Genomic DNA, 230,686 nt, shown 5'->3' on the forward strand with positions numbered 1-230,686 from the left:
CTCCACGGCGGCGCCCAGCTCAACCGGCAGCTCGGCCACCCGGCCCGCCCGGCGGCTTCGCAGCTCGAGCTCCCGGTCGGCCTCGAGCTGGCCCTGGGTCACCAGACGAGGCTGGAAGGAGGCTGCCTCGCTATGACGCACCTCGACACGCGTGGGGGCTTCTTCGCGCGGTTCGGTCCCCGACGGTGCGGCAGTCTGGAACTGCTGCACGTCACCGAGGGCGAGCCACAGCAACAGCGCCAGCAAGAGGCCGGCAGCAAGCAGGTACGACAGGGGGGGACGACGGGGCATGGAGCCTTCCTGGGAGCGGTGTTTCAGGCGGTAGCGCAACGATCAGCGAGCAGGCGAATCGGCCTACACCGCGCGGCGGTCGAAATCTTCGGGCTGAAGGTCACAAAAAGCAAGTACAGCGGTTTATGCTACCAAATCCAGTGAATCGCCCCGACCCCCCTTTAGCAGGAAGACGTTTGCATGGGAGCCATCGCGTTTCTCGGCCCCGCCGCTCTCTACATGATCTCGATGACCATAACGCCGGGACCCAACAACTAGACGCTCATCGGAGGGCCCACCGCCACTACTGCGCCTTCAGGCCTGGCCAACGAAGGCGCGATAGGCTTCCCAAGCGTCTTCCACGCCCGCTTCCAGAAAGTGTGCGCCGTGTTCACGACGCGAAAGTGATGGGTCCGAGCCCATGCGGCCGTCGGGGAAACGGTGGCGAAACACGTCGGCGGTACAGTCGGCACTGCCGTGGGGCGCGACCCCTCGCGTCATGGTCACTTGCTTCTCGAGGCCGGCGGCATGCCAGGCCAGCGACACCTCGGAAGCAGTGGCATGATAGCCCTCGGCGTCGCCATAGAGCTCGCTGGCCAGCTCCCGCCCGCGCCGGCCCATGAACCAGTTGAACAGGGTAAGGCTCAGCTCGTTCGGGTCCTGGTTATTGTCCTTGCCTTGTTTTTTTGGCGACTGGGCAAGCTGCGCTCGCTGTATACCTCGGCGAAAGCCGCCTTGATGGTGGCGATGTTGCCGCCGTGGCCGTTGAGAAAGAACACCTGCGTGAAACCGTGGCGAGCCAGCGACTCGATGGTGTCGCGCAGCACCGCGATCAGGGTGCTGGGGCGCAAGCTGAGGGTGCCGGGAAAGGCCAGATGGTGCTGCGCCATGCCAATGTTCTGAGTCGGCCCCACCAGCACGCCGTGTCGTTCGCCCAGCGCCCAGGCAATCGCCTCCGGACACAACGCGTCGGTGCCGACCAGGCCGTTGGGGCCGTGCTGTTCGGTGGAGCCGATAGGCAGGATGATGCCTCGGGAGTGCTGGAGATAGGCGTCGACTTCCTGCCAGGTGGCGTGTTGCAGTCTCATTAGACAACTCCTCGATTGTCTCTCAATGTCCCTCGAATCTTTACCGAAGCTGCCTTGCAGCCCCAACGGGTGGGCCACACCGTTCATTGCCCCGATGATCGGCAGATGCCTGAGCTGGAAGGGCTCCATACGTGCCAGCCAGGGCTCGAACTAAGCTGGGCTTGTTGGGGGGTCGCTTTTCATCATTATTGTTCTCCTGGCGGTGGGGGTAGCCAATCATAAAAAGTGCCGGCCCTCTCGGGCCGGCACTCTTATTCATTCGGCTGTCGCCAGCAGGCTGGCATTGCCACCCGCGGCAGTGGTGTCAATGCACAGATGACGTTCCACCACATAGCGTTCCGGCGAAATGGTCTGGGTCTCGAGCGACACGATGGCACCATCTCGCTTGGCCAGCGCTACGCGCAGCTCGTGAGTCCAGTCGCTAACGCCGGCCGCGGCCACCGCCGCGATGCCTCTGATGTCGCTCAGCGTCTCGGCCGCGATGCTCCCATCGAGTCCGGCGACGGGCGCCCCGGCATCGATCAGCGGCCGTACGGCCTGCGCCGCGCCTGGCGCGACGACCAACGCCGCACAGCCCGCGCCGAGGACTTGCGCTGCCTGGGCCACGGCGATATCGAGCGTCGGCCCGAGACAGAGCACCGGACCCTTCGGATACAGCGCCAGGCGGTTGCTTTCTCCCGTCGGCCCCGGCAGCGTCTGTGGTGTCATGTCCAGCGCCGCGGTCTCGGCGAGCGCCTTGCGGATCACGCCACCCTTGCCGGAAAGCGCCTTGCGCAGCACCTCGACCCGATCGGGTCGCGCCGCCCAGTTACGCGCGTCCAGTCCGTCAATGGCCGACTGGAGATCACCGAGGGTCACGGCATTCCCCTTTGGCGGCTCGTGACGTTCCGCGGCTATGGTGCGGCGGAACCGGTTGACGTAGAGCGGGCCGCCGGCTTTGGGCCCCGTACCCGAGAGGCCCTCGCCCCCGAAGGGCTGGGAGCCGACAATGGCGCCGATCTGGTTGCGGTTGACGTAGATATTGCCGACATGGATGCGCTCGACGATCTGCTGCACGCGGTCATCGATCCGCGTATGCAGCCCGAAGGTCAGTCCGTAGCCCCGGTCGTTGATGGCGTCGACCACCTTGTCGATGTCCCGTGCCTTGAAGGTGGCCACGTGCAGGACCGGGCCGAAGATCTCGCGTTCGAGATCCTCGATGCCCCCTACCTTGACCACGGCCGGGGTGACGAAGGTGCCGACGTCCGGCGCGGGCAGCGTCTTCAGTACCTTGCCGGCCTTCTTATGCGCCGCCACATAGGCGCTGATTTCGGCCTGGGCGTCGGCATCGATCACCGGCGAGACGTCGGTGTCGGTATTCCAGGGATCGCCGATGGTGAGCGCGTCCATCGCCCCATCGAGCATATGGAGCAGCCGCTCGCGCGCCTCTTCCTGGACATAGAGCATCCGCAGCGCCGAGCAGCGCTGGCCGGCTGACTGGAAGGAGGAGATCAGGATGTCGCGCACCGCCTGTTCGGTCAGCGCCGTGGAGTCCACGATCATGGAATTGAGTCCGCCGGTTTCGGCGATCAGCACCGCATCCGGCCCCGCATTCTGCGCCAGGGCCTTGTGGATGATCTGCGCCACCGGCGTCGAGCCGGTGAAACAAACACCGGCAATGCGCGGATCACTGGTGAGCGGCCCGCCCACCGTCGGGCCATCACCGGGCAGCAGCTGCAGCGCCGCCTCGGGCAGGCCGGCCTCGCGCATCAACTCGACGGCCCGCGCGGCGATCAAGGGCGTCTGCTCGGCAGGCTTGGCGAGCACCGCATTGCCGGCTGCCAAGGCCGCTGCGATCTGGCCGGTGAAGATGGCCAGCGGAAAGTTCCATGGGCTGATGCAGACGAAGATGCCGCGGGCGCTGCCGGGCTCTTCAGCCTCCAGCCGCTCGCCCTCATTGGCGTAGTAGCGCAGGAAATCCACCGCCTCGCGCACCTCGGCGATGCCATCGAACATCATCTTGCCGGCCTCGCGCGTCGTGATCACGGTCAGCTCGGCGATGTGTTTCTCGTAGAGATCGGCGGTGCGGCGCAGCACCTCGGCCCGTTCCGCCACCGGACGCGCCGACCAGTCGCGAAAGCCTTCCTTGGCGGCGTCGAGCGCGGCCGACACCTCATCCGCGGTGGCCTCGTGCACCTGGCCGACCAGGCGCGAGCCGTCGGCGGGCGACATGGCATCGCGGGCCGGCCCCTGGGGAGCCGGGTTCCCGGCCAGCATGGGCCCGGCGGTCCAGGTAGTGTCGGCGAATTCCTCGCGCGCAGCCAACAACGGCAGGATCGAGGCAGGTTCGTTGATCCGGTAGCCCCGCGAGTTCTTGCGCTCGGGGGCGAAGAGCTCGCCCGGCTGGCGGATCGATGGGCTGGGAATGGCGTCGCCCAGACGCAGCATCTCGGCCACCGGGTCGCGTGCGACCTCGCTGGTGGGAATCGATGTATCCACCACCTGGTTCACGAACGAGGAGTTCGCCCCGTTCTCGAGCAGACGACGAACCAGGTAGGCCAGCAGGTCGCGGTGCGCGCCGACCGGCGCGTAGATGCGGCAGTGCGTGCCTTCCGACTGCTTGACGATGTGGTGCAATGATTCGCCCATGCCATGCAGACGCTGGAACTCGTAGCTGTCCTTGTCGTCGCCCGCCATGGCCACCACGGCGGCACAGGTATGGGCGTTGTGGGTCGCGAACTGGGGGTAGATGCGGTCACGCCGGTCGAGCAGCATCTGGGCGCAGGCCATGTAACTGACGTCGGTATTGACCTTGCGGGTGAAGACCGGGAAGGTCTCGACGCCCATCTCCTGCGACAGCTTGATCTCGGTATCCCAGTAGGCGCCCTTGACCAGCCGCACCATGATCCTGCGGTCGAACCGCTCGGCGAGCTCGTAGAGTGTCTCGATCATTGGCGCAGCGCGGCGTCCGTAGGCCTGCACCACGACCCCGAAGCCATCCCATCCAGCGAGGCTAGGATCGGACATCAGCGCCTCGATGACGTCGAGCGACAGGTCCAGCCGGTCCTGTTCCTCGGCATCGATATTGAAGCCGATGTTGGCCCTGGCCGCCTGCTGCACCAGCTCCTTTGCTCGCGGCACGAGCTCATTCATCACCGTGTCGCGGTGGCTGTATTCATAGCGTGGGTGCAGTGCTGAGAGCTTCACCGAGATGCCGGGGCTTCCGCGCACATCGCCCTTGGCCTGCTTGGCGATCGCGGTGATCGCCTTGGCGTAGGCTTCGTGATAACGAACGGCGTCCTCGTCGGTACGCGCCGCCTCGCCCAGCATGTCGTAGGAGTAGGTATAACCCTGCTTCTCGAGCTCGCGGGCATTCTTCATACCCTCCTCGATGGTCTGGCCGAGCACGAACTGGCGTCCGAGGATCTTCATCGACCGGCCGACCGCGGTGCGCACCACCGGTTCACCCATGCGGCGCACCAGGCCGCGGAGTGCCCGCGCCGGGCCCTTTGGGTCGTCGTCCAGCACCTTGCCGGTCAGCATCAGCGCCCAGGTCGAGGCGTTGACCATCGACGACGATGACTTGCCCAAATGCGCGCCCCAGTCGGACGGCTCGATCTTGTCGTGGATAAGATCGTCGATGGTTTCGGCATCGGGCACGCGCAGCAGCGCTTCTGCCAGGCACATGAGGCCAACGCCCTCGGCGGTCGAGAGCCCGTACTCGGCCAGGAACGCCTCCATCATCGAGGGCGACCTTTCCTTGCGCACACGATCCACATAGTTCGCGCCGACGGCGGCCACCTTGCGGCGGTCGTCCTCCGACAGCTTGATCTGTCCGACAAGCTCGTGCAGCACGTCCGCCTCGGCGGCGGCGTAATTGGCACGGATGCGCGAGCGAAGCTCGCTCACGTCATCCTGCAGATGAAGGTTTGCTTCGTTCATGGTCGGTCTCTCCTTGCTACCCGACACACAGCGTCGATGCGCCAGCCGGATGTTGTCGTTGTTGTTGAAAGGCTATTAAGTCGCTTGGGTGTCTGCCCTCGAGTGGAACCCAGCGTCTCCAGCGCCAAGATGGCGGCATCGAGGACCTCGGTGGCGCTGCCTGTGCCCTGGAACAGCATGACCTCGTTGTCGGCCTCGTGTCCGATTAACAGACGTAGCCTCTCAGTGTAGTGCCTGGGTCGCGTAGTGTCTGGAGCGCTCGCTGGGACTCGAACCTCAGGTCAACTTCATTTCAACGATGCTGCATCTACGTCTCTGTTGGGCACCGAACGATTAGTGGCTCTTTATTTAGGGGGGAGGCGGCGTAGGCCTCGATTTTCCTGCCGCTTGGCGACTCAGTCGTCCTCTTCGCGGGCCTGCGCTGCGGCCAGACGCTCTTCTTCCTCTTCCTGGGCGTACTCGATGACCATCATCAGCTCGTCGACGTCGGCCGGGGTGTTGTCATGCTCGAAGCAGCCGGTCAGCTGGGTATCCGGATAGAGCTCGCCGGCTTCATAGAGCGACCAGATCTCCTTGCCGAAGTCGGTGTTCAGGAGCTCCGGGGCGAAGCGGCCGAAGTAGCGGCGCATGTTGTCGACGTCGCGCTCGAACATCCGCTCGGCGCTGTTGTTGCCGGCGGCGTCCACCGCCTGGGGCAGGTCGATGATCACCGGACCTTCCTCGGCGAGCAGCACGTTGAACTCGGAGAGGTCGCCGTGGATCAGGCCGGCACACAGCATGCGCACCACATCGCCGATCACCTTGTCGTAGTAGGTTCGGGCCTGCTCGGCGGTCAGGGTCACGTCATCCAGCCGCGGGGCGGTCATGCCCTCGGCGTCCATGATGATCTCCATCAGCAGCACGCCATCGACGAAGCCGAAGGGCTTGGGCACGCGCACGTCCGCCGCGGCCAGCCGATACAGCGCATCGACCTCTGAATTCAGCCAGGCCTGCTCCTGCTCCTTCTGGCCGTAGCGCGTCTTCTTGGCCATGGCCCGCGAGCGGCGACTGTTGCGCTCCTTGCGACCCTCCTGGTACTGGACCGCCTGCTTGAAGCTGCGCTGCTTGGCCTCCTTGAAGACCTTGGCGCAGCGTCGCTCGCCGCCCGAGCGCACCACGTAAACCTGCGCTTCCTTGCCGCTCATCAGCTGGCTCTCGACTTCATCGATCAGGCCGTCGTCGACCAGCGGTTGTAATCTCTTGGGTATCTTCATATCACCACGTTGGCATAAAACTGCCCGGCTCGGTATCCCGCGGGCGTCTCACATTATCCGATATCAGCGACCGACTCGCCTGACGCGAAACGAGCGCCCTTTCAACTTGCCCGCGCCCAGCCGTTCCAGCGCGACACCTGCCACCTCGCGCTGCACGGCCACGTAGGCGATGCTGGCGAGCACCTTGATCTTGCCCACCTGGTCGCCACGCAGCCCGGCGTCGCCGGTCAAGGCGCCGAGGATATCACCGGGGCGCAACTTCTGCTGCTTGCCCCCGCCCAGCTGCAGCGTCGCCATGGCCGGGGTCGGCGGCTCGCGCTGGAGAACGCTGCGCGGCGGCAGCGGCTCGGGTTCCAGCGACTCGCCGAGCAGCTCGGCAAGCCGCGCCAGGCGGTAGTCGTCCTGCTCGCTGACCAGGGTGGCGGCCACGCCGTAGCCGCCGGCCCGGCCGGTGCGACCGACGCGGTGCACGTGCACCTCAAGCTCGCGGGCGAGGCGATAATTGAAGACCGCATCCAGGGCGTCGATATCCAGCCCGCGCGAGGCCACGTCGGTCGCCACCAGGATCGAGGCGCTGCGATTGGCGAAGAGGATCAACAAGCGGTCGCGGTCGCGCTGTTCTAGATCGCCATGCAGCGCCAGGGCGCTGAAGCCGGCGGCGTTCAACGCCTCGGCGACCTCGTCGGTCTCGCGCTTGGTGTTGCAGAACACCACGCTTGAGACCGGCTGGAAGTGCAACAACAGACGCTGCAGTGCCGCGAAGCGGCCTGCATCGTCTGCCACCCGATAGAAATGCTGGCGAATGCTGCTCGCGTCGTGAGTCTCTTCGACCGTGACCGTCGCGGGGTCGCGCATCACGCCTTCGGCGATCGGGCGAATGCCCTCGGTATAGGTGGCACTGAACAGCAGGGTCTGCCGACGCGCCGGCGTCTCGGCGATGATCGCTTCCATTGACGCCTGGAAGCCCATGTCGAGCATGCGGTCGGCTTCGTCCAGCACCAGGACCGTGAGGACATCCAATGTCAGCGAGCCCTTGCGCAGATGCTCCTCGACGCGGCCGGGCGTGCCGACGACGATATGCGCGCCATGCTCAAGCGAGCCTAGCTGCGGTCCCAGGGGCGCGCCGCCACACAGCGTCAGCACCTTGACGTTGGGCAGGCTGCGCGCCAGGCGGCGGATCTCGCCGGCCACCTGGTCGGCCAGCTCGCGGGTCGGGCAGAGCACCAGCGCCTGCACGCGGGGGCTTGCCAGGGTAAGCCGCGACAGCAGCCCCAGGCCGAAGGCCGCGGTCTTGCCCGAACCGGTCTTCGCCTGGGCGATCACGTCGCGGCCTGAAAGCAGCAGCGGCAGGCTCTCGGCCTGGATCGGCGTCATAATGCGGTAGCCGAGCGAGTCGAGGTTGGTCAGCAGTTCCGGCGCCAGCGGCAGCGTGGCGAAGGTACCGGCGTCGGAAGCATCGGTTCCGGATGAAGCATGGGGCACGGGTAGGGACCTTGAAGAAACCTTAAGATGCGCACCGCAAAAGACGTACGGCAGACAGTGAGCGTCGGGGGTAAACGAAAGAGCGACGAGCAAGCGTCGTCAGATCGAGTGAAAGCCGACCAGCATAGCAGAAATGCCTCACGCGTGCCGTATCAGCGGTGCTGACGCCCCGGTGAAGCCTTGGCGCACTTTACCGTGCGCGTGCCGGACTTGCATATCTCGATCCGGAGGATTGAGTGCCATACTGGCCCTACAGGAGGGGGCCTGCCCGCCGGGTCGGGCCAGCCCCCACCAGTTGTCGTCACAGGGAAGGAGGCTGTCATGCAGGAACGCAAGGTCGATATCGCCATCATCGGTGCCGGCAGCGCGGGATTGAGCGCCTGGCATAAGGCGCGGCAATACAGCGACAGCGTGGTGCTGATCGAGGGTGGCGAGTACGGCACGACATGCGCCCGGGTCGGCTGCATGCCCTCGAAGCTATTGATCGCCGCCGCCGAGGCCGCCCACCAGGCCCGCGAGGCCGGCGGTTTCGGGGTCCGGGTCGACAACGTGGCCATCGACGGGCGCGCCGTCATGACGCGCCTCAAGCACGAGCGCGACCGCTTTGTCGATGGCGTCATGGCATCGATGCGCCGTATCGATGGCGCCGGCCGGCTGCAGGGCCACGCCCGCTTCGTCGACTCCCATACCCTGCTCGTCGGCGACCACACCCGGCTCGAGGCACGCACCATCGTCATCGCCACAGGGTCGCGTCCCAGCTGGCCCGATGCCTTTGCGGGCGCGGGGGACCGACTGGTCGTCAACGATGACGTGTTCGACTGGGACGACCTGCCGACCTCGGTGGCGGTATTCGGCACCGGCGTGCTCGGCCTGGAACTCGGCCAGGCGCTTGATCGCCTGGGCGTGCGGGTCCGCATGTTCGGCGTCGGCGGCTCCATTGGCCCGTTCAAGGAAGAGGCCTTGCGCCGCTACGCCGACCGCACCCTCAATGAGGAAAGTTACGTCGACCCCGACGCCAAAGTGGAAAGCATTGAGCGCGAGGGCGACGAGGTGGCGATTCGCTTTATCGAGCGCTATTCCGGCCAGTGCCTGACCGAGCATTTTACCTACCTGCTCGCCGCCACCGGACGCCAGCCCAATATCGACTCGCTCGACCTCGGCCAGGCAGGCCTGGCGCTTGATGACAAGGGGGTGCCGCACGTCAATCGCTTCACCCTGCAATGCCGCAACGCCGACGACAGCCCCAGCCACGTGTTCATTGCCGGCGACGCCAGCCAGCAGCTGCCGCTGCTGCACGAAGCCATCACCCAGGGGGGCATCGCCGGCAACAACGCCGGGCGCTTCCCGGACGTGCGCGTCGGCAAGCGCAACGTGGCGCTCGCCATCATCTTTACCGACCCGCAAATGGCCACGATAGGCGCCAGCCGCACCGAGCTGGAAGAGCGCCATGGCGGCTGCGACGCCATCGCCACCGGCGAGGCCTGCTTCGAGGATCAGGGCCGCGCCGTGGTGATTCGCCAGAATCGCGGCCTGATCCGACTCTACGCCGAGTATGGCTCGGGCCAGTTCCTGGGCGCCGAGCTGTTCGGTCCGCGCATCGAACATATGGCGCACCTGCTGGCCTGGTCGCTCGAACAGCGCATGAATGTCAGCCGGATGCTCGAGATGCCCTTCTACCATCCGGTGATCGAGGAGGGGTTGCGCAGCGCCCTCCGTGATCTCAATACCCGTCTCAAGCAGGGACCACCGATCACCGAACGCTGCATGGAATTTGGCCCCGGCGATTGACGGCTGGGGTCAGCGATCATCCGGTGGCCGGCGGGGTGCCAGGCCTTGGATATCTTCGCGCAGTGCGCTCAGCTCACGATGCAGGGCGGCCAACTCCCGAGCACCCGCCACCTCGGCCTCGTCACTCTCGGCATCGCGGCCGACGAAGAAGGTCGCGAGTGTCGCCGTCACGTAGCCGAAGACGCCAAAAGCATACAGCGAGAGAAAGACACACAGCACGCGGCCCTCGAAGGTCACCGGCCAATACTGCGACCCCATGGTGGTCATGATCATGCCGGTCCACCACAGCGCCTCGCCGTACGTGTCCAGCCCCTCGGGCACGTCGTTCTCGAAGGCGAACATCCCGGCCGCACCGGCGAACGCGACCAGCACCGTGAGGGCCAGCACATAGCCGAAGCCGCGGCGCTGCAGGCTCGCGCCCAGGGCGCGCATACCGCGGTTCAGCGAACTGACGACGCGAAACAGACGCAACCCGCGCCCCACGCGCGCCACCCGCAACAGCCGGACCACGCGAAAGACCCGAAAGATCCGCAGCGCCGGTACCAGCAGCGAAATCACGGTCAGCCAGTTGCGCTTGAGGTAGGCCCGCTTGCGGGGCGCGAGCAGCAGCTCCACCCCGAAGTTGAAGATGAATACGCCCCAGATAAGCGTTCCGATGACCTCGAACGACAGGCTTTCGCCCCAGACCAGCTCCCCGACCAGCAATGCCAGCCACACGAAGGCGAGGATCAGCATCGGCACTTCGAGCCAGTTCTCCAGGCGTTGCAGGAGCTCATGGCGCTCTTGTTCCAGCGCCTCCTTGACGGGCGCCGGAGGGTCTTTCAGGGCTTTCGGGTCCTGCCGGCCGCCGGTGTCATCGGTACGCATCACGCCTCCTTGCTGGCCACCCCGCGTTGCGACACACTCTGCGCCAGACATTGTGCAAGACGCTGTGTCAGACGTTATGAAAAAAGAGCACAGGGCAACAAAGCCAGTATGGCAGATGCCTGAAACGGGTCGTCATTCGCGACAGGCCTCACCCACGACAGAACGGCCAGACCTCATAGAAGCGCCGGCAACGAAACTCGGCCTCGCAAGAGGCCAGCTGCGCTTGATAGCGGCTGGCCCGGGAACGCACCTGGCGGGCGGTACGCATCACCTGGGGCTTGCTCCTGAAAGTGCCGCGCTGATAGCCGCCGGCACCCTCGTGGTACGCCAGGTAGAGATGTTCGGGGTTATGCAGGGAAATCCCCAATTGTCGATGCGTGCGCGCGTTGTACCAACCGATGAAATCGGTGGCATGCTTCATGTGGGTGCGCCGGGCGAAGACGCCACCGGCATCATCTTCATACTCTCCCCATACCGGATCCTGGGCCTGGGCATAGCCATGTGCCGAGGAAGGCCGGGGGCCGGGAATGATCCACAGGATGCGCGTTCTCGGCGGGCGAACATGGCTGCGAAAGGCCGACTCTTGCTGGATGAACGCCATCTGCGTGGCGATGGGCGTGCCCCATTCTTTCTGAGAATCGCGGGCGTAGTCGTACCAGGCCGGCTGCTCGCGAAAGATCTCGCAGACGTTACTCTGATCCTGGGGTGGCGACGGCGCCAGCATGGCGCACCCGGTGCTCACCAGGCCGAGCCCGCCGATCAGCGCCCACTGCCCTGCCTGGCGCAGCCAACCTCTACTCCCTCGCATGCCGCCTTCATAGTCGATGGTCTGTCGCATCCTGCTCTCCCGTCCAGAGTGCCATTTTGACGTTATCGTGTCTGGCATTGCTGAAATAGGATGATACAGGGTTCCCCCCTCAAGTATGACGACCCTGCGCCAACGACAGGGCAAGGGACTGGCAGAACAGAAAGGAATACCGAAAAGGACAGTTTAAGAGGGTTGGAAAACGCACAGACAGTACGTGAATATGGCCTAGACTAGTGAAACTCATTACAAGTCATTTTAGAGGAGCCACCATGGCATTTACTGCTACAGACCCCATCAAGATGATTTTTGCCGTGTTGTTACCGCCGGTCGGGGTATTTCTTGAGGTCGGCCTCAAGGGACACTTCTGGTTGAATATCCTGTTGACGCTTTTTGGCTTCATCCCGGGCATCATCCACGCGTTCTATGTGATTCTTAAGCACTAGCGTAAGGATAAGCACTAGCGTCAAGAGAGGCACGCCCTGCAACGGGTGATGCTGTCACTCGTTGGGGCCATGCTCGGAGTTATCCGCCTGCCCTGCCAGGCGGAGCTTTTCGATGCTCGACTTCCCTGAGCGCTCCCCGCCCAGTGGCAACACGCTGAACGAGCCATCCGTTTCCAGCACCACGGCCTCCACCTCACCCAGCCCTCGTACCCCCGCACTGCGTACCGCCGCAAAGACATCGTCCTCGTTGACGCGCTCCTTGAGCAGCGCGGCATGCAGGAACTCGCCGCGATACACCAGTAACGCGGGCTCCCCCGATACCACACTGCGAACCCAGTCGACACGCACGCCTGACCAGGTAACCGCAAACTGCATGCCGATGAGCAGCGACAGCGCCAGTGCTCCCTGGGCCAGCGTCACGTCCTTGCTAAGCAGGATGGTCGCCAGGGTCGAACCAAGTGCCACGGTGACCACCCAGTCGAAGGCGTTCATCTTCGCCAGCGTTCGCTTGCCCGAGACCCGCAGGGAAATTACCAGGAAACAGTAGGCCATCACGCCGACGATGCACGTCCGAACGAGACTGGCCCAGCCATCGAAGAACATTGGTTCCATGCATACCTCGTATTATCCATGGCCGTAACGATGGCCAGGCGATACCCAGCCGTCGACCGGCCTAAAACAGGCTCATGCGTTTCATGACGCCGTCTTGCTTGTAGAGCCAGTGAAACAGCGCACCGGCAATATGCAGCGTCACCAGGCCGAGAATCGTCCAGCCCAGCCAGCCGTGCCACATGAACAGCTGCTCGGAAAGCTCGGTGTTCTTGCCGACGAGCCCGGGAAGATGCCAATGGAAGAACTCCACGGGAAAATCACCGCTCGCGGTGGCCAGCCAGCCAAGGACCGGCTGGATCAGCAGCGCCAGGTACAGCAAGTGGTGAACGCTGGTACTCACCACCCGTTGAAAGGGCGAGAGCGGCGGCTCGTGCAGGGGCACCACGTACATCATGCGCGTCACCACGCGCGCGATCATCAGCCCCAGCATCATCACGCCGAGGGTCTTGTGCGAGGTGTAGAGGAGGTTAGTCAAGGCATTGCCGAAGCTATCGACAGCGCCCTCGAAGCCCAGAAACCCCAGCGTGAGCCCGGTCGGCAAGGAGAACAGCAGTACGCCGGCTACTAGCCAGTGGAGCACACGATGGGGATAGGCATAGCGATCCGAATCGTTCATATCCTTCTCCCTTGAAGGGCCGAACCGGCCTGTCGCTTTTTATCCTAGTTGATGCAGCCGTTGACAGCGCCTCACGGAGCCGGCGTCAACGGCGACGCGCACCCATTATGCCGGTGAGGCAAAGGCGGTATGATGGCTTGGCAACATCGACACTTATGGAGCAGAAAACACGATCGAACATACCTAGCCAGCACCGGAGGTTCTCATGAAGGTCTATAAACCTGAATGGCACTGCACGTTTAGCGTAAACGAAGGCGTGGAAGAATCAGCCAGCTGGAAAGCACGGATCGCTTGGCGCCTGCGGGAAATGGCCGACAAGCTGGAAGGTGGCGGAAGAACGCTCAAGATCGATTGCGACGTTACCCCCCGAGTAAGCCGTCAGGATGTCGATACCTGCCTAGGGAAAGGCTTTGAAGTGACCCAGAACCTGCTGACCCAACTCGCCCATCAAGCCGCCTGTGAAGACGTCATGCGTGACGCCAAGGCAGAGCTGTTCGAGCAGGCGAGTCAGCCCTGAGAACGTGAGGTTTCTGCGTCGGAGTTGCCGCACTCCATTCCGTTAATCGGGATGGGGTGTTTTCGTTGCTGATGCGGCCGTCCTGTCTGAAGCCGCTTCGCTACTGCCGCTCGTGCTGGCCGTCCACGTCTTCCTGCCGTTTAACTAGATGTCATGCCTAGGACGTCACGGTGCAACAGCCTGGTGATGGCAAGAGGAGAAAAATAAGAGGAGAGAGTGAAAGCATCGTCAGGCATCTGGCGCCACGCTCGAAACCTCCACTACTATCTTGAAATACGTCTATACCAGTCGTAAAACGCCCTGAAACACCCCCACCAAGGAACAGGCGATTTCCTTTTACCAGGTCTTCTTTGTGATCAAGGAGTCCGTGTCATGGAAGTGTCGGAAGTGTCTTGCGAACTGCCAGCGGAGTTCATGGAGCAGTTGCTCGAGGCGTCGGATGCGCCGCCTGTTTTTTTCGAAATCGATGCCTTGCTGGGTCAACGACTTGCCAGGGCCAAGGCGCGACTCGATCGCCTGGAACGCGACCTCGTGACCCGTGATTACAGCGCGCTTGCGACCGCACGCGTGGAGTTCGCGTTGGCCTCCCGGGCGATGGCAGATCATCTGATGGCCTGCGGTCTGTCTGTCAGTGAGAACGACTGACCTACCGAGATTGAATCTTCCCAGGCCCGGTCCTCATGACGTCATCGGCAATAGGCTCATCCCGTTTGCCTGGCCCTTGCTCTTGCGCGATACATGTCCTTTAACTAAGTTGCCGTACGGGGCGTCGCCGACTATTATTCAACGCACGAAGATACTTGTTGCAGACAGCGTTGTCGTCATGGCTTGCGGCGGCGGTTCCCGATTAAGGAACCAACCTCGAGCGGACACGCTGTTCCCCCATGGCCTGGCGCCTCATCGATGAACGCGAGCGTCGCGAAACACGATAGCCCAGAGGTAAGTAATGGTGATACAAGCTCGACGCCTCATGATCTGCTGCCTGACGAGTCTGCTGACGCTAGGCATGGCCGGCAGCCTTCAGGCCCACGAAACAACCGTCAAGACTCAGCAGGGGGTGGCGTCCTATTACAGCGACCACTTCCAGGGCAAGACAACGGCCAGCGGCGAACCCTTCGACCAGCAGGAAATGACCGCCGCACACCCCACCCTGCCGTTCGGCACCAAGGTGTTAGTGGTACGCGAGGATACCGGCAGCCAGGTCGAGGTGACTATCACTGACCGTGGCCCTTACGCCAAGGGGCGCATCATCGACCTTTCCAAGCGTGCCGCCAAGAAGCTGGGCATGCTCAAGCGCGGCACCGTGCCGGTGATGGTCACCTCCGTTCAGTAACCTATTAGCCTAGTAACCTACTGACGGTCGAGCGTTCGGCATCTTTCTATCTGCCGCAGAAGCCTCCCAATCGTCTTCCCGTACCGAACAGCATCACCCCTCGCGGCGGTGTTGTCATTCGCCCTTGTGGGTCAGGCTCATCAAGTAGATCGCTGCCGCCAGTGCCAGCACCGACAGGGCCAGGTAGATCGCATCCAGGGGGGTCTGGAAGCGAATTTCGACCACGGCACGAAAGAACTCGATGATGACCGCCAGGATCACGACTCGAGCGATCTTGTCCTTGAGCTGGTCGAACGACTCGACATTGAAGGGATGCCTGGGGGAGTGATCTTCCGTTTGCTCGATGGGCGACACGAAAAGCCGGTAAACGCCCAGTCCAAACACCAGCAGCACGATGGCGATAAGGTAGATATCCACCGCAATCACGATGTTGGGCACTACCGTTTCGTGGATGTCCTCTCCGCTGCCCAGGAGATAGTAGGTGGCGGCATCAACAAGAACCGCGAAAATGTCGAGCGTTCCGATGATGAACAACACCAGCGCGCCCAGCAGGCTAGGGATCACCGCTGCCATGACGAGGAACCGCGAATTCCACAGGAAGCGTTCGATGCGCTGTTCCAGTTTGCCCTGGGGGCGCTTGGGGGGCGTTGTATTGTCCGGTTCTGGCATTTTCTCTCCCCTTAGACCGGAAACTTGAGCCCGGCAACCTGAGCATTGTGGACGTGTGCTGCACCTTATAGGTTTCGCACCTTACGTGTTCTTCAGCCTGTTCGCGAGACCGTCACGACTAGCCCCTCCTCGCCGGTAGAATGATAGGCTGAAGACAATAACAAGGGTGGTTTCAGCGCAAGGAGGGTTCGTATGAAAAGCATCGCTCAAACGAGTGGCGGTATCCGCCGGACGGTCCCGGTGTCGGTGAAACCGTGAGGCGGCCTTCCCCACCCTCCCGTCCGCTCAGCCCGAGCCTGGAACGCCTGCACCTCGCCTGGGATCTGCTGATCGTCGTGTTGGTCGTGGCCAACCTCGCGCTGCTGCTGTTCGATAGCCTCTTCCTGCTGCCGCCGCTGAACAGCGCCTTCGAGGCGGTGGCACCCAGGCTGCATGGGGCCTACGACCAGCGCATTCACGCGAACTTCCTCGCCATCGATCTCGCTTTCGTCAGCGTCTTCCTGCTCGATGTGCTGCTCGGCTGGGCGATGGCGATCGCCGAGCGCCGCTACCATCGCTGGTTCTTCTATCCTTTCGTGCACTGGTACGACGTGCTGGGGTGCATTCCCTTGAGCGGCTTTCGGCTGCTGCGCATCCTGCGCGTCATCTCGCTGATGTACCGCCTGCAGCGCATGCGGCTGATCGATGTCCGCCGCTGGTGGCTGTATGGCGTTTATGCCAAGTACTACGACATCCTGCTCGAAGAGCTCTCCGACCGCATCGCCATCCGCCTGCTCGACAATGTGCAGGACCAGGTGCGCTCCAGCGACTCGCTGTCCCGACGGCTCGTCGGCGACGTGGTGATGCCGCGCAAACAGCAGCTGATCGCCGAGGTGTCCCGCCGCCTGGAGGACATGGCCAGCAACGCCTATGCCACTAACCGTGACGACCTGATGCGCTATGTCAGCGCCCTGGTCGGCCGCACGCTGGGCGAAAGCCGCGAGATAAGCCGCCTGAAGCGGCTGCCCCTGGGCAGCCAGGTCGCCAAGGGTCTGGACGAGGCGCTCAGCGACCTCGCCTGTCGGCTCGTCCACGAGGCCGTGGAAGGGCTGCGCTCCCCGGAGTTCAATACCCTGGTGGAGCGTCTTACCGAAAGTGGGTTCGATGCCTGGCTCGAAGTCGACAAGCATACCGATCAGGTGACCGAGCAGGTGCTGATCGACATGCTCGAAATGCTCAAGGAGCAGGTCGCCGTCAAGCAGTGGCGCGACAGGTACGTCTGAGGCCGAAACAGGCCGCCACTTTCGCTCAACATCAGCTTTGCGGTTCGAGCTTGTCCTGCGTCCTGTGCATGAAATCACTGGCATCGTGGCGTTCGTGCAGCTGCTCTTCCGGCTCACCGAAGGGGCGATTGACCATGCGCCCGCGCTTCACCGCCGGGCGTGCGTCGATCTCCTTGGCCCAGCGCTGCACATGCTCGTAGCCCTGCACCTGAAGGAACTCGCCGGCATCGTACAGCCGCCCCAACGCCAGCTGGCCGTACCAGGCCCAGTTGGCCATATCGGCGATGGTGTACTCATCCCCGGCCAGGTAGCGGTTTTCCGCCAGGCGACGGTCGAGCACGTCCAGCTGACGCTTGACCTCCATGGCGAAACGGTCGATCGGATACTCCAGCTTCTCCGGCGCATAGGCATAGAAGTGACCGAAGCCACCGCCCAGGAACGGCCCACTGCCCATTTGCCAGAACAGCCAGTTCAACGTCTCGGTGCGCAAGGTCGGCTCATGGGGCAGGAATTCATCGAATTTCTCCGCAAGATAGAGCAGGATCGAGCCAGACTCGAACACGCGGATGGGCGGAGCGGTGCTGTGATCCATCAGCGCCGGGATCTTGGAGTTCGGGTTGACCTCGACGAAGCCGCTACCGAACTGATCGCCATCGCCGATCCTGATCAGCCAGGCGTCGTATTCGGCCTTCTTGTGACCCAGCGCCAGCAGCTCCTCGAACATTACCGTGACCTTCACCCCATTGGGCGTGGCCATCGAGTAAAGCTGGAAGGGATGCTTGCCAACCGGCAGCGGCTGGTCATGGGTCGGGCCGGCGATAGGGCGATTGATGCTGGCAAACTGCCCACCGCTCGCCTTTTCCCAGGTCCAGACGGCGGGTGGGGTGTAGTCGTTGTCTTGGCTCATGAAGTCTCCTGAGAGATTAAGGCATAGTTCGCCGCCTCGTACAGAAGCGGCCAGGCTGTATAATACCCGTCCGACAAACGGTAGCCTGATAAGGTTTCATGCTCAAGATACGGGTTCTGTCGCGATCGAGGACAGCGGGATAGCGCCGGTGGCGGTCATTAGGGCGCTGTGGTTTGTGCTGCGCCCTGCTGCTGACGACGCCATGTCGCCGGCGGCGCGCCGAAGGTACGCTTGAACGCCTTATTGAACGACGCCTCCGATTCGTATCCCGCTTCCAGCGCAATCCGGGAAATGGACGTCAACGACTCGCGCAGGCGACGTGCGGCGATCTGCATGCGCAGCCTGCCCAGGTAGCGCATCGGGGGTACGCCCACCAATGCGGTAAAATGCTCGGCAAGGGCGGATCGGGAAAGCCCGACCTCGCGCGCCAGCGTTTCGCTCGACCATTGACGCTCGGGATGATCGTGCAGTTTCGCCAGGGCACGACTGACGAAGGGGTTGCGCAACCCACCCACCCAGGCACGCTGCTCGGGGGGCAGGCCGGCCAGGTAGTGGTGCACGGCCTCGATGAAGAGCAGCTCGGCCAGCCTGGCGAGCCTCACCGAGGAACCGATATCGCCGGCGGCCAGTTCCGTCGCGGCGAAGCGAAAGGAGCTTTCGATCCATCGCCCCGCCGTACCTTGCGCTACATCGAGCGTCATCACGCTGGGCAGGATGCCGATCAAGGCGTCGCCCGGTGTCTCGCTATACAGGAAACCGCACTGCAACCGCGTGGTGTCGCCACCGCCGCCGTAGACGATCCGGGCCAAGCCGCCATCGCTCATCGGTTGTATCAGATGATCCACGCTGGCGGGTTCACCGTCGAGCTCGCTACCCAGTACGTGCGGGTCGTTACGCGGCAGCACCACGATATGCCCCGCCGACACCGTCACCGGCACCGCTTCGCCGACCCGTAGCAGCAGCCGACCGGCGCTGACGTAATGATAGGCAAGGATACCCTGGGGGACCGGCGTGAACGGCCGGCAATCGTCCGGCGTAACCTGGGCGGCCACGCACCACGGCGCAGAGAACTCGGCATCGAGAAAGATGCCCCCGGTGAAGTGGATCATGCGCAGTACATCGAGCCCCGCATCCATCGGTCGATGCCCCCATCGCGGCGGATCGGACAACAAGTCTGGCGTTTCGCCCATTATGCTCCGACCCACCTCCGAGTAGTTTAGCAGCATGGTGCGCGGCAAGGCCGCCACCCGCCGCACGACACACCGTCGGCGGCCATCGAAACAGGAGCTCGCTGCCATGCTGACCGACCGCCAAGGAAACGCCCTGCCCGGTGCCACCACCGATACCGCAGCGTTGTACAACCGCGCCGTGGATGCCTTCAACATCTACCGTGGCGACCCTGTCACGCCGCTGGATCAAGCCATCGAGGCAGCCCCCGGCTTCACCATGGCCCGCCTTGCCAGGGCCTATCTGTTTGCCCTGGCTACCGAGCCCGACGCCGCCAAGGCGGCCAGCGCCGATGTCGCCATCGCCAGGACCGCGCGCCTGAACGACCGGGAGGCCTCGCATGTGGCCGTTCTCGACCGTCTACTGGCAGGCGAATGGACCGCGGCCGGCATCGCGCTGGACCATCACAACATGCGCTATCCGCACGACTTGCTGGCCCTGCAGACGGGTCACCTGACGGACTTCTACCGTGCCAACGCCCGCGACCTGCGTGACCGCATCGCGCGCGTGCTGCCCAAGTGGTCGCCCGACATGCCGGCGTATTCGATCGTGCTGGGCCTGTACGCCTTCGGCCTGGAGGAAACCGGCGCCTACGCCCGCGCCGAAGACACCGGCCGCCAGGCGCTGGACCTGCAGCCCCTGGACTGCTGGGCTCATCATGCCGTGGCTCATGTCATGGAAATGCAAGGTCGTGCCGAGGACGGCATCGGCTGGATGACGGCGCGCGAACCCTACTGGTCAGGCGACGACAACCTGTTCAAGGCCCATAACTGGTGGCATCTTGCGCTCTGCCATCTCGATCTGGGCCAGACGCATGAAGCACTGGCCCTCTATGACGGCCCGATCCGTCAGGACCGCAGCGCCGTGGCGCTGGACATTGTCGACGCCTCGGCGCTGCTCTGGCGGCTGGCCCTTGCCGGTCAGGACGTCGGCAACCGTTGGCAGGAACTTGCGAACGCCTGGGACCAGCACGCCGACGGCAGGCTCTACCCCTTCAACGACTGGCACGCCGTCATGGCCTACCTGGGCGCCGGGCGCGACGATCGAGTGGAGCAGATCCTCGCGGCGCTTCGCGGCAACGGCAATCCCACGGAGATGGCAGCCTGGGCGCGAACCACCGGCCTGCCGCTGGTGGAAGGGTTCGTGGCCTTCTGGCGCGGCGACTATGCCACCGCGACCGAGCGCCTGCACGCGGCACGTTTCATCGCCAACCACTTCGGTGGCAGCCATGCGCAGCGCGATATCATCGACTGGACGCTGACCGAAGCCGCCTTACGCGGCGGGTATCGTGACCTGGCCGAGGGCCTGGCGAACGAGCGCCTGGCACTCAAGCCGCACAGCCCCATCAACCGCTCCTTCCTGAGCCGGGCAAGCGCCCCCGCTATGGACGAAAGACGGATTGCCTGAGGCAATGATCTGAAAGCAACGCCCACGCCGCACGGACCCTGTTCGTGCGGCGTTCGATGAGCCACTCCCCATGTAATGATCCCCTCTATCCATTCCCCTTATCCATCCCCCCTAGCCGATGTGATGACTCCCCCTGTAGCGAAGCCGAGTGAGCGAAGAGAGCTATAGGAAAAGCCTATCGAGATGGTGCGAAAAACAACTTAAACCCTTAATTTAGACTTGCTGTATGGTCTTAACACGTGGTCGACCCGATCATCGCAGCAGCAACGGGAGTGAACTTTGGACGCATACGATGTTAACAACACGGGCAAGTGCCCGGTCATGCACGGCTCACGCACCGCAATGGGCAACAAGGGCAACGCAAGCCACGACTGGTGGCCGAACCAGCTCAACCTCAACATCCTTCATCAGCATAACGCCAAGTCCAACCCGCTGGGTGAAGACTTCAACTATGCCGAGGAATTCAAGAAACTCGACCTGGCAGCGGTGAAGCAAGACCTTACCGCCCTGATGACCGATTCCCAGGACTGGTGGCCGGCCGATTACGGCCATTACGGCCCGTTCTTCATTCGCATGGCCTGGCACAGCGCGGGTTCCTATCGTATGGGCGACGGCCGTGGCGGTGCCGGTACCGGGTCCCAGCGTTTCGCACCGCTGAACAGCTGGCCCGACAATGGCAACCTGGACAAGGCGCGCCGCCTGCTATGGCCGATCAAGCAGAAATACGGCAACAAGCTCTCCTGGGCCGACCTGTACGTGCTCACCGGCAACGTGGCCCTGGAATCCATGGGCTTCAAGACCTTCGGTTTCGCCGGCGGTCGCGAGGACATCTACCAGCCGGAAGAGGACATCTACTGGGGCGCCGAGGACGAGTGGCTGGCCACCAGCGACAAGGCCAACAGTCGCTATTCCGGTGACCGCCAGTTGGAAAATCCGCTGGCCGCCGTGCAGATGGGCCTGATCTACGTGAACCCGGAAGGCCCGGACGGCAACCCGGACCCGCTGGCCTCTGCTCGCGACATCCGCGAGACCTTCGCCCGCATGGCGATGAACGACTACGAGACGGCCGCGCTGACCGCCGGTGGTCATACCTTCGGCAAGACGCACGGCGCTGCCGACCCCAACGAGCATGTCGGCCCCGAACCCGAGGCCGCTCCGCTCGAGGAGATGGGCCTGGGCTGGAAGAACAGCTACCGCAGCGGCAAGGGATCCGACACCATCACCAGCGGCCTGGAAGGCGCCTGGACGCCCACCCCGACCCAGTGGGACATGAGCTACTTCGATGTGCTGTTCGGTTACGAGTGGGAGCTGACCAGGAGCCCGGCAGGAGCCCAGCAGTGGCAGCCGAAGAATCTGGCCGAAAAGGACCACGCGCCGGATGCGGAAGACCCCGCCAAGCGTGTGCACATCATGATGTCCACCGCCGACATGGCGATGCGCGAAGACCCCGAGTACCGCAAGATCTGCGAGCACTTCCACAACAACCCGGAAGAGTTTGCCGACGCCTTTGCCCGCGCCTGGTTCAAACTGACCCACCGCGACATGGGCCCCAAGGTTCGCTATCTGGGCCCGGAAGTGCCGGCGGAAGAGCTCATCTGGCAAGACCCGGTGCCTGACGTCGACCACGAACTGGTCAATGCGCAGGACATCGCCGAGCTTAAGGGCAATATCTTGGCGTCCGGCCTTGCGGTATCCGAACTGGTCTCGACCGCCTGGGCCTCCGCCTCCACCTTCCGCGGCTCCGACATGCGCGGTGGAGCCAACGGTGCGCGCATTCGTCTGGCCCCGCAGAAGGACTGGGACGCCAACCAGCCCGTGCAGCTGGCGAATGTGCTCGAGGCCCTCGAAGGCATCCAGCGCGACTTCAACGCCGCCCAGTCCGACAACAAGCGAGTGTCACTGGCAGACCTGATCGTACTCGGCGGCGCCGCCGCGATCGAGAAGGCCGCGAAAGACGCCGGACACCCGGTCGAGGTGCCGTTCGCCCCGGGCCGCACCGACGCGACCCAGGAGCAGACCGACGCCGAGTCCTTCGAGCCGCTCAATCCCGAGGCCGACGGCTTCCGCAATTATCGCCGGACCGCATTTACCGTGCCCGACGAGGAGATGCTGGTCGACAAGGCGCAACTGCTGGGCCTGAGCGCACCGGAAATGACGGTGCTGGTGGGTGGTTTGCGTGTTCTCAACGCCAACTACCACAAGGCACCACACGGTGTTTTCACCAAGCGCCCCGAGACGCTCACCAACGACTTCTTCCTGAATCTGGTCGATCTGAACACCGAGTGGCAGCCGAGCGCAGCCGACCCCAACGTGTTCGAAGGCCGTGATCGCAAGACGGGCGAAGTGAAATGGACCGGCACGCGCGTGGACCTGGTCTTCGGCTCCAACTCGCAGCTTCGCGCCCTGGCCGAAGTCTATGCCCAGGACGACGCGAAGGAACGGTTCGTGAACCACTTCATCGCCGCCTGGAACAAGGTGATGAACGCGGACCGCTTCGACCTCGCGTAATCGCGCTCACGCCACTTCAGCCAGCAGACGTTCAGGCGCTCCCAGACCCTGGGGGCGGTCGGGTGCTTTCCACACTGGCAACGCATTGACGAAGGAATGGGCCTCCCCCCTCCTTCGTCTTTTTTGTCCAACGCGCTGACCGGTGACGCTGATGCCCCGGTAAACACCCCATGAACGCGATCAACCCAGGCAAGCGATATCACAGCAAGTGGACCGCGGCACAGACCCGCCACAGGGTGAAATAGCTACAGTGACCAAGCTGCTGCGCGACAAGAAAGACAACGTGGTCGAGGGAATCCTTGGCTGCCCTGGAAGGTACTAGAGATGACGACACCTGGTTGCTCCACACACCAAACGCCTTTTCAAGATTAAATCACTAATTTTATATATTAGCTCTGTAGTATGGCAGAAATCATAAAACCGCCTTGGCCTCGCTATTTTTTTGCATCACAAGCCGACCGCACGATGAGTCAATCTCAGGTGGGCTCGCTATGGCTTTCCCTCTACCATGCACGCTGCATTGCACAAATTACTTTCAATACGGATAACGAAGTGGGTCTGCGAACCAGATGAAGGAACAGGGATGGTGGTGATGAATGTGGCAGCGAAAACACTGCTGTGTGCGCTAGCGCTGTCGTTGGCTAACGTGGCCTTGGCACAAGGCAGCGTCGACTCCCAACGAGAATCTTGGGTCATCACCGCGCGCCAGGGACAACTCGACGAAGCAATCAATGGCCTCTCGCGTCTCTATGACCAGACCGCTGACCAAGCCGTTCTTGATGACCTGCTTGCGCTGATGGTGCGCAGCGAACGCTATCGCCAGGCCCTGGATGTCTGTGTCTCGTGCAGTGTCGATGACTATTCCGATATCAGCCTGGAAGCGTTAGGCCGTGCGGCACGTCTGGCCGGTGAATACACGCGCTCACAGGATTTCTACCTGGCCCTGACCTACCGCGACCCGAACAATGACCAGGCATGGCTTGGCCTGGCCCTGACAAATATCGAGCAGGGCTATCATAATTCCGCCAACTGGGCCCTGACCCGCTATGAAGAGCGTTTCGGACGTGACCAACAGTGGCTTGAGGCTCGTGCCTTCCTGGCCACTCGAAGTGGCAATCCCATAGCAGAACTCCAGACCCGACAATTACTCGTCGAACAACAGCCGCAGAATGAAGAGGAAATCAAGTCCCTCTATCGCTTGGCCATTACGTTGGGAGCCCGCGGCGCCGCCGAGCGCCTGATGCAGGATCACCCCGCTCTTTTTACCGAGTCAGACCGTCTGTGGCTGCGTTATTACGATGGGGTAGGCAAGATTCGTCTGGCCCAAAGCACCAATGAAATAGTTCGCGCCGAAGCGGGCCTGGCCGATCTGGAGGCAGTCATCGCTGCATCCAACGCGGCCCCCGGGCTGGTACAGCGTGCTCAGTATGACAAGGTCGTCGCCCTTGCAATGCTGCGTCGGTTCGAGGAAGCCGAGACCCTCGCGACGCAACTGGAAGCCCGCTACGGCCCACTGCCCAACTACGTACGTGAGTCGCGTGCCGATGCACTCAGCGGCCTGGGCCGTCCAGACAAGGCGCGTGATATCTATGTGTCGCTGATCGCCTCAAATCCTCGCCTTGCGCGCGACCTGAACCATCCGCGTTACGAGTCACTGATCTATACCTATGCCGATACACGTCAATACGACGAAGCGGAACAGGTGCTGAATCAGTGGATGACAGAAGAGCCCGCTTCGCGCTGGGATTTCACTGGAACCCAGCGTATCAACAACCCCAACTACGAACGCGCTCATCACTTGGAGGTAATGCTCGCTGCCTGGCGCGGCGACGAGGATATCGCCTCAAGGCGCCTTGATGCCCTTGTCGAACAGGCCCCGGCTAACGCCACGTTGTGGCGTATCAAGGGGGATCTCAGCCGCTGGCGTGGCTGGCCTCGCCAGGCCGAAGAGAATTATCAGAAAGCGGCTCAGCTGATGGCACCCAGTGAACGCAACGTGCCCGGCTACGGCATCCTCATGTCACGTCTCGATCGCGGTGACTGGCGAGGTAACGTAAAGACTATCGAGCAGCACATTGCCGAGGATCCACCCAGTGTCTCGTTGGATGGCCTGACCCGAGAGCTGCGTGAGCAGCGGGCGGGCCGGTTCAGCGTCAAAGGCTCGCGTGGCGACAGTACCGGATCCGGTGTACAGAGTTCACGCGATTGGCGCTATGAGACGCTGCTGGAGGCTCCGCGCAACGACGCCGGCTCGCGCTTCTTCGCTCAGCGCATTGGGCTGTACGGTGAGTACGACGATGAACCGCTGCATGCCGCTTACACCGCTGCCGGTTATGAGTTCAACCTGTACCCCGCGATCCTCAAGCTAGCGATCGGCGAAGGCGCCCAGCTCAACGAGGACCCGCTGATCTGGGGTGAGTTCAACTATGCCGTGTCCGATCATTGGAGCGGTATTTTCAGCGCCGAAATCAATAGCGACGAGGTTCCCCTGCGGGCCTTGCGTGACGAGGTATACGCCGATCTCTACCGGCTTGAAGGGCGTTATCGCCGCGACGAATCCGGCACGGGCGGTGTCGGCCTGGCCTTCATGGACCTGGAAGACGGCAACCTGCGCCGTGCCATCTCGGGCTACTGGACCGAAGAACTTTACGGCCACGATGAATGGACCGTTACTGGCCAGCTGTTCGCCGGCGCATCGAAGAATGACGATGTCGAGGCGAGTTACTTCAACCCGCGCCGCGATGCCAGCCTGAGTGGTGAGCTTGAAGTCGGCCATACGCTGCCCCTGGGCTACCGCCAATCCTTCGTACAGACCCTGGTCCTGGGGGGCGGTGGTTACTGGCAGGACGATTACGGCAGCGAACCAACCTGGGCCGTGGGATATCGGCACGCTTGGGAGTTCGAACCCAACGTCGTGTTCGAATACGGCATTTCACGCCAGAAATCCGTCTACGACGGCGTTCCCGAGTACGGCAACTTCATCACTGCCGGTTTTGAATGGAGATTCCTGTGAGCAAATGGATTGTTGCCATGCTGGCCTTGTCCTTGGCCATGCCGGTCTTGGCGGTCACGAATTCAGGCCGCGACCCGGGACGCGATCCCGGTAAGTTCAGCGTGATCAGCTATCACGACGTGGTCGATCTGGAGCAGACCCCGGAAATGAAGGTCTTTCCGCAAACGATCACTCGCAATTTGTTGGTCGAACATTTCAACCTATTCGCCGAGCTCGGCTATCACCCGGTCAGTTATCAGCAAATCATCGACGCACGTGAAGGCAGACAACCGCTGCCTGAAAATGCCGTTCTGCTGACCTTTGATGATGGTTACCGCAGCTTTCACGACATCGTCTACCCACTGCTCAAGCTCTATGACTATCCGGCCATCACCGCCGTGGTCGGTAGTTGGCTGGATGTACCCGCCGGGGAGCAGGTGACCTACGGCGAAACGACGCTGCCCCGCGAACGCTTCATGACCTGGGCGCAGCTGAACGAGATCCAGCGGTCTCCGTTGGTCGAAGTCGCCTCGCATACCTATGACCTTCACAAGGGCATTATCGGCAATCCGTTCGGCAACATGCAGCCGGCCGCCACGACAAGTTCCTGGTCGTCCTCGGGCTACGAGGGCGAAAGCGAGTATGTGACGCGCATACGCAACGACATGCAGATGACCCGCCAGCGTTTTCAAGACGAACTGGGCGAAGGGCCACGCATCATGGTCTGGCCTTACGGCGCCTACAGCAATGCATCGCTGGAGCTGGCTGCCGAGGCGGGTATGACGCATACCTTCAGTCTGCTCGGGAACGTCAACGAGGTGAATGGGAATCCAAAAGAGATGGGGCGTTACCTGATCGATCAGGAAACCTCGCTGGAAACCTTGGAGGAGATTCTCGCCGACCGTACATGGGAGCGTGGCGTCGAGCGTGTCGTGCATGTCGATCTGGATTACGTCTATGACGAGGACGAAGTCCAGCAGGGAAAGAATCTGGATGTCCTGCTTGATCGCGTCAAGCAGCAGGGCGTAAGCACAGTGTACCTGCAGGCCTACGCCGACGACGATGGCGATGGCGTGGCAGAGGCCCTGTATTTCCCTAATCGCCACATGCCAATGAAGACCGACCTCTTCAACCGCGTTGCCTGGCAACTCAAGAAGCGTGCCGGAGTCAAGGTCTACGCTTGGATGCCGGTCATGGCCTTCGACCTGGGTGAGGATTACCAGTACGTCACTGACGCTCGCCACGGCCAGCCCAACCCGGACTACTACCAGCGCCTGTCACCCTACGTCGAGAAGAACCGCCGGATCATCAGCGAGATCTACGAGGATCTTGGCCGCATGACCAAGTTCGACAGCCTGCTGTTTCACGACGATGGGCTTCTGAACGACTTTGAAGACGCCGGCCCGGATGCGCTGCAGTGGTATGCACGCAAATGGAACCTGCCCGACAGCGTGGCCAATATCCGCCAAGACGACGAAAAAATGGCCGAGTGGACCCGGCACAAGACGCAGTTTCTGATCGATTTCACTTATGAACTGCGCAATGCCGCCGATCGTTATCGCCAGTATGACAATAAGCGCTTCCTGATCGCTCGCAATATGTATGCGTCGGTGGTCCTCGAACCCGAGAGTGAGGCGTGGTTTGCCCAGAATCTCGAAGCGTTCGGCAAGGCTTACGATTATACCGCCGTCATGGCCATGCCCTATATGGAAGGTGCCGAGGATGCGGATCGCTGGCTGAAGCAACTCGCTAATGAAGCCTTGAAGCTTGTTCCCGCTGACCGCCTGATCTTCGAACTCCAGGCCACCGACTGGCGTGACCAGACGCAGATCCCCAGCGAAACACTGGCCCACTGGATGGGAGTAATACGCAACGAGGGAATTCAAAATTATGGCTACTACCCCGATGACTTTATCAATGATCATCCCGATATCGGAGTGCTGCGGCGGAACTTCTCATTGACGAACCAACTGGGGGAGGCGCGATGAATGCCATGGAATTACTCGCCCTCTTTACTATCGGTTATCCCAGCCTGATGGCCACGGTGTGGATCTGTGGCGGCCTGTACTATTTTTTTCATTGGGAACGCAAGCAGACAGAGAAGCCGGCCTCGGCCAGCGACCCCAACGCCCCTCGCGTCTCTATTCTGGTGCCCTGTCATAATGAAGGAAAAAACATCGACGAGACAATTCATCACCTGTTTTGTCAAAACTACCTGAATCTCGAGATAATCGCCATCAACGATGGCAGCCATGACGACACCGGCGACCGCTTGGATACGCTAGCCCGCCAGTACCCTGCACTGAAAGTCCTGCATCAGGTCAACCAGGGCAAAGCCAGCGCAATGAACAATGGCTTGATACATGCAAGCGGCGAAATCATTGTCGGTATAGACGGCGATGCCGTACTCGACTACGACGCGGTCTGCTGGATGGTCGAACATTTCCTGTACAGCCCTCGGGTTGGCAGCGTCACAGGCAATCCACGAGTACGTACACGCTCTACGGTAATTGGAAAGATCCAGACAGGCGAGTTCTCCTCAATTATCGGCTTGATCAAGCGCGCACAACGCATCTACGGCATGGTCTTCACCATCTCGGGCGTTATTTGTGCCTTTCGCCGCAGTGCATTGGAACAGATCGGCGGGTGGAGCACCGATATGATCACCGAGGACATCGATGTCAGCTGGAAACTGCAACTAAAAGGTTGGCAGGTTCGTTATGAGCCTCATGCGATGTGCTGGGTATTGATGCCAGAAACCCTCCGCGGCTTGTTTCGCCAGCGCCTGCGTTGGGCACAGGGTGGTGCCGAGGCCTTCCTGCGCCATTTCGGCGAGGCAATCCGTTGGCGCAATCGCCGCTTCTGGCTACTACTTGCCGAATACATCATCAGTATTGTCTGGTGCTACTCAATGCTGACGCTAATTATACTGGGCCTGTTTGACCTGGCGCTGGCCTTTCCGAGTTGGGATGCGGCAGCCGCCTTGCTGAGTTCGTCTGCAGGGTTTCTGATGTTCCTTTGCTTGCTCCAGTTCAGCGTCAGTTTCTTTATCGACAGCCGCTATGACTATGACATGGCCAACTGCCTATTCTGGTGCATCTGGTATCCGTTCTTTTATTGGATTCTGAACATGCTGACTGCGGTCATCGCATTTCCCAAAGCCGTTATACGTCGCCGCGGTCAGCTTGCGACATGGAGCAGTCCCGACAGAGGAGAAGTCTTTCGTGAATAACAAGCTTGGCTACATGGTTATCAGTAATCCCAAACGGCGTGGGCTGGGATATCGTTTTAGAGACACCACCCTTGTCCTGGCCACCCTCAGCCTGTGGGGTCTGTTCGGCACGCAGACTTACCTAGCAATGACGAGTGCCGAAATACTGGTCACCCAGGCTTACGTTCTGGGGATTCTCAAGATAACTGCCATCGACTTTGTCGCCGTCTTCATAATCTTCCATACTTGGGTGATTTTCGAACGCTCACTGTTTCGCAGGAGATTGAAGGCCTTTCACGGTCAGACGGTCCACACTCCCGAAACGGTACAGCCGCAATTCCAGCAACAAGGATGATGGAAAGAGCCGCCTGAGTCGTGGTCGAACAAACGTCCGGAACGCTCTTCATGCCTTCCAGCACGCTGGCCTTCAGCCGGCGTCGGTCGCTCGAGATAATCCCTTCCCGATAAGCTCCAACCGCTTGGCGAAGCGCACCAGCGGATCAATTCCACTTTTCAGCCCATGCCGGTCCAGCCCTCCACGAGGAGAAGCATTTCCTGGTGGCGAGTTGCTGCGCGATCTGAAAGGCAACATGGCGAGGGAACCCTCGAAGCCCTTGACACCCCCCGCGAACCAACCTGTTCTAGACTGAACGGATTTCCCGCCACATGAAGGACTACACCATGCCGTCACGCTACTTCACCATCAACGCTATCCCGCAGGGCACGCCGAGCCGCAAGCTGTTCGAGCTGCACGAGACCGAGCTGCCCGATCTGGCCGAGGGCGAGGTGCGCATTCGCAACACCTGGCTGTCGGTGGACCCCTACATGCGCGGGCGCATGACCGGCGTCAAGACCTATGTTGATCCCTTCGTCATCGGCGAGCCGCTGGAAGGCGCGGCGGTGGGCGAGGTCATCGAGTCGCGGGATTCCCGCCTGGCCGTGGGCGACAAGGTCCGACACATGGCGGGCTGGCGGGACATCGCCCAGTTGCCGGGCGACCAGGTAGAGCCACTGCCAAGTTTCGAGGTACCGGAGCAGGCATATCTCGGCGTGCTCGGCATGCCGGGCATGACCGCCTGGACCGGCCTGAACCAGATCGCCGAGATGCGCGAAGGCGACAACGTGCTGGTCAGCGCCGCCAGCGGTGCGGTGGGCTCGTTGGCCGTGCAGCTGGCCAAGGCCCGGGGCGGAACCGTGGTGGGCATCGCCGGAGCGCCCGAGAAGCTTGAGTGGCTCGAGTCGCACGGCATCAAGGCGGTGAGTTACCGCGAACGCGACGCCCAGCAGCTGACCGAGGCGCTCAAGGCGGCCTGCCCGGAGGGCTTCGATGTCTACTACGAGAACGTCGGCGGCGTCTGCCTGGAGGCGGCCCTCAACACCCTGCGACTCGGCGGTCGCATCGCCGTATGCGGGATGATCGCTCGCTACAACGCCGAGGGGCCGGCGCCAGGGCCGAGCAACCTGGCCATGCTGCTGATCCAGCGCCTGCGCATGCAGGGCTTCATCATCTTCGATCATTGGGCCGACTATACGCGCTTTCTGGAAGAGGTCGGCCCGCAGGTGGCCAAGGGCGAGATCGACTACGCCGAAACCGTCGAGGAAGGCCTCGAGCGCACGCCAGATGCCTTCCTGGCGCTGTTCGAGGGCGCCAATACCGGCAAGATGCTGGTGCGGCTCTGAACGACGCGAGCCTCGGCTCCGGCTGACCACGGCGGGGGAAGGCGTAAGGCGTCGCAGCATGCCTCAAGGCGGCGAGGGAGCCGGCTTCGGTTCGTGTCCCGCGAGCACCTCGCGGATCTCCTCGATCTCCAGGGTCTCGCGTGCCTCGAGTGCCGTGGCGAGGGCGTCGAGTGCCACCCGGTGCGCCTCGAGCAGCTCTCGACCGCGGCGTTCCAGCTCGGTGAGTAGCTGGCGCACCTCCTCGTCGACGAGGCTCGCCAGCGCCTCGCTGTAGTCGCGGGGTTGGGCCATCTCACGTCCGAGGAAAACATGCTCCTGGCTGTGGGAGGCCATCACCGGGCCGATGCGTCGGTTCATGCCCCAGCGCCCCACCATGCGTCGCGCCAGCTGGGTGGCCTGTTCAAGGTCATTCTCCGCACCGCTCGACACCTCGCCGAAGACGATGGACTCGGCCAGCCGGCCGCCGTACATCACGGTGATGCGATCGCGAAGGTAGGATTCGCTGAAGTTGACGCGATCCTCATCGGGCACCTGGGCGGTTACTCCCAGGGCGCGACCGCGTGGCAGCACCGTCACTTTCTCGAGCGGATCGGCATGGGGCAGCAGATAAGCCAGCAGCGCATGGCCCGACTCGTGGTAGGCGACGACATGCCGCTCGCGCTCGGAGAGGCCCACGTCCTTGGTATCGCCGAGCAGCAGACGGTCGCGGGCGTCGGTGAAGCAGCTCCAGTCGACCTGCTGCTGGCTACGTCGGCCGGCGAGCAGTGCCGCCTCGTTGGCGAGGTTGGCGAGGTCCGCCCCGGAGAAACCGGTGGTGATCTCGGCCAGCCGCATCAGGTCAACGTCATCGGCCAATGGCATATCGCGCGTATGCACGGCGAGGATGTCGCGGCGCGCCTGGCGGTGAGGATTCTCCAGGGTAACCTTGCGGTCGAAGCGCCCCGGACGCAGCAGCGCCGGGTCGAGCACGTCGGGACGGTTGGTGGCGGCGAGCACCACGACCGATTCATGCTCATCGAAGCCATCCATCTCGGCGAGTATCTGGTTGAGCGTCTGCTCGCGCTCGTCGTGGCCGCCGCCCATGCCGGTGCCGCGGGCACGACCGATGGAGTCGATCTCGTCGATGAACACCACCGCCGGCGCTTGCTCCTTGGCCTGCTTGAAAAGGTCGCGCACCCTGGATGCGCCCACCCCGACGAACATCTCGATGAACTCCGAGCCGCTGATACTGAAGAAGGGCACCCCGGCCTCCCCGGCCACCGCCTTGGCCATCAGCGTCTTGCCGGTGCCGGGCGGGCCCATCATCAGCACGCCACGGGGAATCTTCGCCCCCAGGGCACGAAAACGCTCCGGCTCCTTGAGGAAATCCACCACCTCGGTGACCTCGCGCTTGGCGTTCTCGGAGCCGGCCACGTCGGCAAGGCGCACACGGCTCTGCTGGCTGGTGATCTGGCGTGCCTGCGACTTGCCCATGCCCAGCGGCCCGCCACCCGACATCATGCGCTGCTGCATGCGACTCCAGAACCAGAACAGCAGGCCGAGGATAAGAATCCACGGTAGCGCCCCGACCAGCACGCGCTGCCACCAGGGCGGATCCACGGGCTGGGCGATGATCTCGATGCCCTGGCTTTCCAGACGCTCCAGCAGCCGTTCGCCCTCGATGTCGGGGCGAGTGGTGGTGAAGGATTCGGCCTCGCTGTCATCGCGCGCCTCGCGGCCCGCCTCGTTGAACTGCCCTTCCACCGACTGGCCGCGCAGGGTCACCGACGCGACCCGGTCGGCATCCACCGCCTGGAGAAATTCGGAGTAGCTGAGCTCGGCCTGGACCTCGCGCTCGGCGGCATCCAGGTAATGGAAGAGCAATAGAATACTCACCGCGAACCACAGGAAGAGCAGGAACTGTTGCCGTGGAGGCTCGTCGGATGGCGACTGCCACTTGTCGGGAGGCGGCGTCTCACCCGAGGGGCGCGACGCGGAGGATGACTGTCTAGGATCGGATGCCGACATGGTAGGCCAGCTTTCGGACATGTTCCGGTGAAGATGGTACTCCCTGTCCGGCATTGCAAGGTCAGCGTCGCTCGGATGGCAAGACCGAGTCAACGCACCGCAGGAAGCCCCTTGGCAGGCACCTCACGCCAAGGGCGGCTGCACGGCCAGCTGCACGGCGATGGCGGCCAGCATCACGCCGATGACGCCATCGATGGCCCGCCAGGCCAGCGGCCGCGACAGCCAGGGCGCGAGCGCCGCGCCGCCCCAGGCCAGCAGGGCGAACCAGCTCACCGAGGCGCCGGCGGCGCCGGCCAGGAACAGCCCGGCGCTCTCCTGCTGGGCACCCACGGAAGGGATCAGCAGCAGGGTATCCAGGTAGACCTGGGGGTTGAGCACCGTCACCGCCAGCGTGGCGAGCAGCACCTGGCGGCGAGTCCGTCCCCCCTTGGCGGCATCGAGCCCGGTGCGTCCCCGCGCGGCACGGATCAGCGCCTGGCCCGCCAGCCAGGCCAGGAAGGCCACGCCCAGCCAGCGCAGCACGTTCATGACCTCGGGAGCCGTCAGCAACAGGGCACCAACCCCGAACATGCCCGCCGACAGCAGCAGCACGTCGCTGCTCATGCAGAGCCCGGCCGACCACCAGTGGTGCTGCCGATGCACCGCCTGGCCCAGCACGTAGGCATTCTGCGCGCCAATGGCGACGATGATGCCGCCACTGACGAAAAATCCGGTGATAAAGCTCTCCAGCATGCGCCTGCCTCATGGTTGCCTGGGATATTTTCGAAGCGAGTCACCGCCGGACATAAACGGAGGGTGCCAGCCTAGCGCGTTATCTATATATTAAAAAATCATTCTCCTAATGTTGCATCAGTTTTTCTTATGGTCGACTACAAGCTCCTGGAAGCCTTGGCCACGATAATGGAATGCGGCGGCTTCGAACGCGCCGGCGAAGCCCTGGGCCTCTCGCAATCGGCCATCTCGCAGCGCATCCGGGCGCTGGAGATTCGCCTCGGCCAGCCGGTACTGGTTCGCCACCCGGCGCTGGCGCCCACGCCGGCGGGCCAGCGCCTGCTCAACCACCTGCAGCAGGTACGACTGCTTGAACGCGACCTGGCGACCACCCTGCCCACGCTGGAAACCGCCTCACCACGACTGCGCATCGCTCTCAACGCCGATAGCCTCGCCACCTGGTGGGCCGCCTCCATCGGCGATTATTGCCGCCAGGCCGGGGTGCTCCTCGACCTGGTAGTCGAGGATCAGGACGTCGGCCTCAAGCGCCTGCGCGACGGCGACGTGGCGGCCTGCCTGTGCGCCAGTTCCCAACCGATTGCCGGGGCGCGCTGCGTACCGCTCGGGCAGATGACCTACCTGCCGCTCGCCACCCCGGCCTACATCGACCGTTTCTTTTTCGATGGCTTGGGCGAGGCGGCCTTCCGCCAGGCACCGGCCATTGTCTACGGCCCCCACGACCAGCTTCAGCATCGCTTCCTGGCCCACTGTGGCTACCACGGCCCCTTTCCGTATCACCTCTGCCCTTCCTCGGAGGGCTTCGTGCGTCTGGCCCGCGCCGGGCTGGGCTACGGCATGATCCCCCGCATGCAAGCGGCGGCTCAGCTGGCCGGCGGCGAGCTGGCCAGCATCGCTCCCGGCCAGGCGCTCGAGGTGCCGCTCTACTGGCACTTCTGGCGTCACAGCGGCAACCTGCTGGCCGGGCTGACGACGCATCTGGAAGCGGTGGAACTGACCTGACGGCGACAGCGTCTACACTGCCCACGAACCCCTCATCGGAGACGCCCATGCCCCCGCAACCGCTCGCCCTGACGCGTCGCCGGCTGCTCGGCGGGCTGGCGGCGCTGGCCGCCGGCTCGGCGCTGCCGCCGTTTGCCGTACGGGCCGCCGAAGGCGCGATCCTGATCCGCGAGCTGCCCGCCATCGGTGAGTCGCTGCCGCTGGTGGGCCTGGGCAGCTGGATCACCTTCAACGTCGGCGACGATCCGCAACTGCTCGCGGCGTGCACCGACGTCATGCGCGCCTTCTTCGCCGAGGGCGGCAAAATGATCGACTCCTCGCCGATGTACGGCTCGTCGCAGGCCACCATCGGCCACGGCCTGGCCGAGCTCGACGCCGCAGGGCAGGCCTACGCCGCGGACAAGATATGGACCTCGAGCCCCGACGAAGGGCCGGCGCAGATCGAGACCTCGCGGCGTCATTGGGGCGTGCCGCGCTTCGATTTATTGCAGGTGCATAACCTGGTCGCCTGGGAGGCAAACCTCGACACGCTACTGGCTATGCGTGAGGCCGGCGAGGTACGTCACGTGGGCATTTCTACCTCCCACGGCCGGCGCCACGACGCCGTCGAGCGTATCATGCGCGAGGCACCCCTCGACTTTGTGCAGCTCACTTACAATATCGTCGACCGCGACGCCGAGCAGCGCCTGCTGCCGCTGGCCCGCGAGCGCGGCATCGGGGTTATCGCCAATCGCCCCTTCCAGCAGAAGCGCCTGATTCGCCGCCTCGAGGGCAAGCCGCTGCCTGAGTGGGTGGCCGAAACGGGCGCGACCAACTGGGCGCAGTTCATTCTCAAGTTCATCATTTCGCACCCCGACGTGACCTGCGCCATTCCCGCCACCACCCGGGTCGAGCACGTACGCGAGAACCTTGCCGCCGCCCGCGAGCCACTGCCGGACGCCGCGCTGCGCCGGCGCATGGCCGACTATGTGGCGGAGCTGTGAAGGTGAAGGTGGCGGGGCTGTGAAGCTTCGATGAGCGAATGGTTGAGCTACCGCCCCGAGGACTTCCTAATGTTCTCGCCGCGCGTCTACGAGCGCCTCTTCGTGCTGCACAACGAGGCGCTGTGGCCGCTGCCACTGCTCGCCCTGCTGCTCGGCACGGCGCTGCTGCTGGCGTTGGTCTTCCCACGGCCGGGCCGAGTGTGCGCGACGCTCGGTCTGCTTGCCATAGCCTGGTTGTTCGTCGCCTGGGCGTTTCTGTGGCAGCGCTACGCGCCCATCAACTGGGGGATCCGCTACGTGGTGCCGCTGTTCGCCTTGCAGGCACTGCTGCTGCTCGCCCTGGGCCTGTGGCGCGGCGGGCTCGAACTGCCGGCACGCTGGCAGCCGCCGCGCGTCCTGGGCCTGGCGCTCGTTGCCTATGCGGTCTTCCTGCATCCCCTGACCGCGCTGCTGTACGGTCGCGGCCTGGCCGGTGCCGAGGTAGTCGGCCTGGCCCCCGACCCGCTGGCCATCGCCACCCTGGGCGTGGCGGCCACGGTTCAGCCGGCGCGCCGCGGCTGGACCCTGCTGGCGATACCCGCCCTCTGGTGCCTGGCCAGTGCCTACACCCTGCATCTGCTGAACGCTCCCGGCGCCTGGCCGCCGCTGCTTGCCGTGCTGATTGCCCTCGCGGCACGGCTGTGGCCGCGCGACTGAATGGACTCGGCATCCTGAGGCGTTTGCTGGTGAGCAGCGGGTTGGGCTGTCACAGGCAACCCAACAGATCAGCGCTATAGCTCTGGAAAGGTCACGCCGAAACGCTCGCAAAGTACCGGCACACTCTCGAAGTCCATATCGAGTGAATACCTTGAGTTGATCTGCACGAAACGCTCCACGTCACCCCAGGCCTCGGCCACCTCCCGGAAGTAGTTCTCAAAACCCGCCGGCGAGATGACCTCGATAATGTGGCAAGGCGTATCACCGGCGTTCCAGAAGGTGTGCCACTGCCCACGTGGCTTGAACACCCACGTCCCCGGGCTGGCCATCACCACCTCATCACCAAGCAGGGCGCCTAACGTGCCTTCCAATACGTAGGAGTACTCGTCTTCGTTGTGGTGGTAGTGCAGTGGCGCTGCCAGAGCATGGGGAGCGATAGGATGATGAACAACGGCGAAACGCTCACCGGTGTCGAGTCCCTCGATCTTCCAGTTCACGCCCAGTCCGCCGAAATCGAAGGCATCGCCTTCGTCGGACAAGATCATGGTCGGACCGTCGTCGTACTCTCTTTGCCTGTCCATGATGTCCCTCCTCTCGGAGAATTCGTGGTGACAGTGAGTAGAGTGAGATATAGACCTGAAGCGATCGGCAGGAAGGCTACCAAAAAGTGTAGGCACGGCCCTAGCTTCACCGCCAGCCGCCAGCCAAGCCCTTCTTCATAGAAGCGCCTCACCGTGCCAGTGCTAGTGCTAGTGTCAGTCACTCAGGCTGATCCGAATCAAACGCTGTTTAATGGCGGGTTCCTCACTGTTTGCGCCCTTTTCGTTCAATGCTCCGCCAGAAAATCGAGGATGGCGTCATGGGTACTCGCTGGAGTACTGCTCGCCGTCGTCCGGCCAGGGTTGGGTGTCGAAATAACGCTGAGTATAGGAGATGAAGGGGGGCTCGCTGGCTACACTTCTGACCGGGCCGCGCGCTTTTACGCAGTGCCATCTCGTTCAGCAAAGGAGAGCTACCCCATGGAACTCAAGGGAAAGACCATCGTCATCACCGGCGCCGGCCGCGGGCTGGGACAGAAGACCGCGGAGATGATCGCTGCCAAAGGCGGCCGCCTGGCTCTGGCGGGGCTCAGTGAGGAGGGTCTGGAAGAGACGGCACGCCTGTGCCGCGATGCCGGCGGCGAGGCCCGCGTCTACCTGCTGGACGTCTCCGACGAGCCGGCTGTGGAAAGCACCTTCGCCCGGGTCGTGGAGGACTTCGGCGCCCTGGACGGCGTGGTGAACAACGCCGGCATCACCAAGGATGGGCTGCTGGTCGAGGGCAAGGACGGCAAGGTGGCGAAGAAGATGAAGCTGGACGACTGGGATGACGTGCTCCGGATTGACCTTCGTGGGGTCTTCCTCTGCGGGCGCGAAGCCGCCGCGCGCATGATTGAGCTGGGCGGAGGCGGCGCCATCGTCAATATCTCCAGTATTTCGCGGGTCGGCAACTTCGGACAGACCAACTACTCGGCCGCCAAAGCCGGCGTCACCGCCCTGACCGTGACCTGGGCCAAGGAGCTCAGCCGCCACGGCATCCGCGTGGCGGCGATTGCACCAGGCTTCGCCAATACCCGCATGGTGGAGAAGATGCCCGACAAGATCCTCGACCAGATCAAGGCGCAGGTACCGCTGGGGCGGCTGGCCGAGCCGTCGGAGATCGGCCACTCGGTGATCTATGTGCTCGAGAACGACTACTTCAACGGTCGTGTGCTGGAGGTGGACGGGGGGCTCAGGCTCTGAGCGGCCCTGGCCAACCGAAACGTCGTCGGCCCCTCGCGTTCAATGCTCTGCCAGGAAATCGAGAATGGCAGCCGTGAACGGTTCGACGGCGTGAACCGGTCCGTCATGGTTGACGCCGGGGATCACCTGCAACTCGGCCTGGGGCTGGCACTGCGCCATGGTGTCGGCGATTGACTCAAAGAAGAGATCGCTATGCTCGCCCTTGAGAATCAGGGTTGGTTGCTCAAGGGTTGCCAGATCCTCGCAGGTGATGGCAGGTGGCGTCATGCTGACGCCGGCCGGCACCGTGCGGGCGTTGTCCAGCCAGATGGTGCGCATATACTCGGGTTCCTGGTCGAAACCGCCTGGCGAGCGCTGGAACGCGGCCTCGATGAACCGCCGGGTGGCCTGCTCCGCATCGCCGGCCACCAGCGCCGCCATGCTCCGGTCGTACTTCTTGCCCTCCTCTGCAATGGCGGCCTGACGCGCCTCCGACAACTCGGCGACCAGCGAGGGAACACTCGGCTCATAGTGCACCATGCCGCGCACCAGCTCCGGGTGCTCCAGCGCCACCTGCGAGGCAACCTGACCGCTGTAGGACCAGGTGACCAGGTAGGCCGGACCGATACCCAGCGCCCGGATGAAAGCGGCCAGATCGGCGGCGTGGGTTTCGCTTGAGAACTGCTCGCCGTCGTCCGGCCAGGGCTCGGTGCCGAAATAGCGCTGGGTATAGGCGATGAAACGGTGCTCGCGGGCGATGGCCTCGCGGTACGGTTCCCAGATCCGGTGATCGGCAATCGCCGCGGGCACGAACACGACGGGGCTGCCTTCCCCCTCTTCGACATAGGTCAGCGTGACGCCGTTGACCTCTACCGAGGAGGTCTGCTGGGCGAATACAGTGAAAGGCTGGCCGGCCAGAGCGAGAATGGAAGAAAGTGCGAGCATTGTGAGCGATCTGGGCATGGCGGTTTCCCTTCCTTCCATCGGTTAATGATTGCGGACATGAGAGAGTCTACGGACGAGCAAAGTCAGGGATGCGGAAACGACGACGATAAGCGCTCGGGGCAAGCCCGGTGGTACGCTTGAACAGGCGCCGAAAAAAAGCCGAGTCCTCATAACCAACCCGCCAGCTGATGTCTTCGATCGAGGCCTCGGTGCGTTCGAGCCGGCGCTTGGCGTCTTCGATACGCAAGCGCTGCACGTAGGCGATCGGCGTCAGGCCGGTGGCATTCACGAAACGCCGCTTGAAGGTGCGCTCGGCCAGCGACGAATGCCCGATCATCGCCTCCACCGGGTGGACGAGCGAGAAGTGCTCGCCCAGCCACTGCTGCGCACGCTGGATCTCGCCATCGCCATGGTCGGTCTTGGCCGCGAACACCAGATAAGGTGTGAGCCCATCCTGATGCCATTGTAACGCAAACAGCCGCGCCACCTCCTGCGCGGTGGTCGCACCGGCGTAGCGCGCAATGAGGTATAGCGCCAGGTCGTGCCAGCTCATCGAGGCGCCGGAGCTCACCAGCTCCTCGTGCTGACCGGCAATCACCAGCACGCGCTCGGGGTGAGTCGACACGGCGGGATAAGTGGTCGTGAACGCTTGCGCATAGCCGAAGTGAACCGTTGCCTCCTGGCCATCGAACAGCCCGGTTTCGGCCAACAGGAAGACCCCCGAGCAGGCCGAGCAAAGCACGGCACCGCGTTCATGCATGGCGCGCAGCCACTCGACCAGATGGGGATAGCGCCCCTTCTCCCACCCTTGGGCCGCGAGTAACACCGAAGGAACGATCACGATGTCGCTCGTCTCGATGGTGTCGATGGCGCGTTGCACATCGATCGGCACGCCACTCGCCAGCGTCAGTGCTCCCACCGCTTCCCCCACGATCTCGATATGAAACGGCACCGGGGCGCCTGGCGCCACCAAGCCCATGAGCGCCACGCCGTTCATCACATCGAAGAGCCCGGCGAGCGTGGAGACCGCGGCATCGGGAAGTGCCACGAGGCTGACGTGTCGGGGGCTCGCCCCGACAAGGCTGGCAGGTCCGGTCACGGCGCCTGGCTCTTCACGGGTGGGGAAGTTTCAGTGTGGCACGAGCGGACCGATTGCGGGTGATTTCAGCTCTTCAGCCCCAAGAGCCGCTTGGCGATGATGAGCGGGACGCTGGATCCCCCGACACCGCAAGACAGGACACGACAGGAGCGCCCCCCCCATGAATACCCCCGCTATCGATCAGACCAAGCTCGAAGCCTTCGTCGCCCAGGCCGTTGGCGACCTTTCTTCCGGCTACGGCGGCGTGATGGTGAGCCTGGGCAGCAAGCTCGGGTTATACAAGGCGCTGGCGGACGCCGGCCCGCTCAGCGCCGGGGAGCTTGCCAGCCGTACCGGCTGCGCCGAGCGCTACGTCGGCGAGTGGCTGAACGCGCAGGCCGCCGGCGGCTACGTGGGTTACCACGCCGTCAGCGATACCTACGAACTCTCTCCCGAGCAGGCCATGGTGCTTGCCGACGAAGATAGCCCCGTGTTCATTCCCCACGCCTGGCAAGTGCCGGCCTCGATGTGGTTCGACGAGGAGCGCACGTTGGACGCCTTTCGCACCGGCAAGGGCGTAGCGTGGGGCGAGCACGACGGACGCCTGCAGTGTGGCGTGGCGGCGTTCTACCGCAACGGCTATCGGGCCAGCCTGGTGCCGGAGTGGCTGCCCGCCTTGGAAGGCGTCGTCGAACAGCTCGAGGCCGGCATTACCGTTGCCGATGTCGGCTGCGGCCACGGCCACTCGACCGTGCTGATGGCCAAGGCGTTTCCCCGTTCACGCTTTCACGGCTTCGATGCCCATGCGGCCTCGATCGACGCGGCCAGGCGCAACGCGGAAGCGGCGGGCGTTGCCGACCACGTAAGTTTCGAGCTCACCCAGGCGGTAGACTACCCCGACAGGCAGTACGGGCTGATCTGCTTCTTCGACTGCCTGCATGACATGGGCGACCCCATCGCTGCCGCCCGTTACGCCGAGCAGGTCCTGGCACCGGACGGCACGGTGCTGCTGGTCGAGCCCTACGCCCAGGACAAGGTCGAGAACAATCTTTCGACCGTTTCGCGCATGTATTATTCGGCCTCTACTACCATCTGCTGCGCCCACGCCATCTCGGAGGGCGGCCAACTCGTGCTCGGCGCACAGGCCGGTGAAGCCCGCCTGGCCGAGGTGTTCCGCAAGGCCGGCTTCAGCCACTTCCGGCGCGCGGCCGAAACCCCGTTCAACCTGATCCTCGAAGCGAGGCGCTGACAAGCCCGAACAAGGAACCTGAAAGAGGAGCCCGGATGTCCGGGCTCCTCCTGGTTGCTGCTCCCGCATGGGTTCCATCCCAATCGGCTTTCCGCACCTCACCGATCAGGTCGGCCGGGCGGTGAGGGTGGGTCAGCGCACCGACACAGACCGAAAGCAAGCGTATAATATTTAGCCCCGCGTCTCGATGACTCCATGGCGAGGTTCAGACGTCGACATCAGCTCTCCCCAAGAGACATTTTCATGAGCAAGCACCAAGACGAAGGCCGAAAGGACGAGGAGTACCCAACGAAATGAACAATAACCCGATGGACATGATGGCCGCGTGGATGAAAATCGCCGCTTCCTATAACGAGATGACGCTTTCTGCCGGTGAGGTGATCGCCCGTCGCACCATGATCATGGCCAGCGGCGCCATGTCCGCCCCCGATGCCATGGGCATATTGATGGAGAAGGTAACGATTTTCGCCACAGCGACCGAGCAAGCGTCAGTGGCGGCGGCCAGCGGTGCCGACCCCGCGCGGATCACGGCGGCGGCGCTCAAGCCATACAGCACCCAAACTGAATCCAACCTGCGTCAGCTGCGGCGTTGAACGGAGCATACGTCTCCAGCGGCGTCACTGCCGACGAGACCCGCAACGCATAACCGCCACCCGGAACGGTCCGTAAGTGGCGGTTTTTTATATGTTCTTTTTGCCAGAATAGCAGATTTCGAGAAAATCAGAGTTCATTCTGAATTACCGAACGGTAACTTTAGAGATAGCTAGAGCTTAACCTCCGCGATTATTACCGCTCGGTCATTATTTCATTGCGGATAACCAAACCCGCGCCTAGAATTACCGAACGGTAATCACTGGCGGGTTTGCCATGCCTAAACATTCCTCCCCTGCACACGACGCCCCTGCTTCGGCGCTCTTGGCCATACCTATTCGCCACAGCGATGAACTTGGCAAACTGGTGCGCCAGCTGCGTGCCGAGCAGGGGCTGCTGCAAATCGACCTGGCCGGACTGGCCGGCACTGGAAATCGCTTCATCGTCGACCTGGAACGGGGCAAGCCGACCTTGCAACTGCAAAAGGTGTTGGACGTGCTGGATCTGATGGGGCTCGAGGTCGTCGTGCGGCGCAAGGGTGGCAACCGCCATGGCAAGTGATAACGCCATGGAGGTTTACCACGGCGACGACTATGTTGGCCGGCTGCATGACGGTGAACCGCTGCGCTTCGAGTACGCCCCCGCATGGCAAGAGCACCCGATGGCACTGGCTCTCTCGCCCTCACTGCCACTCACGCAACGTGTTCACATTGGCGATGAGGTACTGGCCTACTTCGAGAACCTGCTGCCGGAAGGCGATCTGCGCCACCATTTGGCGCTACGCCATCACACCACTAGCGTTTTCGGGCTGCTGAAGGCCATCGGCGGGGACACGGCCAGTGGTTTCACCCTGTTACTACCGGGGGAGTCACCGGCGCCGCCGACCTATCGCCCCATCAGCTGGGAGGCGCTGGCGGAACACCTGCGGCACCGTGAACGCGGTCCCCTGTTTTCACAGCAGGGCGAGGAGGCGCGCATCTCGCTGGCCGGTGCTCAGGACAAGCTCCTGTTGATGCTGCTGGAAGACGGAAGCCCCGCCATACCGCAAGGATCGGCGCCTTCCAGCCATATCCTCAAGCCGGACCTCCAGGGCCTGAGAGGCGTATGGGGCTCCGCCATCAACGAGACCTTCTGCATGCAACTGGCCGCCGAGCTCGGGCTGGGGGTCGCCGAGGCCAGCTACCAGCCCCATACCCGGGCCTGCCTCGTGCGCCGATATGACCGCGTGCCCAACGAGCAAGGTGGGCTACGTCGCTTGCACCAGCTCGACGTCTGCCAGCTCGCCGGCACACCCTCGCTGATCAAGTACGAAAGCGACGGCGGCCCAGGTCTGTTGTGCTGTCGCGAACTCCTGCAGCAGGCCGGTACACCGGCCAAGGATTTGCAGCGCCTGATCGGCTGGTTCTTCTTTAATCTGTTGATCGGCAACAACGACAGCCATGCCAAGAACCTTGCCATTCTCTATACCGACGAGGGGCCCCGTTTAGCACCGTTCTACGACCTGATGAGCACGACATTCTACAGCGGGCTCTCGCGCCGCTTTGCGTTTCGCATCACCGATGAGGATCGCCCCGGCAAAATCGAACGTTCACACCTTCAAACGCTCGCACGCGCGATGCGGTTCCAGCCACGCTACTTCTTACACCAAGGGCTAGAAATCGCTGAACGCATGCCGGCTGCCATCGACAGCTCCCTGGCCTCACTGAGTGCAGAGGCCCATGCCGGCACTGAACAGACGCTGCTGGAGAGACTGCAACAGCGGTTGCTGAACAACTGCCGAAAGCTGGCACAGCGTTGGGCGGCGAGCCATGGCTAACGCCCGGTATCAACTGCCGAAGCGCTGCGGCTATTCCATGAATCCAGCGATCAACCGGTAGTGGGGCCGCTTTGGTGAAGTCTCCATGACTAAACTACACTCCAGCCGAACGGACGGGACTTCACCTGTAGATATCACCTCGTAGAAAAAGACTCCGGTCGCCCCGGGCGACGAGTCTTCATGGATCAGCAAAAGGAGCTTGCCTTGACCGCCACAGCCGAACGAACGTATCGACGCGGATTGCATCCGATTCATGCTCTATTGCTTGCGGGAACCCTTACGCTCTTTCTTGGCGCCACGTTGAGCGACTATGCCTACTTCACGAGTTACCACATTCAATGGGGCACCTTCGCTTCCTGGCTGATTGCCGGCGGCCTCATTTTCAACGGCCTCGCACTGTTGTTTGCGCTTGTTGGACTCTTTCGGGCCGACGGCCATCGTCGCCTTTCTATCGTTTACTTCTTGCTGCTGCTGGTCACCTGGATAGTGGGCTTCATCAATGCGCTGATCCATGCCAAGGATGCCTGGGGCATGATGCCCACCGGCTTGATTCTCTCGATTATCGTTACCGTGCTGGCATGCGCGGCGACCTGGATCGGTTTCTCCCGTCTCAGCGCAGGAGATAAGTCATGAAGCTTGCCAGCCGCTACGCCGCTCCCCTCTCGATGCTTCTGGTCGCAGGCGGGGCTAGCGCTCAAGACGCACAACAATATGGCCCCAATCCAAGCCTTCCAGAACCGCAGCGCGGGCTCTTGCCCGACATGACGGTTCCCGAGCCGGCGGAATGGGGCGACCAGCAACCGACAGTGCCCGAGGGCTATACGATCACGGCCATCGCCACCGACCTCAAAGTGCCGCGGCAAACGCTGGTGCTGCCCAATGGCGACATTCTGGTAGCCGAAGGTAGCGGCGGCAGCGCCCCGCCGCTGAAGCCGAAAGACTTCATTGCCGGGGTTATCAAGGCAAGGGGGACCACCTCGGTCGAGAGCGGTGATCGATTGACCCTGTTGCGCGATAGCGACGGTGACGGAGCCTTTGAGGAACAGACGGTGTTCGCCGAAAACCTCAACGCGCCTTACGGCCTTGCGCTGGTCGACAACAATCTCTTTGTGGCCAACCAGGATGCGCTGGTGCGATTCGATTACGAGGAAGGCCAGACCCAGGCCAATGGGCCGCCCGAGGAGGTGACGAAGCTACCTTCTGAGATCAACCACCATTGGACCAAGGCGCTGACCGCGAGCGCGGATGGACGTTTTCTTTACGTAGGCATCGGCTCCAACAGCAATATCACCGAGCGCGGCATGGCAGCGGAAGTCAACCGGGCCGAGGTGTGGCAGATCGATGCAGAGACCGGTGCGCACAAGCCTTATGCGACCGGCTTGCGCAACCCCACGGCGCTGACGATTCATCCCGAGACAGACGAGCTCTGGGCCGTGGTCAACGAGCGCGACGAGCTCGGGCCCAATCTGGTGCCCGACTACCTTACATCCGTTCAGGAAGGCGGCTTCTACGGCTGGCCGTACAGCTACTGGGGGCAGAATGTGGACCCACGCGTTCGCCCGCAGGACCCCGAAAAAGTGGAATCGACGATTGTTCCGGATTACAGCCTAGGCTCGCACGTGGCTCCTCTCGGCCTCGCCTTTTCCACACCGGAAGTGGGCGATGACTTCGCGGAGGGTGTGTTCATCGGCGAGCACGGCAGCTGGAACCGCGCGGACCCTGTTGGCTACAAGGTGGTCTTCGTGCCCTTCAGCAACGGCCAACCTGACGGCGACCCCATCGACTTCGTTTCAGGGTTTCTCACGGATGACAGCAGAACCCGTGGTCGTCCGGTTGGCGTCACCGTGGCCCCGGACGGTGCCGTCATTATCGCCGATGACCTGACGAACGCCGTCTGGCGAGTGACGCCTGATGAGGCGAACACGCCGCAAGCGACGGATGAGGCGGAATCCGCCGCGCCTGAGGAGGAATCAGCTACGTCTGGCGAACCTGCTGCGTCCGAGGATGAAGCCGATACGGCGAGCGATGAAGCCACCACGTCTGCCTGAACGGGCCAGGAGGTACTTTCGGCCGGTGCCCGGTGGGTGTCTCCGCCGCCCTCGGCCTGGAGGCTCAAGGCGGCGGCGACTACTTGCCGACCAGCCAGTGCGTGACGCCAAGCGCCAAGACTACCGCCGCGATAGCCAGCATCTCTTCTGCGGTAATGGTTTCGATGTCGAGGATGATGACCTTGCGCGCAATGGCCATCAGAGCCGTGGCGATCACCAGGCGAATGGGCAGGATATTGGTGCCGAGGTAAAGCCGAATGTTGATGAAGATCTCCACGGCGATCAACACCACCATGAAAGCGCCAAAGATGACGAAGATATCGCTGACATTGAACAGCATCACCGGCGGGGCCATGAAGCGCGTGTAAAGCACGTAAATCACGTCCAGCACGCCCCAGATGATCACCAGCACCATCAACACCGCCAATACCTTGATGGCAAAGCGGATGACGATATGCAAACCACGGATCAACGGATCCTCATGCTCCTTGGGTAGCTCGTCATGCATCAGCTGTGGCGGACGGGGCCCGGTGCTCTTCTCATGCTCCATGTGTCTCTCCTGACAAGCTACCCCGAAACAGACACGCTGGTCTGATGCGAAACGGGGGAAAGGCTCGACTATATGGCGGCGAGTGGGGCGACGCTAGCCAGAGGGTGGGGAGACGCGCTCAGAATCGAATCGTTCCTCGCAGATAGGGCGCCACCTGTCCGGTGAGAATGACCCGGTCGCCCTGACATTCACAGGTCAATTGCCCTTGGCGGGCGCCCCCTTGCCGGGCCGACATTTTGGTCTTGCCCAGCCGCCCGGCCCAGTACGGCGCCAGCGAGGTATGGGCCGAGCCCGTCACCGGGTCCTCCTCGACGCCGACCTTGGGCCCAAACCAGCGCGAGACGAAGTCGAATTCCCGCCCTGGCGCCGAGACCACCACGCCGCGCCCCGGCAACGCCGCCAGCCTGGCCATGTCCGGCGCCAGCGTCGCGACGGTATCCTCGTTCTCCACCGCGACGAGAATGTCGTCGGTCATCACGACGTCGCCTTGCGTCAATCCCAACGCGGCCAGCACCGTCTCGGGGTCGGCCATCGGCTCGGACCGTTTGGCGGGAAAATCCATCGCCAGGCCTTCCTCGGTGCGGCTGACCCGTAGCTCGCCACTGCGAGTAGCAAAACGCAGCGTCTCGCCCACCTCGCCCAGTTCGTTGAAGATCACCCAGGCGCTTGCCAGGGTGGCGTGTCCGCACAGCTCGACCTCGACCGTTGGCGTGAACCAGCGCAGGTGATACCCCGCCCCCTCGCGCACGAAAAAAGCGGTTTCGGAAAGATTGTTCTCCGCCGCAATAGCCCGCAGCGTGGCATCGTCCAGCCATTCGGTCAGCGGGCATACCGCCGCGGGATTGCCTTCGAAGGGATGGCTCGCGAAGGCGTCCACCTGGTAGAGATCGAGTTTCATAGCGTCCTTGGTGCCTGTCATTTGAGAAAACAGCCTGGCGGCGGAGTAATCGCCCCCGATCACGCCAGACCACAGCATGCCTTGAACTTGCGCCCGCTGCCGCACGGGCAGGGCGCGTTGCGGCCGGGCTTGAGCCGATGGACGAGGGGGTTGCCATCGAGATAGCACCAGCACCCCGCCTCGTGCACGAAGCGCGACGACTCCTCCAGCATCGACCAGCGCCGCCCCTCGCGGAAGGTGGCGCGGAACTGCACCCATCCCCGCTCACCCGCCTCACCGCTCTCGAGCACTTCGAGACGCTTCCAGACGGTCGCAGCATCCGGTGCCAGACTCGCCGGCCGGGTGCTCGGGTGCCAGGTCGTCAGCAGGTAGTCGGTAAGGTCGAACACGAAAGCACTGTAGCGCGAGCGCATCAGAGCCTCGGGGGTCGGCGCCGGCTCGCCGGCGTGATAGCGCCCGCAGCAGTCGGCGAGTGGTCGGCCGCTACCGCAGGGGCAGGCGGTGGTCTCCTTCGGGGTCATAGGGCTGTCGCGGCTCCTCACAAGATCATCGCGTTGTGGGCAGGTCCCAGGCGGGGGTCAGTTCACCTTGCCCATCTCCATGGCCGGCTCGGGCGAGACACCCTGGGCCAGGGCCGCCTCCCGCTCCACGGCCAGGGCGCGCCGGAAGGCCGGTCGCTGCTGCAGGCGCTCCCAGTAGGCGGCCACCGCGGGCTTGAAGCGCTCGCTCAAGCCGACATGGCCGGCCAGCAGCAGCGCATAGCCCACCGAGACATCGGCGGCGGTGAAGCGCCCCGCGCACAGGAAGGGCTCGCGCTCGAGTCGCGGCTCCAGGGTGCGCAACCGCGAGAGGCACCAGCGGGCATAGTCCTCCACCACCTGGGGCTGTCGCCGCTCGGGCGGCTCGAAGTGGCCGTAGCGCAGCACCAGGGTCTGCGGGAAGGTCAAGGTCGCCTCGCCGAAGTGTAGGAAGTTGAGGTAGTCGCCATAGGCCGGCTCGTCCGGCGCCACTTCCAGCCCCGCCTCGGGCAGCCTTGAGGCGAGGTACTGGCAGATGGCCGCGGACTCGGTCATGGCTACCTCGCCGTCGAAGAACGCCGGCACCGTGCCCAACGGGTTGATCTCGAGGAACGCCTCGTCGTGCACCCGCGGCGGGAAGGGGTGCATCACCAGCTCATAGGGCAGCCCCAGCTCCTCCAGCAGCCACAGGGGGCGGAAGGAGCGCGCGCTGACGCAGTGGTGGAGTCGAATCATGGCGGTATCCCCGGCGGCGGTATTCCGGCCATGGTGCCCCGCCCGTGCCGGTTGGGAAAGCCCCTCTTCCCGACCGGGAGCCTACGAGCACTGCATCGGCGAATGCCACCACAATCAGCCGAGCGAGGTGTTGCCCTCGGCATCGATGGGGAAACCAGGATTATGGGCCACCTCCCAGAGATGGCCGTCGGGGTCGGTGAAATAACCGGAATATCCGCCCCACTCCGCCCGGCTGGCCGGCTTGACGATACGCCCGCCGGCGCGCTGCGCCTCGCTCAGCACGGCGTCGACCTCGGGCTCCGAGCCGACATTGTGGGCCAAGGCAAAGCCGGCGAAACCGCTGCCCATATCTTCCACGCCGGCATCCCGCGCCAGGGCGTCGCGAGGATAGAGCGACAGGATCAGCCCGTTGAGCTGGAAGAACACCACCTCGTCATCCACGGCCAACCCCACCTGCCAACCCAGCCCCGCCTCATAGAAGCGTCGCGCCCGCGCCAGGTCGCCGACGCCCAAGGTGACCAGGCTCATGCGCTGTTCCATCGCAGCATCCTCCAGCCATTGAGCCATTCAACCGCTACTCCTCGTTAAAGTAGTCGGTATCCAACCGCTTGATAACGTAGTACTCGACAGCTGACATGCTTTCCAGCGCTTGGCCTGAAGGTAGATCACATCCAGGCCGTGCGGATCCTCATCAACGATCCCATCAATGCCACCATCACCGCTCTGGCCAACCGCTCGCACGGTGCCCAATCGCTCACAATCGTGAGCCCTTCGCAGCCTACACTGCCGCGGCAGCGATCACTCCCATTCGATCGTCACTGGCGGCTTGCTACTGACGTCATAAGTCACGCGGGAGACGCCGGTGATTTCATTGACGATGGAGCTGGAGACGGTTCCAGCAGCCCATGGTGATGAGGGTTTATGCCTTATTGACTTACCGGATTCTCCGGCAAATGCTTTGACATATGCCATGCGGGGCGAAGGATAATCGAATGTCAACTTCTGAACGCCATATACGCCTCTTTCGTAACGGGCGCAACCAAGCACTACGCATACCTCGTGAGTTCGAGTTGGAGGGTGAGGAGGCAATCATACACAAGGAGGGTGATCGGCTGATCGTGGAGCCGATCCGTAAAGGCAGGCTGCTGGCACTGCTTACCTCTATGGATCCCTTGACTGAACCGTTCCCCGATATTGATGACAATCTGCCTTCACTGGACGAAGTGCAGCTGCAAGCCGACCATGCAACTTCAAAAGGTGTTGGACGTGCTGGATCTGATGGGACTCGAAGTCGTCGTGCGGCGCAAGGGTGGCAACCGCCATAGCGGGTGATAACGCCTTGGAGGTTTACCACGATGATCAATTTGTTGCCCGGCTGTACTACGTCCTGCGCCAAGGTCGCGATCTCGCCGAACGCATGCCGGCAGCTATCGACAACACCCTCGCCACTCTCAGCGCCGAGGCCCAGCCAGGCACTGAGCAAGCGCTGCTGGAGGAGCTTCAGCAGCCGCTGTAGAGCAACTGCCGTAGTCTGACGGAGCGGTGGACAGTCGGAGGCAGCTGGCCCCACCGACGTAAGCCCCCGCCCCACCGTCCATGATCAGACCACAGCCAGTCCATGGCGGCCCTCAGTGCGGCACCTACACTATCCGGTAACGGTGCGAGCAGGCCCAAGAGTCCGGCTCGAATAAAACTCCATTCAAACCCATTTCTACAGGCGAAAATCCCGCATTGTGACGTATATATAGCGTCTTGATCTTAATTTACAGCACCTGGCCGATTTTCTGGGAAGTACTGATAAACTCCGCGCATGACAGGCTCTGCCCCGCGGCGGAGCTTTCTGCATCCATCGGCAGGGAGACCTTCATGGCCCGCAATATCATCGTTTTGGGTGCCGGCATGGTCGGCGTATCGGTGGCCTGGCATCTGGTGCGTCGCGGTCATGACGTCACGCTGGTGGACCGCCGCGAGCCGGGGCTCGAGACCTCCTTCGGCAACGCCGGCATCATCCAGCGCGAGGCGGTGCGCCCCTACGCCTTCCCGCGTGACATCGGCACCCTGCTGCGGGTGGTTCCCAACCGCAAAGTGGATATCCGCTACCGCCCCACCGGCATGATGAACGCGGCGGGCCCGCTGCTGAACTACTGGCTGAACTCGAGCGGTAAGCGCTACGAGCGCATCGTAAACGAGTGGGCGTCGCTGATCATGCGCTGCCAGGATGCCCACGCGCCGATGATCGAGGCCGCCGGCGCCGAGGCGCTGGTGCGCAAGGGCGGCTGGCTGGAGCTTTACCGCACCCGCCAGGCGTTCGAGGAGCGCCAGGAAACGGCCCGGGAGAACCACGAGCGCTTCGGGGTCGAGTATGAGGTGCTGGACGCCGAGGCGCTCTACGCCAAGGAGCCGCACCTGGGCAAGGGGCTGATCGGGGCGATCCACTGGACGCAGCCCTGGATGGTCTCGGACCCGGGCGGTCTGGTACAGGCCTACGCCCGCAGCTTTGCTGAACAGGGCGGCCATGTGATGCAGGCCAGTGTCGAGGATGTGCTCCAGGTAGAGGGCGGCTGGCGAGTCAAGACCAGCGCGGGAGCCCTGGAAGCAGATGAGGTAGTGGTGGCCTTGGGGCCCTGGGCCGGCGACCTGCTGGAAAGGCTAGGTATGAAAGTGCCGCTGTTCGTGAAGCGCGGCTACCACATGCACTACTCCACGGAAGAGGGAGCCAAGCTCAACCACTGGGTGATGGACGCCGAGAAGGGATTTCTGCTCGAACCGATGCGCGCCGGGATTCGCCTGACCACCGGCGCCGAGCTTGCCGACCTGGACTCACCGCCCCAGTACAAGCAGCTGGCCGCCGCCGAGAAGGTGGCACGCAAGCTGTTCCCGCTGGGCAAGCGTCGTGACGGCCAGCCCTGGAAAGGAGCGCGGCCCTGCCTGCCCGACATGAAACCGGTGATCGGCCCGGCCCCCGGCAAGGCGGGGCTGTGGCTCGCCTTCGGCCACGGCCATCAGGGCTTTACCCTGGGCCCGGCCACCGGCGAGCTGCTCGCCCAGATGATGGATGGTGAAGAACCCGCGGTGGATATGGCCCCGTTCCGCGTCGATCGCTTCTGAATGTGGGGTCAGGACGAAAACGGGCGCCCTTTGAGGCGCCCGCTTTAAGAAAATTCGCGCACCGACTGGAAGCAATACAGGGATACCTACCACTCACCTGCTCCCTTGGCCACACCCATTCACCACAGGGATGAACTCGGCAAACTGGTGCGCCAGCTGCGTGTCGAACAGGGGCTGCTGCAGATCGACCTGGCCGGGCTGGCCGGCACCGGCAATCGTTTTATCGTCGACCTGGTGCGGGGTAAACCGACCCTGCAACCTCAAAAGGGGTTGGACGTGCTGGATCTGTTGGGGCTCGAAGTCGTCGTGCGACGCAAGGGTGGCAACCGCCATGGCGAGTAACGATACCCTGGTAATGTACCACGACGACCAATACATTGGCCGGCTGCGGGATGCTCTACTGCTGCGCTTCGAGTGATCTCCAGTATGGCTGACACTTCAAGTACTCAGCCGCTTGTTCGAACCCTCAATAAGGTTGTGCCTGGGACTTGTGACCGCGAGGGTCTTAGCTGACCGATACAAAATATACCTTTTATAAAAATTAGGAAACTAACCTTGATAGCAGGGGATCATTTCGCAGAATCAAACACCAGCGGGCCACGGACGAAAGCTCCGCTGCGGGATCCGTCATTTCACGAATTCGGACACATACCTCGGCCAGTTTGGCTTTGGATGCCGGGTTATTGCCAGTACAGCAACGAGATTTTGCCCTCTTATAATCGTCGATTAGAAGATCCAGCTTCTGCCATACTTTTCGACGCGCCTCGGCCAGTGCTACATGCTCGTTGAGCTTCAGGCGTTTGACAGTTTCGGTAACCCGCTCTTGCTCCCAATCGGATGCACCTGGCACGGGAACAACCTTGCCTTCTTCGTCGTACGCGATCAGCCCCACATCATCATCATCAACGGGGTCAATAAGATAACGCGATTCGGATTCTTCGCAAGGTGCGCCGAAAGTCGAGCAAAGGGAGCCTTGCTTGAGAGGAAACCATCCGCCCTTTTTGCGGTTCCCAACATTCCCGCAGGCGCGAAAGTTCATATAATCAAACGCCAACCACCAGTAACCATCGCGCTTACTACCATCCAATGCCCTAGCTTCTTTCTTAGGGCGGAAATGTTCGACATCGTAATGGGAATAAAGCTCGCGGACCTCTGAAAACCAGCACTTCCCGGCCGACAAAGCGAGCAGCCACTCTTTCAAGGCCCCCCAATGAGCACGATTAGCATCGATCAATGCGTTACGCTCATCGACCCTACCAGCAGCATCAAGCGCAGCCAAGTCGTCAACAAGTTGCCTGGACTTGGCCAACCAGGTATCCCATTCTGCCTGAGTCCAGGGCTCCCAACCCGGAATGTCCGTGTCGATCGGCTGTCTGTTCACCAGGTTAATCCAAATCAATGTGTGTCCCCTGCAAGATTTCTCCGATAATGTTATCGGCAATACGATCCTGCTCTGCTTGCTCTTCTGGCGTAAGCGTGGGCTTCCGGAACCGACTATGCTGCGCCATCTTACGCACGAAAAGGGCATAGTCCGGATCACGAAAATCTGAGGTTGAAAAGCCCAGGTCGGCCAGTTCCGCGCTCAATCGGTTAAGCTCAGCATCATCTTCCGGTGTGCGAGGCGATTTGACGTACAGCTCGTTGCGGCGGAACAGGCGCCGCTCGGTTTCCATATCCAGTGTGGACGACAGGCCAAACAATTCGCTCTTGAGTAGACCAGTCACCCCCATGCCTTGTGGATGCTCGTCCGGCTCTTCCACGAGTATGCGGCGGCCCTCGCGGCGCAGGTTATGCACCTGTTCGCGCTTCAGGCTGCCCAGCATTATTGGATCGTGAGTGGTGATCAGTATTTGCGAGTCTCCCAAGGCATCGGAATCGGTGCTTAGCACACCCTCGATATCGTCGAAATAACGCAATTTCCAGATAGGATTCAGATGGGTATCCGGCTCGTCCAGCAGAAACAGGCAGTGGTCTTCGCGGGTAATGCGCATCAACCCCAATACGGTGAGCATTTGCAGCTCGCCTTCGGATAACTGCTGGAAGCTGACTTTACCGCCGTGTTCGTCGCGCTTTTTAACCGTGATGCGGATCTCGTCGATCAGATCGCCAATGTAGGCCCCTTCGGCGTAACGGAAAAAGCTGTCGGGGCTACCGACAAGTTCGCCCAGCTGTTTCAACTTCTCGTGGCTGGGCACGAACAGGTAGAGTTGCTTTTGCTTTTCGGTACGTCCGCGAAAATCGATCTGCCTGGTGACCTCCTGCTCGATGGGTGCCCAGGCCACCTGCCATAGCTTGTCCAGAAACTCACTGACCACATTGCCACGTGCGTACCAAAAGCGCGGGTCGCCTTCGTTCAACTCCTGCTCGTCGAAGCGGCCACTGCGGCGCTTTTCACGCAGCCGGTAAGGCTCCTTGAGCACGAATAGTGCCGACTCTAGCGATTCGATATGCAGGTTGGCCAGCACCTTCTGAAACACGGGGTCATCCGACAGTAGGCAGGCCAGTAGCACCAGTTGGCTGTGCCCGCCCCGGCAGTAGAACAGGCGGCGCAGGCGGTCGTCGCCCAGTTTTTGGAGGCGGCTACGTTCCCGCCGCTTTGCCTCTTCGACTGCGCGGATATCCGCCTCGCTGCCGGTGAAATTGCGCAGCAGCTCGGCGGGCAGCACCTCCTCGGCCACGATCTCCTGGCGGCGGTTGAAGCGGCGCTGATGCTCCTGGAAAAGCGCCTCGATCCGCTCGTTGCGGCCGGAGTAATAGGCGAAGATATGCGAGGGTAACAACTCGCGGTTTTTGAGCAGGTAGCCTTGCGACTCGGATTTGCCATCCACCCATACGAAGGGACGTTTCTGCTTGCCCGTATCGGCCTCGATGCGGACCCGGTGGCAACGAATACTATATTCCAGCGTGTAGTCCAGGGAGGCATCTCGATCCAGATCGATGTCGCGAAAGATGATGATCAGCGCTTCGATCAGGTTCGATTTACCGGTGCCGTTCTGGCCGATCAAGGCATGGCTGCGAATAGGCTTTTGCGGCCCGCCGTTATCGCCCGGTATTGACTGCAGATGGGTGGCAAAGCGCATCTTCAACTCGTGCAGATTGCGAAATCGAGGAATCTCCAAACGCAACAGCTGCATCTCAGGCTCCCGCCTCTTCGCTCACGATTTCTCGCACCTTTGCCGGTTCGGGCTCCAGAACCCAGCCATGGGCAATCTCGGTTTTCAATTGCGCATAGAAGGCATCGATCTCCCCACCAAAGCGCTGCCACAGATCCTTGGCGCTCATCTCGCCGTTGTGGCGGGCGAGGACAGTGGCCAGCGGCGCCTGGGCCTTGATATCCGGGGTTTCGCCCAACCGCAGTTTGGCGACCAGTTCGGTTTGGGGGGCTTTCACGGGCTGGTCCTCTTCTTGTTCGATGGTAATGCCGGTCAGGGCGGAAATAGAAGAAATAGCAAGTCGTTCCGAGAGATTATTAGCGTCCTGTAGTTGAGATTCCAGTGTATCACAGGCATGTATTAGCTCAGTAACTCGCGCAACAATTCGTTTCTGCTCAACAAGAGGCGGGATGCCAACTACAGATGAAGCGAATCTTTCGGTCTGGAGGCGACAGGTTCCATGCGTCGAGCGCTCGACCATACCAAGGAATCTTCGTTTACTTCCCAAGAGCAATAAAAGTAAGAACTCAGACATCTCGGGAAAATACGGGCAAAGTGCTTTCATGTCCTGATTGATGGTCAGCTCTCTTCCCGCCAACCCCACCGGGAATGAATGGGCCAAGATCATCCCACGAACAACGACCAATAGTGCACCAGAAGGAATAAGTTTTACCGAAGTTTCTTCCACTGCCTCTTGTGAAATACTGTCTTTGGAGTTATTGATACGGTTGACTTTCATGTCCTTAGGACTAACCCAAGGCACGTCACCACGCCAATAGTCAGGATTTGATTTTCTAGGCGTCCCCCCACCCAAGAAAGAACCAAGGCTTGACAGTCGTAACCACACCCAATTATTCGGCAACGGAAAAGGAAGCTCTTCGCCTGAGATTTCTTGCTGTTGATTCAAACGACTCTTTCTCGAGGAAAAATTATTCGCTTGATTTCTCTGCGCTAACAACCGAATGATGTCGGAAGCACTCTCGCCACTCTTTTGTCTCGTCAATAAGCCTTTGATAGCCAACTCGAGAAGGATTGTGCGAAACTCCTTTACATCTTCCGGCGCATTAAACAACTGCTCGAAGTTTTCCTCCAACCTTGACCAAGACTCTTGCAATTCGTGCGGACTTTCGGCACTGACAACAGTTTTCAGTGTGGCCTGGCGCAGGGCGTTTTGTAGCCGACGGCGTTTTCGCTGCTGCGCTTCCAGCTTGTCGCACAAGGCCATTAGTTCATCGACTTTGACGACAATGCGAGCTTGTTCCTCAACCGGTGGAAGGGGGATGGGAAGGGTCCGTACCGTCCGCGCTCCTAGTTCAACCTGCTGCGTAGTACCAGAAACCAGTGACTCTGGATGAGTTGGATGAATACGTGTCTGTATCCAAGGTGATGCTATTACGCACCAGAGATAGCGAGGCAACGCATCAGCCAACCTGACGACTGTAATATGCGAGTCCGCGACAACACGATTGTCACCTGTGTCATGGTAGATAGCAACCCGTCCAGCAGTTCCCGTGCCAGTAGAATTCCATAATAAATCTCCATCGCACAGGAAGCGCTCGATACCGTAGGATTTTACTGACTCATCTGTTATAAACCTAGCTTGTCGTATATCGAATCCACTCCATTGAACGCACTTTTGCGAAATAACACGAACACTTCCATTACTGGAGTACTTCGGCCCTTTACCTCGCTGGACATATAGTGAAATTTGCTCCAGCTGCACCCATTCCCAGTAGCAAGGAATTATAAAAGGCTCTGTTTGGTTTGACGGCATCCCGCGAGAAGATCGAAGGCTAAGCTGGGCCTTGTAATCTTTGCGCTGTTTTTCCACAGCTGCCAAAGTATCCACGATAGGTGTTTCTGGATTGCTACGTTCAACCAAGCGCCCCGAAGCAGCCAATTGAAGCACCAACTCCCGCAACCGCGCCACGCCACCTGGCGCATTGGCAATATGCCCAAATTCCGCCAAAAAATGCTGCGCATCCATCAGGCATCCTCCCCTTCGGAACCGCTGTCCATTTGGGTGTCGACGGCGCGCTGCGCCAGCCGCGCCCGCGAGTGCTCGACCGCTTCGTGTAGCCTGGCCTGCAGGACGTCCCTGGGCGGGAGTACGGTCAGGTATTCGGCCACGTGAATGCCACTGGCATCCAGTTCCAGTAGTTCGATCTGCTCTTTCTTCTTACCGCTGCACAGGATAATGCCCAGCGGCGGTTCCTCGCCGGTCTCCTGTTCATGCCGCGCTAGCCAGCGTAGGTAGAGCTCCATCTGGCCCTTGTCGGCGGCCTTGAAATCGCCGAGTTTGAGGTCGATGGCAACCAAGCGCTTAAGGCGGCGGTTGTAGAACAGCAGATCGATGTAGAAGTCGTCGTTGTCGATCTGGATGCGCTTTTGCCGCGCCACGAAGGTGAAACCGGCGCCCAGTTCCAGCAGGAACAGCTCCAACTCGCGCAGGATGGCATCCTCCAGGTCTTTTTCCAGGTAGCGGTCGCGCAGACCCAGAAAGTCCAACACATAGGGGTCTTTCAGCACCAGCGCCGGGCTGAGCTCACCTTGCTCGCGCAGTGTCGACAGTTCCTGTGTCAACAACTCGTCGGGTTGGCGAGAGAGAGCTGTTCGCTCAAACAGCATGGAATCCAGCCGCGCCTGCAGGGTGCGGGTACTCCAGCGCTCCTGTTGGCACATTTGCAGATAGAAATCGCGCTTAAGCGGATCGTCAATGTAGATCAGGGTCTTGAGGTGGGTCCAGCTCAATTGTCTCCGCACCGCGGAGACAATTTCTTCATCCGGGAAGACTTCGGCAAAGCGCAGCATATGGCGCAGGTTCTTCGCGGAAAATCCACGTCCGTATTCGGCTGCCAATTGCTTCGCCAGGCTGGATACGAGCTGCTCGCCGTAGGCAGCGCGTTCGCTCTGTAACACCTCGCGCCAGATGCGCTGGCCGATATGCCAGTACAGCAGGGTCAAGGTACTGTTGACAGCGCTGGCCACCTCGCGGCGGCTCTGTTCTATAAGTTGGCGGATTTCGCCAAGCAGTTGCCCGTTAAATGGTTTCTGAGGCTGTTCGGAGCTCACTCTTCAACCTCTTCCGCCGTAAAGTGGTGCGCCAAGGCCGCCGCCAGCTCACTTTTCAAGCGGTTTTCGGTTTCCTCGATTTCACCAAGCAGGGTTTTGTACTTCTCCAGCAGTACATCGGGGTCGTGGGCTTCCTCCTCCGGCCCATTGGGGTTTTTCTGGTCCAGGTTGTAGATGGGCCAATAGAGTCGGTCGCCGGCAACCTGGGCATCGCGGGCTTGCAAGCGCATGTTCTCCGCCTTGTCGCGTAATTCGGCTACCTCATCATCAATAGGTTTGCGTTTTTTCTGGCTGTTGACGCCTTTGATGGAGTCGCGCAGATCGCGCACTTGGTTTTCCAGTGCCGAGGCTTCGTTGTTCAACGCTTCCGCCCGCTGCCAATGCGGCTGGGCCTCGGCCACGGCCTGCTCGCGCTTGGCTTTGAAATCGAGTTTCCAGGCCAATTCGTTTTCCACCCGGTCAGCGAAGTCGTTGTCTTCCCGGCCCCACCATTCCTGTTCGAGCTTGAACTCCTCAAACCGGATCGGTTTGGTCTTGGAATAGCTCTTGTAGCCCAGTGGATAGGGGTGTTCGTAAAACCAGATGGAGTCGGTGTGGAAGTGCTCGCTACCATCTTCCGTGACGGCGCCTTTAGTGAAGAACAGCAGGTTGGTCTTGATGGTGGTGTAAGGCGCAAAGACACCCTTGGGCAAGCGGACGATGGTGTGCAGCTTGCAGTCACGCAGCAGCAACTCTTTCAGCGTGGCCTTGATGCCTTCACCAAACAAGAAGCCGTCGGGCAGCACCACGGCAGCGCGGCCGTTTTCCTTGAGCAGCTTTTTGATGATCAGCGCCATGAACATATCGGCGGTCTCGCGGGTGCGCAGATTGGCCGGGTAGTCACTGCCCACACCATCGTCCTCGTAGCCGCCGAACGGCGGATTGGTGATCACACAATCGACCTTGTCGTGAGCACTCCAATCGTTCCAGCCAATGGCCAGCGTGTTGTGGTGCTCGATCTGACTGGGCACGTCGATGCCGTGCAGCAGCATGTTGGTGGTACACAACAGGTGCGGCAGTTGCTTCTTTTCGATGCCGCGAATCAGATCCTCGATGGCGCGTTGATCGGCGGCGGAAGACCTTGCAGTAATCTGATGGCGCATATGGTCGATCACCGCCGTCAGGAAGCCGCCCGTGCCGCAGGCCGGATCGAGTACGGTTTCGCGCTTATCTAGGCGTGGATCGAGCCGGTCCGCCATGAACTGGGTAATGGCGCGCGGAGTGTAGAACTCGCCGGCGTTGCCCGCGCCGCGAAGATCGTTCAGTAGTTGCTCGTACACATCCCCCAGGTTGGCGCGGGTCTTGAAATCGTCGAAATTGACAGCTTCTTCCAGCTTCTCTATCACAGCCAACATCTGAGTGCCGGATTTCATGTAGTTGTTGGCGTCTTCGAACACGCCGCGGATTACCTTGTGCAAGGCGCTACGGTTGGCATCCAAGTCTTTCAGCGTTGGAAACAGGTCATTGTTAACGAAACCGATCAATTCGCTGGCGGCGATCTGAGGCTTTTTCTTGTCGCCCTGACTGGCAACGTAGGCGGCCCAATTGCGCCAGCGCAAACGATCGGGCAAGGGGGATCGGTAGTCGGGGTCGTCATCTGCCCATTCGTCTTCACGCTGGTCCAGGACCTTGAGGAATAGCATCCAGGTGAGTTGGCCCAGGCGTTGGGCGTCGCCGTCAACGCCGTCGTCCTTGCGCATAACGTCCTGAATGGATTTAATTGTGCTGCTGAGATTCATTAAGGGCTCACTGGTTCTAATGCCTACATGGCTGTTCAGGCTTCTTTCGGCTCTTGAGGGTCATAAAGTGCTTGTTCGAGCTCGTGTACGGCCCGCGTGTAATGTTCAGCGCCGCCGAAGATGCCACGCCGTATCTGGGTCTTGCTGCCGAAACGGTCGAACGGAGGGAGCTCCAACACCTTGGCGTCCTCGATATCCTGCACACCGTGGTCGGCGAACTTCTCAAGCAGAGCTTCCAGAACGGTTCGGGCTTGCTCACCGTATTGTCCGAATACGTCCCGCTTCTTGACGTTGTTGGCTCGCTCACGACGGGTGAGCGGCTGTTGGTCGAAAGCCACATGGGCCACTAGGTCGAAGGCATCGAGCTCCGCACCGTGGGGAACCGCCTGCTGCAACACGGCCAGCGGTACGCCATGCTCCGCCAATTCTTCGAGCAAGGCCTGTTTACGGTCAGCGCCGTTCCACCGGCGCAGAAAATCGGAGAGACTGCCGAACTCGGCTTGCAGTGCTTTTTTTATCTCCTCCTTGAGCAGTACGTGGTAGCTCTCGGTAATTAGCTTGCCGTCGGTATCCAGGTACTGCGAGCGTTCGACCGCTATGCGAACGGCTACATCGTCAAGAACGTATCGGGTTCGGCCCTCGCCCCCATTGCCGCCTGTATCGCCGCTTTCTAGGTCAAAGTCACCATACTCAGGGTCGGTTGGGTCGTAAGTTGGAGGCTCTGACTCTTCTGTGCCCGGCGGTTCGATCTCTTCGGGCGGCACTACCGGCTCATCCAGCTTGGGTTCGTAGATCACCACCGGTTCGCCATCAAAGTCCGGGTCGGCGAACAGGCGCGTCGCGCCCTTGAAATCCATAATGGTAAAATAGAGTTTTTGATAGTCTTCGCGCAGGCGGGTGCCACGACCGATGATCTGCTTGAATTCGGCCATCGAGTTGATGTTCTGGTCCAACACGATCAGTTTGCAGGTCTTGGCGTCCACACCGGTGGTGAGCAGTTTGGAAGTGGTCGCAATAACAGGGAACGGCTCGTCGTTGTCGATAAAGTAAGAGAGCTGGGCCTTACCCTCCTTATCGTCGCCGGTAATGCGCATGACATAGCGGCGGTTGCCGGCAGCAGCGGGGATGAGCTTGACCAGCTCTTGGCGCATACGCTCGGCGTGGTCCTGGTCATCACAAAACACAATAGTTTTGGCCATGGGGTCCGTCGCCTCAAGGTATTCCCAGACCTTGCCGGCGACCAGCCGTGTGCGTTGTTCCAATACCAAATTTCGGTCGAAGTCTTTGGTGTTGTACTGGCGCTGTTCGATCACTTGGCCCAGTTTGTCGACTTTGCCTTTCTCGGGTGTGTAGCCTACGGCATCCATGTCGGTGGCGATACGGATAACCTTGTAGGGAGCCAGGAAACCATCCTCAATGCCCTGCTTGAGAGAGTAGGTATAAACCGGATCGCCGAAGTAGCTGGTATTGCTGATTTCCTTGGTTTCTTTCGGGGTAGCGGTAAGACCCAGGTGCGTAGCGCTGTTGAAATAGTCGAGCACTTCGCGCCAAGCGGAATCTACAGCGGCACTGCCTCTATGGCATTCATCGATGACCACTAGGTCGAAAAAGTCCGGCGGAAACTGGCGATAGATTTGCTTCCACTCTTCTTTACCCGTGACCGCCTGGTAGAGCGCCAGATAGATTTCGTAGTTTTTCTTGACCTCACGGTTGGTAACCTTGTGCATGACCTCCCCGAAAGGGGCGAAGTCTTGCTGCATGGTCTGGTCGATGAGTATGTTGCGATCGGCCAGAAACAGGATGCGCTTTCTGGCTTTAGCCTTCCATAGCCGCCAAATAATCTGGAAAGCGGTGTAAGTTTTTCCGGTTCCTGTGGCCATGACCAGCAACACACGTTGCTGGCCCTTTGCGATGGCTTCAATAGCCCGGTTAACGGCGACCTTCTGATAGTAGCGAGGTTCCTTTCCACTGCCATCAGAGTGATAGGGTTGTTCGACGAGTTCTATTTTCGCTTCAGACAGTCCTTTCCACTGTTTGTACAGTGGCCACAGGTTCTCCAGGCTCGGAAACTCGCTTAACTCGAGTTCACTCTCAACTGGCTGTGTCAATCCGGTCCTGTCGTGAAGCAGGAAGCCTTCGCCGTTGCTGCTGATGGCAAATGGGGCATCCAGCATTTCGGCATAGACCAAAGCCTGCTGCATACCGTGTCCTGCCGAGAATTTGGCTTGCTTGGCTTCAACGACCGCGATAGGCACGCTCGGCCTTGCGTAGAGGACAAAGTCAGCGCGCTTGGGGCCACCTCTAGCTGCTGGGTTTTTAATCCGGGCGGCAAGTTTTCCACGCACCATAACCCGGCCGTCAGTAAGCTTCACTTCCTCGCGAAATTGGAATTGCTGCCAGCCGGCTTGCTGGATTGCAGGGGTGATGAATTTAGTGCAGATATCTCGTTCGCTTAGCTTATTTTTATCCACGACATGCTCCCTGCTTGACTAAAAGTCACCTAGTCACAATCAGTGCCTTTTTTAGAAATATTGAACCTTACAAGTCGGCTGGGGAAGCCGGCCCGCTGAAAGCGGGCCTCCTTTGATCACTCCCACTCGATGGTCGCAGGCGGCTTGCTGCTGACGTCATACGTCACGCGTGAGACGCCGCTGATCTCGTTGATGATGCGGTTGGAGACAGTTTCCAGCAGCTCGTAGGGCAGATGCGCCCAGCGGGCGGTCATGAAGTCGATGGTTTCCACGGCGCGCAGGGCGATGACCCATTCGTAGCGGCGGGCGTCGCCAACCACGCCAACGGAGCGCACCGGCAGGAACACGGCGAAGGCCTGGCTGGTCTTGTGGTACCAGTCGGCGTTGTGCAGCTCCTCGATGAAGATGGCGTCGGCTTCGCGCAGGATGTCGGCGTATTCCTTTTTCACCTCGCCGAGGATGCGCACGCCGAGGCCCGGCCCCGGGAAGGGATGGCGATAGACCATGTCGTAGGGCAGGCCGAGTTCCAGGCCGAGCTTGCGCACCTCGTCCTTGAACAGCTCGCGCAGCGGTTCGACCAGCGTGAGCTTCATGGTCTCGGGCAGGCCGCCGACGTTGTGGTGCGACTTGATCACGTGCGACTTGCCGGTCTTGCTGGCGGCGGATTCGATCACGTCCGGGTAGATGGTGCCCTGGGCCAGGAAGTCGACGCCGTCAATCTTGCTGGCCTCGTCGTCGAACACGTCGATGAAGGTGTTGCCGATGATCTTGCGCTTGGCTTCGGGGTCGGCCTCGCCTTCGAGCTTGCCGAGGAACAGCGCTTCGGCGTCGACGCGGATCACCTTTACGCCCATGTGACGAGCGAAGGTTTCCATCACCTGGTCGCCCTCGGCCTTGCGCAGCAGGCCGTTGTCGACGAACACGCAGGTCAGCTGGTCGCCGATGGCCTTGTGCAGCAATGCCGCGACCACCGAGGAATCCACCCCGCCGGAGAGGCCGAGCAGCACGTGCCGATCGCCGACCTGGTCGCGCACGCGGGCCACCTGGTCCTCGATGATTTGCGCTGGGGTCCACAGCCGCTCGGCGCCACAGATACCCAGCACGAAGTGCTCGAGGATGCGCAGGCCCTGCAGGGTGTGGGTCACCTCGGGATGGAACTGCACGCCATAGAAGCGCTTGGCTTCCCAGGCCATGGCGGCCACCGGACAGCTCGGCGTCGAGGAGGTGACGGTGAACTCGCTCGGCACGCGGGAGACCTTGTCGCCGTGGCTCATCCACACGTCGAGCAGGCTCTTGCCGGTGGCGTGGTCGATATGGTCCGAGATGTCCTTGAACAGCGCGGTCTCCTCATCGACGCGGATCTGCGCGTAGCCGAACTCATGCACCTTGGAGCCCTCGACGCTGCCGCCCAATTGCTCGGCCATGGTCTGCATGCCGTAGCAGATGCCTAGCACCGGCAGGTCCATCTCGAACACGCACTGCGGGGCGCGCGGCGAGTCAAGCTCGGTGACCGATTCCGGCCCGCCGGCGAGGATGATGCCGTTGGGGGCGTAGTCGTGGATCTCGGCCTCGGTGATGTCGAAGGCGCGAACCTCGGAGTAGACGCCGATCTCGCGCACGCGGCGGGCGATCAACTGGGTGTACTGGGAGCCGAAGTCGAGGATCAGGATCTTGTGGGCATGAATGTCGGTCATGAAAGCGTCTCGGTGGGGCGGCAGGCCGAATGCAAAAGCGTGCGGCGGGGAGAGCCCCGCCGCGGTCGATCAATCAATAGGTTCAGCTCGCCCGGTAGTTGGGGGCTTCCTTGGTAATCTGCACGTCGTGGACATGCGACTCGTTGAAGCCGGCGCCGGTGATCTTCACGAACTCGGGCTTGGTGCGCATCTCCTGGATGTCGCGGCAGCCGGTGTAGCCCATGGAAGCACGCAACCCGCCCATCATCTGATGGACGATGGCGCTCATCATGCCCTTGTAAGGCACGCGGCCTTCGATGCCTTCCGGCACCAGCTTCTCGGCGCCCTCGCTCTTGTCCTGGAAATAGCGGTCGGCGCTGCCCTGGGTCTGGGACATGGCACCCATCGAGCCCATGCCGCGGTAGGCCTTGTAGGTGCGGCCCTGGTAGAGCTCTACCTCGCCGGGGGCTTCCTCGGTGCCGGCCAGCAGGCCGCCGACCATCACCGTGCTGGCGCCGGCGGCGATCGCCTTGGCCAGGTCGCCGGAGAAGCGCACGCCGCCATCGGCGATCAGCGGGATGTCAAAGGGCTTCAGCGCCTCGGCGACGTTGGAGACGGCGGTGATCTGCGGCACGCCGACGCCGGCGACGATGCGCGTGGTGCAGATCGAGCCGGGGCCGATGCCCACCTTGACGGCGTCGGCGCCCGCCTCGGCCAGCGCCTGGGCGGCCTCGGCGGTGGCGATGTTGCCGCCGATCACCTGAATCTGCGGGAAGTGCTCCTTCACCCAGGCGACGCGCTCGATCACGCCGCGCGAGTGGCCGTGGGCGGTGTCGACCACGATCACATCGACGCCGGCCTCGGCCAGCGCGGCGATGCGGTCCGGCGTCTCGGGGCCGGTGCCCACGGCGGCGCCGACCAGCAGGCGGCCATCGCTGTCCTTGGCGGCGTGGGGGAAGGTGCGGGCCTTCTCGATGTCCTTGAAGGTCACCAGGCCACGCAGGCGGAAGGCGTCATCAACGATCAGCATCTTCTCGACGCGGTGCTCCTGCATCTTGCTCTTGATCTGCTCGAGCGGGGTGCCGACCGGCACAGTGACCAGGCTGTCACGCGGCGTCATGATATCCGCCACGGTGTCGCCGTGGTTGGGCTGAAAGCGCATGTCGCGCTGGGTCACCAGGCCGACCAGGGCCTCGCCTTCCACCACCGGGAACCCGGAGAAGCCATGCTCATCGGCCATGCTCAGCAGGTCGGCGAGCTTGGCCTTGGGGTTCAAGGTCACCGGGTCCTTGACGATCACGCTCTCGTGCTTCTTGACCTTGCGCACCTCGGCGGCCTGCGAAGCGATGGTCATGCTCTTGTGAATGATGCCGATCCCGCCTTCCTGCGCCATGGCGATGGCCAGGCGGGCCTCGGTCACGGTGTCCATCGCCGCCGAGACCAGCGGAATGTTCAGGAAGAGGTTGCGGGTCAGGCGCGTTCGGAGGCTGACATCGTTGGGGAGGACCTCGGAATACCCGGGTACGAGCAAGACGTCATCGAACGTCAGCGCTTCTTGAGCCATACGTAACATAATCGGCAACACCCAGTGAGCTAGTGGGAGAGAGTGAAAATTTAATCAACCATTATAACGCCCGGCCCAAGGCACGGGCAATGCGGTCTCCCTATGCACCGGTCTCCCTATGCACCGTCAAGCTTGCTCACTCTTCCTAACAGTCTGAAACCGACCTTGACTTGCAAGGCACAGTCAGTGAACTAACTTCAGAGTTAAAGGGATTCATGGAAAGGAGTAGCACGTAATGAACTGGGATCAGATCGAAGGCAAATGGAAGGAAATGAGCGGCAAGGCCCGTGCCAGCTGGGGCGAGCTTTCTGATGACGAACTCGATCAGATCGGTGGCAAGCGCGAGCAGCTGATCGGCAAGCTTCAGCAGAAATATGGCATGGAACGCGAAAGGGCCGAGAAGGAAGCCGATGACTGGGCGCGTCAGCAAGAGTCCTAACGGGGTGCGCTGTCGCAGCAGGCAGCGCCATAGCCCAAAGCCAGGGAAATAGAAAGCCCAAGGTACAAGGAGACAGAAAGATCAGTTAATGGAAAGGCCAGTCAAGTGAAAAGGCCAGGTAAAGGGAAGGGCCAAGTGAATGGCCCAGTAAGGCAAAGGAGAGCGATCATGCAAAAGCATCTACTCACCATCGCCGTTGCGACCATCACCGGTAGCCTCGCCCTCAGTGGGCAGGCAATGGCCGAACAGCATGAAAACGAGAACGGCCAGGGCAATGGCCAGAACCAACAGCAATCGGTACAGGAGGCCCAGGGTCTCTATGCCACCGAGAACATCATGGGCTCCGACGTCTACCATGTCGACGATACCGATGAGGAGGTCGGCGAGGTCACCAACATATTGATAGACGACGAAGGCAAGATCAGTGCTCTGGTCCTGGATACGGGTGGCCTGTGGGGTATCGGTGGCGACGAAGTCGTCGTCGGCCTCGAGCATTTCAGCGTAGAGACCGAGCGCGACGAGAACGCCACCTTCGGAGAGGGCGCGACCATTCACCGCATCATGGTCGATGCCACCGAAGAAGAGCTCGAGAACTTCCCCTCCTATGAAGAGGATTGGTTTGACGAGGAGCGCAGCCGTCTGATCGAGCAGCGCGGCATGAGGGGAAGCGCCTGGCAGGGCGAAGGGGTCTCCGGCGGCACCTGGGGTAAAGAAGGCGGAGTCGACGAGGACTGAGACACCCATGCCGAGGCGGCCACGCCGATTGTGGCATCGTTATCGTCCATCCTTACCGTTTTGCTTGCGCCGGGGTCTTCCCGGCGCTTTTTCGTTTCAGGGTCTGGTAACAGCCTCGCTCACTCATGTCGCCCATTCAGGCCGCCCGCCCATGCCGCCTGCCGGCACGCGGCGGCGCGTGCTAGAGTGGCGGCCTTGCTCGACCACCCACGAGACCGTGCATGTCCCCTCCCGACGCCTCCGCCCTCTCCGTCAGCGACGTCAATCGCCGTGCCAAGCAGACGCTTGAGCGCGACATCGGTGAGTTGTGGGTCGAGGGGGAGCTTTCCGGCGTGTCGCGGCCCGGCTCCGGGCATGTCTATTTCACCCTCAAGGATGCGCGGGCTCAATTGCGCTGCGCGCTGTTCCGCACCCGGGCGCGGTTCGTGGCCTCGCCGATGCGTGACGGCGATCGTGTCAAGGTGCGCGGGCGGCTGTCAATCTTCGAGCCGCGCGGCGATTACCAGCTGATCGTCGAGGCGGTGCAGGCGGCGGGGCTTGGCGACTTGCTGGCGGCGTTCGAGCGGCTCAAGGCCCGGCTGGCGGACGAAGGGGTCTTCGCCAACGCTCGCGCCCTGCCCTACCCGCCTCGCCATCTGCTGGTGCTCACCTCGCCGACCGGGGCGGCCATCCGCGATGTACTGGCCGTGCTCGCGGCGCGCTGGCCGCTGGCCCAGGTGACGCTGATTCCAGTGCCGGTGCAGGGGCGCGAGGCCGCCCCGGCGCTGATCTCGGCGCTGGGCATGCTCAATCGCCAGCAGGCGCTGGACCCGAATCGCGACGTGATCCTGGTCACCCGCGGCGGCGGCAGCCTGGAGGATCTGTGGGCCTTCAACGACGAGCACCTGGCGCGCGCCATCTTCCACTCGCGGCTGCCGGTGATGTCGGCGGTGGGTCACGAGGTCGACGTGACGCTTGCCGACTTCGCCGCCGACGTGCGCTCGCCCACGCCGTCCGCCGCGGCCGAGCAGCTGGTGCCCGACCGTCGCGAGCTGCAGGGCCGCCTGGCGATGCTTGCCGCCCGCCTGGAGCGCGCCCAGCTCGGCCGGCTGGAGCGCGATGCCCAGCGCCTGGACCACCTGCGCGCGCGGCTTCGCCACCCCCGTGACGCGCTCGAGCGCCAGCGTGCCCGGCTCGATCAGCTGCACGGCCGGCTGATACGTGCCATCGAGGAGCGCCTGGCGGCAGAGCGCCGCCGCGAGACGCACCTCGCCCGGCGCCTTTCTGCTCACCCGCCGGCGCGCCAACTGGCGCAGGCGACCCAACGGCTGGAAGGCGCTCGTACCCGCTTAGCACCCGCCATGCAGCGCGAGCTTGCGCGCCATCGAGAACGCTTCGCCGGGCTCGCCCGTGAGTTGCAGGCGGTCAGCCCGCTTTCGGTGCTGGGGCGCGGCTACGCGATTCTGGAAGACGAACGCGGCCAGGTGATCCGCCGCTCGCAGGACACCCGGCCGGGGCAGACGCTGACCGCCCGCCTGGGCGAGGGCCGCTTGAAGCTGGAGGTCAAACGACGCCTGAAGCGTTGAGCGGCTAGGGTGAAGGCTAGTAGCTGGTCAAGTTGAGATAGGTCTGCACCGCATAGATGATGCGCTGTCCCTGGGAGAGTACGTTCTGGTACTCCTCCTGATCGAGGGTATAGGCGCCGCCGCGATTGTGCCACAGGGTAGTGAAGTAGGCCTCGACCTCGCGCATCACCTCGGCTTCCGGCGGGCCCCAGATCGTCAGCCCGGCCTCGAGGTTGTAGTCGGCGAGGTTGCGCGTCGTGAAGTTGGTCGAGCCGCTGATGAGGGTACTTTGCGTCTCCTGCTTGAGCATCATCATCTTGGGGTGGTACTGCTCGATCCCGACGGCATACCAGCGGATGCGAACCGCGCCGTCGGTATCCTCTTCCAGCTCCTCGACCACGGGGCGGTTGGGGAGGCCCGTTTTCTTCCTGCCGAACGCGGTCTCGTTGGGATCGAGGACCATCGATACCTTGACCCCTCGGTTGGCCGCGGCGGTGATCGCATTGACCACCTGACGGTCGGCGAGATAGAACATCCCGAGCCACAGCTCGTTGCCGGGCCCGGCGCGCGCCAGGGTGGCGAGCACGTTTTTCAACGTCTGCCCTTCGGTGGTGTACTGAATGCGCAGCGCTCCCTCGCTGGCGGCGTTCGCGGTTTCCTCCGTCTCAAGGGTAGGCAAGACGACCCCCGAGTCGCCGAGGTCGACCACCGCCTGCTCGGCCTTCAGCATCTCGGCGATGATCGGACCGCTGACCTCGAAGGCGACGTTCTCGTGGAAGCCTGACTCGGTATGGGCGTTTGCCGAGGCGACCAGGGCGGCGCGCTCGGTCATGTAGACCTTGCGATGGTTGGCCTTGATGTTGAAGAGCTTGAGGTAGGAGCGCAGGGTCATGCGCGGCCCGTCGTCGACGAAGGGGTTTTCCAGCCAGCCCGTGCCTTCCTGGCCGAACCATTGCAGCCCCATCCGCCATAGGGTCGAGTAGAGGGGAGTGGAATCGCGCAAGGGGTGCAGGTTGGATATCACCACCTCGATGCCTGCCGCCTTCAGCGGCTCGAGCCAGTCCGCCGGGTAGGAGCCGTAACCGGTGTTGACCGCGTCGGAAATGAACACGATCGGCATGTCCGGGTTGGCTGCTTGCTTATCGATCAATTGCCGCATGAGATCGTCGGCGATCGGTGGGTAGTCCTCCGACGGGTCACTGACTCGGCCGTCCATCATGAAGGCGTCGATGACGATGAAGTCCTCCGCCTCCTCGATCATCTGTGCCAGGCGGGCGAATATCTCCTGGTCGACGTGGCGGATATCGTTCTCGTGATGGGTCAGGTCGCGGTAGAACTTGACATTATCGACGCGATATTCCTGGCTGGCGTAGGAGATCCCGTCCGGCAGTGGCTTGTACTGGTGATAAAGCAACACGCCGGCGTAGGCGATCAGCAGCAGGAACACGTACCAGCGCTTGCGCCACCACCAGCGCCGCTTGAGTTGATCCCTGCCGGGCTCGCCTGCCCGCCCCCGCCGGCCTGGCGTGCGGCCCGATGGCGCCACAGGGCGTGCCATTACGCCGAGGGCTTGAAGGGGCTGGGCTCGAGGTCGTGTCGCGCCAGCAGCTTGTAGAAGTCGGTGCGGTTGCGTCCGGCGATGCGTGCCGCCTGGGTGACGTTGCCTTCGGTGATCTTGAGCACCTTGATCAGGTAGCTGCGCTCGAAGGCGGCGCGCGCGTCGTTGAAGGTCGGCAGGCCGTTGTCCTCGGCGGCCAGCGCCTGGGCCACCAGCGCCTCGGGAATCATCGGCGAGCTGGTCAGGGCCACGCACTGCTCGACCACATTGACCAGCTGGCGCACGTTGCCCGGCCAGGCGCTGCCGGCCAGCAGGTTCAGCGCCTCGGGCGAGAATCCCTTGACGAAGGGCTTGTGACGCTCGGCGGCCTGGGTCACCAGGTACTTGGCCAGCAGCGGTACATCCTCGGCGCGCTCCTTGAGCGGGGGCAGCTTGAGGTTGACGACGTTGAGGCGATAGTAGAGATCCTCGCGGAAGTCGCCCTCCTGCATGGCGCGGTCGAGGTCACGATGGGTCGCCGAGATGATGCGCACGTCGATGGGCACCGAGGTCGTCGAGCCCAGCGGGCGGATCTGACGCTCCTGCAACGCCCGCAGCAGCTTGATCTGCAGCGTCAACGGCATGTCGCCGATCTCGTCGAGGAACAGCGATCCACCATCGGCGGCCTGAAAGAGCCCCTGATGCTCTTTCACCGCCCCGGTGAAGGCGCCCTTGGCATGGCCGAACAGCTCGCTTTCCAGCAGCGGTTCGGGCAGCGCGCCGCAGTTGATGGCAACGAAGGGCTTGTCGGCCCGCGAGCTGGCCTTGTGGATGCCGCTCGCCAACAGCTCCTTGCCCGACCCTGAGGGACCGGTGATCAGCACGCTGACATCGGAGGCAGCGACCATGCGCGCCTGCTCGAGGATGCGCTCCATTTCGGGGCTGCGGGTGATGATTGCCGCGCGCCAGGCATCGTCGCCTTCGGCGGTGGCGCCGGGGGCCTGGTCGAGCGCCTCGTCGATGGCAGCGAACAGCTCATCGCGATCCACCGGCTTGGTGAGAAAGCCGAACACGCCCTGGCGCGTGGCGCTGACCGCATCGGGTATCGAGCCATGCGCGGTGAGCAGGATGACCGGCAGGCCCGGCGCCTGGCGCTGCACTTCCCGAAACAGCGCCAGGCCATCCATTTCGTCCATGCGCAGATCGGTGAGCACCAGCTCGGGTCGATCGATGTCGAGAATTTTGAGGGCCTGCCGGCCGCTTTCGGCCGTGGTTACCCGATAGCCGCGGCTTTCCAGGCGCATGCCAAGCAGCTTGAGCAGACTGATGTCGTCGTCTACCAGCAGGATATGCGGTTGTCCGCCGGCCATCCGGCCGCCCTGGGCACGCGCCCGGCTGTCGAGGATACGTGGCGCCTGCATGGAGGTTGCGTGTTTCACTGCCTTGTCTCCTCTTCATCGATCTGCTGTCGAAGGTTGATGTTGCGTTCGATGTCGGTCAGCGCCTCGAGCTTCTCGTCCAGCGCGGCGTTTTCCTCTTCGAGGGTCGCGATCTCCTGTTGAGAGCTGGCGAGGCGCCCACTCATGGCGCGCCGGCCCTCCAGCTCATTGAGCCAATAGCGCAGCAGCGGCTGCAGCTCGACGGGCGCGGCATGCAGATCCGCCTTGTAGAGTTCCGAGGCGTGGTCCCATTCATTCTCGCTGCCCCAGGTCAGCACGATCGCCCTGGCCAGACGACGCTCGGCGGTTTCGGCCTGCAGGCGCGTCAGCATGTCGTTGCGCCACTCGTGATCGCCGCGCTGGGAGGCCAGGCCGAAGGCTATCCAGTCGGACAGCAGGCAGGGCACATCGTTGAAGTTGGGCAATACGGCCTTGCAGCCGGACGAGACGGGCTTGACGGACTCGTTGTGGTCTTGCCGAGCGAAAGGCTCGTCGGGTAGTAATTCACAGCCCCCCAGCAAGAGGGCCATCAGGCAGACCAGCAGCGGGCCGATTCGCAAGCGTCGTCGCATCGTCATGGTTTCCTGGAAGAGAGATGGGTGGGCCCCGGCTCGAGACGGGGTTCATGGCGACCCGATTCGCTGGCACGGGACGCTTTGTGATCAGCCTCTTCGAACCAGGGCGCTTCGACAAGGGGCTCTTCGATAAGGGGCGCTTTGATAAAGGGTTCGTTGATTGAGGGCTCGTGGGCAATAGACTTCTTGATGAACGACTCGCTGTCGTAGGCGTTGGTTTCTCGCGCCTCGTCCGCGACGGGCAGCGCGCTGGTCAACCTTGGCAGGGTCAGGCGAAAGCACACGTCGAGGTGCGGATGCTCGACCAGCGCCAGGCTGCCGTGGTGCAGGCGAGCGCAGTCGGCGGCCACCGACAGGCCGATGCCGGAACCCTTGAGCGGACCCTTGCGACGAATGCGGCCCTGATAAAAGGCTTCGAATAGCCGCCCGCGATCCTCGTCGGCAATCGGCTCGCCGCTGTTGGCCACCTCGATCATCAGCTCATCGAGGTGACGGTAGGCACGAATCTCCAGCCTGCCGCCGTCTTCCCCATAGGCGATGGCGTTGGAAATCAGGTTGTCGAGAATACAGCTAATGGCACTGCGGTCGGCCCGCCATTCGAGGGGCGCATCGAAGTAGGTGACGCGCATGCCCTTGTTGCTCAGAGCCAGGCGATGCTTGGCGAGCACCTCTTTGACCACCGTTGCGATGTCCATGCGCTCGGGCTCGATGGCGCGATTGTGCTGCAGGAGGTTGTAGTCGAGAAGCTGTTCGATCAGGCGCTGCAAGTCGCTGCCACTGGCGTCGATCAGGTCGAGTATCTCGCGCTGGCGAGGCGTGAGTTCACCGGCCACCCCATCGGCGAGCAGCGACGAGCCCTCGCGCACGCTGGCCAGCGGTGTCTTGAGCTCATGGGACATGTGGCGCAGAAACTGCTGTTTCTGCTCCTCGAGTTCCTCGAGGCGCGAGGCCAGCCAGTCGAGTCGCTGGTCGAGCTGAACGAGCTCCGCGGGGCCCTGAATGGGCCTCGCCGTCTGAGGCTTGTTGCCACTGCCCAGGCCCAGGATGCGGCGCTCGAGCTGGTGCACCGGACGGATGATCAGCCAGGAGAAGTAGAGCATCAGGATCAGGCTGGCCGAAACCAACGCCGCGGTCTGCAGCCACAGCCGGTTCTGCACGTTAGTGGCACGCTCGCGGATCGCCTCGATACGCAGGTCGATCTGCTCATTGGTCGCCCGGCGCATGGCGTCGGTATTCTGGGAAAACGGATAGAAGGCCACCAGACGCTCGCGAAACTCCTCGATGGGCAGTTCAGGCAGGCGAGCCAGCTCTTCCAGCTGGCCGTCGAGCGTGGCCACCTCCGGACTCTCGGGCAGCAGCTCGCGGTGCAAGGTCAACAGCGTCTGGTATTCATCCAGCCGCTCGTAGTAGATATCCAGCAGGCTCTCCTGCTCCAGCACGGCGTACTGGCGGGCCCCACGCTCCATTTCCAGTGCCAGGGCGCTGAGGGTGCGCGCACGACGCGTCTCCTCGACGGCCTGGCGAGCGCTCACGTCGGCCAGTCGCGACAGTTCGGTGAGTGCCTGGCCGGCCTGGAACATCAACACGGCAAGGGGCAGCATTACCAGGAGAAAGGCGAGTAGCACGAGCTGTAGCAGCGAGCGTGGGCGCCAGCGGCGGGAAACCCGAGAGATCATGACCAGCGTTCTTTGCAGGGGAGTGAGAGATACTGCCATTGTCCGTCCCCAAAGAATAACAGAGTTCTGCCGGTCAGCCTTCTTCGTACGGCCCGCTTCGTGCGCGTCAGCGTGAAGCATAAAAAAGGCCGGCATAGCCGGCCCAATACGCAGGGAACTGAAGGGGTATGGAAAGTAGCTGACGTATTGCCTGATCAACGCCGTCAACCGCTATCCAAATGGGCCGAAGCCCGCGAAGCCATGCGAAGGTCATTTGCCAACAGGGGCTGACGTTCACATGCGGGTGACGAACCATCGCGTGGCGCGCCGCCCTGCTCCGTTCCTGACACTCTCGCTCTAACCTGATCGACAGCGCGAGTGCTCGATTCGATCCCCCCGAAGGGGGATGAGGCATCCTTGCCTGGGCCTCCTTGCCCGCTCGGGTCACGTCCTTGCCTGTGCGGCGAACCCGTCTCATCGCAACCTTAAGTCACACATCGCTTTGAGCAGACGCTGATCGCTTCGGGGTTCAGGTGCACAGGGCAGTGTTGACCCGAACGTCCTTGACGATCAAAAGCGGTTCGAGCCGTAATGAACCACTTTCGTTGCTCACCCTATCACTTGCCAATGCCGTGCCAATATCAAGCTATTTTCTTCTATTTCAAAAACTTAATCGATCATAAAGCACCCCGGGCGACACGCCTAGGGACCGAATCGACGAAATAATTTCCCCTCAGGCGCTGATCTGTCTTATTTTTGAGACATTCATTGACGCTAAAATAGAAAGTTCATCTAATACAGGCCATTACGCTGTCTGCATTTGGCAACAGCACCGGCGAGCCCGATAGCTTCTGAAGATGGCGTGCTGCGAACGAGGAACCTTGGCACGCGTGACAATGCCATGCCAGGCGCCGCTCAGCCGAGCGGCTTGATGAGAACCTTGGATTTGCGAGCGTAGCTGTAGGTGTCGCGTTTCAGGAGCGGCAGGTCGGCGATGTCGGCCAGGCCAAAGCCGTGCTCAAAGAACCAGTGCGCCGTATGGGTGGTCAGGGCGAACAAGGCCGAGAGCCCGAGGCGCCGGGCACGACGCTCGATCTCGGCCAGCAGCAGTTCACCGCGCGCGCCGCCACGGTAGTCGTCATGCACCGCCACGCAGGCGAGTTCGGCTATCCCGGCGTCCGCAAAGGCATGCAGGGCCGCGCAGCCGATGATCATGCCGTCGCGCTCGATCACCAGGTAATCGTCGATCTCGTGCTCGAGGCGCTCGCGGGAGCGTGGAACCAGCATGCCGCAGCGCTCGAGCGGGTCGAGCAGTTCGAGCAGGCCGCCGATGTCGCCGAGCTCGGCGGGGCGCAGCTGCTCGTAGCGATGCTGTGTGATCATGGTGCCCACCCCGTCGCGGGTGAACAGCTCGCCGAGCAGCGCATCATGATCATGCCAGGAGAGCAGGTGGGTGCGCGCCACGCCATGGCGGGCCGCGGCACAGGCCGCGCGCAGATGCCGCGCCGGTTCATCCGCGGTTTCCACCTGGCGCAGCAAAGGCTCGGCTTCGGCGGGGGTGAGCTGGCGCTGCATCTGGCCGCTCTGGTCGAACAGGCCGCTGGCCTCGCCAAGCAGAATGAGCTTGTCGGCGGACAGCGCCACGGCGGTGTGCTGGGCGACCTCGGCCGCATCCAGATCGAACACTTCGCCGGTGCTGGAAAAGCCCAGCGGCGGCAGCACCACCAGTGAGCCCTTCTCGAGCAACCCCTGGATGACGCGCGAGCGCACCCGGCGCACTTCACCGCTGTGGTGAAAGTCGATGCCTTCGCGCACGCCCAGCGGCTTGGCCATCACCAGGTTGCCGGATATCGCCGTCAGCTCCATGCCGTGCAGCGGCGTATTGGGCAGCCCCAGCGATAACCGCGCTTCCAGCCACATGCGCTGCTCGGCGGCGATGCGTTCGACGATGCCCATGATCGCCTGATCGGCGACCCAACGCCCCTGATGGCGCTCGGGCACGATACCCGCATCGTCGAGTGCCTGGCGTACCTGAGGGCGAATACCGAACACTACGACCAGGTGCACGCCAAGGGTGTGCAGCAGCGCCAGGTCCTGGATCAGCTGCTCGCCACGCCCGCGCGCCATCGCCTCACCCTCGATAAGGATGACGAAGGTTCGGCCCCGGTGAGCGTTGATATAGGGCGAGGCATTGCGAAACCAGTCGACGAAGGGGAAACGTGTATCCAAGGCCGCACTCCGGCAGCAGATGTTCGGGATCAGGTGAGACCCGATGATAGCAGAGCCAACAAAACGGCGGCACCACCGCCGTGATGCCGCCGCCCTCGTGACGGGCCTGGCGCCGGACTAGCCGAATATGCCCTTGAAGGTAAAGAAAAAGAGGATAGCGAGGCCGGCGCCGGCCGGCAGGGTGATCAGCCACGACATGGCGATGGTGCCGATGACCCGCAGGTTGAGCGCCGCCATGCCACGGGCCAGACCCACGCCCAGCACGGCCCCGACCAGGGTGTGGGTGGTGGAGATCGGCAGCCCGGTGCCCGAAGCGAGCACCACGGTCACCGCGGCGGCCAGGGTGGCGGCGAAGCCGCGACTCGGGGTGAGTTCGGTGATGCCGGTGCCCACGGTGGCGATCACCTTGTGGCCGTAGGTGACCAGGCCGACGACGATACCGCCGCCGCCCAGCACCAGCACCCACCAGGGCACCAGGGCCGCCCCCTCGATCTCGCCACCGGTCTGCACCACGCTGATCACCGCCGCCAGCGGGCCCACGGCGTTGGCCACGTCGTTGGAGCCGTGAGCAAAGGCCATGGCACAGGCGGTGAAGATCATCAGCACGCCGAAGACACGCTCCACGCCGGAGAAGCCGAACTGGTCGGTCTGGCGGTTCGAGGCCTTGACGCGACGCTCCATGGCCACGCCGAGCCCCGCGACCACCAGGCCGGCGAGGATCGAGAACAACAGGCTGGCACCGAAGCCGAGGTCCAGGCCGACATGCTTGAGGCCCTTGGTGAGGGTCACCATGGTCACCGCGAAGCCGACCAGGAAGACGTACATGGGTACGTAGCGCTTGGCGGCGCTGAAGGGGTCGCGGGCCTCGAAGATCAGGTGCTGCACCGACTTGAAGAGAGTGAAGGCGATGGTGCCGGCCAGCAGCGGCGAGACCACCCAGCTGGCGGCGATCTTGCCCACCGAGCCCCAGTCCACGGCACCCGCACCCAGGCCAGCCACCGCGAAGCCGACGATGGCACCGACGATGGAATGGGTCGTGGAGACCGGCCAGCCCTTCACGGAGGCGACCAGCAGCCAGGTCGCCGCCGCCAGCAGGGCCGCGAGCATGCCGTAGACCAGCAGCTGGGGATCCTCCTGCAGCAGCTCGGGGTCGATGATGCCCTTGCGGATGGTGTTGGTGACCTCGCCGCCGGCCAGCCAGGCGCCGAGGAACTCGAAGATCACGGCGATGATGATCGCCTGCTTGATGGTGATGGCCCGGGAGCCCACCGAGGTGCCCATGGCGTTGGCGACGTCGTTGGCGCCGACGCCCCAAGCCATGAAGAAGCCGAAGAGGCAAGCCAGGATAATGAATGTGTCGCCGTGCTGCGCAATGATCGACATAGGGAGGCGTCCCAGGTGGCGGTCGAATGGAGGAAGCGGAGAGAACTGCCGGTGCGGCTTAGCTGGCCGTCATGATCTGCAAACGGCTACCAACGCGTTCGGCGCGGTCAGAAACTTCGCCGACCCAGTCGATGATCTTGTAGAGAAAGATCACATCCACCGGTGGCAACTCGCTCTCCAGCTCGAACAGCTGGCGGCGGATGGCGACCTGCTGGTGATCGGCCTGATTCTCGAGGTTGTGCAGCTCGCGGATGAGCTCCTGCATCACTTGGGTGACGTTGCGCCCAAAGCCCGACTCGAGCAGGTCCTTGAGCTCTTCCAGGGCCTGGCGCGACTGAGCCACGCAGGCCACCGAGGTACGCATGTAGTCGCGCATCGGCTGGGCCAGCGGTTGCGGCACCTGCATGCGCCGGCCGAGCATGATGCCGGTGATATCGCGCACCTTGTTGGCGATCTTGTCTTGTACGCTGATCAGGTCGAGAAGATCGGTACGCGAGACCGGCAGGAAGATAGTATTGGGCAGGTTAAGGCGAAGTTCGGTCTTTAGCTCGTCGGCCTCGTGCTCGAGCCGCGTGATGTTCTCGCGACACTCGGTGGCAGCGTCCCAGTCACCGGCCAGCGTCGCCTCGAAGAAGGGCAACAGGTGATTGGCACATTCATGGGTCTTGACGATGTGCGCCAGCAGCGGCTGGAATGGCGAGCGGCCGAACATCGCTGAGAACGGGTTGGTAGGCACCATGGCTACGCCTGCACTTGAGGAAATGGCGGCGTCAGTATAAAGACCCATCATCGTTACGTCATGGAAAAGTCTTCAAAAATTCACTGGAGCGAGGTGGCACGATCATGAGCCAGGAAATCGAGCTGAAGCTGGCCCTGGCAAAGAGCGGTCCTGCCCAGTTGCGCGACCACCCTCGTCTGGTGGGCATCACCCCGCGCGTCACGACCTTGGGTAACACCTATTTCGACACCCCCGGGGCGGAGCTGGAAGCGGCACGCATGGCGCTGCGGCTGAGGCGCGATGGCGACCGGCTGCGACAGACCCTCAAGACCCGCGGCCAGGGCGGCGGCGGGCTGTCCACTCGCGGCGAATGGGAATGGGAGGTGCCGGGCCCGGGTCTCGATTTGCGCGGGCTGGCCGCCCTGCCGCCCATGGCCGGCTTTTCCGAGGCGCAGCTGGCCCGCCTGGCGCCGCGTTTCGCAACCGACTTCCGTCGCGAGACCTGGCAGCTGGAAGAGGCGGAAAGCCACATCGAGCTGGCACTCGACCTCGGCGAGATTCACGCCGGCGAACGGCGCGTGGCCATTCGGGAGACGGAACTGGAACTCAAGCGCGGCGAGCCGGAGCGCCTGTGGGCACTGGCCGAAGCGCTGACCGACCATGTGGGCCTGCGCCCCGCCGATACCAGCAAGGCCGAACGCGGTAACGCCCTGCTGACCGGGGAGTGGCGGCTACCGGAGGGCGGCCGACAGTCCAGTAGTTGGCTGCATCGTGCGGTAATCGCCCTGGACGCCTTCACCGATACCCAGGCGCCGGCCTGGCGCGAAGCGGCTCGCCACGCCTTTGAGCAGTTGGCCGAACTCGACGGTGGCCGCTATCGTCGTGAAGTCGAGCCCCTCGTCGCCGGCCTGAACGCTTCCGACTGGCCGACGCCGGCCTTCGGTCGAGCGGCGCTGCAGCTGGTGCGGCGTCTGCCCGCCGATGCCATGCTTTGAGCCGATGACCTTTCGTAACATCAGCGAGGCACCCATGATCGAACCCTTCAAACCCGCCGCCGAAGGCACTCGTAAGCGCATCTTCCAGGTGATCTTCGAGTCGGACACGCCACTCGCCAAGGGCTTCGACATCGCCCTGATCGTGATGATCCTTGCCAGCGTGCTGGTGGTGATGCTCGACAGCGTAGCTGCCTATCGGGTCGAATACGGCGAGATCTTCTATTGGATAGAGTGGGGCTTCACGCTCGCCTTTACCCTCGAGCTGGCCGTCCGCCTCTACTGTCTCGACAAGCCCTTCACCTACCTGCGCAGCTTCTACGGCATCATTGATGTGATCGCCATCCTGCCGACCTGGCTGGTACTGCTCGTACCCGGCGCCCAGTCGCTGGTAATCGTGCGCGTGCTGCGGGTCCTGCGGATCTTCCGGGTCCTGCGCCTGATGCAGTTCGTCGGCGAGGGGCGGCTGCTGGTCGATGCCCTGAAGAACAGCGTTCACCAGATTTTCCTGTTCCTGTTCACCGTCTTCATGCTGGTCAACATCTTCGCCGCGTTGGTCTTCATGATCGAGCCCGCCGAGGCCGGCTTCTCCAGCATTCCCACGGCGGTGTACTGGGCTATCGTCACCCTGACCACGGTGGGCTACGGCGACATCGTGCCGGTAACGCCGCTCGGCCAGGCGATTTCGGTACTCGTGATGCTGATCGGCTACTCGATCATCGCCGTGCCGACCGGGGTTTTCTCGGCCGAAGTGATCCGCTCGATCCGTGCCGATCGCTATTCCGACGAGGCCTGCCCGGGCTGCGGCCACGACCGCCACGAGCGGCGCGCCAAGTACTGCCTGCTTTGCGGCACCTGGCTGGACGAAACGACGCCGGACCCCAGAGCGACCGCCGGGGACGCGGTTGCCCGCCAGGACGAGACGCGCAGAAACGACAACGGGGCCTGAGCCCCGCTGCCGAGAGTGTGTTCTTGCGGAATGGCTCGGACTAGATACGAAAGGGGTCGGTGTCGCCGCGGCCCTCGCGGACAATGATCGGTGGCAGCTCGCGCAGATCGATCACGCTGGTAGGCTCGAGATGACAGGCCCCGCCATCGATGATCAGGTCCAGATGTGCCCCAAAGCGCTCGCGAATCGCCTCGGCATCGGTCATGGGCAGGGTGTCGCCGACCGGGATCAGCGTCACGCTCATCAGCGGCTCGCCCAGCTCGGCAAGAAGTGCATGGGTGATGCGGTGATCGGGCACCCGCACGCCGATGGAGCGTCGCTTGGGATGCAACAACAGCCGCGGCACCTCGTTGGTGGCCTGGAGGATGAAGGTGTAAGCGCCAGGTGTACGTGCCTTGAGCAGCCGGAAAACGTCGTTGTCCACCTTGGCGTAGGTGCCGATCTGCGACAGGTCGGAGCAGATCAGGGTGAAGTTGTGCTTGTCGTCCAGCGAGCGCAGCCATTTGATCTTCTCGATGGCTTTCTTGTCGCCCAGATGGCAACCCAGCGCATAGCCGGAATCGGTGGGATAGGCAATGACGCCTCCGTTACGGATGATCTGGATGGCCTGGTCGATCAAGCGCTTCTGCGGATTCTCGGGGTGGATCTGGAAGAACTGGCTCATGCAAGCTCCGATGATGTCGTCATGATGATAATCTCGGTCATTGCCACCGCCCCCCTCAGGCCACGGCGGCGACCATCAAACCGGCCAGACGCGGGTGAGTCCAGACCGGCAGTGTCGCGGTACGCGGCACGGGGCTCATGCTGCCCGGCGCCAAGTGTCCGCCTGGGAAGTGGAAGTCACTACCAAGCGAGGCATAGAGGCCACGCTCCTGCAATTGGCGTGACAGGTCACGGGTGACATCGGCGTTCTGGAACCCACTGATCAGCTCGGCCGCCTGCCCTCCGGCCTCGTGAAAGGTATCCAGCAACAGGCCCCGTTTGCGACGGGTCAGTCCGTAGCGCAGGGGGTGGGCCAGTACCGCCACCCCACCGGCATCGAGAATCCAGCCGACCGCCGTGGCGATCTCCGGCCACAATGCCTTGACGTCGCCGGCCTTGCCATCGCCCAGGTGCTTCTTGAACGCCGTGGCCACGTCGGGGACCAGCCCTGCCGCCACCAACGCCCGGGCGAAATCCGGCCGCCCCAGCGGTCGAGCCGACCCCGCCTGCTCGCGAGCCCGCGCCAGCGCATCGGCCAGGCCGACTTTCTCCAGCTTATGGGCAATACGCTCGGCCCGCTTGCGGCGCGCGATCGCCTGGGATTCGAGGCCCGCCACCAGGCTGCCCCTGGCGCCGTGCGGCAAGAGCGCGACGACATGGATATTATGACCCTGCCAGCGAGTGGAGAGCTCGGCGCCCGGCAGCAGGAAAAGCCCCTCGCGCTCGGCGGCCTCGCTCGCCTCGGCAACACCTTCAAGCGTATCGTGGTCGGTCAGCGCCATATGCGTGAGCCCACGCGCCTTGCACAGCGTCACCACGTCGGCAGGCAGCAGGGCGCCGTCCGAGGCAGTGGAATGCATGTGCAGGTCGATGGCAAGCGGAGCAGGATCGCCATCGAAACGTTCTGGAAGACCATTCATTGGCATGACGCCGGCGGGTGACTTTGTCAAAATATGCCTTCATGGTGCTTGTCCGACCGACCGTGGTCAATCTCGACACCACCGCCACTTGCGGCACACGCCGCTCAACGAGGAAGTTACAGCGATGCTCTATGCGATCATCAGCGAGGATGTGAAAGACAGCCTGGAACGACGCCTGGCCGCTCGCCCCGACCACCTGGCCCGCCTGGAAGCCCTGCGCGACGAGGGCCGTGTGGTACTGGCCGGCCCTCATCCTGCCATCGACAGTGACAATCCCGGCGAGGCGGGCTTCACTGGCAGCCTGGTAGTGGCCGAGTTCGACAGCCTGGACGAGGCGCAGGCCTGGGCCGATGCTGACCCCTACATGATCGCCGGCGTCTATAGCCGCGTCAGCGTAAAGCCCTTCAAGAAGGTTTTTCCATAAAAAAGTCTTTCCATAAGTAAGTCTTTCCTAACGACGATTCTTTCCACAGCCGCTTACCCACCGTCTCTGTGGATAACTCTGTTAACACGCCGCGGACGCCTTCCCCCAACCGGGATGGCAAGGCCCTGCGGCGTCACTGATCATTTTTTGATCACTTCACCCGCTACCGAACCATGCGGAGCCTGCCGTGACCCCCGCCACTGACCTGCCGCCCCTCAGCGCCCTGTCGCCTGCCCGATTGGACTGGCGCCGCGACGACAGCGGCCGGGAAGTGCCCTACGCCACGGTCTTCGACGACGGCTACTTCTCGCGTCACGACGCTCGCCTCGAGACCGAGCACGTATTTATCGCCGCCAACCGCCTGCCCGAACGTTTCGCCGCCTGGCAGGAAAGGCGCCCATTCGTCATCGGCGAGACGGGCGTCGGGACCGGGCTCAACATGCTCGTCGCCTGGGCATGCTTCGAGGCCCATGCCCCGCCCCGGGCGAGGCTGCACCTGGTATCCACCGAGAAGTACCCGCTCGCCCGGCCGGACCTGGCCCGGGCCCTGGCCGTCTGGCCCGACCTCGCCGTGCGCGCCGCACGCCTGATCGCCCAATGGCCCGAGCCGGTCGCCGGCGTGCACCGGCTTTGGCTCGACGCGCGGGTGACGCTGGATCTGCATTTCGGCGATGCCACCGAACGGCTCGAGCGGCTCGACGGACGGGTCGACGCCTGGTTCCTGGATGGCTTCGCGCCCTCCAGGAACCCGGCCATGTGGCACCCGGCGCTGTTCGCCGCCATGGCGGCTCGTTCACGCCCCGGGGCGACCTTCGCCACCTTCAGCTGCGCCGGGGTGGTCAAGCGCGGACTCGCCGCGGCCGGCTTCGCCTGGCGCAAGGTGCCGGGAATCGGGCGAAAAGGCGAGATGCTGGCGGGCGAGATTGCCTCTCCCCCGCAGGACCCGCGCCGCGAGCCGACGCCCTGGTTCACGCCACCCGTTTCGCCGACGCCACGCCATGTCGCGGTAATCGGGGCCGGGATCGCCGGCACCAGCGTCGCCGCGGCCCTGGCCCGGCGCGGCGTTCGCGTCACCCTGCTCGATCGCCAGGCGCCCGGCGCCGGCGGTTCCGGCAATGCCCAGGGCGCGCTCTACGTGAAACCGGCGGCACAGACCAACCTGCAGAGCCGGGTCTACCTGGCCGGGCTGCTCTACAGCCGACGCTGGCTCGAGGCCCTCGACCCCGAGCATGACCTCTGGCGGCCTGCCGGCGTGCTGCAACTGGCTAATAGCGACAAGGAACGCAAGCGCCAGGCGAATTTCCTCGCCCGGCACTCTCTGCCCGAGAATGTGGTCGCCGGCGTGGACGCCGCTACCGCCAGCGCACGGGCGGGCGTCCCGATCACCGACGGCGGGCTCGACTATCCGCTGGCGGGCTGGGTGCGCCCCGCCGCGCTCTGTGAACGATTAGCATCCACACCCGGCGTGACGCTGCGCCGCGCCGAGGTAACGAGACTGGAAAAAGCCGAGCAAGGCTGGGCACTGGGATTGAGCGACGACGACTCGCTGCACGCCGACCAGGTGGTGATCGCCACCGCCACCCAGGCCAACGGCTTCGCCCAGACAGCGTCGCTGCCGCTGCAGCCGGTGCGCGGCCAGGTCAGCCAGGTGAGGCTCCCCGAGGGAGCGCCTGAGCTGTCGCGGGTGGTCTGCGCCAGCGGCTATGTCACGCCGGCGCTGGACGGCGTGCTGACGTTCGGTGCGAGCTTTCACCCCAACCAGACGGATACCCAGGTACGCCAGGCGGACCACGCCGCCAACCTGGCCGAACTCGAGCGCACCTTGCCGGCGTTTGTCGCGGCCCTGCGCAAGGCGGGGGCCGAGCTTGAGGCGCACCAGCTCACCGGGCGAGCCGCCCTGCGCGCCGCCAGCCCCGATAAGACTCCCTACGCCGGGCCGGTCCCAGACGCTGCGGCCTGGCGAGCCGACTATGCCCTGCTGGCCAAGGACGCCACACGGGTCGCCGAGACGCCTGGTCGCCATCATCGCGGCCTGTGGATCAGCGCCGCACACGGCTCGCGCGGCCTCGCCAGCGCCCCGCTGTGCGCCGAGCTGATCGCCTCAAGGATCTGCGACGAGCCCATGCCGCTGGAATGGCCGTTAGTCGATCACCTGCATCCAGGACGGCGGATCATCCGCGATCTGGTGCAGAGCAAGTCGCGCTAGCCTTCTTCCTCATCATCGGCCAGGTCGCGACCGAAGCTGCGCCACTGGGCCAGGGTCATCACCTCGGTGGTTTCGGTCTTGAGGTCATGGGCGATCAGCAACTCGCCGCGCTCGAGCTGGGTCTTGAGCTGTGCGACCCAACCGCGCATGCCCTCGCCGGTGTCGGTGGTGTCATAGCCCTGGCGAGTGACGAAGACTTCCAGCAGGGCGTCGAGTGTCTCGCCCGGCAGCATACGGTACGGCACCTCGATAAAGCGATCACCGCTCATGAGTCGATCTCTCCCTTTTCCCACGCGGCCAGCCGCTCGAGGAAGGTAGCCTCGTCGATGACCTCCACACCAAGCTGGCCGGCCTTCTCGAGCTTGCTGCCGGCGGCCTCACCGGCTACCACGCAGGCGGTCTTCTTCGATACGCTGCCCGCCACCTTGGCGCCCAGCGCCTGCAGTCGCGCCTTGCCCTCGTCACGGGTCATGCCCTCGAGCGTGCCGGTGAGCACCCAGGTCTGTCCCGCCAGCGGCTGTGGGCGCGCGGCGATGGTCTCCTCCTGCCACGTCAGGCCACAGGCGAGCAGCGCCTCGATGGTCTCGCGGTTATGCGGCTGGCGAAAAAACGTATGCACATGGGCCGCGACGATCGGCCCGACATCCTCGACCGCCTCCAGCGCGTCAATGGGCGCTTCCATCAACGCCTCCAGGTTACCGAAGTGGCGTGCCAGGTTGGCGGCGGTCGCCTCGCCCACTTCGCGGATGCCGAGGGCGAAGATGAAGCGCGCCAGTGTCGTCTGCTTGGCGCTCTGAAGTGCGGCCACCAGTTTCTCGGAGGACCTCTTCGCCATGCGCGGAAGCGTAGCGAGGCGCTCGGCCTCGAGCCGAAAGAGATCGGCCGGGGTCGATACCCAATCGAGCTCGACGAGCTGGTCGATGAGCTTTTCCCCCAGGCCGTCGATATCCAGCGCCCGCCGCGAGGCGAAGTGCTTGAGCGCCTCCTTGCGCTGCGCCGGGCAATACAGCCCGCCGGAGCAACGCGCCACGGCCTCGCCGTCCAGCCGCTCGATCTCGGCATCGCAGATCGGGCAACGCACCGGAAAGACGATCGCCTGGGCATCGGCCGGGCGCTGGTCCTTAAGCACCCGCACCACCTTGGGAATCACGTCGCCGGCGCGGCGGATAGCCACCGTGTCACCGATCATCACGCCCAGGCGCACGATCTCGTCGGCATTGTGCAGCGTGGCGTTGGAGACGGTGACGCCGGCCACCGAGACGGGCGCCAGCCGCGCCACCGGGGTGATTGCGCCGGTGCGCCCGACCTGGAACTCGACGTCATCGAGGCGGGTGGTCGCCTCCTGGGCGGGAAACTTGAAGGCGATGGCCCAGCGCGGCGCCCGGGCAACGAAACCCAGTTCGCGCTGCAGACGCAGGTCGTCGACCTTGATGACCGCGCCGTCGATGTCGTAGCCGAGGCCGTCGCGTTTCTCGCCCAGGCGCCGGCAATAATCGAGCACGCCCTCCGCGCCCTCGACCACCTCGAGCGCTGGGTTGGTGCGAAAGCCCAGCCGAGCCAGGCGGGCCATCAGCTGGCTGTGGGTCGTCTCCTCCGGCGCCGGCTCGAGGCGCGCCACCTGGTAGGCGTTGAACTGTAGCGGCCGGGTCTTGGTGATCTGCGGGTCCAGCTGGCGCAGGCTGCCCGCGGCGGCGTTACGCGGGTTGGCGAACACCTTGCCGCCTTCCTCGCGGGCGAGCTGGTTCAGCGCCTCGAAGCCGGCATGGCTCATGATTACCTCGCCACGCACCTCCAGTAGCTCGGGATACGCATCGCCGCGCAGCTTCAGGGGAATCGAGCGCAGGGTGCGCAGGTTGGAGGTGACGCCCTCCCCGGTGCGCCCATCGCCCCGCGTGGCGCCGCTCAACAGGCGCCCCTGTTCATAGACCAGCGATACCGCCGCGCCGTCCAGCTTGGGCTCGCAGCAGAAGGCCAATCGCTCGGCGTCGACTTCTAGGCGCTCGGCCACCCGCTTGACGAAGGCGGCGAGTTCCGCTTCGTCGAAGGCATTGTCCAGGGACAACATGGGTACCGCGTGCTGCACCTTGGCGAAGCCGGCATCCGGCGTCGCCCCGACGCGCTGGGTGGGAGAATCCGGTGTCACCAGTTGTGGATAATGCGTCTCGATATCCTGTAGCTGACGCAGCCGGCGGTCGTAGTCGTCATCGGTGAGCTGTGGCTCGTCGAGCACGTAGTAGCGATAATTGGCGTCGTCGAGCTCGGCGCGCAATCGCACGACCTCGTCGATGGTGTCCTTGTCGGGCTGGGTCATTGCATCCTGATTCCCGGTCTATAGCGAGGGAGCGTGAAGCTCGCGCGGTTCCCTAGCTTATCAAAGCGACAACCCCCGATGGGCCGCCATCGGGGGTTGTCTTCCAGCTGGTTGACTTCCAACTTCAAGCTTACCGCTTTGGCTAATTCACCTGATAGCGGTTGAGACGATTGCGACGTTCGAACTCCTGCACGCGCTGACGAGCGAAGCCCACGGTCTGCGCCGTCATCACGCTGTGGTTCTCGTCCTTGAGCTCGCCGCCCAGATGACGAACGATCACCATGGCCGTTTCAACCATGGCCTCGAAGGCCGCCGTGGTATCGCTGGCGCCGGGCAGCGGCATCAGCAGCGTCACCCCGGTGGTCCGGAAATCGCCCATGGACTCGATGGGGAAGGTGCCAGGCTTGAGCACGTTGACCATCGAGAACTGCAGCTGACTTTCCGGGTCCTCGGTCTCGAAGCGATGGAAAATGCCCATGTCGCGGCTGTAGCGAAGCCCACAGGTCAGCATCAGATCGAGCAACGCCGTGCCGGAGAAGCCCTGCGCGTCGCGTGACATGACGCTGATGACGATGATCTCCTCGGCATGGCTCAGGGCATGGCGGGCATGCTCGGCGCTGACGTCGTGACGCAGGGCCTTCTCGAGTACCGGGTGTGCACGCACGACCTCGCTGTTGGCGTCTGCATCACTCGAAAAGCCGTCATCGGCGGCCGGGAAGGCACGTGAGGCACCGCTATCACGCGGCATCTCGTCGGCGTGGCGGGCACGCGGTGGGGCAAACAGCGGATCGTCATCATCGGCCTGAGCGATCCGGTCGGCCTCGCGGCGACGCCGTTCGGCTTCCTGCAACGCCTTGTCTTCCGCGGCCTGCTCCTGGGCCTGTCGACGCAGTTCGGCATCGCGGGCGGCCTTGTGACTTCTCTCCTCTTCGCGGCGCACCTTATTGAGCCGCTTCTGTTCACGACGATCCGCCAGGCCCTGCTGGAACGAGGCATACGAGCGCTGCATGCTGGCGCCCATGCGCCTGGAGCCACTCTTGAACGAATCACCGACGCCATCCAGATCCACCAGCCGGTAGCGCTCGGCATCCTGGCTATCATCGTGATCTTCGGGCTCGGCCGCCAATCGGGCCTCGGCGGAGCTCGCGGCGAAATCGTCGTGATCGTTGTCCAGCGCGGAGAGGCTGGGCTCGCGACGCGTACCCTCGCTCATGGGGCTCTCGAGACCATCATGACGAGAGTTTTCAACAGCGTCATCGGAAGCCGCCGGGCGCTCGGGTATCGTCCCCCGCGTAACCCTCCCCGAAGCAGCAGTGGTCTCGCGAGCCGGTTGCCGCGCCGGCTCACTGGCAGGAGTAGACGCGGCAGTTGGTGCCGACACCCTGCTTACCGCCTCAGTGCGCTCGGTCGACATGCCAGGTGACTGCGTACGGGCATCATCACGAGGCGTCGCGTCGGCCGACGGGGATGGCGACGAATGGCGAGACATCGAGGTTTGCCGGGATCCCGCTCCGGCCCGCGACTCACCGAAGCCAGCCAGGACTCGAGAGCCACCGGGATGTTCCTGGCGCTGCAACTTGGGCTTGGCCTGGACCCCACTCGTTTCCGCGGGTCGAATGACTCGCGCCCCGCCATTGGGAAGTTCCCAGTTGATTTCGGCCTCTCGGGCCGCTGCTTCGGGGTCGAGACTCGCATCTTTTGCGTCATCCGGGACCTCGTCGAGACGAGGAATTCGGCGCTGGCGCTGCAGGCGACGCACACCATCGATCACGATGAGTGTCACCAGCGCCAATCCCAGAATGATCAGCCACTCTCTAAGTTCCATGGGTCGTCATGCCTTTTGCTAAGGCGCCATGCCTGATGGTTGTTCGTCAACAGCATAGCGCGATTGCCAAAAAAAGGGCCACTTTTTTATTTGTCAAGTTCAAAAACTTAATTACCTAACTCGACGCCGCCCTGTGCAATCGCCCTTCGTTTATCCCTAATACTTCCGTGCAATGCAGCAATTATACCTTCCTTGTTACCTTGTTTCCCATTGACGTTCAAGCTCGTCAGGCCTCGGCCAGGGCCGCAGCCTCCTCGACCCCGACCGCCACCAAACGTGAAACCCCCGGCTCCTGCATGGTCACACCCATCAGCCGTTCCGAGGATTCCATGGCAATCTTGTTGTGCGTTATATAAATAAACTGCACCGTTTCGGACATCTCTTTAACCAGCTTCGCATAGCGCCCGACATTGGCATCATCGAGTGGCGCATCCACCTCATCGAGCATGCAGAAAGGTGCCGGATTGAGCTGGAAAATGGCAAAGACCATCGACAATGCGGTCAGCGCCTTTTCACCCCCGGAAAGCAGATGAATGGTGCTGTTCTTCTTGCCGGGAGGGCGTGCCATGATCGCCACCCCGGTCTCCAGCAAATCATCGCCGGTCAGCGTCAGCCATGCCGTTCCACCACCGAAGACGCGGGGGAAAAGCGCCTGCAGGCCGTCGTTGACCCGCTCAAAGGTATCACGAAACCGCATGCGGGTTTCCTGATCGATGCGGCGAATCGCCCGGTCCAGCGTCTCCAGTGCCTCGCTCAGTTCGTTGTGCTGGGCTTCCAGATAGTCACGCCGCTCGGCCTGTTGATCGTACTCCTCGATCGCTGCCAGGTTAATCGCCCCCAGCCGGCGGAGCCTTTCGCCGAGCGCCTCGAGCCGCTCCTGCCAGGCGGAATCGGTCGCCTCGGGGTCCAGCGACTCGGTGAGCGCCACCGCGTCGTGACCCAGCTCGCGCAGCTGCTCGTCCTGGGTGTCGGCCTTGAGCGCCAACGCCTGGACCTGCATGCGCCCCTCCTGAAGGCGTTCGCGAATGCCTTCGAGGCTGCGTTCATGGCCCTGACGGGCCTGCTCATCCTCGCGCAGCCGTTCGACCAGCTCGGCGGCCCTGCTACGCACGGCGTTTAGCGCGCTCTCTTCCCGCTCGCGCCGGTCCAGGAGTTCGTCGAGACGCTCGTGGCGCTCTTCCTCTGGCTCGCGCAGCGCCTCGCGTTCCACTTCGAGATCGGCGACGCGATGCTCCAGGCGCTCACGTGTCTCGTCGGCACGGCCCTGCTGTTCGGCGAGGCCGGCACGCTCGGTGACCAATCGCTGTTCGTCCAGCGCAAGCTGCTGAGCCTGCTCGGCCAGTGGGCGCTGGCGGCTGCGGAGCGCCATCAGGCGTTCACGCGCCTCGCGGCGCTCGCGCTCGAGGCGCTCGCGCTCGAGCGCCCCGTCTTCCAGCCGTGTCATAGCCTGCTGCCAGAGGTCTCGCTCCTCCTCCTGGGTCAGTACCGTCTCCTCGCGCGACTCGGCTAGGACAGCGAGTTCTTCGGCGAGTTCAGCCGAGCGACCCTCGAGATGCTCGAGCCGGCTGGAAAGCCCGCTATCCTGTACTGCCAGCTGCTGGCGCGCCTGGTCCAACCGCCGCTCTTCCAGGCGGCACGCCTCGAGGTCGGTTTCGACCTGCTCGACGCACTCGGCTGCCGCTTCCAGGCGCCCTTGCTGCTCGGCCAGGCGTGATTCACAGCGTGCCAGCGACTCCTTGACCTCGTCTTTCCGACGACGGCTCACCAGCAAGCCGTCGAGACCATCGCCCTGACCGCGATGACGCACCCAGTCGCGTCCCACCCAGAGCCCATCGGCGGTCATCAGGCTCGTGCCGGGCGCGAGACTCGCACGTGCCTCCCAGGCGATGTCACGCGAGGCCACGCACTGGATGTCGGCCAGCCACTGGCCGGCCGCCCCGGCCCCCTGGACGCGAGCGGCGAGGCTGCCGGCCGGCGCAGGCGGCTGCACGTCTTCGAGCAGGCCGAGTTCGCCGGGGGCGGCGTCGAGGGCGGCGTCGAGGGCGGCTTGCCCCGAAGAAAGAGACGCGTCGAGCGAGGTCATGCGGGCGCGCAACCAGGGCGCGAGCACCCAGGACACTGCGTCTTCCCAGCCGGCGTCGACTTCGAGTCTTTCGCCCAGCCGCGGCGCTGCCGCCAGAAGATGCTCGGCCAGGTGGGCGTCCATCGCCTCGTCATGATTGGTCAGTGCCGCCTCGATCAGCGCCTCCAGCGAGGCCAGCTCACCCTGCAGGGTGCTGCGGCGCTGGCGTTCGTCTTCGCGCTCGGCCTCGGTGAGGCGGGTTTGTTCGCGGGCCGCGTCGCGGCTCGTCTGTAGCTGGTCGCGGCGGGCTTCCTGCGCCTCTTGCTGCAGGTCCAGTTCGGCCAGGCGCTCGGCCAGCTCGCGGCGCTGTTCGCTGAGCCGGGCGATGTCGGGCAATTCTTCATGCTGCTGGCGTCGGCGGTGCTCGTCGGCATCGAGGCGTTCCAGGCGGCTCTCGATCTCGCGCAGGCGGTCCTGGCGGCGCTCGGCCTCGTGGCTGGCCTCGCGCCACTGTTCGCTGAAGGCTTCCCAGGCGGCGTCGGCCTCCTCGGCGAGGGGCTCGGCGTCTTCGAGAGCCGCTTCGAGCTCGGCGAGTTGTTCGGCGATCTCTTCCCGCTCGGGCGCCAGGGTCTCGAGGCGCGCCTCCAGCGCCGCCAGCCGTGCGCCGTCGTCCTCGCCCAGACGCGCAAGCTCGGTCAGCTCCCGGCGGGCGCTCTCCAGGTCGCGGGCGAGCTGGGCATCCCGAGTGCGGGCGTGCTCGAGATCCTGTTCGAGGCGCGCGATGGCGGTGGTGGTCTCGAAGAAGCGTGACTGTTGGGCATCGAGCTCGCCCGCCAGCCGGTCGTGGTCGGCGCGGGCCTGCTCGAGGCGTGTCTCGCATTGGCGCAGCCCCAGCACCTCGCGCTCGACGGCGGTCTCCAGCTCGCGTACGCGGTGTTCTTCCTCGGCCTGGCTGGCGCGCAAAGCGCGGGCGCGCAGCAGCGCCAGCTCGCCCTTCACCCGATGTTCTTCCTGCTTGAGGCTTTGATAGCGGCGGGCGGCCTCGGCCTGGCGCCACAGTCGCTCGAGCTGCTTGTCGAGTTCCTCGCGGATGTCTTCCAGGCGTTCGAGATTCTCGCGGGTTCGGCGCATGCGATTCTCAGTCTCGCGGCGCCGCTCCTTGTACTTGGAGATGCCAGCCGCCTCCTCGAGGGTCGCGCGCAGCTCCTCGGGACGCGCCTCGATCAGCCGCGAGATCATGCCCTGGCCGATGAGCGCATAGGAGCGCGGCCCCAGGCCGGTGCCCAGGAACAGGTCGGCGATGTCGCGACGCCGACACTTCTGGCCATTGAAGAAGTAAGTGGACTGGGCGTCACGCGTGACCTGACGCTTGACCGCGATCTCGGCGTACTGCGCGTAGACACCGCCCATGGCGCCGTCGCGGTTGTCGAAGTTCAGCTCGATGGAGGCCTGGCCGACCGGCTTGCGCGCGGTGGAGCCGTTGAAGATGACGTCGGTCATCGACTCGCCGCGCAGGGTCTTGGCCGAGGATTCGCCCATCACCCAGCGTACGGCATCGATGATATTCGACTTGCCGCAACCGTTGGGCCCGACGATGGCGGTCATGTTGCCATCGAAGGGCACCGTCACGGGATCGACGAAGGACTTGAAACCGGCCAGGCGAATCGAGGTCAAGCGCATGAAATTATTCGACGACCCGATCGATGGTCAGCTCGACGGGCTCGTCAAGGCTACCGACCGTCACACCCTCAAGGCTGCCGAAGAGATCGCCGGGCTGCGGCGACGCCTGGCCGCTCGGCGAGACTCGCACGATCAAACGTGCCTCGTTCACCTGGGAGAGGTTCGCCTCCGGCGACATCGCCCGGCTGTCGTCGAGCACCACGCTGGTCGGCAGGTCGCCGGCACGCAGCTGGGCCACGGCCAACGGCGGCAGCTCGCCGGCCATGTCGCGGGCGACCACGAAGACGCGGGTATCGTCCTCGACCTCAGAGGCGAGGTCGGGATCCAGGCTGACGTTCACGCGGATGCCTGGCCCCTCGGCGGCGGCCATCTCGGCATCTTCCGGCGCCACCCCCATTCGCTGCTGGGCGACGCGGATGCCTTCACGCAGGGCATCGGCACTGCCCGGATCGTTCATCCCGGCGATGGCGCGCCGCCAGTGCTCGATGGCCTGGGCGAAGTCGCCACTGTCGAAGGCCGCGATGCCGAGCATGCCGAGCACCGTGGGCTGGCCAGAATCCTTCTCGAGCACCTCGTCGACCAGGGCCTGGACCTCGTCGGTCATTTCACGACCGGCGGCGAAGTAGCGGATCTGCGCCAGCTCCGCCAGCAGCGACGGCTCGCGCCCTTCCAGTTCGATCAACCGTTCCAGCGACGCAGTGGCCGCCTCGATGCGACCGGCATCGCGGTAGAGCGGAAACAGCGCCTTCCACACATTGGGGTTGTCGGCCTGACGCTCGGCCTGGCCCTCGAGACGCTCGATCAGCATGGCCAGCGAGCCATCGGGATCGTTGATCACCGCCTGCTGAGCGGCATACAGGGCCAGGTCGTCCTCGGCGCCTTCCTGCTGATACCAGACGACACTCGCCACCACCACGGCCACCATGAGGATTGGCACCATAAGGCGGCCAGCCGCCGCGGCGTGCAGCGGGTGGCGCGCCTGATGCTCGGTATCTTCAAGCAGGCTGCGCTCGAGTTCGAGACGATCCTCCTCGAGGCGAGCGTCGTCGATATCGCCACGCTCACGAGCGGCCTGCAGCGAGGCCAGGCGGCGCCGGTAGATCGCCAGGTTCTGGTCGGTGCTGCGATCATTGGCCTCGAAGTCGCGTTGCGCGGCACGCACGGCCGCGGCACGGCGCAGCGGCGCGACGAGCAACCACAGGGCGGGCAGCAACAAGATGGCGAAGGCTAGCCAGAGCAGAGTCATTCGGTCCTCTCGCGTTTGATGAGGGCATCGAGGCGGTCGCGCTCCTCGGCGGATAACTCACGGGCCGAGGCGTGGCGACGACCGCGCACGATCAGCGCCACCAACAGCAGGCCGAGCAGCACCAGGGCGACAGGCAGCCCCCACAGCAACAGCGTGCGGCCCTCGAGGCGCGGATTGTAGAGCACATAGTCGCCGAAGCGCTCGACCATGAAGTCAATGATCTCCTTGTCCGAACGCCCATCCTGAAGCTGAAGGTAGACCCGCTCGCGCATATCTCCGGCGATCGGCGACTCGGAGTCGTCAATGGCCTGATTCTCGCACTTCGGGCAGCGCAGGGTGGCGGTCAAGTCGCGGTAACGCTGCTCGGTGACCGGGTCGCTGAACTCCCGGACTTCCGAGGCGGCAAGGCCCGGCGTCGGCAACAGCAGGGCCATGCCCAGCATGAAACCCAGGCTCAACATGAAACCCAGACTTAATTTGAAGCCCAGGCCCAGCATGACATTGAGACGTAGCATGCGGTGTCGGTTCAGCGCCATTTTTCCACCTCCGGCAGTATGGTATCGCGCACGTCCTCCGGCTTGATATAGCCGGTGTGGTGGTAACGAATGATGCCGTCACGGTCGACCAGGAAGGTCTCCGGGGCGCCGTAGACGCCGAGGTCGAAGCCCAGTGTGCCTTCCGGGTCGAAGATGTTGACTTCGAAGGGATTGCCGTAGGTGTCGAGGAAATCACGCCCCTTGTCGCGGGTGTCCTTGTAATCGACCCCCACCAGGCGCACGCCCCGCTCGGCGAGGTCGAGCAGCTGGGGCATTTCCTGCTTGCAGGTCGGGCACCACTCGCCCCAGACGTTAACCAGGGTGACCTCGCCCTCGAGCAGTGACTCATCGACGACCCTGTCGGCATCCTCGAGGGTGGCGAGCTCGAAGGTTGGAAACTCCCGGGCCATCAGGGCCGAGTCGCGCTCGAAAGGATTGATCGACAGCCCCATAAAGAGAAATATCCCTAACACGAGAAAGCCGACCAGGGGCAACAGCAACAGCAGGCGACGCTTCATGCCGTGGCCTCCCGGGCGCGGGCCGCCGGCGCGCCTTCCGGGTCGCGGGCGGCGACGGTGCGACGGTAGCGCTTGTCCGCCACGGCCATGATGCCGCCAGCGGCCATCAGCAGCGCCCCCAACCACAGCCAGCGTACGAAGGGCTTGTACTGAAGACGCATGGCCCAGCTCCCGCCTTCCAATTCCTCGCCCATGGCCACGTAGAGATCACGGAACAGTCCCGGGCTCAGCGCGACCTGGGTCATCGGCATGCCGCGTGCGATATACAGGCGCTTCTCGGGCGTCATCGTAAAGTTGCGTCGACTATCACCGCGGCGCACCTCGATCTCAGCAGCATCCGCCAGGTAGTTGGGGCCGCGCCGACTGGCAAGCTCGGTCATGGTGAAGGTGTAACCGGCGACCTCGACGCTGTCGCCGACGCCCATGCGCACGTTACGCTCGATGGCATAGTTGGACACCACCGTGACCCCGATGATGGTCACCGCCACTCCCAAGTGGCCGAGCACCATGCCCCAGTAGGCCAGTGACAACCGCTTGATGCCGGCCAGACGTCCCGCTGAATGGCGCGTCTTGGTCCATAGGTCGCGTGCCATCGGCAGCACGATCCATAACGCCACCACGACACCCAGGCTTACCTTGAGATTCCACTCGCCACGATAGAGCAACGGCGCGACACCGCCGATCACCAAGGCCGCGAGACCGGCCAGCCAGCTGCGCTTGAAGAGATCGCGGCCGTCCATGCGCTTCCAGCGCGACAGCGGGCCAAGGCCCATGAACAGGCAGAGCAGCACGGTGAGCGGCACGAAGAGCGCATTGAAGTAGGGCGGGCCCACGCTGATCTTGCCCAGATTCAAGGCATCGAGCAGCAGCGGGTATACCGTGCCCAACAGGACAGTGATGGTGATGATCACCAGCAGGAGGTTGTTGATCAGCAGCAGGGCATCGCGAGACAGCCAGTTGAAGCCCACCTGATGGCTGACCCGAGGTGCACGCAGCGCGAACAGCAGCAGCGACAGGCCGACGGTAATGCCCAGCAGCACCAGGATAAACAGGCCGCGCGAGGGGTCGTTGGCGAAGGCGTGCACCGAGGTCAGCACCCCCGAGCGCACCAGGAAGGTGCCCATCAGCGACAGCGAGAAGGTGGAGATCGCCAGCAGCACCGTCCAGCTCTTGAAGGAGCCCCGCTTCTCGGTGACGGCCAGGGAGTGGATCAGCGCCGTGCCCGCCAGCCAGGGTAACAGCGAGGCGTTTTCCACCGGATCCCAGAACCACCAGCCGCCCCAGCCGAGCTCGTAATAGGCCCACCAGCTACCCAGAGCGATGCCCACGGTGAGAAAGGCCCAGGCGATATTGGTCCAGGGCCGCGCCCAGCGCGTCCAGGCAGCGTCCAGGCGTCCGCCCAGCAGGGCGGCGATGGCGAAGGCGAAGACCACCGAGAATCCCACGTAGCCCATATAAAGCATCGGCGGATGCACGATCAGCCCGAAATCCTGAAGCAATGGGTTGAGGTCGGCGCCATCTTCGGGGAGGTTGGGCAACAGCCGCGCGAAGGGGTTGGAGGTGATCAGCACGAACGCCAGGAAACCCACGCTGACCAGGCCCATGACACCCAACACCCGGGCCAGCATGTCGCGCGGTAACTCCCGCGAGAAGTGGCTGACGGCGAAGGTCCAGCCCGCCAGGATCAGACTCCACAGCAGCACCGAGCCCTCGTGGTTGCCCCAGACCGCACTGGCCTTGTAGTACCAGGGCAACAGCGAGTTGGAGTTGTTGGCGACGTTGGTCACGCTGAAGTCGTCAAGCAGGTAGCTGGCGGTCAAGCAAAGGTAGGCGATGGCCAGGAACAGGAACTGGCCGGTGGCCATGGGGCGTGCGTAGGCCATCCACAGCGGGCGGCGTGTGGCCGCCCCGGCCAGCGGCATTACCCCCTGTACCAGCGCCATCAAAAGGGCGATGATCAGGGCAAAGTGGCCGATTTCCGGAATCAACAAGGTCTGCATGGACACTCCGAATCAGTTCGTCTGGCGCGAGTCGTCATTGCCTGCCTGGGCCCCTACACGCTTGGCGACCTCGGCGGCCTTGGCCTGGTAGTCCTCGGGTGAATAGCCGGCATCCTCCAGCGCCTGGGCGACTTCCGGCGGCATGTAGTTCTCGTCGTGGCGGGCCAGGACTTCATCGGCCCGGATCCAGCCCTCCTGGGTAAGCTCGCCGACGACCACCACGCCCTGCCCCTCGCGGAACAGGTCGGGCAGGATGCCGCTGTAGCGTACTTCCACGTCGTCCACGTAATCGGTGACGGTAAAGGCCACGTCCAGGGTTTCGGTATCGCGGGAGACCGACCCTTCCTTGACCATACCGCCGGCACGCAGGGTGCGCTCGAAGGGCGCGTCTCCGGCAGCGATCTGGACCGGGCTGAAGAAGAGGTTGATGTTGGACCGCAGCGCAAAGAGCGTCAGGCCCACGGCAATCGCTGCCAGAGACACCAGTCCCAGGATCACGAAGAGTTTCTGTCGGCGCTTAGGTGTCATTGATGTCTCCAACCCTTGAAGGGGAACGGGGTGTCCTGCCTTGGGCGGCGTGGTGCCGCTCGCGGCGGCTGCGGCGTTGCAGCTGGCGTATCAATTGGCGGCGCTCGTGGCGCGCGTGCAGCACACTGCCCAGCAGCAGCAGCAGGGTCATCGCCCAGGCGCTCCAGACATAAGGGCCGTGCCCGCCCATGGCGAGAAAATCGTTCAGCGAAGAAAAGGCCATCAGCGCCCCTCCCCGGCCAGTTCACGCACCCAGTGCTTGGTCGCTTCACGGCGCAGGATCTCGCTGCGGGTCCGCGTCAGCGTCAGGGCGATGAAGAAACAATAAAAGCCCAGCACCATGATCAACAGTGGCATCCACATCTCCAGCGGCATGGCCGGACGCGAGGTCACGCTAAACGTCGCAGGTTGGTGCAGGGTGTACCACCAGTCCACCGAGTACTTGATGATCGGGATGTTGATAACGCCCACCAGAGCCAGTACGGACGCCGCCCGGGAGGCGCTGTCGCGACTGGAAAAGGCTCCACGCAGCGCGATCACCCCGACGTACAGGAACAGCAGGATCAACATGGAAGTCAGGCGCGCGTCCCACATCCACCAGGTACCCCAGGTGGGCACGCCCCATACGGCGCCGGAGAACAATGCGATGAAGGTCATGGCGGCCCCCAGCGGCGCCATCATGGCCGCGGCCATATCGGCGATCTTGATTTTCCAGACCATGAAGATCAGCCCCGACACCGCCATGGCCACGAAGATCGACTGGGCCAGGAAGGCCGCCGGTACGTGCACGTAGATGATGCGAAAGCTGTTGCCCTGCTGGTAATCCGCCGGCGCGAAGGCCAGCCCCCAGATACTGCCGACCACGATCAACACCGCCGCCGCCGCCCAGAACCAGGGCAGCAGGCGAGCGCTGATGACATAGAACCACTTGGGTGATCCCAGCTTGTGAATAAAGGTCCACATCCCTCGTTGATTCCTCATCCGTTGATACTGATGCGCAGCGACGCCGCGATCGCCCAGGGCGCTAGCATCAGCGCCACTGCGAGCAAGGCGCCGAGTATCGCCAGGTGTGCCGTGATGCTGTCCCCCAGGATCGCCGCCTGGACGGCACCGGCTCCGAAGATCAGCACCGGAATGTAGAGCGGCAGCACCAGCAGCGAGAGCAGCACACCGCCACGTGCAAGCCCCACGGTGAGGGCGGCGCCGATGGCACCGATCAGGCTCAGGCTGGCGCTGCCAAGCGCCAGCGACAGCGACAGGACCAGATAGCTTCCGGCCGGCAGCGACAACATGATGCCGAGCACCGGCGCCATCAAGGCGAGCGGCAGCCCCGTCAACAGCCAGTGCACCGCGACCTTGGCCAGCGCCAGCGCTGCGAGCGGCTGGGGCGAGAGCAATAACTGTTCCAGGCTACCGTCGTCATAATCACCACGGAACAGGCTGTCGAGTGACAGTAACGCCGCCAGCAACGCCGCCACCCAGAGCAGGCCTGGGGCGATGGTGGACAGCAGCTCCGGGTCAGGCGAGATGCCGATCGGGAACAGCGTGATCACCAGCGCGAAGAACACCAGCGGGTTGAGTACCTCCCCACGCCGCCGCAACAAGAGTGTCAGGTCACGTCGGAAGGTGGCTTGCAATGCGACCCGCAGACCGCCGGAGGGTTCCCGATGCAATGAAGTGGCGGGTTCGGCCTTGCTCACGGTAGCCTCAGTGCTGGACATGGGCATTGCCGGCTCCGAGCCGCACATGGCGCAGGGCGGGCGTCGCCCTGAGCGCGTGATGAGTGGTGACCAGCACGGAACCACCGTTTCGCGCATGCGCCTCGAGCCGCGCTTCGAGTTCGGCCACTCCCTGGCGGTCGATGGCGGTAAATGGCTCATCGAGCACCCAGAGGGGCCGCGGCGTCAGTTCCAGGCGCGCCAGCGCCACGCGGCGCTGCTGCCCGGCGGACAGCTGTCCGGTAGGCAGGTCCTCGAAGCCGGCAAGCCCCACCCCGTCGAGCGCCGCCAGGCGGGCGGGCTCACTGTCGGGGCCGCCGGCCATGGCCTGGTACCAGGCAAGATTTTCCAGGGGCGTCAGGGCCGCCTTGACCCCAGTCGTATGGCCGAGATAGAGCAGGCTCGAGAGAAAGGCGTCGCGTGCCTGGCGCATCGGCATCTCGTTCCAGAAGAGCTCGCCATGATAGTCCGCCAGTTGGCCCGACAGGATTTTCAACAGCGTGGTCTTGCCACTGCCATTGGGGCCCTCGATGCGCACGATTTCGCCGGCCACGATATCCAGGTCGAGATCCTCGAACAGCCAGCGATCATCGCGTTCACAGGCCAGCTCTCGGGCTTGCAGACGCAGGGTCAAGGCACTCTCCGGGCGTAGGGTATTTCGGCCGAAACTTTACACGCAAAGGGGTTTCGCTACCAGTCGCGCCGCTGCGTCAGCCGGTCGCAGTTGATGTGCGTCAAGTCGGCGTTGACGCATCGTGCCTTGCCAGATCCGTGCCGGCTGTTATGCTCACGAAGTACTGTACGAATTGACAGGTTTCATATCGCGGGTCCGCCGACAGGAGTAGACACGACATGTCGAAGGTCAGATCGCAGTTTCTTCAGCGCCGGCTCAATCAGCCCTCTTCCATGGCCTGGGAAGTGATCGAGGACGGTGATCTCGTCGAAATCCCGCTGCTTGGACAAGTCTCGGCGGGCCTGCCCATCGATGCCTGCCCCGACGTCGGCAGCCTGCATGTGCCGTCGCGCATGGTACGCCGTAACACCTACGCCCTGCGCGTTCGCGGCGATTCTATGATCGACTGCAATATTTTCGATGGCGACGTGATCATCATCGAACGCAGCGAGAGCGCGGAAAACGGCGAGACCGCCGTGGTGATGATCAACAACCAGGAAGTCACCCTGAAGAAGTTCTATATCGAGAAATCCGGCGTTCGCCTGCAACCGGCCAACGAAGGCATGGCGCCTATCTATCTGAAGAATGACGATATCCAGGTGCTCGGCCTGGTGATGGGTGTGGCGCGCCAGGCGGAACTGGCCGCCTGATGCGCTACGCCGTACCCGACCTGCCGCCCGGTGCCTGGCATGTAGGCGAACTCGAGGTGGAAAGGAGCCGTTTCATCGCCTGGGTGTGTCATGCGCCCGACAGCGCGGCCTTCGAGGCCCTGCTTGCCACCGCGCGCGAACGGCATTCGAGCGCCAGCCACCACTGCAGCGCCTTCATTGCCGGCCCGCCCGGCGAACAGAACGCCATCGGTTTTTCCGATGACGGCGAACCCGGGGGCACCGGCGGTCGGCCGATATTCCAGGTGCTTGAAGGCGCGGGGCTGGGCCAGGTGGGCTGTGTCGTCACTCGCTATTTCGGCGGCACCAAGCTGGGTACCGGCGGCCTGGCCCGGGCCTACGCCAGGGCCGCCGCCCTGGCGCTCGATACCCTGCCCAGGCGTGAGCTCATCGAGCGCGCCGCGCTGTGCATCCGGGTCGATTTCGCCGGCGAGGCCGAGGCGCGAGCCTGGCTGTCCGAACAGGCCGTTCCGGTGACGCAAGCAGAGTATCGCGCCGATGGCGTCGTACTGACCCTGGGTTGGCCCAACGACACACCCGCCGATCTGACCTCCCTGGAAACGCGCTTACGCGGGCGTATCACCGTATTGACCTAACCTTGGGTCGGCATCCCTGCGCCAGCCTTCCCAGAGCCTATCCTGTGCTTCAATAGCTTCTTGACATAATTTGAGATAATCATCTTGCCATGCCGATCACTCACGGCGAGTTTCGCGTGGCGAGTTGACGTATCTTTCCCCAACAAACTATATTATCAAACAAATAATCGATTTTTCACGGCATGGTTTATGACAATCATAACAATTGCGTCCGACACCACCGTTGACGGGACGGCATCATGACCGCGAGCAAAGGCACGCGGCTGAGCGCGCTGTTCTGGGCATTCACCCGCATCGGCCTGCTGGGTTTCGGCGGCGGCCCAGCGATGATTCCCTTGATCCAGCAGGAAGTGGTCAAGCGCCATGGTTGGCTCGATAATGACGAGTTCGCCGATATCCTGGCCATCGGCAACACCCTCCCTGGCCCTATCGCGACCAAGATGCCCGGCTACATTGGCTACCGAGTGGCGGGCCTCGCCGGCTGTGCGGCCGCCGTGATCGCCGTGATCCTGCCGATGATTCTGGCCATGGTCGCCCTGCTCGGGCTCTTCACGCGCTATCGGGATGTGGCCTGGATCCGGGGCATGGGGCAGGCGGTCGTGCCGGTGGTGATGGTCATGATGGCCCAGTTGACGCTGGACTTCTGGAACAAGTCACGCTTAGCTCTGGGATGGATCGTCAGCCTGATAATGGCCAGCGTGGCCGGCGTACTGATCTACGTCATCGGCATCCATCCCGGATGGATCATCGGCGGGTTGCTGGCGGCCGCCCTGCTGCGTCCCAGCTCATCTGGCAAGGAGGCTAGCCGATGATCTACTGGGAGCTGTTCCTTGCCTTCTTCATCCCCAACATCATCGGCTATGGTGGCGGCCCGGCGATCATCCCGCTGATCGAAGCCGAGGTGGTCGGCCGCTACGGCTGGATGGGCGCGCAGCAGTTCGCGGAAACCCTGGCACTGGGCAACGCCCTGCCCAGCCCCATCGCGACCAAGATGGCCGGTTATGTCGGCTACGACGTCGCGGGCGCCAGTGGTGCCCTGGTCGCCGTCTTCGCCACCGTCGTGCCTTCCCTGCTGCTGATGCTTGGCGCACTCGGCCTGCTGTATCGCCATCGCGATTCGCCGCGCGTGAAGCGCATGAGCCAGTGGGTTCGCCCCGTGATCGCGACGATGATGGCCTGGTTGACCTGGAGCTTCTTCAGCGAGGGGCTCGACAATGCCGGCTGGCTGCATACCGTGCTGATTGGCGCGGTGTCTGCCATTGCCCTGCTGCGTTTCAGGACGCATCCGGCCTTCGTCGTGATGGCCGCCCTGATCTACGGAGGCCTCTTCCTGGGCTGACATAATGGCCTCTACAACACGCTCGCAACCTCACAACAACCATAAGACCGCAACACGCGCTCACCCCGCTCCCGACGAGCGGTAAACACCAGACGACTCACAACAGCAAAGGTGATACCCCATGACGCGCTCGAGACTGACCCTCACCATCGCCGCCATCGGCCTGGCCTCAACCGTTGCCTTGACCGGTACCGCGCAAGCCGACTATCCGGAACAGGATATCCGCATGGTCATCCCCTACGGCCCGGGCGGCGCGACCGACATCATCTTCCGACTGATCTCCAAGGAAGCCGAGAAACATCTCGGCGAGTCTATCGTGCCGGTCAACATGGCCGGTGCCGGCGCGACGCTTGGCTCGAGAAACGTCAAGGATGCCGACCCCGATGGCTACACCCTGCTGGGTAGTCACGACACCATTGCCCTGTCCAAGCTGGCCGGCACTGTGGATTATTCCTACGACGCCTTCGCGCCGATCGCCCTGCTGACCCAGACCATCAACATCCCGACTGCACACGCCAATCATCCGGTACAGAGTGCCGAGGAGATCGCCGACTACGTCAGCGAGAATCCCGGCGAGGTGCGCTTCAGCATGATCCCGAGCTCCACCGATCACTTTTTCTGGGTGCAGTTCTTCGACGCCGCCGGCATCGACATGGCGGACGTACGCCTGGTCGGCTACCCGGATACCGGCGAGCAGGTATCGGCCTTGATGGCCGAAGAAGTCGACTTCGCGATGTTCAACCTGCCTTCCGGCGGCGCGTATTATGAGGACGGCACCTTCCGCCCGCTGGCTGTCGCCCACCCCGAGCGGCTGGACAGCCATCCCGACGTCCCCACCCTGCGCGAGCTGGGCATCGAGATGGATCACTCGACCAGCCGCGGCATCTTCGCGCCCAAGGGCACGCCTGAGGAGATCCAGGCCACCATCGCCGATGCCTACGGCAAGGCGCTGGAGAACGAAGAGATCAGCAGCCGCATCGAGAATGAGTTCGGCTCGGTGGTGCGCTTCCTGGCCGGCGACGACTATCTCGAATTTCTCGACGAGAACGAGGCCGCGCTGACCGCTGCCGCCGAGAATATCGACTTCCAGAACTGATACGGTGATTCCCTGCCGGCCTGCTTAACGCCGGCCGACAGGTGTCTCCCGAGAGACCTATCATGCTGATGCTTACCAAGGATCGTGCCCTGGCGCTTGCCATGATGCTCATGGCCGGCATTATGCTGGTGGAATCCGGCGACATTCCCCCGCCGACCAGCTGGCAACCTTATGGCTCGGCGCTGTTTCCGCGGATCCTGCTGGTTCTGGTCAGCGCGCTCTCGCTGCTGATCCTGATCCGCTCGCTGCTGGCCGGCGCCAAACGGGCCGATACGCCCCGCCGCACCTTCCCGCAATGGCTCGCCCACAACCGTACCGTTCTGGGTCTTTTCCTGCTGTTCGGCCTCTATGCCGCCCTGCTGCCACTAGTGGGCTATATCGCGGCGACGCTGGGCTTTCTGGTCCTGGCCTTTGCCCTGCTGCTGGGCATCGATACGCGCCGCAAGTGGATCATCAATCTCACCGTGAGCGGCATTCTCGTACCGCTGGTGTACGTGATCTTCCGTTACGGCCTCAATGTCTGGCTACCCTGACGCACTCGGAGTGAACCATGGCTGACTTCTTTCTTCAGGCACTCGGTCAAGTCGGCAGCCCCATGGTCCTGGCGCTGATCACGATCGGGGTCCTGTTCGGCATTATCGGCGGTTGTATTCCCGGCTTCACCGTGACCATGGCGATTCTGGTGGTCTTTCCGTTCACCTTCGCCATGGACCCGGTCAGTGGCGTCTCGCTGATGGTCGGCGTCTTCGTCGGCGGCTATTCGGGCGGGCTCGTCTCGGGGATCATGCTGGGCATTCCCGGCACGCCATCCTCGATCACCACCGTCTACGACGGCTATCCCATGGCCCAGAAGGGCGAGCCGGGCCGGGCGCTGGGCATCGGCGTTGCCGCCTCCTTCATCGGCACCCTGATCAGCGTGGCGGTGCTGGTCTTCTTCGGCCCGTTGATCGCCAGCTACAGCATGAAATTCCGCCCCTGGGAAATCACCTCGCTGATCGTCTTCGCCCTCACCCTGGTCGCCGGCTTGTCCAACGGGGCCATGCTCAAGGGGCTGCTGGCGGCCGCCCTGGGGCTGCTGATCACTACCGTCGGCTACGATCGCAACAGCAACCTGCGCTTTGACTTCGATCTCCCGGTACTCGGCTCCGGCTTCGAGATCCTGCCGGTGATGATCGGCATTTTTGCCTTCTCGCAACTGATGGGGAACCTCGAGAAGCTGCGCGACGACAAGAGCGAGATCAAGGACGTCAACACCAATGTCGCGATCCCCTACCGACAGATCCTGGTGGACATGTCGCGCCAGAAGATCAACACCCTGCGCTCGTCGCTGATCGGCAGCCTGGTGGGCGCGCTTCCCGGTACCGGGGGGACCGTTGCCAACTTCATCAGCTACGACCAGGCAAAGAAGATGTCCCGCCACCCCGAGAAGTTCGGTACCGGTACGCCCGATGGCATCGTCGCCTCGGAAGCCTCGAACAGTGCGGTGGCCGGTGGCGCCTTCGTGCCCACCCTGGCGCTGGGCATTCCGGGCGACCTGCCGATGGCGATCATGATGGGCGTGCTGATCCTGCACGGCATCACCCCCGGCCCGCTGATGTTCGAGCAGAACCCGGTGCTCGTCGGGGCCATCTACGCCAGCCTGTTGATCGGTGCCGTGGTCATGGTGCTCTGTCAGTTGCTGCTGGTGCGCTGGTTCGCCAAGATCTCGCTGATTCCCCAGCAGGTGCTGGTGCCCGTGGTGCTGATGCTGTGTGCCGTCGGCGCCTTCGCGCTGAACAACAACCTCTTCGATGTCTGGGTACTGTTTATCTTCGGCATCCTGGGGTACCTGCTCTGGAAGGCGGAAGTTCCGCTCACCCCGCTGATCCTCGGCGTGGTGCTGGGCGACAACATGGAGCGCCAGCTGTTTCGCGCCCTGGAACTCGACAGCAGCTGGCTGACCTTCCTCACCCGGCCGCTATCGGCGCTGTTTCTTGCGCTGGCGGTGGTGTCACTGCTCTTCTCGCTGTATCAGAACCGCAAGATTCGCCTCCATGCCCTCGAGACAAAAGGCGAATGATGCCTGAACTTTATTTCCGTTTAAAACCTATTCCCGCTTGAAACCATCATTCAGGAGCCAGTGCATGCAGCATGATGCCCTCTACTATCCGAGTCCTTCGCGGCGCATGGCCAGTTTCGGCCGCCGCGGCATGATCGCCACTTCCCAGCCGCTGGCTGCTCAGGTGGGCATGCGCATCCTACAGCAGGGCGGCAACGCCGTGGACGCCGCCATCGCCTCGGCCGCCGCGCTGACCGTGGTCGAGCCGACGTCCAACGGCATCGGCAGCGATGTCTTCGCGATCGTCTGGATGGACGGCAAGCTCCATGGCCTCAACGCCAGCGGCCCGGCCCCGGCCGGCGCCACCATCGAGGCCGTGAAGGCGCTCGGGCATGAGCGCATGCCCAAGCACGGCATGATTCCGGTGACCGTCCCCGGGGCACCGGCGGCCTGGTCGGCGCTTTCGGAGCGTTTCGGCAAGCTGGCCTTTGCCGAGCTGCTGGCCCCCGCCATCGAGCTCGCCGAGCAGGGCTTTCCGGTCTCACCGATCGTGCATCAGATGTGGGAGGAAGCCTTCCACAATTACAGCGCCTATGACGAGGCCGCCTTTACGCCGTGGCTCGACACCTTCGCCCCCGCGGGCCATGCCCCGAGGCCTGGCGAGCTCTGGTCATCGCCAGGCCATGCCAGCACGCTGCGCGCCATTGCCGACACCAAGGGTCAGGCCTTCTATACGGGGGAGCTTGCCGACAAGCTCGACGCGTTCTTCCGCGAGCACGGCGGTCTGCTGCGCAAGGAAGATCTGGCACGCTTCGAGCCCGAGTGGGTCGAGCCGATCGGCACCCGCTACCGCGGCCACGACATCTGGGAAATCCCGCCCAATGGCAGCGGGATGATCGCGCTTCAGGCACTCGGCATGCTCGAGCGGATGGGTGACGAGGTCCGCGACCCGGTCGAGACGCTGCATCGCCGCATCGAGGCCACCAAGCTGGCCTACGTCGACGGCCTCGAGCACATCACCGAGCGCGACCAGATGAAGCCCAGCGTCGAGCAGATGCTGGCGGACGACTACCTGACCTCGCGCGCCAAGCTGATTGGCGAGCGCGCCTTGGACCCGGTCCACGGCAACCCCATCAAGGGCGGCACGGTGTATCTCGCCACGGCGGATGCCGACGGCAACATGGTGTCGTTCATCCAGAGCAACTTCGCGGGATTCGGCTCGGGCATCGTCGTGCCGGGAACCGGCATCAGCCTGCAGAACCGCGGCTGGTCGTTCTCGCTCGACCCCGAGCAAGCCAATGCCCTGGCGCCGGGCAAGCGCACCTACCACACGATCATCCCCGGCTTCATCACCCGTGACGGTCAGGCCGTCGGCCCGTTCGGCGTCATGGGCGGCTTCATGCAACCCCAGGGACACGTCCAGGTGATCACCGCCATGCTCGACGAGCATCTCAATCCCCAGGCGGCGCTGGATGTGCCACGCTGGAAGTGGACCGAGGGACGCACCGTGGAAGTCGAACCGCACTTCCCCGACCATCTTGCCCTGGCGCTGGCCCGACGCGGCCACAAGATCGTCAAGGCGGCCGACACGATCAGCTTCGGCCGGGGTCAAATCATCCTGCGCGACAGTGAGACCGGCGTCTTGAGCGGCGGCACCGAACCGCGCACCGATGGGGCGGTACTCCCCTGGTAGCGTCTTGAGTCCTCATGAAGACGGCGCCCCGCGGGGCGCCGTCTCCGTCTCTACTGGCGCGACCCGCTCACGCTCATCCCAAATACTTGATCATCACCCCGGCGGCCACCGCCGAGCCGATCACCCCGGCGACGTTGGGCCCCATGGCGTGCATCAGCAGGAAGTTGTGCGGATTTGACTCCAGCCCCACCTTGTTGGCCACCCGCGCCGCCATGGGCACCGCCGAGACCCCGGCGGCGCCGATCAGCGGGTTGATCGGCATCTTGCTCATCGCGTTCATCAGCTTGGCCATCAGCACCCCGGCGGCGGTGCCGATGCCGAAGGCGACGATGCCCAGGCCGAGGATCCCCAGCGTCTCCAGGGCCAGGAAGCTGTCGGCCATCAGCTTGGAGCCCACCGAGAGGCCCAGGAAGATGGTCACGATGTTGATCAGCGCGTTCTGGGCGGTGTCGGAGAGCCGCTCCACCACCCCACACTCGCGCATCAGGTTGCCGAAGCAGAACATCCCCAGCAGCGGCGCGGCATCCGGCAGGAAGAAGGCCACCAACAGCAGGATCGCGATCGGAAAGACGACCTTCTCGAGCTTCGACACCGGGCGCAGCTGGGTCATGGTGATCTCGCGTTCGCGCTTGGAGGTCAGCAGTTTCATGATCGGCGGCTGGATCAGCGGCACCAGCGCCATGTAGGCGTAGGCGGCCACGGCGATGGCACCCAGCAGCTCCGGGGCCAGCACGCTCGACACGTAGATCGAGGTCGGGCCGTCGGCCCCGCCGATGATGCCGATGGCGGCGGCCTGGTTGAGCGAGAAGTCCATCACCCCCAGCGCCGAGAGCCCCACGGCGCCGAACAGGGTCGCGAAGATGCCGAACTGGGCCGCGGCGCCCAGGAACAGGGTGCGCGGATTGGCCAGCAGCGGGCCGAAGTCGGTCATCGCCCCCACGCCCATGAAGATCACCAGCGGCGCGATGCCCGAGGCGATGGCCACCGTGTAGAAGCTGTAGAGCATGCCTTCGCCGTAGCCGACGCCGACCGCCACGTCGCGGGCGGCACGCAGCGTCTCCGGCGCCGCCCCGTCCTGGGTCAGCCCCTTGAGGGTCTGGCGCCACGTCTCGGCGTCAGCTGCAGGGTCGAGACTCGCGCCCAGCGCGGTTGCGAGCTGCTGGAGCACGGCGGGCCTTGCCACCTCGATGGCCTGGTCCAGCGCCGACAGCGCCAGGCCCGCCTCGGGGATGTTGGCAAGAATCCCGCCGAAGCCGATCGGCACCAGCAGCAGCGGCTCGAACTTCTTGCGGATCGCCAGATAGAGCAGCACCAGCCCCACCAGGATCATCGCGGCCTGGCCCAGATTCAGGTTGTAGAGCCCCGAGCCGTGCCAAAGTGTCAGTAGTTTCTCCATGAGGGGGCCCTTAGAGCTCGATCAGCACGTCGCCGACGGCGACGCTGTCGCCCTCGCTGACCTTGACGGCGGAGACGCTGCCGGCGACGCTGGCGCGCACCTCGGTCTCCATCTTCATGGCCTCGAGGATGATCACCACGTCGCCCTCCTCGACGCTGTCGCCCTCGCGCACGTTGACCTTGAAGATGTTGCCGGCCAGCGGCGCGGTGATCGTCTCACCGCTCGCGGCCGGCGCGGCCTCGGGCTGGGCGGGCGCGGCCTGCGCCTGGACCTCGCCGACCTCGCCGCCCTCGGCGACCTCGACCACGTAGGCCTTGCCGTTGACCTTGACGGTGTAGGTCTCGGGGCCGGCCGGCGCGCCGCCCTGGGTCGCCGGCGCCCTGACCTCGGCCCCGCCCTGCTGTGAAGCGACTGGCAGGCTGGCGCCGGGCGCCTCCTTCCCGGGGGCCTGGGGGGCGGGCTCGAAGGCGTCGGGGTTGTCGCGGTGCTTGAGAAACTTCAGCCCGATCTGCGGGAACAGCGCATAGGTGAGCACGTCGTCGATCTCGCGCTCGCCCTCGGCCAGGCGGATGCCCTCGGCCTTGGCCTTCTCCTTGAGCTCGGCGGCCAGCCTGTCCATCTCGGGGCTGAGGTTGTCGGCCGGGCGGCAGGTGATCGGCTCGCCCCCCTCCAGCACACGCGCCTGTAGCTCCTGGTTGAACGGCGCCGGCGCGGCCCCGTACTCGCCCTTGAGCAGCGCCTGGACCTCCTTGGAGATCGATTGGTAGCGGTTGCCCATCATCACGTTCATCACCGCCTGGGTGCCGACGATCTGCGAGGTGGGGGTGACCAGCGGGATGAAGCCCAGGTCCTCGCGCACCCGCGGGATCTCCTTGAGCACGTCGTCGAGCTTGTCGCCGGCGCCCTGCTCCTTGAGCTGGCCTTCCATGTTGGTGAGCATGCCGCCCGGCACCTGGGCGATCAGGATGCGCGAGTCGATGCCCTTGAGCGAGCCCTCGAAGGCGGCGTACTTCTTGCGCACCTCGCGGAAGTAGGCGGCGATCTCCTCGAGCAGCTCGAGGTCCAGGCCGGTGTCGCGCGCGGTGCCCTGAAGGATCGCCACCACCGACTCGGTGGGGCTGTGGCCGTAGGTCATCGACATCGAGGAGATCGCGGTATCGACGTTATCGATGCCCGCCTCGGCGGCCTTGAGGGCGGTGGCGGTGGACATGCCGGTGGTGGCGTGGCACTGCATATGAATGGGGATGTCGACGGCGGCCTTGAGCTTGGTCACCAGCTCGTAGGCATCGTAGGGCTTGAGCAGGCCGGCCATGTCCTTGATCGCCAGCGAATCGGCGCCCATGGCGGCGATGGTCTTGCCGAGCTCGACCCAGCCGTCCAGGGTGTGCACCGGGCTCACGGTATAGGAGAGCGTGCCCTGGGCGTGGCCCTCGACCTGGCGCACCGCCTGAATGGCGCGCTCGAGGTTGCGCGGGTCGTTCATGGCATCGAAGACGCGGAACACGTCGACGCCGTTGGTCTTCGCCCGCTCGACGAAGCGGTCGACCACGTCGTCGGCGTAGTGGCGGTAGCCGAGCAGGTTCTGGCCGCGCAGCAGCATCTGCTGGGGGGTGTTGGGCATGGCTGCCTTCAACGCCCGTATCCGCTCCCACGGATCCTCGCCGAGGTAGCGGATACAGGCGTCGAAGGTCGCCCCGCCCCAGGACTCCAGCGACCAGAAGCCGACACGGTCGAGCTTCTCGGCGATGGGCAGCATGTCATCGAGGCGCAGGCGGGTGGCGAACAGCGACTGGTGGGCGTCGCGCAGGACCACGTCGGTAATGCCCAGCGGGCGGCGAGTCGAGTCTGTCATAGCGTTGACCTTGTCGTTATGAAGGAGCCATCACGCGGTGAGGCAGGCAATGAAACGTCGGCGTGGGGTAGCGCCGTCAGCGACGGTGACGGCGGCGATAGTGATGCACGGCAGCGGTGATGGCGACCATGACGTCATCGTCCTGGCCCGCCGGGGCACCGGCTCGGCCGCGGATCGGCGCCTGTGGCGCGACGGGCTCGGGGAAAAAGCGCCCAACGGTCTTGGACATCAGGGTAGTGACGATCACCAACAACGTAAGAAAAACAAACACGAACCCCATGCCCACGCCCATCAGGGCAAGCCCCTCGTTGAGCAGCTGCGTGTCCTGCATGCGAATTCTCCTGCTTCTTGCGCACAAAAGCCTCGATTTCATGGAAAAATCCGGCTTGCGCTTTTTTCGGGATGCTATAACCTGCCATATTTCCGACAGATTGCAATGGCGCCATGGTGGAAGTCAGCGTTGTTAATTTACTACATAACGGGCGAATCGGCCTAGCCCCCATGGAAGGGGTCATCGATGCGGTGACCCGCGATCTATTGACCCGTCAGCCCGGCTTCGACTGGGCGGTGACAGAATTCGTACGCGTTGTCGACGCTCGCCTGCCCTCGCGCGTCTTTTACAAGCACTGCCCTGAGCTCAGCGCCACACGCGTCGCCACCCCATCAGGCGTTCCGGTGTGTCTTCAGCTGCTTGGCTCGGATCCCGCCGCCCTTGCGGCCAATGCCTGCCAGGCGCTACGGCTCGGCGCGACGCAGCTCGACCTCAATTTCGGCTGCCCGGCCAAGACAGTCAACCGTCACGATGGCGGGGCCTCGCTGCTGCGGGACCCCGATCGCGTCCATGCCGTTGTCAACGCCGTCCATGCCGCCGTGGGCGACGAGATACCCGTGACCGCCAAGATCCGCCTGGGCTTTGCCGACCGGCGCCTGGCGTTGGAATGCGCCTTGGCTGCCGAAAGCGGCGGTGCCTCGCAGCTAGTCGTCCACGGGCGGACCCGCGAGGAAGGCTATCGACCGCCCGCCCACTGGGAATGGATCGGGCGCATCCGACGGCGCCTGGCCGTCCCGGTCGTCTGTAACGGCGACATCTGGACCCTGGAAGACTATTGGAAGGCTCGCACGCTCTCGGGCTGTCAGGATGTCATGCTCGGTCGCGGCGCCCTGGCCGATCCTTGGCTGGCGACACGCATCCGTCATTGGCAAGCGACTGGCGAACGACTCGCCGACACCGGTTGGCAATCGCGCGCCGCCATCCTCGCCGAATTTGCTGCATTGCAGCGTATCACACTTCGTGATCGTGTAGTCACTTCTCTCGTCAAACAGTGGCTGGGGCAGATGCGGAGCCGCCATGCCGAATCGGCCAGGCGTTTTCAGGCCCTCAAGCGCCTGACGGATCTGGACGCGCTGCTTGTCGGTCTGCGGGCGCCTGACCATGAACACGCGGCACTTGATTGCCAGCATGAGCCTGCCTGACCACGCAGCGTATCGGTCCATTACTGGCTAGCGCGGTGCCTAACGACGGACACAAAGTGTAGGCAAAAAAAGAGACGCTCATCGTGTCACGACAGCGTCTCAAACGATCGCAGGGCCCGCACGAGCTAAAATGCGCCGGCCCAGCCAGTTAACATGTCAACGAAAACAACAAACCCGCCCTCGCAGGGAGGACGGGGCTTAATCTGGCGCGCCCGGGAGGATTCGAACCTCCGACCACCTGATTCGTAGTCAGGTACTCTATCCAGCTGAGCTACGGGCGCTGGATGCAATGAACGAATCATTGGCGGAATGAAGCAAGACAAAACGGCAACATTCAAAGAGAAGATGGCGCGCCCGGGAGGATTCGAACCTCCGACCACCTGATTCGTAGTCAGGTACTCTATCCAGCTGAGCTACGGGCGCTCTATCTTTTCACTGCGTCGAGGCGTCACTTGCCTTTGTCTGCAAAGACACTACCACTTGGTAAGTGGCGGAGAGGGAGGGATTCGAACCCTCGAAGAGGCTATTAACCCCTTACTCCCTTAGCAGGGGAGCGCCTTCAGCCACTCGGCCACCTCTCCCTCATCGACACGGCACGTATCCTACCGTTTCGAAACGCGATTGTCCAGCAAGCTAGCGAGTTTTCTCAGTTTCGGGGGCATGGGTCGTTGGTGGTTCAGCGCCCCTGTTCCTCTGTTTCCGCATCGACCTTCTCACGCTGAATACGCTGATAGATTTCTTCACGATGGACAGCGACATCCTTGGGGGCATTGACCCCAATGCGCACCTGATTACCTTTGACGCCCAACACCGTCACGGTGATGTCGTCTCCGATCATCAGGGTTTCGCCGACTCGGCGGGTCAGGATAAGCATGGCTGATCTCCTTCTCAGACTTTTTCGGACGTATTAGCAGCGAGATGTAAGCCGACGAGATGGCGCCGATTCATTATGCGGCATGACATCCTACCTGACCTCGGACTTCGGCTCCATGGCACTCGTGAGCTCCGTTTAAGGAAAGTCCTACTCATCAAGTACCATGGACGACTCATCAACCATCAACCACCAACGTAAAAAGGGTCGGCGTTCGTGGCGTATTACTCGCTCTCGATGTCACTCTTGTCCAGTCCGAACGCTTTATGCAAGGCCTTGACCGCAAGTTCCATATGTTTTTCATCAATCACCACCGAAATCTTGATTTCGGAAGTCGACACCATGCGGATATTGATATTCTCATCGGCCAGGACACGGAACATTTTCGCAGCCACACCGGCATGTGAACGCATCCCCACCCCGACCAGCGAAACCTTGGCGATGTTGTCGTCACCCCTCAGCTCGCCACCCCCCAGGTCGGGAATCACTTGTTCCTTGAGAATCTTGGTGGTCTGCTTGTAATCACCCTTGGCCACGGTGAACGTGAAGTCAGTGTAATCCCCTGCTGGCGCTACGTTCTGCACGATCATGTCGACTTCGATATTGGCGTCAGCGATGGGCCCGAGAATCCGTGAGGCCACGCCCGGCACGTCGGGGGTATTGAGCAGGGTCAGCTTGGCTTCGCTGGCGGTGAAGGCGATACCGGAAATCAGCGGTTCTTCCATGGAATCCTCGTCTTTATCGGAGTCTGCAACGATCAGGGTGCCGGGGCCATCCTCGAAGCTGGACAGCACGCGCAGCGGAACATTGTATTTGCCGGCGAACTCGACGGCGCGGATCTGCAGGACCTTGGAGCCGAGGCTCGCCAGTTCAAGCATCTCCTCGACGGTAATGGTCTCGAGCCGCCTTGCCTTGGAGCAGACACGCGGGTCGGTGGTGTAGACACCATCGACATCGGTATAAATCTGGCACTCGTCGGCTCCCAGTGCCGCCGCTAGCGCAACGCCGGTGGTGTCGGAACCGCCACGGCCGAGGGTAGTGATGTTGCCTTCATCATCGACCCCCTGGAAGCCGGCGACCACGGCCACCTGACCGTCGTCGAGGTCCTGACGCATGTCCTCGGTCTCGATGCGCTGGATGCGCGCCTTGGTGTAAGCGCTGTCCGTGACGATACCGACCTGGGAGCCGGTATAGGATGTCGCCGGCACGCCCAACTTGTGCAGCGCCATGGCCAGCAGGGAAATGGTCACCTGCTCGCCGGTCGATACCAACATGTCCATCTCGCGCGGCGTGGGGTCGTCGTTGATCTCGTTGGCCATGCCGATCAAGCGGTTGGTTTCGCCGCTCATCGCGGACACCACCACCACGATCTGGTGACCCTGGTCACGAAAGCCCTTGACCTTCTCGGCCACGGCCTTGATGCGCTCAACGGAGCCCACCGAGGTGCCGCCGAATTTCTGTACGTATAGTGCCATCTGCCGATTTCCCTCGTGGTTCGAGTGCGCCGGGCGCTCGGATGAGTGAAAAATTGTCAAGAATACCTCAGGGTCCGTGCATCACGGCTACCGGCCCCGTCACGATGTCTAAAGCCGTTCCTCGACCCAGGCCGGCACGCTGGCCAGCGCGCCCGGCAGCGCCGCGACATCGCTGCCACCGGCCTGTGCCATGTCGGGCCGGCCGCCGCCCTTGCCGCCCACCTGGGAGGCCACATGATTGACCAGCTCGCCGGCCTTCACACGGCCGGTGAGATCGCTGGTCACCCCGGCGATCAGGCTGACCTTGCCGGCTTCGGCGTCAGCCACGCCCAGCACGACGATGCCGGAGCCCAGCTTGTTCTTGAGCTGGTCCAGCACGCCGCGCAGCTCCTTGCCGGAAACGCCCTCCAGCCGCGTGGCCAGCACCTTGACGCCATTCACGTCACGGGCCTGGCTGAGCATGTCGCTCCCGGCGGTACTGGCGAGCTTGGCCTTCAGGCGCTCGAGCTCCTTTTCCAGGGCGCGGTTGCGCTCGACCAGCGATTCCACCCGCTCTTCCGCCTGCTCCGGCTTGGCCTTGAGTCGTTCCCCGATACGATTCAGGCGCGCTTCCTGTTCGCGGAAGTGCGCCAGGGCTCCCTCACCGGTGATCGCCTCGATACGCCGCACGCCGCTGGCGATCCCGGCTTCGCTGACGATATGAAAGCAGCCGATGTCGCCGCTGTGTGCCACGTGGGTACCGCCACAGAGCTCGATGGAGAAATCATCAGGCCCGATGGTCAGCACTCTCACGTTATCGGCGTACTTAGCCTCGAACAGCGCCGCGGCGCCCTTGGTCTTGGCCTGGTCGAGACTCATCTGCTCGATGCGCGTCGGCGCATTGGCGAGAATCTGCTGATTAACGATAGTCTCTACCTCGGCCAACTGCTCGGGCGTCATGGCCTCGAAATGACTGAAGTCGAAGCGCAGCCGCTCGGGGGTGACCAGTGAGCCCTTCTGCTGCACATGATCGCCCAGCACCATGCGCAGTGCCTTGTGCATCAGGTGGGTCGCCGAGTGGTTGCGTACCGTGGCGGCCCGCAGGCCGGCATCGACCTGCGGGGTGACCTCGGCGCCCACCGCCAGCTCGCCTTCCAGCATCACACCATGATGCAGATGATGGCCGGCCTGCTTCTGGGTATCGGTGACCATGAATCGGCCGCCCGGCACGCTCAGATAGCCGGTATCGCCCACCTGGCCGCCAGATTCGCCGTAGAAGGGCGTTCGATCCAGCACCACCACGCCGCGCTGTTCGGGCACCAGGCCGCTCAGGGCGTTGCCCTGGCGATCGACGATTGCCGTGACGGTGGCCCGATCCTCGAGCCGGTCGTAGCCGGTGAACGCCGTCTCGCCCTCGAGCTCTAGCGCGGCCCCGTAGTCGGCGCCGAACTGGCTGGCGGCACGGGCGCGATCGCGCTGGGCCTCCAGCTCACGCTGAAAACCCGTCTCGTCCAGGCTCACGCCGCGCTCACGACAGACATCGGCGGTCAGGTCATACGGAAAACCGTAGGTGTCGTAGAGCTTGAAGATCGTCTCACCCGGGAGCACTTCGCTGTCCAACCTGGCCAGGGCTTCCTCGAGCAGCCCCATGCCGTGCTCCAGGGTGCGTGCGAACTGTTCCTCTTCCTTGAGCAGCACACGCTCGATCCGCTGGCGCGCCTGGCGAAGCTCCGGGTAGGCGTCGCCCATCTCGGCGTCGAGTGCTCCGACCAGCTTGTGGAAGAAGTTGCCCTTGGCGCCGAGCTTGTGACCGTGTCGAATGGCGCGCCGAATAATTCGGCGCAGCACGTAGCCACGCCCCTCGTTGGAAGGCAATACGTCATCGACGATCAGGAAAGCGCAGGAGCGGATATGATCCGCGATCACCCGCAGCGAAGGCGTGCTGGTGTCGTCGTGCCCTGTGGCCCGGGCCGCTGACTCCAGCAGATTCTGGAAGAGGTCGATCTCGTAATTGGAGTGCACGCCCTGCAGTACCGCAGCGACCCGCTCAAGCCCCATGCCGGTATCGATGGACGGCTTGGGCAGAGCATTGAGGGTGCCGCTGGCGTCGCGATCGAACTGCATGAATACCAGGTTCCAGATCTCGATATAACGATCGCCATCTTCTTCGGGGCTGCCAGGCGGCCCACCCCAGACTTCTGGACCATGATCGAAGAAGATCTCGGAACTCGGTCCGCAGGGGCCGGTGTCGCCCATCTGCCAGAAGTTGTCCTCATCGAGTTTCGAGAACCGTGCGGGATCGATGCCTATCTCATCCTTCCAGATACGCTCGGCCTCGTCGTCGCTGATGTGCACGGTCACCCACATCTTCTCTCTGGGCAGGCCCAACACTTCGGTCAGGAACATCCAGGCAAAGCGGATGGCGTCACGCTTGAAGTAATCGCCGAAACTGAAATTGCCGAGCATCTCGAAAAAGGTGTGGTGACGCGCGGTATATCCGACGTTATCGAGGTCGTTGTGCTTACCGCCGGCACGCACGCAGCGCTGAGCCGAGGTAGCGCGCACGTAGGGACGCGGGTCGCGACCCAGAAAGACGTCCTTGAAAGGCACCATGCCGGCGTTAGTGAAGAGCAGGGTCGGGTCGTTGTCCGGCACCAGGGAGCTTGAGGGCACGATGGTGTGACCGTGCTCCTCGAAAAAACTCAGGAAGGCCTGTCTGATCTCTGCGCTTTTCATGGGATATCCGTGACGATAAGCAGGATGACGCGGCGGGAAGGCGATCGACGGCGGCGATGCCTGCCCGACATGTCGGGCTCGGTGGAGCCCGACAGCGTCAAAAGGAAGGAATTATAACGTAATCGTCAAGGAATTTTCAGCGTGGGGTGGGAATCATTCCAGCCAGGCATGCTCCATGGCGTAGCGGACCTGCTCGAAGGCAAAGCCACGGCCGGCCAGGAAGCGCTCACGCCGGGCCCGCTCGCGGGGCGTATCGCCAGGCGAGGAGAAGCGCCGCGCCAGCGCCTCGCAGGCAAGGGCGAACCAATCGGGCTCACCCGACGGTTCGCAATCGGCAAAGGCAGCACTCACCTGTTCCCGGTCGATGCCGCGTCGTTCGAGTTCAACGCGGATCTTCATCGGCCCCTGGCCGCGCTGGATACGCGAACGCACGAAGCTCTCGGCAAAGCGAATATCGGATTGCAGTCCCCGCTCGGCCAGGTCGTCGAGACACTCGCCAATGGCCGCCGGCTCATGGCCCTTGGCGGCCAGGCGCTCGACGAGCTCCTGGCGGGAATACTCGCGCCTCGAGAGCAGACGGATTGCGTCGTCCCGGGGCGTCGCGTCGCGAGCGCCGGCGCTGACAGGCATGGCTAGAGCAGGCCGTCCTCGCCGGTGTCCTCGATCGCGTCACCGGCGGGCACCTCGGCCGCACCTTGCTTGCTTTCCTTGCCCTCCTTCTCCTTGGGCTCGGCCGTGGCCAGCAATTGTCCGCGAATCTGGCTCTCGATCTCCTCCATCACGGCGGGGTTATCCTCCAGGAACTGGGCGGCGTTGGCCTTGCCCTGACCGATCTTGTTGCCCTGATAGCTGTACCAGGCACCCGCCTTGTCGACCAGCTTGCACTGCACGCCCAGGTCGACGACTTCGCCGGCATGATAGATGCCCTTGCCATAGAGAATCTGGAACTCGGCCTGGCGGAAGGGCGGCGCCACCTTGTTCTTGACTACCTTGACCCGCGTCTCGTTGCCGGTGACCTCGTCGCCCTGCTTGACCGAGCCGGTACGGCGAATGTCCAGGCGCACGCTCGAATAGAACTTCAGCGCGTTGCCGCCGGTAGTGGTTTCGGGACTGCCGAACATCACGCCGATCTTCATGCGGATCTGGTTGATGAATACCACCATGCAGTTGGCGTTCTTGATGTTGCCGGTGATCTTGCGCAGGGCCTGTGACATCAGGCGCGCCTGCAGGCCGACATGCGAGTCGCCCATCTCACCTTCGATCTCGGCGCGCGGCGTCAGTGCCGCCACCGAGTCGATCACGATGACATCGACACCGCCCGAGCGCACCAGCATGTCGCAGATTTCCAGGGCCTGCTCGCCGTTATCGGGCTGGGAGACCAGCAGGTCGTCGAGATTGACCCCGAGCTTCTCGGCATAGCTGGGGTCGAGGGCATGCTCGGCGTCGATGAAGGCACAGGTCTTGCCCTGTTTCTGGGCCTGGGCGATCACCGACAGGGTCAGGGTCGTCTTGCCCGAGGACTCGGGGCCGAAGATCTCGACGACCCGCCCCAGCGGCAGGCCGCCGATACCCAGAGCGATGTCCAGCCCCAGAGAGCCGGTGGAAACCGAGGGCATGACGACCCGCGGCGTGTCGCCGAGGCGCATCACGGTACCCTTGCCGAACTGACGCTCGATCTGTGTAAGCGCAGCGTTCAATGCCTTGCTGCGGTTGTCGTCCTGAGCCATGAAATGCCCCCTGTGCACTGTATGATTGACCAGTAGTATGGCGTAAAAAAAGCGATTCGCCTAGCGCATCGCAATCTTGTCCTGAGATTCCAGTTGCCGTATCAGCCCGATGAGCGCATCGCGCACCGCCTGCTCGCGTACCGCCAGGCGATCTCCGGGATAATGATGGCATTCGACCTCGACCCGCCGGATGCCACCCCAGGCCAGCCAGACGGTGCCGACCGGCTTGTCGGGGCTGCCTCCCCCAGGACCGGCCACGCCGCTGATGGCGACGCCGAGGTCCGCCCCGGACTCGCGGCAGGCCCCGGCCACCATGGCCTCGACCGCTTCGCGACTGACGGCGCCATGGGCCTCGAGCACCGCTGCCGGTACGCCCAGCAGGCGGCTCTTGGCCGCGTTGGAGTAGGTGACATAGCCGGTCTCGAAATAGGCCGAACTGCCGGCGACGGCGGTAATGGCGTTGGCCACGCCACCGCCGGTACAGGATTCCGCTGTGGTCACCGTGACGCCATGGGCGTGGCAAGCATGTCCCAGGCGCTCGGCAAGGGTCAGAAAGTCGAGCCTCATCAAACGATCGCTCTGCAAGAATGCCTCCGAGTGAGATGGAAAACGCCGACAAGCGTTATCGGCAGACAGCTTAGCAGAGCCGTCTACCCCGGGGGACTCTGGCGTCAGCCAGCGTCTTCTCCCGCCGCAAACTCCGCCAACACCTGCCGGCAGCCAGGTCCGACATTTTCTCCCGTGCCTAGCTCGATCCAGGGCACGATCGCCAGCGGCGGGGCGACGACCGCGCCGAGAACCGACAGGACACCGCGAGCCAGCAGCTCGCGAGAGATCACCTTGATTTCCATGTCGGTCAGCCGGCCCTGCACCTTCACCGGCGAATCGGAAGCCAGCAGGCTGGGGTCCTTGGGGTGAGCCTCGAAGATCAGTTCCAGCCGCTCGTTGCCGAAGTTGATCGCACCGGTGCCGGTGAAGTTGGTGTCCTCGGTATCGATGAAGAACTCCTCCAGTGTCGTCGTGCCATCCTCGCTTTCGAGCTGGGCGTAGGCGCAGCGCATCAACACCTGGTCCGCCTCGGCCAGCGCACCCAGCAGGGCCTCGCCCACGTCCAGCCCCGCGGCCTCGACCAGCAGCATGTCCAGTTCGCCGCCGGACATTGCCAGCTCAAGCGTGCCATCGAGGCTGGCCATGACCGCGGCCATCGAGTTGCCGTGGAAGCTGACCTGGCCCTCGCCGCCGATCGTTCCCGCGGAGTCCTCGGCGATGTCGCCAAGCTCCGCCTCCCGCAGCATCGGGCGAAGGTTCACCTGGCGTAGCGACAGCGCGAGATCGCCGCTCAGAGGCTCCTCTCGAGCGTCGAGTGTCAGCCGCGAGTTCACATCGCCGCCGCCGAGGCCAACCTGCAGCGGCTCGAGAGTCAGCAGGCCATTGTCCAGCGTCAGCTCGAGCGCCACGTCGTTCAGCGGCGCGTAGCGGGCGTCCACGTCCTTTGCGCTGTAGACCACCTTGGCATCCATGCGCCGCAGCCCCTGCACGTTCCACTCGTTGTCGGGGAAGAGCCTGGCAGGCTGGGTGTCAACGCTGCCGCGCCATCCTTCCGCTTCATCGCCCGGCGTGGGCTTCGCCCCGGTCAATGGGGTGAGGTCGCCCAGGACCAGCTGCTGCGAGTGCAGGTTTGCCCAGAGCATGTTGCGCTCGCCCAGGCGCAGCCGTACGTCGCCGCTGACGTCGCTGTCGCCGAAACGGCCCTGCGCGTCGCGCAGCTGCACCAGGCTCTCCTCGTAATCGAGGTAGCCCTCGAGCTCGTAGGGTGGCAGATCGGGCAGGTTCAGGCCGGTCAGCTCATTGAGCCGCGACGGGTTGGGCCCCGCCAGATGGAAAGTGCCCTGCAGCGCGGAGAGCGCCAGCGGCTGTTCGACGGTGCCATCCACCGTCAGCGATGTCTCCCCGGCGATTATCTTTCCCTCCACCGGATAGGGCTTGTCGGGGTCGTTCAGGTCGAGCAGCGGCCCGACCTCGAGGTCGTAGTCGAAATCCCGCGCGTTGTAGGTGCCGTTGCCCTGCAGCTGCACTCCGGTGACCGACATGTCATCAGGCCGCACCGTATCGGCATTCACGTATAGCGCCAGGGAGTGCGCGGGCGCTCGGTAGTCGAGCGAGGTGTCCTCGAAGACGAGTCTGCCCTGCGTGAAGCGGGCATGCAGCCGCCCGCCCAGCACGCCCTCGGCATCGAGCCCCAGCGGTGCCAGTGATTCCTGCAGATCCACCTGAGAGAGCTCTGCATCGACGGCGCCCTCCAGGGCCTCCGCGGTCGGCTCCAGCCAGCCCTGCGCAGTCAGCCCGCTCTCGCCATGCGCGGCGTGCAGGCGCTCTACGTACAGACGCCCCTCGGCGACGCGAGCCTCCAGCGCCACGTCTCGCAGCGTGTCATCACCATAGTCCAGCCGATCGATTGACAGGTCCGCCTCGCCGGAGAACTCCCGCAGCACGCTCAGCCGCTCAGCCCAGCGCCGCTGCCAGTCGCTAACGCCATTCTCCTCTTCGGTGGCCTCGTCCTCCTCGCGTGCGTCCTGGTCTTCCTCATCGGCATCCTCCATGCCGGCGATGTTCCAGCGCTCCAGGTCGAGCCGTTCGATATCCAGCTGCGTCTCGATGTGCGGCCTGTCCTCCATGACCACGCTGACCGAGCCCGACAGCGGGCTCCCGCCCAGCTGGCCCTCCAGCCGAGCTTCATAGTCCAGTGGATCGGCAGCCAGCGCCTGCGCTGGCGCATCGCCCCGGACCTCGAGATCGAGCTCCTGGCCCTGGAGGCTGCCCTGCGCCTGGGCTATCAGTTCGCGCACCTCCCCCTCGTCGCCGCGTGTCTCGAAGGCGGCGTCGATATCCGCCTCGAGCAGCGGGTCGCGATAGGTGAGACGACCCTCCTCCACGTTGACGACATCGGGGCGGATGCCGGGCTCCTGACCCGGCTCCTGATCGATCACCCCCTCCCAGCTGACGGCGCCATCCTCTCCCCGGGCCAGATGCACGACGGGAGACTGCAGATCCAGGCGCTGCAGCTGGATATTGGCGCGCAGCAGCGCACCGGTGTCGACCTCGAGCTCCAGCGCTTCCAGTTCCAGCATGTGTTCATGGGGCGCCCAGTCGGGATTGGCGACCCTGACGTCTTCCAGACGCACCGTCAGCGGCCATCCCCAATCGACATCCAGCGCACCGATCTCGACATTGCGACCGCCCAAGCGTTGGCTGGCCTGCTTCTCCAGCCATTCCCGCGGCCAGCCCCAAACGCCATCCAGCGCACCGATCTCGTCGTTGCGACCGTCCAGACGCTGGCTGGCCTGCTTCTCCACCCCTTCCTGCGCCCAGGCCGACTCAACCAGGCACATGGCTCCCCCCAACAAGAGGGCAACCGCCAAAAGCGGCAGCAAGACCCACCGAGCTATCCTTGCCACATCACCTCCTGGAGGCGCCATGCGGAACGGCCCTGTCCCACGTGCGATATCGCCTTGTCGTTCAATCGGAACGCACAAAAAGTATAGTCAAGGCTCTCACCACGGTCATAACGCCAGCGCCACGCGAGATAACACCCCTTCCCGCATTGACACCACCGCGAATGGACACCATATATTGACGGGAAGGGTTCACTTCTCATGACATGGAGGTAGGTATGAAGCGAGCTATCGGGTTGATGATTGCCAACTGGTTCAGGAAACCCGCGAACCGCGAGAAAGCCAAGCGCACCGCAAGGCAGCTATGGAACAAGCGGCGCGGCGGCAAAGGCCCCCCGGGGAACTCGAAGCCCTAGACATTCCAGGACCGAGCCACTCAAGGACCGAGCCTCGCGGCGCCTGTGATTCGACGCCCCAATACCCAGCAAGTCATTTCTCATCCCTCGGCAATGGCGCCAGGCGCGACATCGCGTTGCGTGCTGGCCCCTGGCCGCGCATGGTAAGCTTGCGCCTACGATTGGCGAGTGTTTCCCCGCTCCCCCCGCGACCTTGAACCGAACCGACGCAGGCTAGACGAGACGTGGCCGAGACGACCGCACCCAGCCATACCCCGATGATGGTCCAGTACCTGAAGCTCAAGCGCGATCATCCCGACGCGCTGCTCTTCTATCGCATGGGCGACTTCTACGAATTGTTCTTCGAGGATGCCCGCCGCGCCGCGCAGTTGCTCGACATCACTCTGACCCAGCGTGGCCAGTCGGCGGGCAAGCCGATACCCATGGCCGGGGTGCCCTACCACAGTGCCGAAGGCTACCTGGCCCGTCTGGTGCAGGCCGGCGAGTCGGTGGCCATCTGCGAGCAGATCGGCGACCCGGCAACCGCCAAGGGGCCCGTCGAGCGCAAGGTGGTGCGCATCGTCACCCCCGGCACCCTTTATGACGAGGCGCTGCTCGACGCCCGCCGCGATAACCTGCTGATGGCCGTCCATGCGGACGGCCTTAAATGGGGCCTCGCCTGGCTGGAGCTTTCCAGCGGACGCTTCAATGTGCTCGAGGTCGAGGGCGAAGAGGAAATGCTCGCCGAGCTCCAGCGCCTCGACCCCGCCGAGCTGCTGGTCGCGGAGAGCCTGACCCTGTCTCCCTCTATGGACGGCCGCCGCGGCCTGCGCCGGCAAAGCGACTGGCTTTTCGACCCGGAGAGCGCCCAGCGCACCCTTTGCGACCAGTTTGCGGTCCAGGACCTGCGTGGCTTCGGCTGCGCGGCGCTCGAGGCCGCCATCACCGCCGCCGGGGTGCTGATCGACTACACCCGCGACACCCAGCGCTCCGCCCTGCCGCATGTCACCGTCATCGGAGTGGAGAATCGTGGCGATGCAGTGGTCATCGACGCCGCCAGCCGCCGCAATCTCGAAATCGACACCAATCTCGGCGGCACCAGCGATAACACCCTGGCCAGCGTGCTCGACACCACCGCCACCGCCATGGGCTCGCGGCTGCTCAAGCGCTGGCTCAACCGACCCCTGCGGGACCGTGAGCTGATCCAGGGACGTCAGGCGGCAGTCGCGCTGCTGCTCGACAACGAGGGCTTCGCCGAGCTTCGCGAATCGCTCAAGGCAATCGGCGACGTGGAGCGAATTCTCGCGCGCGTCGCCCTCTACAGTGCCCGACCGCGGGATCTGGCGCGACTTCGCGATGCCCTGGTCGCACTGCCTGGCCTTCAGACCGAGCTTGAGAGCTACGGCGAGGGCACGGCACTCGACGCCCTCAAGCGGCATATCCGTCCCTACCCCGAGCTTACCGACACCCTGACGCGCGCCCTGGTGGACAATCCGCCGGTGGTGATCCGTGATGGCGGGGTGATCGCTGGCGGCTTCGACGACGAGCTCGACGAGCACCGCGGTCTGGCCGAGCACGCCGGCGATTATTTGATCGCGCTGGAAACCCGCGAGCGCGAGCGAACCGGTCTGGCCGGCCTCAAGGTGGGCTACAACCGCGTCCATGGCTACTTTATCGAGATTCCCCGCGCCCAGGCGCGCGAGGTACCCGTCGACTACGTGCGCCGCCAGACGCTGAAGAATGCCGAGCGCTTCATCATTCCCGAACTCAAGGAGTTCGAGGACAAGGCGTTGTCGGCGAAATCCCGCGCGTTGGCGCGCGAGAAGCTGCTTTACGATGGCCTGCTCGACGCCTTGAACGCCGAGCTTGGCGATCTGCAGGCCACCAGCAATGCCCTGGCGACGCTCGATGTGCTGTGCGCCTTTGCCGAACGCGCCAGGGCGCTGGACTTCACTCGTCCACAGCTGGCCGAGCGGCCGGGCATCAGCATTCATGCCGGCCGCCACCCGGTGGTCGAACATGTCAGTGACGCACCGTTCGTGCCCAACGACCTCATGCTGGGCGATGAGCGTCGCATGCTGGTGATCACCGGCCCCAACATGGGCGGCAAATCCACCTATATGCGACAGGCGGCGCTGATCACCCTGCTCGCCCACACTGGCAGCTTCGTGCCGGCCGACGCCGCCGTGATCGGTCCGGTGGATCGGATCTTTACCCGCATCGGCTCCTCGGACGACCTAGCCGGTGGGCGCTCGACGTTCATGGTCGAGATGACCGAAACGGCCAATATCCTGCACAATGCCACCGACCACAGCCTGGTATTGATGGACGAGATCGGCCGTGGCACCAGCACCTTCGATGGCCTCTCGCTGGCCTGGGCCAGCGCCGAACACCTGACGCGTTCACGCGCCTTCACGCTCTTCGCCACCCACTATTTCGAGATGACCGCACTCGCAGAGCAGGCTGACGCAGTGGCCAACGTTCACCTCACCGCGGCGGAACACAAGGACGGCATCGTCTTCATGCATCGCGTGGAAGATGGGCCGGCCAGCCAGAGCTACGGCCTGCAGGTGGCCCAGCTTGCCGGCGTTCCCCAGGGGGTCATCGCGCGGGCCCGGGAAAAGCTCGCGGTTCTCGAGCAGCACGAGATCGACCAGGGCAGCCGGCAGCTCGCCGCGCCGGGAAGGCCGGAAGACGTTCCCCCCCGCCAGAATGATCTTTTTGCCAGCGCACCTCATCCCCTGGTGGACGAAATGGATGGCCTGGCACTCGACGACCTGACACCTCGCCAGGCGCTTGAACTGCTCTATCGCTGGAAAGCCACGCTGTAGCCGCTTGCGGCCGATGTAGGGCCGCGACTAAAATGGTGCTTTTACGGCCTTCCTACTTATAAAAAACCTGGCTTTTATAACTAATTACTTAATTTTCACTATCGGCCGCGGCTCGCCCCGGCCCGAGGGAGGGAAATCGGCATGACATTCGTCGTCACCGAGAACTGCATCAAGTGCAAGTACACCGATTGCGTCGAGGTCTGCCCGGTGGACTGCTTCTATGAAGGGCCCAACTTCCTGGTGATCCACCCCGACGAGTGCATCGACTGTGCCCTGTGCGAACCGGAATGCCCCGCCGAGGCGATCTTCTCGGAAGATGAACTCCCCGAAGGTCAGGAACCCTTCATCGAGATCAACGCCGAGCTCGCCGAGGTATGGCCCAACATCAGCGAGAAACAGGAACCGCCGGCGGACGCCGAAGAATGGGACGGCAAGCCGGGCAAGCTCGAATACCTGGAGCGCTGATCGTCGCAAACCCAAAGGCGTGACACAACGATGCCGAAGGTCCGAGACATTCGGCATCGTCGTTTCTGACTGTATCGTCAGGCAGACACAAAAAAGGCGGTCCGCAGACCGCCCGCTCCCAACCGACCCTTGAGCGGGTCCCTCCGCTCGCTTCCTATGGCTTTTCCCTGCCTGGAAGCGACGTCCTCTGTCGCACCGAGCCAGCCATCCAGCATCTCACTGCATCCTGCTGGCAAGACGCAGAACGCCTTGCCTTGTCCTCCGGCGATTCTGGCAGAGCTGCACTGCAACACAAGTAACCCCGGCCCTGGCAACTTGCGATGCCTGTCAGCGAGGCAAGCGAGAAAAAGCAGCTAAATCAGGGAAATAAAAAAGACCGACACCCAAGGCGCCGATCTTCCTGCCAAGCCTAGAGGCGATCTCTTGGCCCGTGCATAGTCAATATCTTACAAAGCAAGACAACAAAAACGTACCGTGCCCTTTATTGCCCCTTGATGGCCATTCGGCCGGGATAGGCGACGCCGTCGCCCAACTCGCGCTCGATGACCAGCAGGCGGTTGTACTTGGCCACCCGATCCGAGCGACACAGCGAGCCGGTCTTGATCTGACCGGCGCAGGTGCCCACCGCCAGGTCGGCAATGGTGGTGTCTTCGGTTTCACCGCTGCGGTGCGAGATCACCGCGGTGAATCCGGCATCCTGCGCCATGCGCACGGCATCGAGGGTTTCGGAGAGCGAGCCGATCTGATTGAACTTGATCAGGATGGAGTTACCGATCTGCTCGTCGATACCGCGCTTGAGAATCCGGGTATTGGTCACGAACAGGTCGTCGCCGACCAGTTGCACCTTGTCGCCGAGCTTGTCGGTCAACGCTTTCCAGCCCGCCCAATCGGACTCGTCCATGCCATCCTCGATGGACACGATGGGGTACTGCTCGCAAAGCTCAGCCAGATAGTCGACGAACCCCTCGGCGTCGAAGTGCTTGCCCTCGCCGGAAAGATGATACTGGCCGTCCCGATAGAACTCCGAGGAAGCACAGTCCAGCGCCAGGGTCACGTCGCGGTCGAGCGTATAGCCGGCATCCGCTACGGCCTGCTTGATGACCGCCAGCGCCTCGGCATTGGACGCCAGGTTAGGTGCAAAACCGCCCTCGTCACCCACGGAAGTAGAGAGCCCGCGGGCCGAGAGCACCTTCTTGAGCGCGTGGAAGATCTCGGCACCCATGCGTAGGCCTTCGCGGAAATTCGGCGCGCCCACCGGCTGGATCATGAATTCCTGGATGTCGACATTGTTGTCGGCATGTTCGCCGCCATTGAGGATATTCATCATCGGCACCGGCAGCAGGTACTGACCGGGCTGGCCATAGAGGTCGGCAATGTGGGCGTAAAGCGGCACCTTCTTGGCGACCGCTGCGGCCTTGGCCGCAGCCAGCGACACCGCCAGGATGGCATTCGCCCCCAGGTTGGCCTTGTTGTCGGTGCCGTCAAGCTCGAGCATGGCGTTATCCAGGCCGCGCTGGTCATCGGCGTCCATGCCGACAAGGCGGTCGCGGATGGAACCATTGACGGCCTCGACGGCTTTCAGCACGCCCTTGCCGAGATAGCGTGCCTTGTCACCATCACGCAGCTCCAGGGCCTCACGAGAGCCGGTGGAAGCGCCGCTTGGCGCACACGCCACACCGCTGGCACCGCTTTCAAGGTGAACTTCGGCCTGGATGGTGGGGTTACCGCGCGAATCGAGCACCTCAAGCGCACGGAGTTCGACGATCTTCATTGGAACGTTTCCTCTTTTGGTACCAGCGTGTTGGATCAAGCGATCTCAAGCGGGGCAAATCCTTTCACCAGGTCATCGATCGCCTTGAGCTGCGCCAGAAAAGGCTCCAGGCGGCCAAGGGGCAGCGCGCAGGGTCCGTCGCACTTGGCATTGTCAGGATCTGGATGCGCTTCCAGAAACAGGCCCGCGAGCCCCACGGCCATTCCCGCCCGCGCCAGCTCGGCGACCTGGGCCCGGCGTCCATCGGCACTGTCGGCGCGCCCGCCAGGACGCTGAAGCGAATGTGTCACATCGAAAAAGACAGGATAGCCAGTCTGCTTCATGTCACCAAAACCGAGCATATCAACCACCAGATTGTTATACCCGAAGCTGGAGCCGCGCTCGCAAAGCAATAACTTGTCGTTGCCGGCCTCTTCACACTTGCGAATGATGTGACGCATTTCATGCGGTGCCAGGAACTGAGGTTTCTTGATATTGATGACCGCCCCGGTCTCGGCCAGGGCCACCACCAGATCGGTCTGGCGTGCCAGGAAGGCTGGCAGCTGGATAATATCGGCCACCTGGGCGACGGGCGCCGCCTGCCAGGGCTCGTGAACGTCGGTGATGATCGGCACGTCGTAACGGGCCTTTACCTCGGCGAGCATCTCCAGCCCCTTCTCCAGGCCGGGGCCGCGGAAGGAGTGGATGGAACTGCGGTTGGCCTTGTCGAAGCTCGCCTTGAAGACGAAGGGTATGCCCAGGCGGCCGGTCACCTCGACATAGGTCTCGGCAACCTCGAGAGCCAGCTCCCGGGATTCCAGCACGTTCATGCCCCCGAGCAGCATCAGCGGCAACGAATTGCCGGCCCTGAGGCCGGCAACTGATATATGACGCTCTGGGACATGGCGTTCGGATGCGGACTCATTCATGGCAGACATGGGCCTCACTCCTGGTGGACGTTCTGAGCGCGGGTGCGCGCCGCCTTGTGCTCCAGCGCCGCATTGACGAAGCCGGTGAACAGCGGATGGCCATCGCGCGGCGTGGAAGTGAATTCCGGGTGGAACTGGCAAGCCACGAACCAAGGGTGGTCCGGCAGCTCGACCATCTCCACCAATGAATTGTCGACGCTTCTGCCACAGACCACCAGCCCGGCCTTTTCCAGATCAGCGACGAACTGGTCGTTGACCTCGTAACGATGGCGATGACGCTCCATGATCTCGTCGGCACCGTAGGCGTCGCGGGCCCTGGTGCCTTCCTTGAGGTGGCAGACCTGACCGCCCAGGCGCATGGTGCCGCCAAGATCCGAGGCAGCATCACGCAGCTCGATCTTGCCTTCGGGCGTGAGCCATTCGGTGATCAGCCCCACTACCGGGTGCTGCGTATCGTGGGTGAACTCCGTCGAGTCGGCGTCTGCCCAACCGGCCTTGTGGCGCGCGAACTCGATCACCGCGACCTGCATGCCCAGGCAAATGCCGAGATACGGAATGCCGTTCTCGCGAGCGTAACGCGCGGTGGCAATCTTGCCTTCGACGCCACGCTCGCCGAAACCGCCGGGCACCAGGATGGCGTCCTTGCCGGCCAGGCGCTCGGGGCCGTGATGCTCGATGTCCTCGGAATCGATGTAATCCACATTGACCTTGATGCGGGTCTGGATGCCGGCATGGATCAGCGCTTCATTGAGCGACTTGTAGGCGTCGAGCAATTCCATGTACTTGCCGACCATGGCGATGTTGATGGACTTGAGCGGGTTGAGCTTGGCATCGAGCACGTGCACCCACTCCGTGAGGTCGGCCTCTTCGGCTTCCAGGCGCAGCTTGTCGCAGACAATCCCGTCCAGGCCCTGCTCGTGAAGCATCAGCGGAATGCGATAGATGGTATCGGCATCCTGCAGGGGGATGACGGCGCGCTCCTCGACATTGGTGAACAGCGCGATCTTGCGCCGCTCGGTTTCCGCAAGCTCGACTTCGCTGCGACAGATCAGGATGTCGGGCTGGATGCCGATGGAGCGCAGCTCCTTGACGCTGTGCTGGGTCGGCTTGGTCTTGGTCTCGCCGGCGGTCTTGATGTAGGGCACCAGCGTCAGGTGCATGAAGATAGCCCGACTGGCGCCCAACTCGCTTCTGATCTGGCGGATCGACTCCAGAAACGGCAGCGACTCGATATCACCCACGGTACCGCCGATCTCGACCAGTGCGACATCGAAGCCCTCACCGCCGGCATAGACGCGGCGCTTGATCTCGTCGGTGATGTGCGGAATCACCTGCACGGTGCCGCCGAGGTAGTCGCCGCGGCGCTCCTTGCGCAGCACGTCCTCATAGACGCGGCCGGTGGTGAAGTTGTTGCCCTGGGTCATCTTGGTACGAATGAAGCGCTCGTAATGACCCAGATCGAGATCGGTCTCGGCGCCATCCTCGGTAACGAACACCTCGCCGTGCTGGAAGGGGCTCATGGTGCCCGGGTCCACGTTGATGTACGGGTCGAGCTTGAGCATGGTGACCTTGAGGCCGCGCGCCTCGAGAATCGCCGCCAGCGAGGCCGACGCGATGCCCTTGCCGAGAGAGGACACAACGCCGCCGGTCACGAAGATATATCGCGTCATGGGGAACCTGTCGAAACGTGATCGGTGGACGCGGCAGAAAGCCGCGCCCGGATGGGTCGACAGACTAGCAGGTTACGACCAATGGCTCAATTTCACCGCCGAAGGGCGATGGCTCAGTCTCGAGAGGCATCGCTAAAATTGCGATGTCCATCGGTGGGGCGTCGTCATGGCCACCAGTGGGCGAGCTCGCCGCCCAGCGGGTCGCGCTCGGGCCGCGATACCTTGGCGATGCGCGCCACCGCCGCATCATGCTCCACGGGGTCGGCGCGGATCAGGTCGAGCTCACGCTGATCCTCGGGGTAAGCGGCCAGCAGCAGGAAGTCCTCGCTGGCCTGGACATGACAATGCCCCGTGCCCGCCGGCAATACCAGCGCATCACCGGCACGGATCTCGACGTCGTCACCCTGCTCCCCGCCCAGGCGCAGCCGCCCCCAGCCCGACAGCACGGCGAAGGCTTCGTGGGCGATGGAGTGGTAGTGGTGATAGTCGTATACGCCGCCGCGCCAGCTTGGCCGCCAGCCGTTGGCGGTGAAGAGAGGCGCGAAGCAGTCTGCCACCGCTTCACGGTCGAGCTGCGGGTCGAGCCCCCGAGAACGAAACAGCAGCGTCGCCAGGCGCGTGTTGGGAATGGCCCCATCATCGGAGAAGGTCATCCGCTCGGGCGCTACCGGGCCCCCTCCTTCATCCGCCAGCCCCAGCTTCGATAGTACCGCTTCCATAATGCCTTCCTCCCCAGAAAAGCCCTTTTCTCCACGAAGTCTAGAAGCACAGTGATGGGAACGCCCTGCCGCTGTGGACCGGGCGTAGAAAGATGCTACAGGCGTGACGCCGTTACACGCCTAGGTAGTCGAGGATGCCCTCACCGGCCTGGCGTCCCTCATAGATGGCGGTGACCACCAGGTCGGAGCCGCGCACCATGTCGCCGCCGGCGAAGACCTTCTCGTTGCTGGTCTGGAAGGCGAAGCTGCCCTGCTCGGGCGCCTTGATCAGGCCGCGCTCGTTCACGTCCACCTGATTCGGTGCCAACCAGTCGATATCCGTGGCCTGGAAACCGAAGGCCACGACCACCGCATCGGCCGGAATCACCTCCTCGGAGCCCGGCACCACCTCGGGCCGCTGACGACCCTTCTCGTCGGGCTCACCGAGACGCGTGCGGACCACCTTCACGCCCTCGACCTTGCCTTCGCCCATCACGGCGACCGGCTGGCGATTGAACAGGAACTCCACCCCTTCTTCGCGGGCGTTAGCCACTTCACGGCGCGACCCCGGCATGTTCTGCTCGTCGCGGCGATAGGCACAGGTCACGCTGCTGGCGCCCTGACGAATCGAGGTACGGTTGCAGTCCATGGCGGTATCGCCGCCGCCCAGCACCACGACCCGCTGGCCCTTGAAGGAAACGTAGTCCTGCGGGTTCTTCTCGAAGCCCAGGCAGTGATTGACGTTGGCGATCAGAAAATCGAGCGCCCGATGGACCCCCGGCAGGTCCTCGCCAGGAAATCCCCCCTGCATCGCCTTGTAGGTGCCCATTCCCAGGAAGACGGCATCGTATTCCTCGAGCAGCGAGGCGAACTCGATGTCGCGGCCGATCTCGATATTGAGGCGAAACTCCATGCCCATCTCCTCAAACACCGCGCGCCGGCGCTCCATGACCATCTTCTCGAGTTTGAATTCGGGAATACCGAAGGTCAGCAAGCCACCGATTTCGGGGTACTTGTCGAACACCACCGGCTTGACGCCATTACGCACCAGGATGTCGGCGCAGCCGAGCCCTGCCGGGCCGGCGCCGATCACCGCGACCTTCCTGTCAGTCCAGGTGACCTTGGACATGTCGGGCCGCCAGCCCATGGCGAAGGCGGTGTCGGTGATGTACTTCTCCACCGAGCCGATGGTGACCGCACCGAAGCCGTCGTTGAGGGTGCAGTCGCCCTCGCAGAGTCGATCCTGCGGGCACACCCGCCCGCAGACTTCGGGCAGCGTGTTGGTCTTGTGCGACAGCTCGGCGGCTTCCAGGATATTGCCCTCACTGACCAGCTGCAGCCAGTTGGGGATATAGTTGTGCACCGGGCACTTCCACTCGCAGTAGGGATTGCCGCAGTGCAGGCAACGATGCGCCTGGCTGGCCGCCTCCTGGGGCTTGTAGGGTTCGTAGATTTCGGCGAACTCCTTGGCGCGGGTACGTGCCTCTTTCTTCTTCGGGTCCTGACGACCCACATCGATAAACTGAAAATCGTTGCTAAGACGGTTAGCCATGGTCTCTGTTCCTCTCACTTGGCTGTCTCGGGGCGCCGGCGGGGCTCACTGGGCGGTAGCGGCCTCGCTCATTCGGGCCGCCGCCTCATTTATTCCGGCCGTCGCCGGGATTCGGCAAGCAGGCCGTTGAGACTGGCCGCCTTGGGCTTCACCAGCCAGAAATGGCGGATGAAGTCGCTGAAGTCGTCGAGGATCGCGCGGCCACGCGCCGAGCCGGTCTCGGCCACGAACTCCTCGACCAGCTCCCGCAGGTGGCGCCGGTAAGCCTCCATGACCTCGGTGTTGATACGGTGGATCTCCACCAGTTCATGGTTGTACTTGTCGACGAAGCTGCGGTCCTCGTCGAGCACGTAGGCGAAGCCACCGGTCATCCCCGCGCCGAAGTTGACGCCAGTCTCGCCTAGCACGCAGACCAGGCCACCAGTCATGTATTCACAGCAATGATCGCCAGCGCCTTCGATCACCGCCTCGGCCCCCGAGTTACGCACCCCGAAACGCTCACCCGCGGTGCCCGCAGCATAAAGCTTGCCGCCGGTTGCGCCGTACAGGCAGGTATTGCCGATGATCGCCGTCTCGTGGCTGGCGAACTGGCTGTTGGAAGGTGGCACGATCACCACCTTGCCGCCGTTCATGCCCTTGCCGACATAGTCGTTGGCGTCCCCCTCCAGATACAGATACAGGCCACGGGCGTTCCACACTCCGAAACTCTGGCCGGCCACGCCCGTGAAGCGCGCGGTGATCGGCGCGTCCTCGAGACCCGCCTCGCCGTAGCGCTTGGCAATGGCGCCGGAGGCCAGTGCGGCGACGGAGCGGTCGCAGTTGGTGATCGAGAAGGAGAACTCGCCGCCCGAGCGGTTCTCGATGGCCTCCTTGATCGCCGCCAGCACTTCCTGGTTCTTGGCGCCCGGGTCATGGGGTACGTTGCGGCTGACCTGGCAGAACTGCGGCGCCTCGGCCGGCACGAAGTCGTTGGTCAGCAGGTCCGTCAGGTCGAGCTTGCGCTGGGAAGGCGTGATGCCCTCCAGCACTTCCAGCAGGTCGGTACGTCCGATCAGGTCGGTGAGCTGGCGCACGCCGAGCAGCGACATCAGCTCGCGTACTTCCTCGGCGATGAAGCGGAAGTAGTGCTTGACCATGTCGACGGTGCCCCGGAAATGCTCGTCGCGCAGGTAGTCGTTCTGGGTCGCGACACCGGTGGCACAGTTGTTGAGATGGCAGATCCGCAGGTACTTGCAGCCCAGCGCCACCATCGGCGCGGTGCCGAAGCCGAAGCTCTCGGCGCCGAGGATCGCCGCCTTGACCACGTCGAGGCCGGTCTTCAGGCCGCCGTCGGTCTGCAGGCGAATCTTGTCGCGCAGGCCATTGATGCGCAGCGCCTGGTGAACCTCGGGCAGGCCCAGCTCCCAGGGGCTGCCGGCATGCTTGATCGAGGTCAGCGGGCTCGCCGCCGTGCCGCCGTCGTAGCCCGACACCGTGATCAGGTCGGCATAGGCCTTGGCGACCCCGGTGGCGATGGTGCCGATGCCGGGCTCGGACACCAGCTTGACCGAGACCTGGGCGTCCGGATTGACCTGCTTGAGGTCGAAGATCAGCTGCGCCAGATCCTCGATGGAATAGATGTCGTGGTGCGGCGGCGGCGAGATCAGCGTCACCCCGGGCACCGCGTAGCGCAGACGCGCGATCAGCTCATTGACCTTGCCGCCCGGCAGCTGGCCGCCTTCGCCGGGCTTGGCGCCCTGGGCGACCTTGATCTGCAGCACTTCGGCGTTGACCAGATAGGCCGGCGTGACGCCGAAGCGCCCGGAGGCGATCTGCTTGATCTTGGAGGAACGGATGGTGCCGTAACGGGCCGGGTCTTCCCCGCCCTCGCCCGAGTTGGAACGCCCGCCGGCTTCGTTCATGGCCTGGGCCAGCGACTCGTGGGCCTCCGGCGACAGCGCGCCGAGACTCATGCCGGCACTGTCGAAGCGCGGCAGCAGATCCTCGACCGGCTCGATCTCGTCGAGCGGCATCGCCTCGTCGGCGGCCTTGAGGCCCAACAGGTCGCGCAGCGTGGCAGGCGCACGCTCGTTGACCAGCGCGGCAAATTTCTTCCACTTGGCGTAGTCGCCTTCCTGCACCGCCTCTTGCAGCGTCTTGATAACGTCCGGGTTGTAGGCGTGATACTCGTGACCGTGGACGTACTTGAAGAACCCGCCCTGGGTGATGCCCTTGCGCGGCGACCAGGCGTCGCGGGCCAGCAATTCCTGCTGCAACTGCAACTCGCTGAAACCGGCGCCCTGAATGCGCGAGGCCATGCCGGTAAAGCACAGGTCCATCACTTCCGAGGATAGTCCCACCGCCTCGAACAGCTGCGAGCCGCGGTAGGAGGCCAACGTCGAGATACCCATCTTGGAGAGGATCTTGAACAGCCCCTTCTGCAGGCCCTTGCGATAGTTCTCGCGAGCATCGGCGGGGTTGCCGACCAGCTCGCCGGTACGGTGCATGTCGGCCATGACCTGGTAGGCGAGCCAGGGATATACCGCCGTGGCGCCGACACCAAACAGCACCGCCATCTGGTGGGCGTCGCGGGCATAGCCGGTCTCGACCACGATGTTGGCCCGCGGGCGCAGCGCCAGCCGCCCCAGATGATGGTGTACCGCCCCGACGGCCAGCGCCGCGTGAATCGGCAGCTGGCCCTTGGGCAGTTCGGCATCGGAGAGCACCAGGATCACCTTGCCGTCATAAACGGCCTGTTCGGCCTGGCGGCAGAGTTCGAGGAGCGCCTTCTTCAGGCCCATCTCCTCGGGGTCGTAACCCAGCGAAAAGGTGTGGCTGGCGAAAGCCGGGTCGTCCTGATGGATCAGCGCGGCGAACTTGCGCGGCGACAGGATGGGCGTGGTCAGGATGATCCGGTGGGCGTGCTCGGGGGTGGCCTTGAAGACATTGAGCTCGGCACCGATGCAGGTCTCCAGCGACATCACGATCGCCTCGCGCAGCGGATCGATAGCCGGATTGGTGACCTGGGCGAATTTCTGGCGGAAATAATCCGACAGCAGGCGATGCTTGCCGGACAACACCGCCATGGGGGTGTCGTCACCCATGGAGCCCACCGCCTCCTGGCCGCTCTCGGCCAGGGGACGCAGCAGCTCGTCGCGTTCCTCGAAGCTGACCTGGAACATCTTCTGCTGCACGTTGAGCTGGTCGGTGTTCATGTTCTGGAAGCTGGCAAGCTCGGTCAGCGCCGACTCCAGGTACTGGGCCTCCTGCTTCAGCCAGCGCTTGTAGGGAAAGGCCGACTTCAGACGCTCGTCGATATCGTTGGTATGCAGCACCTCACCGGTCTGGGTATCGACGGCCAGTATCTGGCCCGGGCCGACACGGCCCTTGGCCACCACATCCTCGGGCTGGTAGCCGTAGGTGCCGATTTCCGAGGCCAGCGTGATGTAGCCGTTCTTGGTGATCACCCACCGGGCCGGACGCAGGCCGTTGCGGTCGAGCATGCAGACCGCCTGGCGACCGTCGGTCATCACCACCCCGGCCGGGCCGTCCCAGGGCTCCATGTGCATGGAGTTGTATTCGTAGAAGGCGCGCAGGTCGCCGTCCATGATCTCGACGTTTTGCCAGGCCGGCGGCACCATCATGCGCACGGCGCGGTGCAGCTCCATGCCACCGGTGAGCAGCACCTCAAGCATGTTGTCCATGCTCGAGGAGTCGGACCCGGTGGTGTTGACGATCTCGTCGAGCTCGGCGATGTCGGGCAGACGCTCGTTGACGAAATTCGCCTTGCGCGAGTTCGCCCAGCCGCGGTTGGCCTCGACGGTATTGATCTCGCCATTGTGGGCCAGCAGGCGAAACGGCTGGGCCAGCGGCCAGCGCGGCGCAGTGTTGGTCGAGAAGCGCTGATGGAAGACACAGATCGCGGTTTCCAGACGCTCGTCGCCGAGGTCCGGATAGAAGGCCGGCAGGTCCACCGGCATCATCAATCCCTTGTAGGACACCACTTCGGAGGACAGCGAGCTGACATAGAAGTCTTCATCATCGCGCAGCGTCTGTTCGGCACGCCGCCGGGCCATGAACAGGTCGACGTCGAAGTTCGCAACACCACCCTCGCCGGGCTCGACGAACAGCTGGCGAATGCGCGGCAGGCACTCCAGCGCCATGGGGCCACAGACGCTCGGGTCGACCGGCACCTCGCGCCAGCCATGGACCACCAACCCGCGCTGCGCCAGCTCGGTTTCCAGGGCCTCGCGCCCACGGGTCTCGCGGGCATCGTCGTCGGGTAGGAACACCACGCCCACGGCGTAGCGCTCACCCAGCTCGACACCGAGTGCCTCGCGGGCCGCATGACGCATGAAGGCATCGGGCATCTGCAGCAGCAGCCCGCAGCCGTCGCCGGTCTTGCCGTCGGCGGCGATACCGCCGCGATGGGTCATGCAGGTCAGCGACTCGATTGCCGTCTTGAGCAGATCGTGGCTCGCCTCGCCCTGCATATGCGCGATCAGGCCGAACCCGCAGTTGTCACGGAACTCGCCGGGATGATGGAGACCTCTGTTCATGAGCGTGCCTCGCGAAGGGGTATTTTTTTGGCAGCGGATAAGTGATATTGTTATTGGTTAATCTTTTTTTAGGCTAGTGATAAAACTCATACCGCTGCCCGACAAAAGGCCGACCAGCATAGCCAAAACCTCTCCCCTCGCGCAATAATCCGCCCTGCCCACGCCTTGAAAAACCATCGACAAATCCGCGACTTGCAATGCCATCAAAGTAAAAAAACGCGATATCTCAACGGCTTGCACTGCCCAAAAACGGTTATTCAACGACTCAAAAAAGTCTCTAGATTTTAGTCTAACACCCTCTCTCACCCCATGCCGATACTGCATGAGCCATGCAGATCCTTACGAACACTGACCCGACGTACCCCTTTAACACGACGACGCCCGCACGGGGCGGGCGTCAATGGGCAAGAAGGCGCGGGCAAGTTATCAGCGGCGAGGAAAGTCCTCGATCAGGGCGGTCAGCGTCTCGAGTGGCGTCTCATCGTAGATGCAGGCATCGCCGAGCGAGCGCAGCAGGATCAACCGCAGCCGATGATCGAGATTCTTCTTGTCGCGGCGCATATGATCCAGAAAGGCCTTGCTACCCATGCCGCTCGGCGCCTGCCGCGGCAGGCCGGCGGCCTCGAGAATCGCCTCGACCCGGGCCACGTCGGCGCCACTGAGCCAGCCCAGACGCGCCGAGAGCGCTGCCGCCATCAGCATGCCGGTCGCTACCGCCTCGCCATGCAGCCAGCTGCCATAGCCCTGGTGCGCCTCGATGGCATGGCCAAAGGTATGCCCCAGGTTGAGCAGTGCCCGCACGCCCTGCTCGGTCTCGTCCTCGGCGACGATGGCGGACTTGATCGCACAGCTGCGCTCGATGGCCTGGGTCAGCGCGGGGACATCCAGACCGCGCAGTGCCGGCATGGCCTCTTCCAGCCAGCCCAGGAAGTCGGCGTCGCGGATCAGGCCGTACTTGATGACCTCGGCAAGCCCGGCAGACAGCTCGCCGGGCGGCAGCGTCGCCAGGGTGTCGGTGTCGACCAGCACGGCACGCGGCTGCCAGAAGGCGCCCAGCATGTTCTTGCCGCGTGGGTGATTGACGCCGGTCTTGCCACCGACGGAGGAGTCCACCTGAGCAAGCAGGGTCGTCGGCACCTGCACGAAGGCCACGCCACGCTGGTAGCAGGCGGCGGCAAAGCCGGTCATGTCACCGATCACGCCACCGCCGAGGGCGATCAGGGTACAGCGACGGTTGAAACCGGCCTCGAGCAGCGCGTCCCAGATGCGCTCGACATGCGCCAGGTTCTTGGTCGCCTCGCCGTCGGGCAGCACGACCTCGCGAACCTCCAGATCATCCGCCAGCCCGGCCTTGAGGCGCTCGAGGTAGAGCGGTGCGACGACCGAGTTGGTGACGATCATCACCTGCTTCCCGGCCAGGTGTGGCGCGATCCAGCGCGGGTCGCCCAGCAGCCCGGGGCCGATATGAATGGGGTAACTGCGATCGCCCAGTGCCACCTCGAGGGTGCACTGGGCCTGCGGGGTTGCGGTCATGGTCAGGCCTTGCATTGTAGGGGATCCACCAGACGGGTGACGCGCCGAACGATATCGTTGACCACCGAGCGGGGGCCGCGACGATCGGTGCGCACGACGATATCGGCGGTCGACCGGTAGAGGGGGTCGCGCAGGGCGAACATCTCGCGCAGCACCGCCTCGCGGTCGGGCCGCTGAAGCAGCGGCCGGTTGCGGTCCTTGGCGGTGCGCCGCAGCTGTTGCTCGACGGTGGTGAAGAGATAGATGACGGTGCCGCGCTCGCTCAGGCAGCGGCGGTTGGCCTTGCGCAGCACCGCGCCGCCCCCGGTGGCGATGACCACCCCCTGCAGGCGGGTCAGTTCGTCGATCATCTGCGCCTCGCGATCGCGAAACCCCGCCTCGCCTTCAACGTCGAAGATCCATGGAATGTCGGCACCGCAGCGTGACTGGATCTCGTGATCGCTGTCGTGGAAATCACGTGACAGTTCGGCCGCCAACAGGCGGCCGATGGTGCTCTTTCCGGCTCCCATGGGGCCGATCAATATCAGGTTGGGTAGATCCTGCATCAGCGAATGGCCATACCGTCGTCGAGGATTCGAGGCGTAATGAATACCAGCAACTCTACCTTATCGTTGGTGTTCTCGGTATAGCGGAAGAGGTTGCCCAGCACCGGCAGGTCGCCCAGGAAGGGTGTCTTGAACAGGCTGCGTACCTCCTCGGTGGTGAGGATGCCCCCCAGCACCACGGTTTCGCCGTTGTCCACCAGCACCTGGGTCTCGATCTCGTTGGTGTCAATCGAGGGGACACCGTTGAAGAGCTCACCGACGGTATCGTTGTTGATGACCAAGTCCATGATGATGCGGTTGTCGGGGGTGATCTGCGGCGTCACTTCCAGTGACAGCACGGCCTCCTTGAACTCGACATTGGTCGCCCCGCTGGAGGCGGCTTCCTGATAGGGAATTTCCGTGCCCTGCTTGATGACGGCGGTGCGCTGGTTGGCGGTGATCACCCGTGGCTGCGAGATGGTCTGGCTCTTGCCCTCGCTTTCCAGGGCGCGTAATTCGAGGTCGAGCAGGATATCGCCGGAAAGGTAGCCAAAACTAAACGCTGTGATGGGGTTGGCACTCCCAAGGTCAACAGTAAGCCCCCCCCTGCTAAAGAGGTCGGGCACTTCACTTTCGCTTCTCGTGTTCCCATTGCCATCTTCGATGATAGTGGTTCCCACTTGTTCTTGAACCCCTTCAGAGTACCGTCTACCGTCATCACCTACAAAAGGCGTGCCAGTAGATGACCCACGTGTATTGAAACGCCCTCTACTGGTCGATGAAGCCCCCCAGTTCACCCCCAACTCCCGGGTCACGCTGTCGCGGGCGATGACGATACGCGCTTCGATCTGAACCTGACGGACGGCGATATCCAGACGATCCAGGGTGGCGATGATCTCGTCGATCTGCTCGGCGGTGTCCTGGATCAGCAGGGTGTTGGTGCGCTGATCCACCGCTACCCGCCCGCGCTCGGAAAGCAGTCCGAAGCCCTCGCCACCCCGCAGCAGCTGAGCGAGCGCCTCCGCCTTGGCGTACTTGACCTGAACATATTCAGAAGTGAGCGGTGCCAGGTCTTCCATCTGGTCACGTGACTCAATCTCCTGCCGCTCACGACTGGCCAGCTCGCTGGCCGGGGCCACCACGATGACATTGCCCTCCTGGCGGCTCGCCAGGCCATGGCTCTTGAGCACCAGGTCCAGCGCCTGGTCCCACGGAACGTCCTCGAGATTCAGCGTCACGCGGCCGGTGACGCTGTCGCTGGCCACCAGGTTGAGGCCGGTGAAGTCGGCAATGATCGCCAGCACCGAGCGCACCTCGATGTCCTGAAAATTGAGCGTGATGCGCTCGCCGGTGTACGAAAACTGCTCACGAACCCTGTCTTCGCGGGCCTGCTGGGTGACCGGCTGCGCCTCGATGGTCAACTGGCGTCCGCTCTGGGTCGACACCAGCGCATATTCACCACTGCCTTCGATGTCCAGCGTCACGCCGTCACGCCCGACCCGCGGTGTAATGCGCCGCAGCGGAGTCCCGAAATCGCTGACGTCATAGACCTGATTCAGCGATGCCGGCAGCTCGACATCGCGCAGCTCGGCAATGATGCGATTGCCGCCACTCTCGCGAACTCGCGCATCGACGCCGGCACGGTCGAAGGTGACCACCAGGCGCCCGGCGCCCGCGTCGCCGCGGCGAAAGTCGATATCGGCCACGCTCGGGCCACTGGCGGCGACCGATGACGCACGCGTCTCGTTCGACACGCTGGCCGAGGCGTCCTGCGGGCGAGAGGCAGCCACCTGCTGACCGGTGGCATTGCCGGCGGCCCCGCCGATAACTAGCTTCAGCTGGTCCCCCTGCTGGCGGGTGTTGTAAGGCAGCGGGCCCTCCAGCGCGAAGACCAGCCGCGTCCGGGAACCGGCTTCCAGCGCCGTCACGTCTTCGACGCCGCCGATACCCAACTCGAAGCGCCGCTGCCCCAGCCGGCTGGTGGTATCAACCAGATCGATGGCCAGCCGCGCCGGGTCATCGAGACGGTAGCCCCTGACCTCGGGGATCGGGCCGCTGAAGTCGAGATCGACCTCGACGCCCCCGCCGCTGCCCTGGCGAAATTCCAGGCTGTCCAGGGTGCTCGCCGCCAAGGCGGACGAGGACATCGCCAGCATCGCCAGTGTCGCGAGACCGCGCATCATTGCTGTCATGGTTCCCTTCCCCCGCTGCCGCGTCGCCCGCCTTCTGCCAGGCGACGACAGGCTGATTGTCATTCTTCCAGCTTCAAGATGTGGTTGCGCTCGACCCAGACATTCCGGTCCAGCACGGTTTCGACCAGTCCCACGGAGGCCTCGGTGATCGTCACGATCCGGCCATTGTCCTGCCCCATGTAGTGGCCGATGGTCAGCCGATGCACCTGACCGTTCGGTGCCCGCACAAGCGCCGATGGGCGCCCTTTGACCGTCAGCGTCCCGACCAGCTCGAGCTCGCTGAGCGCATAGGCCTCCAGCGCGTCCTTGGGTCGGTTGGGGTCGGGCGCCAGTTCACCTTCACGTGGCGTCGGCCCTGCGTCCTGACGCGAACGGTCAAGAAACGGGCTTCGTTGGTCGGCCGGGGAATAGGCGATGGTCTCGTAGTCGGGAAGCTCCGGCAGCGCCACCTTCGGCACCTCGCCGGGATCGTTGCGGATTGCTGCCAGTTCGCGGTCGAGGTTGGCGAGCTGAGGGTCGCTACAGCCGGCCAGCAGGCCAAGCACGCCGGCGATCAGCCACCGCTTGCCCGTCGTGCTCATGGCGAGCCCTCCGCACTGGGCCGGTAGCTGTAGGTCCGCGCCAGCATCGACAGCCGCAGCTGCTGGCCGTCGCCGTCCTGCGGCTCGAGGGCAAAGTCATGCTGGGTGACGATACGCGACAACCCCGCCACACCCGCCAGGAAGGCCGCCACCCGGTGGTAGTCGCCCTGGACCTGTATGTCGAAGGGTTGCTCGATGTAGTAGTCCTGCGCCACCGGGCTGCGCAGGCGGATGAAGTCGATCGTGAGCTGATGCTCGATCGCGGTCTCGCTGATATTGTCGATCAGCGAGGGCACCTCGGCACCGGTCGGCAGCATTTCGCGAAGCGTTGCCATGCGCGATTCGAGACTCTCCATCTCCTCGCGCATCACCGGCAGATTGGCGGCCTGTGCCGCCTTGCTGCGATACGCTTTTCGCAGCTCGTGCTCCTCGGCGCGCGCCTGCTCGAGTTGCTCGGCCCGAGGAGCGGCCAGGTACCAGTACATGCCGAAGAAGATCAGGCCCAGCGTCAACGCGCAGCAGATGGCCTGCAACGACCACGGCCAGCTGCCGGACTCCTTGATATCGAGTTCGCGCCAATCGAGCTCGCGAAGCCTGCGCATTTCTCCCTTGAGGCTCATGGCGTCTCCTCCCCACGCTCGGGCATCCGCTGGCTCACGCTCAGGCTGAAGCTGCGACGCTCTCCGGCTTCCAATGCCTCCACCTCGGAAAGTGACGGCTCGGATAACGCTGCCGCCGCCGCCAGCCCACGCAGCTGGTCGGAGACCTGTCGGTTGTTGTCCGCCAGCCCCGACAGACTCAGGTTATCCCCCTGGCGACGCAGGCTGGTATAGCGAACGCCGTCGACCAGGCTCGTGACCAGATCGCTGAACACATGCACGGTCTGGGCACGCCCCAGCTGCAGGCTCGTGAAGATCTCGACCTGATCGAGCATCTGCTCGCGTATCGCCTCGAGCTCGTCGATCTCGCGTATCGCGGTATCGAGCTGGCGGCTCTGGTCCTGGATATAGGCATTGCGCTGCTGCTGGACATCATGTTGCTGCGCGTAGTAGCGGCTCATGGCATAGCCGCCACCGAGCCCGATCAGTGCCATCAGCGCCAGCGTCAGATAGAACCGCCGGCTGCGCCGACCGCGCATCTCGTCGCGCCAGGGCAGGAGATTGATCTCGATGGTCATGCGCGTGACCTCATCGCCAGACCGCACGCCGTCAGCATCGCCGGCGCATCGCCCGCCAGGGTCTGCACGTCGATGCGCGCGCTGACTTTCATGCGCTGCAGCGGGTTGGCGGTCACGACGTCCATGCCGCTTTCCTGGGACAGGCGTTCGGCCAGGCCGGGGATCACACTGGAACCACCCGCCAGCACCATGCGCTTGACCTCATGCTTGCGACCCGCCGTGTAGTAGAGCTGCAGTGAGCGTCCGACCTGCTGCACCAGGGTGTCGAGGAAAGGGTCGAGCACGCTGTGCTGATAATCCTCGGGCAGTCCGCCGCGCTTCTTGGCAAGCCCTGCCTCCTCGAGCGTCAGCCCGTAGCGGTTGCGGATCTCGTCGGTCAACTGGCGGCCGCCGAAGACGGTATCGCGGCTGTAGACGATGCGTCCCTCGCGAAGCACGTGAAAGGCGTTCATGTTGGCACCGATATCCACCAGCGCGACGCAGTCCTCTTGACCGCTGACATCGGGCAGCTGGTGGCGCAACTCGGTAAACGCCCGCTCCATGGCGAACGACTCGACGTCCACCGCCGCGGGGGTCAAGCCCGCCTGCAGCAAGACATCGGTCAGTTGGCTGACATCCTGCTGACGACAGGCGACCAGCAGGACATCCTGCTGGTCGCCGAAACGGGCATTGAGGCCCAGGCGCTGGAAATCGAAGGCGACTTCACTGAACGGAAAGGGAATATGCTTGTCAGATTCGAGTTCGATACGCGCTTCTATTTCGTCGTCATTCAACGAAGCGGGTAACGTGAGCGTTTTGGTGATGGCTGCACTCGACGGTACGGCTACGGCCACATTGCGCGAGGAGGGCCGGGCTTGCTGCACGGCACGCGTCAGCGCACTGACCACCTCGTCCATGTCGTGGATGCGCCGCTCGACCACCGCGCCCTCCCGCAGCGGGCGTACCGCGTAGCTTTCCACTTGGTAGCGGCTGCCGATCTGGCGAAGCTCGATGAGCTTGACGGTCGCCGAGGTGATGTCGACGCCGACCAAGCCCTTGCCGGACGCTTTCAAACGCATCTAGATCCCGCCCCACGCTGGTTTATACACTTGCTACTCATCATGCTACGTCACTCACCCAGCAAGAAGACTCACGCGTTAAGGAAAATGGACGACGAAAATCATACTCCGGTACTTTAACGGGAGGTTACATGATCAGGAAGAAACTCACACGACCTATGCTGTCGCCGAATGTCAACGCTGGTGGCCGCCGGCTTGGCTTCTTATAATGGCGACGCATCGTATTGCCTTTCTCATCGCTGCCTAACGCTCAAGTTCCCAGCACGGATACCGCGATTTCATGAAGTACCTCAGAACACTGATCCTCTCGGCCGTGTGGCTGGTGATCTCGTTGATCGCTGCCGCCGGCCTCGGGGTCGTCGGCGCCGGCCTGTACTTCGCCCCCGGCCTGCCCGATGTGCGTCAGCTACAGGATTTCGAACTGCATACGCCGCTGCGCATCTATACCCGGGATGACAAGCTGATCGGCGAGTACGGCAATGAGCGGCGCATGCCGGTCGAGTTCGAGCAGATCCCCGAGGAAATGGTTCAGGCACTGTTGTCGGCCGAGGATGCCGGCTATTTCGATCATCGCGGCGTCGATCCCAAGGCCTTGGTGCGGGCCGCGGTGGAGCTCGTTTCCAGTGGTGGTGATATTCGCTCCGGCGGCTCGACGATCACCATGCAGGTGGCACGCAACTATCTCCTGACCCTGGAGCAGACCTTCACCCGCAAGATCCGCGAGATCCTGCTGGCACTGCAGATGGAGCAGATTCTTTCCAAGGAAGAAATCCTCGAGCTCTACGTCAACAAGATCTTCCTCGGCAATCGCGCCTATGGCATCGCCGCGGCGGCGGAAACCTACTACAGCCGCCCCCTCGAGGAACTCACGCTGGCCGAAACGGCGATGATTGCCGGCCTGCCCAAGGCCCCCTCGGCCTTCAATCCGCTGGCCAACCCCGAGCGTTCGCTGATTCGACGCAACTGGATACTGTTCCGCATGCGTGAACTGGGTTATATCGACCAGCCGACCTATGACGAGGCCGTCCAGGCGCCGGTTACCGCGCGTCGCTATGTCGCCCGCACCGAAGTCGAGGCCGACTATGTGGCCGAGATGGCGCGTCAGTTCGCCGTCGAGCGCTTCGGCGAAGAGGCGGCCTATACCGGCGGCTATCGCATCCATACCACCCTGGACAGCGAGCTTCAGCCTTATGCGCGGCGTGCGCTCGCCGAGGGGCTGATTGACTACGACATGCGTCACGGCTGGCGTGGCCCCGAACAACAGGACATTCCCCAGAGCCTGGTGGAAGCCCAGGATCGCACCGAGCGCGAGGGACTCGAGGAGGAGCTCAGCGAATCGCCTGAGGTGATGGAGACTGCCCGACGCGCCGCCGAGAGTAGCCAGACGGAGATAGAGGGCATCGAGGGCGACGTCAGCAACTGGCTGCAGGTGCTGGAGCGCACGTCTCTCCTCGGGCCGCTGGAACCGGCTATCGTGGTTGCCGCCGAAGGCCGCGAGATGCAGGTCATGGCCCGCGGCGGTGAACTGCATACGCTCGACTGGGAGGATCTCAGTTGGGCTCGCGCCTATCGTGGGCCACGTTCGCGTGGCCCTGAGCCGGCTAGCGCGGCCGAGATCGCCGCGCCGGGCGACCTGGTACGCATTCTCGAGCGTGACGGGGAGGAAGAAGATGGCTATCGGCTCTCCCAGCGTCCGGACGCCGAAGGCTCGCTGGTGGTCATGGAGCCCGATACCGGGGCGATCCTCGCCCTGCAGGGCGGCTTCAGTTACCAGGCCAGCAAGTTCAACCGCGCGGTGCAGGCGCAGCGCCAGTCCGGCTCGATCTTCAAGCCCTTCATCTATCTGGCGGCGCTGGACAGCGGCATGATGACCGCCGCCAGTGTGGTCAACGATGCACCGGTAGTGCAGCAGGATGGCAGCAACGAACTCTGGCGTCCGGTCAACTCGAGCGGCGACTTCCTGGGCCCGATACGGCTGCGCGAGGCGCTGGCCCGCTCACGCAACCTGGTGACCATTCGCGTGCTGCAGCAGGTCGGCCTGGACGCCACCATCGACTTTCTGGAAGGCTTCGGCTTCGCCGAGAATCGCCTGCCCCGCGGGCTCTCCCTGGCGCTGGGCAGTGCCGGACTGACGCCGCTGGAAATGACCAACGCCTATGCGGTGCTGGCCAATGGCGGCTTTCAGGTCTCGCCCTGGTTCATCGAGCGCATCACCCGTGGTGACGAAGACAACGTCGTGGACGAGGCCACGCCGAGGGTCGCCTGTCGTGATTGCAGCGAAGGTCAGGAGCAAGTGGAAATCAACGGCCGCACCTACCCGGTGGCGCCTCGTGTCGCTGACCCCAGTGCGGTGTACATTCTGCGCGATATGCTGCGCGACGTGATCGAGAATGGCACCGGCCGCGCAGCATTGGCCTTGAACCGTGATGACATCGTCGGCAAGACAGGCACCACCAATGATTATCGCGACGCCTGGTTCGCCGGTTACAACAGTGATCTAGTGACCACCGTCTGGGTCGGCAAGGACAATAACGAGACCATCGCCGAGTATGGCGGCAGGGTTGCCCTGCCCATCTGGATGGATTTCATGGGCACGGCACTCGAGGATCGTCCACTGGCCATCCCGGAGGCGCCCGAGGAGATCGTCAGCGCCCGTATCGACCCCCGTACCGGTCGTCGACTCAACGATAACCAGGGCGGTGGCATGCAGGAGATCTTCCATACCGACTACTTGCCTGACTACCAGTCGCGCCGCGTCGACAGGGAGGTCGAGCAACAGAGCGGCTCCGAGGGTACCGGCACCTACGAAGCCATTTTCTAGCGCCCCGGCGGCAGGGATGCCGCCGTCCTCCTCATCATCGCCGATCACGTCATACGAGTTGATCACCGGTCATCCGGGAAACCGACATGCCACATCCTGCAATACGCCGCACGAGGCTCGCGCGGCTGTCACTGTGCATCCTTGCGGTTATCGCCGGCAGAGCGCAAGCCTATCCGTTCTATGCCCCACCGCCGCCCGAAGAGGATGCCGCCAGCTTCTCCGGAGACGCCGAACTCGGCTTCACCCACCTCTCGGGCAATACCGACAGCCAGACCCTTATCGGCAAGGGTCAGCTGACCTGGCTGACCGGTGACTGGACCCACACCCTGCGCGGCGAAGTGCGTAACGTCTCCCGTAACGGCGGGACCAGCGCCGAGCAATACATCGTCGCCGGTCGCGAACGCTACGAGCTCGATGGCCCGCACTATATCTTCGGCTTCGCACGCTGGGAGAAGGACCGGTTCAGTGGTTACGACCAGCAGGCAACGGCCATCAGCGGCTACGGTCGCGACCTGATCAATAGCGAGCGCCACCTGCTCTCACTCGAGGGCGGCCCAGGCATCCGCCATGACCGCCTTGAGGAGGGACAGAACGAGTTGCGTGGCGTGGCCTACGGCGCTCTGGCCTATGAGTGGGCTTTCTCGGAGCATTCCAGCCTGGAGCAGGAGCTCTCGGTAGAAGCGACCAGCACAAACGTGACATCACGCTCGCTTTCGTCGCTCACGGCGCGGCTCAACTCGCACCTGGCGCTGAAGCTGTCGCATGAAGTCAAGGATAATTCCGACCCGCCCGACAATGCCGATGCCCGCACCGACCAGACCACCAGCGCCTCGCTGCTGTACAGCTGGTAGTGCCGTTTCGTCATGACATGACGACGACGCCGGCCCAAGGGCCGGCGTCATTATTTCCGCCATCTATGCCGTCGCGTCAAGACTCAGCCGCCATAGACATCGTCCACCGTCTTGAGCGGATAGTGCGTCGGATAGGGCTTGCGCGCCACGCCGGAATCCACCGCCGCCTGGGCCACGGCCGAGGAGACCCGGTCGAGCAGCCTGACGTCCACCGGGGTGGGAATGATGTAGTCGGGGCCGAAGCTCATGCTCTGCATCTCGTAGGCCTCGAGCACCTCGGCGGGAACCGGCTCGCGCGCCAGGTCCTTGAGCGCATGCACGGCCGCCACTTTCATCTCCTCGTTGATACGCGTCGCGCGTACGTCGAGGGCGCCGCGGAAGATGAAGGGAAAGCCCAGCACGTTGTTGACCTGGTTGGGATAATCGGAGCGACCGGTGGCCATGATCACATCCGGTCGCGCCTCGCGGGCCACGTCGGGATGGATTTCGGGGTCTGGATTGGTACAGGCGAACACCACCGGGTTGGGCGCCATCTTGCGAATGTGCCCGGCGTTCATCAGCCCCGGGCCCGAGAGGCCGATGAAGACGTCCGCGCCGTCGATGGCATCGTCCAGCGTGCGCTGATCGGTCTGCACGGCAAACATCGCCTTGTACTGGTTGAGATCCGTCCTGCCGGCGTGAATCACCCCCTTGCGATCGAGCATCACGATGTTGTCGGCGTGTGCGCCACAGGAGACCAGCAGCTTCATGCAGGCGATCGCCGCGGCGCCAGCACCGAGGCAGACGATGCGAGCGCTGTCCAATGACTTGCCGGCGATCTCCAGCGCATTGAGCATGCCCGCAACGGTGACGATGGCCGTGCCGTGCTGGTCGTCATGGAAGACCGGGATGTTGCACTGCTCGATGAGCGCCTGCTCGATCTCGAAGCATTCGGGGGCCTTGATGTCCTCGAGGTTGATCCCGCCCCAGGTATCGGCGATGCGCGCCACCGTATCGATGAATGCCTGCGGGCTCTCGGCATTGACTTCGATGTCCACCGAGTTGATGCCGGCAAACCGCTTGAACAGCACGCCCTTGCCTTCCATCACCGGCTTGCTGGCCAGTGGTCCCAGGTTGCCGAGGCCGAGGATGGCAGAGCCATCGGAGATCACTGCCACCAGGTTGCCCTTGCCGGTGTAGCGGTAAGCGTTCTCGGGATCGCGAGCGATCTCGCGCACCGGCTCGGCGACACCCGGGCTGTAGGCCAGAGACAGATCCCGGGCGGTGGCGGTGGGCTTGGTCAGTTCTACGGAAAGCTTTCCGGGAATCGGCTTGGCGTGATAGTCCAATGCGGCCTTTCTTGCGTCAGTCATGCGGAAGGTCCGATATGCTGTGGCGAAAGTGAACTCAGAATATAGAAAATATTTCCATTTCTCAACGCGGAAGCGCTCTCCCGCTTGTCACAAGGGCGGTCGAGACGTTATGGCGCGGGACTCGAGAGCGCTGGAAACCTGCCTGTGGTCCGTGAGGTAATGATGGAGGTATTGCTGACGAGTATGGCACAAGGCGCGCGCTCGCATGGGGCATCGCGTAAACGAGCAAAAGACCCGCCAGCAGGGGCGGGTCTCGGACGAGCGATGACGGCGACATGACACAAGCCCGCCTTGTCGCGTCGCGAGGCCGTGATCAGCCCCGCTTGACGGCAGCACCGAAACGCTTGTTGAAGCGCTCGACGCGACCACCCGTGGTCGCCTGCTTCTGCTTGCCGGTATAGAAGGGATGGCACTGCGAGCAGACGTCCAGAGAGAAATCGTGGTTGGAGGTGGAGCCCACTTCGAAGGTGGCGCCACAGGAACAGGTCGCGTTGACCATCTTGTAATCCGGATGGATAGCTTGTTTCATCTTGAGCCTCATGGAGCGGTATGCCGCCACCTGATCATCTGCCAGGCACCGCATACGGGTTGACTATCGGTTGTCCGTGAACCGTACATGCGAACCGGTTTTCTCCCCTGCCCTTTTTCTGGCGTACTTTCTTCTTGCGTACTCGCGCGTGCCTTATTTCCGCTCGCGTACCCGGGGAGGCGCAGCATTTTAGCAGATCCGCCGCCGGAGGCCAATTGCCACAGACCCCTCATCCCGCACCACGCGTGCTGGGCATCGCCATCCCGTCGCCGCTGCGTCGGTTGTTCGACTATCGCCCCTGCGGCGAGGCGCCCAGTGGCGGCTGGCAGCCCGGCATTCGCGTTCGCGTGCCCTTCGGCAGACGCCAACTCGTCGGCGTGGTGATCGAATGCCGCAATGACAGCGAGCTGGCGTTGAAGGATCTGAAACCCATCGACGCCTGCCTCGACGCCACTCCCCTACCGGCGGATTGGCTGTGGCTGTGCCGCTTCACCGCCCGTTATTACCAGCATCCCCTCGGCGACACCCTGCACCAGGCGATGCCGGTCCTGCTGCGCCAGGGCCGCCCCCTGACCGCCCGCACCCGAGAGCGCTGGCGGCTCACCGCGGTCGGACAGGCAGCCGACGCCGCCGAGCTTGCACGCGCACCGCGACAGGCGGCACTGCTGGCGATGCTGCACCAGCACCCGCATGGCCTGGGCACCCAGGCGATCCTCGCCCAGTCATTCACGCGCGAGCAGCTGCGCGCGCTGGTCGACAAGGGCTTGCTCAGCCGCCTTGAGGAGCCGGCCACCGCTCACCCAAGGGACAGCACCGGCGCTCGGCTCGCCGAGCCGGCCATCCCCCTCAATCGCGAGCAAAGCGTGGCGCTGGCCGCGCTCCATGAAGGCCTTGACCGCTATCACCCCTGCCTGCTGGAAGGCGTGACGGGAAGCGGCAAGACCGAGGTCTACCTGCAACTGATCGAAGCCGTGGTCGGCCAGGGCCGCCAGGCGCTGGTGCTGGTGCCCGAGATCGGCCTCACCCCCCAGACCCTGGCGCGCTTTCGCCAACGCTTTCGCGTCCCGGTAGTGGCACTGCACTCGGGGCTCACCGACCACGAGCGCTTCGACGCCTGGGAGGCCGCCGCGAGCGGACGAGCGCCCATCGTCATCGGCACCCGCTCGGCGATCTTCACCCCCCTGGCACGCCCGGGGGTGATCATCGTCGATGAAGAGCACGACGGCTCCTTCAAGCAGCAGGACGGCCTGCGCTATCACGCCCGCGATCTTGCCGTGGCGCGTGCCCACCACCACGCCATCCCCTTGTTATTGGGCAGTGCCACGCCATCGCTCGAGAGCCTGTCGCGCGCCCGCAGCGGCGACTGGCGCCACCTCACCCTGACCCAGCGCGCCAGCCGCCATGCCCCCGCCCGGCTGGAGCTGGTCGACCTGCGCGGCAGGCCCCGCCAGGGCGGGCTGATCCCGCCGGTCATCGAGACGATCCGCGAAACACTGGCAGCCGGACATCAGGTCCTGGTGTTCATCAACCGCCGCGGCTTCGCTCCCACGCTGGCCTGCCATGCCTGCGGCTGGCTCGCCGAGTGCGACCACTGCGACGCCCGCATGACCCTGCACCGCCAGCCTCCGCTGCTGGCCTGCCATCACTGCGACCGGCGGCGTGTCCTGCCCGAGGCCTGCCCCAAGTGCGCCAGCATCGACCTGCGCCCGCTGGGCAGCGGCACCGAGCGCACCGAGGAGACGCTTGCCGGCCTCTTTCCCAAGGTGCCGGTACATCGCATTGACCGCGACAGCACTCGCCGCCGCGACGCCTTCGAACAGGTGCTGGCCGAGCTGCGCCGCGGCGAGCCCTGCCTGCTGGTGGGTACCCAGATGCTCGCCAAGGGGCATCATCTGCCTCACGTCACCCTGGTGGTGGTGGTCAATGCCGATGCCGGCCTGTATGCCAGCGATTTCCGTGCCCTGGAACAGAGCGCTCAGCTGCTGATTCAGGTGGCCGGCCGGGCCGGGCGCGCCGATCATCCCGGTCGCGTGCTGGTGCAGACCCTGCACGGCGATGACCCGCACCTGCAGACGCTGGCCGAGCAAGGCTATGCGGCGCTGGCCGATCAACTGCTGGAGGAGCGGCGCGCCGCCGGCCTGCCCCCCTTTCGTTTTCTCGCCCTGCTGCGCCTGGAAAGCCCCCGCGAGGACGCGGTCAGCGCTCTGGGCCATCAGGTGGCCGAGGCGCTGCGCCAATGGCTCGCGTCGCGTCGGCTCGAGGTCGGCTGCCTGGGTCCGGTGCCCGCGCCCATGGAGCGCCGCCAGAACCGCTATCATGCCCAGCTGATGCTTACCAGCGAGCGCCGCAGCCGCCTCCACGAAGCCGGCGCCTGGTTGACCGCCTGGCTGGAGGCCTCACCTGAGGCGCGACGGGTGAGATGGTCGCTGGATATCGACCCGCAGACCCTGAGCTGACAGCGGGAGGGTTTAAAGCCTGGCCCCGATTGCCGATAATACGCCGCACTGCCAAGCGGCCCCTTCGCGACCCGCGACACTGGACACCGGAATCCTTCATGAAAGACACCCTCATCTCGCTGCTCGAAGGCGCCCTGAACGAACTCAAGCGCCAGGAGATCCTGCCCGCCGACCTCGCCCCGACCATCAAGGTCGATCCGACCAAGGACAAGGCCCATGGCGACTACGCCACCAACCTGGCCTTGATGCTCGCCAAACCCGCAGGCCGCAAGCCGCGTGAGCTTGCCGAGGCATTGGTCGCCGCCCTGCCGGCAAGTGACGCCGTGAGCCGGGTGGAGATCGCCGGCCCCGGCTTCGTCAACTTCTTTGCCGCCACCGACGCCGTCGCGCAGATCGTGCGCACCGTGCTCGACTCGGGCGACGCCTACGGTCGCAGCCTTGCTGGTCGCGGGCGCCAGGTGCAGGTGGAGTTCGTCTCCGCCAACCCCACCGGCCCGCTGCATGTGGGCCACGGGCGCGGTGCCGCGATCGGCGACTGCGTCGCCCGGCTGCTCGAAGCGACCGGCTTTGATGTCACCCGTGAGTTCTACTACAACGATGCCGGCGCCCAGATCACTAACCTGGCCCTCTCGGTGCAGGCCCGCGCCCAGGGCATTGACAGCGACGACGCCAACTGGCCGACCGACGGTTATCGCGGCGGCTATATCATCGATGTCGCCAATGCCTACCTGGCCGGCGAGACGGTGCATGCCGACGATCGCCACGTGACCGCCAAGGGCGACCCGCAGGACCTCGAGGCCATCCAGGCGTTCGCCGTCGCCTGGCTGCGCCGAGAGCAGGACCTCGACCTCAAGGCCTTCGGCGTCGCGTTCGATGTCTACTACCTCGAGTCATCGCTCTACGAGTCCGGCAAGGTCGCGGCCACCGTCGAGCAGCTGATTGCGGGGGGGCATACCTACGAGCAGGAGGGAGCCATCTGGCTGCGCACCACCGATTTCGGCGACGATAAGGACCGGGTGATGCGCAAGTCCGACGGCAGCTACACGTATTTCCTGCCGGACGTGGCCTATCACCTGGACAAGTGGCAGCGCGGCTTTACCGATGTGATCAACGAGCAGGGCGCCGACCATCATTCCACGGTGACCCGCGTGCGCGCCGGCCTGCAGGCGCTGGAAGTCGGTATTCCCGCCGGCTGGCCGGAATATGTGCTGCACCAGATGGTCATGGTGACGCGCTCGGGGGTCGAGGTGAAGCTCTCCAAGCGCGCCGGCAGCTACGTCACGGTGCGCGATCTGATCGACGAGGTGGGACGCGACGCCACGCGCTTTTTCCTTGCCGCGCGGCGCGCCGATTCGCAGCTCACCTTCGATATCGACCTGGCACGCTCGCAGTCCAACGACAACCCGGTCTACTACGTCCAATATGCGCATGCCCGGGTGTGCAGCATGCTGCGCAAGGCCGAGGCCGAGAATATGCCCTTCGATCACGCGTCGGCCATGAGCCACCTCGCCAAGCTCGACCAGCCGCAGGAAAAGGCCCTGATGAACCGCCTGGCTCGCTATCCTGGCGTCGTCGAGCACGCCGCCGCGTCCCGCGAGCCCCAGCAGATCGCTCAGTACCTGCTCACTCTCGCCGCCGACTTCCACACCTGCTATAACGCCGTGAAGGTCATGGTCGAGGACGACGCCCTGCGCAACGCACGCCTTGGGCTCGGCTTGGCCACGCGCCAGGTGCTGCGCAACGGCCTTGACCTGATGGGCGTCGGCGCCCCCGAGGAGATGTGAGTCATGGCCACTCGCCCCACTCCGAAGAAACGCGGCGCCACCACCAGCCGGCGACGCTCGCCGTCGCGGTCACGCCCCACCGTCCCGGGCTGGCTCTGGGCACTGGTCGGCCTGGTAGCGGGCTTTCTGCTCTCCCAGCACCAACATGGGTCCGCGCCCTGGCAGGACGAGCAGGACTCGCCCCTGGCGACGGTGATGCCCCGCTTCTCCGCGGATGATCCGGCCGCCACCTCCGGCACCACGGCCGATCCGGGGTCGGAAGAGCCCCCGATGCCGACCTTCGAGTTCTATACCCTGCTGCCGGAATCCGAAGTCATCGCGCCCCGCAGCGAGATTCCCGACACGGTCGCCCGCGCCCCGGCAGCGCCGAGCGAACCGGCCGAGCCCACGACCGAGGCCACGACCGAGGCCGTCGACGACCCCATCGCGCAGGTGATCGCGGCCAACTCGCGTCCCGAGGACGCGTCAGCGGCCGATACCTCAGACGAAATGCAGACGGTTAGTGCGGGAGAGCGCTACATGCTGCAGGCCGCCTCCTTCCGCGAATCCGGCGATGCCGAGCAGCTCAGGAGCCGGCTGAGCGATTTCGGCTTGCTGGCGCGCGTCAGCGAGGTCCAGGCGGGCGGCAACGAGACCTGGCACCGCGTCCAGGTCGGCCCCTACGAGGACACCCGTGAACTCAGTCGTGCCCAGGACCTGATGACCACGCAAGGCATCGAGCCGTTGATCATTCGCCTGCAGAACTGAACCGGCGCCCGGTCGCTGTAACGGGCACCGGCGTGCCTGCGGTTGAATTCCCTCCCCTCCGCCCGCATTACCCTGCAGAGCCTAGTCAAGGCGCGCGGGCGTTATTCGCAGCGCCGAATGTCAACGGGAGCCTTCGCTCCCCCAAGGAGTTCACTCCATGACCACGATCGTTTCCGTGCGACGCGGTGACCATGTCGCACTGGCCGGCGATGGCCAGGTCTCGCTGGGCAACACCGTCATGAAGGGCAATGCCAGCAAGGTGCGTCGCCTGTATCGCGGCGAAGTGCTGGCCGGTTTCGCCGGCGGTACCGCCGATGCCTTCACGCTGTTCGAGCGCTTCGAGGCACAGCTGGAGAAATACCAGGGTAACCTGGTCAAGGCCGCCGTGGAGCTGGCCAAGGACTGGCGCACCGACCGTGCCCTGCGGCGTCTTGAAGCCCTGCTCGCGGTGGCCAACAAGGACGCCTCGCTGATCATCACCGGCAATGGCGACGTGGTGGAGCCCGAGCGCGGCATCATCGCCATCGGTTCGGGCGGGAACTTCGCCCTCGCGGCCGCCCGCGCGCTGCTCGAGAACACCGACCTCGGTGCCCGCGAGATCACCGAGAAGTCGCTCGAGATCGCCGGTGACATCTGTGTGTTCACCAATCATCACGTCACCCTCGAAGAGCTCTGATCATGACCTCGATGACCCCCCGCGAAATCGTCCACGCCCTGGACCAGTACATCATCGGCCAGCAGGACGCCAAACGTGCCGTGGCGATTGCGCTGCGCAATCGCTGGCGGCGCATGCAGCTCGATGGCGACCTGCGCCAGGAAGTCACCCCCAAGAACATCCTGATGATCGGCCCGACCGGGGTCGGCAAGACCGAGATCGCCCGGCGCCTGGCCAAGCTCGCCCGCGCGCCTTTCATCAAGGTCGAGGCCACCAAGTTCACCGAGGTGGGCTATGTGGGCCGCGACGTCGAGTCGATCGTGCGCGACCTTACCGAGGCCGCCATCAAGCTGGTGCGCGAGCATGCCAAGGACGAGGTGCGTCACCGCGCCGAGGACGCTGCCGAGGATCGCATCCTCGACGCCCTGTTGCCGCCACCACGGGGGCAGGAGAACGAGCCGCGCCAGGATAGCTCGACGCGCCAGACCTTCCGCAAGAAACTGCGCGAGGGCCAGCTCGACGACAAGGAAATCGATATCGAGATCACGCCCCAGAGCCAGGGCATCGATATCATGACCCCGCCAGGCATGGAAGAAATGACCAGCCAGCTGCAGAGCATGTTTGCCGGCATGGGCAAGCAGAAGAGCGAGACCCACCGGGTGGCGGTGAAGGACGCCTTCGGCCTGCTGCGTGACGAGGAGGCCGCCAAGCTGGTCAACGAGGAGGAAATCAAGCGCCGCGCCATCGACGCCGTGGAACAGAACGGTATCGTCTTCCTCGACGAGATCGACAAGGTCACCAAGGGCAGCGGCCAGTCCAGCGGCGGGGAAGTGTCCCGCGAAGGCGTGCAGCGCGACCTGCTGCCATTGATCGAGGGCTCCACCGTCTCGACCAAGTACGGCATGGTCAAGACCGATCATGTGCTGTTCATTGCCTCCGGCGCCTTCCACCTCTCGCGGCCATCGGACCTGATTCCCGAGCTGCAGGGTCGTCTGCCGATTCGCGTCGAGCTCAATGCCCTGACCCCGGATGACTTCAAGCGCATCCTTACCGAGCCCTCCGCCTCGCTGACCAAGCAGTATCAAGCCTTGCTGGCCACCGAAGGGCTCGACATCAGCTTCACCGAGGACGGCATCGAGCGTCTCGCCGAGATCGCCTGGAAGGTCAACGAGGGCACCGAGAACATCGGCGCTCGTCGCCTGCATACGGTCATGGAGCGCCTCTTGGAAGAAGCCTCGTTCAGTGGCGCGGACATCGGCTCGCCGCTGGTGATCGACGCTGCCTACGTGGACTCCCAACTGGGCGAGCTGGCGATGGACGAGGACCTGTCGCGGTATATCCTCTAGGGTAATGGCACACCGCGATCGAAGGAGGCCGCCATGAGCGTTCCGATCCCCACCAGGGTGCACTACCACAAGCATGACCGTGAGCTCGAGCTTACCTACGGCGAGGACGAGTCCTATCGGTTGTCGGTGGAGTACCTGCGGGTATTCTCGCCCTCCGCCGAGGTGCGCGGTCATGGCCCCGATACCGCCACCCTGCAGGTCGGCAAGAAATTCGTGGGCCTGCAGAACATCAGTCAGGCCGGGCGCTATGCCCTCAAGCTGCATTTCGACGACGGCCACGACAGTGGCCTGTTCAGCTGGGACTATCTCTATGCGCTGATCCGCGATCAGAAGGCCAACTGGGAGGATTATCTGCGCCGCCTGGAAGCAGCCGGTGCCTCGCGAGAGCCGTTGAGCATCGAGATCAAGCAGCTCTAAAAGATACCACGCAAGACGCTGGGGGTAGCACGAAGGGGAGGTCATTTGCCAGGGATGGCAAATGTAGCGCCCATGGAAGGGTTTACAGCGCCTCCCCGGAGAGCTATTGCCAGACCCGTCGCGAAAGGTGTTGTCCCATCCCTCTCAAGACAATCACTGCCGGGGAAGGCTACAATATCGCTCATTGTCGAGGCCGAGCGGCCTCCTACACCGCAGCGATTCGGGAGCTCCAGCGAATGCGCCCCAGCGACAAGCGCACCACCCACTTCGGCTATCAGGAAGTGCCGGTCGAGGAAAAGGCCTCGCGCGTGGCCAACGTCTTCCATTCGGTGGCGGCCCGCTACGATGTCATGAATGATCTGATGTCGATGGGCATCCACCGCCTATGGAAGCGCTTGACCATCGAGCGCTCCGGCGTCCGCCCCGGGCACAGCGTGCTCGATATCGCCGGCGGCACCGGCGATCTGACCTTGAAGTTCTCACAAATGGTAGGGCCGCGAGGACGCGTGGTACTGGCCGACATCAACGAGTCCATGTTGCGCGTCGGTCGCGACAAACTGCTCGACCGCGGCGTCGGCGGCAATGTCGAGTACGTCCAGGCCAACGCCGAATGCCTGCCCTTCCCCGACAACACCTTCGACTGCATCACCATCGCCTTTGGCCTGCGCAACGTGACCGACAAGGACGCGGCGCTCGCCTCGATGGCGCGGGTGCTCAAGCCGGGGGGGCGGCTGCTGGTACTGGAGTTCTCCAAGCCGACCAGCGCGCTGCTCAACCGTGCCTATGACGAATACTCCTTCCGTCTATTGCCAAAGATCGGCGAGCTGGTAGCCAACGACGCTGACAGCTATCGCTACCTGGCAGAATCGATCCGCATGCATCCGGATCAGCCAACGCTAAAGGCGATGATGGAAGCCGCCGGTCTCGAGCGGGTCGAGTATACCAATCTCACCGGGGGCATCGTCGCCCTGCATCGCGGCATCAAGCTGTAATGCGATTACTGGCTGGCCTCGAGCGGACACTGAATGCCCTGTTGGCCCGCGATCCTGCCGCACCTGGCCGCTTGGCGCGCCTGGCCGGTCAACGCATCCTGATCCGCGTGCAACGTCCCACGCTGGCGCTGGCCGTACATTTTCACGCCACAGGTCTCGACCTGCTGCGTCCTGACCCCACCTCAGCGACAACCGACGATACCGCGAATCCGCCGGGCGATGATGCCCCGAAACAGACCTATGATGCTGTCGTCGAACTCGACGCCGAGACCGCGGGCGCCCTGCTCGGCGGCGCTTCGCTCGAGCGGTTGATGTTCCAGGGCAAGCTTTCGGTGCGCGGCCGTATCGAGCCGTTGGAAGCCGTCAGGGAACTGCTGATCGATCTTGACCTGGACTGGGAGGGCGAACTGGCCCGCTGGCTGGGCGATATTCCCGCCCACGGCCTGGCCGAGGGGTTGCGTCGCATGGGCCGCTGGGGGGTGCGAGCCCGCCAGGAACTGCACGCCGATATCGCCGAGTACGTCTTCGAGGAGGCTCGCCTGCTGCCGGGCCGTCATCAGCTTGACGCCGTACGCGACCATCTCACCGAGCTCAAGGTCGCCACCGACCGCCTGGAGGCCCGCCTGGCGAGGCTGCGACGGCGCCTGGCCGCTGAGGGGACGAGCTCATGATCCTCCGGCTACTGCGCATCGTCTGGGTGATCACCCGCTACCGGCTCGACACCCTGTTGCCGCTGGAGCGCTTTCCCTGGGCACTGCGACTGCTCTTCAAGCTCTCGCCGCTACGCCTGGTGCCCATCGGCCCGCGCCCGCGAGGCGAGCGCCTGCGCCTGGCGCTGGAATCCCTTGGGCCGATATTCGTCAAGTTCGGCCAGGTACTTTCCACCCGCCGCGACTTGCTCCCCGAGGATATCGCCGATGAGCTCAGGCGCCTGCAGGACCAGGTGCCGCCCTTTCCCGCCCCGCTGGCCCGGGCGCGTGTCGAGGATGAGCTCGGCATGTCCACCGACCAGGCCTTCGCCCGTTTCGAGGCCGAACCCCTGGCCTCGGCCTCGATTGCCCAGGTGCACACCGCAAGGCTGCACAGCGGCGAGGAGGTGGTGGTCAAGATCATTCGTCCCGGCATCGAGCGGGTGATGCGCCAGGACATGGCGCTGATGTTCCGCTTCGCCCACGTGCTGGCGCGGATTCCTGAGGCGCGCCGGCTGCGTCCGGTGGAAGTGGTTCGCGACTATGAAGCGACACTCTTCGACGAGCTCGACCTGACCAAGGAAGCCGCCAACACCTCCCAGCTCAAGCGCAACTTCAAGGCCTCGCCGCTGCTCTACGTGCCGGCCATTCACTGGGAACTGACCCGCCACCGCGTGATGGTGCAGGAGCGCATCCACGGCGTTCCGGTGGCCGATACCGCTGCCCTGCTCGCCCAGGGCACCGACCTTAAGAAGCTCGCCGAACGTGGTGTGGAGATCTTCTTCACCCAGGTATTTCGCGACAATTTCTTCCATGCCGACATGCACCCCGGCAATATCTTCGTGTCCTACGCGCACCCGCACGACCCACAGTACATCGCCATCGACTGCGGCATCGTCGGCAGCCTGACGCGAGAAGACCAGGATTATCTGGCTCGCAACCTGCTGGCCTTCTTTCACCAGGATTATTACGAGGTCGCGTCACTGCACATCGAGTCGGGCTGGGTCGGTGAGAACACGCGGGCCAACGAGTTCGCCGCGGCGATCCGCACCGTGTGCGAGCCGATCCTCGAAAAGCCACTCAAGGATATTTCCTTCGGCCAGGTGCTACTCGGGCTGTTCCAGACCGCCCGGCGCTTCAACATGGAAGTCCAACCCCAACTGGTGCTGCTGCAGAAGACCCTGCTCAATATCGAGGGGCTGGGCCGCCAGCTTTATCCGGACCTCGACCTGTGGAATACCGCCAAGCCGCATCTTGAACAGTGGATGAAGGATCGGGCCGGCCCTCGCGGCTTCTGGGATTCGCTCAAGCGCCAGGCGCCCGAACTCTCGCACCAGCTTCCGGAGCTACCCGTGCTCGCCTACCGCGCCCTCTCACGCGCCGACCAGGACCATCGCCAGCGATACCGTCAGGCCGAAGCCATGAGCGGCATTCGCCAGCTGCTGGTCCGCCAGGGCCGAGGCCAGAAACGCCTTCGCCTGGGTCTGATGCTGGTCGCCCTGGCGCTGGCCTGGCGTCCGCTGACAGAATGGGCTGGCCAACAGCCGCTGCCGGTGCTGGCCGCGGCAGCCATCGGCGTACTGCTGCTGGCGTGGCACTGAGTTTTCGGCACCATTGACTGCAAAATCTCTGCACGAGAGCGACGCGCCATGAGTGATATACTGGATCAACTACAAGATGTCCTTGACCAGCGCCGTCAGGCCGATGCCCAGGACTCCTATGTAGCCTCCTTGCACCACAAGGGGTTGAACAAGATACTCGAGAAAGTGGGTGAGGAAGCGACCGAAACCCTGCTGGCCGCCAAGGACGCCGAACATGGCGATGACGCGTCACGCCAAGCGTTGATCGCTGAAACAGCCGACCTGTGGTTTCATAGCCTGGTAATGCTGTCGCATCTCGACCTCGATCATCGCGCAGTACTCGACGAACTGAGCCGGCGACTCGGTGTCTCCGGCCATGACGAGAAGGCCGCCAGGCGGCCGTAATCGTACGACAAGCACCCGGGGCCGAGCAGGGCCCCAAATGAGAGGAAGCGCATATGTTAGGTGGTATCAGTATCTGGCAACTGCTGATCGTACTCGGCATCATCATCCTGATCTTCGGCACCAAGAAGCTGCGCAATGTCGGTGGCGATCTGGGTGGCGCCGTCAAGGGTTTCAAGAAAGCCATGAACGAAGATGGCAAGGGCGATGACGAGAAGCAGGACGACCCTCAGGCTCGCGTGAGCCATGAAGACGAGGGTGAAACCTACGACGTCAAGGCCACGCACAAGGCCGAAGACCAGGAAGAGCGTAAATAAACCGCCATGTTCGATATGGGCTTTCTCGAACTGCTGATCATCGGCGTGGTCGGCCTGCTGGTGCTGGGCCCCGAGCGACTGCCCAAGGCGGCGCGCACCATGGGACTGTGGATCGGCAAGATCAAGCGCACCGTCTCGGGCATGCAGCGCGAAATCAGCGCTCAGCTCGAGGCGGAAGAGCTGCGCCAGAAACTCAACGAGCAGCAGAAAAAGCTCGACGACAGCGTCAACCAGGTGAAACGCGGCGTGGAGAGCATCGGCGATGAGCCCGCCTCGTCTCGCCATAATTCCAAGGCGAACTCCAGCGCCGATGCCGGTAGCCGCGGACAAGACGTGAGTGGTAAAGGTAATAAAGATACAGAGGAGGCGGACAAGAAGGAGTCCTATGAGGCCAAGCCGACGCCCGCCCCTGAGAAGCGCCTCGATGACGCCTTGAGCCGCGCCCGGACGGATACCACCGATGATGACCGTGCCGACAAGGATGCCTCCTCCCGATGAGCAAGACCGACGACCCGCAGGATAAAAATCAGCTCCAGGCACCCTTGATTGAGCATCTGATCGAGCTTCGCTCGCGCCTGATGCGTGCCGTGGTGGCCATTCTGGTGATCTTTCTCGGGCTCTATGCCTTCGCCAATGACATCTACAGCTTCGTCGCCGAGCCGTTGATGGCACTGCTGCCGGAAGGCTCGCAGATGATCGCCACCGAAGTGGCCTCTCCCTTCCTCGCCCCCTTCAAGCTGACACTGGTGGTCGCGGTATTCGTCGCGGTGCCCTATGTGCTGCACCAGGCCTGGGCCTTCGTGGCCCCGGGTCTCTACGATAACGAGAAGGCGCTGGCGATTCCGATCCTGGCTTCGAGCGTGGGGCTCTTCTATGCAGGCGCCGCCTTCGCCTACTACGTGGTCTTCCCGCTGCTGTTCAAGTTCTTCACCCAGACGGGGCCGGAGGACGTGGCGGTGATGACCGATATCAACCAATACCTCAACTTCGTACTCAAGCTGTTCTTCGCCTTCGGCGTGGCCTTTGAGATTCCCATCGCCACGTTCCTGCTCATCTTGTCGGGAGCCACGACCGTTGAGAGCCTGGCAAAGAAACGGCCTTATGTGGTGCTGGGCTGCTTCGTTATCGGCATGCTGCTGACGCCACCGGACGTGGTCTCTCAAAGCCTGCTGGCGATCCCGATGTACCTGCTCTACGAAGTCGGCCTGCTGTTCGGCCGCCTGGTTCGTCGGCGCAAGGGTATGGATGTCGAAGAAGCCGAACATGACGAGCCATAAAGCACGGTTGCCTTAAGGATGGAATCGAAGAAGACCCCCTGGCGATACCAGGGGGTCTTTGCTGATGACAGCAGTCAACCGCTACCGAGAGGCGTCCCGCAGATGGGAAAGGACTAAAGGTCCATCATCTCGTCGAGTCGATCGACCAGCTTGAAGATGCCCGTCGCTGCCTCGCTGATTCGTGTTGCCAGCATGTAGGCCGGCGTGGTCACGACTCGGTTCTCGAAATCGACCACGATATCCTCGACGCCACAGCCACGATGCAATCCCCCCATCGCGCTGATCACACCGGAGACGCCGGGGTCATGCCCAACGGTTACGGCTATGCCTTGCCCAAGCAGGCGCGGCACCATGACCGGGCTAATGCACATCAGCCCGATCGGCTTGCGTGATTCCCGGAATCCTTCGAGCGCCTCTATCAGCTCGCCAAGCACCACCATGTCACTGCCGGCCTCGGCGAAGGTCGACAGGTTCTTGGCGGCCCCGAACCCTCCGGGCAGAATCACCGCATCGAACTCGTCGGCCTCGAGATCGCTCAATGGCGATATCTCGCCGCGTGCCAGGCGAGCGGACTCGACCAGTACGTTGCGGGTTTCATCCGGGGCCACTTCACCACTGCGATGATCGATGACGTGATGCTGGGCGATATCGGGAGCGAAACAGCGATAGCCGATGCCCAACTGGTCCAGCCGCAGCAGCGTCAACGTGGTCTCGTAGATCTCCGAGCCATCGAACACGCCGCAGCCCGAGAGGATGACTGCTACCTGCTTGCTCATGCCCTTCTCCTTGAAAACCTGCCCCCGCCCCTTGGCAGGACCGATGAATCGAACCCATCACTCTAGTCAGTCCTCTCTGGCACGACAAGACACAGCTTCCGACGCCGGACCACCCTGATATACTCGATGACAACAACGCCACGTTCATCGAAACGTCATCTTCGTTTGTCAGACTGCATGGCAGGCGGGATTGACCCTCATTGTGGAGACGCCTCTTGAGCTTTACCACCACTCGCCAGTTTCCCTCCGCGCGCCTGCGGCGCATGCGCCGTGACAACTTCTCGCGCCGGCTGATGTGCGAGAACACCCTGACCCCGGCCGACCTGATCTGGCCGGTGTTCGTGCTGGAAGGCCAAGGTCAACGGGAGGCCGTGCCCTCCATGCCGGGCGTCGAGCGACTCTCGCTGGACCTGTTGATCGAGGAGGCCCGCGAGGCCTTCGAACTGGGCATTCCTGCCCTGGCGCTGTTCCCGGTGGTGGGCCCGGATCACAAGAGCGAGCATGCCGAGGAGGCCTACAACGCCAGCGGGCTGGTGCAACGCAGCGTTCGTGCGCTCAAGGCGGCCATCCCAGGCCTTGGTATCATCACCGATGTGGCGCTCGACCCCTACACCAGCCACGGCCAGGACGGCCTGCTCGATGAAAACGGCTATGTCCAAAACGACCGTACCGTCGAGACGTTGCTCAAGCAGGCGCTGTCCCATGCCGAGGCCGGCGCCGATGTGGTCGCCCCGTCGGACATGATGGACGGACGCATCGGGGCAATTCGCCAGGTGCTTGAGCAGGAACAGCTGGTCAATACCCGCATCATGGCCTACAGCGCCAAGTACGCCTCGCGCTACTACGGCCCCTTTCGCGACGCCGTGGGCTCCTCCGCCAATCTCGGCCGGGCCGACAAGACCACCTATCAGATGGACCCCGCCAATGGCGACGAGGCGCTTCATGAAGTCGCGCTCGACCTCGCCGAGGGCGCCGACATGGTGATGATCAAGCCGGGCATGCCCTACCTGGACGTAGTGCGCCGGGTGAAGGATGAACTCAAGGTGCCGACATTTGCCTATCAGGTCAGCGGCGAGTATGCCATGCACATGGCCGCTTTCGAGAACGGCTGGCTGGAGGCCGACAGCGTGATCCTCGAGTCGCTGATGTGCTTCAAGCGCGCCGGCGCCGACGGGGTGCTGACCTACTTCGCCAAACGGGCGGCACGCCTGCTTTCTCACTGAACGAGGGGCGCGACGGCACAAGCGCAAGGCCCCTTCCACCGCGACAAGGAATCAGCATGGAAGACTCGCGCAGCCCCGAGCAGCGGGCCACCCCCGATAACCCCTTGCCGGTCGAGTCGCTGGCCGGCGAAACGGCCAGTGAACAGCCGGCGCCGCGGCTGAATCAGACTCGTGCCGGCATCAAGCCCAAGGCGATTCCTGACCCCGAGGCCGACCTTGCTGACCCGGGGCTGTATTTCAATCGCGAGCTCTCCCAGCTGCAGTTCAATATCCGGGTTCTCGAGCAGGCCCTCGACGAGGCGCACCCGCTGCTCAACCGGCTGATGTTCCTGCTGATCTTTTCCTCCAACATGGATGAATTCTTCGAGATCCGCGTGGCCGGTCTCAAGAATCAGGTCGCCCTGGGCGACGAATCAACCGGCGCCGACGGCCGCTCGCCTCGCTCGGTGCTCACCGAAATCGGCCAGGCGGCTCACCGACAGGTCGCGCGTCAGTACCGGATTCTCAACGAAGTGCTGATTCCCGCTCTGGAAAGCCAGGGCCTGCGCTTCCGTCGCCGTACCCAGTGGACCGCGGCGCAGCATGCCTGGGCAAGCGAGTATTTCGCGGCAGAGATCATGCCGGTGATCAGTCCGATTGGACTCGACCCGTCCCACCCCTTCCCCCGGCTGGTCAACAAGAGCCTGAACTTTATCGTTCAGCTGGAAGGCAAGGACGCCTTCGGGCGCGAAGGGGGGCTGGCAATCCTGCCGGCACCGCGTTCACTGCCGCGAGTGATCGCGCTACCCGATGCGCTTTGCGAGTCCGGCTTCACAGAGTATGTCTTTCTCTCGTCGATGATCCATGCCCATGCCGGTGAGGTGTTTCCGGGCATGGAGGTACGCGGCTGCTACCAGTTCCGACTGACGCGCAACGCTGATTTCTCGGTGGACCCGGAGGAAGTCTCCGACCTCGCCTCCGCCCTGCGTGGCGAACTGCTGGCGCGTCGCTATGGCAGTGGCGTTCGCCTCGAGGTGGCAAGCAACTGTCCCGACGAGTTGGCAGACTTCCTGCTCGGGCAGTTCGCCCTCGACGAGGCCGATCTCTACCGCGTCGACGGGCCGGTCAACCTCACCCGCATGATGTCGGTGCTCGGCGATGTCGACCGGCCCGAACTGCTCTACCGCTCCTTCACCCCGGGAGTACCCAAGGTATTGGTTCGCCACGACAGCCTGTTTGCCGCCATCGCCACCGGCGACATCCTGCTGCACCATCCCTTCCAGACGTTCGCCCCGGTGGAAGAGCTGATGCGCGAGGCGGCCCGCGATCCGAACGTGCTGGCCATCAAGCAGACCCTCTACCGCACCGGCGCCGACTCGCCGATCGTCAACGCCCTGGCGGATGCGGCGGGTAACGGCAAGGAAGTCACGGTGGTAATCGAGCTGCGCGCGCGCTTCGACGAGGCCGATAACCTCGCGCTTGCCTCGCGTCTGCAGGAGGCCGGTGCCATCGTCATCTACGGCGTGATGGCCTACAAGACCCACGCCAAGATGATGCATATCGTGCGGCGCGAGCGGGGCAAGCTGCGCCATTATGCCCATCTGGGTACCGGCAATTACCACTCCAAGACGGCGAAACTCTACACCGACTACAGCCTGCTCACCGCGCGGCCAGGACTATGCGAAGACGTCCATCGCGTCTTTCAGCAGCTCTCGGGAATGGGCCGGGCCCGGCAGATCGAGACGCTGCTGCACGCGCCCTTTACCCTCCACGAGCGGCTGATGGGCATGATCGAACGAGAAGCCGAACATGCGCGCCAGGGCAAGCGTGCCCACCTGATCATCAAGTGCAATGCACTGACCGAGCCGCGGCTGATCCAGGCGCTCTACCACGCCTCGCGAGCCGGGGTCGAATGCGACCTGATCATCCGCGGCATGTGCTGCCTGCGTCCGGGACTGCCGGGTATCTCGGAGAATATCCGCGTACGCTCGGTGATTGGGCGCTTCCTGGAACATACCCGGGTGTTCCACTTCCGCAATGACGGCAAGCCCGAGACCTGGTGTTCGAGCGCCGACTTCATGGCCCGCAACATGTTCCATCGCGTGGAAACCTGCTTTCCCTTGCTGGAGAAAAAGATCGCCGCCCGCGTGCGCAAGGATCTCGAGACCTATCTGGTCGACAACTGCCAGAGCTGGCGGCTGCAGCCCGACGGCCACTACGTCAAGCAGCAGCCCGGCGACGCCGACGCGATCAGTGCTCAGGAAACCCTGCTCTACGCTTACGCCGCCCGCGCCTGACGCCGCGCCGTCATCCCTTGCGGAAGGCGGCGAGGTCCTGGGGGTCGAGCCCCTCCACCCGTTCGGGCAGGCCACGCTCCCGGCGGGCCTTACGAACCACCTCGCGCTCGGCGAGCAGCTCGGCATCGTCGTCCATCGTTCGCCCGTTAAGCTCGGCGAGCTGCGCCATGCCTTGGTGGTAGAAAGCCAGCAGCGCCAGGGCGGTCTCGTTGCCCTCGCCCATGCCGCGGCGCAGCGCCGGCAAATAGGCGCTGACCCGTGACAAGTGATGCTTGAGCTGCCAGACATAGCGCATCTCGCGCATCCAGGGACGCTCGCGCAATACCGCGAACACCAGACTGGTAGCCACCAGGCCCAGCAGCACGCCCAGCACGTTCCACCAGAACCCGCCCTCGAAGATAGCCGTCAGCAGCTGCGAGAACACCAGCCCGAACACGATCAGCTGGGCGGCCATGGCCACACTGATGATTTTTGCCTTGCGGCGATAGTGCTCGGGGTCGTGCTCCTCGAAATGAAACGGCATCGGTACGGTCTCTCCTCTCGTGAGCGCCCCTGTGCAGACCCTGAAGCAGGTTCTGAGCCAAGCCATGAGCGCTCAAGCACGTGGCGGGCAATGCCGGGATTATCCCCATATTCGACACCGGGGTACAGGCAGCCGCTAGCGCAGGCGCTGTGCCGCGGTCAGCAACAGGTCGGCGGTGGCCTCCCACCCGAGGCAGGCATCGGTGACCGACACTCCGTAACGCCGCTGGCCGAGAACGAGCGGCTGCTTGCCTTCATGGAGATGGCTCTCGATCATCAGGCCGCACAGGGCCGTCTGCCCCGCCAGACGCTGGGCCAGCACGTCGCGCAGCACCTCGCCCTGACGGCGGTGGTCCTTGCGCGCATTGGCATGGCTGCAATCGACCATCAGCCGTGGGGGCAGCCCCGCCGACTCCAGGGCGTGCCGCGCGCGGCTCACGTGATCCGCCTGGTAATTGGGCTCGCCGTGGCCGCCCCGCAACACCAGGTGCGTATGCCGGTTGCCCGCCGTGTCGTGAACCGTCGGCCGCCCCTCGGCGTCGAGGCCGAAGTGACCATGAGGATGGCCCGCGGCACTGATCGCATCCAGCGCCACGCCGATGTCGCCGTTGGTGGCGTTCTTGAACCCCACCACGGCCTCGAGACCGCTCGCAAGCTCACGATGCAACTGTGATTCGGTGGTACGGGCACCGATCGCTACCCAGGCGAGCAGGTCATCGAGGTAGGGTGCCAGCATCGGCTGCAGCAACTCGGTGGCCACGGGCAGGCCGAGCTCTGCGATGTCGTGCATCAGTTGGCGGGCGAGGCGGATACCGCGGGCCATGTCGCCACGGCCGTCCAGGTCGGGGTCATAGGCGAGCCCCTTCCAGCCCACAGTAGTGCGAGGCTTCTCGACATAGACCCGCATTACGATCAACAACCGATCCTCGACCTGCGTCGCCAGCTCAGCCAGGCGACGGGCATACTCCAGGGCAGCCGCGGGGTCGTCGACGGAGCAAGGGCCAACGACCACCAGCAGACGGTCGTCGCGTCCATCGAGAATACCGCGGATCGCCTGACGCTGGCGGGCGATACACGCCGCGAGCTCGGGTGACACGGGCCGAGCGCGAGAAAGCTCGCCCGGCGTCGGCAGCCTGCGCGTAGGCGCCACGGCAGGCTCAGATAAAGGGGCGGTTAACGGGGCAGTTAACGGGGCGGTGGCAAGCGAGGCAGTCATCGAATCAACTCCGTGAAGAAGGCAGGCATCGTAGCGTCTGGTCGCCACCGCTGGCGTCACGGTCGAAGGTGGCACGTTGAACCGACCGCAGCTCGCTAAATCGCCAATAGCCGTCATAGCCCGCGAAGCCCCGAGTCAGGCGGATGGCGATGGATGCGGTCATGGTCTCTCTCCTGGCTGTCATATCAGGTGGTGTGAAACGCAGAACCCCGGGCGGGGCTGCCGTCCGGGGGTTCTGTGGAGAGGCAACCCGGCTGGGCGTGCCTCGTGGCGATGTCGCTGGTCTCTAGGGGGAGTGGGTCAGGACATGGCCTCCGGCACGCCGGTGCTAAACCAATAGCCAAAGCCATATACAAACCCATAGCGACGACCCGCGACGCCGGCACCACAGAACGACGCCGCCCCATGGGCAGCTGACTCGTGGTATGGCGTGTAACGCGTCGGGGTCATTATCCGTTCCTGTTACCTAATGCTTTTGTGTCATTAACAATATCGTGCCGTTGCGGCCGTTGAAACGCAAGGGCCGCCTTTATGCTCAGCCGGTAAAAATCTGCACGATGCCGATGGTCACGGGCAGAGCGCTCATGCCCACCAGCACCACCAGGCCCAGCACCACGGAGAGCAGACCGCTCCCATCCGGTACGTTCTCGTCGTGTCCTGCCATCTCGATGTCCTCTCGGGGGGAATGTTCACGATGTCGCTATTCTAGCGAAGATGCCGCCCGCCATCGACCGGCAGCGTCACCCCGGTCACGTACCGGTTGTCGAGCAGATAACGCAGGCTCTGGTAGATCACCCCTGGGCCCGGCACCATGTCCATGACCGACTTGGCTTTCACCTTCGCGGCATAGACCTCGTTATCGCCTTCATTGTGCATGATCATTGCAGGAGCGATGGCATTGACCTGAATCGTCGGCGCATACATGGCGGCAAACGACAGGGTCAGATTGTCGAGGCCGGCCTTGCTGGCGGCATAGGCGGCGTGCTTCTTCGAGCCCTTCTGCACCACATAATCGGTCATGTGAACAATATCGCGGTGCGGCTCGCTGCAGGCCTCGAGCAGTTCGCGGGCTTGCAGGTTGATCAAGTACGGCGCCAGCATGTGCACCCGGAACAACCGCTCGAAATTGGCACCCGCCTCGCTTCCGCTGCTGTCCGGCGCCCAGTCGCTGGCGTTGTGGACGATGGCGCGCAGCGACGATGTCTCGGCCTTGAGTCGGGCAATGAAATCGAGAATGCCCGCCTCGCTTTCGAAATCGGCCTGCAGCGTGACGACGCCACGCTCGCGCAGCGCCTCGAGGGCCGGACGCTCGCGGCGATAGGTGACGATGACCGGGTGGCCATCGTCGCGCAGGCGTTCGGCGCAGTGACGACCCAGTCGCTGGCCGCCACCGGTGATCAGGACCGGCGAGGCGCTCATCGGCGGCCCTCCTCCACCTTCGCACCCTTGCCCACCAGGCTACCGGCGGTGGGCACGATGGGATCCCGGGGCGCATAGGCGAAGACATCGGAAAAGACCCGACTGGCCTTGAGGCCCAGCGAGGCCAGCACGTCGACGCAGGCATAGACCATGCCCGGCGAGCCGGAGACATAGACATCGTGGCCCGAGACGTCATCGAGGGTAGTGGCCAGCGCCTGGTCGATCCGCCCTCGGTGGCTCGTGACACGCTCACCCACGACAGGCGCTTCCGGTGCGACTTCGGTCACGGCGTGAAAGTGGACATTGGCATGCGTCGCGGCCCACTCGAGGGGCAGGCGCTCGAGATAGAAGTCGCGGCGTTCGCGCGCCGCCCACCATAGATCGATCTCGCGCTGCGGGTCGGCATGCAGCGCCGCCTCGACGATCGCCTTCATCTGAGAAAAGCCGGTGCCGGCGGCAACCAGCAACAGCGGCCGACGACTGTCCGGGTCGAGCTGGCAGTCACCCCCTGGCAAACGCAGGGTCAGCCGCTCGGCGACCTGCAATATCTCGCGCAACCGCGCCGAGTTGTCCCGCTCCGGCCAGTGCTGGATATGCAGCTCGATGATGCCGTCGCCGGCATGGGCGTTGGCGATGGAGAAGGGTACCCAGGTGGTGTCGTCGAGCCGCATCTCCAGATACTGACCCGGTGCATGAGCCACCGCCTGGGGTCGCCCCTCCAGGATGACGCGAAAGACGTCCGGGGTGAGGTCCTCGACCTCCGCGACCCGGCAGGTCAGGGTCCTTGCCGTCATGAATGCCTCGTGTCGTTGTCGGAAGATAGCGTGATGCCAAGCTCATTCCAGCGTTCGCTGACGCGCGCCTTGACGGACGCGTCCATGACGATCGGCGTGCCCCACTCGCGATCGGTCTCCCCCGGCCACTTGCTGGTGGCATCGAGCCCCATCTTGGAGCCCAGGCCGGTCACCGGGGAGGCGAAGTCCAGATAGTCGATCGGGGTATTCTCGACCAGCACGGTATCGCGGGCCGGGTCCATGCGAGTGGTGATGGCCCAGATCACGTCCTTCCAGTCGCGGGCACTGACGTCATCATCGAGCACCACCACAAACTTGGTATACATGAACTGACGCAGGAAGCTCCACACGCCCATCATCACGCGCTTGGCATGCCCAGGGTACTGTTTCTTCATGGTGACCACGGCCATGCGGTACGAGCAGCCCTCCGGCGGCAGGTAGAAGTCGACGATCTCGGGAAACTGGCGACGCAGGATCGGCACGAACACCTCGTTGAGCGCCAGCCCCAGAATCGCCGGCTCGTCGGGCGGCCGCCCGGTGTAGGTGGAATGATAGATGGCATTCTCGCGCATGGTCATGCGTGTCACGGTGAAAACCGGAAAGTGATCGACCTCGTTGTAGTAGCCGGTGTGATCGCCATACGGGCCTTCCGGCGCCGTGTCGTCCGGGTAGATGAAGCCCTCGAGAATGATCTCCGCCGAGGCCGGCACCTCAAGGTCCGCATGGCCGCACTTGACCAGCTCGGTGCGCGAGCCCCTGAGCAGCCCGGCGAAGGCATACTCGGAGAGCGAGTCCGGCACCGGGGTCACCGCCCCCAGGATGGTCGCCGGGTCGGCACCCAACGCCACGGCCACCGGAAAGGGCTCGCCCGGATGGGCCTTCTGGAATTCCTGGAAGTCCAGCGCACCGCCGCGGTGAGACAGCCAGCGCATGATCAGGCGGTTTTTCGACAGTTTCTGCTGGCGGTAGATGCCCAGATTCTGACGGGTCTTGTGGGGTCCCTTGGTGATCACCAGCGGCCAGGTAATCAGCGGGGCCACGTCGCCGGGCCAGCAGTGCTGGATCGGCAGCCGGCCGAGGTCGACATCGTCGTCTTCATAGACCAGCGCCTGCACGGGGGCCGAGCGCACGCGCTTGGGCCCCATGCTCATGACCTGCTTGAAGACCGGCAGCTTGTCCCAGGCGTCGCGAAAACCCTTGGGCGGCTCGGGCTCCTTGAGGAAGGCCAGCAGTTCGCCGACCTCGCGCAGGGCCTCCACGTCCTCCTGGCCCATGCCCATGGCGACCCGCTTCGGCGTGCCGAAGAGGTTGCCGAGCAGCGGCATACGGTGTCCCTTGACGTTCTCGAAAAGCAGGGCCGGCCCGCCGGCGCGCAGCGTGCGATCGCAGATTTCGGTGATCTCGAGGTAGGGGTCGACCTCGGCACTGATGCGCACGAGCTCTCCCTGGGTCTCCAGCGCCGCGATGAAATCACGCAGGTCCTTGTACTTCATTCGGAGTTCCCGGTTCCAGAATGACAAAAGGGGCAGCATAGCATGCCGCCCCTTTACGATGCCGCGACGCCTGGCTTACCGACGCTTCATGGCTTCGAAGAATTCCAGGTTGGTCTTGGTGTCTTTCAGACGGTCGATGAGGAATTCCGTGGCGGCGGTATCGTCCATGGGATTGAGCAGCTTGCGCAAGATCCACATGCGCTGCATCTCGTCCTCGGAGGCGATCAAGTCTTCGCGGCGTGTGCCCGAGCGGCGGATATTGATGGCCGGATAGACGCGCTTCTCGGCCAGCTTGCGGTCGAGATGGGCCTCCATGTTGCCGGTGCCCTTGAACTCCTCGAAGATCACCTCGTCCATCTTCGAGCCGGTATCGACCAGCGCCGTGGCGATGATGGTCAGGCTGCCGCCCTCCTCGATATTGCGCGCCGCACCGAAGAAGCGCTTGGGCTTTTCCAGGGCATGGGCATCGACACCGCCGGTGAGCACCTTGCCGGAGCTCGGCACCACGGTGTTGTAGGCGCGCGCCAGACGGGTGATGGAGTCGAGCAGGATCACCACGTCCTTCTTGTGCTCGACCAGGCGCTTGGCCTTCTCGATCACCATCTCGGCGACCTGCACGTGACGCGCCGGCGGCTCGTCGAAGGTCGAGGCAACCACCTCGCCACGCACGGTGCGCGACATCTCGGTGACTTCCTCAGGACGCTCGTCGATCAGCAGCACGATCAGATGACATTCGGGGTTGTTGCGCGTGATCGAGGTGGCGATATTCTGCAGCATCAGCGTCTTGCCCGCCTTGGGCGGGGAGACCAGCAGGCCGCGCTGGCCCTTGCCGATGGGCGCGACCAGATCGATGATCCGCGAGGTCAGATCCTCGGTGGAGCCGTTGCCGATCTCCATGCGCATGCGTTCCTGGGGGAACAGCGGCGTGAGGTTCTCGAAGAGGATCTTGTGCTTGGCGTTTTCCGGCCGGTCGAAGTTGATCTGGCTGACCTTGAGCAGCGCGAAATAACGCTCCCCCTCCTTCGGCGGGCGAATCTTGCCGGAGATCGAGTCCCCCTTGCGCAGGTTGAAGCGACGGATCTGCGAAGGCGATACATAGATATCGTCGGGGCCGGCCAGATAGGAACTGTCGGCGCTGCGCAGGAACCCGAAGCCGTCCTGGAGGATTTCCAGCACACCATCGCCATAGATGTCCTCGCCGCTCTTGGCGTGTTTCTTGAGGATGGCAAAGATGATGTCCTGCTTGCGGGAGCGTGCCAGATTGTCGATGCCCATCTCGCGGGCAGTCTCCAGAAGTTCCGGCACGGGCTTTTGCTTGAGTTCGGTAAGATTCATCGGTGTGTTCAGAGGTTGCTCGTGGAAGCCGGGCGGCCAGGCGCCGTGAAAAGACAGGAGGCGAGACGATTACGCCGTGTGGATGCGTTCAGAGCCCGGACAGGCTGCCACTCGTCGTGTTGCATCATATGGCCATGGGCAGGGAACCGCACGAGAGGGGTAGCCGGGCCGATATCGGAATCGAGGGAGCAGGTTCGTTTTCGCCTGATCAGCGGATCTCGGCCAGGAGGCCTTTCACGAACTGATGCAGAGGGCTGTCTGACGACTTGAAAATTGACCGTGGCGTAAACGCCTTGAAACGGTCGGTAAGCATTCGGAACAAGCGAACGACTCGATACTAGTCAAGGCCGTCGGCAAACGCAAGCCCCGACTGATCGCGCAGCGGATCATCGATTGACAGCATTGGTCCACCATCGCAACCTGCGGGCAAGGATATCACAAGGACACGTCATGACACCGCCCATGGACTCGGCTACCGGCCGCCTCGCCGCCGTTTTACCCGACACGCCGCCTGCCGTCCGTCATCGCCTGGCGGCCATCGACCTGGGTTCCAACAGTTTCCACTTGCTGGTAGCCAACTATCACGACGAGCGTCTCCAGGTGGTCGCGCGACTCGGCGAAAAGGTGCAGCTGGCGGCAGGGCTCGGCGATGACGGTCGGCTCAGCGAAGACGCCATACAACGCGCGCTCGACTGTCTGTCGCGCTTCGCGCCCTTTCTCGGCGACATCCCGCCCGGATATCTGCGTGTGGTAGGGACCAACGCGCTGCGCGACGCCGACAACAACCAGGAGTTCATCGAGCGCGCCGAGGCCCTGCTGGGGACGCGCATCGAGATCATCGCCGGCCGCGAGGAGGCCCGGCTTATCTACCTGGGGGCCGCCCATGCGCTGGCCGAGAATGGACGACGCCTGATCGTCGACATCGGCGGTGGCTCCACGGAGTTCATCATCGGCGAGCGCTTCGAGCCCCTGGCGCTGGAGAGCCTGGGCATGGGCTGCGTGACCTATACCCGGCGTTTCTTCGCCAATGGCGACATCAGCGAGAAGCGGTTTCGCAAGGCAGAGCTCGCGGCGCTGTCGGAGCTTGCCAATATCCAGCGCCCCTACCTTCGGCTGGGCTGGTCTGACCCGGTGGGCTCCAGCGGCACCATCAAGGCCGCCGCGGCAGTGATCGCGGCGGCCAGCGAGACGCCCGACGGCGTGATCACGCGCGAGGGGCTCTTCGCCCTGCGCGATCGCCTGGTCAAGTTCAAGCGCCTCGACAAGGTGTCCCTGGAGGGTCTCAAGGCCGACCGGGCGCGCGTTTTCCCCGCCGGGGTGGCGATCCTCTGCGCGATCTTCGAGGCGCTCGAACTGGAGACGATGCGCTATGCCGATGGCGCCCTGCGCGAAGGGGTGCTGTACGACATGGTCGGCCGCAACAGCCCCGAGGACTCGCGGCTCAAGAGCCTGGAGAATCTGGAGCGCAGCTACGGCGTGGATGCTCGCCAGGCCGACAACGTCGCCGATACCGCCCTGGCGCTGTTCGCCCAGGTGCGGGACGCCTGGTCGCTCGATGACGACCAGGCGCGGTTTCTCGGTTGGGCGAGCCGCCTGCACGAGATCGGCCTGGCGATCTCGCACAGCCAGTTCCACCGCCACGGCGCCTATCTGCTGGAACACTCCGACCTGGCGGGTTTTTCGCGACCGGAGCAGCGCCTGTTGGCCTTCCTGGTGCGCGGCCATCGCCGCAAGTTTCCGCTCAAGGAATGGAAGGCCCTGCCCGCCGCCGAACAGCGCTCCCACGCCCGTCTGGTGAGACTGCTGCGCCTGGCCGTGCTGATCAACCACTCGCGCCCCGAGCAGGCGCCCGCGCTGCCGCGCCTCATGGCCGATAACGACGAGCTGATCGTGGCCTTCGCGAGCGACGATACGCCGTCACTGCTGATGACCGACCTGGAGCAGGAGATCGGCTTCCAGCAGGCCGTCGGGTTTTCGCTACGCCTCGCTCAGGCCTGACCACCCCTCAGCGAAGGCCAGCCAGTTCACCAGCGAGGGCGCCATCACGGCGACCACCTGGTCGCCATGGTGCACCACCAGCACCCGCTGGCGCTCCCAGGGCGGCAAGCCGGCCTCCTGTAGCAACCGCTTGAGGTCGCGACTGCCGCGCCCCGCCAGCCGCAGCCGCTCGCCGCCGCGGCGTGGCGCCACTCGCAGCCGAACCGGCCGCGCCGAATGAGGTTCCAGACGAAGGATCGTCTCACCCAACGGGGTCACGAGCGGTGCTCGGCCGTCCCACTCGGCTTCCCATGGCGACGGCAGGCCGGATAGCGTTGGCATGAGGTACAGCGCACCGCTCCAGCGCCGCGCCGCCGCGCCCGGCCAGGCAATATGCACCTCGGCATCGCGCCTGGCCTCGAGCTGATCCAGCAGGCTCGCCAGGCGCGCGGCCGGCGGCGTAGGAAGGCCATTCAGCGCACACGCGTGGCGGATCAACAACCGGCACCGCGCCGGTGATAGCCCCGTCAATCCCGCTATCGGCAAGCGTCCCGGATCGCCTCCGAGACGCTGCAGGTCCAGCTCGGCCAGCTCGGTCAGCAAGGCATCGGCCTCCCCGGCCAGGGTCGCGCTACGGGCCAGGGAGGCGGCCGCCAGGGGCCAGCGGCTCTCGAGTCGCGGCAGGATACTGCGGCGCAGGAAGTTGCGATCCAGTTCCAGGTCAGCGTTGGACGGGTCCTCAGTCCAGGTCAGCGCAAGCCGTCTCGCCTCGGCCTCGAGGTCGGCCCGCGACACGCCGAGCAGCGGCCGGCCGAGCTCGCGCCCCTGCCAGTCGCGCCTCGCCGGCATGGCCGCCAGGCCCCGCACGCCGCTCCCGCGCAGCGCCGCGAGCAGGAAGGTCTCGGCCTGGTCGTCGCGATGCTGCGCCAGCCACAGCGTATCGCCGACGGGCACGCAACGCGCGAAGGCCGCGTAGCGCGCCTGCCGGGCCGCGCCTTCCAGGCCGAGCCCGCCCGCCGGCTCGATGGTGACCCGCTCGACGGTCAGTGGGACGCTCAGTTGCGCGGCAAGATGCCGGCAATGCGCCTCGAAGTCGTCGGCGGCACTCTGCAGGCCGTGGTGTACGTGAATGGCGCGCAAGGCGCGCGGATGGCGATCGCGTGCCCTGGCGGCAAGCGTCAGCAGCAGCGAGGAGTCGAGCCCGCCGGAGAGGGCGACCCAGACGCCACGCCCCGGCGGGGTCCGGGCCAGGGCGTCGTCGATAAGGAACTGAAGGGACATGGCCGACTAGATGGGGGCGCCATAGCTCATCAGCCGCTGGTAGCGCCTTTCGAGTAACGCATCGGTATCCATCGCTTCCAGGCGTTCGAGGCTTGCCAGAAGGGAAGACTTGACCCGTTCGGCGGTCGTTACCGGATGGCGATGCGCGCCACCCAGCGGCTCGGGAATCAGGGTGTCGACAAAGCCCAGTTCCTGCAGGCGCTCGGCGGTGATACCCATGGCCTGGGCGGCGTCGGACGCCTTGTCGGCGCTTTTCCACAAGATGGAGGCGCAGCCCTCGGGCGAGATGACCGAATAGGTGGAAAACTGCAGCATCGACAGCTCGTCGCAGATGCCGATAGCCAGCGCCCCGCCGGAGCCGCCCTCGCCCACCACGGTCGCGAGGATCGGCGTCCTCAGGCGCGACATCACCGCCAGGTTGTAGGCGATGGCCTCGGACTGGCCACGTTCCTCGGCGTCAATCCCCGGGTAGGCGCCCGGCGTATCGATGAACGTCAGCACCGGCATGGCGAAACGCTCGGCCATCTCCATCAACCGGCAGGCCTTGCGATACCCTTCGGGGCGCGGCATGCCGAAGTTGCGCCGCACCTTGTCCTTGACGTCGCGGCCCTTCTGATGGCCGATGACCATTACCGGCTTGTCGTCGAGCCGGGCGACACCGCCGACGATGGCGGCATCGTCACCGAAGTTGCGATCCCCGTGGAGTTCGTCGAAATCGGTGAAGACGTGTTCCAGGTAGTCCAGCGTGTAAGGCCGCTGGGGATGACGCGAGAGCTGGGAGACCTGCCAGGGGCTCAGGTCCTTGAAGATCGACTCGGTGAGCTTGCGGCTCTTCTCCTCGAGCCGGCCGATCTCGTCGCTGAGATTGACCTGGCTGTCGTTGCCGACCAGGCGCAGTTCCTCGATCTTGGCCTGGAGCTCGGCGATGGGCTGTTCGAAATCAAGATAATTGGGATTCATGGGCTTGCCTTGTCCTCGTCGGCCTGGGCTCGACTGCGGCGAAACGTCGAATGGCGTGCATTATCGCACCCTGAGAGCCCCACGCAAGGCGACCCCGGGAGCCTCAGCGGTATTTCAGGCGCACGCCTTCCTGGCCCTGCACCTCGCGCAGGCTGATCAGCAGCTCGTCGCTGGGCGTGACCTTCCACGCCTCGTCGAGCTCCAGCCAGCCCGACGCCTCGGCGTTACGGTAGCGCAGGCGCACCGGCAGGCCCTCGGCATCGCACCAGGGCGCGAGGCTCGCACGCAGGCTGTCGATCAGGCGTCCGTTGGCCAGCGCGCCGTCCAGCGAGAGTTCCACCGCCTGGCCGTAGCGGGCGCGCGCCGCCACCATGGGGGTGATCTCCTTGCCGCGCAGGCGCAGGCCGCCTGAGTAGTCGTCGCTTGACACCTCGCCCTCAACGATCAGCACCTGGTCGGGTTCGATACGGCCGCGCAGCTGATGATAGAGCTCACCGAACAGGGATGCCTCGATGCGCCCGGTACGGTCATCGAGGGTGACGAAGGCCATGGTGTCGCCGCGCTTCGACTTCATGGTGCGCATCCCCACCACCAGGCCGGCGACCCGCTGGGGCTCGCGGGACGGCTTGAGGTCGCTGATGCGGGTGGACACGAAGCGAGCCAGCTCGTGCTCGTACTCGTCGATGGGATGGCCGGTCAGGTAGAGCCCCAACGTATCCTTCTCGCCGGCCAGGCGCTCCTTGTCGGTCCATTCCCGGGCGCCCCGGTAGTCGGCATAGGCATCGTCGGACGCCTCATCGACGAAGGCCTCGCCGAACATGTCGATCATGCCCTGGTTCTGGTTCGACTGGTTCTGGGCGGCGGCCTTCAGCGCATCCTCGAGCGCCGCGGCAAGCACCGCCCGGCTCGGCCCCAGGGTATCCAGCGCCCCGGAGCGGATCAGCGCTTCGAGGGTGCGCTTGTTCATGCGCCGGGGGTCGACGCGACGGCAGAAATCGAAGATATCGGCAAACGGGCCATCGAGCTGGCGGGCCTCGACGATGGCGCCGATCGGCCCCTCGCCGACGCCGCGAATGGCGCCCAGGCCATACACCACCCGCCCCTGGTCGTCGACGCTGAACTTGTAGCTGCCCACGTTGACGTCCGGCGGGGTCACGGTCAGGCCCTGGTGGCGGCACTCCTCGATCAGCGGTACCACCTTGTCGAGATTGTCCATCTCGGTGGACATCACCGCCGCCATGAACGGCCCGGGATAATGCGCCTTGAGCCAGGCGGTCTGGTAGGAGACCAGCGCATAGGCCGCCGAGTGCGACTTGTTGAAGCCGTAGCCGGCGAACTTTTCCACCAGGTCGAAGAGATTGCCTGCCAGGTCACGATCGATGCCGTTGGCGGCACAGCCTTCCATGAAGCCGTCGCGCTGCTTGGCCATCTCCTCGGGCTTCTTCTTGCCCATGGCGCGGCGTAGCAGGTCGGCCTGGCCCAGGCTGTAGCCAGCCATGACCTGGGCGATCTGCATGACCTGTTCCTGGTAGAGGATGATGCCGTAGGTGGGCCCCAGGACCGGCTTCAGGAGCTCGTGCTGGTAGTCGGGGTGCGGGTAGGAGATCTCCGCCCGGCCATGCTTGCGGTTGATGAAGTCGTCGACCATGCCCGACTGCAGGGGGCCGGGACGGAACAGCGCGACCAGCGCGATCATGTCCTCCAGCGAGTCGGGCAGCAGGCGCTTGATCAGCTCCTTCATGCCGCGCGACTCGAGCTGGAACACCGCGGTCGTCTCGGCCTTCTTGAGCATCTCGAAGGTCGGCGCGTCGTCGAGGGGAATGGTGTCGATGTCCAGCGGCCCCTGGCCCTCGACCGAGCGCACCTTGTCGACCATCTCCAGCGCCCAGTCGATGATGGTCAGGGTGCGCAGGCCCAGGAAGTCGAACTTGACCAGCCCCGCCTCTTCGATGTCGTTCTTGTCGAACTGCACCATCAGGCCCGAGCCGTCCTCGTCGCAGAGCAGCGGCGAGAAGTCGGTGAGCTTGGTGGGGGCGATCACCACCCCGCCGGCATGCTTGCCGGTGCCGCGAGTGATGCCCTCGAGGCGTCGCGCCATCTCCCAGATTTCCTGGGCGTCCTCATCGGCCTCGAGAAACTCCTTGAGCGCCGGCTCCTGGTCGATGGCCTTGGCGAGCGTCATGCCGACTTCAAAGGGGATCAGCTTGGAGAGCTTGTCGCCGAGCGAATAGGGCTTGCCCTGGGCGCGCGCCACGTCGCGCACCACCGCCTTGGCGGCCATGGTGCCGAAGGTGACGATCTGCGAAACGGCGTCGCGGCCGTAACGCTCGGCCACGTAATCGATCACCCGGTCGCGCTTCTCCATGCAGAAGTCGACGTCGAAGTCGGGCATCGAGACCCGCTCGGGGTTGAGGAAGCGCTCGAACAGCAGATCGTAGCCGATCGGGTCGAGGTCGGTGATCTTCTGCGCATAGGCGACCAGCGACCCGGCGCCGGAACCGCGGCCCGGCCCCACCGGCACGTCGTTGTCCTTGGCCCACTGGATGAAGTCCATCACGATCAGGAAGTAACCGGGGAAACCCATCTGCAGGATGATGTCGAGTTCGAAGTCCAGCCGCTGGCGATAGCGCTTGTCGATCTCGGCATATTCGTCCCCGTCGCGGGGGTAGCGCGCCGGCGGGAACAGGAAGTCCAGGCGCTCGGTGAGACCGTCGTGGGACACCTTGCGAAAGAACTCGTCCTGGGTCATGCCCTCGGGAATCGCGAACTCCGGCAGGAATATCTCGCCCAATCGCACGTCGACGTTGCAGCGTGTGGCGATCATCACGCTGTTCTCGAGCGCCTCGGGGATGTCGGCGAACAGCTCGGCCATCTCCGCCGGGCTCTTGAGGTACTGCTCCTCGGTGTAATGGCGCTCACGACGCCGATCGTCCAGCGCCTTGCCATCGCCGATGGCGACCCGGGTCTCGTGGGCCCAGAAATCGTCGCGTTCCAGGAAGCGCACGTCGTTGGTCGCCACCACCGGCGTGTCGGTCTCGAGCGCCAAATCCACCGAAAGGTGCACGCACTCCTCCTCCTGCAACCGACCGGTACGGATCAGCTCCAGATAGAAGCGCCCCGGAAAGGCGGCGCTCCACTCCTCGAGCAGGACACGGGCCTCGTCGTGATGATCGGCGAGCAGGTGGCGACCAATCTCGCCATCGCGGCCCCCGGAGAGCGCGATCAGGCCATCACTTTGTTCGAGCACCCAGGCCTTGTCGAGCAGCGCCCGCCCTTGACGCTGCCCCTCGAGCCAGCCTCGCGAGATCAGCTCGGTGAGGTTGCGATAGCCCGCAGCGTTCATGGCCAGCAGCGTCAGGCGGTAGGGGTGCGCGGCATCGTGCGGGTTGGCCAGCCACAGGTCGGCCCCGATGATCGGCTTGAGGCCGGCGCCCTGGGCGGTCTTGTAGAACTTGACCAGGCCAAAGAGGTTGGCCTCGTCGGTGACCGCGAGTGCCGGCGAGCCCTGCTCGCCCGCCGCCTTGACCAGCGGTTTGAGGCGTACCAAGCCGTCGACCAGGGAGTATTCGGTATGAACGCGAAGATGAACGAAGGGCGTGGTCATGGGGGACTCGGAGTATTGGGTGTTACAGAAAAACGGCTTCGCGTGGCTTGGCTCAGGACGTGGACGTCAGGATAGCCCCAGCTGGCGTTTCACCGGGCCGAAGGAGCGCCGATGCTCCGGCAGCGGCCCCAGGCATTCAATCGCGGCCAGGTGCTCACGCGTCGGATAGCCCTTATGGCGCGCGAACCCATAGCCGGGATGCCGGGCGTCGAGCGCGACCATGTCGGCGTCGCGGGCTACCTTGGCGAGTATCGAGGCGGCGGCGATCGCCGGATGGCGGGCGTCGCCCTTGACCACCGCCTGGCCGCAAACATGATGCCCGGGCAGACGATTACCGTCTACCAGCAGGTACTCGGCAGCCGGCGACAGGGCATCGATGGCGCGCCGCATGGCCAGGTGTGTGGCATGAAAGATATTCAGCGCATCGATCTCGGCCGCACTGGCCTCGGCCAGCGCGAAGGCCAGCGCATAGTAGCGGATCTCGCGGTCGAGCGCCTCGCGCCGGCGGGCGCTGAGCGCCTTGGAGTCTTTGAGCCCGTCGATAGGCCGGGCCGGGTCGAGAATCACCGCGGCGGCGACCACCGCCCCGACCAGCGGACCCCGGCCGACTTCATCGACACCGGCCAGACGCGTGCCGGTGTAGTCGATCACCAGCGGGGGCAGCTCCCTGGCGCTCATCGAGTTGCGTCCCTCGTGACGGCCACGGCGTTTTCGGGCGAAACGCTGTCGGGCAACGGGCGGCCGTCGACCAGGGCCTCGATGGCATCAACCGCGCGGCGGCTGGCATCGCGTTGCAGCCCGGCATGCATGCCGACAAAGCGCGTCTCCAGCGCCTGGCGCCCTTCGGGGTCGTCGAGCATGGCCGAGAGTCGGCCGGCAATGGCCTCCGGCGTGGCGGCGTCCTGGATCAGCTCGGGCACCAGCGCCTCGCGGGCGATCAGGTTGGGCAGCGAAATCCACGGCGTCTTGACCAGCCGCCTGGCCAGCCAGTGGGTCGCCGGCGCCATGCGGTAGGCCACCAGCATGGATCGATGGCAGAGCATCGCTTCCAGCGCCGCGGTCCCCGAGGCCAGCAGCACCAGGTCGCTTGCCACCATGGCCTCGCGCGCCAGGCCATCGAGTATCGTCACCCGGTCGGCCAGTGCTTGCCGTGAAGCCAGCAGCGTTTCGAGCTCGGCGCGGCGCTGCGGTGTCGCCGCGGGAATCACTATCTGGAGATCGCGGCGCTTCTCGCAGAGACGCTGCGCGGTATCGAGGAAGGTCTCGCCCAGAAAGCGGATCTCGTTGGCCCGTGAGCCCGGCAGTATCGCCAGCACCGGCCGCGCCTCGTCAAGACCCAGCACGCGTCGCGCTGACTGGCGGTCGTTGTCGAGCGGCAGGTCGTCGGCCAGCGGGTGACCGACGAAGGCCACCGGCACGCGATGCTGCACGTAGAAAGCAGCCTCGAAGGGCAGGAAAGTCAGCATGGCGTCCACCGCGCGGGCGATTCCCTTGACCCGCCCCTGGCGCCAGGCCCACACGGAGGGGCTGACGTAGTGGGCAGTGGTCACGCCGGCCTCGCGCAGTTGCCGCTCCAGCCCCAGGTTGAAGTCCGGGGCGTCGATGCCGAGCATGATGTCGGGCCGCCAGGCCAGCGCGTCGCGCTTGAGTTCCCGACGCACCCGCACCAGGCGCGGGAGATGCTTGATCACCTCGACCAGCCCCATCACCGAGAGGGTCTCCAGGGGGAACCGGCTGTCGATGCCCTGCTCGAGCATGCGTGGCCCCCCGATGCCCCGAAACTCGACACTAGGATGCCGCGCCTTGAGCGCTCGCATCAGGCCGGCACCGAGAAGGTCGCCGGAGAGTTCGCCGGCGACGAGATAGACACGCCTGACTGTCATGTGCAGCTCATGCTGGGGTCTCGTCAGCGGATAATTCCGCGCGTCGAGAGCTCGATGGAGGCGGCGAAGGTCTCGGTCTCGGGCAACGAGAAGCGCGCATGGATCTGCTCCAGCGCCTGCTCAACCGTCAACCCCTGGCGGTAGACCAGCTTGTAGGCCTCGCTCAGCGCGCGGATCGACTCCTTGGAGAAGCCGCGGCGCTTGAGCCCGATCAGGTTGAGACCGTGAGCCTGGGCCGGATTGCCGCTGATCATGATGTAGGCAGGGGTATCCTTGGTGATGATCGAGCCACCTCCCGCCATGGCATGATCGCCAAAGTGGCAGAACTGATGGATGGCCGATAGACCACCAAGTATCACGAAGTTACCCAGATCGACGTGCCCGGCCAGCGTTACCTGGTTGGCCAGGACGCAATCGTTGCCGACCAGGCAGTCATGACCGACGTGCACATAGGCCATGAAAAGGTTGCGGGACCCGATAGTCGTCTCGCCTCGGTCCTGAACGGTGCCGCGATGCAGGGTCGCCCCTTCGCGGATGACGTTATCATCGCCCATTACCAGGCGGGTCGGCTCGCCGGCGTACTTCTTGTCCTGGCAGTCCTCGCCCACCGAGGCGAACTGGAAGATCCGGGTTCGCGCACCGAGCACGCTGGGGCCCTTTATCACCACATGAGGGCCGATGCGGCTCCCGGGGCCGATCTCGACATCGGGGCCGATCACCGTGAAAGGCCCCACCTCGACATCATCGGCCAGGTGTGCCGCGGGATCGATGAGAGCAGTGGGATGTATCAAGCGACCTTCCTCTCGGCACAGATGATCTCCGCTTCGCAGGCGAGCTCGCCGTCTACCGTCGCCTGGCAGGCGAATTTCCAGATACCGCGTTTTTCGCGAATGACGTTCGCCTTGAGCACGACCCGATCGCCCGGCATCACCGGGCGCTTGAAGCGTACGTTATCGCTGCCGACGAGATAGTAGACATAGCCATCAGCCGGCAGTTTGTTGACGGTCTTGAAGCCGAGAATCCCGCAGACCTGGGCCAGGGATTCGAGCACCAGCACGCCGGGCATAATGGGATGGTGCGGAAAGTGGCCGTTGAAGTACGGCTCGTTGATGCTGACATTCTTGTAGGCAACGATGGCTTCGCCCAGCGTAAGCTCCGTCACCCGATCCACCAGCAGGAACGGGTAGCGGTGGGGGAGATAATCACGAATCTCGTTGATGTCCATTACCATCGTTGCAACCTCTGAAAAGACGAAATGCCCGCCACCGGGCGGGCACGAGCCGACGTGAAATGCCGTCGGGCAGGCGAAGGATTATAGCGCTGCACGCGGCACACTCAAGCTGGCCATCCCGCTTGGCCTGCTCAACCGCTGCGCCCGCTTTTCTCGAGCCGGGCGAGACGCTTGGCGAGGTCATCCAGATGCTTGAAGCGCACCGCATTCTTGCGCCACAGGGCGTTGGGCATCGCGCCGGTACCGGATGAATAGACACCGGGCTCGAGGATCGAGTTGGTCACCAGGCTCATTCCGGTGACCTGGACGCCATCGCAAAGCGTGAGATGCCCCGAAAGCCCCACCCCGCCACCGAGCATGCAGTGCCGGCCCACCCGCGTCGATCCGGCGATGCCCACGCAACCGGCCAGGGCGCTATGGTCGCCGACCTGCACGTTATGTGCGATCTGCACTTGGCTGTCGATCTTGACGTCGTTGCCAATGACCGTATCGCCGAGTGCGCCGCGGTCGATGCTAGAGCAGCTACCCACCTCGACATCGTCGCCCAGTATCACGCCGCCCAGCTGGGCAATCTTCTGCCAACCGGCCCCGTCATGGGCGAAGCCGAAGCCGTCGGCCCCGATCACCGCACCACTGTGCAGGATGGCCCGCGCACCGATGACCACGCCGTGATAAACCGTCACGTTGGCGTGCAGACGTGAGCCCTTGCCGATACGCGAATCGGCGCCCACCACACTGCCCGGTCCCACCACCACCTCGTCACCCAACTCGACACCAGCCTCGATCACTGCATTGGGGCCGACCTCGATGCCCTCTCCCAGAATGGCGCCTTTCGCGACCACGGCCGAGGAGTGAATGCCTGTTCTTTCTCGCCGCATCAGGGGATCAAACAGCCGTGACAAGGCCGCGTAGCCCAGATACGGATTGGCCAGTTCGATCCGATCGACCGGACAGCTTGAGGCCAACTCGGGCGACAGCAGCACAGCACCTGCCCGAGTGCCCGGCAAATCCTTGAGGTAGGCGCGGTTGGCGAGAAAGGCGATCTGCGAGGGACCGGCTTCGCGCAAGGTAGCCAGGCCCGTTACCCGACGCGAAGGATCACCCACCAGCCTGGCCTCGAGTTGCTCGGCCACGTCGGCGAGGGTAAGGGTCGGTGAGTCTGTTGACGTCATGATGGCCGGGCCCGGTGGCTAGGCTGAGTTACAGCAGTGAGTTGAGGATCTGAGTCACTTCTTCGGTCAAATCCTGCAGGTCCGCATCGGTATGCAGCACTCCCTGCGGGTCGACCAGCACCTCGACGCCGTGGCGCGAGATAACCTGATCCACCGCCTGCTCCAGCATGGGTTCGGCCTGCTGCAGGAATTCCTGCTCGGCCTGTTGCTGCGCCTGCATGACTTGCTGGCGCAACTGCTCGAACTCGGCGCCCTTTTGCTGGAACTCCTGCATGGCGGACTGGCGCTCACCCTCGGCCATCTGCTGACCCTCCTGCTGCAGCCGCTGCTGCATCTGCTGGAGCTCCTGGCCCAGCGACTCGGCCTGCTGTTGCTGGCTGCCGATGCGGCTCTGCAGGTCGCTCATGGACTGCTGGGCAGCGTCGGTCTGCATCAAGGCGCGCCGCCAGTCAAGCAGGGCGACTTCGGCGGCGTGGGCCGGCAGCGCCAGCGCGGCGAGCAGCACGATACTCAATGAGGCGGTCAAATTTCGCATGGTCGTGCTCCTTGCAAGGCATGGTAGGCAGCAGGCGCGATCAGAACGTCTGACCGAGCGAAAACTGAAAGAACTGGGTGTCGTCTTCGCTCTGCTCGTTGAGTGGTTGGGCCACACTGAAAGTGAGCGGGCCTACCGGCGTCAACCAGGAGAGCCCGATCCCCGCACTGTAGCGCAGGTCACCCAGGTCTACCCCGGAGCTGCAGTTGGATGTCTCGCCCGCCGGCACGTCATAACAACTGGAGAGAAAAGTGTTACCCGCATCGACAAAGAAGCCCGACTGGATGCTGCGGCGATCTTCGACGAAAGGCAGCGGGAAGAGCAGCTCGGCGCTGCCTTCGACCAGCACATTACCGCCCATCGTGCGATCGCGATCGGTGCTGGAAGGCGGTGTGGTGCGCGGTCCCAGGGTATTGGAGGTAAAGCCGCGTACCGAGCCCAAGCCCCCCGAATAGAAGTTCTCGTAGAAGGGGAAGGGGTCATCGCCGACGCTATCGGCATAGCCCAGCTCGCCACTGAACTTCATCACCCACTCCTCGGCGTCGTTGAGCGGGAAGAGGTGGCGTGCCTCGGCGCGCATCTTGTAGTACTGGGCGTCGCTGCCCGGCACCGACGTTTCCAGCGAGAGTCGCTGGTAACTCCCTGCGGTGGGCATGATGCCGCGATTCAGGTTGTTGCGGGTCCAGCTGCCCGTGAGCTTCAGGCTCTGGGCATCGGCTCCTTGATCCCTCACGTACTCGTCGATCTCGAGTGCCGTGTCGTTGTAGGTCTTGATCGACAGGTCTTCCACCGAGGCGCCGAAGTTGAGGCGCGTGAGCTCGTTGATCGGGTAGCCGAAGTTGATCCCGCCACCGAAGGAATCGGTCGAATAGGTAGAAATATCCGAGTCCTCGTAGTCTGTCTCACGGTAGAAAAGATTGTAGCCCCGCGAGATCCCATCCAGCGTCCAGTAAGGATCGGTGAAGCCAAAGTTGAGGCTGGTGAAGATATCGCTGCGCTGGGCGCCGATGTTCACCCGATTGCCGGTACCGAGGAAGTTGTTCTGGGAAAGCGAGGCCCCATAGATCACCCCGGCGTTCTGGGAGAAGCCGACACTCGCCGAGATGGAGCCGGACGGCTGCTCCTCGACGGTATAGGTGACATCGAGCTTGTCCTCTTCTCCCGCCACTGGCTGCGTCTGCACATCGACCTGGCGGAAGAAGCCGAGGCGCTCCAGGCGCTCCCGCGACTGACTGATCGACTCGGTAGAGGCCGGCGCACCCTCGAGCTGGATCATCTCGCGGCGCAGTACTTCATCCTCGGTGGTGGTGTTGCCAGCGAATTCGATTCGCCGCACATAGGCGCGACGACCAGCGTCTACCTGGAATACCAGATCGACGGTCTCGCCATCGTTGCCCAGTTGAGGAACGCCATCGACAGTAGCGAAGGCGTATCCTTCGGCACCCAGGCGCGAGCGCAGGGCCTCGGAGGAGGACGTGACATCGCTGCGTGAGAAGATGTCGCCCGGCGTGACCTCCAGGAGCTCACGCGCCTCGCGCTCGCTGATCTGCAGGTCGCCGGTGAAGGCGATATCGCCCAGGCGATACTGGCTGCCTTCTTCTACATTCACCGTGATGAAGATCTCCGACTGGTCGGGACCAATCGATACCTGGGTGGAGGCGATATTGAAGTTAACGTAGCCACGATCGAGGTAATGAGAGCGTAGACGTTCGAGGTCTCCGGATAGCGCCTCGCGGGAGTATTCGTCGCTTGAGAACCAGCCAAACATCCAGCCGGGCTTGTCTTCCAACTCGAAAAGGTCAAGTAGCTCTTCATCGCTGAAGGCTTCGTTGCCAACGATATTGATCTGGCGGATCTTGGCCACGGCCCCTTCGTTGATATCAATATTGACCTGAACCCGGCCCTCGTCGATCGGCTCGACCTCGGTGTCGATGCGGGCACTGTAGCGCCCCTGGGCCTGGTAGACCCCTTCGAGTTCACGCTGGATCTCCTCGATGGTCGAGAGTTGCAGCACCTGCCCTTCTGCCAGGCCAGCCTCCTGGAGGCCCCGGCGCAGGTCCTCATCGGAAATCTGCTCGTTGCCGCTGATCTCCAGCCGGGAGATGGTTGGACGCTCGACCACCTGGATGATCAAAACATCGCCGTCTCGGGCGAGCTCGATGTCCTCGAACAGGCCGGTGGCAAAGAGTTCACGGGTGGCGTCGGCCAGTTCACGGTCATCCACACGATCACGAGCGCTGACGGGAAAGGCATTGAATACGGAGGCGGCGGAGACCCGCTGCAAGCCTTCAACTCGAATGTCGGAAACTTCGAAGGGTTCCGCCTGAGCCGTCGCGGCTCCAACGAGCAGCAGCGCCGCTAGTCCGATGGTCTTGATTTTCATGCAGTCGATTCGCTCGCGTTGATCTGCCAAACCTGTCCAGACAGGCACCTTATACATTTGTACGGGTGACTGACAAGGCGAGAGCGATTGCTCTACCGCCTGGCGTCACCCATTGCCACCTTATTAGCGAAGGCGCATTTCCCCCATCACCACAGGCGCATCAAGTCGAAATAGATCGCCATGATCATCAGCGTGCCGACCACCGCCAGCCCCAACCGCAACCCCACCGCCTGGGCCCTCTCGGAGACCGGCCGACCACGCACCACTTCCATGAAGTAGTAAAGCAGGTGTCCGCCATCCAGCACCGGAATCGGCAACAGGTTCAGCACGCCCAGGCTGATCGATAGATAGGCCAGGAAGCCGACGAAGCTCTCGAGCCCGGAGCGCGCGGAGTCGCCAGCGATACGCGCGATGGTGATCGGGCCCGAAAGATTGCTCGGCGAGATCAGGCCCACCAGCATCTTGCGGATCGCATCCAGGGTCAGCACGGACATCTCGCCGGTACGTGCCATCGCATGCCCCACGGCGGCCAGCGGCCCGTAGCGGATCTCGCGACGATAGGCCTCGGGCCATTCCACCGGCTCGACCCCGGCACCGATATAACCGATGGCCATGCCATCCTCGAGCTCGTTGCGACCCGGGGTGAGCTCTATCTCGAGCCGCTCGCCATCACGCAGCACCTCGACGACCAGAGGCTCGCCGGGGCTGGCGCGCACGATATCCACGAAATGCGGCCAGTCTTCCACGGGCTCATCGTTCACCGCCAGCACTTCATCGCCAAGGGCGAGGCCGGCCTCGGCGGCCGCCTCGCCCTCGACCAACTGGCCCAGCACTGCCGGAAAAGCGGGTCGCCAGGGCGTAAGCCCCAGACTTGGCAGCGGCCGGGGCGGGTCCTGTCCGACCAGCCAGTCCTGTACCGGCAGACGATGCTCGCGGGGCTCGCTCTCGGCGTCATTCCGAGCACCAATACGCAACTCGCCACTCTCGCCGATGGCCGCCACCAGCTTGAGGTTGATCTCTTCCCAGGAACGTACCGCCTCGCCCTGGACCGACGCGATCTCCTGGCCGGCCTGCAGGCCGCCACGATCCGCCGGGGAGTCGGGTTCGACGTCACCCACCACAGGCGCCACCGTCGTAGTGCCGACCACGAACAGCGCCCAATAGGCCACGATCGCCAGCAGGAAGTTGGCCAGCGGCCCGGCGGAGACGATAGCGATTCGCTGCCAGACGCTCTTGCGGTTGAAGGCCTCGCCCAGTTGCTCTTCAGGCACCGGTGCCTCGCGTTCGTCGAGCATCTTGACGTAACCGCCCAGCGGAATAGCCGCCAGCACGAATTCCGTGCCGTGGCGATCCAGGCGCGACCAGATCGGCTTGCCGAAGCCCACCGAGAATCGTAGCACCCGCACACCGCATCGCCTGGCCACCCAGAAGTGGCCGAACTCGTGAAAAGTAATCAGCAGGCCCAGCACCACGATGACGGCCAGCACATTCTGGATCAGGCCCAAGGCAGTCTCCTCCCGGGTTGCGTTAAGGGGGCGTCGCGTCGCGCCTTAATGATGCCCGAGCCGCTCAAGAGCGACCCGACGGGCGTGCGCATTGGCCTCGAGTATCGTCTCGAGGTCCACCGCGGACTCCACGGCAATGGCCTCTAGCGTACAGCCCACCAGCTCATCGATGCCGGTGAAGCCGAGCCTTCCTGCGAGGAAGGCCTCTACAGCCACCTCGTTGGCGGCATTGAGCACGGCCGGCGCAGTGCCACCCGCGGCCATCGCCTCGCGTGCCAGGCGCAGGCAGGGAAACGCGGTCTCGTCGGGGGGCTCGAAGTCGAGTCGTGCCACCGAGAACAGGTCCAGCGCCTTGACGCCGGCCTCGATGCGCTCCGGCCAGGCCAGCCCATAGGCGATCGGGGTGCGCATGTCAGGGTTGCCCAGCTGGGCGATCACCGAGCCATCGGCATAGGCGGCCATGGAGTGAATAACGCTCTGCGGATGCACCACCACCTCCACCTGGTCGGGGCGGGCGTCGAACAACCAGCAGGCTTCGATCAGCTCCAGCCCCTTGTTCATCAGCGTGGCGCTGTCTACCGAAATCTTTCGCCCCATCGACCAGTTGGGATGCGCACAGGCCTGGTCCGGTGTCACGCCGGCAAGGTCCCCTCGCGACCAGCCGCGAAAGGGCCCACCCGAGGCGGTGAGCAGCAGCTGTGAAACACCATGGTGTTCAAGGCCGCCGCGATGCTCCACGGGTAGACACTGATAAATGGCATTATGTTCGGAATCGATCGGCAACAGGGTCGCGCCATGTCGGTTCACCGCGTCCATGAACAGCGCCCCGGACATCACCAGGGCCTCCTTGTTGGCCAGCAGGACCCGCTTGCCGGCCTGCACCGCCGCCAGGGTCGGCAGCAGCCCCGCGGCGCCGACGATCGCCGACATCACCACATCGGCCTCGCTGGCCCTGGCCACCTCGACCAGCGCCTCCGGACCAGCATTCACCTCGGTGTCGAGCCCCGCTGCCCGAAGTCGCTCGCGCAGCCAGCCAGCGTCCTCTTCACCGTCCAGCACTGCCACGGCGGGACGGTGCACGCGGCAGCACTCAAGCAAGGCCTCCCGAGAGCGATGCGCGGTCAAGGCATGCACCCGATAGCGCTCGGGATGGCGAGCGATCACGTCCAGGGTGCTGGAACCAATCGAGCCGGTGGCGCCCAGCACGGTCACGCCGCGAGGGCGAGGAGCGGTATCGACCATCACAGCCCTCCTGCGGTGAGCAAGGCAAACAACGGCAAGGCGGCGGTCAGGCTATCGATCCGGTCGAGCACACCACCGTGGCCTGGCAGCAGGTTGCTGGAATCCTTGAGTCCCCGATAACGCTTGAGCATGCTCTCGAGAAGGTCCCCCAGCACCGAGGCCAGCGTCACCATCAGCGTGATGCCCAGCAGAGCAACGAAGCCGCCGGCACCCAGGCCTTCCCAGAAGGCGAAGACCACGGCCAGCACGGCGGTTACGGCCATGCCCCCGAACACGCCCTCCCAGCTCTTGCCGGGGCTCACCCGCGGGGCCAGCTTGCGCTTGCCGAACTTGCGGCCGGCGAAATAGGCGCCGATATCGGCGCCCCACACCAGCAGCAGCAGAAACAACAGCCAGGCGGCGCCGGTCTCCCGCAACAGGTACAGGCCGACCCAGGCGGGCAATAACACCCACAGGCCCATGGCCAGTCGTCGTCGGGTGGAATGCCACTGCGAAACGCGGTCGGGGTAGCGGGTGACCCAATACAGATTAACCAACCAGCCTGCCAGGGCGAGCCACAGCGGCCAGGTCGCCAGCAGCGCGCCCGAGAGCCACAGCAACCCCATCAACACCGCCAGGCCGCCGAGTAGCGCCAGCCGCGCGCCAGGCGCCTCGACGCCGGCCAGCTGGGTCCATTCCCACCCAGCGAGCAGCACGATCATGGCGGTGAACAACGCGAAGGCGCCCCCCGTCAGGCCGAAGAGACCGACCAGCATGAGTGGCACCAACCAGGCCACCGTGATGATGCGCTGCTTAAGCATTACGGTGCGCCTCGACCTGCTCATCGGTCATGCCGAAGCGCCGTTGGCGGTGACGAAAATCATCCAGCGCCTGGTCGAAGGCCGCCTTGCCGAAATCGGGCCAGAGCGTCGGGGTGAAATACAGCTCGGCGTAGGTCATCTGCCACAACAGGAAGTTGGAGATACGCTTCTCGCCGCTGGTGCGTATGCACAGATCGACCGGAGCGTCATCGGGCAGGCAGACCATCCGATCGATGGCTTGTTCATCGATGTCCTCGGCGTCCATCTCACCGGCGGCGACGCGCTCGGCCAGCCGACGCGCCGCGCTGGCGATGTCCCAGCGGCCCCCATAATTGGCGGCGACCACCAGGTGCATGCGCGTGTTGTCGCGGGTCAGCGCCTCGGCGCGGGCGATATGGTTCTGGATCGAGCTTGAAAACGCGGTGCGATCGCCGATGATCGTTAGGCGAATACCGTTGTCGTTGAGCTTTCTGACCTCACGCTTCAACGCCATCAGGAAAAGCTCCATCAGGGCGCTGACCTCGGCCTTGGGACGCTTCCAGTTTTCGCTGGAAAAGGCAAACAGGGTCAGCGTCTCGATGCCGCGCTCGGCGGCACGACGGATCACCGCACGCACCGCCTCGACGCCAGCCCGGTGGCCTCTGATGCCTGACAATCCACGCGCCTTCGCCCAGCGGTTGTTGCCGTCCATGATGATAGCCACGTGGCGTGGCATACCACTCTCGACAGGCGCCCTCGGGCCACTGTCGAAACGGGAGTCGGGAAGCTGCGGTGGCGTCATGATGTCTCGCATGAAAGGTGTGCTGAAAACGGGCGACGGGTCTTGCCCTTGGGTCCTCAGACCTGCATCAGGTCGTGTTCCTTGGTTTCCAGCGTCTTGTCGATCTCGGCGATGAACCTGTCGGTCAGCTTCTGCACCGCTTCTTCGGCCTGGTGCTGCTCGTCCTCGGAAATGTCCTTGTCCTTGAGCAGCGTCTTGATATCGCCGTTTGCGTCACGACGCACGTTGCGCACCGCCACCCTGGCATGCTCGGCTTCCTGGCGCGCCTGCTTGATGTACCCCTTGCGAGTCTCTTCAGTGAGCATCGGCATCGGCACGCGAATGACGTTGCCGGCACTGGCCGGATTGAGGCCGAGGTCGGAGGTCATGATGGCCTTCTCGATCTTGGGCACCAGGTTCTGCTCCCAGGGCACCACGGAGAGGGTGCGGGCGTCCTCGGTGTTGATCGAGGCCACCTGATTGAGCGGCACCTGAGAGCCGTAATACTCCACGGTTACCGAATCCAGGATACTGGAGTGGGCGCGCCCGGTACGAATCTTGTTCAGATTGCTGTGAAGGGCCTCGAGGCTCTTCTTCATGCGGGATTCCGCATCTTTCTTGATATCGTCGATCACGTTGTCAACCTCTGTCTATCAGCGTGCCTTCCTCGCCGCCCATCACAAGATTGAGCAGGGCGCCGGGCTTGTTCATGTTGAAGACCCGTACCGGCATCTCATGGTCCCGCACCAGGCAGATGGCGGTCAAATCCATCACGCCGAGCTTCTGTTCAAGCGCATCGTCGTAGCTCAGTCGATGGTACTTGATGGCATCGGGAAACTTGACGGGATCCTTGTTGTAGACCCCATCTACCTTGGTGGCCTTGACCACCACATCGGCATCAATCTCGATGCCGCGCAGGCAAGCGGCCGAGTCGGTCGTAAAGAAGGGATTGCCGGTGCCGGCGGAGAACAGTACCACGTCACCGGAAGTCAGGTAGCGAATCGCGGTACGCCGGTCATAGTGTTCCACCACCCCGCTCATGGGGATGGCCGACATGACACGCGAGCGAATATTGGAGCGCTCCAGGGCATCGCGCATGGCCAGCGCGTTCATCACCGTGGCCAGCATGCCCATGTGGTCGCCGGTGACCCGATCCATCCCGGCCTCGTGCAGCGCCGCGCCACGAAACAGGTTGCCGCCGCCAACCACGATTCCCACCTGCACCCCGATGCCCACCAGCTGGCCAATTTCCAGGGCCATGCGATCGAGCACCTTGGGATCGATACCGAAGTCGGCATCACCGGTGAGCGCCTCACCCGACAGCTTCAGGAGGATACGCTTGTACTTGGACTTGTCGGGGCGGGTCTTCTCGAGGCGGGAGGGATCGGCGAGCGGGGTGGCGGGACGAGCGGCTTCGCGAGGGCTCGCGATCGGGGCATCATCCTGATCGGCGTTGGGCATGGCATGTCTCCTGGATCGTCAACGGTGGAAGGGGGTCCGACGGGTCCACCAGCCGGATACGCGAAGGCGTGCGCGGGAGCGCACGCCATCCACGAACGGAACCTATGACCTCAGCTACGCTTGGCCTGTTCCATCACTTCCTGGGCAAAATCAACCTCTTCCTTCTCGATGCCTTCGCCGACCTCGAAGCGAGTGAAACCGATCACCTCGCCACCGGCCGCCTTGACGTACTCGGCCACGCTCTGGTTCGGATCCTTGACGAAGGGCTGCTCGGTCAGGCTGTTCTCAGCCAGGTACTTCTTTAGCCGACCCTGCACCATCTTCTCGGCGATCTGCTCGGGCTTGCCGGCCATGTCGGGCTGCGCCAGGATGATGGCCTTTTCCTGATCCAACGCTTCCTGGGGCATGTCGGCCGGATGCGCGACCGAGGGATTGATCGCGGCGACGTGCATGGCGACATCCTTGGCGACTTCGGCGGTACCGCCCTTGAGCACCGTCAGCACACCAATGCGACCGCCATGGACGTATTCACCGACCCGATTGCCTTCACCGGCCTCGATCACGGCGCAACGACGCACGCCGATGTTCTCGCCGATCTTCTGCACCAGCTGCTCGCGAGCGGTCTCGAGGTCGCCTTCCATGACGGCGGCCACATCCTCGCTCCTGGCGGCGAAGAAGGCGTCGGCAATCTTCTCGGCGAAGGCCTTGAAGTTGTCGTCACGCGCGACGAAGTCGGTCTCGGAGTTGATCTCGACCATGACGCCCAGGCTGCCGTCCTCGGCCACACGCGTGACCACGGCGCCCTCGGCGGCGGTACGACCGGCCTTCTTGGCGGCCTTGAGGCCTGAGCTCTTGCGCAGGTTCTCGATGGCGACCTCGATGTCACCATCGGTTTCGGTGAGGGCCTTCTTGCATTCCATCATGCCGAGCCCGGTACGCTCGCGCAGTTCCTTGACCTGGGAGGCGCTGATAGCTGCCATGGGTTTCACCTCTGTATAGTTCTGCCTGAATTGTATTCCGAACCCGCCGATGCCAGCGAGTTCGGCGAAATCTGAGAAACGATGTCTAAGCTGCAAGTTCTGAGCTGCAAGTTCTGAGTAAAAAGGGGGCCGCGGCCCCCTTCTCGTCTTTCCGACACCATCACTGGCGGCCGGCCAGACGCGCCACGATTACTCGGCAGCAGTATTGCTTTCGCTTTCTTCGGTGACTTCGACGAACTCGTCGGGACGTCCTTCCTTCGAGCGAGCACAGGCGTCGGCAACGGCCTTGACATAGATCTGGATAGCACGAATGGAGTCATCGTTACCGGGGATCACGTAGTCGACGCCGTCCGGGTCGGAGTTGGTATCAACCACACCAATCACCGGGATGCCCAGCTTGTTGGCCTCGTTGATGGCGATGCGCTCGTGATCGACGTCGATGACGAACAGCGCATCGGGCAGGCCGCCCATTTCCTTGATACCACCGACGCTGCGCTCGAGCTTGTCCTGCTCGCGGGTCGCCATCAGCACTTCCTTCTTGGTCAGCTTCTCGAAGGTGCCGTCTTCGTGCATGGCCTCGAGTTCGCGCAGACGCTTGATGGAAACGCGGATGGTCTTGTAGTTGGTCAGCATGCCGCCGAGCCAGCGATGATTGACGAAGGGCATGCTCACGCGGCTTGCCTCTTCCTTGATGATCTTGCTGGCGCTGCGCTTGGTGCCAACGAACATGATCTTGTTGTTGGCTGCTGCCATCTTCTCGACCACCTCGATGGCCTCATTGAGGGCCGGCAGGGTGTGCTCGAGGTTGATGATGTGGATCTTGTTGCGGGCGCCGAAGATGAACTTGCTCATCTTCGGGTTCCAGTACTTGGTCTGGTGACCGAAGTGAGCGCCTGCCTTCAGCAGGTCACGCATATTGACGTGTGCCATGGATGACTCCTGGAAAATCGGGTTAGGCCTCCACGCACCCCATGGATCCGACCGCCGGGACCAACCGACAGCACCCGGGACCATGTGACGGTGCATGTGTGATTTCAAGGCGTTGCTGTTGCTTCAACACGTTGTCGTGGTCTCGCGCGCCTTTGCCGCCGCCGTGGACCGGATGAGCACATGTCACGATCGGGCACAGCGATTGCAGGAAAGCGCGCAGCTTTATACCATAGATCGACTCCCAGATGAAGTCGCCTATGCCGCATCACCCTGCGGTCAACCCGGCGACCCCACCCTGACCCGAGATTCCATGAACGTACCCATCAAGACGCCCGACGAAATCGACAAGATGCGCGAGGCGGGCCGCCAGGCCGCCAGCGTGCTGGAAATGCTGACCCCTCACGTCCAGGCCGGGGTCAGCACCGGCAAGCTCGACCGCCTGTGCCACGACTACATCGTCAATGAGCTGGGCTCCACGCCGGCACCGCTGGACTATCATGGCTTTCCCAAGTCGATCTGTACCTCGATCAATCGCGTGGTCTGCCACGGCATCCCCGACGATGCCAAGCAACTCAAGAATGGCGACATCATGAACATCGACATTACCGTCAGGACGGCCGATGGCTACCATGGCGACTCGAGCATGATGTTCGTGATCGGCGAGACCATTCAGGGCGAACGGCTCTGCCGTGTTACCCAGGAGTGCCTGTATCGCAGCATCGCGCTGGTCAAGCCAGGCGCACGCCTTTCCGAGCTCGCCCGGGCCATCCAGCAACATGCCGAAGCCAACGGCTATTCGGTGGTCCGCGATTTCTGCGGCCACGGGATCGGCGCCGGCTTTCATGAAGACCCCCAGGTGCTTCACTACGACGGCTATGCCCCCGAGGCCGATATCGCGCTTGCGGCCGGCATGTGCTTCACCATCGAGCCGATGATCAATGTGGGCTCGCACAAGACCAAGGTATTGCGCGATGGCTGGACCGCGGTGACCCGAGACAAGAGCCTGTCCGCCCAGTGGGAACACACTCTGCTGGTGACCGAATCCGGTGTGGAGGTCCTCACCGCTCGTGGCGAGGAAGACCTCTCCTTCCTCGAACGCTGAGTCGATTCCATGCTGCTGCATCACTATCGCTTCGCCCCTGACGAGTCGCTGTTCGACGTCGACCGCTTTCGCAGTGAGCTCACCGGCAGCCGTTCACCCATCGCCCCCTTCAAGACAGCGCTGCGCGAGATCCAGAGCCGCCTGGACGAACGCTTCCGCGCCGGCGCCGATATCCGCGACCTGGTGCACGGCCGCGCCTGGTGTCTGGATCGACTGCTGGCGGTCGCCTGGGAGCAGCACACCTGGCCCGATGATGGCGTGGCACTCCTCGCCGTGGGCGGCTATGGCCGCGGCGAACTGCATCCTCACTCGGATGTCGACCTGCTGCTGCTGCTTGAGAAGGATGACGACACACCGTACCGGGAACCACTGACCGCCTTTATCACCTTCCTGTGGGATATCGGACTGGAGATCGGCCATAGCGTGCGCTCGCTCACCGATTGCGTGCGCGAAGCCGAGGCCGACGTCACCGTCATCACCAACCTCCAGGAATCTCGCACCCTGGCGGGCCCGGAGCGGCTGCGCGACGCCATGCAGGCGCAACTGTCCACCGAGCGCTTATGGCCCGCCGATCGTTTCTTCGAGGCCAAGTGGCAGGAGCAGATTCGGCGCCACTATCGGTACAATAATTCCGAGTACCACCTCGAGCCCAACATCAAGAGCTCCCCGGGAGGCCTGCGCGACATCCAGATGATCGGCTGGGTGGCCAAGCGACACTTCGGCACCGAGCGCTACGAGGACATCGTCGCCAACGGCTTCATGAACGATGCCGAGCTCCAGATATTGAGCCAAGGCCAGGCCTTCCTGTGGCAGGTGCGCTACGCCCTGCACATGCTGACCGGCCGTGCCGAGGACCGCCTGCAGTTCGACCACCAGAACACTATCGCCGAGCTGTTCGGCTATCGCGACACGCCGGAACGGCTTGCCGTCGAGCAGTTCATGAAGCGTTACTATCGTCATGTGACCGCCCTGGCCGGCCTCAACGACATGCTGCTTCAGCATTTCGACGAGGCAATCCTCCACTCGGGCGAGAAACTCGCGACAACCGAACTCAACGAGCGCTTCGAGATCAAGGGCGGCTATATCCAGGCCAGGCGCCGCAGCGTCTTCCGCGACCGACCCTCCGCCCTGCTCGAGCTGTTCCTGCTGATGGCCGAGCATCCCGAGATCGAGGGGGTGCGCGCCGACACCATTCGCCTGATTCGCGATCATCGCCATCAGATCGATGACCTGTACCGCGACGACCTGCGCCACCAGAGTCTCTTCATGGCCCTGCTGCGCTCGGGCGGCAACGTGCCGCGCCAGTTGCGGCGCATGAACCGCTATGGCGTGCTCGGCAAGTACCTGCCCGAGTTCGGCCGTGCCGTGGGCCTGATGCAGCACGACCTGTTTCATATCTACACCGTCGACGCCCACACCCTGCGACTGCTCAAGTTCATCCAGTGTTTTCGCGGGCCCGAAGGGCGCGAGGTCTATCCGGTGGCCGCCACGCTGATCCATCAACTGCCCAAGCTGGAATTGCTGTGGATCGCCGGCCTTTTCCATGATATCGGCAAGGGACGCGGTGGCGATCATTCCGAGATCGGCGCGCGGGACGTCGAGGCCTTCGCCGAGCGACACGGCCTGTCGAGCCGCGATACCCGCCTGGTCAGCTGGCTGGTCTGGCACCATCTCTCGATGTCGATGATCGCTCAGAAACGCGACATCACCGACCCCGACGTGATCGCCGACTTCGCCCGCCTGGTGGGCGACGAGACGCGCCTGGACTATCTCTACGTGCTGACGGTGGCCGACATCAACGCCACCAATCCGACCCTGTGGAACGGCTGGCGGGCCACGCTGATGCGCCAGCTGCACAGCGAGACCAAGCGAGCGCTGCGTCGTGGCCTGGAAAACCCTCTGGAGCGCGACGACTGGGTGCAGGAAACCCGCAGCGAGGCCCATTCGCTGCTGGCGACCATCGGCGCCGACATGGCGCGTGTCGACCGGCTCTGGGAGTTGCTCGGCGAGGAGTATTTTCTGCAGTACGCTCCCAGCGAGATCGTCTGGCAGACCCAGGGTATTCTTGCCCACGAGGACAACGAGTTACCGCTGATCCTGATCAGCGCCCCCACCGACGACATGACCGAGGGCGGCACCAAGGTCTTCATTCACACGCGCTCGGTGGACGACCTGTTCGCCGCCACCTCGGCGGCCATGGAACAACTGGGCCTCTCCATCCACGATGCCCGCATCGCCACGTCGAGCAACGATCGCACCCTGAACACCTTCATCGTGCTCGACGAGCAGGGCATGGCGATCCGCGACCCCGCACGCATCGAGGACATCCGTCGCCATCTGGTCGAGGAGCTCGACGACCCCGACGACTACCCGCAGATCGTCACCCGCCACACCCCGCGCCAGCTCAAGCACTTCCGGGTGGCGACCGAGGTGACCATCGAACAGGACCCGGCCAACGAGCGCACCATGCTCGAGCTCACCGCCCCTGACCGTCCCGGCCTGCTGGCCCGGGTGGGGCGCATCTTCATGGAGCAGGACATCGCGCTGTCGGCGGCCAAGATCGCCACCCTGGGCGAGCGGGTCGAAGACGTCTTCTTCATCACCGACAAGACCGGCGTGCCGCTGACCGACCCGCAGCGCCAGCAGCGCTTGCGTGAGCGTCTCATCGAGATGCTCGACGTGTCCGGCTGAGTCTTGCCGGGACCCGGCGACGAGCCTGAGTTTGAGGCGTCGCCGGGGCTTGCCTATAATCGGCCCCTGCCCACACGCACGCCTTTCCAAGGCTTTCCAACGACAACGACGCCGACCCGGCGCCCCTGGACCCCCCATGAACCCGGACCTCGACGCCCTCAAGCCCTATCCCTTCGAGAAACTCGCGGCGCTGAAGGCCGGCGTGACGCCGCCGGGGCACCTGTCGCACATTCCGTTGACTATCGGCGAGCCGCAGCACGCGCCCTTCGAGGCGGCGCTCGACACACTGGTGGCCCATCGCCATGGCATGGCGCGCTACCCGGCCACCGCCGGCACGGCGGAGCTCCGTGGCGCCATCGCCGCCTGGGCGACCCGGCGATTCGGCCTTGGCGACCTCGACCCGGCAACGCAGGTGCTGCCTGTCAACGGCACGCGCGAGGCGATCTTCGCCTTCGTGCAGGCCGCGCTGGACCGTAGCCGACCGGCGAAAGTCGCCGTGCCCAACCCCTTCTACCAGATCTACGAGGGGGCGACGCTGCTTGCCGGCGGCCAGCCGCTCTATCTCGACTGTCGCGCCGAGACCGGTTTTCGCGCGGATATCGAGGCGGTCCCCGCCGCGACCTGGCGCGAGGTACAGATCGTTTTCGTGTGTTCGCCGGGCAACCCCACCGGGGCGGTGACGCCGCTTTCCGAGTTCGAGCGGCTGATCGCCCTTGCCGACGAGCACGATTTTCTGATCGCCTCCGACGAGTGCTATTCCGAGCTCTACCTGGACGAGGCCGCCCCCCCGCCGGGCCTGCTGGAGGCGTGCGCACGTCTGGGCCGCCACGACTATCGGCGCTGCCTGGTGTTTCACTCGCTGTCCAAGCGCTCCAACCTGCCGGGGCTGCGCTCCGGCTTCGTCGCCGGTGATGCTGCGCTGATCGCCGCGTTCAAGCGCTACCGCACCTACCACGGCTGCGCCATGTCGTTGCCGATTCAGCACGCCTCGATCACCGCCTGGAGCGACGAGGCCCATGTGCGCGCCAACCGCGACGCCTACCGCGAGACCTTCGCCGCGGTGACCGACATTCTTGCCCCGGTCATGTCTTTTCCCGCCCCAGAGGCGAGCTTCTATCTGTGGCCGGCGGTGCCGGGCGGCGACGACGAAGCGTTTGCCCGCGCGCTTTACGCCGAGCAAAACGTTAGCGTACTGCCCGGCAGCTATATGGGACGTCCCGCTTCCGACGACGGGATGGGGCGCCCCGGGCAGGACGGCACCAACCCTGGGGCCGGCAGGGTCCGCCTGGCGCTGGTGGCCGAAACGGCAGCGACCCGGGAGGCCGCCCAACGGATTCGCCGCTTCATCGAGAATTTCATCGAGAGGGGCTCAGCATGTTGACGCTTTATGTGATCAAGAACTGCGACACCTGCCGCCGTGCGCGCCGCGCCCTGGACGACAAGGGCCTGCCCTACCAGGCCTATGACCTGCGCGAGGATGGCCTGTCGGCCTCGCTTCTCGAGCACATCCTGGAACGGGTCCCGGTGATGACGCTGCTCAACAAGCGCAGCACCACCTGGCGGGAGCTCGATGACGACGACAAGGCCAACGTCGACGCCAACAAGGCCCGCGCGCTGATGCAGGCCCACCCGACACTGCTCAAGCGCCCGCTGCTCGACACCGGCGAGGAGATTCTTGTGGGCTATCGCAACGGCGATTACGGCCGCCTCTAACGGGCGTCTGCGCCAACGACACGACTTATCGCGTTTCCGTGCTCCCATCTTTCATTTAGAAAAAGAGGACTATCCCATGCTCAGCTTTGCACTCGGCATCGGCACACAGAACACCCAGGGCGACTGGCTCGAGATCTATTACCCGGCGCCGCTGCTGCATCCCGATGCCGGCTTGGTCGAGGCCGCCGGCAGGGTCGTGGACGCCCCGGCCGGCAACGCGGCGGTGAGCTTTTTGCCCGAACACTGCAGCGAACTGGCCAGCGCCCTGCGCGATGCCGGACACCCCGAACAGGCCGAACTGGCCGAGGCCCTCGCCGCGAGCAAGCGCCCGCTGGTGGCCATGTTCCTGGCCGACGACCAGCCGCCCCAGAGCGCACCCGAGGTCTATCTCAAGCTGCACCTGCTCTCTCACCGCCTGGTCAAGCCGCACGGCGTCGATCTTACCGGGATGTTCGGCCTGCTGCGCAACATCGCTTGGTCCAGCGAAGGCCCGATCGACATCGAGGAGCTGCCGGCTCGGCGCCTCAAGGCGCGCCTCGAGGGCCGTCCGCTGTCGGTGGATTGCGTCGACAAGTTCCCCAAGATGACCGACTACGTGGTTCCGGTCGGTATACGCATCGGCGACACCGCACGGGTACGCCTGGGCGCCTACCTGGGCGAGGGCACCACGGTGATGCACGAGGGCTTCGTCAACTTTAACGCCGGCACCGAAGGCCCGGGCATGATCGAGGGGCGCATCTCCGCCGGCGTGATGGTCGGCAAGGGCTCGGATCTCGGCGGCGGCTGCTCGACCATGGGCACGCTCTCCGGCGGTGGCAACATCGTCATCAAGGTCGGTGAGGGCTGCCTGATCGGGGCCAACGCCGGCATCGGCATTCCGCTGGGCGATCGCTGCACCGTCGAGGCCGGGCTCTATATCACCGCCGGCGCCAAGGTCACCCTGCTCGACGACCAGGGCCAGGAGGTCAAGGCCGTGGCGGCCCGCGAGCTGGCCGGGCAGGACGACCTGCTGCTGCGTCGCAACTCGGTCAATGGCCGCATCGAATGCCTGACCAACAAGAGTGCCATTGCCCTCAACGAGGCGCTGCATGCCCACAACTGAGGCACGGTCCCCGACCCTGGCACTGGCCATCGACCTACTGAGCCGCCCGTCGGTCACCCCGGACGACATGGGCTGTCAGGCACTGATGATCGAGCGGCTCGAGGCCATCGGCTTTCATGTCGAACGCCTGCCCTTCGGCGACGTAGAAAACTTCTGGGCCACGCGCGGCCACCACGGCCCCGTGCTGGCCTTCGCCGGCCACACCGACGTGGTGCCCAGCGGCCCCCATGTGCACTGGGACACGCCGCCCTTCGAACCCTGCATCGATGATGCGGGCATGCTGCGCGGCCGCGGCGCCGCCGACATGAAGGGCAGCCTGGCCGCCATGGTCACCGCAGTAGAGCGCTTCGTCGCCGCCCACCCGGACCATCATGGGCGGATCGCCTTTCTGATCACTTCCGACGAGGAGGGCCCGGCGGTCGATGGCACCCGCGCCGTCGTCGAGCACCTGCGCGAGGCCCATGAGCGCCTCGATTACTGCATCGTCGGCGAGCCGTCTTCCACCGACCACCTGGGCGACGTGATCAAGAACGGCCGGCGCGGGTCGCTCGGCGGCGTGCTGCACATCAAGGGCGTGCAGGGCCACGTGGCCTATCCGCACCTGGCGCGCAATCCCATCCACCAGGCGATGCCGGCCCTCGACGCCCTGGTGCGCGAGCCCTGGGACACGGGAAACGCCTTCTTCCCGGCCACCAGCTTCCAGATCTCCAACATCCGCGCCGGCACCGGCGCCACCAACGTGATCCCCGGCGACGTGGAAGTGGTTTTCAACTTTCGCTTCTCCACCGCCGTGACCCATGAACGCCTGCAGGAGCGCACCGAGGCCCTGCTCAACGCCCACGGCCTGACGTACCAGCTCGACTGGACGCTCAACGGCGACCCGTTCCTGACCGCCGAGGGCGAGCTGATCGATGCCGCGGTGGCCGGCGTGGAAGCGATACTCGGCCATCGCCCCGCGCTGTCGACCTCCGGCGGCACCTCCGATGGTCGCTTCATCGCCAGCCTGGGCAGCCAGGTGGTCGAACTGGGTCCGCGCAACGCCACCATCCACAAGGTCAACGAGTGCGTACGCGCCGCCGACCTCGACGACCTGAGCCGGGTCTATGAGGCGATTCTCGCCAGACTCTTCGTCAACGGCACCGCCCAGCCCTGAGGCCATCATGACCACCGACCACCCTGCTGACGAAAGTCGCTACCCCGATATTGAGATCTACCTGGCCAAGGCTTCCATTGATGACCTGGATGACTGGCTTCGCACGGCGATCCAGGCCGACCCGTTGGCGCCTTCCGGCAAGCACCAGTGGCGCACACGCGGCCGTTTCGACCACGATGATATTCCGGTGCTGCTGGTGGAAAAGGCCGCCGACGGATACGCCAGCCTGTGGTTCGACAGCCCCCACACGCCCTGGGAGACCGATCGCGCCTGTGCCCGCGCCGCCGCGGCTCATCTCGGCTGCGAAGTTCGCTGTTCGCTGGGTAGCTGGCAGCCAGGCGATGATCCGGATCAGTTCCTGCGGGTCTGCAGCGACGGTCGAGAGGAAGAGTTCATCTGGCCCGACTCGGGGCATTGACGCCGGGGCCCAAGGGCCTCGAAACGACAGCGCCCCGCAGGTGCGGGGCGCTGTCATCAGCGGCGCAGCCGCTTTCCTAGCTTAGGTGATGACGGTGACGTCGTCGGCTTGCAGGCCTCTCTCGTTCTCGATGGTGTGGTAGCGGACCTTCTGGCCTTCGGCCAGGGTACGGTGGCCACGCCCGCGAATGGCACGGAAGTGGACGAAGACGTCCTCGCCGCTGTCGCGCGTGATGAAACCATACCCCTTGTTGACATTGAACCACTTGACCTCGCCGATCTCGCGGTCATCGTCCTCGACCTCGGCCAGATTGACCAACTGCGGCGTGAGCGCATTGACCGCCAGGGTCGCGATCAGCAGCAGGGCAAAAACCGCCAGGACCACGGCGAGATAGACCACCGCGACACCGCCGGCCTCGAGGCTGGCGAAGAGCTCTCGAGACAGCGTGCCACCGGTGAGATGAACGAACAGCGCGATCAACAGGGGTGCCGGCACGGCCAGCAGCAGACTGATAAGACTACAACGAATTACGACCTTTCGATTCATGGAGCTGACAGACTCTCTGATAGTAGTGAACGTAAGGAATGACCCCTCAATGGAGGTGCCACGATGAACGGTGACACACAGCACGAGAATTCTATCACGGACGACGAAAACACGCCCGCCGTGCTATCCCGCCGCTTGGAGGCATTGGAAAGCCGTATCGCCTATCAGGAGCGCTGGCTCGACACCCTGGACGAGGCCGTGGTCAGCCAGCAGAAGCGGCTATCGACATTGGAGCGCATCAATAGCGTGATGCAGGAGAAGCTACGCGACCAGCAGCAGGCGATGCAGGAAGCCGAGGCGCAGGGACCTCGGCCGCAAGATGAGATTCCGCCGCACTACTAGCGCCGAGCGCCGAGCGCCGAGCGCCGAGCGCCGAGCGCCGAGCGCCGAGCGCCGCAGGATGATGTCTGCTGCCTCTCAGGCGTCAAGCGGATCCCCATCGACCACGTTACCTGCCGCCCGTCACTGAGCGGCTGGGCGCTAGGCGCTTGCAGCTAGGCGCTGCCCAAAGGGCGCTTACAGCTCGTCCAGATAGCGCTCGGCGTCCAGGGCCGCCATGCAGCCACTGCCGGCCGAAGTGATCGCCTGGCGGTAGACGTGATCCATCACGTCGCCGGCCGCGAAGACGCCGGGGACGCTAGTGGCCGTGGCGTTGCCGTCGAGCCCGGACTTGACCCGGATATAGCCACCGCTCATCTCCAGCTGCCCCTCGAAGATACCAGTGTTGGGGCTATGGCCGATCGCGATGAAGACGCCGGGGGCGGCAAGCTCCTTGGTGCTGCCGTCCTGCACTGACTTGAGGCGCACGCCGGTCACTCCGGTATTGTCGCCCAGCACCTCGTCGAGGGTCTGGTTCCACTCGAGCACCACGTTGCCGTTCTCGGCTTTCTCGAGCAGCTTGTCCTGCAGGATCTTCTCGGCGCGCAAGCTGTCCCGGCGATGCACCAGGGTCACCTTGGAAGCAATGTTGGAGAGATAAAGCGCTTCCTCCACGGCGGTGTTGCCGCCACCTATTACCACGACCTCCTGGTTGCGGTAGAAAAATCCGTCACACGTAGCACAGGCCGACACTCCCTGGCCCATGAAGGCCTGCTCGGAGGGCAACCCCAGGTAGCGCGCGCTGGCGCCGGTGGCGATGATAAGCGCATCGCAGGTGTAGGTGCCGCCATCGCCCTTGAGCGTGAAGGGCGACCCGCGCAGCTCCACCTCGCTGATATGGTCGAACAGCACCTCGGTGTCGAAACGCTCGGCATGGCGTTTCATTCGCTCCATCAGTTCGGGGCCCTGCACGCCCGCATCGTCACCCGGCCAGTTGTCCACATCGGTGGTAGTGGTGAGCTGTCCTCCGGCCTGGATGCCGGTGATCAGCAGCGGCTGCAGGTTGGCCCGGGCCGCGTAGACCGCCGCGGAGTAACCCGCTGGGCCTGAGCCGAGAATGATCAGGCGTTCGTGACGCGTTTCGCTCATGGGGTACCTCTATCTGGATGAAAGGAGTCACGCTGGGCATGGGTGAAAGGGGAGATAGGTGAAGCGGAGCATGGGAAGCGAGTCGTGCGGATGCTAGAGCACGTCGTCGTCACGGCCCAGCATCACGTCTGCCGGCTGCTCTTCGTCCAGTGGAATCTCGATGCGTATCTGGATCGGCGCGCAGCACCAGTGACAATCCTCCCAGGTCACATGACTGCCCTGGGAAAGATCGATCAGCAGGTCGAATGGAGCATCGCAATAGGGGCAATGTACCGTTCGGGATTCGAGCTGTTCTTCGTTCATCTGTCCCCCGCTCCTCCGCGGTTCTGTCCTTCCTGACACCACAACTTCAACCACCCTCGCGCATGACTCAATGCGGCATTGCCGCAATATGGTGTTCCGATTCGCGCATTTCAAGGCTTGCGATGGCGGTGTCGCTTGAAATCGACCACTATCATGACCATGTCTGTACCATTACACCAGGCAGCTTCGATCACTCCCCGCGATGCGAAAGGAGGACAGCAATGAGCACCGAGTCCCTACCGGATACCCATCAGACGCTGGAAGTCAGCGGCACGACCTACCACTACTACAGCCTACCCAAGGCCGCCGAGGCGCTCGGCAACATCGACCGTCTACCGATGACCCTTAAGATCCTGCTGGAAAACCAGCTGCGCTTCGCCGACGACGAGAGCGTTGCGCTGGAGGACATGCAGGCGCTGGTCGACTGGCAAGAACAAGGCCGCTCCGACCGTGAGATCGGCTACCGCCCGGCACGTGTGCTGATGCAGGACTTCACCGGGGTGCCAGGGGTTGTCGATCTGGCTTCCATGCGCGCTGCGGTGGAGAAACTTGGTGAGGACCCGGCCCGTATCAATCCGTTGTCTCCGGTCGATCTGGTGATCGATCACTCGGTGATGGTCGACCATTACGGCAACCCCGCTGCGTTCAAGGACAACGTCGCCATCGAGATGGAGCGCAACCGCGAGCGCTACGAGTTCCTGCGCTGGGGTCAGGAGGCTTTCGATAACTTCCGCGTGGTGCCACCCGGTACCGGCATCTGTCACCAGGTCAACCTCGAATACCTGGGCAAGACGGTGTGGTCCAAGGAGCAGGACGGCAAGACCTTTGCCTACCCCGACACCTTGGTCGGCACCGATTCCCATACCACCATGATCAACGGCCTGGGCGTGCTCGGCTGGGGCGTGGGCGGTATCGAGGCCGAGGCCGCCATGCTCGGCCAGCCGGTCTCGATGCTGATCCCTGAAGTCATCGGCTTCAAGCTCACCGGCAAGATGCGCGAAGGCATCACTGCCACTGACCTGGTGCTGACGGTCACCCAGATGCTCCGCCAGAAAGGCGTGGTCGGCAAGTTCGTCGAGTTCTACGGCGACGGCCTCGACGACCTGCCGCTGGCCGACCGGGCCACCATCGCCAACATGGCCCCGGAATACGGCGCCACTTGCGGCTTCTTCCCGGCCGACGCCGAAACCCTCAACTACATGCGCCTCACCGGCCGCGACGATGCCCAGATCGCCCTGGTTGAGGCCTACTGCAAGGCCCAGGGGCTGTGGCGGCAGCCTGGCGCCGAGCCAGTCTTCAGTGACACCCTGCACCTCGACATGGACGAGGTGGTCGCCAGCATGGCCGGCCCCAAGCGCCCCCAGGACCGCGTGGCGCTGACGGATATCAAGTCCACCTTCGAACAGATCATGCAGGACGAAGGCAACCAGATAGCCCCCAGCGAAGAGGACCGCTGGCTGTCGGAAGGCGGCCAGACCGCCGTAGGGGTGGAGCGCAGCTATGACGACGATGACACCCAGGACGTGGATATCGATGGCACAGCCTTCAAGCTGAATCACGGCGCCGTGGTGATCGCGGCGATCACCTCTTGCACCAATACCTCCAACCCCAGTGTGATGATGGCCGCCGGTCTGCTGGCCCGCAAGGCCCGCGAGAAGGGCCTGACCACCAAGCCCTGGGTCAAGACCTCCCTGGCGCCGGGCTCCAAGGTAGTGACCGAATACCTCAACGCAGGCGGCGTGCAAGATGATCTCAACGCCCTCGGCTTCAACCTGGTGGGCTATGGGTGTACCACCTGCATCGGCAACTCGGGGCCGCTGCACGAGCCAATCGAGAGCGCCATCGAGAAGGGCGATCTGACAGTCGCCTCGGTGCTCTCGGGCAACCGCAACTTCGAAGGGCGAGTCCACCCGCTGACCAAGACCAACTGGCTGGCCTCGCCGCCGCTGGTCGTCGCCTATGCCCTGGCCGGCAATGTCCGCTGCGACCTGACGGCCGAGCCCCTGGGGACCGGCAGCGATGGCGAGCCCGTCTATCTGCAGGACATCTGGCCATCACAGGCCGAGATCGCCGAGGCCGTCGAGAAGGTCAATACCGCGATGTTCCGCAAGGAGTACGCCGAAGTCTTCGAAGGCGACGAAGTCTGGAAGGCCATCGAAGTGCCCCAGAGCAAGGTCTATCAGTGGTCCAAGGAGTCCACCTACATTCAGCACCCCCCCTTCTTCGAAGGCATGGGCAAGACGCCGGATGCCATCGAGGACGTCAAGGACGCGCGCATCCTGGCCATGTTCGCTGACTCGGTGACCACTGACCACATCTCGCCGGCCGGCGCCATCAAGCCCGACAGCCCCGCCGGTCGCTACCTGCAGGAGCGCGGCGTCAAGCCGGTGGATTTCAACTCCTATGGCTCGCGGCGCGGTAACCACGAGATCATGATGCGTGGCACCTTCGCGAATGTGCGCATCAAGAACGAGATGCTCGACGGCGTCGTCGGTGGCGAGACCCGCCACGTACCCAGCGGCAAGCAGATGCCCATCTACGATGCCGCCATGCAGTATCAGCAGGAAGGCACGCCGTTGGTGGTGATCGCCGGCAAGGAGTACGGAACCGGCTCCTCCCGTGACTGGGCCGCCAAGGGCACCCTCCTACTGGGCGTACGCGCGGTGCTGGCGGAATCCTATGAGCGCATCCACCGCTCCAACCTGATCGGCATGGGCGTCGTGCCGCTGCAATTCCCCGAGGGTGAGGACCGCAAGACCCTGGGCCTGACGGGCGACGAGCGGATCTCCATCGAGGGGCTCAGCGAACTGTCGCCGGGCAGCCAGGTCAAGGTGACCATCGCGTCCGACAAGGGCGAGAAAAAGCTCGAGGTGCTGTGCCGCATCGATACCGCCAACGAGCTGGAGTACTACCGCCATGGCGGCATCCTGCACTATGTGCTGCGCAGCATGATTGGCTCGGCGTAAGCCATTCACCGCTGAAACGAAAGGCCCTGCCGGGAGACCGGCAGGGCCTTCTTATGGACGAGTGTTAAGTTATAAGCGAGGGTCGAGCGTCAATCCGCGAGACACTCTCGTGGGTCGTCGCCAGCGCCTAGAAGGAGCGGCGCCGATAGCGGCGGTAAGTCGGCGTCCAACTGTGGCGCTCGATGGCGGCACGCAACTTGGTGCCGTCCGTCTTCAACGCCATGCCTTCCTGCTGGGCCTGGGCCGCTACATCGAAGGCAATCACCTTGCTCAGTTCGCGAATATTGCCCAGCGTCGGCAACAGGGCGCCCTCACCATGCTTGACGATGGGCGCCTCTCGGGCCAGTGCTCGCGAGGCGGACATCAGCATGGCATCGGTGATCCGTCGGGCACCGCTGGCCACCACACCAAGCCCAATGCCCGGAAAGATATAGGAATTATTGCACTGGGCGATGCGATAGGTGTAGCCATCATGCACGACCGGCTGGAAAGGGCTGCCCGTTGCCACCAGCGCCTGACCCTCGGTCCAGGCAAGCACATCTGCCGGTACCGCTTCGGCACGCGAAGTGGGGTTGGAAAGCGGCATGATCAGCGGCCGCTCGCAACCGGCATGCATGGTGCGAACCACTTCCTCGGTAAAGATCCCCGGCATGCCGCAGACGCCGATCAACACCGTAGGCTTGATCTGGCGCACCACTTCCAGCAGTGCCTGACCCTCCCAGTTGACGACCTGCTCGGGATCATGGGCCAGACGACGCTGGAAATTATGCAGCCAGGTCTGCTCGGAGGTGACCAGCCCTTCCCGGTCCACCATGAAGATCCGATTGCGCGCCTCTCTCTCGGTCAAGCCCTCGGCCTGCATGGCCACCACCACATGCTCGGCAATACCGCAGCCGGCGGAGCCGGCCCCGACGAACACCACGCGCTGCTGGCCGATGCCTTCGTCACGAGCCTGGCAGGCCGCCATCAGGGTGCCTACCACCACCGAGGCGGTCCCCTGGACGTCGTCGTTGAAGCAGCACAGCTCGTCGCGATAGCGCTCCAGCAGCGGCAGGGCGTTGGCCTGGGCGAAGTCCTCGAACTGCAGCAGCACTCCCGGCCAACGGCGCTTCACCGCGGCGATGAATTCGGCCATGAAGGCGTCATACTCCTCCTGGGAGACGCGTTCATGACGCCACCCCATGTACATGGGGTCGTCGAGTAGAGCAGGGTTGTTGGTGCCCACGTCGAGCATGATCGGCTGGGTATAGGCCGGGCTGATGCCGCCACAGGCGGTATAGAGCGCCAACTTGCCGATGGGAATGCCCATGCCGCCGATGCCCTGGTCACCAAGCCCCAGGATGCGTTCGCCGTCGGTGACCACAATCACCTTGACCTTGTCCTTGGTGGAGCTGCGCAGGATGTCGTCCATGCGATCGCGGTCCGGGTAGCTGATGAACAACCCCCGATGATTGCGATAGATATTGGAGAATTCTTCGCACGCCTTGCCCACCGTGGGCGTGTAGATGATCGGCAGCATCTCTTCGAGGTGCTCGGTCACCAGGCGGTAGTAGAGCGTCTCGTTGTCGTCCTGGATGGCGCGCAGGTAAATGTGCTTGTCCAGATCATTCTGACACTGGCTGTACTGGCGATAGGCCCGCTCCACCTGCTCCTCGATCGATTCCACGTTCTGTGGCAGCAGCCCGATCAGGTTGAATTCGATGCGTTCCTCGCGGGAGAAGGCGCTGCCCTTGTTGAGCAGTGGCATCTCCAGCAATGGGGGACCGGCGTAAGGAATATAGAGGGGTCGCTTTTGTTCGGTGGTCATCTCTCGTCTCGATGCGGTGACTGGAACGGGCCATTGACACTCTTCTTGGCGTCTTGGCGTCAACTCTAGCATGCTGGACACCACAGCGCTCCGCTCAGCTCACCTTGGCCCGGGTCCTCTCGCGAGGAGGGCGGTCGAAGAAGAGTGGCCGCAGCCGCACGCCGAGCATGTTGCCGGCAAACCCCGCGATCAACCACACCCAGCCGTGCAAGCTGCCCGAGGCAATACCGCTGAAATAGGCGCCGATATTGCAGCCGAAAGCCAGGCGAGCACCGTAACCCAGCATCAGTCCGCCGAGCACCGCCGCCAGCACAGAGCCGAGCGGGATACGCAGGGTCGGCGCGAAGCGCCCGGCCAGCGTCGCGGCCACCATGGCGCCGAGGATAATGCCTACGTTCATTACCGTGGTGATATCACTCCACACGCTGGCTTGCAGCGCCGCAGCATTGCTTGCGCTCTGCCAGTAACCCCACTGGCTGACGTCACCGCCGAAGAACGCGTAGGTCTTGGCGCCCCACAGGGCGAATCCCGAGGTGATGCCCCAGGGGCGGCCGGCCAGCGCCAGGGTGGCAAAGTTGAGCAGCGCCAGCGCCACCGCACCCAGCAGCAGCGGCCAGGGGCCGGTGAGCCAGCGCCGGTCGCGAAAATCGAAGCGCGGCGCCTCCTCTAACTGGCCATGACGGCGCTTCTCCATCAGCACGGTGAATGCGGCGATGGCACCGAACAGGCCCAGGCTTATGGCGATACCGCCACCGGCTCCAAACGTCTGCACCAATGACACGGGTTGAAAGGCTGGTCGCTCCATCCACCAGGAAAAGTGGGCGGTACCGATCAGCGAGCCGACAATGAAGAAGGTCAGCGTGATTACCATGCGGGCGTTGCCGCCACCTGCGGTGAACAGAGTGCCGGAAGCGCATCCGCCGCCGAGCTGCATGCCGATGCCGAACAGAAAGGCGCCCACCACCACTGAGACGCCAATTGGCGCGACAAAGCCAGACACGCTCTGCCCCCAAAGGCTTCCCGCTCCCAGCGCGGGAAAGAACAGCACCACGGCGATGGCCAGCATCACCATCTGAGCGCGAAGGCCACGCCCTCGCCGCTCGCTGATGAAGACTCGCCATGCGCCCGTAAAGCCGAAAGCGGCATGGTAGAGCGACACCCCGAGTGCGGCGCCGACCAGCATCAGAAGACCCAGGCGAGTCTCGAAGGCGAGTCCCACGACAAGGGCACCGGTCAGTATCGTTATTCCCAGCAACAGGGAGATGCGACGGGGGCGCTGCGCATCGACTGCAGTTGCCATTGTGATTCCTCCTTCGTTCGATCCCTTCAGCGTGGCAAGCCCGGCAATAATGCACCAGGCAGACGTCAGAACTTTACAGGGCGCCCGGAGGCGCCCTGTAGCGTCACTCCCTCACTTCTTACACGAATCGACCCAACCCCGCCGCGTGGCGCAGACTCTCCATCAACGGCGCGGCCTCGGCGCGGGCACGCTCGGCCCCCTTGAGCAACACCTGTTCGATATGCCCCGGGTCCTCCATCAACGCCTGGTAGCGCTCGCGGGGCTCGCGCAGCTGCTCGTTGAGCAGTTCGAAAACCCGGTTCTTGGCCTCGCCCCAGCCGATACCGTTCGCGTACTCGGTGCGCAGCTCGGCGGTCTGGTCGACCGTCGCGAAGGCCGAGAAAATCTGGAACAGGGTGCAGGTCTCGGGATCCTTGGGTTCGCCGGGCTCCAGCGAGTTGGTCTTGATCTTGCGCACCAGTTTCAAGAGCTTCTTCTCGGAAACGAACAGCGGGATGGTGTTGTTGTAGCTCTTGGACATCTTGCGCCCGTCGAGGCCGTTCAACACCTCGACCCTCTCGTCCACTTGCGCTTCGGGCAGCGTAAAGTACTGGCCCTTGTACAGGTGGTTGTAGCGTCCGGCGATGTCGCGCGCCATCTCGATGTGCTGGATCTGGTCGCGCCCCACCGGTACCCGGTTGGCGTTGAACATCAGGATATCGGCGGCCATCAGCACCGGGTAGCCGAACAACCCCATGGTGATTCCCTTGTCGGGGTCCTGATTGCCGGCGGCCTCGTTTTCCGCTACCGCAGCCTTGTAGGCATGAGCGCGATTCATCAGCCCCTTGGCACAGACACAGGACAGCATCCAGGTCAGCTCGGGGATTTCGGGGATATCCGACTGACGATAGAAGATCGCATTGTCGGTATCCAACCCCAGCGCCAGCCAGGTCGCGGCGATCTCCAGGCGCGATTCCTGTATCCGCCGCGGGTCCTGGCACTTGATCAGCGCATGCAGATCGGCCAGAAAGTAGTATGACTGGACACTGGGGTCCTGGCTCGCCGCGATGGCGGGCTTGATGGCCCCTACATAGTTGCCCAGATGCGGGGTGCCGGTGGTGGTGATACCGGTGAGAACGCGTGTCTTGGTCATGAAGCGATGGGACTCTACTTGAGCGTTGGCGAATGGCCCCATCTTACCGCGCAGCCCCGGACAAGGCGACCGGGCCAGCCAATACCGGTATCGGTGGTTATCCCAACAGCGAGGCCGGGTCCAGGCAATCCAGACCGAAGGCGTCTGCCACTGCCGGGTAGGTCACCTTGCCGCCATGGACGTTGAGACCGGCAGCGAAGTGCGGATCAGCGGCCAGGGCCTGCTTCCAGCCCTTGTCGGCAAGGGTAATGACGAAGGGCATCGTGGCGTTGGTCAACGCCAACGTCGAGGTGCGCGCCACGGCGCCGGGCATGTTGGCCACGCAGTAATGCACAATGCCATCAACGAGATAGGTCGGCTCGGCGTGTGTTGTCGGCTTGCTGGTTTCGAAGCAGCCGCCCTGGTCGATGGCCACGTCAACCAGCACGCTGCCGGGTTTCATGTCGGCGAGCATGGCACGCGTGATCAGCTTGGGTGCCGCGGCGCCAGGAATCAGCACGGCGCCGATGATCAGGTCGGAGTCGCGCACTGCCTCCTCAATGGCATCAGCGGTGGAAAATACGGTCTTCATGCGCCCCAGATAGCGATCATCGAGGGTCTCGAGCCGCGGGATCGACCTGTCCAGCACCGTGACGTCGGCGCCCAGGCCCAGCGCCATGCGGGCGGCGTTCTCACCGACCACGCCACCGCCGATGACCGTCACCTTGGCTGGGGGCACACCGGGCACACCGGGTAACAGCACACCGGCACCGCCCTGGGCCTTTTCCAGGCTGTGGGCACCCGCCTGCACGGCCATGCGGCCGGCCACGGTGCTCATCGGCGCGAGCAGCGGCAGGCCGCCCTGGCGATCGGTGATGGTTTCGTAGGCGATGCAGGTGGCACCGCTTTCCATCAGGCCGCGAGTGAGCGTTTCCTCGGCGGCCAGATGCAAATAGGTGAACAGCGTCTGGCCCGACGTCAGCCGCGCGACTTCCTCCGCCTGGGGCTCCTTGACCTTGAGGATCAGCTCGGCGCCGCTCCAGACCCTGGCCACGTCGGCCTCGAGGACCGCGCCGGCGGACGCGTAGTCGGCATCGGTAAAGCCGGCGCCTTCGCCGGCCCCGGCCTGGACGGTGACCTGGTGGCCGCGGCCGACCAGTTCACGTACCCCGGTCGGTGTCAGGGCGACGCGGTACTCGTGATTCTTGATTTCCTTGGGTACGACGATCTGCATGGCGGCCTCCTGTGAACTGCTATTGGGTGTGTTTCCTCCTCATTACAGCACAGGCAGTTGATACATGAAGGACCGCTCAACAAGAACAAAAAACCCCTGAGAAATCACGCTTGATGACCAAACATTCTGCTGTGAATGGATATCGTGACAGAAAGCCTGACTCATCTCGCCTGGCTTCGCCGTCAGGCTTCTCTCTCAGGGCTTCGCTCGCCCACATCGCCAGCAAGTATCGAACACCCCCTCCAGGGCTTCGCCACAGCCGTGACAAGTCCAGCCGGGATTGTCGCTTTCACCGGCGAGGGCGGCGTTGATCAACGCCTCGGCGCGCTCACGATTATGCGGCGCCACCCACACTTCCGGCTCACAATCGCCCAGCGGCAACTCACCGGCACCGCCACCGAGGGTCATGTTGCGCAATTCGACCGGCATGCCGGTCGCGGCCAGCACATTGCGCAAGTGGCTGACCAGCAGTGCATTGGAATGCGCGAAGACGCGCACATACGCAGGCACCATGACGGGCTCAGTCCCGGAAGACCCGGACACCCAGCGCCTTCAGATAAGCGGTTTCCGGGATCGCCGGATGCACCGGATGGTCCGGCCCCTGGTGGCCCTGGAAGATAAGCTGCCCTTGGCGATCCTGATGGCGCACCGCCCCGCGCACGACGTCGATCAGACGCTCCGGCGCCAGGTGCATGGAGCAGGAGGCCGAAAGCAGCAGCCCGTCGCGACCGAGCAGACGCATCGCCTCGCGGTTGAGCTTGCTGTAGGCGCGCTCGCCGCCGGGGATATCCTTGCGCTTGCGGATGAAGGCGGGCGGGTCGAGGATCACCACGTCGAACACCTCATCCTCGGCCTTCAGCGCCGCGAGCACCTCGAAGGCATCCCCCTCACCGACAGCCACTCGCTCTTGAAGGCCATTGAGAGCGGCGTTCTCGGCGACGCGCTCGAGGGCCGCGCTCGAGGAATCCACGCAGAGCACCTCACTGGCGCCGTTGGCCGCCGCCTGCACGCCCCAACCGCCCACGTAGCTGAAAAGATCCAGCACCCGCTTGCCGGCCACCAGGCCGTTGAGCCAGGCGCGGTTGGCCCGATGATCAAAGAACCAGCCGGTCTTCTGGCCATCGAGCACCGGCGCACTGAACCGCACACCGTTCTCTTCCATCAACACCGGCTCGGCCAGCTCGCCCTTCACCACCTCGATCGTCGACTCGAGGCCCTCGAGACGCCGCCCGCTGGTGTCGTTGCGCAGCACCACCACCCGCGGCGACAGCACCTTGTCCAGCGCGTCGAGCAGCTCGTCCACCACCGCCTGCATACCGGCCGTATTGAGCTGTAGAACCACCACGTCGCCGTAGCGATCGACGATCAATCCCGGCAGCAAGTCACCTTCACCGTGCACGAGCCGATAGAACGGCTTGTCGAAAAGCCGCTGACGCAGCGCCAGGGCCTGGTTGAGACGGTGGACCAGCAATGATCGATCCAGGCCCTGCTTCGGGTCACGGGACACCAGGCGGGCGCAGATGAGCGAATGCGGATTGACGTAGGCCACGCCCATGGCCTTGCCGTTGGCGGCTTCGACCACCACCTGCTCGCCGGCCTCGATGTCCTTGATCGGCGTCACCGCCATGTCGATCTCGTTGGAGTAGAGCCACAGGTGCCCCGCCTTGAGGCGACGGTCAGCATTTTTCTTGAGGCGCAGGGAACGGGTCATGGTCATGGGAGAATCTCGTGAAGGGTGAGTCGTTCGGGCGTCAGGTCTGGCAGCGAGCGCAGAAAACGCTGGCCCGCTGGCCCAGGGTCACCAGGCGCAATTCGCCGCCGCAGCGCCGGCAGGCCTGGCCATGACGACCGTAGACGTTGAGCCGCTGCTTGAAGTAGCCCGGCTCGCCGGTGCCGCCGACGAAGTCGCGCAGGGTCGTGCCACCCTGGGTGATGGCCGCAGCGAGCACCTCGCGTACCGCGTCCGCTAGGCGATCGTAGCGCTGACGGGAAATGCCGCTCGCCGGCCGGCACGGATCGATGCCGGCCAGAAACAGCGCCTCGGCGGCGTAGATGTTACCCACTCCTACCACCACGGCGTTATCCATCAAAAACGGCTTCACGGCCAAGCGGCGGCGACGCGAGAACGCGAACAGGCGCGCGCCATCGAAGGCCTCGGACAGCGGTTCGGGACCCAGCCGGGCCAGGCGTGGGTCGGCGTTGACGCTTCCCTGCAGCCAGTCGACGAAGCCGAAGCGGCGCGGGTCGTGATAGCGCAGTATCCCGCCATCATCGAGCACCAGATCGACATGGTCATGCTTACGCGGCAGCTCGCCGAGGCGCACCATGCGCAGGCTGCCGGACATGCCCAAGTGCCACAACAGCGTCGACGTGCCATCGCCCTGCCCTGCCCGGGAGAGCGGCAGCAGCAGATACTTGGCGCGGCGCGACAGCGGGCCGACCCGCGCGCCAATCAGCCGCTCGACCAGGTCCGCGGGCACCGCCACGCGCAGGCGCGACTCGCGCACGATAACCTCCACGATCTCGCGTCCTTCCACATGGGGAGCGATGCCGCGGCGAGTGGTCTCGACTTCGGGCAGTTCAGGCATGACGACCGGCACTCGAGAAAGGGTCGGAAACGCCTGAACCCGACCGCAGGGCCGGGTTCAGGAGGACAGGCGTATCACCTGCGGTGGAAGCGATCCGTGGCCGCGAACGACCTACTTGATCTTGCCTTCCTTGTACATCACGTGCTTGCGGATCGTCGGGTCGAATTTCTTCATCTCGAGCTTGTCCGGCGTGTTCCGCTTGTTCTTGTCGGTGGTATAGAAATGGCCGGTACCGGCGCTGGAAATCATTCGGATCTTGTCACGCATGACGGTTATCTCCCTGGATGGATCGCTTAGACGGCGTCGCCGCGCTTGCGAATGTCACTCAGCACCGCCTCGATGCCTTTCTTGTCAATGACGCGCATGCCCTTGGAAGAGACACGCAGCTTGACGAAGCGATTCTCGGACTCTACCCAGAAACGATGGCTGTGCAGATTCGGCAAGAAACGACGACGGGTCTTGCGCTGGGAGTGTGAAACGTTATTACCAGTCACCGGGCGCTTGCCGGTGACCTGACATACTTTGGACATTGGAGCCTCCAACCGCTTGGCCAGGTGTTTATACCTGAGTGTTCAAAACCTGTCGGGCAAACCGGGGAGATCCCGCAATATTTGACCCAAGGGAATTCAAAGGTGGCACTTTATACCAGAGTCCCCTTGGATAGGCAAGAGTCGGCCCCGTTTCTGCTGGGTAACCGACATTAGATATGACAAGGGGCGCTGTCGACAGGCCTGCCAAATAGAGCCATGTCACCGCACAGCATCAAAGCCAGCCGCGCTCGGCGAACGAGACCACCTCGCCGTCGCCCACCACGAAATGATCCAGCACCCGAATCTCAAAAAGCCCCAGCGCTTCGCGCAGCCGCTCGGTAATGCGCCGATCGGCATCGCTTGGCTCGGCGATCCCCGAGGGATGATTATGAGCAAAGATGACCGCCCCGGCACCGAGCTCCAGCGCCCGGCGCGCGACCTCGCGCGGGTAGACCGAGGCGCTGTTGAGAGTGCCGCGAAACAGCGACTCGTAGAGGATCACCTGGTGCTGGCTGTCGAGGAACAGCGCCGCGAATTCCTCGTGGCCGAGATGGCGCAGCTGCGAAGCGAGATAGGCCCGAACCAGCGACGGCGAGGTCAGCGCATCGCCCCGTGCCAGCTGGCTCGCCAGGTGGCGGCGCGATAATTCGAGTGTGGCCTGAAGCTGCACGAACTTGGCCGTGCCGAGCCCATGTTCGGCGCAAAAGCGCGTCTGGTCGGCCTCCAGCAGCTGACGCAGGCCTCCGAAGGCGGCGAGCAGGTCGCGCGCCAGGTCCACCGCCGAGCGCCCCTGGACCCCCACGCGCAGAAAGATTGCCAGCAGTTCCGCATCGGATAAGGCAGGCGACCCCAGCGCCAGCAACTTTTCTCGTGGACGTTCCCCTTCCGGCCAGTCGCGAATCGACATGGTGTTCTCCCTGCTTGCCCCAGATGGTTGTCATTATTCGTTGGTTGCCACTGACCGCCGGCCCGTTCGCTACGCAAGATCGGGCGGCGATGGTAAGCTAGACCATCGTATTTCCGTTCGGATATTGCCATGTCAACGCTGCCTGGCCCCGGGAGCATCGACCGCACGATCATGGACCGCCCAATGGGCCGTCGCATACTTCTCGGCATCAGTGCCGGTATCGCCGCCTACAAGAGCGCAACGCTTGCCCGCCTGCTCAAGCAGTCGGGTGCCGAGGTGCGCGTGGTCATGACCGAGGGCGCCCAGGCGTTCATCACGCCACTGACCCTGCAGGCCTTGACGGGAGAAGCCGTGCGCACCTCCCTGCTCGACCCCGACGCCGAGGCCGGCATGGGGCATATCGAGCTGGCCCGCTGGGCCGATACCATCCTCATCGCGCCAGCTACCGCCGATGTGATGGCGCGCCTGGCCATCGGCATGGCCGATGACCTGCTCACCACCCTATGCCTGGCGAGCGACGCCCACAAGGTGATGGCACCGGCGATGAACCAGGCGATGTGGCGTCAGCCCGCCACGGCCCGCAACGCGGCACGCCTCGAGGCCGACGGCTGGCGCCTGCTCGGACCCTCGAGCGGCGACCAGGCCTGCGGCGACGTGGGCCCGGGGCGCATGATGGAGCCCGAGGCGATCCTTGAGGCGTTGCTCTTCATGGCGCCCGAAGCCGCGCCGGCTCAACCAGAGGCGCCGCGGGAGGCCGAGGGCCTGACCGTCACGATCACCGCCGGCCCCACCCGCGAGCCACTCGACCCGGTGCGCTATCTCTCCAACCACAGCTCCGGCAAGATGGGCTATGCGCTCGCCGCCGCCGCCGCCTCGCTCGGTGCCCGGGTCAGGCTGATCAGCGGGCCGGTCGCGCTGCCCACGCCCGAGGGGGTCGAGCGATTCGACGTGGAGACGGCGCTCGACATGGCCGAGGCGGCCGACCGCCTCGCCAAAGACAGCGACATCTTCATCGGCTGCGCGGCGGTGGCCGACTACCGCGCCGAAGCCGCCGCCGAGCACAAGATCAAGAAGCGCGAGGACGACGAAGGGCTGACCCTGCGCCTGGTCAAGAATCCCGACATCATCGCCTCCGTGGCCTCATTGCCCGAAGCGCAGCGCCCGCTGGTGGTGGGGTTTGCCGCCGAGACCCGCGAGCTCGAGACCTACGCCCGCGACAAGCTGCTGCGCAAGAAGCTCGACATGATCGTCGCCAATGACGTCTCGCGCGCCGGAGGCGGCTTCGGCACCGACGACAATGCCGCTCTGCTGCTATGGCGAGAAGGCCGCTGGCATAACGGCGCGTGGCAGGGCAGCGCCCGTCTGGGCCGCGACGACCTGCCTTCACAACCCAAGTCGCAGCTGGCGCTCAATGTTATCCGACGCGCACTGCATTGCCTCCAGGCAAGGCGCTCCCCCTGACACCCACCACGACCCGGACGATCCGATGCCCAACACCGACCCGCGGCCAGCCGCCCGCCCGCGCCTGGCCATCAAACTGCTCGACCCCCGCATGGCTGACTACCTGCCCCACTACACGACCGACGGCTCCGCCGGCATGGACTTGCGCGCCCTGCTTGACGCCCCGCTGGCGCTTTCGCCAGGCCAGTGCGAGCTGGTGCGCACCGGGCTCGCCATGCACCTCGACGACCCGAACCTCGCCGGCATGATCCTGCCGCGCTCGGGGCTCGGCCATAAGCACGGCATCGTCCTCGGCAACCTGGTGGGCCTGATCGATTCTGACTATCAGGGCGAGCTGATGGTGTCGGTGTGGAATCGCAGCAATCGCGCCTTCACCCTCGAGCCCTTCGAGCGCCTGGCGCAGTACGTCATCGTGCCCGTGGTGCAGGCCGAGCTCGACGTCGTCGACGACTTCGCCAGCAGTGCCCGTGGCGATAATGGCTTCGGCAGCTCGGGAAGACTCTGATGTTTCAAGCCGTCAACACAAGCAGTCAACAGGAAGTGACACCATGACCCAACAACGCCCCCAGAGCGTTCCCGCCTCGATCTTTCGCGCCTACGACATTCGTGGCATCGTCGACGAGACGCTCACCGAGGCAAGCGTCGTGGCGATCGGCCACGCCATCGGCAGCGAAGCCGCCGCCCGTGGCGAATCCACCGTGGTGGTGGCCCGCGACGGCCGCCTGTCGGGTCCTCGCCTGCAGCACGCCCTGACCCGCGGGCTGACCGCGAGCGGTCGCGACGTCGTCGACATCGGCATGGTGCCGACCCCGGTGCTTTATTACGCGACCCATGTGCTCGACGGCACCGCCTCCGGCGTGATGGTCACCGGCAGCCACAATCCGCCCGACTACAACGGCTTCAAGATCGTGCTCGGCGGCGAGACGCTTTCCGGCGAGGCCATCACCGCCCTCTACCAGCGCATCCAGCAGGGCGATCTGCTCGAGGGCCAGGGCAGTGTTCGCCAGGAAGATGTTCGCGAGGCCTACCTGGCGCGCATCCTCGGCGACGTCAGGCTCGCCCGGCCGCTCAAGGCGGTGGTGGACTGCGGCAACGGCGTGGCCGGCGAACTGGGCCCCCAGCTCATCGAACGGCTCGGGGTCGAGACCCTGCCGCTGTTCGCCGAGATCGACGGCACCTTCCCCAACCATCATCCGGACCCCGGCAAGCCCGAGAACCTCAAGGACCTGATCCGCGAGGTGCAGGCGAGCGGCGCCGACATCGGCCTGGCCTTCGACGGCGACGGCGACCGCCTGGGCGTCATCACCCCCAGCGGCAAGCTGATCTACCCCGACCACCTGCTGATGGCCTTCGCCGAGGACATGCTGTCGCGCAACTCCGGCGCCAGGGTGATCTTCGACGTCAAGTGCACCGGCAACCTGACGCGGGTGATCGAGGAGGCCGGCGGCGAGCCCGAGATGTGGCGCACCGGCCATTCGCTGATCAAGGCACGCATGAAGGAAACCGGCGCCCTGCTCGCCGGCGAAATGAGCGGCCACATCTTCTTTCGCGAGCGCTGGTACGGTTTCGACGACGGGCTCTATGGCGCCGCCCGACTGCTAGAAATCCTGTCGAAGCAGGCCGATGATGCCGACACCTTCTTCGCCCGCTACCCCCAGGACCTGAGCACGCCCGAGATCAACATCACCGTCACCGACGAGACCAAGTTCGACCTGGTGGCCAGGCTGGCCCGCGAGGGCGACTTCGGCGACGACGGCATCAAGACCACCCTTGACGGCATTCGCGTCGACTATCCGGACGGCTGGGGCCTGTGTCGCGCCTCCAACACCACGCCGGTGCTGGTGCTGCGCTTCGAAGGCAAGAACGAGGCCGCGCTCGCGCGTGTCCAGCGCCGCTTCGGCGAGGCCCTGTCCCGAGTCGCCCCCGAGATCGTCCTGCCTTTCTGAAGCGGCGTCTCACGCTCCACGATTCATGTTTCACGTTTCATGCCTAACAAGGACTCGCCATGACCGAGCAACAGACGCGCGACCCGCAACTGACCGTCGAAGTGCTTTCCGAGGCGCTGCCCTACATCCAGCGTTTCTCCGGCAAGACGGTGGTGGTGAAATATGGCGGTAATGCCATGACCGAGGATGCCCTGATCGACTCCTTCGCCCGCAACATGGTGTTGATGAAGGAAGTCGGCATCAACCCGGTCGTCGTTCACGGCGGCGGACCGCAGATCGGCGATCTGCTGAAGCGACTCAATATCGAGTCACGCTTCGTCAACGGCATGCGGGTCACCGATGCGGAAACCATGGACGTGGTCGAGATGGTCCTCGGCGGGCTGGTCAACAAGGGCATCGTCAACCTGATCAACCAGTGCGGCGGCAAGGCGATCGGGCTGACCGGCAAGGACGGCGCGCAGATTCGCGCCCGTCAGCTCAAGGTGGAACACCAGAGCCCCGAGATGACCGCCCCGGAGATCATCGATATCGGGCATGTCGGCGAAGTGGAGCACATCTCCACCGAGCTGATCGAGATGCTGGCCGAGCGCGACTTCATCCCGGTGATCGCCCCGATCGGCGTCGATGCCGCCGGCAACAGCTACAACATCAATGCCGACCTGGTGGCCGGCAAGGTGGCCGAGGCGCTCGGCGCCGAGAAACTGATGCTGCTGACCAACGTGGCCGGGTTGATGAACGCCGAGGGCGAGGTGCTGACCGGACTGACCACCGCCCAGGTGGATGCCCTGATCGCCGATGGCAGCATCCATGGCGGCATGCTGCCCAAGATTCGCTGTGCCCTGGACGCCGTGAAGGGCGGGGTGAAGAGCGCCCACATCATCGACGGCCGTGTACCCCACGCCACCTTGCTTGAGATCTTCACCAACGCCGGTGTCGGTACTCTGATTACCGATAACACCCTTGATGCGGAGTCACCTTGAGTCTGACGGCGGCCTCCCATTCTCTTCGTCCGTTCTTTGCGCCTGTTCTTTGCGCCCGGCCGAGGCCGTGATTAGGATGAGGCACCCCCTATAAAAGAAAAGACGCACATGACGCAGGAAAACCCCACCCCCTCGCGCCGCGAGCAGATCTTGCAGGCCCTGGCGCTGATGCTGGAGGAAGACAGTGGCAAGCGTATTACCGTGGCCGCCCTGGCACGCCAGGTCGGCGTCTCGGAGGCCGCGCTGTATCGCCACTTTCCAAGCAAGGCGCGCATGTTCGAAGGGCTCATCGCCTTCATCGAGGAGACGCTCTTCGAGCGTATCAATCGCATCCTCGAGGAGGAAACCGAGGCGATCCCGCGCTGCGGCAGGATACTCACTCTGGTGCTGGCCTTCGCCGAGAAGAACCCGGGGCTGTCGCGGCTGCTCGGCGGCGACGTCCTGACCGGCGAGACCGCTCGCCTGCGACTGCGCATCCACCAGCTCTTCGAGCGACTCGAGACCCAGTTCAAGCAGATCCTGCGAGAAGCGGAGCTGCGCGAGGGGCGTCGCCCTTCCCTGACGGTGTCGGCCGCAGCCAACTTGCTGCTGGCCTATGCCGAGGGGCGGATCTCCCAGTACGTGCGCAGTGATTTTCGCCAACGCCCCACCGCGCATTGGGACGATCAGTGGCAATGGCTCTCGTCTCAGCTGCTGCGTAACGTGCCGCAGCTGGCCTGAGCCTCGTCAATTCACGAACCGCTGACGCAAAAGCCCCGGCCAACGGCCGGGGCTTGATCTCGCGAGACGCTTCCCTAGAGATTCAGGCGACCAAGGCGTCGCCGATCTGGTGGCGAATCTTCTTCATGGCGTTCTTCTCGAGCTGGCGAATACGCTCGGCAGAAATGCCGTAGACGTCGGCCAGATCGTGCAGTGTCGCCTTGTGGTCGCTCAGCCAGCGCCGCTGCAGGATGTCCCGCGAGCGCTCGTCCAGCGATTCCAGCGCGAGCTGGAGGCGCCGCGTGGCGTCGCCTTCCCAGTCGCTGTCCTCGAGCTGAGTCGCCGGATCGCCGGAAGCGTCGTCGAGATAGTGCACCGGGGCCTGGTAGGCGGACTCTTCATCGTCGTTCGGTGCGGCGTCGAAACCGGCATCGTGAGCCGACAGGCGCCCCTCCATCTCGCGCACCACCTCGGGCTTGACGTCGAGGTCCTTGGCAATCGCCTCGACCTCATTGGTGTTCAGCCAGGACAGCCGCTTCTTGGCACCGCGCAGGTTGAAGAACAGCTTGCGCTGGGCCTTGGTCGTGGCGATTTTCACGATGCGCCAGTTGCGCAGCACGAACTCGTGAATCTCGGCCTTGATCCAGTGCACGGCAAAGGACACCAGACGCACCCCCTGGTTGGGGTCGAAGCGCTTGACGGCCTTCATCAATCCCACATTGCCTTCCTGGATCAGGTCGGCCTGCGGCAATCCATAGCCGGAGTAGCTGCGGGCGATATGCACGACGAAACGCAGGTGCGACAGCACCAGGCGACGCGCCGCTTCAAGGTCGCCCTCGTCATGCAGACGGAAGGCCAGGTCTCGCTCCTCGTCGGCGGACAGCATCGGAATGCGGTTGACCGACTGGATGTAGCCGTTGAGGTCACGCCCCGGCGATAACTGGCCCACTGGCAGAAGACTGGTACTCATGTGCAGGATGTCTCCCTCTCGAAGCCCAAATACGAATCCAATCTCAAATACCTGACCTCAGTACGTTGTACGGGTTTCGCGACCTTTGAGGGCGGCAGCCACCAAAGGTTCCGACACGTCAGCGACGATTGACCCATGGGCAGCGCCCTTCGGAGCGGTCGCGTCTGCGCTGGTTTCGCCGACTGGCGGGTGAATTCTTTTACCGTGGCCGTATCTCGGCGAGGTGTCGACTCACCGCGATCCAGGCCCCCAATAAGCCCAATAGTGTACTACAAGCAAGCAATATTGCCGAGCTTGACGGCGTTAATTGGGGCAGACTGAAACTCGCCCCGTAGCTCCTCGCCAGCGCCGCGACGGGCGCCGAGAGCCAGCCACTGCCCAGCGTCAACAGTCCCCAGGCGATCACGCCGCCCCCCAGGCCATACCAGGCCCCACTGTAGAGGAAGGGGCGACGCACGAAGGCGTGGGTGGCGCCGATCAGCGTCACGACCTCGATTTCCTGACGGCGGCTCTCCACCGCCAGGCGAATAGTGTTGCCGACCACCAGCAGCACCCCCGACCCGAACAACACCGCCAGCGCCAGGGCGACGCGGCGCCCCAGCTCGGCCAGGTGGCGCAACCGCTCGATCCAGGCGAGATCCAGGCGCACCTCCTCGACACCGGCAATCGACTCCAGGGTGTCGGCCAACCGCTGCACCGCGTCGAGTGAGGCGTCCGCCGGGGTCACCACGACACTTGCCGGCAGCGGATTGTCCTCGAGGCGTGCCAGGGCGTCATCCAGGCCCAATGAGGCCTGGAACTCGGCCATGCCCTCGGCCGCCGTGATCAGCCGGGTGCCGGCCACGCCGTTCTGGGCGGCCAGGGCCTCGTTAATACGCCTCGCCTCGCCATCGTCGACTGGTGAGGTCAGATAGGCGGTGAGGGTCGCGCTCTCGGTGAGCTCGGCATCGAGCAGCCGGGCGCTGTCCAGCGTCAGCCACAGCGTGGTGGGCAGCACCAGGGCAATGGCAATGGCCAGCATGGTCATCAGGCTGCCAATGGGATGGCGAAGTAGCCGGCGCGCGCTGTCCAGGCTCATGGCGCGGTGATGGCGGGCCCAGCTGCGCAAGCGGTTACTCGAGCGGGCACGCTGGCTCTGCGCGCCCCGGGGCGACGGTCGAGTGGGTTTGGGACTCAAGCCGCCTCCTCGTCGGCCACCAGGCGGCCGTCGCTCAGGCGCAGCACGCGATGGCGCAGCCTTGCGATCAGTGCCAGGTCGTGGCTCGCGACCATTACCGTGGTGCCGATACGGTTGAAGTCCTCGAAGAGCGCCATGATGTCGGCCGAGAGTTGCGGGTCGAGATTGCCGGTAGGCTCGTCGGCCAGCAGCAGCGCCGGGGTGCTCACTACGGCCCGGGCAATGCCCACACGCTGTTGCTCACCGCTGGAAAGCTCGATGGGCAACGCCTTCTCGCGATGCAACAGCCCCACCTTGTCAAGCGACGCCCGTACCCTACGTGCGGCCTCGCGGGGCTCGATGCCCTGGATCTCCAGCGGCAGCGCGACGTTGTGGTAGATGGAGCGATCGAAGAGCAGCTGGTGGTCCTGGAAGACCACGCCGATCTGGCGGCGGTAGAACGGGACCTGGCTATGATGCAGGCGATCGATATCGTGGCCGGCCACCATCACGCGGCCGCGGCTCGGCCGCTCGAGCCGCATGACCAGGCGCAGCAGCGAACTCTTGCCGGCGCCGGAATGGCCGGTAAGAAACACCATCTCGCCACGGCGCACACGAAAATCGATGTTGGCGAGCGCCTCGAAGCGGCCTCCGTAGCGCTTGCCGACATGCTCGAAGGCAATCATCCGTCGGCGTCTGCCCTTTCCCGGTCGAACAGGGCGTCGACGAATTCGGCCGCCACGAAGGGGCGCAGGTCGTCCAGCGACTCGCCGACCCCGATGAAGCGGATCGGCGTGCCGAGCTGCTTGGCCAGGGCGAAGATGATGCCGCCCTTGGCGGTACCGTCGAGCTTGGTCAGGGTGATGCCGGTGATCGGCACCGCCTCGTTGAAGGTGCTGGCCTGGGAGATCGCGTTCTGCCCGGTGCCGGCATCGAGCACCAGCATCACCTCGTGGGGCGCAGTGTCGTCGAGCTTGCCCATGACTCGGTGGACCTTCTTGAGCTCCTCCATCAGGTGCGCCTTGTTGTGCAGGCGACCGGCGGTGTCGGCGATCAGCACATCGATCTTGCGCGCCTTGGCGGCGGCCACGGCGTCGAAGACCACCGAGGCACTGTCGGCCCCGGTGTGCTGGGCAATCACCGGCACGCTGTTGCGCTCGCCCCATACCTGAAGCTGCTCGACGGCGGCGGCGCGGAAGGTGTCGCCGGCCGCCAGCATCACGCTGCGGCCCTCTCGCTGGAAGCGCTGGGTCAGCTTGCCGATGGTGGTGGTCTTGCCTACCCCGTTGACACCCACGACCAGGATGACGAAAGGCCCGCTTCCTTTTGGGGGCAGGACGAGCGGCCGGGTGACCGGCTCGAGCATGACGGCAAGCTCCTCCTGCAGCGCGCGGTAGAGGGCCTGCGGCTCCTTGAGCTCCTTGCGCGACACGCGGTCGGTGAGGCGATCGATGATCTCGGTGGTGGCCTCGATCCCCACGTCGGCCATCAATAGCTGGGTCTCCAGCTCCTCCATGAGATCATCGTCGATCTGCTTGCTGCCGAGAAATATCCCGGCCACGCCCTCGGTGAAGCTCGCCCGGGTCTTGCCGAGGCCTGCCCGCATGCGCGAGAACCAGCCGGTCTTTTCCTTTCCGGCCGTATCTTTTCCCACCTTGTCCTTTCCGGCCGTGCCGCTGCCCACCGGCTTGTCCTGGAGCGCGGCCTTGGTAGATTCCTCGACGGGCGGAGCGGGTGGCTGCAGCGTATTGTCGCTTGCCGGATCAAGCGCGGTATCGGGCCGGGACTCGGCCGGCGCCTCGACAGAGGATTCTGTAAGGGCCTCGACAGAGGGTTCGGGAGTCGGTGCCAGAACCTCGTCTTCGGCCTCCGGCTGGCGTGGCTCGCCGGGTTCACCGGCCTCGGCGGTCGCGTCATCGACGGTGTCGCCGGCATCATCCGGTAACGCCTCGCTCTCGGCTGGGTCCGGTGTCTGGGAGCTATCCTTGGGCTTCTTGCGCTTGAAAAAACCGAGCATGGAATGATTCAACCTCGCGGGTGAACGGATCGTCACATCCTACCACTGCGCACCATGACTGTGGACAATCCACCGGTTACAATCCCCGGTCATGACACCACGCCGCTCTCCTTCCCGCCGCTCCAGGCGCTCGCCAACTGCCGGCGGTGGCACGTTACGCCTGATCGGCGGTGACTATCGTCGACGGCGGCTACCGGTGCTCGACAGTCCCGGGCTTCGCCCCACGCCCGACCGGGTCCGCGAGACGCTGTTCAACTGGCTGGCCACACTGACGCCGGGCGCCCGCGTGCTGGACCTGTTCGCGGGCACCGGCGCCCTGGGCCTCGAGGCGCTTTCACGGGGGTCCAGCGAGGCGTGCTTCGTCGAGCGCGACCCGCAAGTGGCAAGGCAACTTGCCGACAACCTGGCTACCCTGGGAGCCGAGCCGCGCGGCCGTGTGGTGACCGGCGACGCCTTGGCCTTCCTCGAGGGCGAGCCCCACCCCTATTCGCTGGTGTTTCTCGACCCGCCCTTCCACCACGGGCTCGCCGCCGCCTGCTGCGCGGCGCTGGAGCCAGGCTGGCTTGGCGAGGAAGCTTTTATCTATGTAGAAACCGAGGCGGCACTCGAGCCCGAGGTACCGGCCCAGTGGCAGCTGCATCGGGAAGTGCGCGCCGGCGATAGTCGTGGCCGCCTCTATCGACGCCGGACCGAAGCAAATGCCGCCAGACGGGTCGCTGGATAGCAACGCTTGCTGAGCCCCGGCCGCGGCGTTACGCTGCGCGCTGATTATTGCCATGCGGGCCGCGATCGGGCCCCTTACAGGAGAACAGGATGAGCATCGAACTTTTCAACCAGCTCGAACAGAAGGTCTCCAGCGCTGTCGAGGCACTCGAGCTCTTGAAGATGGAAGCCGAGGAATTGCGCGAGGAAAACGCCCGCCTTAAGCAGGAGCGTGAGGAGTGGGAACGCCGGCTGACCGCTGTCCTGGGGAAGTTCGACGAGATCGACATCGAGAGCAGCCAGACCGCTTCCTGATCACGGGACACTCCCCGCTCAGCCCAGCGGGAGCGACATGAGCACCGCGTCCTCCCGCGCCGCCCCGGCTCCCTGGGGAGGGTAATAGCGTCGCCTGCGGCCATCCTGAACGAAGCCCAGCCGACGATACAGCGTCAGCGCGGCGGCGTTGCCGGCCCTGACCTCCAGCAACAGCCGCTCGCACTCCCAGCCGCGCGCTTGCGCGACCACCGCCTCCAGCAGGCAGCGCGCCACTCCCTGGCGACGGTGCGACTCAGCCACCCGGATTGCCTGCAGTTCGGCCTCGAAGGGCAACCTTGCGACTGCGGCATAGCCGATCAATCCATCGCTGCTGCCAATGCCTAGAACGCACTTATCAGCCTCTGTCAGCTCACGGGTCAGGACGATGCGCGATCGCGTCGGCTCCAGCACCACCAGGGCCTCCAGCCGGTCGAGTCCCAGGCAGTCAATGGCGCTTGCATCAAGCATCGCCGCCCTCATGTCCCGCGTCTTGACCAGCCTCTCGAACCTCCTCCGGCTCACCGCACCAAGCCGCCCGCCAGCCGACCATCTGCGACCAGAGCGCACGCTTGGCCTCGGCGCTCGCCCCCAGCTCACTCAGCGACGGCCCCTGCCAGGCAGGCAGGCCAAGGGTCGGGCAATGGCCGTCGGCCAGGGCGAGAATCGCGTCCAGATCCGCGTCGTGGCCAAACAGCAGCACCCTTTCGGGGACCCAGCCCCGCCGGCGACGGCCATCCAGGAATGCCTGAAAGCCTTGACGGGCCTCGTCAAGCGGCGCCTCCACCGGCAACCCTTCCATCTGCGGCCAGTGATAAGCCTCGAAATGCGGAAATTGCGCGGGGATCACACCGGCCGCCTGCAACAGATTGGCCAGCAGGCGCGCCTGCTCGGCGCGCGGGGCGGCGCGCTCTGTCAGGATCACCAACCAACGACCATCGAGACAGGCGACCTGAACGGTGAAGCGTAATGTCTTTCCGGCGGCTGGGGCTGTGTCGGAGACTGCCTCGAGTTCTGTAGATGTCGATTCGCGCGCGTCGTCGGGCGGCTCGCCCAGCAGCGCCCGAGCCTTGCCGCGCGAAACGGGCCGCAGATGGCGCTCGGGTCTCGCCATCTCGGGGGCGGATGACGTCGGCGGAGACGGTGGCCTTGCCGCCTCGTCGAGCAGTGCGTGAAGCCGTTCATGCGGAGGCTCGGTCGCCACTGGAGCCGGCGTCTCCCATTCGCAGACCGGCGTCGGCCGAGCATTGGGCAAACGGTAGCGGGCCACCCACGCCGTCACGCCCATGGCCTCCAGGTACTGAAGGCGCTGGGGATCTGGGCTCACGACGCGCCGCCACCCCGGCAGTTCGGCGAGTTGGGCCGGGCCTCGCCGCGGGCTGCCCACTCCGCTGCCGTATAGGGGTGCAAGGCCAGTGCATGCACCGGGCCTGCCAGTTCGTCGGCCAACAAGGCGTAGATCTGCTGGTGACGCTTGACGGGCATCATGCCCTCGAAACGGCTCGAGACCAGCGTCACCTTGAAGTGAGTCTCGGAATTCGCGGGCACGTTATGCCGATGACTCTCGTTCTCCACCGTCATGAAGGTGGGCTCGAGGGCCTGGAGCTTGTCTTCGATAATGGCCTGTATGCGCATGTTGGCTCCTCGATGAATGATAGGGGGTTCATTGTAACGCCTTGGCGGCGATTCGCTCAGTCGCAACGCGGCACGCCGGAACGACCCACCTCGCGACGCTGCCTGGCCTGGGCCTCACCGGCCAGCGTCACGCGACCGAGACTGGCCACGAGCGCCAACAGACAAGCGGCACACCCGGCCCAGAGCGTGGCCTGCACGGGCGCGTTGGCGGCAAGAAAGGCCCCCACCAGGGCGACCCCCAGCGACTGACCCACGGTACGGGTGGTGCTCATCACCCCGGAGGCGCTGGAGCTGAACTGCCAAGGCACGCTGGCCATCATCTCGCGGTTGTTGGGCGGCTGAAAGAGCCCGAAGCCCAGGCCACACAGTCCCGTGCGCCACAGACCATCGATCACCTTCGCCTCGGCGTCGAGCAACGCCAGCGACGCCAGCCCGATGAACAGCAGTACCAGCCCGGCACACGACAACAGGCTGGGGTTGACCCGATCGGCCAGCCGCCCGGCCAGCGGCCCTACCAGCATGATCGCCAGCGGCCAGGGCGTAAACAGCCAGGCCGTTTGCAGCGGTGTGAAGCCCATTTCCTGCTGATAGAGAAACGACAGGGCGACGAAGGTAAGCCCCTGCCCGATGAAGGCCAGCCCCGAGGCCGAGACCGCCAGGCTGAAGCGCCGCTCGGCGAACAGCGAGAGCGGTAGCAAAGGGTGCGTGGCACGACGCTGACGTCTCACGAAGCATAGCCCGGCCAGCAGGCTGGCCGTCAGCCAGGCGAGCGTCTGCCAGAGCGGCGCGCCATACCCAATGCCGTCCATACCGACGAACAAGGCGCCAAGCGTGGCTATCGACAG

General features: G+C 64.0%; 207 protein-coding genes, 3 tRNA genes and 1 pseudogene (2 of these 211 only partly in view). 79 read left to right on the plus strand and 132 right to left on the minus strand.

Features of this window, described 5'->3' with window-relative positions:
- From BM341_RS06955 to dbpA, 6 genes are all read right to left on the minus strand, one after another.
- On the minus strand, positions 1-291 hold the start of the coding sequence (locus BM341_RS06955; protein WP_089794323.1) for an efflux RND transporter periplasmic adaptor subunit. The gene continues 807 nt to the left of window position 1, outside the view; only the first 291 of its 1,098 coding nucleotides appear in the window; it begins with the start codon at positions 289-291; its stop codon lies off the left edge, out of view.
- Positions 292-585: 294 nt separating this feature from the next.
- The gene (locus BM341_RS19355; protein WP_217646185.1) at positions 586-891 is read right to left on the minus strand and encodes a hypothetical protein; all 306 of its coding nucleotides are present in this window, start codon (positions 889-891) and stop codon (positions 586-588) included.
- A 23-nt stretch (positions 892-914) separates the two neighbouring features.
- Positions 915-1,358 carry a creatininase family protein gene (locus BM341_RS19360; RefSeq protein WP_217646186.1) on the minus strand — a complete coding sequence of 148 codons (444 nt, stop codon included), beginning with the start codon at positions 1,356-1,358 and terminating at the stop codon, positions 915-917.
- A gap of 255 nt (positions 1,359-1,613) precedes the next feature.
- Positions 1,614-5,279 (minus strand): bifunctional proline dehydrogenase/L-glutamate gamma-semialdehyde dehydrogenase PutA, encoded by a 3,666-nt coding sequence (gene putA, locus BM341_RS06965; protein ID WP_089794325.1) that lies wholly within the window; start codon positions 5,277-5,279, stop codon positions 1,614-1,616.
- A 395-nt stretch (positions 5,280-5,674) separates the two neighbouring features.
- Positions 5,675-6,532 carry a PA4780 family RIO1-like protein kinase gene (locus BM341_RS06970; protein WP_089794327.1) on the minus strand — a complete coding sequence of 286 codons (858 nt, stop codon included), beginning with the start codon at positions 6,530-6,532 and terminating at the stop codon, positions 5,675-5,677.
- A 63-nt stretch (positions 6,533-6,595) separates the two neighbouring features.
- Entirely contained in the window at positions 6,596-8,014 is a 1,419-nt protein-coding gene (gene dbpA / locus BM341_RS06975; RefSeq protein ID WP_089794329.1) for an ATP-dependent RNA helicase DbpA, read from the minus strand.
- 321 nt (positions 8,015-8,335) lie between these two features.
- Between dbpA and BM341_RS06980 the strand changes: the two genes are divergently transcribed.
- Positions 8,336-9,802, plus strand: coding sequence for a dihydrolipoyl dehydrogenase (locus BM341_RS06980; RefSeq protein WP_089794331.1), 1,467 nt, complete (start codon positions 8,336-8,338; stop codon positions 9,800-9,802).
- 9 nt (positions 9,803-9,811) lie between these two features.
- On the opposite strand, the gene BM341_RS06985 is transcribed toward BM341_RS06980, so the two are convergent.
- Both BM341_RS06985 and BM341_RS06990 read right to left on the minus strand, forming a co-directional pair.
- Positions 9,812-10,669: an ion transporter gene (locus BM341_RS06985; protein WP_089794333.1), complete on the minus strand. Its 858-nt coding sequence runs from the start codon at positions 10,667-10,669 to the stop codon at positions 9,812-9,814.
- 148 nt (positions 10,670-10,817) lie between these two features.
- Positions 10,818-11,507: a transglycosylase SLT domain-containing protein gene (locus BM341_RS06990; RefSeq protein ID WP_245784200.1), complete on the minus strand. Its 690-nt coding sequence runs from the start codon at positions 11,505-11,507 to the stop codon at positions 10,818-10,820.
- 239 nt (positions 11,508-11,746) lie between these two features.
- On the opposite strand from BM341_RS06990, the gene BM341_RS06995 reads away from it, so the two are divergent.
- A complete protein-coding gene (locus BM341_RS06995; protein WP_089794335.1) occupies positions 11,747-11,920 on the plus strand; it encodes a YqaE/Pmp3 family membrane protein in 174 nt (57 codons plus the stop codon).
- A 54-nt stretch (positions 11,921-11,974) separates the two neighbouring features.
- Here the strand turns inward: BM341_RS06995 and BM341_RS07000 are convergent, their stop codons facing one another.
- The gene (locus BM341_RS07000; RefSeq protein ID WP_089794337.1) at positions 11,975-12,532 is read right to left on the minus strand and encodes a DUF421 domain-containing protein; all 558 of its coding nucleotides are present in this window, start codon (positions 12,530-12,532) and stop codon (positions 11,975-11,977) included.
- Positions 12,533-12,593: 61 nt separating this feature from the next.
- Complete coding sequence (locus BM341_RS07005) at positions 12,594-13,148, minus strand: cytochrome b (RefSeq protein WP_089794339.1); 555 nt, start codon at positions 13,146-13,148, stop codon at positions 12,594-12,596.
- 205 nt (positions 13,149-13,353) lie between these two features.
- On the opposite strand from BM341_RS07005, the gene BM341_RS07010 reads away from it, so the two are divergent.
- From BM341_RS07010 to BM341_RS07020, 3 genes are all read left to right on the plus strand, one after another.
- Positions 13,354-13,665: a hypothetical protein gene (locus tag BM341_RS07010; protein WP_089794342.1), complete on the plus strand. Its 312-nt coding sequence runs from the start codon at positions 13,354-13,356 to the stop codon at positions 13,663-13,665.
- Positions 13,666-14,037: 372 nt separating this feature from the next.
- Positions 14,038-14,310 (plus strand): hypothetical protein, encoded by a 273-nt coding sequence (locus tag BM341_RS07015; RefSeq protein WP_089794344.1) that lies wholly within the window; start codon positions 14,038-14,040, stop codon positions 14,308-14,310.
- A gap of 361 nt (positions 14,311-14,671) precedes the next feature.
- Entirely contained in the window at positions 14,672-14,998 is a 327-nt protein-coding gene (locus BM341_RS07020; RefSeq protein ID WP_245784217.1) for a septal ring lytic transglycosylase RlpA family protein, read from the plus strand.
- A 114-nt stretch (positions 14,999-15,112) separates the two neighbouring features.
- Here BM341_RS07020 and BM341_RS07025 read toward each other — a convergent pair whose 3' ends face one another.
- Positions 15,113-15,667 carry a YqhA family protein gene (locus BM341_RS07025; RefSeq protein ID WP_089794345.1) on the minus strand — a complete coding sequence of 185 codons (555 nt, stop codon included), beginning with the start codon at positions 15,665-15,667 and terminating at the stop codon, positions 15,113-15,115.
- A 254-nt stretch (positions 15,668-15,921) separates the two neighbouring features.
- On the opposite strand from BM341_RS07025, the gene BM341_RS07030 reads away from it, so the two are divergent.
- Entirely contained in the window at positions 15,922-16,929 is a 1,008-nt protein-coding gene (locus BM341_RS07030) for an ion transporter (protein WP_089794347.1), read from the plus strand.
- 31 nt (positions 16,930-16,960) lie between these two features.
- Here BM341_RS07030 and yghU read toward each other — a convergent pair whose 3' ends face one another.
- Positions 16,961-17,836 carry a glutathione-dependent disulfide-bond oxidoreductase gene (yghU, locus tag BM341_RS07035; protein WP_089794349.1) on the minus strand — a complete coding sequence of 292 codons (876 nt, stop codon included), beginning with the start codon at positions 17,834-17,836 and terminating at the stop codon, positions 16,961-16,963.
- 158 nt (positions 17,837-17,994) lie between these two features.
- Positions 17,995-19,026, minus strand: coding sequence for an AraC family transcriptional regulator (locus BM341_RS07040; protein ID WP_245784201.1), 1,032 nt, complete (start codon positions 19,024-19,026; stop codon positions 17,995-17,997).
- Positions 19,027-19,132: 106 nt separating this feature from the next.
- Here BM341_RS07040 and BM341_RS07045 point away from each other — a divergent pair, with 106 nt between their 5' ends.
- The 7 genes from BM341_RS07045 to BM341_RS07075 all read left to right on the plus strand — a co-directional run bounded on the left by BM341_RS07045 (position 19,133) and on the right by BM341_RS07075 (position 30,861).
- Positions 19,133-20,470 carry a tetratricopeptide repeat protein gene (locus BM341_RS07045; RefSeq protein ID WP_089794353.1) on the plus strand — a complete coding sequence of 446 codons (1,338 nt, stop codon included), beginning with the start codon at positions 19,133-19,135 and terminating at the stop codon, positions 20,468-20,470.
- Positions 20,471-20,791: 321 nt separating this feature from the next.
- Positions 20,792-22,978 carry a catalase/peroxidase HPI gene (gene katG, locus BM341_RS07050; protein ID WP_089794355.1) on the plus strand — a complete coding sequence of 729 codons (2,187 nt, stop codon included), beginning with the start codon at positions 20,792-20,794 and terminating at the stop codon, positions 22,976-22,978.
- A 583-nt stretch (positions 22,979-23,561) separates the two neighbouring features.
- The gene (gene pgaA / locus BM341_RS07055; protein ID WP_245784202.1) at positions 23,562-25,991 is read left to right on the plus strand and encodes a poly-beta-1,6 N-acetyl-D-glucosamine export porin PgaA; all 2,430 of its coding nucleotides are present in this window, start codon (positions 23,562-23,564) and stop codon (positions 25,989-25,991) included.
- Positions 25,988-27,958: a poly-beta-1,6-N-acetyl-D-glucosamine N-deacetylase PgaB gene (pgaB, locus tag BM341_RS07060; protein ID WP_089794357.1), complete on the plus strand. Its 1,971-nt coding sequence runs from the start codon at positions 25,988-25,990 to the stop codon at positions 27,956-27,958. Before pgaA ends, pgaB begins: the two co-directional genes overlap by 4 nt.
- Positions 27,955-29,202: a poly-beta-1,6-N-acetyl-D-glucosamine synthase gene (gene pgaC / locus BM341_RS07065; protein WP_089794358.1), complete on the plus strand. Its 1,248-nt coding sequence runs from the start codon at positions 27,955-27,957 to the stop codon at positions 29,200-29,202. The genes pgaB and pgaC overlap by 4 nt, the downstream gene beginning before the upstream one ends.
- Complete coding sequence (locus BM341_RS07070) at positions 29,195-29,536, plus strand: hypothetical protein (RefSeq protein WP_089794360.1); 342 nt, start codon at positions 29,195-29,197, stop codon at positions 29,534-29,536. The genes pgaC and BM341_RS07070 overlap by 8 nt, the downstream gene beginning before the upstream one ends.
- Positions 29,537-29,862: 326 nt before the next feature.
- On the plus strand, positions 29,863-30,861 hold the full coding sequence (locus tag BM341_RS07075; RefSeq protein WP_089794767.1) for an NADP-dependent oxidoreductase: 999 nt from the start codon (positions 29,863-29,865) through the stop codon (positions 30,859-30,861).
- 63 nt (positions 30,862-30,924) lie between these two features.
- Here BM341_RS07075 and ftsH read toward each other — a convergent pair whose 3' ends face one another.
- The gene (gene ftsH, locus BM341_RS07080) at positions 30,925-32,868 is read right to left on the minus strand and encodes an ATP-dependent zinc metalloprotease FtsH (protein ID WP_217646188.1); all 1,944 of its coding nucleotides are present in this window, start codon (positions 32,866-32,868) and stop codon (positions 30,925-30,927) included.
- A 123-nt stretch (positions 32,869-32,991) separates the two neighbouring features.
- The gene (locus BM341_RS07085) at positions 32,992-33,600 is read right to left on the minus strand and encodes a LysE/ArgO family amino acid transporter (protein ID WP_089794363.1); all 609 of its coding nucleotides are present in this window, start codon (positions 33,598-33,600) and stop codon (positions 32,992-32,994) included.
- Between the two features lie 129 nt (positions 33,601-33,729).
- Between BM341_RS07085 and BM341_RS07090 the strand changes: the two genes are divergently transcribed.
- From BM341_RS07090 to BM341_RS07100, 3 genes are read left to right on the plus strand one after another with little or no spacing between them, the layout of a single operon-like run.
- Positions 33,730-34,599, plus strand: a complete 870-nt coding sequence (locus BM341_RS07090; protein ID WP_089794365.1) for a LysR family transcriptional regulator ArgP — start codon at positions 33,730-33,732, stop codon at positions 34,597-34,599.
- A gap of 47 nt (positions 34,600-34,646) precedes the next feature.
- The gene (locus tag BM341_RS07095; protein WP_089794367.1) at positions 34,647-35,582 is read left to right on the plus strand and encodes an aldo/keto reductase; all 936 of its coding nucleotides are present in this window, start codon (positions 34,647-34,649) and stop codon (positions 35,580-35,582) included.
- A 30-nt stretch (positions 35,583-35,612) separates the two neighbouring features.
- Complete coding sequence (locus BM341_RS07100; RefSeq protein ID WP_089794368.1) at positions 35,613-36,278, plus strand: hypothetical protein; 666 nt, start codon at positions 35,613-35,615, stop codon at positions 36,276-36,278.
- A 74-nt stretch (positions 36,279-36,352) separates the two neighbouring features.
- Here the strand turns inward: BM341_RS07100 and BM341_RS07105 are convergent, their stop codons facing one another.
- Positions 36,353-36,859: a cupin domain-containing protein gene (locus BM341_RS07105; RefSeq protein ID WP_217646189.1), complete on the minus strand. Its 507-nt coding sequence runs from the start codon at positions 36,857-36,859 to the stop codon at positions 36,353-36,355.
- 438 nt (positions 36,860-37,297) lie between these two features.
- Here BM341_RS07105 and BM341_RS07110 point away from each other — a divergent pair, with 438 nt between their 5' ends.
- Entirely contained in the window at positions 37,298-38,059 is a 762-nt protein-coding gene (locus BM341_RS07110) for an SDR family oxidoreductase (protein ID WP_089794370.1), read from the plus strand.
- Positions 38,060-38,098: 39 nt separating this feature from the next.
- Here the strand turns inward: BM341_RS07110 and BM341_RS07115 are convergent, their stop codons facing one another.
- The gene (locus BM341_RS07115; RefSeq protein ID WP_175507819.1) at positions 38,099-39,001 is read right to left on the minus strand and encodes an alpha/beta fold hydrolase; all 903 of its coding nucleotides are present in this window, start codon (positions 38,999-39,001) and stop codon (positions 38,099-38,101) included.
- A 49-nt stretch (positions 39,002-39,050) separates the two neighbouring features.
- Positions 39,051-40,082, minus strand: coding sequence for a GlxA family transcriptional regulator (locus tag BM341_RS07120; protein ID WP_245784203.1), 1,032 nt, complete (start codon positions 40,080-40,082; stop codon positions 39,051-39,053).
- Between the two features lie 160 nt (positions 40,083-40,242).
- Here BM341_RS07120 and BM341_RS07125 point away from each other — a divergent pair, with 160 nt between their 5' ends.
- The 6 genes from BM341_RS07125 (at position 40,243) to BM341_RS07150 (ending at position 45,765) form a co-directional block, all read left to right on the plus strand.
- Complete coding sequence (locus tag BM341_RS07125; RefSeq protein ID WP_089794374.1) at positions 40,243-41,310, plus strand: class I SAM-dependent methyltransferase; 1,068 nt, start codon at positions 40,243-40,245, stop codon at positions 41,308-41,310.
- A gap of 293 nt (positions 41,311-41,603) precedes the next feature.
- Positions 41,604-41,903 (plus strand): hypothetical protein, encoded by a 300-nt coding sequence (locus BM341_RS07130; protein WP_089794376.1) that lies wholly within the window; start codon positions 41,604-41,606, stop codon positions 41,901-41,903.
- A 274-nt stretch (positions 41,904-42,177) separates the two neighbouring features.
- Positions 42,178-42,462 (plus strand): helix-turn-helix transcriptional regulator, encoded by a 285-nt coding sequence (locus BM341_RS07135; RefSeq protein ID WP_089794378.1) that lies wholly within the window; start codon positions 42,178-42,180, stop codon positions 42,460-42,462.
- Positions 42,452-43,717 (plus strand): type II toxin-antitoxin system HipA family toxin, encoded by a 1,266-nt coding sequence (locus BM341_RS07140; protein WP_089794380.1) that lies wholly within the window; start codon positions 42,452-42,454, stop codon positions 43,715-43,717. Before BM341_RS07135 ends, BM341_RS07140 begins: the two co-directional genes overlap by 11 nt.
- Before the next feature lie 180 nt (positions 43,718-43,897).
- The gene (locus BM341_RS07145; RefSeq protein ID WP_245784204.1) at positions 43,898-44,350 is read left to right on the plus strand and encodes a DUF2231 domain-containing protein; all 453 of its coding nucleotides are present in this window, start codon (positions 43,898-43,900) and stop codon (positions 44,348-44,350) included.
- Positions 44,347-45,765 (plus strand): PQQ-dependent sugar dehydrogenase, encoded by a 1,419-nt coding sequence (locus tag BM341_RS07150; RefSeq protein WP_089794382.1) that lies wholly within the window; start codon positions 44,347-44,349, stop codon positions 45,763-45,765. The genes BM341_RS07145 and BM341_RS07150 overlap by 4 nt, the downstream gene beginning before the upstream one ends.
- A gap of 79 nt (positions 45,766-45,844) precedes the next feature.
- On the opposite strand, the gene BM341_RS07155 is transcribed toward BM341_RS07150, so the two are convergent.
- The 7 genes and pseudogenes from BM341_RS07155 to BM341_RS19740 form a co-directional block, all read right to left on the minus strand.
- The gene (locus BM341_RS07155) at positions 45,845-46,315 is read right to left on the minus strand and encodes a phosphate-starvation-inducible PsiE family protein (protein ID WP_175507820.1); all 471 of its coding nucleotides are present in this window, start codon (positions 46,313-46,315) and stop codon (positions 45,845-45,847) included.
- A gap of 118 nt (positions 46,316-46,433) precedes the next feature.
- Positions 46,434-47,213 (minus strand): PhzF family phenazine biosynthesis protein, encoded by a 780-nt coding sequence (locus BM341_RS07160; RefSeq protein WP_089794384.1) that lies wholly within the window; start codon positions 47,211-47,213, stop codon positions 46,434-46,436.
- 59 nt (positions 47,214-47,272) lie between these two features.
- A complete protein-coding gene (locus BM341_RS07165; protein WP_089794386.1) occupies positions 47,273-47,734 on the minus strand; it encodes a YchJ family protein in 462 nt (153 codons plus the stop codon).
- A 57-nt stretch (positions 47,735-47,791) separates the two neighbouring features.
- Positions 47,792-48,466, minus strand: a complete 675-nt coding sequence (locus BM341_RS07170) for a glutathione S-transferase family protein (RefSeq protein WP_089794388.1) — start codon at positions 48,464-48,466, stop codon at positions 47,792-47,794.
- 114 nt (positions 48,467-48,580) lie between these two features.
- Entirely contained in the window at positions 48,581-49,033 is a 453-nt protein-coding gene (locus BM341_RS07175; RefSeq protein WP_245784205.1) for a VOC family protein, read from the minus strand.
- Entirely contained in the window at positions 49,034-49,216 is a 183-nt protein-coding gene (locus BM341_RS19735; protein ID WP_425431980.1) for a restriction endonuclease, read from the minus strand.
- Positions 49,217-49,264: 48 nt separating this feature from the next.
- A pseudogene (locus tag BM341_RS19740) lies at positions 49,265-49,357 on the minus strand (GMP synthase (glutamine-hydrolyzing)); the annotation flags it as partial.
- Between the two features lie 101 nt (positions 49,358-49,458).
- On the opposite strand from BM341_RS19740, the gene BM341_RS07190 reads away from it, so the two are divergent.
- From BM341_RS07190 to BM341_RS07200, 4 genes are all read left to right on the plus strand, one after another.
- Positions 49,459-49,791, plus strand: coding sequence for an antitoxin (locus BM341_RS07190; RefSeq protein WP_089794392.1), 333 nt, complete (start codon positions 49,459-49,461; stop codon positions 49,789-49,791).
- 14 nt (positions 49,792-49,805) lie between these two features.
- Positions 49,806-49,982 (plus strand): hypothetical protein, encoded by a 177-nt coding sequence (locus BM341_RS18965; protein ID WP_175507821.1) that lies wholly within the window; start codon positions 49,806-49,808, stop codon positions 49,980-49,982.
- A 350-nt stretch (positions 49,983-50,332) separates the two neighbouring features.
- Positions 50,333-51,574: an NAD(P)/FAD-dependent oxidoreductase gene (locus BM341_RS07195; protein ID WP_089794394.1), complete on the plus strand. Its 1,242-nt coding sequence runs from the start codon at positions 50,333-50,335 to the stop codon at positions 51,572-51,574.
- Positions 51,575-51,679: 105 nt separating this feature from the next.
- On the plus strand, positions 51,680-51,916 hold the full coding sequence (locus tag BM341_RS07200) for a helix-turn-helix domain-containing protein (RefSeq protein ID WP_089794395.1): 237 nt from the start codon (positions 51,680-51,682) through the stop codon (positions 51,914-51,916).
- Positions 51,917-52,115: 199 nt separating this feature from the next.
- On the opposite strand, the gene BM341_RS07205 is transcribed toward BM341_RS07200, so the two are convergent.
- From BM341_RS07205 to guaB, 8 genes are all read right to left on the minus strand, one after another.
- Positions 52,116-52,955 (minus strand): HNH endonuclease family protein, encoded by an 840-nt coding sequence (locus tag BM341_RS07205; RefSeq protein ID WP_245784206.1) that lies wholly within the window; start codon positions 52,953-52,955, stop codon positions 52,116-52,118.
- Positions 52,956-52,959: 4 nt separating this feature from the next.
- Positions 52,960-54,708: an AAA family ATPase gene (locus BM341_RS07210; protein WP_089794400.1), complete on the minus strand. Its 1,749-nt coding sequence runs from the start codon at positions 54,706-54,708 to the stop codon at positions 52,960-52,962.
- A gap of 1 nt (position 54,709) precedes the next feature.
- Entirely contained in the window at positions 54,710-56,713 is a 2,004-nt protein-coding gene (locus BM341_RS07215) for a restriction endonuclease subunit S (protein WP_089794403.1), read from the minus strand.
- On the minus strand, positions 56,713-57,798 hold the full coding sequence (locus tag BM341_RS07220; RefSeq protein WP_089794405.1) for a PDDEXK nuclease domain-containing protein: 1,086 nt from the start codon (positions 57,796-57,798) through the stop codon (positions 56,713-56,715). The genes BM341_RS07215 and BM341_RS07220 overlap by 1 nt, the downstream gene beginning before the upstream one ends.
- Entirely contained in the window at positions 57,795-59,576 is a 1,782-nt protein-coding gene (locus BM341_RS07225) for an N-6 DNA methylase (RefSeq protein ID WP_089794407.1), read from the minus strand. Before BM341_RS07225 ends, BM341_RS07220 begins: the two co-directional genes overlap by 4 nt.
- A 35-nt stretch (positions 59,577-59,611) precedes the next feature.
- Positions 59,612-62,047: an EcoAI/FtnUII family type I restriction enzme subunit R gene (hsdR, locus tag BM341_RS07230; RefSeq protein ID WP_089794409.1), complete on the minus strand. Its 2,436-nt coding sequence runs from the start codon at positions 62,045-62,047 to the stop codon at positions 59,612-59,614.
- Positions 62,048-62,163: 116 nt separating this feature from the next.
- The gene (gene guaA, locus BM341_RS07235; RefSeq protein ID WP_089794411.1) at positions 62,164-63,741 is read right to left on the minus strand and encodes a glutamine-hydrolyzing GMP synthase; all 1,578 of its coding nucleotides are present in this window, start codon (positions 63,739-63,741) and stop codon (positions 62,164-62,166) included.
- Positions 63,742-63,823: 82 nt separating this feature from the next.
- The gene (gene guaB / locus BM341_RS07240) at positions 63,824-65,293 is read right to left on the minus strand and encodes an IMP dehydrogenase (RefSeq protein ID WP_089794413.1); all 1,470 of its coding nucleotides are present in this window, start codon (positions 65,291-65,293) and stop codon (positions 63,824-63,826) included.
- A gap of 226 nt (positions 65,294-65,519) precedes the next feature.
- Between guaB and BM341_RS07245 the strand changes: the two genes are divergently transcribed.
- From BM341_RS07245 to xseA, 3 genes are all read left to right on the plus strand, one after another.
- On the plus strand, positions 65,520-65,723 hold the full coding sequence (locus tag BM341_RS07245; protein WP_089794415.1) for a CsbD family protein: 204 nt from the start codon (positions 65,520-65,522) through the stop codon (positions 65,721-65,723).
- A gap of 168 nt (positions 65,724-65,891) precedes the next feature.
- Entirely contained in the window at positions 65,892-66,458 is a 567-nt protein-coding gene (locus BM341_RS07250) for a PRC-barrel domain-containing protein (protein WP_089794417.1), read from the plus strand.
- Positions 66,459-66,679: 221 nt separating this feature from the next.
- Entirely contained in the window at positions 66,680-68,023 is a 1,344-nt protein-coding gene (gene xseA / locus BM341_RS07255; RefSeq protein WP_089794419.1) for an exodeoxyribonuclease VII large subunit, read from the plus strand.
- A 16-nt stretch (positions 68,024-68,039) separates the two neighbouring features.
- Here the strand turns inward: xseA and BM341_RS07260 are convergent, their stop codons facing one another.
- The 7 genes from BM341_RS07260 to BM341_RS07290 all read right to left on the minus strand — a co-directional run bounded on the left by BM341_RS07260 (position 68,040) and on the right by BM341_RS07290 (position 77,559).
- The gene (locus BM341_RS07260) at positions 68,040-69,560 is read right to left on the minus strand and encodes a phospholipase D family protein (protein ID WP_089794421.1); all 1,521 of its coding nucleotides are present in this window, start codon (positions 69,558-69,560) and stop codon (positions 68,040-68,042) included.
- Positions 69,560-70,909 carry a two-component system response regulator GlrR gene (gene glrR / locus BM341_RS07265; protein WP_089794778.1) on the minus strand — a complete coding sequence of 450 codons (1,350 nt, stop codon included), beginning with the start codon at positions 70,907-70,909 and terminating at the stop codon, positions 69,560-69,562. The genes BM341_RS07260 and glrR overlap by 1 nt, the downstream gene beginning before the upstream one ends.
- Before the next feature lie 65 nt (positions 70,910-70,974).
- Complete coding sequence (locus BM341_RS07270; protein WP_089794423.1) at positions 70,975-71,550, minus strand: hypothetical protein; 576 nt, start codon at positions 71,548-71,550, stop codon at positions 70,975-70,977.
- 2 nt (positions 71,551-71,552) lie between these two features.
- Positions 71,553-73,268, minus strand: coding sequence for a sensor histidine kinase (locus BM341_RS07275; RefSeq protein ID WP_245784208.1), 1,716 nt, complete (start codon positions 73,266-73,268; stop codon positions 71,553-71,555).
- 855 nt (positions 73,269-74,123) lie between these two features.
- Complete coding sequence (gene argA, locus BM341_RS07280; protein WP_089794427.1) at positions 74,124-75,437, minus strand: amino-acid N-acetyltransferase; 1,314 nt, start codon at positions 75,435-75,437, stop codon at positions 74,124-74,126.
- 117 nt (positions 75,438-75,554) lie between these two features.
- Positions 75,555-76,820, minus strand: a complete 1,266-nt coding sequence (locus BM341_RS07285) for an inorganic phosphate transporter (protein ID WP_089794429.1) — start codon at positions 76,818-76,820, stop codon at positions 75,555-75,557.
- Positions 76,821-76,878: 58 nt separating this feature from the next.
- Positions 76,879-77,559 carry a TIGR00153 family protein gene (locus BM341_RS07290; RefSeq protein WP_089794432.1) on the minus strand — a complete coding sequence of 227 codons (681 nt, stop codon included), beginning with the start codon at positions 77,557-77,559 and terminating at the stop codon, positions 76,879-76,881.
- Positions 77,560-77,663: 104 nt separating this feature from the next.
- Here BM341_RS07290 and BM341_RS07295 point away from each other — a divergent pair, with 104 nt between their 5' ends.
- Entirely contained in the window at positions 77,664-78,533 is an 870-nt protein-coding gene (locus BM341_RS07295; RefSeq protein ID WP_089794434.1) for a CYTH domain-containing protein, read from the plus strand.
- Between the two features lie 34 nt (positions 78,534-78,567).
- Positions 78,568-79,479, plus strand: a complete 912-nt coding sequence (locus BM341_RS07300; RefSeq protein ID WP_089794780.1) for an ion transporter — start codon at positions 78,568-78,570, stop codon at positions 79,477-79,479.
- A gap of 40 nt (positions 79,480-79,519) precedes the next feature.
- Here the strand turns inward: BM341_RS07300 and BM341_RS07305 are convergent, their stop codons facing one another.
- Together BM341_RS07305 and BM341_RS07310 are read right to left on the minus strand one after the other, a co-directional pair.
- Complete coding sequence (locus tag BM341_RS07305; RefSeq protein WP_089794435.1) at positions 79,520-80,143, minus strand: L-threonylcarbamoyladenylate synthase; 624 nt, start codon at positions 80,141-80,143, stop codon at positions 79,520-79,522.
- Between the two features lie 55 nt (positions 80,144-80,198).
- Positions 80,199-81,107, minus strand: coding sequence for a PHP domain-containing protein (locus BM341_RS07310; protein ID WP_089794437.1), 909 nt, complete (start codon positions 81,105-81,107; stop codon positions 80,199-80,201).
- A 118-nt stretch (positions 81,108-81,225) separates the two neighbouring features.
- On the opposite strand from BM341_RS07310, the gene BM341_RS07315 reads away from it, so the two are divergent.
- Entirely contained in the window at positions 81,226-81,525 is a 300-nt protein-coding gene (locus BM341_RS07315; protein ID WP_089794439.1) for a YciI family protein, read from the plus strand.
- Positions 81,526-81,712: 187 nt separating this feature from the next.
- A complete protein-coding gene (gene mnmC / locus BM341_RS07320; protein WP_089794441.1) occupies positions 81,713-83,731 on the plus strand; it encodes a bifunctional tRNA (5-methylaminomethyl-2-thiouridine)(34)-methyltransferase MnmC2/FAD-dependent 5-carboxymethylaminomethyl-2-thiouridine(34) oxidoreductase MnmC1 in 2,019 nt (672 codons plus the stop codon).
- On the opposite strand, the gene BM341_RS07325 is transcribed toward mnmC, so the two are convergent.
- From BM341_RS07325 to ccmA, 13 genes are all read right to left on the minus strand, one after another.
- A complete protein-coding gene (locus BM341_RS07325) occupies positions 83,728-84,000 on the minus strand; it encodes a YheU family protein (RefSeq protein ID WP_089794443.1) in 273 nt (90 codons plus the stop codon). The genes mnmC and BM341_RS07325 overlap by 4 nt on opposite strands.
- Entirely contained in the window at positions 83,997-86,042 is a 2,046-nt protein-coding gene (ligA, locus tag BM341_RS07330; RefSeq protein WP_089794445.1) for an NAD-dependent DNA ligase LigA, read from the minus strand. Before ligA ends, BM341_RS07325 begins: the two co-directional genes overlap by 4 nt.
- A gap of 142 nt (positions 86,043-86,184) precedes the next feature.
- Positions 86,185-87,867, minus strand: coding sequence for a cell division protein ZipA (zipA, locus tag BM341_RS07335; RefSeq protein WP_089794448.1), 1,683 nt, complete (start codon positions 87,865-87,867; stop codon positions 86,185-86,187).
- 226 nt (positions 87,868-88,093) lie between these two features.
- Positions 88,094-91,609: a chromosome segregation protein SMC gene (gene smc / locus BM341_RS07340; RefSeq protein WP_089794450.1), complete on the minus strand. Its 3,516-nt coding sequence runs from the start codon at positions 91,607-91,609 to the stop codon at positions 88,094-88,096.
- 4 nt (positions 91,610-91,613) lie between these two features.
- Complete coding sequence (gene ccmI / locus BM341_RS07345) at positions 91,614-92,855, minus strand: c-type cytochrome biogenesis protein CcmI (protein WP_089794452.1); 1,242 nt, start codon at positions 92,853-92,855, stop codon at positions 91,614-91,616.
- Positions 92,852-93,298, minus strand: a complete 447-nt coding sequence (locus BM341_RS07350; RefSeq protein ID WP_245784219.1) for a cytochrome c-type biogenesis protein — start codon at positions 93,296-93,298, stop codon at positions 92,852-92,854. The genes ccmI and BM341_RS07350 overlap by 4 nt, the downstream gene beginning before the upstream one ends.
- An 83-nt stretch (positions 93,299-93,381) precedes the next feature.
- The gene (locus BM341_RS07355; protein ID WP_089794454.1) at positions 93,382-93,909 is read right to left on the minus strand and encodes a DsbE family thiol:disulfide interchange protein; all 528 of its coding nucleotides are present in this window, start codon (positions 93,907-93,909) and stop codon (positions 93,382-93,384) included.
- The gene (locus BM341_RS07360) at positions 93,906-95,909 is read right to left on the minus strand and encodes a heme lyase CcmF/NrfE family subunit (RefSeq protein WP_089794456.1); all 2,004 of its coding nucleotides are present in this window, start codon (positions 95,907-95,909) and stop codon (positions 93,906-93,908) included. Before BM341_RS07360 ends, BM341_RS07355 begins: the two co-directional genes overlap by 4 nt.
- 12 nt (positions 95,910-95,921) lie before the next feature.
- A complete protein-coding gene (gene ccmE / locus BM341_RS07365) occupies positions 95,922-96,437 on the minus strand; it encodes a cytochrome c maturation protein CcmE (protein ID WP_089794458.1) in 516 nt (171 codons plus the stop codon).
- Positions 96,427-96,660, minus strand: coding sequence for a heme exporter protein CcmD (ccmD, locus tag BM341_RS07370; RefSeq protein ID WP_089794460.1), 234 nt, complete (start codon positions 96,658-96,660; stop codon positions 96,427-96,429). The genes ccmE and ccmD overlap by 11 nt, the downstream gene beginning before the upstream one ends.
- The gene (locus tag BM341_RS07375) at positions 96,660-97,400 is read right to left on the minus strand and encodes a heme ABC transporter permease (protein WP_089794461.1); all 741 of its coding nucleotides are present in this window, start codon (positions 97,398-97,400) and stop codon (positions 96,660-96,662) included. Before BM341_RS07375 ends, ccmD begins: the two co-directional genes overlap by 1 nt.
- Positions 97,401-97,414: 14 nt before the next feature.
- On the minus strand, positions 97,415-98,158 hold the full coding sequence (gene ccmB / locus BM341_RS07380) for a heme exporter protein CcmB (RefSeq protein WP_089794783.1): 744 nt from the start codon (positions 98,156-98,158) through the stop codon (positions 97,415-97,417).
- Positions 98,145-98,789: a cytochrome c biogenesis heme-transporting ATPase CcmA gene (gene ccmA / locus BM341_RS07385; RefSeq protein ID WP_089794463.1), complete on the minus strand. Its 645-nt coding sequence runs from the start codon at positions 98,787-98,789 to the stop codon at positions 98,145-98,147. The genes ccmB and ccmA overlap by 14 nt, the downstream gene beginning before the upstream one ends.
- Before the next feature lie 218 nt (positions 98,790-99,007).
- On the opposite strand from ccmA, the gene BM341_RS07390 reads away from it, so the two are divergent.
- The 8 genes from BM341_RS07390 (at position 99,008) to BM341_RS07425 (ending at position 106,258) form a co-directional block, all read left to right on the plus strand.
- Positions 99,008-99,478 (plus strand): LexA family protein, encoded by a 471-nt coding sequence (locus BM341_RS07390; protein ID WP_089794464.1) that lies wholly within the window; start codon positions 99,008-99,010, stop codon positions 99,476-99,478.
- On the plus strand, positions 99,478-100,092 hold the full coding sequence (locus BM341_RS07395) for an IMPACT family protein (protein ID WP_089794466.1): 615 nt from the start codon (positions 99,478-99,480) through the stop codon (positions 100,090-100,092). The genes BM341_RS07390 and BM341_RS07395 overlap by 1 nt, the downstream gene beginning before the upstream one ends.
- A gap of 239 nt (positions 100,093-100,331) precedes the next feature.
- Positions 100,332-100,904: a chromate transporter gene (locus tag BM341_RS07400; RefSeq protein ID WP_089794468.1), complete on the plus strand. Its 573-nt coding sequence runs from the start codon at positions 100,332-100,334 to the stop codon at positions 100,902-100,904.
- A complete protein-coding gene (locus tag BM341_RS07405) occupies positions 100,901-101,431 on the plus strand; it encodes a chromate transporter (protein WP_089794470.1) in 531 nt (176 codons plus the stop codon). Before BM341_RS07400 ends, BM341_RS07405 begins: the two co-directional genes overlap by 4 nt.
- 121 nt (positions 101,432-101,552) lie before the next feature.
- Positions 101,553-102,527, plus strand: a complete 975-nt coding sequence (locus BM341_RS07410; protein WP_089794472.1) for a Bug family tripartite tricarboxylate transporter substrate binding protein — start codon at positions 101,553-101,555, stop codon at positions 102,525-102,527.
- A gap of 62 nt (positions 102,528-102,589) precedes the next feature.
- Complete coding sequence (locus tag BM341_RS07415) at positions 102,590-103,060, plus strand: tripartite tricarboxylate transporter TctB family protein (RefSeq protein ID WP_089794474.1); 471 nt, start codon at positions 102,590-102,592, stop codon at positions 103,058-103,060.
- Positions 103,061-103,077: 17 nt separating this feature from the next.
- Positions 103,078-104,586, plus strand: a complete 1,509-nt coding sequence (locus BM341_RS07420) for a tripartite tricarboxylate transporter permease (protein WP_089794476.1) — start codon at positions 103,078-103,080, stop codon at positions 104,584-104,586.
- Between the two features lie 64 nt (positions 104,587-104,650).
- Positions 104,651-106,258 carry a gamma-glutamyltransferase family protein gene (locus BM341_RS07425; RefSeq protein ID WP_089794479.1) on the plus strand — a complete coding sequence of 536 codons (1,608 nt, stop codon included), beginning with the start codon at positions 104,651-104,653 and terminating at the stop codon, positions 106,256-106,258.
- A gap of 73 nt (positions 106,259-106,331) precedes the next feature.
- Here BM341_RS07425 and BM341_RS07430 read toward each other — a convergent pair whose 3' ends face one another.
- The 3 genes from BM341_RS07430 to BM341_RS07440 form a co-directional block, all read right to left on the minus strand.
- On the minus strand, positions 106,332-107,654 hold the full coding sequence (locus BM341_RS07430) for a sodium ion-translocating decarboxylase subunit beta (protein WP_089794481.1): 1,323 nt from the start codon (positions 107,652-107,654) through the stop codon (positions 106,332-106,334).
- Between the two features lie 10 nt (positions 107,655-107,664).
- The gene (gene oadA / locus BM341_RS07435; protein WP_089794483.1) at positions 107,665-109,506 is read right to left on the minus strand and encodes a sodium-extruding oxaloacetate decarboxylase subunit alpha; all 1,842 of its coding nucleotides are present in this window, start codon (positions 109,504-109,506) and stop codon (positions 107,665-107,667) included.
- Positions 109,507-109,582: 76 nt separating this feature from the next.
- The gene (locus BM341_RS07440; protein WP_089794485.1) at positions 109,583-109,837 is read right to left on the minus strand and encodes an OadG family protein; all 255 of its coding nucleotides are present in this window, start codon (positions 109,835-109,837) and stop codon (positions 109,583-109,585) included.
- A 170-nt stretch (positions 109,838-110,007) separates the two neighbouring features.
- Between BM341_RS07440 and BM341_RS07445 the strand changes: the two genes are divergently transcribed.
- Entirely contained in the window at positions 110,008-110,979 is a 972-nt protein-coding gene (locus tag BM341_RS07445) for a tRNA dihydrouridine synthase (RefSeq protein WP_089794487.1), read from the plus strand.
- A gap of 204 nt (positions 110,980-111,183) precedes the next feature.
- On the opposite strand, the gene BM341_RS07450 is transcribed toward BM341_RS07445, so the two are convergent.
- The 10 genes from BM341_RS07450 to BM341_RS07495 all read right to left on the minus strand — a co-directional run bounded on the left by BM341_RS07450 (position 111,184) and on the right by BM341_RS07495 (position 121,156).
- Positions 111,184-111,260, minus strand: a tRNA-Arg gene (locus BM341_RS07450).
- 65 nt (positions 111,261-111,325) lie between these two features.
- A tRNA-Arg gene (locus BM341_RS07455) sits at positions 111,326-111,402 on the minus strand.
- A gap of 65 nt (positions 111,403-111,467) precedes the next feature.
- Positions 111,468-111,560 (minus strand) — tRNA-Ser (locus BM341_RS07460).
- A 95-nt stretch (positions 111,561-111,655) separates the two neighbouring features.
- Positions 111,656-111,853: a carbon storage regulator CsrA gene (gene csrA / locus BM341_RS07465; RefSeq protein WP_089794489.1), complete on the minus strand. Its 198-nt coding sequence runs from the start codon at positions 111,851-111,853 to the stop codon at positions 111,656-111,658.
- A 221-nt stretch (positions 111,854-112,074) separates the two neighbouring features.
- Positions 112,075-113,325, minus strand: coding sequence for an aspartate kinase (locus BM341_RS07470; protein ID WP_089794491.1), 1,251 nt, complete (start codon positions 113,323-113,325; stop codon positions 112,075-112,077).
- Positions 113,326-113,433: 108 nt separating this feature from the next.
- On the minus strand, positions 113,434-116,040 hold the full coding sequence (alaS, locus tag BM341_RS07475; protein ID WP_089794493.1) for an alanine--tRNA ligase: 2,607 nt from the start codon (positions 116,038-116,040) through the stop codon (positions 113,434-113,436).
- Positions 116,041-116,193: 153 nt separating this feature from the next.
- Complete coding sequence (locus BM341_RS07480; protein WP_089794495.1) at positions 116,194-116,670, minus strand: regulatory protein RecX; 477 nt, start codon at positions 116,668-116,670, stop codon at positions 116,194-116,196.
- A 2-nt stretch (positions 116,671-116,672) separates the two neighbouring features.
- Complete coding sequence (recA, locus tag BM341_RS07485) at positions 116,673-117,767, minus strand: recombinase RecA (RefSeq protein WP_089794497.1); 1,095 nt, start codon at positions 117,765-117,767, stop codon at positions 116,673-116,675.
- 60 nt (positions 117,768-117,827) lie between these two features.
- On the minus strand, positions 117,828-118,334 hold the full coding sequence (locus BM341_RS07490) for a CinA family protein (protein ID WP_089794499.1): 507 nt from the start codon (positions 118,332-118,334) through the stop codon (positions 117,828-117,830).
- 104 nt (positions 118,335-118,438) lie between these two features.
- Positions 118,439-121,156, minus strand: coding sequence for an AsmA family protein (locus BM341_RS07495; RefSeq protein WP_175507822.1), 2,718 nt, complete (start codon positions 121,154-121,156; stop codon positions 118,439-118,441).
- Positions 121,157-121,832: 676 nt separating this feature from the next.
- Between BM341_RS07495 and mutS the strand changes: the two genes are divergently transcribed.
- Both mutS and fdxA read left to right on the plus strand, forming a co-directional pair.
- The gene (gene mutS / locus BM341_RS07500) at positions 121,833-124,385 is read left to right on the plus strand and encodes a DNA mismatch repair protein MutS (RefSeq protein WP_089794786.1); all 2,553 of its coding nucleotides are present in this window, start codon (positions 121,833-121,835) and stop codon (positions 124,383-124,385) included.
- 141 nt (positions 124,386-124,526) lie between these two features.
- Positions 124,527-124,850: a ferredoxin FdxA gene (gene fdxA / locus BM341_RS07505; RefSeq protein WP_089794502.1), complete on the plus strand. Its 324-nt coding sequence runs from the start codon at positions 124,527-124,529 to the stop codon at positions 124,848-124,850.
- A 481-nt stretch (positions 124,851-125,331) separates the two neighbouring features.
- Here the strand turns inward: fdxA and eno are convergent, their stop codons facing one another.
- The 14 genes from eno to BM341_RS07575 form a co-directional block, all read right to left on the minus strand.
- Entirely contained in the window at positions 125,332-126,621 is a 1,290-nt protein-coding gene (gene eno / locus BM341_RS07510) for a phosphopyruvate hydratase (protein ID WP_089794504.1), read from the minus strand.
- A 35-nt stretch (positions 126,622-126,656) separates the two neighbouring features.
- Positions 126,657-127,538, minus strand: a complete 882-nt coding sequence (gene kdsA / locus BM341_RS07515) for a 3-deoxy-8-phosphooctulonate synthase (RefSeq protein WP_245784209.1) — start codon at positions 127,536-127,538, stop codon at positions 126,657-126,659.
- A 5-nt stretch (positions 127,539-127,543) separates the two neighbouring features.
- Entirely contained in the window at positions 127,544-129,199 is a 1,656-nt protein-coding gene (locus tag BM341_RS07520) for a CTP synthase (protein WP_089794506.1), read from the minus strand.
- A gap of 164 nt (positions 129,200-129,363) precedes the next feature.
- Positions 129,364-129,918, minus strand: a complete 555-nt coding sequence (locus BM341_RS07525) for a cupin domain-containing protein (RefSeq protein WP_089794508.1) — start codon at positions 129,916-129,918, stop codon at positions 129,364-129,366.
- Positions 129,919-130,030: 112 nt separating this feature from the next.
- A complete protein-coding gene (locus tag BM341_RS07530; protein WP_089794510.1) occupies positions 130,031-131,449 on the minus strand; it encodes an FAD-dependent oxidoreductase in 1,419 nt (472 codons plus the stop codon).
- Between the two features lie 89 nt (positions 131,450-131,538).
- Complete coding sequence (gltB, locus tag BM341_RS07535; RefSeq protein WP_089794512.1) at positions 131,539-135,987, minus strand: glutamate synthase large subunit; 4,449 nt, start codon at positions 135,985-135,987, stop codon at positions 131,539-131,541.
- A gap of 57 nt (positions 135,988-136,044) precedes the next feature.
- Complete coding sequence (locus BM341_RS07540) at positions 136,045-136,311, minus strand: hypothetical protein (protein ID WP_089794513.1); 267 nt, start codon at positions 136,309-136,311, stop codon at positions 136,045-136,047.
- 102 nt (positions 136,312-136,413) lie between these two features.
- Positions 136,414-137,520, minus strand: coding sequence for a 3-dehydroquinate synthase (gene aroB, locus BM341_RS07545; protein WP_089794789.1), 1,107 nt, complete (start codon positions 137,518-137,520; stop codon positions 136,414-136,416).
- A 2-nt stretch (positions 137,521-137,522) separates the two neighbouring features.
- On the minus strand, positions 137,523-138,065 hold the full coding sequence (gene aroK, locus BM341_RS07550; protein WP_089794516.1) for a shikimate kinase AroK: 543 nt from the start codon (positions 138,063-138,065) through the stop codon (positions 137,523-137,525).
- Positions 138,065-140,236 carry a type IV pilus secretin PilQ gene (locus BM341_RS07555; protein WP_089794518.1) on the minus strand — a complete coding sequence of 724 codons (2,172 nt, stop codon included), beginning with the start codon at positions 140,234-140,236 and terminating at the stop codon, positions 138,065-138,067. The genes aroK and BM341_RS07555 overlap by 1 nt, the downstream gene beginning before the upstream one ends.
- 59 nt (positions 140,237-140,295) lie before the next feature.
- Entirely contained in the window at positions 140,296-140,817 is a 522-nt protein-coding gene (locus BM341_RS07560; RefSeq protein ID WP_089794521.1) for a pilus assembly protein PilP, read from the minus strand.
- A complete protein-coding gene (locus tag BM341_RS07565; RefSeq protein ID WP_089794523.1) occupies positions 140,814-141,437 on the minus strand; it encodes a type IV pilus inner membrane component PilO in 624 nt (207 codons plus the stop codon). Before BM341_RS07565 ends, BM341_RS07560 begins: the two co-directional genes overlap by 4 nt.
- Positions 141,434-141,994: a PilN domain-containing protein gene (locus BM341_RS07570; protein WP_089794525.1), complete on the minus strand. Its 561-nt coding sequence runs from the start codon at positions 141,992-141,994 to the stop codon at positions 141,434-141,436. Before BM341_RS07570 ends, BM341_RS07565 begins: the two co-directional genes overlap by 4 nt.
- Complete coding sequence (locus tag BM341_RS07575) at positions 141,991-143,052, minus strand: pilus assembly protein PilM (protein WP_089794527.1); 1,062 nt, start codon at positions 143,050-143,052, stop codon at positions 141,991-141,993. The genes BM341_RS07570 and BM341_RS07575 overlap by 4 nt, the downstream gene beginning before the upstream one ends.
- Positions 143,053-143,332: 280 nt before the next feature.
- Between BM341_RS07575 and BM341_RS07580 the strand changes: the two genes are divergently transcribed.
- Both BM341_RS07580 and BM341_RS07585 read left to right on the plus strand, forming a co-directional pair.
- A complete protein-coding gene (locus BM341_RS07580) occupies positions 143,333-145,873 on the plus strand; it encodes a penicillin-binding protein 1A (protein WP_089794529.1) in 2,541 nt (846 codons plus the stop codon).
- An 86-nt stretch (positions 145,874-145,959) separates the two neighbouring features.
- Positions 145,960-146,724, plus strand: coding sequence for a DUF481 domain-containing protein (locus BM341_RS07585; protein ID WP_089794531.1), 765 nt, complete (start codon positions 145,960-145,962; stop codon positions 146,722-146,724).
- Positions 146,725-146,807: 83 nt separating this feature from the next.
- Here BM341_RS07585 and BM341_RS07590 read toward each other — a convergent pair whose 3' ends face one another.
- Positions 146,808-148,076: a malic enzyme-like NAD(P)-binding protein gene (locus BM341_RS07590; protein WP_089794533.1), complete on the minus strand. Its 1,269-nt coding sequence runs from the start codon at positions 148,074-148,076 to the stop codon at positions 146,808-146,810.
- 313 nt (positions 148,077-148,389) lie between these two features.
- A complete protein-coding gene (gene rpmE / locus BM341_RS07595; RefSeq protein ID WP_089794535.1) occupies positions 148,390-148,605 on the minus strand; it encodes a 50S ribosomal protein L31 in 216 nt (71 codons plus the stop codon).
- Between the two features lie 215 nt (positions 148,606-148,820).
- Here rpmE and BM341_RS07600 point away from each other — a divergent pair, with 215 nt between their 5' ends.
- From BM341_RS07600 to tatC, 13 genes are all read left to right on the plus strand, one after another.
- Positions 148,821-151,061, plus strand: a complete 2,241-nt coding sequence (locus tag BM341_RS07600) for a primosomal protein N' (protein WP_089794537.1) — start codon at positions 148,821-148,823, stop codon at positions 151,059-151,061.
- Between the two features lie 98 nt (positions 151,062-151,159).
- Positions 151,160-152,845 (plus strand): arginine--tRNA ligase, encoded by a 1,686-nt coding sequence (gene argS / locus BM341_RS07605; RefSeq protein ID WP_089794539.1) that lies wholly within the window; start codon positions 151,160-151,162, stop codon positions 152,843-152,845.
- A gap of 3 nt (positions 152,846-152,848) precedes the next feature.
- Positions 152,849-153,592 carry an SPOR domain-containing protein gene (locus BM341_RS07610; protein WP_089794541.1) on the plus strand — a complete coding sequence of 248 codons (744 nt, stop codon included), beginning with the start codon at positions 152,849-152,851 and terminating at the stop codon, positions 153,590-153,592.
- A 157-nt stretch (positions 153,593-153,749) separates the two neighbouring features.
- Positions 153,750-154,268, plus strand: coding sequence for an ATP-dependent protease subunit HslV (gene hslV / locus BM341_RS07615; protein ID WP_089794543.1), 519 nt, complete (start codon positions 153,750-153,752; stop codon positions 154,266-154,268).
- A 2-nt stretch (positions 154,269-154,270) separates the two neighbouring features.
- The gene (hslU, locus tag BM341_RS07620; RefSeq protein ID WP_089794546.1) at positions 154,271-155,593 is read left to right on the plus strand and encodes an ATP-dependent protease ATPase subunit HslU; all 1,323 of its coding nucleotides are present in this window, start codon (positions 154,271-154,273) and stop codon (positions 155,591-155,593) included.
- Positions 155,594-155,626: 33 nt separating this feature from the next.
- Complete coding sequence (locus tag BM341_RS07625) at positions 155,627-156,010, plus strand: gamma-butyrobetaine hydroxylase family protein (protein ID WP_089794547.1); 384 nt, start codon at positions 155,627-155,629, stop codon at positions 156,008-156,010.
- Positions 156,011-156,246: 236 nt separating this feature from the next.
- Positions 156,247-157,002, plus strand: a complete 756-nt coding sequence (gene ubiE, locus BM341_RS07630; protein ID WP_089794549.1) for a bifunctional demethylmenaquinone methyltransferase/2-methoxy-6-polyprenyl-1,4-benzoquinol methylase UbiE — start codon at positions 156,247-156,249, stop codon at positions 157,000-157,002.
- Positions 157,002-157,673 carry a ubiquinone biosynthesis accessory factor UbiJ gene (locus BM341_RS07635; RefSeq protein WP_089794551.1) on the plus strand — a complete coding sequence of 224 codons (672 nt, stop codon included), beginning with the start codon at positions 157,002-157,004 and terminating at the stop codon, positions 157,671-157,673. Before ubiE ends, BM341_RS07635 begins: the two co-directional genes overlap by 1 nt.
- A complete protein-coding gene (gene ubiB, locus BM341_RS07640; RefSeq protein ID WP_089794553.1) occupies positions 157,670-159,292 on the plus strand; it encodes a ubiquinone biosynthesis regulatory protein kinase UbiB in 1,623 nt (540 codons plus the stop codon). The genes BM341_RS07635 and ubiB overlap by 4 nt, the downstream gene beginning before the upstream one ends.
- Before the next feature lie 48 nt (positions 159,293-159,340).
- Complete coding sequence (locus tag BM341_RS07645; RefSeq protein WP_089794554.1) at positions 159,341-159,676, plus strand: phosphoribosyl-ATP diphosphatase; 336 nt, start codon at positions 159,341-159,343, stop codon at positions 159,674-159,676.
- A 53-nt stretch (positions 159,677-159,729) separates the two neighbouring features.
- Positions 159,730-159,990: a Sec-independent protein translocase subunit TatA gene (gene tatA, locus BM341_RS07650; protein WP_089794556.1), complete on the plus strand. Its 261-nt coding sequence runs from the start codon at positions 159,730-159,732 to the stop codon at positions 159,988-159,990.
- A 6-nt stretch (positions 159,991-159,996) separates the two neighbouring features.
- Entirely contained in the window at positions 159,997-160,488 is a 492-nt protein-coding gene (gene tatB / locus BM341_RS07655; RefSeq protein WP_089794559.1) for a Sec-independent protein translocase protein TatB, read from the plus strand.
- Positions 160,485-161,267: a twin-arginine translocase subunit TatC gene (tatC, locus tag BM341_RS07660; protein ID WP_089794561.1), complete on the plus strand. Its 783-nt coding sequence runs from the start codon at positions 160,485-160,487 to the stop codon at positions 161,265-161,267. Before tatB ends, tatC begins: the two co-directional genes overlap by 4 nt.
- Positions 161,268-161,380: 113 nt before the next feature.
- Here the strand turns inward: tatC and elbB are convergent, their stop codons facing one another.
- Positions 161,381-162,043, minus strand: a complete 663-nt coding sequence (gene elbB, locus BM341_RS07665) for an isoprenoid biosynthesis glyoxalase ElbB (protein ID WP_089794563.1) — start codon at positions 162,041-162,043, stop codon at positions 161,381-161,383.
- A 215-nt stretch (positions 162,044-162,258) separates the two neighbouring features.
- Here elbB and hemB point away from each other — a divergent pair, with 215 nt between their 5' ends.
- Together hemB and ppk1 are read left to right on the plus strand one after the other, a co-directional pair.
- The gene (gene hemB, locus BM341_RS07670) at positions 162,259-163,266 is read left to right on the plus strand and encodes a porphobilinogen synthase (protein WP_089794565.1); all 1,008 of its coding nucleotides are present in this window, start codon (positions 162,259-162,261) and stop codon (positions 163,264-163,266) included.
- Positions 163,267-163,322: 56 nt separating this feature from the next.
- On the plus strand, positions 163,323-165,542 hold the full coding sequence (gene ppk1 / locus BM341_RS07675) for a polyphosphate kinase 1 (RefSeq protein ID WP_089794567.1): 2,220 nt from the start codon (positions 163,323-163,325) through the stop codon (positions 165,540-165,542).
- Between the two features lie 10 nt (positions 165,543-165,552).
- Here the strand turns inward: ppk1 and BM341_RS07680 are convergent, their stop codons facing one another.
- The 8 genes from BM341_RS07680 to rho all read right to left on the minus strand — a co-directional run bounded on the left by BM341_RS07680 (position 165,553) and on the right by rho (position 172,321).
- A complete protein-coding gene (locus BM341_RS07680; RefSeq protein ID WP_089794569.1) occupies positions 165,553-166,065 on the minus strand; it encodes a DUF3087 family protein in 513 nt (170 codons plus the stop codon).
- A gap of 135 nt (positions 166,066-166,200) precedes the next feature.
- Positions 166,201-167,280 (minus strand): 3-deoxy-7-phosphoheptulonate synthase, encoded by a 1,080-nt coding sequence (locus BM341_RS07685; RefSeq protein ID WP_089794571.1) that lies wholly within the window; start codon positions 167,278-167,280, stop codon positions 166,201-166,203.
- A 4-nt stretch (positions 167,281-167,284) separates the two neighbouring features.
- Positions 167,285-167,443, minus strand: a complete 159-nt coding sequence (locus BM341_RS19230; RefSeq protein WP_175507823.1) for a hypothetical protein — start codon at positions 167,441-167,443, stop codon at positions 167,285-167,287.
- 372 nt (positions 167,444-167,815) lie between these two features.
- Positions 167,816-167,944: a hypothetical protein gene (locus tag BM341_RS19640; protein WP_281246489.1), complete on the minus strand. Its 129-nt coding sequence runs from the start codon at positions 167,942-167,944 to the stop codon at positions 167,816-167,818.
- Positions 167,945-167,985: 41 nt separating this feature from the next.
- Positions 167,986-168,699, minus strand: coding sequence for a dihydromonapterin reductase (folM, locus tag BM341_RS07690; RefSeq protein ID WP_089794573.1), 714 nt, complete (start codon positions 168,697-168,699; stop codon positions 167,986-167,988).
- Positions 168,696-169,493 (minus strand): NAD(P)H-flavin reductase, encoded by a 798-nt coding sequence (locus BM341_RS07695; RefSeq protein ID WP_089794575.1) that lies wholly within the window; start codon positions 169,491-169,493, stop codon positions 168,696-168,698. The genes folM and BM341_RS07695 overlap by 4 nt, the downstream gene beginning before the upstream one ends.
- Positions 169,490-170,986, minus strand: a complete 1,497-nt coding sequence (ubiD, locus tag BM341_RS07700) for a 4-hydroxy-3-polyprenylbenzoate decarboxylase (RefSeq protein WP_089794577.1) — start codon at positions 170,984-170,986, stop codon at positions 169,490-169,492. The genes BM341_RS07695 and ubiD overlap by 4 nt, the downstream gene beginning before the upstream one ends.
- A gap of 75 nt (positions 170,987-171,061) precedes the next feature.
- The gene (rho, locus tag BM341_RS07705; protein WP_089794579.1) at positions 171,062-172,321 is read right to left on the minus strand and encodes a transcription termination factor Rho; all 1,260 of its coding nucleotides are present in this window, start codon (positions 172,319-172,321) and stop codon (positions 171,062-171,064) included.
- Positions 172,322-172,783: 462 nt separating this feature from the next.
- On the opposite strand from rho, the gene ppx reads away from it, so the two are divergent.
- Positions 172,784-174,319: an exopolyphosphatase gene (ppx, locus tag BM341_RS07710; RefSeq protein WP_089794792.1), complete on the plus strand. Its 1,536-nt coding sequence runs from the start codon at positions 172,784-172,786 to the stop codon at positions 174,317-174,319.
- Here the strand turns inward: ppx and tilS are convergent.
- From tilS to rpsB, 18 genes are all read right to left on the minus strand, one after another.
- Positions 174,299-175,579: a tRNA lysidine(34) synthetase TilS gene (gene tilS / locus BM341_RS07715; protein WP_089794581.1), complete on the minus strand. Its 1,281-nt coding sequence runs from the start codon at positions 175,577-175,579 to the stop codon at positions 174,299-174,301. The genes ppx and tilS overlap by 21 nt on opposite strands.
- Before the next feature lie 6 nt (positions 175,580-175,585).
- Entirely contained in the window at positions 175,586-176,539 is a 954-nt protein-coding gene (gene accA, locus BM341_RS07720) for an acetyl-CoA carboxylase carboxyl transferase subunit alpha (protein ID WP_089794583.1), read from the minus strand.
- 103 nt (positions 176,540-176,642) lie between these two features.
- A complete protein-coding gene (dnaE, locus tag BM341_RS07725) occupies positions 176,643-180,143 on the minus strand; it encodes a DNA polymerase III subunit alpha (RefSeq protein WP_089794585.1) in 3,501 nt (1,166 codons plus the stop codon).
- A 66-nt stretch (positions 180,144-180,209) separates the two neighbouring features.
- Complete coding sequence (rnhB, locus tag BM341_RS07730; protein ID WP_089794587.1) at positions 180,210-180,821, minus strand: ribonuclease HII; 612 nt, start codon at positions 180,819-180,821, stop codon at positions 180,210-180,212.
- Complete coding sequence (lpxB, locus tag BM341_RS07735) at positions 180,818-182,026, minus strand: lipid-A-disaccharide synthase (RefSeq protein WP_089794589.1); 1,209 nt, start codon at positions 182,024-182,026, stop codon at positions 180,818-180,820. Before lpxB ends, rnhB begins: the two co-directional genes overlap by 4 nt.
- 23 nt (positions 182,027-182,049) lie before the next feature.
- Positions 182,050-182,817, minus strand: a complete 768-nt coding sequence (gene lpxA / locus BM341_RS07740; RefSeq protein ID WP_089794591.1) for an acyl-ACP--UDP-N-acetylglucosamine O-acyltransferase — start codon at positions 182,815-182,817, stop codon at positions 182,050-182,052.
- Positions 182,814-183,257 (minus strand): 3-hydroxyacyl-ACP dehydratase FabZ, encoded by a 444-nt coding sequence (fabZ, locus tag BM341_RS07745; protein ID WP_089794593.1) that lies wholly within the window; start codon positions 183,255-183,257, stop codon positions 182,814-182,816. Before fabZ ends, lpxA begins: the two co-directional genes overlap by 4 nt.
- 131 nt (positions 183,258-183,388) lie before the next feature.
- Positions 183,389-184,429, minus strand: a complete 1,041-nt coding sequence (gene lpxD, locus BM341_RS07750; RefSeq protein ID WP_089794595.1) for a UDP-3-O-(3-hydroxymyristoyl)glucosamine N-acyltransferase — start codon at positions 184,427-184,429, stop codon at positions 183,389-183,391.
- Between the two features lie 28 nt (positions 184,430-184,457).
- Entirely contained in the window at positions 184,458-184,964 is a 507-nt protein-coding gene (locus tag BM341_RS07755) for an OmpH/Skp family outer membrane protein (protein WP_089794597.1), read from the minus strand.
- A gap of 40 nt (positions 184,965-185,004) precedes the next feature.
- On the minus strand, positions 185,005-187,347 hold the full coding sequence (bamA, locus tag BM341_RS07760; protein WP_089794599.1) for an outer membrane protein assembly factor BamA: 2,343 nt from the start codon (positions 187,345-187,347) through the stop codon (positions 185,005-185,007).
- Between the two features lie 146 nt (positions 187,348-187,493).
- Positions 187,494-188,852: an RIP metalloprotease RseP gene (gene rseP, locus BM341_RS07765; protein ID WP_089794601.1), complete on the minus strand. Its 1,359-nt coding sequence runs from the start codon at positions 188,850-188,852 to the stop codon at positions 187,494-187,496.
- Between the two features lie 45 nt (positions 188,853-188,897).
- Positions 188,898-190,094, minus strand: a complete 1,197-nt coding sequence (gene ispC / locus BM341_RS07770; protein ID WP_089794604.1) for a 1-deoxy-D-xylulose-5-phosphate reductoisomerase — start codon at positions 190,092-190,094, stop codon at positions 188,898-188,900.
- The gene (locus BM341_RS07775) at positions 190,094-190,894 is read right to left on the minus strand and encodes a phosphatidate cytidylyltransferase (RefSeq protein WP_089794606.1); all 801 of its coding nucleotides are present in this window, start codon (positions 190,892-190,894) and stop codon (positions 190,094-190,096) included. Before BM341_RS07775 ends, ispC begins: the two co-directional genes overlap by 1 nt.
- Positions 190,887-191,675, minus strand: a complete 789-nt coding sequence (uppS, locus tag BM341_RS07780) for a polyprenyl diphosphate synthase (RefSeq protein WP_089794609.1) — start codon at positions 191,673-191,675, stop codon at positions 190,887-190,889. Before uppS ends, BM341_RS07775 begins: the two co-directional genes overlap by 8 nt.
- Positions 191,676-191,731: 56 nt before the next feature.
- Positions 191,732-192,289: a ribosome recycling factor gene (frr, locus tag BM341_RS07785; protein WP_089794611.1), complete on the minus strand. Its 558-nt coding sequence runs from the start codon at positions 192,287-192,289 to the stop codon at positions 191,732-191,734.
- A 4-nt stretch (positions 192,290-192,293) separates the two neighbouring features.
- On the minus strand, positions 192,294-193,115 hold the full coding sequence (pyrH, locus tag BM341_RS07790; RefSeq protein WP_245784211.1) for a UMP kinase: 822 nt from the start codon (positions 193,113-193,115) through the stop codon (positions 192,294-192,296).
- Between the two features lie 110 nt (positions 193,116-193,225).
- A complete protein-coding gene (tsf, locus tag BM341_RS07795) occupies positions 193,226-194,095 on the minus strand; it encodes a translation elongation factor Ts (RefSeq protein WP_089794613.1) in 870 nt (289 codons plus the stop codon).
- Positions 194,096-194,284: 189 nt separating this feature from the next.
- Complete coding sequence (gene rpsB / locus BM341_RS07800; protein ID WP_089794615.1) at positions 194,285-195,025, minus strand: 30S ribosomal protein S2; 741 nt, start codon at positions 195,023-195,025, stop codon at positions 194,285-194,287.
- Positions 195,026-195,335: 310 nt separating this feature from the next.
- Between rpsB and map the strand changes: the two genes are divergently transcribed.
- The 7 genes from map to BM341_RS07835 all read left to right on the plus strand — a co-directional run bounded on the left by map (position 195,336) and on the right by BM341_RS07835 (position 203,204).
- The gene (gene map, locus BM341_RS07805) at positions 195,336-196,127 is read left to right on the plus strand and encodes a type I methionyl aminopeptidase (protein WP_089794795.1); all 792 of its coding nucleotides are present in this window, start codon (positions 195,336-195,338) and stop codon (positions 196,125-196,127) included.
- A gap of 9 nt (positions 196,128-196,136) precedes the next feature.
- Positions 196,137-198,818, plus strand: coding sequence for a [protein-PII] uridylyltransferase (locus BM341_RS07810; RefSeq protein WP_089794617.1), 2,682 nt, complete (start codon positions 196,137-196,139; stop codon positions 198,816-198,818).
- A gap of 136 nt (positions 198,819-198,954) precedes the next feature.
- Complete coding sequence (gene dapC / locus BM341_RS07815) at positions 198,955-200,199, plus strand: succinyldiaminopimelate transaminase (RefSeq protein ID WP_089794619.1); 1,245 nt, start codon at positions 198,955-198,957, stop codon at positions 200,197-200,199.
- Complete coding sequence (locus BM341_RS07820; RefSeq protein WP_089794621.1) at positions 200,193-200,531, plus strand: Spx/MgsR family RNA polymerase-binding regulatory protein; 339 nt, start codon at positions 200,193-200,195, stop codon at positions 200,529-200,531. The genes dapC and BM341_RS07820 overlap by 7 nt, the downstream gene beginning before the upstream one ends.
- Positions 200,532-200,607: 76 nt before the next feature.
- Positions 200,608-201,633 (plus strand): 2,3,4,5-tetrahydropyridine-2,6-dicarboxylate N-succinyltransferase, encoded by a 1,026-nt coding sequence (dapD, locus tag BM341_RS07825; protein WP_089794623.1) that lies wholly within the window; start codon positions 200,608-200,610, stop codon positions 201,631-201,633.
- Positions 201,620-202,786, plus strand: coding sequence for a succinyl-diaminopimelate desuccinylase (gene dapE, locus BM341_RS07830; RefSeq protein ID WP_089794626.1), 1,167 nt, complete (start codon positions 201,620-201,622; stop codon positions 202,784-202,786). Before dapD ends, dapE begins: the two co-directional genes overlap by 14 nt.
- Positions 202,787-202,793: 7 nt before the next feature.
- Positions 202,794-203,204 (plus strand): hypothetical protein, encoded by a 411-nt coding sequence (locus BM341_RS07835; protein ID WP_089794628.1) that lies wholly within the window; start codon positions 202,794-202,796, stop codon positions 203,202-203,204.
- An 81-nt stretch (positions 203,205-203,285) separates the two neighbouring features.
- On the opposite strand, the gene BM341_RS19645 is transcribed toward BM341_RS07835, so the two are convergent.
- A complete protein-coding gene (locus BM341_RS19645; RefSeq protein WP_089794630.1) occupies positions 203,286-203,750 on the minus strand; it encodes a cold-shock protein in 465 nt (154 codons plus the stop codon).
- A 63-nt stretch (positions 203,751-203,813) separates the two neighbouring features.
- On the opposite strand from BM341_RS19645, the gene BM341_RS07845 reads away from it, so the two are divergent.
- A complete protein-coding gene (locus BM341_RS07845) occupies positions 203,814-204,092 on the plus strand; it encodes a SlyX family protein (RefSeq protein WP_175507824.1) in 279 nt (92 codons plus the stop codon).
- Between the two features lie 174 nt (positions 204,093-204,266).
- Here the strand turns inward: BM341_RS07845 and trxB are convergent, their stop codons facing one another.
- Complete coding sequence (trxB, locus tag BM341_RS07850; RefSeq protein WP_089794631.1) at positions 204,267-205,217, minus strand: thioredoxin-disulfide reductase; 951 nt, start codon at positions 205,215-205,217, stop codon at positions 204,267-204,269.
- Positions 205,218-205,310: 93 nt separating this feature from the next.
- On the minus strand, positions 205,311-205,520 hold the full coding sequence (locus BM341_RS07855; RefSeq protein ID WP_089794633.1) for a zinc ribbon domain-containing protein: 210 nt from the start codon (positions 205,518-205,520) through the stop codon (positions 205,311-205,313).
- Positions 205,521-205,741: 221 nt separating this feature from the next.
- On the opposite strand from BM341_RS07855, the gene acnA reads away from it, so the two are divergent.
- The gene (gene acnA, locus BM341_RS07860; RefSeq protein WP_089794635.1) at positions 205,742-208,486 is read left to right on the plus strand and encodes an aconitate hydratase AcnA; all 2,745 of its coding nucleotides are present in this window, start codon (positions 205,742-205,744) and stop codon (positions 208,484-208,486) included.
- Between the two features lie 127 nt (positions 208,487-208,613).
- Here acnA and BM341_RS07865 read toward each other — a convergent pair whose 3' ends face one another.
- The 10 genes from BM341_RS07865 to radC form a co-directional block, all read right to left on the minus strand.
- Positions 208,614-210,293, minus strand: a complete 1,680-nt coding sequence (locus BM341_RS07865; protein ID WP_089794636.1) for an NAD-dependent malic enzyme — start codon at positions 210,291-210,293, stop codon at positions 208,614-208,616.
- 94 nt (positions 210,294-210,387) lie between these two features.
- Positions 210,388-211,593, minus strand: coding sequence for a YeeE/YedE family protein (locus BM341_RS07870; RefSeq protein ID WP_089794638.1), 1,206 nt, complete (start codon positions 211,591-211,593; stop codon positions 210,388-210,390).
- Between the two features lie 118 nt (positions 211,594-211,711).
- Positions 211,712-212,725 (minus strand): tryptophan--tRNA ligase, encoded by a 1,014-nt coding sequence (trpS, locus tag BM341_RS07875; protein WP_089794640.1) that lies wholly within the window; start codon positions 212,723-212,725, stop codon positions 211,712-211,714.
- 97 nt (positions 212,726-212,822) lie between these two features.
- Complete coding sequence (ald, locus tag BM341_RS07880; protein ID WP_089794642.1) at positions 212,823-213,938, minus strand: alanine dehydrogenase; 1,116 nt, start codon at positions 213,936-213,938, stop codon at positions 212,823-212,825.
- 195 nt (positions 213,939-214,133) lie between these two features.
- Positions 214,134-214,451: a putative signal transducing protein gene (locus tag BM341_RS07885; RefSeq protein WP_175507825.1), complete on the minus strand. Its 318-nt coding sequence runs from the start codon at positions 214,449-214,451 to the stop codon at positions 214,134-214,136.
- 7 nt (positions 214,452-214,458) lie between these two features.
- Positions 214,459-215,649: a class I SAM-dependent rRNA methyltransferase gene (locus BM341_RS07890; RefSeq protein ID WP_089794801.1), complete on the minus strand. Its 1,191-nt coding sequence runs from the start codon at positions 215,647-215,649 to the stop codon at positions 214,459-214,461.
- A gap of 40 nt (positions 215,650-215,689) precedes the next feature.
- Positions 215,690-216,526, minus strand: a complete 837-nt coding sequence (gene mutM / locus BM341_RS07895; protein ID WP_089794644.1) for a bifunctional DNA-formamidopyrimidine glycosylase/DNA-(apurinic or apyrimidinic site) lyase — start codon at positions 216,524-216,526, stop codon at positions 215,690-215,692.
- A 111-nt stretch (positions 216,527-216,637) separates the two neighbouring features.
- Positions 216,638-216,793: a 50S ribosomal protein L33 gene (gene rpmG / locus BM341_RS07900; RefSeq protein WP_089794646.1), complete on the minus strand. Its 156-nt coding sequence runs from the start codon at positions 216,791-216,793 to the stop codon at positions 216,638-216,640.
- A gap of 26 nt (positions 216,794-216,819) precedes the next feature.
- Complete coding sequence (rpmB, locus tag BM341_RS07905; protein ID WP_089794648.1) at positions 216,820-217,056, minus strand: 50S ribosomal protein L28; 237 nt, start codon at positions 217,054-217,056, stop codon at positions 216,820-216,822.
- 232 nt (positions 217,057-217,288) lie between these two features.
- The gene (gene radC, locus BM341_RS07910) at positions 217,289-217,963 is read right to left on the minus strand and encodes a RadC family protein (protein ID WP_089794650.1); all 675 of its coding nucleotides are present in this window, start codon (positions 217,961-217,963) and stop codon (positions 217,289-217,291) included.
- Between the two features lie 129 nt (positions 217,964-218,092).
- On the opposite strand from radC, the gene coaBC reads away from it, so the two are divergent.
- The 5 genes from coaBC to slmA all read left to right on the plus strand — a co-directional run bounded on the left by coaBC (position 218,093) and on the right by slmA (position 223,070).
- A complete protein-coding gene (coaBC, locus tag BM341_RS07915; RefSeq protein WP_245784212.1) occupies positions 218,093-219,424 on the plus strand; it encodes a bifunctional phosphopantothenoylcysteine decarboxylase/phosphopantothenate--cysteine ligase CoaBC in 1,332 nt (443 codons plus the stop codon).
- A 25-nt stretch (positions 219,425-219,449) separates the two neighbouring features.
- Positions 219,450-219,929 (plus strand): dUTP diphosphatase, encoded by a 480-nt coding sequence (gene dut, locus BM341_RS07920; protein ID WP_089794651.1) that lies wholly within the window; start codon positions 219,450-219,452, stop codon positions 219,927-219,929.
- Positions 219,930-219,972: 43 nt separating this feature from the next.
- Entirely contained in the window at positions 219,973-221,370 is a 1,398-nt protein-coding gene (locus BM341_RS07925) for a phosphomannomutase/phosphoglucomutase (protein WP_089794654.1), read from the plus strand.
- A 59-nt stretch (positions 221,371-221,429) separates the two neighbouring features.
- The gene (argB, locus tag BM341_RS07930) at positions 221,430-222,350 is read left to right on the plus strand and encodes an acetylglutamate kinase (protein WP_089794656.1); all 921 of its coding nucleotides are present in this window, start codon (positions 221,430-221,432) and stop codon (positions 222,348-222,350) included.
- A 108-nt stretch (positions 222,351-222,458) separates the two neighbouring features.
- The gene (gene slmA, locus BM341_RS07935; protein ID WP_089794658.1) at positions 222,459-223,070 is read left to right on the plus strand and encodes a nucleoid occlusion factor SlmA; all 612 of its coding nucleotides are present in this window, start codon (positions 222,459-222,461) and stop codon (positions 223,068-223,070) included.
- Positions 223,071-223,152: 82 nt separating this feature from the next.
- Here slmA and rpoH read toward each other — a convergent pair whose 3' ends face one another.
- The 4 genes from rpoH to ftsY all read right to left on the minus strand — a co-directional run bounded on the left by rpoH (position 223,153) and on the right by ftsY (position 227,192).
- The gene (gene rpoH / locus BM341_RS07940) at positions 223,153-224,019 is read right to left on the minus strand and encodes an RNA polymerase sigma factor RpoH (RefSeq protein WP_089794660.1); all 867 of its coding nucleotides are present in this window, start codon (positions 224,017-224,019) and stop codon (positions 223,153-223,155) included.
- Between the two features lie 199 nt (positions 224,020-224,218).
- On the minus strand, positions 224,219-225,196 hold the full coding sequence (gene ftsX, locus BM341_RS07945) for a permease-like cell division protein FtsX (RefSeq protein ID WP_245784213.1): 978 nt from the start codon (positions 225,194-225,196) through the stop codon (positions 224,219-224,221).
- Entirely contained in the window at positions 225,193-225,861 is a 669-nt protein-coding gene (gene ftsE, locus BM341_RS07950) for a cell division ATP-binding protein FtsE (RefSeq protein ID WP_089794662.1), read from the minus strand. The genes ftsX and ftsE overlap by 4 nt, the downstream gene beginning before the upstream one ends.
- Complete coding sequence (gene ftsY, locus BM341_RS07955) at positions 225,858-227,192, minus strand: signal recognition particle-docking protein FtsY (RefSeq protein ID WP_089794664.1); 1,335 nt, start codon at positions 227,190-227,192, stop codon at positions 225,858-225,860. Before ftsY ends, ftsE begins: the two co-directional genes overlap by 4 nt.
- Positions 227,193-227,283: 91 nt before the next feature.
- On the opposite strand from ftsY, the gene rsmD reads away from it, so the two are divergent.
- Both rsmD and BM341_RS07965 read left to right on the plus strand, forming a co-directional pair.
- Entirely contained in the window at positions 227,284-227,916 is a 633-nt protein-coding gene (gene rsmD / locus BM341_RS07960; protein ID WP_089794665.1) for a 16S rRNA (guanine(966)-N(2))-methyltransferase RsmD, read from the plus strand.
- A gap of 89 nt (positions 227,917-228,005) precedes the next feature.
- Positions 228,006-228,209 carry a cell division protein ZapB gene (locus BM341_RS07965; protein WP_089794667.1) on the plus strand — a complete coding sequence of 68 codons (204 nt, stop codon included), beginning with the start codon at positions 228,006-228,008 and terminating at the stop codon, positions 228,207-228,209.
- A gap of 18 nt (positions 228,210-228,227) precedes the next feature.
- Here BM341_RS07965 and BM341_RS07970 read toward each other — a convergent pair whose 3' ends face one another.
- The 4 genes in view from BM341_RS07970 to BM341_RS07985 are tightly spaced (at most 56 nt apart) and all read right to left on the minus strand, a layout consistent with a single transcriptional unit that may run on beyond the window.
- Positions 228,228-228,677: a GNAT family N-acetyltransferase gene (locus BM341_RS07970; protein ID WP_175507826.1), complete on the minus strand. Its 450-nt coding sequence runs from the start codon at positions 228,675-228,677 to the stop codon at positions 228,228-228,230.
- On the minus strand, positions 228,670-229,533 hold the full coding sequence (locus BM341_RS07975; protein WP_139232985.1) for a hypothetical protein: 864 nt from the start codon (positions 229,531-229,533) through the stop codon (positions 228,670-228,672). The genes BM341_RS07970 and BM341_RS07975 overlap by 8 nt, the downstream gene beginning before the upstream one ends.
- Entirely contained in the window at positions 229,530-229,841 is a 312-nt protein-coding gene (locus BM341_RS07980; protein WP_089794673.1) for a BolA family protein, read from the minus strand. The genes BM341_RS07975 and BM341_RS07980 overlap by 4 nt, the downstream gene beginning before the upstream one ends.
- Before the next feature lie 56 nt (positions 229,842-229,897).
- Positions 229,898-230,686: the 3' portion of an MFS transporter gene (locus tag BM341_RS07985; RefSeq protein WP_089794675.1), read on the minus strand. It continues 636 nt past the right edge of the window; the window shows 789 of its 1,425 coding nt (coding positions 637-1,425); the start codon falls outside the window, past its right edge; the stop codon is at positions 229,898-229,900.

Origin of the sequence: Halomonas korlensis (genome assembly GCF_900116705.1) — a bacterium.
GTDB classification, from domain to species: Bacteria; Pseudomonadota; Gammaproteobacteria; order Pseudomonadales; family Halomonadaceae; genus Halomonas; species Halomonas korlensis.

Coding starts and splice junctions, on each gene's coding strand:
- BM341_RS19355 (WP_217646185.1), bottom strand. CDS start 891: ATGGGCCGGCGCGGGCGGGAGCTGGCCAGCGAGCTCTATGGCGACGCC.
- BM341_RS19360 (WP_217646186.1), bottom strand. CDS start 1,358: ATGAGACTGCAACACGCCACCTGGCAGGAAGTCGACGCCTATCTCCAG.
- putA (WP_089794325.1), bottom strand. CDS start 5,279: ATGAACGAAGCAAACCTTCATCTGCAGGATGACGTGAGCGAGCTTCGC.
- BM341_RS06970 (WP_089794327.1), bottom strand. CDS start 6,532: ATGAAGATACCCAAGAGATTACAACCGCTGGTCGACGACGGCCTGATC.
- BM341_RS06980 (WP_089794331.1), top strand. CDS start 8,336: ATGCAGGAACGCAAGGTCGATATCGCCATCATCGGTGCCGGCAGCGCG.
- BM341_RS06985 (WP_089794333.1), bottom strand. CDS start 10,669: ATGCGTACCGATGACACCGGCGGCCGGCAGGACCCGAAAGCCCTGAAA.
- BM341_RS06990 (WP_245784200.1), bottom strand. CDS start 11,507: ATGCGACAGACCATCGACTATGAAGGCGGCATGCGAGGGAGTAGAGGT.
- BM341_RS06995 (WP_089794335.1), top strand. CDS start 11,747: ATGGCATTTACTGCTACAGACCCCATCAAGATGATTTTTGCCGTGTTG.
- BM341_RS07000 (WP_089794337.1), bottom strand. CDS start 12,532: ATGGAACCAATGTTCTTCGATGGCTGGGCCAGTCTCGTTCGGACGTGC.
- BM341_RS07005 (WP_089794339.1), bottom strand. CDS start 13,148: ATGAACGATTCGGATCGCTATGCCTATCCCCATCGTGTGCTCCACTGG.
- BM341_RS07010 (WP_089794342.1), top strand. CDS start 13,354: ATGAAGGTCTATAAACCTGAATGGCACTGCACGTTTAGCGTAAACGAA.
- BM341_RS07015 (WP_089794344.1), top strand. CDS start 14,038: ATGGAAGTGTCGGAAGTGTCTTGCGAACTGCCAGCGGAGTTCATGGAG.
- BM341_RS07020 (WP_245784217.1), top strand. CDS start 14,672: ATGGCCGGCAGCCTTCAGGCCCACGAAACAACCGTCAAGACTCAGCAG.
- BM341_RS07025 (WP_089794345.1), bottom strand. CDS start 15,667: ATGCCAGAACCGGACAATACAACGCCCCCCAAGCGCCCCCAGGGCAAA.
- yghU (WP_089794349.1), bottom strand. CDS start 17,836: ATGAGCCAAGACAACGACTACACCCCACCCGCCGTCTGGACCTGGGAA.
- BM341_RS07040 (WP_245784201.1), bottom strand. CDS start 19,026: ATGGGCGAAACGCCAGACTTGTTGTCCGATCCGCCGCGATGGGGGCAT.
- BM341_RS07045 (WP_089794353.1), top strand. CDS start 19,133: ATGCTGACCGACCGCCAAGGAAACGCCCTGCCCGGTGCCACCACCGAT.
- katG (WP_089794355.1), top strand. CDS start 20,792: ATGCACGGCTCACGCACCGCAATGGGCAACAAGGGCAACGCAAGCCAC.
- pgaA (WP_245784202.1), top strand. CDS start 23,562: ATGGTGGTGATGAATGTGGCAGCGAAAACACTGCTGTGTGCGCTAGCG.
- pgaC (WP_089794358.1), top strand. CDS start 27,955: ATGAATGCCATGGAATTACTCGCCCTCTTTACTATCGGTTATCCCAGC.
- BM341_RS07075 (WP_089794767.1), top strand. CDS start 29,863: ATGCCGTCACGCTACTTCACCATCAACGCTATCCCGCAGGGCACGCCG.
- ftsH (WP_217646188.1), bottom strand. CDS start 32,868: ATGTCGGCATCCGATCCTAGACAGTCATCCTCCGCGTCGCGCCCCTCG.
- BM341_RS07085 (WP_089794363.1), bottom strand. CDS start 33,600: ATGCTGGAGAGCTTTATCACCGGATTTTTCGTCAGTGGCGGCATCATC.
- BM341_RS07090 (WP_089794365.1), top strand. CDS start 33,730: ATGGTCGACTACAAGCTCCTGGAAGCCTTGGCCACGATAATGGAATGC.
- BM341_RS07095 (WP_089794367.1), top strand. CDS start 34,647: ATGCCCCCGCAACCGCTCGCCCTGACGCGTCGCCGGCTGCTCGGCGGG.
- BM341_RS07100 (WP_089794368.1), top strand. CDS start 35,613: ATGAGCGAATGGTTGAGCTACCGCCCCGAGGACTTCCTAATGTTCTCG.
- BM341_RS07105 (WP_217646189.1), bottom strand. CDS start 36,859: ATGGACAGGCAAAGAGAGTACGACGACGGTCCGACCATGATCTTGTCC.
- BM341_RS07110 (WP_089794370.1), top strand. CDS start 37,298: ATGGAACTCAAGGGAAAGACCATCGTCATCACCGGCGCCGGCCGCGGG.
- BM341_RS07115 (WP_175507819.1), bottom strand. CDS start 39,001: ATGCCCAGATCGCTCACAATGCTCGCACTTTCTTCCATTCTCGCTCTG.
- BM341_RS07125 (WP_089794374.1), top strand. CDS start 40,243: ATGAATACCCCCGCTATCGATCAGACCAAGCTCGAAGCCTTCGTCGCC.
- BM341_RS07130 (WP_089794376.1), top strand. CDS start 41,604: ATGAACAATAACCCGATGGACATGATGGCCGCGTGGATGAAAATCGCC.
- BM341_RS07135 (WP_089794378.1), top strand. CDS start 42,178: ATGCCTAAACATTCCTCCCCTGCACACGACGCCCCTGCTTCGGCGCTC.
- BM341_RS07140 (WP_089794380.1), top strand. CDS start 42,452: ATGGCAAGTGATAACGCCATGGAGGTTTACCACGGCGACGACTATGTT.
- BM341_RS07145 (WP_245784204.1), top strand. CDS start 43,898: ATGGATCAGCAAAAGGAGCTTGCCTTGACCGCCACAGCCGAACGAACG.
- BM341_RS07150 (WP_089794382.1), top strand. CDS start 44,347: ATGAAGCTTGCCAGCCGCTACGCCGCTCCCCTCTCGATGCTTCTGGTC.
- BM341_RS07155 (WP_175507820.1), bottom strand. CDS start 46,315: ATGGAGCATGAGAAGAGCACCGGGCCCCGTCCGCCACAGCTGATGCAT.
- BM341_RS07160 (WP_089794384.1), bottom strand. CDS start 47,213: ATGAAACTCGATCTCTACCAGGTGGACGCCTTCGCGAGCCATCCCTTC.
- BM341_RS07165 (WP_089794386.1), bottom strand. CDS start 47,734: ATGACCCCGAAGGAGACCACCGCCTGCCCCTGCGGTAGCGGCCGACCA.
- BM341_RS07170 (WP_089794388.1), bottom strand. CDS start 48,466: ATGATTCGACTCCACCACTGCGTCAGCGCGCGCTCCTTCCGCCCCCTG.
- BM341_RS07175 (WP_245784205.1), bottom strand. CDS start 49,033: ATGGCTCAATGGCTGGAGGATGCTGCGATGGAACAGCGCATGAGCCTG.
- BM341_RS07190 (WP_089794392.1), top strand. CDS start 49,459: ATGTCAACTTCTGAACGCCATATACGCCTCTTTCGTAACGGGCGCAAC.
- BM341_RS07195 (WP_089794394.1), top strand. CDS start 50,333: ATGGCCCGCAATATCATCGTTTTGGGTGCCGGCATGGTCGGCGTATCG.
- BM341_RS07210 (WP_089794400.1), bottom strand. CDS start 54,708: ATGCAGCTGTTGCGTTTGGAGATTCCTCGATTTCGCAATCTGCACGAG.
- BM341_RS07215 (WP_089794403.1), bottom strand. CDS start 56,713: ATGGATGCGCAGCATTTTTTGGCGGAATTTGGGCATATTGCCAATGCG.
- BM341_RS07225 (WP_089794407.1), bottom strand. CDS start 59,576: ATGAATCTCAGCAGCACAATTAAATCCATTCAGGACGTTATGCGCAAG.
- guaA (WP_089794411.1), bottom strand. CDS start 63,741: ATGACCGACATTCATGCCCACAAGATCCTGATCCTCGACTTCGGCTCC.
- guaB (WP_089794413.1), bottom strand. CDS start 65,293: ATGTTACGTATGGCTCAAGAAGCGCTGACGTTCGATGACGTCTTGCTC.
- BM341_RS07245 (WP_089794415.1), top strand. CDS start 65,520: ATGAACTGGGATCAGATCGAAGGCAAATGGAAGGAAATGAGCGGCAAG.
- BM341_RS07250 (WP_089794417.1), top strand. CDS start 65,892: ATGCAAAAGCATCTACTCACCATCGCCGTTGCGACCATCACCGGTAGC.
- xseA (WP_089794419.1), top strand. CDS start 66,680: ATGTCCCCTCCCGACGCCTCCGCCCTCTCCGTCAGCGACGTCAATCGC.
- BM341_RS07260 (WP_089794421.1), bottom strand. CDS start 69,560: ATGGCACGCCCTGTGGCGCCATCGGGCCGCACGCCAGGCCGGCGGGGG.
- glrR (WP_089794778.1), bottom strand. CDS start 70,909: ATGGCCGGCGGACAACCGCATATCCTGCTGGTAGACGACGACATCAGT.
- BM341_RS07270 (WP_089794423.1), bottom strand. CDS start 71,550: ATGCGACGACGCTTGCGAATCGGCCCGCTGCTGGTCTGCCTGATGGCC.
- BM341_RS07275 (WP_245784208.1), bottom strand. CDS start 73,268: ATGGCAGTATCTCTCACTCCCCTGCAAAGAACGCTGGTCATGATCTCT.
- BM341_RS07285 (WP_089794429.1), bottom strand. CDS start 76,820: ATGTCGATCATTGCGCAGCACGGCGACACATTCATTATCCTGGCTTGC.
- BM341_RS07290 (WP_089794432.1), bottom strand. CDS start 77,559: ATGGTGCCTACCAACCCGTTCTCAGCGATGTTCGGCCGCTCGCCATTC.
- BM341_RS07295 (WP_089794434.1), top strand. CDS start 77,664: ATGAGCCAGGAAATCGAGCTGAAGCTGGCCCTGGCAAAGAGCGGTCCT.
- BM341_RS07300 (WP_089794780.1), top strand. CDS start 78,568: ATGATCGAACCCTTCAAACCCGCCGCCGAAGGCACTCGTAAGCGCATC.
- BM341_RS07305 (WP_089794435.1), bottom strand. CDS start 80,143: ATGAGCCAGTTCTTCCAGATCCACCCCGAGAATCCGCAGAAGCGCTTG.
- BM341_RS07310 (WP_089794437.1), bottom strand. CDS start 81,107: ATGCCAATGAATGGTCTTCCAGAACGTTTCGATGGCGATCCTGCTCCG.
- BM341_RS07315 (WP_089794439.1), top strand. CDS start 81,226: ATGCTCTATGCGATCATCAGCGAGGATGTGAAAGACAGCCTGGAACGA.
- BM341_RS07325 (WP_089794443.1), bottom strand. CDS start 84,000: ATGAGCGGTGATCGCTTTATCGAGGTGCCGTACCGTATGCTGCCGGGC.
- ligA (WP_089794445.1), bottom strand. CDS start 86,042: ATGACCCAGCCCGACAAGGACACCATCGACGAGGTCGTGCGATTGCGC.
- zipA (WP_089794448.1), bottom strand. CDS start 87,867: ATGGAACTTAGAGAGTGGCTGATCATTCTGGGATTGGCGCTGGTGACA.
- smc (WP_089794450.1), bottom strand. CDS start 91,609: ATGCGCTTGACCTCGATTCGCCTGGCCGGTTTCAAGTCCTTCGTCGAT.
- ccmI (WP_089794452.1), bottom strand. CDS start 92,855: ATGACTCTGCTCTGGCTAGCCTTCGCCATCTTGTTGCTGCCCGCCCTG.
- BM341_RS07350 (WP_245784219.1), bottom strand. CDS start 93,298: ATGCTGGGCATGGCCCTGCTGTTGCCGACGCCGGGCCTTGCCGCCTCG.
- BM341_RS07355 (WP_089794454.1), bottom strand. CDS start 93,909: ATGAAGCGTCGCCTGCTGTTGCTGTTGCCCCTGGTCGGCTTTCTCGTG.
- BM341_RS07360 (WP_089794456.1), bottom strand. CDS start 95,909: ATGCAGACCTTGTTGATTCCGGAAATCGGCCACTTTGCCCTGATCATC.
- ccmE (WP_089794458.1), bottom strand. CDS start 96,437: ATGACACCTAAGCGCCGACAGAAACTCTTCGTGATCCTGGGACTGGTG.
- ccmD (WP_089794460.1), bottom strand. CDS start 96,660: ATGGCCTTTTCTTCGCTGAACGATTTTCTCGCCATGGGCGGGCACGGC.
- BM341_RS07375 (WP_089794461.1), bottom strand. CDS start 97,400: ATGTGGACCTTTATTCACAAGCTGGGATCACCCAAGTGGTTCTATGTC.
- ccmB (WP_089794783.1), bottom strand. CDS start 98,158: ATGTCCAGCACTGAGGCTACCGTGAGCAAGGCCGAACCCGCCACTTCA.
- BM341_RS07390 (WP_089794464.1), top strand. CDS start 99,008: ATGTCGAAGGTCAGATCGCAGTTTCTTCAGCGCCGGCTCAATCAGCCC.
- BM341_RS07395 (WP_089794466.1), top strand. CDS start 99,478: ATGCGCTACGCCGTACCCGACCTGCCGCCCGGTGCCTGGCATGTAGGC.
- BM341_RS07400 (WP_089794468.1), top strand. CDS start 100,332: ATGACCGCGAGCAAAGGCACGCGGCTGAGCGCGCTGTTCTGGGCATTC.
- BM341_RS07405 (WP_089794470.1), top strand. CDS start 100,901: ATGATCTACTGGGAGCTGTTCCTTGCCTTCTTCATCCCCAACATCATC.
- BM341_RS07410 (WP_089794472.1), top strand. CDS start 101,553: ATGACGCGCTCGAGACTGACCCTCACCATCGCCGCCATCGGCCTGGCC.
- BM341_RS07415 (WP_089794474.1), top strand. CDS start 102,590: ATGCTGATGCTTACCAAGGATCGTGCCCTGGCGCTTGCCATGATGCTC.
- BM341_RS07420 (WP_089794476.1), top strand. CDS start 103,078: ATGGCTGACTTCTTTCTTCAGGCACTCGGTCAAGTCGGCAGCCCCATG.
- BM341_RS07425 (WP_089794479.1), top strand. CDS start 104,651: ATGCAGCATGATGCCCTCTACTATCCGAGTCCTTCGCGGCGCATGGCC.
- BM341_RS07430 (WP_089794481.1), bottom strand. CDS start 107,654: ATGGAGAAACTACTGACACTTTGGCACGGCTCGGGGCTCTACAACCTG.
- oadA (WP_089794483.1), bottom strand. CDS start 109,506: ATGACAGACTCGACTCGCCGCCCGCTGGGCATTACCGACGTGGTCCTG.
- BM341_RS07440 (WP_089794485.1), bottom strand. CDS start 109,837: ATGCAGGACACGCAGCTGCTCAACGAGGGGCTTGCCCTGATGGGCGTG.
- BM341_RS07445 (WP_089794487.1), top strand. CDS start 110,008: ATGGAAGGGGTCATCGATGCGGTGACCCGCGATCTATTGACCCGTCAG.
- csrA (WP_089794489.1), bottom strand. CDS start 111,853: ATGCTTATCCTGACCCGCCGAGTCGGCGAAACCCTGATGATCGGAGAC.
- BM341_RS07470 (WP_089794491.1), bottom strand. CDS start 113,325: ATGGCACTATACGTACAGAAATTCGGCGGCACCTCGGTGGGCTCCGTT.
- alaS (WP_089794493.1), bottom strand. CDS start 116,040: ATGAAAAGCGCAGAGATCAGACAGGCCTTCCTGAGTTTTTTCGAGGAG.
- BM341_RS07480 (WP_089794495.1), bottom strand. CDS start 116,670: ATGCCTGTCAGCGCCGGCGCTCGCGACGCGACGCCCCGGGACGACGCA.
- recA (WP_089794497.1), bottom strand. CDS start 117,767: ATGGCTCAGGACGACAACCGCAGCAAGGCATTGAACGCTGCGCTTACA.
- BM341_RS07490 (WP_089794499.1), bottom strand. CDS start 118,334: ATGAGGCTCGACTTTCTGACCCTTGCCGAGCGCCTGGGACATGCTTGC.
- BM341_RS07495 (WP_175507822.1), bottom strand. CDS start 121,156: ATGTGCCTGGTTGAGTCGGCCTGGGCGCAGGAAGGGGTGGAGAAGCAG.
- mutS (WP_089794786.1), top strand. CDS start 121,833: ATGATGGTCCAGTACCTGAAGCTCAAGCGCGATCATCCCGACGCGCTG.
- fdxA (WP_089794502.1), top strand. CDS start 124,527: ATGACATTCGTCGTCACCGAGAACTGCATCAAGTGCAAGTACACCGAT.
- eno (WP_089794504.1), bottom strand. CDS start 126,621: ATGAAGATCGTCGAACTCCGTGCGCTTGAGGTGCTCGATTCGCGCGGT.
- kdsA (WP_245784209.1), bottom strand. CDS start 127,538: ATGTCTGCCATGAATGAGTCCGCATCCGAACGCCATGTCCCAGAGCGT.
- BM341_RS07520 (WP_089794506.1), bottom strand. CDS start 129,199: ATGACGCGATATATCTTCGTGACCGGCGGCGTTGTGTCCTCTCTCGGC.
- BM341_RS07525 (WP_089794508.1), bottom strand. CDS start 129,918: ATGGAAGCGGTACTATCGAAGCTGGGGCTGGCGGATGAAGGAGGGGGC.
- BM341_RS07530 (WP_089794510.1), bottom strand. CDS start 131,449: ATGGCTAACCGTCTTAGCAACGATTTTCAGTTTATCGATGTGGGTCGT.
- gltB (WP_089794512.1), bottom strand. CDS start 135,987: ATGAACAGAGGTCTCCATCATCCCGGCGAGTTCCGTGACAACTGCGGG.
- BM341_RS07540 (WP_089794513.1), bottom strand. CDS start 136,311: ATGCAGTATCGGCATGGGGTGAGAGAGGGTGTTAGACTAAAATCTAGA.
- aroB (WP_089794789.1), bottom strand. CDS start 137,520: ATGACCGCAACCCCGCAGGCCCAGTGCACCCTCGAGGTGGCACTGGGC.
- aroK (WP_089794516.1), bottom strand. CDS start 138,065: ATGCAGGATCTACCCAACCTGATATTGATCGGCCCCATGGGAGCCGGA.
- BM341_RS07555 (WP_089794518.1), bottom strand. CDS start 140,236: ATGACAGCAATGATGCGCGGTCTCGCGACACTGGCGATGCTGGCGATG.
- BM341_RS07560 (WP_089794521.1), bottom strand. CDS start 140,817: ATGAGCACGACGGGCAAGCGGTGGCTGATCGCCGGCGTGCTTGGCCTG.
- BM341_RS07565 (WP_089794523.1), bottom strand. CDS start 141,437: ATGAGCCTCAAGGGAGAAATGCGCAGGCTTCGCGAGCTCGATTGGCGC.
- BM341_RS07570 (WP_089794525.1), bottom strand. CDS start 141,994: ATGACCATCGAGATCAATCTCCTGCCCTGGCGCGACGAGATGCGCGGT.
- BM341_RS07575 (WP_089794527.1), bottom strand. CDS start 143,052: ATGCGTTTGAAAGCGTCCGGCAAGGGCTTGGTCGGCGTCGACATCACC.
- BM341_RS07580 (WP_089794529.1), top strand. CDS start 143,333: ATGAAGTACCTCAGAACACTGATCCTCTCGGCCGTGTGGCTGGTGATC.
- BM341_RS07585 (WP_089794531.1), top strand. CDS start 145,960: ATGCCACATCCTGCAATACGCCGCACGAGGCTCGCGCGGCTGTCACTG.
- BM341_RS07590 (WP_089794533.1), bottom strand. CDS start 148,076: ATGACTGACGCAAGAAAGGCCGCATTGGACTATCACGCCAAGCCGATT.
- rpmE (WP_089794535.1), bottom strand. CDS start 148,605: ATGAAACAAGCTATCCATCCGGATTACAAGATGGTCAACGCGACCTGT.
- argS (WP_089794539.1), top strand. CDS start 151,160: ATGAAAGACACCCTCATCTCGCTGCTCGAAGGCGCCCTGAACGAACTC.
- BM341_RS07610 (WP_089794541.1), top strand. CDS start 152,849: ATGGCCACTCGCCCCACTCCGAAGAAACGCGGCGCCACCACCAGCCGG.
- hslV (WP_089794543.1), top strand. CDS start 153,750: ATGACCACGATCGTTTCCGTGCGACGCGGTGACCATGTCGCACTGGCC.
- hslU (WP_089794546.1), top strand. CDS start 154,271: ATGACCTCGATGACCCCCCGCGAAATCGTCCACGCCCTGGACCAGTAC.
- BM341_RS07625 (WP_089794547.1), top strand. CDS start 155,627: ATGAGCGTTCCGATCCCCACCAGGGTGCACTACCACAAGCATGACCGT.
- ubiE (WP_089794549.1), top strand. CDS start 156,247: ATGCGCCCCAGCGACAAGCGCACCACCCACTTCGGCTATCAGGAAGTG.
- BM341_RS07635 (WP_089794551.1), top strand. CDS start 157,002: ATGCGATTACTGGCTGGCCTCGAGCGGACACTGAATGCCCTGTTGGCC.
- ubiB (WP_089794553.1), top strand. CDS start 157,670: ATGATCCTCCGGCTACTGCGCATCGTCTGGGTGATCACCCGCTACCGG.
- BM341_RS07645 (WP_089794554.1), top strand. CDS start 159,341: ATGAGTGATATACTGGATCAACTACAAGATGTCCTTGACCAGCGCCGT.
- tatA (WP_089794556.1), top strand. CDS start 159,730: ATGTTAGGTGGTATCAGTATCTGGCAACTGCTGATCGTACTCGGCATC.
- tatB (WP_089794559.1), top strand. CDS start 159,997: ATGTTCGATATGGGCTTTCTCGAACTGCTGATCATCGGCGTGGTCGGC.
- tatC (WP_089794561.1), top strand. CDS start 160,485: ATGAGCAAGACCGACGACCCGCAGGATAAAAATCAGCTCCAGGCACCC.
- elbB (WP_089794563.1), bottom strand. CDS start 162,043: ATGAGCAAGCAGGTAGCAGTCATCCTCTCGGGCTGCGGCGTGTTCGAT.
- ppk1 (WP_089794567.1), top strand. CDS start 163,323: ATGGAAGACTCGCGCAGCCCCGAGCAGCGGGCCACCCCCGATAACCCC.
- BM341_RS07680 (WP_089794569.1), bottom strand. CDS start 166,065: ATGCCGTTTCATTTCGAGGAGCACGACCCCGAGCACTATCGCCGCAAG.
- BM341_RS07685 (WP_089794571.1), bottom strand. CDS start 167,280: ATGACTGCCTCGCTTGCCACCGCCCCGTTAACTGCCCCGTTAACCGCC.
- BM341_RS19230 (WP_175507823.1), bottom strand. CDS start 167,443: ATGACCGCATCCATCGCCATCCGCCTGACTCGGGGCTTCGCGGGCTAT.
- BM341_RS19640 (WP_281246489.1), bottom strand. CDS start 167,944: ATGGCAGGACACGACGAGAACGTACCGGATGGGAGCGGTCTGCTCTCC.
- folM (WP_089794573.1), bottom strand. CDS start 168,699: ATGAGCGCCTCGCCGGTCCTGATCACCGGTGGCGGCCAGCGACTGGGT.
- BM341_RS07695 (WP_089794575.1), bottom strand. CDS start 169,493: ATGACGGCAAGGACCCTGACCTGCCGGGTCGCGGAGGTCGAGGACCTC.
- ubiD (WP_089794577.1), bottom strand. CDS start 170,986: ATGAAGTACAAGGACCTGCGTGATTTCATCGCGGCGCTGGAGACCCAG.
- rho (WP_089794579.1), bottom strand. CDS start 172,321: ATGAATCTTACCGAACTCAAGCAAAAGCCCGTGCCGGAACTTCTGGAG.
- ppx (WP_089794792.1), top strand. CDS start 172,784: ATGGACTCGGCTACCGGCCGCCTCGCCGCCGTTTTACCCGACACGCCG.
- tilS (WP_089794581.1), bottom strand. CDS start 175,579: ATGTCCCTTCAGTTCCTTATCGACGACGCCCTGGCCCGGACCCCGCCG.
- accA (WP_089794583.1), bottom strand. CDS start 176,539: ATGAATCCCAATTATCTTGATTTCGAACAGCCCATCGCCGAGCTCCAG.
- dnaE (WP_089794585.1), bottom strand. CDS start 180,143: ATGACCACGCCCTTCGTTCATCTTCGCGTTCATACCGAATACTCCCTG.
- rnhB (WP_089794587.1), bottom strand. CDS start 180,821: ATGAGCGCCAGGGAGCTGCCCCCGCTGGTGATCGACTACACCGGCACG.
- lpxB (WP_089794589.1), bottom strand. CDS start 182,026: ATGACAGTCAGGCGTGTCTATCTCGTCGCCGGCGAACTCTCCGGCGAC.
- fabZ (WP_089794593.1), bottom strand. CDS start 183,257: ATGGTAATGGACATCAACGAGATTCGTGATTATCTCCCCCACCGCTAC.
- lpxD (WP_089794595.1), bottom strand. CDS start 184,429: ATGACGTCAACAGACTCACCGACCCTTACCCTCGCCGACGTGGCCGAG.
- BM341_RS07755 (WP_089794597.1), bottom strand. CDS start 184,964: ATGCGAAATTTGACCGCCTCATTGAGTATCGTGCTGCTCGCCGCGCTG.
- bamA (WP_089794599.1), bottom strand. CDS start 187,347: ATGAAAATCAAGACCATCGGACTAGCGGCGCTGCTGCTCGTTGGAGCC.
- ispC (WP_089794604.1), bottom strand. CDS start 190,094: ATGGTCGATACCGCTCCTCGCCCTCGCGGCGTGACCGTGCTGGGCGCC.
- BM341_RS07775 (WP_089794606.1), bottom strand. CDS start 190,894: ATGCTTAAGCAGCGCATCATCACGGTGGCCTGGTTGGTGCCACTCATG.
- uppS (WP_089794609.1), bottom strand. CDS start 191,675: ATGACGCCACCGCAGCTTCCCGACTCCCGTTTCGACAGTGGCCCGAGG.
- pyrH (WP_245784211.1), bottom strand. CDS start 193,115: ATGCCCAACGCCGATCAGGATGATGCCCCGATCGCGAGCCCTCGCGAA.
- tsf (WP_089794613.1), bottom strand. CDS start 194,095: ATGGCAGCTATCAGCGCCTCCCAGGTCAAGGAACTGCGCGAGCGTACC.
- rpsB (WP_089794615.1), bottom strand. CDS start 195,025: ATGGCACACGTCAATATGCGTGACCTGCTGAAGGCAGGCGCTCACTTC.
- map (WP_089794795.1), top strand. CDS start 195,336: ATGAACGTACCCATCAAGACGCCCGACGAAATCGACAAGATGCGCGAG.
- BM341_RS07810 (WP_089794617.1), top strand. CDS start 196,137: ATGCTGCTGCATCACTATCGCTTCGCCCCTGACGAGTCGCTGTTCGAC.
- dapC (WP_089794619.1), top strand. CDS start 198,955: ATGAACCCGGACCTCGACGCCCTCAAGCCCTATCCCTTCGAGAAACTC.
- BM341_RS07820 (WP_089794621.1), top strand. CDS start 200,193: ATGTTGACGCTTTATGTGATCAAGAACTGCGACACCTGCCGCCGTGCG.
- dapD (WP_089794623.1), top strand. CDS start 200,608: ATGCTCAGCTTTGCACTCGGCATCGGCACACAGAACACCCAGGGCGAC.
- dapE (WP_089794626.1), top strand. CDS start 201,620: ATGCCCACAACTGAGGCACGGTCCCCGACCCTGGCACTGGCCATCGAC.
- BM341_RS07835 (WP_089794628.1), top strand. CDS start 202,794: ATGACCACCGACCACCCTGCTGACGAAAGTCGCTACCCCGATATTGAG.
- BM341_RS19645 (WP_089794630.1), bottom strand. CDS start 203,750: ATGAATCGAAAGGTCGTAATTCGTTGTAGTCTTATCAGTCTGCTGCTG.
- BM341_RS07845 (WP_175507824.1), top strand. CDS start 203,814: ATGAACGGTGACACACAGCACGAGAATTCTATCACGGACGACGAAAAC.
- trxB (WP_089794631.1), bottom strand. CDS start 205,217: ATGAGCGAAACGCGTCACGAACGCCTGATCATTCTCGGCTCAGGCCCA.
- BM341_RS07855 (WP_089794633.1), bottom strand. CDS start 205,520: ATGAACGAAGAACAGCTCGAATCCCGAACGGTACATTGCCCCTATTGC.
- acnA (WP_089794635.1), top strand. CDS start 205,742: ATGAGCACCGAGTCCCTACCGGATACCCATCAGACGCTGGAAGTCAGC.
- BM341_RS07865 (WP_089794636.1), bottom strand. CDS start 210,293: ATGACCACCGAACAAAAGCGACCCCTCTATATTCCTTACGCCGGTCCC.
- BM341_RS07870 (WP_089794638.1), bottom strand. CDS start 211,593: ATGGCAACTGCAGTCGATGCGCAGCGCCCCCGTCGCATCTCCCTGTTG.
- trpS (WP_089794640.1), bottom strand. CDS start 212,725: ATGACCAAGACACGCGTTCTCACCGGTATCACCACCACCGGCACCCCG.
- ald (WP_089794642.1), bottom strand. CDS start 213,938: ATGCAGATCGTCGTACCCAAGGAAATCAAGAATCACGAGTACCGCGTC.
- BM341_RS07885 (WP_175507825.1), bottom strand. CDS start 214,451: ATGGTGCCTGCGTATGTGCGCGTCTTCGCGCATTCCAATGCACTGCTG.
- BM341_RS07890 (WP_089794801.1), bottom strand. CDS start 215,649: ATGACCCGTTCCCTGCGCCTCAAGAAAAATGCTGACCGTCGCCTCAAG.
- mutM (WP_089794644.1), bottom strand. CDS start 216,526: ATGCCTGAACTGCCCGAAGTCGAGACCACTCGCCGCGGCATCGCTCCC.
- rpmG (WP_089794646.1), bottom strand. CDS start 216,793: ATGCGTGACAAGATCCGAATGATTTCCAGCGCCGGTACCGGCCATTTC.
- rpmB (WP_089794648.1), bottom strand. CDS start 217,056: ATGTCCAAAGTATGTCAGGTCACCGGCAAGCGCCCGGTGACTGGTAAT.
- radC (WP_089794650.1), bottom strand. CDS start 217,963: ATGTCGATTCGCGACTGGCCGGAAGGGGAACGTCCACGAGAAAAGTTG.
- coaBC (WP_245784212.1), top strand. CDS start 218,093: ATGTCAACGCTGCCTGGCCCCGGGAGCATCGACCGCACGATCATGGAC.
- dut (WP_089794651.1), top strand. CDS start 219,450: ATGCCCAACACCGACCCGCGGCCAGCCGCCCGCCCGCGCCTGGCCATC.
- BM341_RS07925 (WP_089794654.1), top strand. CDS start 219,973: ATGACCCAACAACGCCCCCAGAGCGTTCCCGCCTCGATCTTTCGCGCC.
- argB (WP_089794656.1), top strand. CDS start 221,430: ATGACCGAGCAACAGACGCGCGACCCGCAACTGACCGTCGAAGTGCTT.
- slmA (WP_089794658.1), top strand. CDS start 222,459: ATGACGCAGGAAAACCCCACCCCCTCGCGCCGCGAGCAGATCTTGCAG.
- rpoH (WP_089794660.1), bottom strand. CDS start 224,019: ATGAGTACCAGTCTTCTGCCAGTGGGCCAGTTATCGCCGGGGCGTGAC.
- ftsE (WP_089794662.1), bottom strand. CDS start 225,861: ATGATTGCCTTCGAGCATGTCGGCAAGCGCTACGGAGGCCGCTTCGAG.
- ftsY (WP_089794664.1), bottom strand. CDS start 227,192: ATGCTCGGTTTTTTCAAGCGCAAGAAGCCCAAGGATAGCTCCCAGACA.
- rsmD (WP_089794665.1), top strand. CDS start 227,284: ATGACACCACGCCGCTCTCCTTCCCGCCGCTCCAGGCGCTCGCCAACT.
- BM341_RS07965 (WP_089794667.1), top strand. CDS start 228,006: ATGAGCATCGAACTTTTCAACCAGCTCGAACAGAAGGTCTCCAGCGCT.
- BM341_RS07970 (WP_175507826.1), bottom strand. CDS start 228,677: ATGCTTGATGCAAGCGCCATTGACTGCCTGGGACTCGACCGGCTGGAG.
- BM341_RS07980 (WP_089794673.1), bottom strand. CDS start 229,841: ATGCGCATACAGGCCATTATCGAAGACAAGCTCCAGGCCCTCGAGCCC.